The sequence below is a fragment of the Glycomyces sp. NPDC021274 genome (assembly GCF_040641195.1).
Taxonomy (GTDB): domain Bacteria; phylum Actinomycetota; class Actinomycetes; order Mycobacteriales; family Micromonosporaceae; genus Glycomyces.
Window position 1 is genome coordinate 56,163 of sequence record NZ_JBFADC010000006.1, and the last position, 228,371, is coordinate 284,533.

General features: G+C 70.3%; 195 protein-coding genes and 3 pseudogenes (2 of these 198 cut by a window edge). 97 read left to right on the forward strand and 101 right to left on the reverse strand.

The annotated features are described in order from the left end of the window. Window positions 1-1,180, forward strand: the 3' portion of a protein-coding gene (locus AB0I03_RS15280) for an erythromycin esterase family protein (protein WP_360412405.1). It extends 95 nt beyond the left edge of the window; 1,180 of the gene's 1,275 nt are visible here — the last part of the coding sequence; the start codon falls outside the window, past its left edge; it ends in the stop codon at window positions 1,178-1,180. A gap of 838 nt (window positions 1,181-2,018) precedes the next feature. Then, the gene (locus tag AB0I03_RS15285) at window positions 2,019-2,756 is read left to right on the forward strand and encodes a hypothetical protein (protein ID WP_360412408.1); all 738 of its coding nucleotides are present in this window, start codon (window positions 2,019-2,021) and stop codon (window positions 2,754-2,756) included. A gap of 11 nt (window positions 2,757-2,767) precedes the next feature. Here AB0I03_RS15285 and AB0I03_RS15290 read toward each other — a convergent pair whose 3' ends face one another. Then, window positions 2,768-4,801, reverse strand: coding sequence for a tetratricopeptide repeat protein (locus tag AB0I03_RS15290; protein WP_360412411.1), 2,034 nt, complete (start codon window positions 4,799-4,801; stop codon window positions 2,768-2,770). A gap of 375 nt (window positions 4,802-5,176) precedes the next feature. After that, window positions 5,177-5,827, reverse strand: a complete 651-nt coding sequence (locus tag AB0I03_RS15295) for a hypothetical protein (protein ID WP_360412415.1) — start codon at window positions 5,825-5,827, stop codon at window positions 5,177-5,179. A 467-nt stretch (window positions 5,828-6,294) separates the two neighbouring features. Here AB0I03_RS15295 and AB0I03_RS15300 point away from each other — a divergent pair, with 467 nt between their 5' ends. From AB0I03_RS15300 to AB0I03_RS15315, 4 genes are all read left to right on the forward strand, one after another. Continuing rightward, window positions 6,295-7,494 (forward strand): wax ester/triacylglycerol synthase domain-containing protein, encoded by a 1,200-nt coding sequence (locus AB0I03_RS15300; RefSeq protein WP_360412418.1) that lies wholly within the window; start codon window positions 6,295-6,297, stop codon window positions 7,492-7,494. Between the two features lie 151 nt (window positions 7,495-7,645). After that, complete coding sequence (locus AB0I03_RS15305) at window positions 7,646-7,924, forward strand: polyprenyl synthetase (RefSeq protein WP_360412421.1); 279 nt, start codon at window positions 7,646-7,648, stop codon at window positions 7,922-7,924. Then, entirely contained in the window at window positions 7,905-8,969 is a 1,065-nt protein-coding gene (locus AB0I03_RS15310) for a polyprenyl synthetase family protein (protein WP_360412424.1), read from the forward strand. Before AB0I03_RS15305 ends, AB0I03_RS15310 begins: the two co-directional genes overlap by 20 nt. A 20-nt stretch (window positions 8,970-8,989) precedes the next feature. Then, the gene (locus AB0I03_RS15315; protein ID WP_360412427.1) at window positions 8,990-10,144 is read left to right on the forward strand and encodes an oxygenase MpaB family protein; all 1,155 of its coding nucleotides are present in this window, start codon (window positions 8,990-8,992) and stop codon (window positions 10,142-10,144) included. A gap of 228 nt (window positions 10,145-10,372) precedes the next feature. Here AB0I03_RS15315 and AB0I03_RS15320 read toward each other — a convergent pair whose 3' ends face one another. Continuing rightward, window positions 10,373-10,669: a DUF1330 domain-containing protein gene (locus tag AB0I03_RS15320; RefSeq protein ID WP_360412430.1), complete on the reverse strand. Its 297-nt coding sequence runs from the start codon at window positions 10,667-10,669 to the stop codon at window positions 10,373-10,375. 101 nt (window positions 10,670-10,770) lie between these two features. On the opposite strand from AB0I03_RS15320, the gene AB0I03_RS15325 reads away from it, so the two are divergent. Beyond that, a complete protein-coding gene (locus AB0I03_RS15325; RefSeq protein ID WP_360412433.1) occupies window positions 10,771-11,148 on the forward strand; it encodes a helix-turn-helix domain-containing protein in 378 nt (125 codons plus the stop codon). A 163-nt stretch (window positions 11,149-11,311) separates the two neighbouring features. Here the strand turns inward: AB0I03_RS15325 and AB0I03_RS15330 are convergent, their stop codons facing one another. The 5 genes and pseudogenes from AB0I03_RS15330 to AB0I03_RS15350 form a co-directional block, all read right to left on the reverse strand. Further along, window positions 11,312-14,437 (reverse strand): RICIN domain-containing protein, encoded by a 3,126-nt coding sequence (locus AB0I03_RS15330; RefSeq protein ID WP_360412436.1) that lies wholly within the window; start codon window positions 14,435-14,437, stop codon window positions 11,312-11,314. Window positions 14,438-14,559: 122 nt separating this feature from the next. Beyond that, window positions 14,560-15,660: a ricin-type beta-trefoil lectin domain protein gene (locus tag AB0I03_RS15335; RefSeq protein ID WP_360412439.1), complete on the reverse strand. Its 1,101-nt coding sequence runs from the start codon at window positions 15,658-15,660 to the stop codon at window positions 14,560-14,562. A gap of 123 nt (window positions 15,661-15,783) precedes the next feature. Further along, window positions 15,784-17,238 (reverse strand): non-reducing end alpha-L-arabinofuranosidase family hydrolase, encoded by a 1,455-nt coding sequence (locus AB0I03_RS15340; protein WP_360413075.1) that lies wholly within the window; start codon window positions 17,236-17,238, stop codon window positions 15,784-15,786. A 233-nt stretch (window positions 17,239-17,471) separates the two neighbouring features. Beyond that, window positions 17,472-18,941 carry a non-reducing end alpha-L-arabinofuranosidase family hydrolase gene (locus AB0I03_RS15345; RefSeq protein ID WP_360413078.1) on the reverse strand — a complete coding sequence of 490 codons (1,470 nt, stop codon included), beginning with the start codon at window positions 18,939-18,941 and terminating at the stop codon, window positions 17,472-17,474. A gap of 510 nt (window positions 18,942-19,451) precedes the next feature. Then, window positions 19,452-22,027: pseudogene (locus AB0I03_RS15350) on the reverse strand (RICIN domain-containing protein). A gap of 404 nt (window positions 22,028-22,431) precedes the next feature. On the opposite strand from AB0I03_RS15350, the gene AB0I03_RS15355 reads away from it, so the two are divergent. Then, window positions 22,432-22,725, forward strand: coding sequence for a hypothetical protein (locus AB0I03_RS15355; protein WP_360412442.1), 294 nt, complete (start codon window positions 22,432-22,434; stop codon window positions 22,723-22,725). Window positions 22,726-22,998: 273 nt separating this feature from the next. On the opposite strand, the gene AB0I03_RS15360 is transcribed toward AB0I03_RS15355, so the two are convergent. The 3 genes from AB0I03_RS15360 to AB0I03_RS15370 form a co-directional block, all read right to left on the reverse strand. Continuing rightward, window positions 22,999-23,883: a phytanoyl-CoA dioxygenase family protein gene (locus AB0I03_RS15360; protein WP_360412445.1), complete on the reverse strand. Its 885-nt coding sequence runs from the start codon at window positions 23,881-23,883 to the stop codon at window positions 22,999-23,001. Window positions 23,884-24,209: 326 nt separating this feature from the next. Beyond that, window positions 24,210-27,959, reverse strand: a complete 3,750-nt coding sequence (locus AB0I03_RS15365) for a glycoside hydrolase family 2 TIM barrel-domain containing protein (RefSeq protein WP_360412448.1) — start codon at window positions 27,957-27,959, stop codon at window positions 24,210-24,212. Between the two features lie 314 nt (window positions 27,960-28,273). Beyond that, window positions 28,274-29,119, reverse strand: a complete 846-nt coding sequence (locus tag AB0I03_RS15370) for a pirin family protein (RefSeq protein ID WP_360412451.1) — start codon at window positions 29,117-29,119, stop codon at window positions 28,274-28,276. A 242-nt stretch (window positions 29,120-29,361) separates the two neighbouring features. Here AB0I03_RS15370 and AB0I03_RS15375 point away from each other — a divergent pair, with 242 nt between their 5' ends. Then, window positions 29,362-29,841 (forward strand): MarR family transcriptional regulator, encoded by a 480-nt coding sequence (locus AB0I03_RS15375; protein WP_360412454.1) that lies wholly within the window; start codon window positions 29,362-29,364, stop codon window positions 29,839-29,841. A gap of 55 nt (window positions 29,842-29,896) precedes the next feature. Here the strand turns inward: AB0I03_RS15375 and AB0I03_RS15380 are convergent, their stop codons facing one another. Beyond that, on the reverse strand, window positions 29,897-30,277 hold the full coding sequence (locus AB0I03_RS15380; protein ID WP_360412457.1) for a VOC family protein: 381 nt from the start codon (window positions 30,275-30,277) through the stop codon (window positions 29,897-29,899). A gap of 197 nt (window positions 30,278-30,474) precedes the next feature. Between AB0I03_RS15380 and AB0I03_RS15385 the strand changes: the two genes are divergently transcribed. Beyond that, window positions 30,475-32,982 carry an excinuclease ABC subunit UvrA gene (locus tag AB0I03_RS15385; protein WP_360412460.1) on the forward strand — a complete coding sequence of 836 codons (2,508 nt, stop codon included), beginning with the start codon at window positions 30,475-30,477 and terminating at the stop codon, window positions 32,980-32,982. A gap of 84 nt (window positions 32,983-33,066) precedes the next feature. Here the strand turns inward: AB0I03_RS15385 and AB0I03_RS15390 are convergent, their stop codons facing one another. The 4 genes from AB0I03_RS15390 to AB0I03_RS15405 form a co-directional block, all read right to left on the reverse strand. Beyond that, window positions 33,067-34,788: an acyltransferase gene (locus AB0I03_RS15390; RefSeq protein WP_360412463.1), complete on the reverse strand. Its 1,722-nt coding sequence runs from the start codon at window positions 34,786-34,788 to the stop codon at window positions 33,067-33,069. 18 nt (window positions 34,789-34,806) lie between these two features. Next, entirely contained in the window at window positions 34,807-35,865 is a 1,059-nt protein-coding gene (locus tag AB0I03_RS15395; RefSeq protein ID WP_360412466.1) for a hydroxyacid dehydrogenase, read from the reverse strand. Window positions 35,866-35,884: 19 nt separating this feature from the next. Continuing rightward, on the reverse strand, window positions 35,885-38,035 hold the full coding sequence (locus AB0I03_RS15400; protein WP_360413081.1) for an alpha-galactosidase: 2,151 nt from the start codon (window positions 38,033-38,035) through the stop codon (window positions 35,885-35,887). Between the two features lie 110 nt (window positions 38,036-38,145). Then, the gene (locus AB0I03_RS15405) at window positions 38,146-39,393 is read right to left on the reverse strand and encodes an ROK family transcriptional regulator (RefSeq protein ID WP_360412469.1); all 1,248 of its coding nucleotides are present in this window, start codon (window positions 39,391-39,393) and stop codon (window positions 38,146-38,148) included. Window positions 39,394-39,635: 242 nt separating this feature from the next. Here AB0I03_RS15405 and AB0I03_RS15410 point away from each other — a divergent pair, with 242 nt between their 5' ends. From AB0I03_RS15410 to AB0I03_RS15425, 4 genes are all read left to right on the forward strand, one after another. After that, window positions 39,636-41,330 carry a hypothetical protein gene (locus AB0I03_RS15410; protein WP_360412472.1) on the forward strand — a complete coding sequence of 565 codons (1,695 nt, stop codon included), beginning with the start codon at window positions 39,636-39,638 and terminating at the stop codon, window positions 41,328-41,330. Window positions 41,331-41,404: 74 nt separating this feature from the next. Further along, window positions 41,405-42,388, forward strand: a complete 984-nt coding sequence (locus tag AB0I03_RS15415) for an ABC transporter permease subunit (protein ID WP_360412475.1) — start codon at window positions 41,405-41,407, stop codon at window positions 42,386-42,388. After that, entirely contained in the window at window positions 42,385-43,326 is a 942-nt protein-coding gene (locus AB0I03_RS15420) for a carbohydrate ABC transporter permease (RefSeq protein WP_360412478.1), read from the forward strand. The genes AB0I03_RS15415 and AB0I03_RS15420 overlap by 4 nt, the downstream gene beginning before the upstream one ends. 59 nt (window positions 43,327-43,385) lie before the next feature. Then, window positions 43,386-45,764, forward strand: a complete 2,379-nt coding sequence (locus tag AB0I03_RS15425; RefSeq protein ID WP_360412481.1) for a xyloglucanase — start codon at window positions 43,386-43,388, stop codon at window positions 45,762-45,764. A 153-nt stretch (window positions 45,765-45,917) separates the two neighbouring features. Here AB0I03_RS15425 and AB0I03_RS15430 read toward each other — a convergent pair whose 3' ends face one another. Beyond that, the gene (locus AB0I03_RS15430) at window positions 45,918-46,739 is read right to left on the reverse strand and encodes a helix-turn-helix domain-containing protein (RefSeq protein WP_360412484.1); all 822 of its coding nucleotides are present in this window, start codon (window positions 46,737-46,739) and stop codon (window positions 45,918-45,920) included. A 112-nt stretch (window positions 46,740-46,851) separates the two neighbouring features. Between AB0I03_RS15430 and AB0I03_RS15435 the strand changes: the two genes are divergently transcribed. After that, window positions 46,852-48,054, forward strand: coding sequence for a Gfo/Idh/MocA family oxidoreductase (locus tag AB0I03_RS15435; protein ID WP_360412487.1), 1,203 nt, complete (start codon window positions 46,852-46,854; stop codon window positions 48,052-48,054). Between the two features lie 67 nt (window positions 48,055-48,121). Here the strand turns inward: AB0I03_RS15435 and AB0I03_RS15440 are convergent. The 3 genes and pseudogenes from AB0I03_RS15440 to AB0I03_RS15450 form a co-directional block, all read right to left on the reverse strand. Further along, window positions 48,122-49,114, reverse strand: a pseudogene (locus AB0I03_RS15440) (LacI family DNA-binding transcriptional regulator); the annotation flags it as partial. 120 nt (window positions 49,115-49,234) lie between these two features. Next, a complete protein-coding gene (locus AB0I03_RS15445; protein WP_360412490.1) occupies window positions 49,235-52,651 on the reverse strand; it encodes a discoidin domain-containing protein in 3,417 nt (1,138 codons plus the stop codon). A 325-nt stretch (window positions 52,652-52,976) separates the two neighbouring features. After that, window positions 52,977-53,681: a hypothetical protein gene (locus AB0I03_RS15450; RefSeq protein ID WP_360412493.1), complete on the reverse strand. Its 705-nt coding sequence runs from the start codon at window positions 53,679-53,681 to the stop codon at window positions 52,977-52,979. Between the two features lie 378 nt (window positions 53,682-54,059). Between AB0I03_RS15450 and AB0I03_RS15455 the strand changes: the two genes are divergently transcribed. The 3 genes from AB0I03_RS15455 to AB0I03_RS15465 all read left to right on the forward strand — a co-directional run bounded on the left by AB0I03_RS15455 (window position 54,060) and on the right by AB0I03_RS15465 (window position 59,940). After that, on the forward strand, window positions 54,060-56,408 hold the full coding sequence (locus AB0I03_RS15455; protein WP_360412496.1) for a xyloglucanase: 2,349 nt from the start codon (window positions 54,060-54,062) through the stop codon (window positions 56,406-56,408). A 94-nt stretch (window positions 56,409-56,502) separates the two neighbouring features. Next, window positions 56,503-58,542 (forward strand): cellulase family glycosylhydrolase, encoded by a 2,040-nt coding sequence (locus AB0I03_RS15460; protein ID WP_360412499.1) that lies wholly within the window; start codon window positions 56,503-56,505, stop codon window positions 58,540-58,542. A 75-nt stretch (window positions 58,543-58,617) separates the two neighbouring features. Continuing rightward, window positions 58,618-59,940 (forward strand): PHB depolymerase family esterase, encoded by a 1,323-nt coding sequence (locus tag AB0I03_RS15465; RefSeq protein ID WP_360412502.1) that lies wholly within the window; start codon window positions 58,618-58,620, stop codon window positions 59,938-59,940. Between the two features lie 170 nt (window positions 59,941-60,110). Here the strand turns inward: AB0I03_RS15465 and AB0I03_RS15470 are convergent, their stop codons facing one another. From AB0I03_RS15470 to AB0I03_RS15500, 7 genes are read right to left on the reverse strand one after another with little or no spacing between them, the layout of a single operon-like run. Next, a complete protein-coding gene (locus tag AB0I03_RS15470) occupies window positions 60,111-61,319 on the reverse strand; it encodes an MFS transporter (protein WP_360412505.1) in 1,209 nt (402 codons plus the stop codon). Window positions 61,320-61,333: 14 nt separating this feature from the next. Then, window positions 61,334-62,497 (reverse strand): ATP-grasp domain-containing protein, encoded by a 1,164-nt coding sequence (locus AB0I03_RS15475; RefSeq protein WP_360412508.1) that lies wholly within the window; start codon window positions 62,495-62,497, stop codon window positions 61,334-61,336. Continuing rightward, window positions 62,494-63,696, reverse strand: coding sequence for an ATP-grasp domain-containing protein (locus AB0I03_RS15480; protein WP_360412511.1), 1,203 nt, complete (start codon window positions 63,694-63,696; stop codon window positions 62,494-62,496). The genes AB0I03_RS15475 and AB0I03_RS15480 overlap by 4 nt, the downstream gene beginning before the upstream one ends. 1 nt (window position 63,697) lies before the next feature. Next, complete coding sequence (locus tag AB0I03_RS15485) at window positions 63,698-64,741, reverse strand: cupin domain-containing protein (RefSeq protein WP_360412514.1); 1,044 nt, start codon at window positions 64,739-64,741, stop codon at window positions 63,698-63,700. Then, on the reverse strand, window positions 64,738-65,919 hold the full coding sequence (locus tag AB0I03_RS15490; protein ID WP_360412517.1) for an FAD-dependent monooxygenase: 1,182 nt from the start codon (window positions 65,917-65,919) through the stop codon (window positions 64,738-64,740). The genes AB0I03_RS15485 and AB0I03_RS15490 overlap by 4 nt, the downstream gene beginning before the upstream one ends. Continuing rightward, window positions 65,916-67,121 (reverse strand): aminotransferase class I/II-fold pyridoxal phosphate-dependent enzyme, encoded by a 1,206-nt coding sequence (locus AB0I03_RS15495; RefSeq protein WP_360412520.1) that lies wholly within the window; start codon window positions 67,119-67,121, stop codon window positions 65,916-65,918. The genes AB0I03_RS15490 and AB0I03_RS15495 overlap by 4 nt, the downstream gene beginning before the upstream one ends. Further along, window positions 67,118-68,023 carry an FkbO/Hyg5 family chorismatase gene (locus tag AB0I03_RS15500; RefSeq protein ID WP_360412523.1) on the reverse strand — a complete coding sequence of 302 codons (906 nt, stop codon included), beginning with the start codon at window positions 68,021-68,023 and terminating at the stop codon, window positions 67,118-67,120. The genes AB0I03_RS15495 and AB0I03_RS15500 overlap by 4 nt, the downstream gene beginning before the upstream one ends. A gap of 555 nt (window positions 68,024-68,578) precedes the next feature. Here AB0I03_RS15500 and AB0I03_RS15505 point away from each other — a divergent pair. From AB0I03_RS15505 to AB0I03_RS15515, 3 genes are read left to right on the forward strand one after another with little or no spacing between them, the layout of a single operon-like run. After that, window positions 68,579-69,577, forward strand: a complete 999-nt coding sequence (locus tag AB0I03_RS15505) for a fatty acid desaturase (RefSeq protein WP_360412526.1) — start codon at window positions 68,579-68,581, stop codon at window positions 69,575-69,577. After that, a complete protein-coding gene (locus AB0I03_RS15510; protein ID WP_360412529.1) occupies window positions 69,577-70,308 on the forward strand; it encodes a phenylalanine--tRNA ligase beta subunit-related protein in 732 nt (243 codons plus the stop codon). The genes AB0I03_RS15505 and AB0I03_RS15510 overlap by 1 nt, the downstream gene beginning before the upstream one ends. Further along, window positions 70,305-70,919 carry a LysE family transporter gene (locus AB0I03_RS15515; protein WP_360412532.1) on the forward strand — a complete coding sequence of 205 codons (615 nt, stop codon included), beginning with the start codon at window positions 70,305-70,307 and terminating at the stop codon, window positions 70,917-70,919. Before AB0I03_RS15510 ends, AB0I03_RS15515 begins: the two co-directional genes overlap by 4 nt. Window positions 70,920-70,958: 39 nt before the next feature. On the opposite strand, the gene AB0I03_RS15520 is transcribed toward AB0I03_RS15515, so the two are convergent. After that, window positions 70,959-71,963 (reverse strand): sigma-70 family RNA polymerase sigma factor, encoded by a 1,005-nt coding sequence (locus tag AB0I03_RS15520; RefSeq protein ID WP_360413084.1) that lies wholly within the window; start codon window positions 71,961-71,963, stop codon window positions 70,959-70,961. A gap of 185 nt (window positions 71,964-72,148) precedes the next feature. On the opposite strand from AB0I03_RS15520, the gene AB0I03_RS15525 reads away from it, so the two are divergent. Both AB0I03_RS15525 and AB0I03_RS15530 read left to right on the forward strand, forming a co-directional pair. Then, window positions 72,149-72,871: an SDR family NAD(P)-dependent oxidoreductase gene (locus AB0I03_RS15525; protein ID WP_360412535.1), complete on the forward strand. Its 723-nt coding sequence runs from the start codon at window positions 72,149-72,151 to the stop codon at window positions 72,869-72,871. Further along, window positions 72,864-73,610: an SDR family oxidoreductase gene (locus AB0I03_RS15530; protein ID WP_360412538.1), complete on the forward strand. Its 747-nt coding sequence runs from the start codon at window positions 72,864-72,866 to the stop codon at window positions 73,608-73,610. Before AB0I03_RS15525 ends, AB0I03_RS15530 begins: the two co-directional genes overlap by 8 nt. A gap of 123 nt (window positions 73,611-73,733) precedes the next feature. On the opposite strand, the gene AB0I03_RS15535 is transcribed toward AB0I03_RS15530, so the two are convergent. Both AB0I03_RS15535 and AB0I03_RS15540 read right to left on the reverse strand, forming a co-directional pair. Next, window positions 73,734-74,447, reverse strand: coding sequence for a MerR family transcriptional regulator (locus tag AB0I03_RS15535; RefSeq protein ID WP_360412541.1), 714 nt, complete (start codon window positions 74,445-74,447; stop codon window positions 73,734-73,736). Window positions 74,448-74,574: 127 nt separating this feature from the next. Further along, window positions 74,575-75,537 carry an EamA family transporter gene (locus AB0I03_RS15540; RefSeq protein WP_360412544.1) on the reverse strand — a complete coding sequence of 321 codons (963 nt, stop codon included), beginning with the start codon at window positions 75,535-75,537 and terminating at the stop codon, window positions 74,575-74,577. A 71-nt stretch (window positions 75,538-75,608) separates the two neighbouring features. Here AB0I03_RS15540 and AB0I03_RS15545 point away from each other — a divergent pair, with 71 nt between their 5' ends. Next, window positions 75,609-76,553, forward strand: coding sequence for a LysR family transcriptional regulator (locus AB0I03_RS15545; RefSeq protein WP_360412547.1), 945 nt, complete (start codon window positions 75,609-75,611; stop codon window positions 76,551-76,553). 1 nt (window position 76,554) lies between these two features. On the opposite strand, the gene AB0I03_RS15550 is transcribed toward AB0I03_RS15545, so the two are convergent. Beyond that, window positions 76,555-76,989 carry a CBS domain-containing protein gene (locus tag AB0I03_RS15550; RefSeq protein ID WP_360412550.1) on the reverse strand — a complete coding sequence of 145 codons (435 nt, stop codon included), beginning with the start codon at window positions 76,987-76,989 and terminating at the stop codon, window positions 76,555-76,557. 175 nt (window positions 76,990-77,164) lie between these two features. Between AB0I03_RS15550 and AB0I03_RS15555 the strand changes: the two genes are divergently transcribed. Next, a complete protein-coding gene (locus AB0I03_RS15555) occupies window positions 77,165-78,100 on the forward strand; it encodes a nucleoside hydrolase (protein WP_360412553.1) in 936 nt (311 codons plus the stop codon). 48 nt (window positions 78,101-78,148) lie between these two features. On the opposite strand, the gene AB0I03_RS15560 is transcribed toward AB0I03_RS15555, so the two are convergent. From AB0I03_RS15560 to AB0I03_RS15575, 4 genes are all read right to left on the reverse strand, one after another. Continuing rightward, window positions 78,149-78,853 (reverse strand): hypothetical protein, encoded by a 705-nt coding sequence (locus tag AB0I03_RS15560; RefSeq protein WP_360412556.1) that lies wholly within the window; start codon window positions 78,851-78,853, stop codon window positions 78,149-78,151. 111 nt (window positions 78,854-78,964) lie between these two features. Continuing rightward, complete coding sequence (locus AB0I03_RS15565) at window positions 78,965-79,645, reverse strand: hypothetical protein (RefSeq protein WP_360412559.1); 681 nt, start codon at window positions 79,643-79,645, stop codon at window positions 78,965-78,967. Between the two features lie 247 nt (window positions 79,646-79,892). Further along, window positions 79,893-81,131, reverse strand: coding sequence for a D-mannonate dehydratase ManD (gene manD / locus AB0I03_RS15570; protein WP_360412562.1), 1,239 nt, complete (start codon window positions 81,129-81,131; stop codon window positions 79,893-79,895). 71 nt (window positions 81,132-81,202) lie between these two features. Then, window positions 81,203-82,321 carry an LCP family protein gene (locus AB0I03_RS15575; protein ID WP_360412565.1) on the reverse strand — a complete coding sequence of 373 codons (1,119 nt, stop codon included), beginning with the start codon at window positions 82,319-82,321 and terminating at the stop codon, window positions 81,203-81,205. A 271-nt stretch (window positions 82,322-82,592) separates the two neighbouring features. Between AB0I03_RS15575 and AB0I03_RS15580 the strand changes: the two genes are divergently transcribed. Next, window positions 82,593-83,000, forward strand: a complete 408-nt coding sequence (locus tag AB0I03_RS15580) for a DUF1761 domain-containing protein (protein ID WP_360412568.1) — start codon at window positions 82,593-82,595, stop codon at window positions 82,998-83,000. Window positions 83,001-83,040: 40 nt separating this feature from the next. On the opposite strand, the gene AB0I03_RS15585 is transcribed toward AB0I03_RS15580, so the two are convergent. From AB0I03_RS15585 to AB0I03_RS15600, 4 genes are all read right to left on the reverse strand, one after another. Beyond that, window positions 83,041-83,673, reverse strand: a complete 633-nt coding sequence (locus AB0I03_RS15585; protein ID WP_360412571.1) for a hypothetical protein — start codon at window positions 83,671-83,673, stop codon at window positions 83,041-83,043. Window positions 83,674-83,862: 189 nt separating this feature from the next. Beyond that, complete coding sequence (locus AB0I03_RS15590) at window positions 83,863-84,645, reverse strand: hypothetical protein (RefSeq protein ID WP_360412574.1); 783 nt, start codon at window positions 84,643-84,645, stop codon at window positions 83,863-83,865. Window positions 84,646-84,790: 145 nt separating this feature from the next. Further along, window positions 84,791-85,627 (reverse strand): SDR family NAD(P)-dependent oxidoreductase, encoded by an 837-nt coding sequence (locus AB0I03_RS15595; RefSeq protein ID WP_360412576.1) that lies wholly within the window; start codon window positions 85,625-85,627, stop codon window positions 84,791-84,793. 117 nt (window positions 85,628-85,744) lie between these two features. Next, the gene (locus AB0I03_RS15600; protein WP_360412578.1) at window positions 85,745-86,947 is read right to left on the reverse strand and encodes a sulfotransferase; all 1,203 of its coding nucleotides are present in this window, start codon (window positions 86,945-86,947) and stop codon (window positions 85,745-85,747) included. 217 nt (window positions 86,948-87,164) lie between these two features. On the opposite strand from AB0I03_RS15600, the gene AB0I03_RS15605 reads away from it, so the two are divergent. From AB0I03_RS15605 to AB0I03_RS15620, 4 genes are all read left to right on the forward strand, one after another. Continuing rightward, a complete protein-coding gene (locus AB0I03_RS15605; protein WP_360412581.1) occupies window positions 87,165-87,842 on the forward strand; it encodes a hypothetical protein in 678 nt (225 codons plus the stop codon). Window positions 87,843-88,286: 444 nt separating this feature from the next. After that, entirely contained in the window at window positions 88,287-89,171 is an 885-nt protein-coding gene (locus AB0I03_RS15610) for a universal stress protein (RefSeq protein WP_360412584.1), read from the forward strand. Between the two features lie 195 nt (window positions 89,172-89,366). Further along, window positions 89,367-89,969, forward strand: coding sequence for a methyltransferase domain-containing protein (locus AB0I03_RS15615; protein WP_360412587.1), 603 nt, complete (start codon window positions 89,367-89,369; stop codon window positions 89,967-89,969). A 249-nt stretch (window positions 89,970-90,218) separates the two neighbouring features. Next, window positions 90,219-91,499, forward strand: a complete 1,281-nt coding sequence (locus AB0I03_RS15620) for a hypothetical protein (RefSeq protein ID WP_360412590.1) — start codon at window positions 90,219-90,221, stop codon at window positions 91,497-91,499. Between the two features lie 4 nt (window positions 91,500-91,503). Here the strand turns inward: AB0I03_RS15620 and AB0I03_RS15625 are convergent, their stop codons facing one another. Then, on the reverse strand, window positions 91,504-92,277 hold the full coding sequence (locus AB0I03_RS15625; protein ID WP_360412593.1) for a polysaccharide deacetylase family protein: 774 nt from the start codon (window positions 92,275-92,277) through the stop codon (window positions 91,504-91,506). Between the two features lie 113 nt (window positions 92,278-92,390). Between AB0I03_RS15625 and AB0I03_RS15630 the strand changes: the two genes are divergently transcribed. The 3 genes from AB0I03_RS15630 to AB0I03_RS15640 are packed head-to-tail and all read left to right on the forward strand — an operon-like array spanning window position 92,391 to window position 94,882. Next, the gene (locus tag AB0I03_RS15630) at window positions 92,391-92,969 is read left to right on the forward strand and encodes a hypothetical protein (protein ID WP_360412596.1); all 579 of its coding nucleotides are present in this window, start codon (window positions 92,391-92,393) and stop codon (window positions 92,967-92,969) included. A 3-nt stretch (window positions 92,970-92,972) separates the two neighbouring features. Further along, the gene (gene cseB, locus AB0I03_RS15635) at window positions 92,973-93,665 is read left to right on the forward strand and encodes a two-component system response regulator CseB (protein ID WP_360412599.1); all 693 of its coding nucleotides are present in this window, start codon (window positions 92,973-92,975) and stop codon (window positions 93,663-93,665) included. Next, complete coding sequence (locus AB0I03_RS15640; RefSeq protein ID WP_360412602.1) at window positions 93,662-94,882, forward strand: HAMP domain-containing sensor histidine kinase; 1,221 nt, start codon at window positions 93,662-93,664, stop codon at window positions 94,880-94,882. Before cseB ends, AB0I03_RS15640 begins: the two co-directional genes overlap by 4 nt. A 45-nt stretch (window positions 94,883-94,927) precedes the next feature. Here the strand turns inward: AB0I03_RS15640 and AB0I03_RS15645 are convergent, their stop codons facing one another. Next, window positions 94,928-96,136: an alpha-L-fucosidase gene (locus tag AB0I03_RS15645; protein WP_360412605.1), complete on the reverse strand. Its 1,209-nt coding sequence runs from the start codon at window positions 96,134-96,136 to the stop codon at window positions 94,928-94,930. Window positions 96,137-96,397: 261 nt separating this feature from the next. On the opposite strand from AB0I03_RS15645, the gene AB0I03_RS15650 reads away from it, so the two are divergent. Both AB0I03_RS15650 and AB0I03_RS15655 read left to right on the forward strand, forming a co-directional pair. Then, entirely contained in the window at window positions 96,398-96,964 is a 567-nt protein-coding gene (locus AB0I03_RS15650; RefSeq protein WP_360412608.1) for a hypothetical protein, read from the forward strand. Between the two features lie 55 nt (window positions 96,965-97,019). After that, window positions 97,020-99,515: a tetratricopeptide repeat protein gene (locus tag AB0I03_RS15655; RefSeq protein ID WP_360412611.1), complete on the forward strand. Its 2,496-nt coding sequence runs from the start codon at window positions 97,020-97,022 to the stop codon at window positions 99,513-99,515. An 87-nt stretch (window positions 99,516-99,602) separates the two neighbouring features. On the opposite strand, the gene AB0I03_RS15660 is transcribed toward AB0I03_RS15655, so the two are convergent. Beyond that, entirely contained in the window at window positions 99,603-99,899 is a 297-nt protein-coding gene (locus tag AB0I03_RS15660; RefSeq protein WP_360412614.1) for a hypothetical protein, read from the reverse strand. A gap of 350 nt (window positions 99,900-100,249) precedes the next feature. Here AB0I03_RS15660 and AB0I03_RS15665 point away from each other — a divergent pair, with 350 nt between their 5' ends. After that, entirely contained in the window at window positions 100,250-101,182 is a 933-nt protein-coding gene (locus tag AB0I03_RS15665; protein WP_360412617.1) for an alpha/beta hydrolase, read from the forward strand. A gap of 109 nt (window positions 101,183-101,291) precedes the next feature. Here the strand turns inward: AB0I03_RS15665 and AB0I03_RS15670 are convergent, their stop codons facing one another. After that, entirely contained in the window at window positions 101,292-101,654 is a 363-nt protein-coding gene (locus AB0I03_RS15670) for an Imm51 family immunity protein (protein ID WP_360412620.1), read from the reverse strand. Window positions 101,655-101,813: 159 nt separating this feature from the next. Between AB0I03_RS15670 and AB0I03_RS15675 the strand changes: the two genes are divergently transcribed. From AB0I03_RS15675 to AB0I03_RS15700, 6 genes are all read left to right on the forward strand, one after another. Next, window positions 101,814-102,800 carry an ABC transporter substrate-binding protein gene (locus tag AB0I03_RS15675; protein WP_360412623.1) on the forward strand — a complete coding sequence of 329 codons (987 nt, stop codon included), beginning with the start codon at window positions 101,814-101,816 and terminating at the stop codon, window positions 102,798-102,800. 29 nt (window positions 102,801-102,829) lie between these two features. Beyond that, window positions 102,830-103,831 carry an iron ABC transporter permease gene (locus tag AB0I03_RS15680; protein ID WP_360412626.1) on the forward strand — a complete coding sequence of 334 codons (1,002 nt, stop codon included), beginning with the start codon at window positions 102,830-102,832 and terminating at the stop codon, window positions 103,829-103,831. Between the two features lies 1 nt (window position 103,832). Beyond that, complete coding sequence (locus tag AB0I03_RS15685; protein ID WP_360412629.1) at window positions 103,833-104,861, forward strand: iron chelate uptake ABC transporter family permease subunit; 1,029 nt, start codon at window positions 103,833-103,835, stop codon at window positions 104,859-104,861. A gap of 231 nt (window positions 104,862-105,092) precedes the next feature. Beyond that, window positions 105,093-107,495, forward strand: a complete 2,403-nt coding sequence (locus AB0I03_RS15690) for an ABC transporter permease (protein ID WP_360412632.1) — start codon at window positions 105,093-105,095, stop codon at window positions 107,493-107,495. 14 nt (window positions 107,496-107,509) lie between these two features. Further along, entirely contained in the window at window positions 107,510-108,280 is a 771-nt protein-coding gene (locus AB0I03_RS15695; protein WP_360412635.1) for an ABC transporter ATP-binding protein, read from the forward strand. A 243-nt stretch (window positions 108,281-108,523) separates the two neighbouring features. Next, window positions 108,524-108,706, forward strand: coding sequence for a hypothetical protein (locus AB0I03_RS15700; protein ID WP_360412638.1), 183 nt, complete (start codon window positions 108,524-108,526; stop codon window positions 108,704-108,706). A gap of 64 nt (window positions 108,707-108,770) precedes the next feature. On the opposite strand, the gene AB0I03_RS15705 is transcribed toward AB0I03_RS15700, so the two are convergent. Both AB0I03_RS15705 and AB0I03_RS15710 read right to left on the reverse strand, forming a co-directional pair. Next, window positions 108,771-109,925, reverse strand: a complete 1,155-nt coding sequence (locus tag AB0I03_RS15705) for an FUSC family protein (RefSeq protein WP_360412641.1) — start codon at window positions 109,923-109,925, stop codon at window positions 108,771-108,773. Between the two features lie 133 nt (window positions 109,926-110,058). After that, complete coding sequence (locus AB0I03_RS15710) at window positions 110,059-110,544, reverse strand: MarR family transcriptional regulator (RefSeq protein ID WP_360412644.1); 486 nt, start codon at window positions 110,542-110,544, stop codon at window positions 110,059-110,061. A 46-nt stretch (window positions 110,545-110,590) separates the two neighbouring features. On the opposite strand from AB0I03_RS15710, the gene pip reads away from it, so the two are divergent. The 3 genes from pip to AB0I03_RS15725 all read left to right on the forward strand — a co-directional run bounded on the left by pip (window position 110,591) and on the right by AB0I03_RS15725 (window position 113,927). Continuing rightward, a complete protein-coding gene (gene pip, locus AB0I03_RS15715) occupies window positions 110,591-111,559 on the forward strand; it encodes a prolyl aminopeptidase (protein WP_360412647.1) in 969 nt (322 codons plus the stop codon). A gap of 192 nt (window positions 111,560-111,751) precedes the next feature. After that, window positions 111,752-113,350 (forward strand): NAD(P)/FAD-dependent oxidoreductase, encoded by a 1,599-nt coding sequence (locus AB0I03_RS15720; RefSeq protein ID WP_360412650.1) that lies wholly within the window; start codon window positions 111,752-111,754, stop codon window positions 113,348-113,350. 103 nt (window positions 113,351-113,453) lie between these two features. Beyond that, window positions 113,454-113,927 (forward strand): SRPBCC family protein, encoded by a 474-nt coding sequence (locus AB0I03_RS15725; RefSeq protein ID WP_360412652.1) that lies wholly within the window; start codon window positions 113,454-113,456, stop codon window positions 113,925-113,927. Between the two features lie 55 nt (window positions 113,928-113,982). Here the strand turns inward: AB0I03_RS15725 and AB0I03_RS15730 are convergent, their stop codons facing one another. The 7 genes from AB0I03_RS15730 to aztB form a co-directional block, all read right to left on the reverse strand. Then, complete coding sequence (locus AB0I03_RS15730) at window positions 113,983-115,023, reverse strand: LacI family DNA-binding transcriptional regulator (protein ID WP_360412655.1); 1,041 nt, start codon at window positions 115,021-115,023, stop codon at window positions 113,983-113,985. Between the two features lie 91 nt (window positions 115,024-115,114). Further along, window positions 115,115-116,890, reverse strand: coding sequence for a beta-galactosidase family protein (locus AB0I03_RS15735; protein WP_360412658.1), 1,776 nt, complete (start codon window positions 116,888-116,890; stop codon window positions 115,115-115,117). 290 nt (window positions 116,891-117,180) lie between these two features. Further along, window positions 117,181-117,660, reverse strand: a complete 480-nt coding sequence (locus AB0I03_RS15740; RefSeq protein ID WP_360412661.1) for a GNAT family N-acetyltransferase — start codon at window positions 117,658-117,660, stop codon at window positions 117,181-117,183. Between the two features lie 140 nt (window positions 117,661-117,800). Beyond that, entirely contained in the window at window positions 117,801-118,946 is a 1,146-nt protein-coding gene (gene aztD / locus AB0I03_RS15745; RefSeq protein WP_360412664.1) for a zinc metallochaperone AztD, read from the reverse strand. 54 nt (window positions 118,947-119,000) lie between these two features. Beyond that, entirely contained in the window at window positions 119,001-119,939 is a 939-nt protein-coding gene (gene aztC / locus AB0I03_RS15750; protein WP_360412667.1) for a zinc ABC transporter substrate-binding protein AztC, read from the reverse strand. Then, window positions 119,933-121,087, reverse strand: coding sequence for a hypothetical protein (locus tag AB0I03_RS15755; protein WP_360412670.1), 1,155 nt, complete (start codon window positions 121,085-121,087; stop codon window positions 119,933-119,935). The genes aztC and AB0I03_RS15755 overlap by 7 nt, the downstream gene beginning before the upstream one ends. Beyond that, window positions 121,088-121,936, reverse strand: coding sequence for a zinc ABC transporter permease AztB (gene aztB / locus AB0I03_RS15760; protein WP_360412673.1), 849 nt, complete (start codon window positions 121,934-121,936; stop codon window positions 121,088-121,090). 64 nt (window positions 121,937-122,000) lie between these two features. Here aztB and aztA point away from each other — a divergent pair, with 64 nt between their 5' ends. The 3 genes from aztA to AB0I03_RS15775 all read left to right on the forward strand — a co-directional run bounded on the left by aztA (window position 122,001) and on the right by AB0I03_RS15775 (window position 124,882). Beyond that, on the forward strand, window positions 122,001-122,645 hold the full coding sequence (gene aztA, locus AB0I03_RS15765; protein ID WP_360412676.1) for a zinc ABC transporter ATP-binding protein AztA: 645 nt from the start codon (window positions 122,001-122,003) through the stop codon (window positions 122,643-122,645). A 120-nt stretch (window positions 122,646-122,765) separates the two neighbouring features. After that, window positions 122,766-123,404, forward strand: coding sequence for an HAD family phosphatase (locus AB0I03_RS15770; RefSeq protein WP_360413087.1), 639 nt, complete (start codon window positions 122,766-122,768; stop codon window positions 123,402-123,404). A 179-nt stretch (window positions 123,405-123,583) separates the two neighbouring features. Next, complete coding sequence (locus tag AB0I03_RS15775) at window positions 123,584-124,882, forward strand: hypothetical protein (RefSeq protein WP_360412679.1); 1,299 nt, start codon at window positions 123,584-123,586, stop codon at window positions 124,880-124,882. 2 nt (window positions 124,883-124,884) lie between these two features. Here the strand turns inward: AB0I03_RS15775 and AB0I03_RS15780 are convergent, their stop codons facing one another. Further along, a complete protein-coding gene (locus tag AB0I03_RS15780) occupies window positions 124,885-126,288 on the reverse strand; it encodes an MFS transporter (protein WP_360412682.1) in 1,404 nt (467 codons plus the stop codon). A gap of 81 nt (window positions 126,289-126,369) precedes the next feature. Next, window positions 126,370-126,729, reverse strand: a complete 360-nt coding sequence (locus tag AB0I03_RS15785) for a metalloregulator ArsR/SmtB family transcription factor (protein WP_360412685.1) — start codon at window positions 126,727-126,729, stop codon at window positions 126,370-126,372. Window positions 126,730-126,898: 169 nt separating this feature from the next. On the opposite strand from AB0I03_RS15785, the gene AB0I03_RS15790 reads away from it, so the two are divergent. Next, a complete protein-coding gene (locus tag AB0I03_RS15790; protein ID WP_360412688.1) occupies window positions 126,899-127,630 on the forward strand; it encodes a hypothetical protein in 732 nt (243 codons plus the stop codon). A gap of 11 nt (window positions 127,631-127,641) precedes the next feature. Here AB0I03_RS15790 and AB0I03_RS15795 read toward each other — a convergent pair whose 3' ends face one another. Continuing rightward, window positions 127,642-128,097: a DUF4383 domain-containing protein gene (locus AB0I03_RS15795; RefSeq protein ID WP_360412690.1), complete on the reverse strand. Its 456-nt coding sequence runs from the start codon at window positions 128,095-128,097 to the stop codon at window positions 127,642-127,644. Between the two features lie 107 nt (window positions 128,098-128,204). Between AB0I03_RS15795 and AB0I03_RS15800 the strand changes: the two genes are divergently transcribed. Both AB0I03_RS15800 and AB0I03_RS15805 read left to right on the forward strand, forming a co-directional pair. After that, on the forward strand, window positions 128,205-129,113 hold the full coding sequence (locus tag AB0I03_RS15800) for an alpha/beta hydrolase (RefSeq protein ID WP_360412693.1): 909 nt from the start codon (window positions 128,205-128,207) through the stop codon (window positions 129,111-129,113). A 61-nt stretch (window positions 129,114-129,174) separates the two neighbouring features. Next, window positions 129,175-129,675, forward strand: a complete 501-nt coding sequence (locus AB0I03_RS15805; RefSeq protein WP_360412696.1) for a hypothetical protein — start codon at window positions 129,175-129,177, stop codon at window positions 129,673-129,675. Between the two features lie 34 nt (window positions 129,676-129,709). Here AB0I03_RS15805 and AB0I03_RS15810 read toward each other — a convergent pair whose 3' ends face one another. Continuing rightward, the gene (locus AB0I03_RS15810; protein WP_360412699.1) at window positions 129,710-130,114 is read right to left on the reverse strand and encodes a hypothetical protein; all 405 of its coding nucleotides are present in this window, start codon (window positions 130,112-130,114) and stop codon (window positions 129,710-129,712) included. Continuing rightward, a complete protein-coding gene (locus AB0I03_RS15815; protein WP_360412702.1) occupies window positions 130,111-130,527 on the reverse strand; it encodes a hypothetical protein in 417 nt (138 codons plus the stop codon). Before AB0I03_RS15815 ends, AB0I03_RS15810 begins: the two co-directional genes overlap by 4 nt. A gap of 274 nt (window positions 130,528-130,801) precedes the next feature. Between AB0I03_RS15815 and AB0I03_RS15820 the strand changes: the two genes are divergently transcribed. Both AB0I03_RS15820 and AB0I03_RS15825 read left to right on the forward strand, forming a co-directional pair. Continuing rightward, window positions 130,802-131,170, forward strand: coding sequence for a hypothetical protein (locus AB0I03_RS15820; RefSeq protein WP_360412705.1), 369 nt, complete (start codon window positions 130,802-130,804; stop codon window positions 131,168-131,170). Window positions 131,171-131,385: 215 nt separating this feature from the next. Next, window positions 131,386-132,246 carry an NAD(P)H-binding protein gene (locus tag AB0I03_RS15825; RefSeq protein ID WP_360412708.1) on the forward strand — a complete coding sequence of 287 codons (861 nt, stop codon included), beginning with the start codon at window positions 131,386-131,388 and terminating at the stop codon, window positions 132,244-132,246. A gap of 18 nt (window positions 132,247-132,264) precedes the next feature. On the opposite strand, the gene AB0I03_RS15830 is transcribed toward AB0I03_RS15825, so the two are convergent. Beyond that, a complete protein-coding gene (locus tag AB0I03_RS15830; RefSeq protein ID WP_360412711.1) occupies window positions 132,265-133,362 on the reverse strand; it encodes a bifunctional NAD(P)H-dependent oxidoreductase/GNAT family N-acetyltransferase in 1,098 nt (365 codons plus the stop codon). Window positions 133,363-133,393: 31 nt separating this feature from the next. On the opposite strand from AB0I03_RS15830, the gene AB0I03_RS15835 reads away from it, so the two are divergent. Both AB0I03_RS15835 and AB0I03_RS15840 read left to right on the forward strand, forming a co-directional pair. After that, complete coding sequence (locus AB0I03_RS15835; RefSeq protein WP_360412714.1) at window positions 133,394-133,870, forward strand: MarR family transcriptional regulator; 477 nt, start codon at window positions 133,394-133,396, stop codon at window positions 133,868-133,870. A gap of 195 nt (window positions 133,871-134,065) precedes the next feature. Continuing rightward, entirely contained in the window at window positions 134,066-135,964 is a 1,899-nt protein-coding gene (locus AB0I03_RS15840) for an ABC transporter ATP-binding protein (protein ID WP_360412717.1), read from the forward strand. A gap of 78 nt (window positions 135,965-136,042) precedes the next feature. Here AB0I03_RS15840 and AB0I03_RS15845 read toward each other — a convergent pair whose 3' ends face one another. Together AB0I03_RS15845 and AB0I03_RS15850 are read right to left on the reverse strand one after the other, a co-directional pair. Beyond that, complete coding sequence (locus tag AB0I03_RS15845; protein ID WP_360412720.1) at window positions 136,043-137,023, reverse strand: glycoside hydrolase family 11 protein; 981 nt, start codon at window positions 137,021-137,023, stop codon at window positions 136,043-136,045. Between the two features lie 295 nt (window positions 137,024-137,318). After that, window positions 137,319-137,873 (reverse strand): GNAT family protein, encoded by a 555-nt coding sequence (locus AB0I03_RS15850; RefSeq protein ID WP_360412723.1) that lies wholly within the window; start codon window positions 137,871-137,873, stop codon window positions 137,319-137,321. Between the two features lie 74 nt (window positions 137,874-137,947). Between AB0I03_RS15850 and AB0I03_RS15855 the strand changes: the two genes are divergently transcribed. The 3 genes from AB0I03_RS15855 to AB0I03_RS15865 are packed head-to-tail and all read left to right on the forward strand — an operon-like array spanning window position 137,948 to window position 140,438. Next, window positions 137,948-138,640, forward strand: a complete 693-nt coding sequence (locus AB0I03_RS15855; RefSeq protein WP_360412726.1) for a DUF2306 domain-containing protein — start codon at window positions 137,948-137,950, stop codon at window positions 138,638-138,640. Next, window positions 138,640-139,764, forward strand: a complete 1,125-nt coding sequence (locus AB0I03_RS15860) for a histidine kinase (RefSeq protein WP_360413090.1) — start codon at window positions 138,640-138,642, stop codon at window positions 139,762-139,764. Before AB0I03_RS15855 ends, AB0I03_RS15860 begins: the two co-directional genes overlap by 1 nt. Then, a complete protein-coding gene (locus AB0I03_RS15865) occupies window positions 139,761-140,438 on the forward strand; it encodes a response regulator transcription factor (RefSeq protein WP_360412729.1) in 678 nt (225 codons plus the stop codon). Before AB0I03_RS15860 ends, AB0I03_RS15865 begins: the two co-directional genes overlap by 4 nt. Here AB0I03_RS15865 and AB0I03_RS15870 read toward each other — a convergent pair. Continuing rightward, window positions 140,422-140,931 carry a transcriptional regulator gene (locus AB0I03_RS15870; RefSeq protein WP_360412732.1) on the reverse strand — a complete coding sequence of 170 codons (510 nt, stop codon included), beginning with the start codon at window positions 140,929-140,931 and terminating at the stop codon, window positions 140,422-140,424. The two genes, AB0I03_RS15865 and AB0I03_RS15870, sit on opposite strands and share 17 nt — an antisense overlap. A gap of 81 nt (window positions 140,932-141,012) precedes the next feature. Here AB0I03_RS15870 and AB0I03_RS15875 point away from each other — a divergent pair, with 81 nt between their 5' ends. Further along, window positions 141,013-141,981 carry a S41 family peptidase gene (locus AB0I03_RS15875; protein WP_360412735.1) on the forward strand — a complete coding sequence of 323 codons (969 nt, stop codon included), beginning with the start codon at window positions 141,013-141,015 and terminating at the stop codon, window positions 141,979-141,981. A gap of 42 nt (window positions 141,982-142,023) precedes the next feature. After that, a complete protein-coding gene (locus AB0I03_RS15880; protein ID WP_360412738.1) occupies window positions 142,024-143,088 on the forward strand; it encodes a hypothetical protein in 1,065 nt (354 codons plus the stop codon). Here the strand turns inward: AB0I03_RS15880 and AB0I03_RS15885 are convergent. The 3 genes from AB0I03_RS15885 to AB0I03_RS15895 form a co-directional block, all read right to left on the reverse strand. After that, the gene (locus AB0I03_RS15885; protein WP_360412741.1) at window positions 143,025-143,783 is read right to left on the reverse strand and encodes a GNAT family N-acetyltransferase; all 759 of its coding nucleotides are present in this window, start codon (window positions 143,781-143,783) and stop codon (window positions 143,025-143,027) included. The genes AB0I03_RS15880 and AB0I03_RS15885 overlap by 64 nt on opposite strands. Window positions 143,784-143,983: 200 nt before the next feature. Continuing rightward, window positions 143,984-144,889 (reverse strand): hypothetical protein, encoded by a 906-nt coding sequence (locus AB0I03_RS15890; RefSeq protein ID WP_360412744.1) that lies wholly within the window; start codon window positions 144,887-144,889, stop codon window positions 143,984-143,986. After that, a complete protein-coding gene (locus AB0I03_RS15895) occupies window positions 144,886-145,887 on the reverse strand; it encodes an SPFH domain-containing protein (RefSeq protein ID WP_360412747.1) in 1,002 nt (333 codons plus the stop codon). Before AB0I03_RS15895 ends, AB0I03_RS15890 begins: the two co-directional genes overlap by 4 nt. 71 nt (window positions 145,888-145,958) lie before the next feature. Between AB0I03_RS15895 and AB0I03_RS15900 the strand changes: the two genes are divergently transcribed. After that, the gene (locus AB0I03_RS15900; RefSeq protein WP_360412750.1) at window positions 145,959-146,639 is read left to right on the forward strand and encodes an NUDIX domain-containing protein; all 681 of its coding nucleotides are present in this window, start codon (window positions 145,959-145,961) and stop codon (window positions 146,637-146,639) included. Between the two features lie 47 nt (window positions 146,640-146,686). Beyond that, window positions 146,687-147,448 carry a Sir2 family NAD-dependent protein deacetylase gene (locus AB0I03_RS15905; protein ID WP_360412753.1) on the forward strand — a complete coding sequence of 254 codons (762 nt, stop codon included), beginning with the start codon at window positions 146,687-146,689 and terminating at the stop codon, window positions 147,446-147,448. Window positions 147,449-147,457: 9 nt separating this feature from the next. Here the strand turns inward: AB0I03_RS15905 and AB0I03_RS15910 are convergent, their stop codons facing one another. The 4 genes from AB0I03_RS15910 to AB0I03_RS15925 form a co-directional block, all read right to left on the reverse strand. Next, a complete protein-coding gene (locus tag AB0I03_RS15910) occupies window positions 147,458-147,967 on the reverse strand; it encodes a DinB family protein (protein ID WP_360412756.1) in 510 nt (169 codons plus the stop codon). 98 nt (window positions 147,968-148,065) lie between these two features. Beyond that, complete coding sequence (locus AB0I03_RS15915) at window positions 148,066-149,001, reverse strand: ADP-ribosylglycohydrolase family protein (protein WP_360412759.1); 936 nt, start codon at window positions 148,999-149,001, stop codon at window positions 148,066-148,068. Window positions 149,002-149,049: 48 nt separating this feature from the next. Further along, window positions 149,050-149,595: a hypothetical protein gene (locus tag AB0I03_RS15920; protein ID WP_360412762.1), complete on the reverse strand. Its 546-nt coding sequence runs from the start codon at window positions 149,593-149,595 to the stop codon at window positions 149,050-149,052. Between the two features lie 78 nt (window positions 149,596-149,673). Continuing rightward, the gene (locus AB0I03_RS15925) at window positions 149,674-151,083 is read right to left on the reverse strand and encodes a PLP-dependent aminotransferase family protein (protein ID WP_360412765.1); all 1,410 of its coding nucleotides are present in this window, start codon (window positions 151,081-151,083) and stop codon (window positions 149,674-149,676) included. On the opposite strand from AB0I03_RS15925, the gene AB0I03_RS15930 reads away from it, so the two are divergent. Continuing rightward, window positions 151,082-152,092 carry a DMT family transporter gene (locus tag AB0I03_RS15930; RefSeq protein WP_360412768.1) on the forward strand — a complete coding sequence of 337 codons (1,011 nt, stop codon included), beginning with the start codon at window positions 151,082-151,084 and terminating at the stop codon, window positions 152,090-152,092. The two genes, AB0I03_RS15925 and AB0I03_RS15930, sit on opposite strands and share 2 nt — an antisense overlap. A gap of 205 nt (window positions 152,093-152,297) precedes the next feature. On the opposite strand, the gene AB0I03_RS15935 is transcribed toward AB0I03_RS15930, so the two are convergent. The 5 genes from AB0I03_RS15935 to AB0I03_RS15955 all read right to left on the reverse strand — a co-directional run bounded on the left by AB0I03_RS15935 (window position 152,298) and on the right by AB0I03_RS15955 (window position 158,461). Next, window positions 152,298-153,728, reverse strand: coding sequence for an NAD(P)/FAD-dependent oxidoreductase (locus AB0I03_RS15935; protein ID WP_360412771.1), 1,431 nt, complete (start codon window positions 153,726-153,728; stop codon window positions 152,298-152,300). Window positions 153,729-153,883: 155 nt separating this feature from the next. Beyond that, window positions 153,884-155,452: a ricin-type beta-trefoil lectin domain protein gene (locus AB0I03_RS15940; protein ID WP_360412774.1), complete on the reverse strand. Its 1,569-nt coding sequence runs from the start codon at window positions 155,450-155,452 to the stop codon at window positions 153,884-153,886. Between the two features lie 102 nt (window positions 155,453-155,554). Continuing rightward, window positions 155,555-156,670: a Gfo/Idh/MocA family oxidoreductase gene (locus tag AB0I03_RS15945; protein ID WP_360412777.1), complete on the reverse strand. Its 1,116-nt coding sequence runs from the start codon at window positions 156,668-156,670 to the stop codon at window positions 155,555-155,557. Beyond that, the gene (locus AB0I03_RS15950) at window positions 156,649-157,350 is read right to left on the reverse strand and encodes a ThuA domain-containing protein (RefSeq protein WP_360412780.1); all 702 of its coding nucleotides are present in this window, start codon (window positions 157,348-157,350) and stop codon (window positions 156,649-156,651) included. The genes AB0I03_RS15945 and AB0I03_RS15950 overlap by 22 nt, the downstream gene beginning before the upstream one ends. Window positions 157,351-157,462: 112 nt before the next feature. Beyond that, the gene (locus tag AB0I03_RS15955) at window positions 157,463-158,461 is read right to left on the reverse strand and encodes a glycosyltransferase (RefSeq protein WP_360412783.1); all 999 of its coding nucleotides are present in this window, start codon (window positions 158,459-158,461) and stop codon (window positions 157,463-157,465) included. A gap of 412 nt (window positions 158,462-158,873) precedes the next feature. Between AB0I03_RS15955 and AB0I03_RS15960 the strand changes: the two genes are divergently transcribed. The 10 genes from AB0I03_RS15960 to AB0I03_RS16005 all read left to right on the forward strand — a co-directional run bounded on the left by AB0I03_RS15960 (window position 158,874) and on the right by AB0I03_RS16005 (window position 170,913). Then, window positions 158,874-160,568 (forward strand): ABC transporter substrate-binding protein, encoded by a 1,695-nt coding sequence (locus AB0I03_RS15960; protein ID WP_360412786.1) that lies wholly within the window; start codon window positions 158,874-158,876, stop codon window positions 160,566-160,568. 6 nt (window positions 160,569-160,574) lie between these two features. Beyond that, window positions 160,575-161,555: an ABC transporter permease gene (locus tag AB0I03_RS15965; RefSeq protein ID WP_360412789.1), complete on the forward strand. Its 981-nt coding sequence runs from the start codon at window positions 160,575-160,577 to the stop codon at window positions 161,553-161,555. Next, window positions 161,552-162,550, forward strand: a complete 999-nt coding sequence (locus AB0I03_RS15970) for an ABC transporter permease (protein ID WP_360412792.1) — start codon at window positions 161,552-161,554, stop codon at window positions 162,548-162,550. The genes AB0I03_RS15965 and AB0I03_RS15970 overlap by 4 nt, the downstream gene beginning before the upstream one ends. Then, window positions 162,547-163,383 (forward strand): ABC transporter ATP-binding protein, encoded by an 837-nt coding sequence (locus AB0I03_RS15975; protein WP_360412795.1) that lies wholly within the window; start codon window positions 162,547-162,549, stop codon window positions 163,381-163,383. Before AB0I03_RS15970 ends, AB0I03_RS15975 begins: the two co-directional genes overlap by 4 nt. Continuing rightward, window positions 163,380-164,279 carry an ATP-binding cassette domain-containing protein gene (locus AB0I03_RS15980; protein WP_360412798.1) on the forward strand — a complete coding sequence of 300 codons (900 nt, stop codon included), beginning with the start codon at window positions 163,380-163,382 and terminating at the stop codon, window positions 164,277-164,279. Before AB0I03_RS15975 ends, AB0I03_RS15980 begins: the two co-directional genes overlap by 4 nt. Before the next feature lie 8 nt (window positions 164,280-164,287). Then, complete coding sequence (locus AB0I03_RS15985) at window positions 164,288-165,568, forward strand: alpha/beta fold hydrolase (protein WP_360413093.1); 1,281 nt, start codon at window positions 164,288-164,290, stop codon at window positions 165,566-165,568. Beyond that, the gene (locus tag AB0I03_RS15990) at window positions 165,565-166,995 is read left to right on the forward strand and encodes an aminopeptidase P family protein (RefSeq protein WP_360412801.1); all 1,431 of its coding nucleotides are present in this window, start codon (window positions 165,565-165,567) and stop codon (window positions 166,993-166,995) included. The genes AB0I03_RS15985 and AB0I03_RS15990 overlap by 4 nt, the downstream gene beginning before the upstream one ends. Beyond that, window positions 166,992-169,415: a beta-L-arabinofuranosidase domain-containing protein gene (locus tag AB0I03_RS15995; protein ID WP_360412804.1), complete on the forward strand. Its 2,424-nt coding sequence runs from the start codon at window positions 166,992-166,994 to the stop codon at window positions 169,413-169,415. Before AB0I03_RS15990 ends, AB0I03_RS15995 begins: the two co-directional genes overlap by 4 nt. Then, window positions 169,412-170,086: a GntR family transcriptional regulator gene (locus tag AB0I03_RS16000; RefSeq protein ID WP_360412807.1), complete on the forward strand. Its 675-nt coding sequence runs from the start codon at window positions 169,412-169,414 to the stop codon at window positions 170,084-170,086. Before AB0I03_RS15995 ends, AB0I03_RS16000 begins: the two co-directional genes overlap by 4 nt. Before the next feature lie 92 nt (window positions 170,087-170,178). Further along, a complete protein-coding gene (locus tag AB0I03_RS16005) occupies window positions 170,179-170,913 on the forward strand; it encodes an NAD(P)H-binding protein (RefSeq protein WP_360412810.1) in 735 nt (244 codons plus the stop codon). A 64-nt stretch (window positions 170,914-170,977) separates the two neighbouring features. Here the strand turns inward: AB0I03_RS16005 and AB0I03_RS16010 are convergent, their stop codons facing one another. Beyond that, window positions 170,978-171,886, reverse strand: coding sequence for an RNA polymerase sigma-70 factor (locus AB0I03_RS16010; RefSeq protein WP_360412813.1), 909 nt, complete (start codon window positions 171,884-171,886; stop codon window positions 170,978-170,980). A gap of 145 nt (window positions 171,887-172,031) precedes the next feature. On the opposite strand from AB0I03_RS16010, the gene AB0I03_RS16015 reads away from it, so the two are divergent. Next, the gene (locus tag AB0I03_RS16015; protein WP_360412816.1) at window positions 172,032-173,126 is read left to right on the forward strand and encodes a cellulose binding domain-containing protein; all 1,095 of its coding nucleotides are present in this window, start codon (window positions 172,032-172,034) and stop codon (window positions 173,124-173,126) included. Between the two features lie 125 nt (window positions 173,127-173,251). Beyond that, entirely contained in the window at window positions 173,252-173,656 is a 405-nt protein-coding gene (locus AB0I03_RS16020) for a hypothetical protein (protein ID WP_360412819.1), read from the forward strand. A 59-nt stretch (window positions 173,657-173,715) separates the two neighbouring features. Here AB0I03_RS16020 and AB0I03_RS16025 read toward each other — a convergent pair whose 3' ends face one another. Next, window positions 173,716-175,173 (reverse strand): glycoside hydrolase, encoded by a 1,458-nt coding sequence (locus tag AB0I03_RS16025; protein ID WP_360412822.1) that lies wholly within the window; start codon window positions 175,171-175,173, stop codon window positions 173,716-173,718. Window positions 175,174-175,345: 172 nt separating this feature from the next. Between AB0I03_RS16025 and AB0I03_RS16030 the strand changes: the two genes are divergently transcribed. The 8 genes from AB0I03_RS16030 to AB0I03_RS16065 all read left to right on the forward strand — a co-directional run bounded on the left by AB0I03_RS16030 (window position 175,346) and on the right by AB0I03_RS16065 (window position 179,237). After that, window positions 175,346-175,786 carry an Asp23/Gls24 family envelope stress response protein gene (locus tag AB0I03_RS16030; RefSeq protein WP_360412825.1) on the forward strand — a complete coding sequence of 147 codons (441 nt, stop codon included), beginning with the start codon at window positions 175,346-175,348 and terminating at the stop codon, window positions 175,784-175,786. 53 nt (window positions 175,787-175,839) lie between these two features. Continuing rightward, window positions 175,840-176,139 (forward strand): hypothetical protein, encoded by a 300-nt coding sequence (locus tag AB0I03_RS16035; protein ID WP_360412828.1) that lies wholly within the window; start codon window positions 175,840-175,842, stop codon window positions 176,137-176,139. Window positions 176,140-176,196: 57 nt separating this feature from the next. Next, complete coding sequence (locus tag AB0I03_RS16040; RefSeq protein ID WP_360413096.1) at window positions 176,197-176,373, forward strand: DUF2273 domain-containing protein; 177 nt, start codon at window positions 176,197-176,199, stop codon at window positions 176,371-176,373. Then, window positions 176,366-176,734, forward strand: coding sequence for a hypothetical protein (locus AB0I03_RS16045; protein ID WP_360412831.1), 369 nt, complete (start codon window positions 176,366-176,368; stop codon window positions 176,732-176,734). Before AB0I03_RS16040 ends, AB0I03_RS16045 begins: the two co-directional genes overlap by 8 nt. Beyond that, window positions 176,731-177,252, forward strand: a complete 522-nt coding sequence (locus AB0I03_RS16050; RefSeq protein WP_360412834.1) for a DUF6286 domain-containing protein — start codon at window positions 176,731-176,733, stop codon at window positions 177,250-177,252. Before AB0I03_RS16045 ends, AB0I03_RS16050 begins: the two co-directional genes overlap by 4 nt. Then, window positions 177,249-177,812: a hypothetical protein gene (locus AB0I03_RS16055; protein WP_360412837.1), complete on the forward strand. Its 564-nt coding sequence runs from the start codon at window positions 177,249-177,251 to the stop codon at window positions 177,810-177,812. Before AB0I03_RS16050 ends, AB0I03_RS16055 begins: the two co-directional genes overlap by 4 nt. A gap of 202 nt (window positions 177,813-178,014) precedes the next feature. Then, window positions 178,015-178,191: a DUF2273 domain-containing protein gene (locus AB0I03_RS16060; RefSeq protein ID WP_360412840.1), complete on the forward strand. Its 177-nt coding sequence runs from the start codon at window positions 178,015-178,017 to the stop codon at window positions 178,189-178,191. A 44-nt stretch (window positions 178,192-178,235) separates the two neighbouring features. Continuing rightward, on the forward strand, window positions 178,236-179,237 hold the full coding sequence (locus AB0I03_RS16065; RefSeq protein ID WP_360412843.1) for an SDR family oxidoreductase: 1,002 nt from the start codon (window positions 178,236-178,238) through the stop codon (window positions 179,235-179,237). Here the strand turns inward: AB0I03_RS16065 and AB0I03_RS16070 are convergent. The 12 genes from AB0I03_RS16070 to AB0I03_RS16125 all read right to left on the reverse strand — a co-directional run bounded on the left by AB0I03_RS16070 (window position 179,234) and on the right by AB0I03_RS16125 (window position 195,052). Beyond that, window positions 179,234-180,973 (reverse strand): serine hydrolase domain-containing protein, encoded by a 1,740-nt coding sequence (locus AB0I03_RS16070; protein WP_360412846.1) that lies wholly within the window; start codon window positions 180,971-180,973, stop codon window positions 179,234-179,236. The two genes, AB0I03_RS16065 and AB0I03_RS16070, sit on opposite strands and share 4 nt — an antisense overlap. A 27-nt stretch (window positions 180,974-181,000) precedes the next feature. Further along, window positions 181,001-182,245 (reverse strand): DUF1343 domain-containing protein, encoded by a 1,245-nt coding sequence (locus tag AB0I03_RS16075; RefSeq protein WP_360412849.1) that lies wholly within the window; start codon window positions 182,243-182,245, stop codon window positions 181,001-181,003. Between the two features lie 11 nt (window positions 182,246-182,256). Next, on the reverse strand, window positions 182,257-184,035 hold the full coding sequence (locus tag AB0I03_RS16080) for a glycoside hydrolase family 3 N-terminal domain-containing protein (RefSeq protein ID WP_360412852.1): 1,779 nt from the start codon (window positions 184,033-184,035) through the stop codon (window positions 182,257-182,259). A gap of 125 nt (window positions 184,036-184,160) precedes the next feature. Continuing rightward, the gene (locus tag AB0I03_RS16085) at window positions 184,161-185,084 is read right to left on the reverse strand and encodes an LD-carboxypeptidase (protein ID WP_360412855.1); all 924 of its coding nucleotides are present in this window, start codon (window positions 185,082-185,084) and stop codon (window positions 184,161-184,163) included. Next, window positions 185,081-187,090 carry a prolyl oligopeptidase family serine peptidase gene (locus tag AB0I03_RS16090; protein ID WP_360412858.1) on the reverse strand — a complete coding sequence of 670 codons (2,010 nt, stop codon included), beginning with the start codon at window positions 187,088-187,090 and terminating at the stop codon, window positions 185,081-185,083. The genes AB0I03_RS16085 and AB0I03_RS16090 overlap by 4 nt, the downstream gene beginning before the upstream one ends. 14 nt (window positions 187,091-187,104) lie before the next feature. Beyond that, window positions 187,105-188,421, reverse strand: a complete 1,317-nt coding sequence (locus tag AB0I03_RS16095) for a M20/M25/M40 family metallo-hydrolase (RefSeq protein WP_360412861.1) — start codon at window positions 188,419-188,421, stop codon at window positions 187,105-187,107. Further along, complete coding sequence (locus tag AB0I03_RS16100) at window positions 188,414-189,238, reverse strand: M55 family metallopeptidase (protein ID WP_360412864.1); 825 nt, start codon at window positions 189,236-189,238, stop codon at window positions 188,414-188,416. Before AB0I03_RS16100 ends, AB0I03_RS16095 begins: the two co-directional genes overlap by 8 nt. Next, entirely contained in the window at window positions 189,235-190,251 is a 1,017-nt protein-coding gene (locus tag AB0I03_RS16105) for an ABC transporter ATP-binding protein (protein ID WP_360412867.1), read from the reverse strand. The genes AB0I03_RS16100 and AB0I03_RS16105 overlap by 4 nt, the downstream gene beginning before the upstream one ends. Next, window positions 190,241-191,248 carry an ABC transporter ATP-binding protein gene (locus tag AB0I03_RS16110; RefSeq protein ID WP_360412870.1) on the reverse strand — a complete coding sequence of 336 codons (1,008 nt, stop codon included), beginning with the start codon at window positions 191,246-191,248 and terminating at the stop codon, window positions 190,241-190,243. Before AB0I03_RS16110 ends, AB0I03_RS16105 begins: the two co-directional genes overlap by 11 nt. Then, the gene (locus tag AB0I03_RS16115) at window positions 191,248-192,156 is read right to left on the reverse strand and encodes an ABC transporter permease (RefSeq protein WP_360412873.1); all 909 of its coding nucleotides are present in this window, start codon (window positions 192,154-192,156) and stop codon (window positions 191,248-191,250) included. The genes AB0I03_RS16110 and AB0I03_RS16115 overlap by 1 nt, the downstream gene beginning before the upstream one ends. Further along, window positions 192,153-193,223, reverse strand: coding sequence for an ABC transporter permease (locus AB0I03_RS16120; RefSeq protein ID WP_360412876.1), 1,071 nt, complete (start codon window positions 193,221-193,223; stop codon window positions 192,153-192,155). The genes AB0I03_RS16115 and AB0I03_RS16120 overlap by 4 nt, the downstream gene beginning before the upstream one ends. Beyond that, window positions 193,220-195,052: an ABC transporter substrate-binding protein gene (locus tag AB0I03_RS16125; protein WP_360412879.1), complete on the reverse strand. Its 1,833-nt coding sequence runs from the start codon at window positions 195,050-195,052 to the stop codon at window positions 193,220-193,222. The genes AB0I03_RS16120 and AB0I03_RS16125 overlap by 4 nt, the downstream gene beginning before the upstream one ends. A 228-nt stretch (window positions 195,053-195,280) precedes the next feature. On the opposite strand from AB0I03_RS16125, the gene AB0I03_RS16130 reads away from it, so the two are divergent. From AB0I03_RS16130 to aspT, 3 genes are read left to right on the forward strand one after another with little or no spacing between them, the layout of a single operon-like run. Further along, a complete protein-coding gene (locus tag AB0I03_RS16130) occupies window positions 195,281-195,448 on the forward strand; it encodes a hypothetical protein (RefSeq protein WP_360412882.1) in 168 nt (55 codons plus the stop codon). Window positions 195,449-195,486: 38 nt separating this feature from the next. Beyond that, complete coding sequence (gene aspD / locus AB0I03_RS16135) at window positions 195,487-197,106, forward strand: aspartate 4-decarboxylase (RefSeq protein ID WP_360412885.1); 1,620 nt, start codon at window positions 195,487-195,489, stop codon at window positions 197,104-197,106. Window positions 197,107-197,123: 17 nt separating this feature from the next. After that, window positions 197,124-198,809, forward strand: coding sequence for an aspartate-alanine antiporter (gene aspT / locus AB0I03_RS16140; protein WP_360412888.1), 1,686 nt, complete (start codon window positions 197,124-197,126; stop codon window positions 198,807-198,809). Window positions 198,810-198,813: 4 nt separating this feature from the next. On the opposite strand, the gene AB0I03_RS16145 is transcribed toward aspT, so the two are convergent. After that, entirely contained in the window at window positions 198,814-199,686 is an 873-nt protein-coding gene (locus AB0I03_RS16145; protein ID WP_360412891.1) for an SMP-30/gluconolactonase/LRE family protein, read from the reverse strand. 158 nt (window positions 199,687-199,844) lie between these two features. On the opposite strand from AB0I03_RS16145, the gene AB0I03_RS16150 reads away from it, so the two are divergent. The 5 genes from AB0I03_RS16150 to AB0I03_RS16170 all read left to right on the forward strand — a co-directional run bounded on the left by AB0I03_RS16150 (window position 199,845) and on the right by AB0I03_RS16170 (window position 206,339). Continuing rightward, window positions 199,845-201,089: a cellulose-binding domain-containing protein gene (locus tag AB0I03_RS16150; protein ID WP_360412894.1), complete on the forward strand. Its 1,245-nt coding sequence runs from the start codon at window positions 199,845-199,847 to the stop codon at window positions 201,087-201,089. Window positions 201,090-201,285: 196 nt separating this feature from the next. Further along, window positions 201,286-202,050, forward strand: coding sequence for an IclR family transcriptional regulator (locus AB0I03_RS16155; RefSeq protein WP_360412897.1), 765 nt, complete (start codon window positions 201,286-201,288; stop codon window positions 202,048-202,050). Window positions 202,051-202,323: 273 nt separating this feature from the next. Then, window positions 202,324-203,097, forward strand: a complete 774-nt coding sequence (locus AB0I03_RS16160) for an MIP/aquaporin family protein (RefSeq protein ID WP_360412900.1) — start codon at window positions 202,324-202,326, stop codon at window positions 203,095-203,097. A 67-nt stretch (window positions 203,098-203,164) separates the two neighbouring features. Further along, window positions 203,165-204,694, forward strand: coding sequence for a glycerol kinase GlpK (glpK, locus tag AB0I03_RS16165; RefSeq protein WP_360412903.1), 1,530 nt, complete (start codon window positions 203,165-203,167; stop codon window positions 204,692-204,694). 10 nt (window positions 204,695-204,704) lie between these two features. Further along, entirely contained in the window at window positions 204,705-206,339 is a 1,635-nt protein-coding gene (locus tag AB0I03_RS16170) for a glycerol-3-phosphate dehydrogenase/oxidase (RefSeq protein ID WP_360412906.1), read from the forward strand. A 500-nt stretch (window positions 206,340-206,839) separates the two neighbouring features. Here AB0I03_RS16170 and AB0I03_RS16175 read toward each other — a convergent pair. Beyond that, a pseudogene (locus AB0I03_RS16175) lies at window positions 206,840-207,046 on the reverse strand (winged helix-turn-helix domain-containing protein); the annotation flags it as partial. Between the two features lie 58 nt (window positions 207,047-207,104). Between AB0I03_RS16175 and AB0I03_RS16180 the strand changes: the two are divergent. After that, window positions 207,105-208,406 (forward strand): MFS transporter, encoded by a 1,302-nt coding sequence (locus tag AB0I03_RS16180; protein ID WP_360412909.1) that lies wholly within the window; start codon window positions 207,105-207,107, stop codon window positions 208,404-208,406. Window positions 208,407-208,411: 5 nt separating this feature from the next. On the opposite strand, the gene AB0I03_RS16185 is transcribed toward AB0I03_RS16180, so the two are convergent. After that, window positions 208,412-209,341, reverse strand: a complete 930-nt coding sequence (locus AB0I03_RS16185) for a hypothetical protein (protein WP_360412912.1) — start codon at window positions 209,339-209,341, stop codon at window positions 208,412-208,414. A gap of 103 nt (window positions 209,342-209,444) precedes the next feature. After that, entirely contained in the window at window positions 209,445-209,963 is a 519-nt protein-coding gene (locus AB0I03_RS16190) for an N-acetyltransferase (protein ID WP_360412915.1), read from the reverse strand. A gap of 231 nt (window positions 209,964-210,194) precedes the next feature. Between AB0I03_RS16190 and AB0I03_RS16195 the strand changes: the two genes are divergently transcribed. Continuing rightward, complete coding sequence (locus tag AB0I03_RS16195; RefSeq protein ID WP_360412918.1) at window positions 210,195-211,091, forward strand: sigma-70 family RNA polymerase sigma factor; 897 nt, start codon at window positions 210,195-210,197, stop codon at window positions 211,089-211,091. 138 nt (window positions 211,092-211,229) lie between these two features. On the opposite strand, the gene AB0I03_RS16200 is transcribed toward AB0I03_RS16195, so the two are convergent. From AB0I03_RS16200 to AB0I03_RS16225, 6 genes are all read right to left on the reverse strand, one after another. After that, window positions 211,230-213,344: a beta-galactosidase gene (locus AB0I03_RS16200; protein ID WP_360412921.1), complete on the reverse strand. Its 2,115-nt coding sequence runs from the start codon at window positions 213,342-213,344 to the stop codon at window positions 211,230-211,232. Between the two features lie 218 nt (window positions 213,345-213,562). Beyond that, entirely contained in the window at window positions 213,563-215,017 is a 1,455-nt protein-coding gene (locus AB0I03_RS16205) for an FAD/NAD(P)-binding oxidoreductase (RefSeq protein ID WP_360412924.1), read from the reverse strand. After that, a complete protein-coding gene (locus AB0I03_RS16210; protein ID WP_360412927.1) occupies window positions 215,014-215,271 on the reverse strand; it encodes a (2Fe-2S)-binding protein in 258 nt (85 codons plus the stop codon). Before AB0I03_RS16210 ends, AB0I03_RS16205 begins: the two co-directional genes overlap by 4 nt. Continuing rightward, window positions 215,268-216,449, reverse strand: coding sequence for an FAD-dependent oxidoreductase (locus AB0I03_RS16215; RefSeq protein WP_360413099.1), 1,182 nt, complete (start codon window positions 216,447-216,449; stop codon window positions 215,268-215,270). The genes AB0I03_RS16210 and AB0I03_RS16215 overlap by 4 nt, the downstream gene beginning before the upstream one ends. Window positions 216,450-216,666: 217 nt before the next feature. Then, window positions 216,667-217,410, reverse strand: a complete 744-nt coding sequence (locus AB0I03_RS16220; protein WP_360412930.1) for a GNAT family N-acetyltransferase — start codon at window positions 217,408-217,410, stop codon at window positions 216,667-216,669. A gap of 7 nt (window positions 217,411-217,417) precedes the next feature. Then, on the reverse strand, window positions 217,418-219,337 hold the full coding sequence (locus tag AB0I03_RS16225; protein ID WP_360412933.1) for a GTP-binding protein: 1,920 nt from the start codon (window positions 219,335-219,337) through the stop codon (window positions 217,418-217,420). 180 nt (window positions 219,338-219,517) lie between these two features. Here AB0I03_RS16225 and AB0I03_RS16230 point away from each other — a divergent pair, with 180 nt between their 5' ends. The 3 genes from AB0I03_RS16230 (at window position 219,518) to AB0I03_RS16240 (ending at window position 223,129) form a co-directional block, all read left to right on the forward strand. After that, window positions 219,518-220,705, forward strand: coding sequence for a serpin family protein (locus tag AB0I03_RS16230; RefSeq protein ID WP_360412936.1), 1,188 nt, complete (start codon window positions 219,518-219,520; stop codon window positions 220,703-220,705). Window positions 220,706-220,800: 95 nt separating this feature from the next. Then, complete coding sequence (locus AB0I03_RS16235; protein WP_360412939.1) at window positions 220,801-221,997, forward strand: serpin family protein; 1,197 nt, start codon at window positions 220,801-220,803, stop codon at window positions 221,995-221,997. Between the two features lie 112 nt (window positions 221,998-222,109). Then, the gene (locus tag AB0I03_RS16240) at window positions 222,110-223,129 is read left to right on the forward strand and encodes a pectate lyase (protein ID WP_360412941.1); all 1,020 of its coding nucleotides are present in this window, start codon (window positions 222,110-222,112) and stop codon (window positions 223,127-223,129) included. Between the two features lie 67 nt (window positions 223,130-223,196). On the opposite strand, the gene AB0I03_RS16245 is transcribed toward AB0I03_RS16240, so the two are convergent. The 3 genes from AB0I03_RS16245 to AB0I03_RS16255 are packed head-to-tail and all read right to left on the reverse strand — an operon-like array spanning window position 223,197 to window position 227,301. Beyond that, complete coding sequence (locus AB0I03_RS16245) at window positions 223,197-223,832, reverse strand: hypothetical protein (protein WP_360412944.1); 636 nt, start codon at window positions 223,830-223,832, stop codon at window positions 223,197-223,199. 41 nt (window positions 223,833-223,873) lie between these two features. Next, entirely contained in the window at window positions 223,874-225,613 is a 1,740-nt protein-coding gene (locus tag AB0I03_RS16250) for an ABC transporter ATP-binding protein (protein ID WP_360412947.1), read from the reverse strand. Further along, window positions 225,610-227,301, reverse strand: coding sequence for an ABC transporter ATP-binding protein (locus AB0I03_RS16255; RefSeq protein WP_360412950.1), 1,692 nt, complete (start codon window positions 227,299-227,301; stop codon window positions 225,610-225,612). The genes AB0I03_RS16250 and AB0I03_RS16255 overlap by 4 nt, the downstream gene beginning before the upstream one ends. A 154-nt stretch (window positions 227,302-227,455) precedes the next feature. Between AB0I03_RS16255 and AB0I03_RS16260 the strand changes: the two genes are divergently transcribed. Continuing rightward, complete coding sequence (locus tag AB0I03_RS16260) at window positions 227,456-227,758, forward strand: hypothetical protein (protein ID WP_360412953.1); 303 nt, start codon at window positions 227,456-227,458, stop codon at window positions 227,756-227,758. A gap of 33 nt (window positions 227,759-227,791) precedes the next feature. On the opposite strand, the gene AB0I03_RS16265 is transcribed toward AB0I03_RS16260, so the two are convergent. After that, window positions 227,792-228,371, reverse strand: partial view of a nucleotidyl transferase AbiEii/AbiGii toxin family protein gene (locus tag AB0I03_RS16265; protein WP_360412956.1) — the 3' portion only. 23 nt of this gene lie beyond the right edge of the window; 580 of the gene's 603 nt are visible here — the last part of the coding sequence; the start codon falls outside the window, past its right edge — the gene reads right to left on this strand; its stop codon occupies window positions 227,792-227,794.

Below are 228,371 nucleotides of genomic sequence, written 5' to 3' on the forward strand. Positions count from 1 at the left end.
GCTGCGGGAGATCGTCGGGCACGCCCGAGTGGTCGCGCTCGGCGAGAGCTCCCACCACGTGCGCGAGTTCTATCAGGTCAGGCATCGCATGATGCGCTTCCTGGTGGAGCGGTGCGGCTTCACCGTCTACGCGCTGGAAGCGCCGTTCACCCAAGGGCAATCGCTGGAGGCGTGGTCCAAGGGCGGCACCGAGCCGGTCGCGGCGGTCGCCTCCGCTGGCATTGCCGCGAACCTCGGCGACTGCACCGAGATGCACGAAGCGCTCGAATGGATCCGGGTCCGCAACGCCGAGGGGTCCTCGCTGCGCTGCGTCGGCACCGACCTCCCCGGCGCGGCCGGATCTCCGCTGCCGGCGCTCGAAGCAGTCGAGGCGTACGTGTGCGACGCCGATCCAGGAGCGCAGCCGCTCTGGAAACAGGCAGCCGATGTGGCCCGCCGCTTCGACGGCCCCTCGATGCTCCGGTCCATCGCCGCATACGCCGAACTCGAACCGGCCGACCAGAACACGCTCACCAGTGCGTTGAGCGGGCTGCTCAGTCGTATGGAGCGGGCCGCGCCGTTCCTGGCCCGAAGCGACGACCGTGGCCGCTATAGTGCGGTGCGCCATCACCTGCGTGGTGCCTGGCTGGTCGATCAGCTCCACCGCGCCAATCTCACCGACGGCTTCGCATCGGCCTCGGCCTTCCGCGACCGGTTCATTGCCCACTCCATCCAGCGGCTGCTCGACACCAGCCCGCCTGGCACCCGGATCGTCCTTGCCGCCCACAACTGGCACATCAAGAAGACCCCCGATCCGCAGGAGGGCACCGTGCCGCTGCTGACCGCCGGATACCACCTGGCTGCGGCCCTCGGCGACGACTACCGGGCCATCGGCATCACCCACACCAGCGGGCGCACCGCCATCGCCGGCCCCCACCCCGACGACCCCGCCGACTTCGCATTCATCGACGCGCCCCTGCCCGAAGCCCCAGCCGACAGCATCGAGGCCACCTTCCCCACCCAAGCGCCCTGGACTCTGGCCGACCTGCGCGCCGCCGCAGCAGACATCGAAGACGCTCCGGCGTTCAAGAAGACCCGCATGTCCGACTACTTCCTCAACGAACCCGTCTTCGACGCCTTCGACGCCATCGCCAACGTGAGCGACACCGTCACCACCGACTTCGCCCTCCCCGCACCATAACGGCGCGCTTCACGCGACCCTGGTCAAGCGCCGCCAGCAGATGAGCGCTGCCGCCAACGCGGTGAAGCCCTCGTGCATGAACAGGTACCGGTCACCGGACGTCGGCTGCCACCGCTACCGCGAAGACTGGGGAATGGCATACGGGTGGGTGGGAGGCGCGGCGGGGGAGGAGGAGCTGCGCGACTTGGAGAAATTGAGAGTCCACAGGGCATCGTGGGTGATCTTGTCGTCAACGTAGCCCCGAGCTCGGAAACGATCTCGACTTCTCTTGTTGTGCAGGGTCTGGTCGGTGTCGGCGGGGCCGTGGAGGCGCTGTCGGACCCGACCCTTCTCGGTAGGTGCAGCGACCGGAGCGCCTTGCGTCAACATGCCCAGCCCTGTCGGCGAAGCAGCCCGTGGGTTTGCCGCTCGGGGTCCGGTAGTGGCCTCATAGACGGGTCCGACGGCGGACCCGGCCTGTCGTGCTTGGTGCCCCACCTAGATTCGAACCCAGACTGTGCGGGTCTTGAGTCCGCTCTCTATGGCAGTTGAGTAGTAGGGCCGGCACCGGTGGTCTAGCCGGGAGCGATGCTATCTGCAGACCACTGGTGTCCGGGGGTTCTGGTAGCGATCGTGGCTGGGGGAGGAACGGGAGGTTCACGCGGAGGTTACCTCAGCGGTGAGCTCGTTGATCGTCCGGTTGTTGGTGGTGACGGAAAACCCGGCACGAAAGGCCTCGCGCTAAGAGGGATGCGGAGATTGCCCAGTGCCGGCTCGCAACGGCCAACTCGGTCACCCCGCTTGTCGCTTGCCCGCACTACGCTGTGGGAACACCGATTCGGGAGCTTGGAGGTCAGCGATGACAGGACTGGCGGTCGATCTGCTCGCTCAAACGCGGACTGGCGACATCGCTGCCGGCGTGGTCGGCGTACTCGGGCTCCTGATGACGGTCCTTGGGCTGTTGTTGAACCGGAATCAATCCCGGCGCACCCAAGATGAATCCAAGCACGCGCAACAGCTGTTCCAGAGCGCGAAACTCGACCCCGCAGGGCGGACGATCCGTCTGGGCGTCCGGCCCGGGAGTGGAGGCGAGCGTCCAGACTCCGAGCTCGACAGCGCGACAGCGATCAGGAAGACAACGTTGCAGGAGGCCGAGATCTACCTGCAGCACCACCGGATCGCTCTCAGGCACTACGCGGCCTTTCAGCAAGCCGCGCTGTGGTCAGGGCTGCTCGGGTTCACGGTCGTGCTCGTCGGTGCGACGCTCACCTACTTCGCCGGTCTCGAAGTCGGGGCGGTGACGGCGCTCGCCGGTGCCATCCCGGCCGCGGCGGGAGCGCTGCTCTTCCGCCAAGCGAACATCGTCGGTGCACGAGCAGCCGAGAATCTGCGCGGGCTCCAAGACAGCGTGCTGCGATACAGGGAGCTCCAAGGGGCGCTGGCGGCGACCGCCGAACTCGCCGATGGTGCCTCCCGCAGCCGCATGTACGAACTCATCGGCATGCGCATGCTCTTCCCGAACGACGAGTTGGGCGCCTTCTTGCAGCAGCGGCCGAAGACTGGGGAGGACGAGGGGCTGGATAGCGGGAGGGTCTGAACCGAGGACGGCTACCTGCGAACCGCTTGCAGGCGCTGTTCGGCGATAGCGCGGTTCTCGGGATCCTCGCGGAGGTGGTCCCTCGCGTATTCGAACATCCTCGCGGCCTTGGTGTATTCACCGCGGTCCTGGTGGATGCCCCCGATGTTGAGCGCCGCCAGTCCTGGCACTCCTGGAAACATCGTCAGCTCGGTGTCGCGTTGCTTGTAGATCTCCCAGTACCACCGCAGCGCCTTCTCGGGGTCACCTTTTCGCTGCGCGATCTGGCCTAGCCAGAATTTGCACTTGAGCCGCACATCTACGATGTCCGAACGCATTGCGAGGTCGAGCGCGGCCTCGGCACCGTCCAGATCGTCTTTGTCGAAGCACAGCATGCGGCCGAGGGAGAACGCGGCCAACGCTCCGACGCTGCTGTCTGGGATCAGTTCGACACAGCGTCGGTTTGCGGCGATGGCGCCCTCCAGGTCACCGAGTTTTTCCCGGCACCACGCGAGTGCGGCATACATGGACACCGACTCGGTCGTCTCACCGAGGTCGAGGAGCTGCGCATAGGCCTTTTCGGCTTTGGCGTACTCGTTCCTGTCGAGGTGGCCCTCCGCTTTCTCCTTCAGGTACTCGAATCGGCGCTGGACCTCGTCTTCGTCGAGTTGCATCGTGGGAGCCGATGCGTCCAGGTCCTCGAACGCGTGCTGCAAGTCGATTCGCGTGTCGTCGTCGATTTCTGCGATGGTGTCGCGCCACGCGTTCGAATCGCGATTCGCTTTGCGCCGAAGCTGGAAGCGGCGCGACAGCCGCTTGTGCCGTACGGCCTTGGTCTTGTCGATGAGCCGGTCCAGATCGCTCTTGATCTCGTCCAAGTGGAATTCGAACGACTCGACCCAGCTGTGGGCGGTGAAGTTGCCGTGCGTTGACAAGTGCTGGTAGAGCACTTGAAATCTATCCTTGTTGGACGGATGGGTCGACTGTGCGCCAGACTCGGTCATACGGGCGCGCCACCGGTAGTGATCGGCGGACGCGGCTTGTGCGGCGCTGTCGACACCGTGCCGGGTCAGGCGATCCTCGACCATATCGAGGAACTCGAAGTAGAGCAGCGCGATGCACGGGGCGGAGAGTGCCATGTCGTGCTTCATCAGCGTCGCGTCCGATGCGAACAGCTCGTCGAGCACATCCAGGCTCGGCTCGAGCCGCCTTCCGCCGGTGAACGCGCCGATCAACGCATCTTGCCCCCAGGCGTCCGCCTCGTGCTCCATCGCCTTGGTGCGCTCGAGGAGGAAGGATTTCGGGTCGCCTCCGAACGATCGCAGCTCGTCGGCGTGGTTCAGCACTGCGTGCCCGTATTCGTGGCAGAGGACGAAGGACGACATGGTCCTGGTCAGCGGCATTTCCATCGCCTTCACCACCAAGGGGATCTCGACGAGCGCCTTGTCCCGCGGGCCTCCCAAGCCGAGGAACTCGAGCGCCGTGTCGACCGCTTGCAGCGACAGCGCCGATCGCGTCTTCGCATCATCGATGAAACTGCTGGTGGTTCCGCCGAGTGTGCCGAGCCGGACGAGCGGGAAGATACTCCGGTTCATCTTGAACAGGAAGCCCGCGAGGCCCTGATGAAAGACGATCGCGGGAACGGGGGAGTCCTTGAACCTGATGCACTCCGCGTTCGGTTCATAGGTCTGCAGGATGCCGACCGGAATCTTCGTCAGGCTCCCGCGCCAGTCTCGCGGTGTCAGCTCGATGGCCGCTTCCTTGAGCTGGATGGCCAGCCCGCCGGTTTCGCCTCCCAGCCTCGCCAAGTGCCTTTCGGTCTTCCTGGCCTCGGCGTTCGTGGCTTTCTTCAACATGTTGCGGGCGTTGCGGGGTGCGGGCGGTTCGTCGAACGTCGCGTTCTGACCCTCGAGGGCGAGGAATTCGACCGTGCGCACGGCCTTGCCGCACGTCGGACAGGATCGGCCGCGGAGATCCTCCGCGACCCGTAGCGTCGCCCCCGTGTTCACGAGCGGTCCAGCCCAGACGATGTGCCTGCATTCGGTACGCCGGGCAAAGAACTGCATGTCCACGCTCCGCTGAGAAGTGGGTTTCGTTCGTGAAAGTCAGTATGCGGGCCCGGTGGGAGGGTTTCAAGGAACGGGTGTGCCAGATCGTTCCGCTGCCGAGAACTTTGCCTGAGACTCGCGTGCGCATCGATCAGAGGCCTCATCCGGACTCCTGGGCATTCGAAAGGGCGGCCCGGCCGATGAGCGTCAGGTCCCGTTGCAGTACGCCGCAACGGCGGCCGGGTCGGGGCCGAGAACCATGCGCCGACGATGAGGATCGGCTGGTCCAGCAGGCACCAATGGCCGACACCGAGCAGGACCCAGAACGAGCACCGCGGCTGCGATGGTGCCGGCATGCTGCCGGGTCGCGGGGCGGCCCGGCAGCGCACGGTCCTAACGGTTCAACGGGGTCTCATCCACCACGGCTTCGAAGTTGAAGGTGCCGGCCTCGACGTCGATGCTGGTGACCGTGATGGTGATGCCGTACTCCGCGTCTGTTGAGACGTCGAGCAGCACGCAGGAGTGGATCGCACCCTCATACAGGGTCCTCGTGCTGGCGTCGCCACAGTCGATGTCGTTGCCCGCCCCCCATTCGGCCGCCACCGCGTCCGCGACCGCCGCGGCGAAGTCTGGGGCGGGAACCACGATGCTGTTCGCGTCGGCGGCCGGTGCCGAGGTGCCGGCCTCGGCGGGATCGGAGGTCGGGGCCTCGCTGGGGGCGTTGTTGGGCTCGGAGGCCACTTCCACGCTGATCTCGTAGTCCCTGCCTTCGACGCTGGTGAAGGTTATGGTGGCGTCGTATTCGGCGCCGGTCTCAGTGGAGGTCGCCACGCAGTCGACCTCCTTGCCTTCACTGACGATGATCGAGTCGTCGTCGCCGCCGCAGTCGAGGTCGGGACGCGATCCGGTCTGCTTCTCCAGGGCGTCCGCGGCCAGGTCTGCGAGTTCTCCGCCGGAAACCGTGGGTCCGGCTTCGGCAGTGCACGCCGCGAGTCCGAGGAAGGCGAGGACAAAGGGCAGGGCCGCTAGTTTTCGGCTGGGCACAACGGGGCCTTTCATTCGCTGGGTGAGGATTGCAGTCTCCTGGCGTGCTTGGCGCCTCCCGGAGGAACGGCGAGCCGGGCGAGCGTTCTGCTTGCGGCGGTGCCTCGCCTCGGACTGCTGCGGCCGTGGACGATGCCGACTTGATCCGACAACTAGGCAATTTTTCCAGCAGGATGAGTGACATACAAGGCGGGACACCGGCGGGACTCCGGCAGGAAAGGATGCCGCTGGCCAACGTCGCCCGCCGATTGCCGGTTGGGCGGAAGTGCCGGTCACGGTCTTCGAGCGCTGCGTGGGGCGGCCGTGCTCGCCGATGCTTTCGCGGGCACCGAGACCGACGACTCGAGAGCGCTGAGGCCTTCGCGACCGGGTTGGGCTTCGTTGTCCCTTATGATCCGGTGGTGAACGGGACAGGGACAGCAGCGGCACGTGTGGCCGGCAAGCGGGCCTCGGCGCCGCGGAGGTCGATGGACAGGGCGCTGTGGGCCGCCCCGGCGGTCTCGCCGTCCACCCGGCCGCACGTGGGCATGGTGCTGCACTGCGCGGGCACGGCGCCGAACTTGGACCAGGTCACCGCCCACGTCTCGGCGCGGCTGGCGCTGCTCCCGGCACTGCGGAGCCTCCCGGCCGGGTCGTCATGGCGCATCGAGGCGGATCTGGACCTGGCGGCGCATGTGCGCGAGCACCACCTCGCCCCAGGTCCGGCGTCGCTCGAGGCGGCGGTGGGCGAGCTCATTGGCGCGCCGCTGGCGGAGCAGGGCCCCGCATGGCAGCTCCACCTGCTGCACGGCCACACCGAGGACGGCTTCGCGCTGCTCTACCGGGTCCACCATTCGCTGCAGGACGGCGGCGGCATCTTCCACACCTTGGAGACGCTGTTCGGGGACGACAGCGGTACGCCCTCCTCCGCGTACCCGGGGTTCGCGCAAAGGCCGCGGGTCTCCATGCGGGACATGATCACCGCCGCGGGCGCGCTCCTCGGCGGGGCCCGGCGGGCCGGGATCTGGGCGTCGCACCCGGCGGGGTTCTCCGACGAGCGGACGCACCAATGGCGCGAGATGCCGGCCGACCGGCTCCGCCGCGCCGCGTCCGCCCGTGGCACCACCGTGAACGATGTCTACCTCGCCGCGCTCGCCCACGCCCTCACCGAAGGGACGCAGCGGTTGCCCTCGGCCCCGGTCCCGGCCGCAGTGCCGTTCCTGGTCCCGGCGAACCTGCGCCGCTCCGGGGAGGAGGACGCACCCGGCAACCGCGTCATCCTCACGTCCATTGCCGTCCCCGGCGGGCCGTGCACCGCCGAAGAGCGGCTCGCCTTGACGCCGAACGCGACCACCGTGCTGCATGCAGCGCCCCTGCGCGAGGCGATGCGCCGGATCACGGCCCTGACCCCGGTCGTCGCGATGACCGAGGTGCTCAAGATGGTGTCGAAGCCCGCCCGCGCGGCGGCGCTCGCCTCCAACCTGGTGCTGCGGCGACGACTCGAGTTCCAAGGCGCGCCGGTCACCCGTGTCGCGCCGGTGATGTGGGCGCCACTCGGCATCCCGGTGGCGACGGTGCTCCTGACCTACCAGGACACCGCGTCGGTGTGCTTCACGCTCGATCCGGCGATGCCCGGTCTCGACGACCTCCCCGACCGCTGGCAGGCGACGGTAGCGTCCTGGACCTGAGCGCCCGCCCCGGAAACGGCGGGGCGGCACGGCGGTCCCATCACCGGGCACGGTCGGCGAAGTTCCCCCGTAAGGATGACATTCGCCTGTCTTCTCTTGTGGCGCTGGCATGTTCACCGGATCATGATCCGGAGCCGAGAGAAGGGCCCCAATGACCTCCCGTACCCCGAGCGACCCGGGCGACCCCAATAGCGCGGTGCTCATCGCCGCCGGAGTCACCGACCTGGTGTTCAGCGGCATCGCCACCGCCCTCGGCAGCGCCCGCAGCCTCCTCGGCCGAGGCGACAAGTCCGCGCTCGCCGAGGACGGCATCACCGAGCTCAAAGCGCGCGGCCGGCTCGCCCTGGGGCGGTATTCCACCGCCTCGCCCGCCTACCTGGAGGTCCTCGCGCAGCACGTGGAAACCCGCCGTGTCCACCGCGACCAATGACATCGAGCCCCGCACCACCCTGAAGCAGCGCGTCGACCTCGTGCTCGGCGCATTCGTCGAGACGGAGACCGGGCACCTCCTCGCCATCGACCAGGACCTGAAGCCCGTCGCCGACCAGCTCCGCGTCGCCACCGCCCACGGCAAGCGGCTGCGCGCCGCGTTCTGCTACTGGGGCTGGCGCGCCGCCGGCCAGCCCGACAGCGACGCGCTCGTCCGGGCCGCGGCCGCAATGGAACTCGTGCACGCCGCCGCGGTCGTCCACGACGATCTGATCGACGACAGCCGACTGCGCCACGGACTCCCCACGGCCCACCTCGCCTTCCGTGGGGCACTGAGCGGACGGCCGCACCGGCGCGGCGCCGCACGGTCGCTCGCAATGCTCACGGGTGACCTGCTCATGTCATGGGCCGGTCAGCTGTTCACCGACAGCGGGCTCCCCGCCGCGTACCTCGCACGGGCGCGCGTCCTGTGGTCGGTGCTCGCCCGCGAGCTCGTCGCCGGCGAGTGCCTCGAGATCCTCCGCACCGGCGCAGAGCCCGACGTCCAGGCCTCGCTCGAGGTCATCCGCTACAAGACCGCCAAGTACACCGTCGAGCACCCGCTCCACATAGGCGCCGCCCTCGGCGGCGCCTCCAGGGAACTGCGCGAACGCTGCACCGCCTACGGACTCCCGCTCGGCGAGGCGTTCCAGCTGCGCGACGACCTGCTCGGCGTCTTCGGCGATCCCGACCGCACCGGCAAGGCCAACACCGACGACATCACCGCCGCCCGACCCACCGTCCTGGTCGCCCACGCCTGGCACGCCGCCACCGGCGCCGAACGGCGCGACCTGCGCCGACTGCTCGGGTCCCCCCGTCTCGACGCGGACGGCCTGGAACGCGTCAGGGCGATCATGCAGCGCACCGGTGCCCCTGCGCGCGTGGAGCAGATGGTCGCCGAACGCGTCGGCACCGCGGTGGACGTCGTGCGCCGCGCGCCGCTGCCCCGGGACACGGCCGACGCCCTGGTCGAGCTGGCGCACACCGCGACCGTCCGCCGAAGCTGAACCGACCGCAAGGAGTCCCGATGACCTACGACCCGAGCGACATGGACCGATTCCGCCGATACGGTGACGAGCTGGCCGACGCGACCGTGGCGGCCCTGTTCGAGAGCGGCGAGATCGCCAAGTTCAACACGCTCATGCGCTACTTCTCGACCGCCGGCCAGGACCTCCCCGAAGGGCTCCCCGAACCGGCGCGCGAATACCTCGAAGCCACCTCGATGCCGCCGCCGTGGATCGACTGGGCGCAGATGGAGCAGGCGCGGCTGTTCTTCATCGACAACAACGTGCACATCTCCACGGCTCTCTCGTTCGCGTCGATGCCCGCCTGCTACGTCGTCCCGCATGTCGCGCAACTGCTCAGCGCCACGCACTCGCTGAAGTACCCGTCCAAGCGCATGGCCGAGACCGGGCAGTTCACCGTGTTCCTCATGCAGCCGGACGCGTTCGAGGCTGGCGGCCGCTTCATCCCCGCCGCGCAGAAGGTCCGGCTGCTGCACGCGTCCATCCGCCGCCATCTGGCCCAGGAGGGCCGCTGGGACACCGCCCGGCTCGGCACGCCGATCTGCCAGGAGGACATGATCGGCGGGCAGATGCTGTTCTCGCTGCTCGTCCTCGACAGCCTCGAACGGCTCGGGGTCCAGATGAGCACCGAAGGCGCCGAGGCGTACTTCTACGCGTGGCGGGTGGTCGGGGCGATGCTCGGCGTCGACCAGGAGCACGCCCCGGCGGACCTCGAGAGCGCCCGCCGCTTCCTCGATCTTTACCTGACCCGCCATATGGGACCGTCGCCCGAAGGCGCCGACCTCACCCGCCAGCTCATCGAGATGTACGAGGAGGTCGTTCCCGGGACGTTCTTCGACCCGATCGTGAGCGCCATGATCCGCCACCTCATCGGTGACACCTGCGCCGACTGGCTCGACGTGCCGCGCTCCAATTGGGACGCGGTCGCGAAGGTCGCGCCGTCGCTCCTGCGGGTCGTCGAGTCGGTCGAGGAGCGCTCGCCGTTCGGGGAGTGGGGCATCGACCGGCTCGGCCACCTCACCACCGTGTTCCAGCTCAGTGCGCTGACCCGGGGCCGGGTCATGCACTACGCGATCCCGGCGGAACTGAAGCAGGACTTCGGCGTGCCGAATCGGCGCGGGCGCTGGACCCCGCCGCGAACGACTGTGGCGCCCTGACCGGAGCACGGCGATGGCGCCGAGCGTTCCCTCCGTCCTGCTTTCGTCGCGTGCGTTCGGTCAGGAGTCGTCGAGGATGTGGGTCTCGGTCAGGTCGAGGCCGTGTCCGACCCATGTGGCGAGTGCAGTGTCGGAGTGCGACGCTGAGGAGGACGTACGAGGTCCGGAGCGCTTGACGCTCCGAACCTCGCCCCATTGCAGCTCGGCGAAGTTCCGACTGGACCTCGGTCAGTCGAGGCCTTCGACGACACGGAAGTCGCGCTCGAAACCGTCGGGGAGTTCGGCCAGCGCCTCCTGGTAGGCCGCACTCGCGCGTGCGGCGACCGCCTGCTCGAAACTGTCGAACTCGATCAGGACGACGCGCTCGGCGACACCGGCTTCGTGCGCATCGACCCGGCTGCCGATGCCGGCGAGCAGCCGCCCGCGTGCGGCCTTGACGGCCACACCGGCCAGTTCGTTGTAGACCTCAAGTTTCCCGGGGTCCTCGATGGCGGGATAGACGCTGACCCAGTAGCCCTTGGGCATGGAACCTCCAATGTCAGGTTGGGTGCTTCGGAATTCGAAGCACCGCTCGATGTGCGAGACTACCGTTTCGGAATCCGAAGCACAAGAGTCGATGGAGAATTATGAACGCGTTGCCGACGCCCATGCCGGGCCGACCGGTCCGCGGTTCCACCACGGGACGATCGTTGATGGCGGCACTGGACCTGTTCGGGCGTCGCTGGACGCTGCGCGTCATCTGGGAGCTGCGGAACGAGCCGCTCGGCTTCCGGCTCCTGCAGCGGCGCTGCGACGACATGTCGTCAAGCGTCCTGCAGCAGCGGCTCGCCGAGCTCCAAGAGGCTCGACTCGTCGAGGTGCTGCGCGACGGTAAATACGCCCTCACCCCGCTTGGCCGCGACGCCCGCGAGTCCCTCGACCCGGTCATCGAGTGGTCGCAGCGGTGGGCTGCGGAGCTTGCCGAGGCCCCGCCCTCTGCCGCCGAGGGCGCCGGGGACGACTAGCGCAACCGGTTCCGTTGTGCTGCAAAGATTCCTGTGGCACCCCGAGCTGATCGGCGCGGGCCGCCTCAGCAAACATCACCAACCTGCCGAACGCAGGCACATGGTGGAGGACCGCCGGCCTGAGCGGCACGGACCCGGGGCGGCGGAGTCCGTGCCGCTCAGGTCAGCGGACGAGGTGCCACTGCTGGTTGCTGCCGTCCCAGTCGCTGTACTGGACGACACTGGCGCCGTCGTTGGTCGCCGCGTTCTGGACCTCGACCGCCTTGTTGCTGTTGCGGTTGATCAGGCGGACGTAGCCGTTGCCGGAGTCGGCCAGGCGGAACTGCTGGTTGGCGCCGCCGTGGTCGGTCCACTGGTGGATGGCGGCACCGTCCGCGGTCGACCAGCTGGACACGTCGAGCACCTTGCCCGAGTGTCGCGCCTTGATCCGGTAGTAGCCGCCGCCGGCATCCACGAACTGGAACTGCTGGTTGCCGGCGTTCGTGCGGGTCCACTGGTGAAGCGGGGCTCCGTCCGCAGTGGACACACCACTGACGTCCAGGACCTTGCCACTGCTGCGATTCAGCAGCACATACCAGGCCGTGGGGTCCGGTCCCTTCAGCGTTCCAAGGCGGGCGAGCTCATAGCTGAGCGCTCGCTCGGGGGCGTCGATCTGGTTCTGCGTGCCGACCACACCTGCCGCCACTGTTCGCGCTTCGGCGAGCGCGTCGACCATCGCCGCCCACGCTTCGGCGGGATAGTCTCCCGAGCCCAGTGATTCGGCGTAGGCGATCGCTGTCTCCAGTTCGCCTTTGTCGAGCGGCCGGTTCTGCGCCGTCAGCGTGTCGCTCAGCAGGAAGTGGTCGAAGTCGACGTGGCCGCCGGTCTGCTGGGTCGCGTAGTTGAACAGTGCGACCCGGTGTCCCATGAAGTGGATCGATCCGCCGAACTCGAGCGGCCCTACGGCGTCGCCGAGCTTGGTCCAATCGATGCCGTCCAGACTGTAATAGAAGGTCGTGAAGAGCTGCCCCTCTCTCCGGGTGAAGTCCAGATCCGCCTTCAGGTGCACCTCCGTGGCATCCCCCAGTTCCGCAGTGGCTCCAGGCAGGAAACGCTCGATCGCGGCCTGGTCGACCGGTGCGGTGAAGGGACGTCCGCGATGGACGACCCCCACCGTGTTCACCCCGTCCACGCGCTGGACCGCGACATACGAGAAGTCCTGCCCGAATGCTGCAAGTCCGGCGACGTCGCCGTCGTTCATAGCCGAGAAGTCGAGCTTCGTCTCGGCCGACTGCCGAGGTCCGAAGGAGCGCTGCGAGAGGGTGTTGCGCGCTTCTTCCAGCCAGGTGAGCTCGCCACCGGAGTCGCGGTGTGTGTACGCACCGGTCACGACCTTGCCGGCCGTCAACCGCAACCACCCCTCGCGATCGGTGAGCGACCAGTACCGGTTGTCGGGTGTGTGGTTCCACTCCCAGGCCAGATCGAGGTTCGACCCGTTCGGGGCGATCTCATCGGGATGCGGCAGCTCAACGGCGACGGAGAGCTGCCCGATCAGTGACACGTCGTCGACCTTGAAGTCCATGAGGTGCGTGTCGGGGTCTGTCGACGGATTGCTCACCCAGGGAGTCTCGATGAAGATGCGCACGTCGGAGAGCGCCTGGGATGCAGGAACCGTGAACGACCCGGACACCTTGCCCCAGGTCCCGCGGGCAACCTCCGTCTGGGGCGTGAGGTTGACGAAGTTCGTGTTGTCGCCGCCGTACCGAGCGGTGATGAGGAACTGCTTGGCCTCCGGGCCGGCAGGGTTGTCGTACTTGACCCATGCCGAGATGTCGTACGTGACGCCGTGCTGCACCTTGCCGGTGACGTCCTGCGCCGGCCCCGATCCCGTGGCGTTCCGCCCGGTGACCGCGAGAGCCGTCGCGCCGGCGTGCGCGTCAGTCGTCGTCGAGAGCGTCGCACCGTCGTTGGCGATCCAGCCCTCGGTGCTTCCGGACTCGACGCCGGGATTGCCGAAGAGTTCGACCCCGACCAGCGTCTCGTCGATGTCGGGCGGTTTCGGCAGCGCCCACTGCTCGTCCTGGAAGGCACGGTGCGGTGCGTCGTTGTCGAAGTCGTCGGACACGACGATGCTCCTGAGCCGCGCGAAGCGCTCCTGCTCCGGGGTGAGCCTGATCGGCTTCTCGAAGACGCCGTCGACCGGCACGACGCCGTCGTCGCCGAAGGTCGGCCACCCGTCGCTCCAGGTCGCCGGGATCAGCGCCGGAATGCGACCGACCGGATACGAGTCGCGGAAGAAGAAGCCGTACCAGTCGTCGTCGCCCGCGTCATTCGAGATGGGCACCAGGCTGCCTTGCGCGAATCCGTTGGAGGCCAGCGCTCCATGGGACTCGTAGGGCGCAGCGGTGTCCGCGAGGCGCCCGAGCAGTTCGGTCGAGCGGAACATGACGACCTGTCGACCGTTGCTGCGCCAGGTGATCATCACCACGTAGTAGTACCCGTCGATGAAGAACACCTGGGCGCCCTCGAAGATCCCGTCGCTGCCGACGTACGGCTCGCTCGCGTAGTCGCTGCGCCGGATGAAGTCCGGGAAATCCTGCTCGACCGCCGTCAGCGTCGGGTTCAGCCGAACCGCGCTGACGCCGCCGTAGATGATGTACGGCGTTCCGCCGTTGGCGTCGTCGAAGAAGAGCGATGGGTCGTGGAAGCCTCGACCGAACGCCGTCTTCGTCCACGCTCCGTTCTCGATGTCGTCGGTGCGGTAGAGGAAGGCGCCGCCGAGGTTCAGCGAATTGATGAGCACGTAGAAGGTGCCTTCGTGGAAGCGGACCGACGACGCCCACTGCCCCTGCCCGTAGGAGTTCGAGCCGTTGCGCAAGGACGCGGCGTCACTGATGTCGAGGCGGTCGAACGCGTAGTTCACGATCTCCCAGTTGACGAGGTCGTACGACTTCATGATCGGTGCGCCCGGGCTGAGATGCATTGTCGTGCTGACCATGTAGTAGATGTCGCGCCCTTCGTCGTTCTGCGACGCGGGGACGCGCTCGACACTGACATCCGGCACGTCGGCGTTCAGCATGGGAACCGTGTAGGAGCCGTCGCCGGTGTCCGTCGTCGTATACGACGAATCGGGATTCCATGCTTCGGCGGCCTGGGCGGCGCCCGTCGACGCGAACACGTCGACACTCGTCTGCTGGGCTTCGGCCGCGGTGAACGGGTCGAGCGTGGTCGCGGCGGCGGCCCCGGCGAACACGCCGGCTCCGCCGATGAGCATCCGCCTGCGGCTCTTAGGGGTTTCCATCCAGGCCATGTGGCCTCCTTAGTCGGGGTTCGCTTCCCCGTCGCCGATGCGTCGGGTCATGGAAATGCGGGTTCATCGCTACGGGTGGGACCGGGCCGGGCGGTCGCGGACCGGCGGGGGCCACGCGGTAGTCACCGTCTGGCCCATTGCTGGTTGGCCTGTCCGCCGCCGCAGGTCCAGAGCGTGACCTTCGTGCCGTTACTGGTGCCCCAGCCCGAGGCGTCCAGGCACAGGCCGGACTGCACCCCGGTGATGGTGCCGTCGGCATTGACGTTCCACTGTTGGTTGGCTTGTCCGTTGCAGTCCCAGACCACCACCGCGGTGCCGTTGCCGGTGCCCTGACCGTAGGCGTCCAGGCACTTGTCGCCGTACACCATGAGCTGCTTGCCGGCGGTGTAGGTCCACCGCTGGTTGGAGCCGCCCCAGCAGTCCCACAGCTGCACGTCGGCACCGTTGGCGGTGCTGAGCCCGGCGACCTCGAGGCAGCGACCGGACTGTGCACCCACGATCTCGGTGCGGTCCGCTGTGCCGATGCTGCCGGGTACCGATTGCAATGCGGAATACCAGACCGCGGCCATCTTGTCGTATCCGGCGGCGGTCGGGTGGACGCCGTCGTCCAGGTCGGCGGCGGTCAAGGCGCTGTGCATGTCGACCAGGTGCACGTTCTTGCCGGCGTTCACCTTGCTCTGCACGATGCCGGGGATCGCGGCGTTGAAGCTGCTCACCGCCGCATCCCCTTCGCTCCACCCGAGCGGAATGATCTGCGCGACGAACACCTCGGCGTTCGGCGCCGTCGTGGTGATGCGGTCGATCAGTGCGGACAGCCGGTTCGGGGCGCCGGAGACGTCGTGGTTCTGCAGGATGTCGTTGGTGCCGATGTGCAGCAGCACGGTCTGTGGCTGGTGGGTGTTCAGCCAGCCGACGACGTTCGCGTCGATCTGGTCGATACGCCACCCGGGGTGGCCTTCGTGGTCGTGGTCGCCGAGACCTGCCGGCCCGTTGAACTGCGACCCGACGAAGTCCGTGGTGTACCCGCCGTCGGTGAGCTGCTGCCACAGGCCGATCCGGTATCCGCCCGGCGTGGCGGTGCCTTCGGTGATGGAGTCGCCCAGCGGCATGACCCGAACCCCGCCGTTCGACTCCGCGCTGGCGGTATCGATCGGCATCGTCACCATGCCCGCCATGAGACCGAGCGCCACGATCGGTCCGAGCCACCTTGCTCTTGTTCGCATCTTTTGCTCCTGGAATTCGTAGGATCGATTCCGTTCCAGGTGGCCGTAGGGATCCGGGCGGGCTCGGTCTTGCATCGAGCCCGCCCGCCTCAGGTACACCCGAGCCGGATCTGCGTCGTGCCGCTAGCGCTGCAGGGTCAGCAGACCCGGCCGATACGGCAGCGTGCCGTACTCCCCGCCGTCGGTGTCGGGGTCGCGCCCCTGGTAGAGGAACTGCAGGTTGCAGGGGTCGATGGTCTTGGTCTGGTCGGGGTTGGTGCGCACCAGATCGCCGTGGCTGATGTCCCGGGTCCAGGTCGCGCCGCTGTTGGCACTCCCGGCGAAGGGGCTGTTCACGGTCTCGGCCCCGGCCTGCGGTGTCCAGGTGCCGTCCAGGCTGGTGGCCGTGAACGAGCGGAAGTAGCGACCGAAGCCTGTGTAGTTCTGGGCTTCGACGATCATGAGGTACTGGTCCTGGCCCTGGACCTTGTAGACCTCGACCGCCTCGAACAGGTTGAGCGGCGTGTCGCGCATGATCTCCGTGAACGAACCGAAGGTGCCCGGGAAGTCGCCGATGGGCATGCCGGCGCGGTAGATGCCGCCCTCATCGTCGGCGAAGAACATGTACATGTTCGTGTCGTCGCCGATGAGGGTCACGTCGAGCGGGCCCCCCTTCGGGAGGGTGCCCGTGAACAGCTCCTGCTGCTCGGACCAGCCGTTGGGGTCGGTGGGGTCGCTCGAGGTGCGGTAGCCGAAGCTGTACGGCCAAGCCCCGTTGTAGGCGAGCACCCAGAGGTCCTTCGGCGCGAAGTAGAAGAGCGTCGGCGCAATGGCACTGAAGGGCATCGTGTTCTGGGTGGCAGTGGCCATGTCGGACCAGTTCGTGAAGGGGCTGAAGGACATCAGTCCCCAGTTGCCGTCGGGATAGGGCAACGCGCCGTGCGTCGTGGCGTAGACGACGTGCTTGCCGTTGTGGACGACGTGGGTGAAGTCCTTGAGCGATGCCCACCCCGCCTTCGGCTGTGCCAGTGGGCCGGTCGATGTCCAGTGGTACGTCGTCGGAAGCGCGCAGGCGGCGCTGCCGCCGTCGACGCGGACGAGTTGCCACTGCTGGTTGGCGCCGCTCCAGTCGCTGTACTGGACGACAATGCCGCTGTCGTTCGTCGCGGCGTTCTGGACTTCGACCGCCTTGTTGCTGTTGCGGTTGATCAGGCGGACGTAGCCGTTGCCGGAGTCGGCCAGGCGGAACTGCTGGTTGGCACCGCCATGGTCGGTCCACTGGTGAATGGGCGCACCGTCGGCGGTCGACCAGCCGGACACGTCGAGCACCTTGCCCGAGTGCCGCGCTTTGATCCGGTAGTAGCCGCCGCCGGCATCCACGAACTGGAACTGCTGGTTGCCGGCGTTCGTGCTGGTCCACTGGTGAAGCGGGGCTCCGTCGGCGGTGGACACACCGCTGACGTCCAAGGCCTTGCCGCTGTTGCGGTTCACCAGCACGTACCAGGCGGTGGGGTCGGTCGACTGCTGGGCTTGGGCTGTGAACGGTACGAGTGCGGTCGCGGCGGCTCCGGCGAGCACGCCGGCTCCGCCGAGGAGCATCCGCCTGCGGCTCTTAGGGGTTTCCATCCAGGCCATGGTGGTCTTACCTTCCAGGTAGAGCTGGTTTCTGGTCATTCGTAGGATCGGAACCCCCAGGGACCCCGGGTATGGCTGCCATGGTGAAGCCGCTGATGGTTCAGGAGACTTGGCCGCCCGGGATCCGGGCGGGCTCGGTGCGAGACCGAGCCCGCCCGCTACCTCAGGAACACCCGAGCCGGATCTGCGTCGTGCCGCTAGCGCTGCAGGGTCAGCAGACCCGGCCGGTAGGGCAGGAGGCCGTAGTCCATGCCGTCAGAGCTGGGGTCGCGTCCCTGGTAGAGGAACTGCAGGTTGCAGGGGTCGATGGTCTTGGTCTGGTCGGGGTTGGTGCGCACCAGGTCGCCGTGGCTGATGTCGTTGGTCCACGTGGCGCCACTATTGGCCTTGCCGGCGAACGGGTTGCCTTCGGTGTCGGCCTGCGGTGTCCACGTGCCGTCCAGGCTGGTAGCCGTGAACGAGCGGAAGAAGCGACCCTGGTTGCCCATGGCCTCGACGATCATGAGGTACTGGTTCTGCCCTTGGACCTTGTAGACCTCGACCGCCTCGAACAGGTTCGCCTTCGTGTCGCTCATGACGAGGTCGTAGTCCGTGCCGAAGCTGCTCGGGAAGTCCCCGAGGGGCATGCTGGACCGGTAGATCTGGCCTTCGTCGTTGGCGAAGAACATGTACATGTTCTGGTCATCGGCGATGAGGGTCTGGTCGATGGGGTTGTTCACGGGAAGCTCCCCGTTGAAGAGCTCCTGGTGCGGGCCCCAGCTGTTGGGATCGGCGGGGCTGGTCGACGTGCGGTAGGAGAACTTGTACGGCCAGCCCCACTGGTAGGCGAGCACCCAGACGTTCTTCGGGGCAAAGTAGATCAGCGTCGGGGCCACCGGATTGAAGCCCGTCACCATGTTCTGGCCGGCCGAGGCCATGTCGGACCAGTTGGTGAACGGGCTGAAGACCACCGAGTTCCAGGCGTCTCCGGCGTCGTGCGTCGTTCCGTAGACGAGGTACTGGCCGTTGTAGCGGACGGCGGTGAAGTCCTTGAGCGCGACCTGCCCGTTCCTCGGTTCCGCAAGCGGGCCCGTCGATGTCCAGTGGTACGTCGACGGAAGAGCGCAGGCGCCGCTGCCGCCGTCGACGCGAGCGAGTTGCCACTGCTGGTTGGCGCCGCTCCAGTCGCTGTACTGCACGACAGCGGCGCCGTCGTTGGTCGCGGCGTTCTGGACCTCGACCGCCTTGTTGCTGTTGCGGTTGATCAGGCGGACGTACCCGCTGTCGGAGTCGGCCAGGCGGAACTGCTGGTTGGCGCCGTTGTGGTCGGTCCACTGGTGGATGGGCGCACCGTCGGCGGTGGACCAGTTGGACACGTCGAGGACTTTGCCCGAGTGCCGTGCCTTGATCCGGTAGTAGCCGCCGCCGGCATCCACGAACTGGAACTGCTGGTTGCCGGCGTTCGTGCGGGTCCACTGGTGGAGCTGGGCCCCGTCTGCAGTGGACACACCACTGACGTCCAGGACCTTGCCACTGCTGCGATTCAACAGCACATACCAGGCGGATGTGTCGACTGTGGCGGCCGCAGCCGGGCCGGTGAAGGGGTTGAGTACGGTCGCGGCGGCGGCTCCGGCGAGCACGCCGGCTCCGCCGAGGAGCATCCGCCTGCGGCTCTTGAGGGTTTCCATCCAGGCCATCGTGGCCTCCTTACTCGAGGTTCGTCGGGTCATGGAGATGGTGGTTCATTGCTACGGGCGGGAGCGGGCGGTGGCGGGTGTGCCGCCGCGGTCCGGTCCCCAATCGGTCAGCCGACGGAGGCCGCCGCGAGCGCGGCCATGCCTCGAGCCCAGCGGGACGGGATCGAGAAATCGGGTGCGGCCGATGTCATCGGATGCTCCTTAGCTGACGCAGGGACGGGGAACGCCTGTTATCGCTCACATATCGCAAACTAGCTCCGAAACATCTGATGATTTTTCCGGCGATTCGAACTATAGAGAGATCTCGATGTGTAGTCAACGGCTTGACGGAAGTTTGTTGGCACGCCCAGCGTTAAACTGCCGCGTCGAGTCTCTGCACGGCCGCCCCGGCCACACCCAGTGCCGGCATCCGCCCGGAGCGGCCCGTGGACCGTTCACGACGCACCCCGGCGGTGGCCCTGGCCTCGACCTGGGCCACCGCCGGGATACTGCCGAGACACCCTAGGCCGGTATGAGCTGCCACTGCTGGTTCGCCCCGCCGTTGGGGCTCCATTGCACCACCTGCGCCCCATCGGTGGTCGCCTTGCCGTAGACGTCGGCCACCAGTCCGCTGTTGCGGGCGAGGATCGTGTAGTAGCCGTCACCGGAGGGGCGCAGGTACCACATCTGGTTGGTGCCGCCGTTGGCCGACCACTGCTGCAGTTGCAGGCCCTCCGTGCTGCTGCCGGCGTTGACGTCGAGCACTTTTCCAGTGGCGGCGTAGCGCAGGATGTAAGCGCCCTGCGTGGTGCTGATCGTCCACGTGTGCGTGCCGCTCTGCTGGATCGCCTTGGCGCCGTCTGCGGTGGAGTTGCCGGCGATGGCGAGGGGCTTGCCGCTGTTGCGGTTGACGACGCGGTAGGTGCCGGGTGCGGGTCCGGTCCCACCAATGGTGAAGTACTCGACCGCGTCGGTGAAGAGGGTGCTGCCGGACTTCGCCGTCGACAGCACCAGGTACACGCGGCTACCGGTGGCAGGCATGGTGAAGGACACCGGCTGGACGACCCGCGAGCCGAGCGGGATGGTCAGGTTCGTGCTGCCCGACGCGACGACAGCGCCGGTCAGGCTGTCGAGCCTGGCGGTCCAGGTGAAGTCCACCGAGGTGCCGGTGAAGCCGTCGTTGAACACGGTGATGTTGCGGGTGACCGCGGCGTTCCGGGCGTAGTCGGGCACAGCCTGCGGCAGCGGGAAGGCGCCGTTCGCGTCAGAGACGCCGGAGGCCGACCAGTACGGGAGGTCGACCGCGGCCACCGGGTTGAACGCCGCCTGCACGCGCTGGATCTGCGGGTTGCTCCAGGGATCCGGGAGGTTGTCCACGCCGTAGACGGGGCGACCGCCCTCCTCCGGGACGAAGTCGGTGGTCCGCACGCCGGGCACGACGCCGGCCCAGGCGGACAGCAGCGTGTACGGACGCAGGTCGCTGGCGTTCTTGCCGCGCTTGGCCAGGGTCGCCGTGGCGAACCACTCGAAGCCCTGCTTGGTGTTGCATGCCGGCCAGATGTACTCGCCCTCGCCGTCGGGCCGCCCGCTCACGGTGACCAGGCCCTCCCCGTACCTGCCGAAGCCGTCGACGTAGTGCGGGATCACCGCGAAGTTGGCGTACGTCATCCCGGGATAGAAGTTGACATTCCCGCCGACGCCCACCTCGACGATGATCGGCCGGGTGCCGTCGCTGCCGTTCATCGCCGCGTACAGGTCCTTCTCGAACTGCTCGGAATCCTGGCCGCTCTGGTTCGGCTCGTTGGACTGGCTCCAGCGGATGATCGCGGGGTGGTTGCGGTCGCGCAGGACCAGCGCACGGGCGTGGTTGACCATGTTGTCGTGCCCGGCGATCCAATCCTGCTTGCCTGAGGAGCCGCGAATCGCGGTCTCGCCGATGATCATCAGGCCCATCTCGTCGGCGACGTCCAACATGTACGGGCTCGGGGGCTCCTGGTGGATGCGCACCACGTTGAAGTTCAGCCGCTGGTAGTTGTCCACCGCCTGCGGCCAGCCGCCGTTGCCGGACGACGGGGGCAGGAAGCCGGGCAGGGTGTCGTAAGCGTCGCCCTTGCCGCCGTTGTCGACCCGGTCGTAGTCGGCACCCTGGAGGTTGTCGCCGCGGAAGTTCACGCGCACGCCGTTGAGGTAGTAGTACTCACCGTTCTGGACGGCCTCCCGGAACCCGAACCGGTACGCGGCGTCGCTGGTGCGCCCGTCATCGGGTTCCACGCGACCGGCCCGACGGTCACGGTCGCAGTCGAGCGGGCCGGCACGGTGACCGTACGGCTGGGCAGTTCAGGGTAGGTGAAAGCCGTTCCGTTGTCGGACGACAGCGACCCGGTCAGCGTCACCGACCGGGAACTGCCCGACGTGTTCCGCACCGACACGTCGTAGCTCAACGTCTTGTTCGCCACCGACGTGCGCACGAAGGTGTCGCTGACGCACACCGCCGGGTACACCCGCAGGAACGCGGACCGGAAGATCCCCTGCGGGATCGCCTCGCACCAGTCGGCGGCGTCGGGTACCAGGTACCGGCCGTTGGACGCCTTCAACGCGCCGCGGCCCTTCACGCGCACCGTGATCGTGTGGGTGGTGCCGGGCGCCGCGTATGCGCTGATGTCGAAGCTCGAAGGGGTGAACGCCGTCGTCTGGGTGGCGACCACGCGGCCGTCGACCGACAGCGTCGCCTGGTGATTGACGGCGCCGAACTCGATCCAGGTCGACTGCGGCTGCCCCGAGTCCGGCACGGTGATGCTGCGCGAGTACACCGCCTCGTGCACGTCGGTGAATCCTTGTTTGTACCAGCCGCCGCCGGGCACGCTGATCGACGTCTGCGCCCGGCCCACCGGGGTGAAGCTCCACGTTCCGGCAAGATCGACGGAAGCGAGCGCGGCATTGCCTGCCGAGACGCCATCGGTCGCGGCCGCCACGACGGCGGCACCGGCTCCCTCCGGCTTCGACGCGTAGATCGCGACGGCCGGGAGGATGGCCGCACTCTGGAGGAGGCGGCGACGGGAGAGGTTCGGCTGGTCGGGTTGGTCAGGTCGAGAGGCCATGGGGGCTCCTTGGTTCGGGTCCGTTGGAGTGGGGCCGGGCTTGCGGGCGGCCGGAACCTCCAGCTCGAGGACTCCGGCGGCCGTCTCGTTGCTCCTCGTGCCGCCCTGCTTCTCCATCGGCCCCGAGCGGTCAACAGCAATACATCAGACGTCATACATTATATGATAAAATCGAAGATGGTCAATGTCGTGATGTCTGTTCAACTCAGCGTTCCGTCGTCGGTGGTCGCCGTCCGGGCGGTGTCCCAAGGGTGCCGCCACGTGCCCGCCGGTAAGCGGACCGCGCGGCCGTGTGTTCGAATGGCCGGATGGGGAAGAAGCGGAAGCTGGGCCGTTCGGCTGTGCGTTCGAATGGGCGCACGGGGAAGAAGCGGAAGCGCCCGGAACCGCCGAGATTCATCGTGGTGGCGCGGAACGGGTCGATCGAGGTCGGCGTGGAGCCCAAGGGCGCGGACTCGGTGCTGGCGTTCTCGATCGGCCCGCACCCGGTGAACGTGGGCGGGCTCGTGCCGCTCGGGAACGTGCTCGACTGGGAACGGAGCGGACTGAACCCGTGGTTCAACACGGAGTTCGAAGCGGCCGAACTCGACTGGCTGGTGCCGCTGCTCGTGCGGCTCCACGCGGGGGAGGACGTCTCAGACGAGATCAAGTCGGCCTATCAAGAGCGCCACGGCAAGCCGCCGGAAATGATGCGCTGAGTCGATGTACCGAGTCCGATGAACCGCGCCGCATCGCTCTGCCTTACGGCACAGCGGAACCAGCGCAAACGCTCTACTTTACTGCTCGTCGCGCGATCGCACCGATATCCAATAGCGCCGGTGCCCCGGCCCGAGGTCACTCGGTCGGGACACCGGCTTTCCGTCAGTGGTTCTTACCTGGGCGAGGGCGTTGAAGCGCGCGAACGCGCGCCGGCGACCTACGAGGCATCGCCGTACGGCGCGCTTCGCGCGGGCGGCCGGCTCGCCGCGGGTTCAGCGCTCCGGCTTCAGTGGCGGGTGATTCGGATCGAGGAGTCCCTGCTCTTCGAGCCAGGTGTAGATCGGTGTCTCTTGCGAATAGAAGCCCCACCGGTGGTCGCCGGTCGGCGCGAAGCCGCCGAGCAACTGCTGCTGGACCGGGTCGAGGTCGTTCCACCACGGCTGGTTGGGAAGGTCCTCGACCTCGTCGCGGATGCAGATCCAGCGCGGGGTGTAGCCGATGAACGCGATCTTGCGGCTGATGTCGGAGTAATTGTGGGTGGCGGCGTGGAAGAGCCGGCGGTCGAAGAACAGGGCGTCGCCGGGCTCGCCGGTGACCTCGATCGCTCCCTCGGGCTCCGGCCATTCGATGTCGCGCCGCGGGGGGCCGTCGATCCGGCTCACTTTGTGGGAGCCGGGGATGATCTTGGTGGCGCCGCGTCCGGTTTCGGAAAGGTCGGACAGGAAGAAAGCGAGCTTGACCGCCAGTCTCGGCTGCAGCTCGGTCTCGATGTCGTTGTTCTGTCGGCCGCCGTCGCGATGCCACTTGAAAAGGAACGGCTGCTCTTCGCGAATCGGCGGGTTCAGGTCCACATGGGAGTGATGGACGTGAATGTTCCAGCCTATGATCGACCAGACGTAGTGGAATGCCTTGGGATGATTGAGAAGGTCGGCCAACTCCGGCGCGGCGGTGACGGCGCTGAGCCGGTGCATACCACCGTTCGCGTTGAGCCGGTTGGCCTCGCGTTCTTCGGCGTAGACACGGTCGAGCACCTCGCTGTACCGTGCGACCTCATTGGCGTCGAGCATTCCCCGGATCATCAGGTAGCCGTCGCGGTCGAATGCTTCGCGCTGCTCAGGGGTGAGCGCGGCGGCGCGGAGTGCGGCGTTCGCGGTCATGGAAATGCCTTTCAGTCGACGCAGGGGTTCTTGGGGTGTTGTATGGAATACGCCCGAGAGGATCGCCGACGTTGTCTCGGGCGCGGCGAATTCTTGCGATTACTTGCGGTTACCGCATTGCTCGGAAAGGGGACAGGTCCCTATCGGTCATTAGAGAGTCTTTGATCCCGATTCGATCCGGCCGGAGCTGTCGAGGGGTAAGACGGGAATCGAGGCCGGCCGGCCCGGCGCATGGTCGACTCCGGGCCGATGATCACACCGAGCCAGGTGCCGACATCGCCGCCCGGGAAGCGAGAGGCTCCCGGGCGGCGATCCGTGTGATCGTGTCAGAGGCGTTGGAGGTTGAACAGCTGGTTGGCGCTGCCGGTGCGGTTCCACTGGGAGATGCGGGCGCCATCCGCAGTGGACTGGCTCCACACGTCCATGGCGAGGCCGCTCTGGCGGTTGACGAAGCCGACGGTGCCGCCGCCGTGGTCGACGACCTCCCACTGCTGGCCGGTGGCATTGGAGGTCGGCTGCTGGGTGATGTCGGCACCGGTGCCGGTGCCCGACACCTGCAGGACCAGGCCGGAGTGGCGGGCCCGGATGCGCCAGTACCCGCTTCCGGCGTCCACGAAGTCGAAGTGCTGGTTCGCGCCACTGTGGAGTGACCATTGGATCAGAGCCGCCCCGGCGGCGGTGGAGGCGGCGTTGATGTCGGCCGCCTTGCCGCTGTGCTGGGCCACCAGGCGGTAGTACACGCCCGGCTCGACCGGCCCGCTTTGGCCGCCGCCGGTCTCGGTGGGCCTGCGGGACAGCGCCATCGCCTGGTCGACGCTCGGCAGCGGTTTGAGCCGGTAGGTGTAGGAGTAGTCGCGGGTGGGGAACAGCTTGTACTGGTCGAGCGGCTGCGCGCCCCAGCTGTTGTCGCCGCCGACGCCCGTCTGCCGGTAGTTCAGCCGCAGCACGACGTCCTGGCGGCGGGTCAGCTGGTAGTCGTGGCGGGCGCCGGTGGACAGGTCCTCCGGCGTGAAGTGGGAGGCGTTCGCCTCCAGCAGCGGCTCACCGGCCGCGAGCAGGCCGCGGCCGCTGCCGTCGACTAGGGCGATCCAGCGGACGTCGGTCTTGTTGCCGTTCTCCTGCGGCCGGATGTAGCCGGTCCATTGGTCGGACACTGTGGAGGAATAGCGGCCGACGTCGGTGCCGGTGCGGCGGTCCCAGTGGTTCTCTTCGGGCCCGCGGCCGTAGTAGTGCATCTGCTCCAGCGCGGCGGGCAGGAACAGCATCGTGCCCACTTCCGGGATGTAGGGCAGGCTCGACGCGCCGGGGTGGAGGAAGCCGTCCACTCTGATCTCGCCGTTGCCGTAGATGGTGTACGTCGTACGGAAGGTCGACTGCGTGCTCGTCGGCAGCGTGCCGGTGACGGTGATCCGTCGGGACCGGTCGGAGGGCCGCTCGAGGACGACGCCCGTGACCGTGCGGTTGCGCCCGGCGGCCCGCCAGGTGCCGTTGCGGGTCGGATGGCCGTTGCCGCGGTCGTTGTCGGTGGGGGCCCGCCAGAAGTTGGGGACCGGGCCGGCGTTCACCAGCCGCATGCCCATCGCGTCGAACGAGATGATCTCGCCGGTGGTCCTGGAGACGGCGACGCTGAAACCGTCGCCGGTGACGGTGAACCGGTCGCCGGTCTGGGAGTCGGTCAGCGTCGGCACCTGCGCGAGCGGGAGCGGGACGACCGGCGGGCTGTCGAAGCCGACCGGGAGCTGCTGGGCGGCCACCTCGTGTCCGGCGTCGGCCCAGGCGGTAGCGGACTTGAGGGTGAACGACAGCTCGAGGAAGTGCTCGGTGCCGGGGGCGATCTGGGCCGGGCGCTGGATCGGCACCCGGATGGTCTTGTTCGTCAACGGGGCGATGTCGAGCTGCGCCGCGGTGAGGCGGCCGCTCTGGACGACCGTGCCGTCGGCGACCAGCGACCAGGCGCCGTCGAACTCGTTGACGTTGTGGAAGGCGTACTCATTGGTGATCCGGACGTCGCCAGCGGCGATGTTCGTCCCGGCGGTCGCATTGATCGCCTGGTAGACCCGTTTGACCTCGGCCGCCTTGCCGGCCGGCTTCCGGTCGGCGGAGACGATCCCGTTGGCGCAGAAGTTGCCGTCGTTGGGGTTGTCGCCCCAGTCGCCGCCGTAGGCGAGGTAGGTCGCCCCGCCGCCGAGCGGGATCGGCCAGCGCAGGCTCTGGTCGGCGAAATCCCAGATGAACCCGCCCTGCAGGATCGGGTACTGGCGGATGACGTCCCAGTACTCCTTGAAGCCGCCGTTCGAGTTCCCCATCCCGTGCGAGTACTCGATGAGGATGTACGGCCGGGTGTCGCCGGTGTCGAGGGCGCGGTCGCGGATCCCGGCGGCGGTGTTGTACATCTGCGAGCGGACGTCGCTGACCTCGCGGCGGTTGTCGCCCTCGTACTGGACGATGCGGGTCGGGTCCCCCGTGCGGATCCAGTTGCGCATCGCGACGAAGTTGGAGCCGCCGCCGGCTTCGTTGCCGAGAGACCACATGACGACCGAGGCGTGGTTCTTGTCGCGGTGGACCATCTGGGCGGCCCGATCGATGCACGGGGCGGTCCACGCCGGGTTCGACGTCGGATACTGGCCGAGCACGCCGTGGGTCTCCAGGTTGGCCTCGTCGACGACGTACATGCCGTACTCGTCGGCGAGGTCGTACCAGTCCGGGTGGTTCGGGTAGTGGGCGGTGCGGACCGCGTTGATGTTGAGGCGCTTCATCAGGGCGATGTCGCGGATCATGTCCTGGCGGGTCAGGGCCTGGCCGCGGTCGGGGTGCATCTCGTGGCGGTTGGTGCCGCGCAGCGAGACCGGTCTGCCGTTGATGCACATCAGGCCGTCCCTGATCGCGAACTCGCGGAAGCCGACCCGGGCGGAGACGATCTGGGTGACGGCGCCGGAGGGGTCCCGCAGCTCCAGCACGGCCGTGTAGAGGTGCGGCTGCTCGGCCGACCACAGCTTCGGACCGGGAACGGCCTTGGACGCCTTGGCGGTCGCGTCCTGGCCGGCCGGCACCGAGCCGACGTCGATCTGCGAGCGCAGCGGCTCTGCCCAGACGGCCTGCCGGTTCGCGTCGTAGAGCCGGGTCTCGACCGTGTAGGTGCCCGTCTGGGTGGTGCCCCTGCGGCGGACGGCCACCGCCACGGACAGGTCGGCGTTGGTGTAGCCGTCACGCAGGGGCGTGTCGATCTTGAAGTCGCGCAAGTGGACGGTGGGAAGGGAGTAGAGGTAGACGGGGCGGAAGATCCCGGAGAGGCGGATCATGTCCTGGTCTTCCATCCAGTCGCCGTCCGGGAAGCGGTAGACCTCGACCGCGATCAGGTTGGACCCGGTGAGGACGTGATCGGTGATGTCGAATTCGGAGGGTGTGAAGGAGCCTTCGCGGTAGCCGACCTTGGTGCCGTTGACCCACAGGTAGAAGCCGGACTTGACGCCTTCGAAGTGGAGGTGGACGCGGCGGCCCTGCCAGTTCGACGGGAGCGTGAAGGTCCGGCGGTACTGGCCGACCGGGTTGAACCGGGTGGGTGCGAACGGCGGCTGGGCGTTCTCGTTCTGGCCGTTGGCGCCCCACCAGGGATAGGTGACGTTGGTGTAGATCGGGAAGTCGTAACCGGGCAGCTGCCAGTTGGAAGGCACCGGCATGGTGTCCCAGTCGCTGTCGTCGCGGTCGGTGCGCCAGAACTCGGTGTCGCGGTCGGCGGGCCGGTCGGCGTGCTGGAAGCGCCAGTCGCCGTCGAGGCCGAGCCGGTGAGGCGAGACGGTGCGGTCGGCGTTGAGCGCCTGCTGGAGGTCGGCGTACGGCATGAAGGTCGCGTGGGCGGGCTCGGAGCCGACCTGGAAGATCCCGATGTTGTTGTTCCACTCGGGGTGTCCGTTGGGCGGGTCGGTCCAGGCGGCCGTGACCTCGTCGGCGACGGTGTCCTCTTGGGCGGCCGCGGGCTTGGCCGCCATGGGGATTGAAGCGCTCCCAAAAGCGGCGATGCCGCCCCCGAGGAGGGTTCGGCGGCGCGTGCGGACGCGCTTGACGGGTTCTTCGGACATGGCGGTCTCCTTGGGACTTCAAGCGCGCCGGAAAGGGTTGGGCGCTATCGAACGGTTCGGAGCCCCCGGCTTAAGGGCTGTCTGAAAGCTGCTTCTCCTTGTGTGCCATGGAGATCAACGCTTCCAATCGAAGTTCATCGATGCAACGGTGTCCTTATGGTACTTACATATGACGTATGACGTCAAGCGATCATCGCAATCATGGATAAAAGACGCGCCACAGCAGACTCAAGCGCCCGTCGGGGCACGGTCATCCGATCTTTAAAACCGATGCGGTGAGGTTGCCGCCCAGGCCCGCTGACCGGACGAGGCGGTCAGCGGTCGTAGGCGAGGCGGGCCTGGCGGGGGACCGGGCCGAAGGCGCCGGCCTGGAAGTCTCGGAACGCCTCGGCGATCTCGGTGCGGCTGTTCATGACGAACGGGCCGCCGAAGGCCACCGGTTCGTGGAGCGGCGTTCCGCTGTAGACCATGACACGCGCGGGCGCGTCGCCGTCCGGCACAATCAGATGCAGCGACGTCTCGCCCGCGCCGGCGACGGGATCGGACCAGCCGGTCTGCCCCGCCGCGACCTCGCGGCCGCCGATGAGCGCCCGGCCGCTGATGACGTGCGCGAACAGGCGATGCTCAGCGGGAACGGCCAGATCATAGGACGCGAGCGGATCGATCGCGGCGACCAGACCCTGCACCGGCTGGTGGGTCTCGGCCGCACCGGTGACCCCGTCCACGGTGCCGGCGTGGACGTCGAGGACGACACCCGGAGCGCGGACATGGCGCATCGCGCCGCGCGTGACGTCCTGGTACCGCGAGTCGGTCATCTTCTTGGCGCGCGGCAGATTGAGCCACAACTGCAGCACATGGGCGTGCTCGTTGCGGTACGCCAGTTCGCGGTGGATGATCCCCTTCCCGGCGGTCATCCACTGCACTTCCCCAGGCTCGAGGGCGCCCGCGTGACCGAGGTTGTCGCCGTGCTCGAGCACGCCCTCGACCACGACGGTGACCGTCTCGAGCCCGCGGTGCGGGTGCCACGCGAAGCCGGGGCTGGAGAACCAGTCCTCGGCCATGATCAGGAACGGGTCGGTCAGGGCCGGATCGGTCGGGGCGAAGGCGAGCGCCTTGTCGTCGACCTGGGCGTCCGGGCCCAGATGCCGGCTGCTTTCCACTCGGTTCAGCGTCCGCTGGTACATGCCGCTCCTCAATCCTCGGCGGGCGCGAGGCCCGTGCTCTGGTCCCCGGTCACGTCGCCGACGGTGGAGATGCCGAACTGCATGGCCTTCAGCCTCTCGAAACCAGTAGTTGATGCATCATGTATCAGGCCCAACAAGATCCCGCGCGGCGTTATTCCGAGCGAATTCCGAAGGTAGGATGCAGCTTTCCTTATAGATGATTCCGGGGAAGCGAAATCGTGCCTGATGTGAAGACGTTCTTCCATGAGCTGGTGTACTACCAGGTCGAGCTCTGGGATGCCGTGGACACCCGGCTGCAGGAGGAGTGCGGGCTGCCGCTCACATGGTTCGAGATCATGGACCTCCTGAATCGCCTCCCCGACGCCCGAGTGCAGGACATCGCCGCCGCGTTCTCGATCTCGGTCGGCGGCACCAGCAAGGTCGTCGACAAACTCGAAGCGAGCGGCCACTGCGCCCGCAGGCCCAATCCCGCCGACCGGCGCTCCTCGGTCATCGAACTCACCGACCAGGGGCGCGCGAACCTGGAACGGGCCGCCGCGGTCTTCGATCGCGAACTCGCCGCCCGGATCGGATCGGTCGTCTCGGAGAAGGAGCTCGACCGGGCGTTCGCGACGATCGCCGCGCTCCGCAATGCCGGGCGCGAGCTGGACGGAGATCGAGCCGCCCGCACCGGTCCTTCGCGGCAGCGTTCCGCCTGAAGACATTGCGGGCCCCGCACACCGCCCGGTGTGCGGGAGCCGTTCGACTCGCTCTCTACTGCGCGGGCGGGGAGAAGACGCCGAAGTGGTTGCCGGCGGTGTCGCGCAGGCGGCCGAAGGTGATGCCGGCGGCGTCGGTGACCGGCTCCATGGTCACTTCCGCGCCCAGGTCCTTCGCTTTGGCGACCGTGTCGGCCACGTCAGGGACCAGGATGTAGAAGACCGCGTAGTCGGCGAAACGGCCGCCCGACTCGAAGATGCCGCCCGAGGACGGCTGTCCGGGCCCGGTGGTGATCTCGTGGTAGTTCACCCCGGGCAGGTTGGTATTGAGCTTGAACTCCCAGTCGAACAGCGCTCCGTAGAACTCCTTGATCGTGTCGGGTTGGTCGGTGCCGAACTCGAACCAGCCGATCGAGCCCATTGCGGGACCGCTCATGACGCTTCCTTCCTCTCGTGGTCGCCGTACCGCGGACGCAGTCCGGCGGTGTGAGCGTAACTCAAATGCATTCCTAGGAATATAGTTTTGTGGAATACTTCTCGGGGGCCGCCGAAACGACGACACCGCTCGGCAGCCCCCGATACGGTTCCAGGCAACCTGGCCTTCGGGTGCGGCAGAGGAGAGGAAGCAGCGACATGACCGAGACCGGCGCGAACGAACCACCCGTGAGGATCCAGGTCCGCGGCGCACGAGTGCACAACCTGCAGAACATCGACGTCGACATCCCGCTCCGCAAGCTCGTCGCGATCGCCGGGGTCTCCGGCTCGGGCAAGTCCTCACTCGCGCTCGGCGTCCTCTACGCCGAAGGCTCGCGCCGCTATCTCGAAGCGCTGTCGACCTACACCCGCAGGCGGCTCGCGCAGGCGCCTCGGGCCGAAGTCGACTCGGTTCGGCATGTTCCGGCCGCGTTGGCGCTGCGGCAGCGCCCCGGCGTCCCCTCGGTGCGCAGCACCTTCGGCACCTCGACCGAGCTGCTCAATTACCTGCGGCTGATGTACTCGCGCCTGGGCGCGCACCTGTGCCCGAACGGGCACCGGCAGGAGCCGACGATCGACGTCGCGCTCAACATGGACCTGACGTGCCCGGTGTGCGGCGCGGTGTTCTATCCGCCCGGGGCCGAGACGTTCGCGTTCAACTCCGACGGCGCATGCCCGCGCTGCGAGGGGACCGGCGTGGTCCGCGAGGTCGACGAAGCGACGCTCGTGCCCGATGCGTCGAAGACCATCGACGAAGGCGCGGTCGCGCCCTGGTCGATGTTCGGCCTGGCGGTCATGCCGCAGGTGGCGGCCGAACTCGGGGTGCGCACCGATGTGCCGTACGCCGACCTGGACGCGGTCGAGCGCGAGACGGTGATGCGCGGCCCCGAAGTGAAGCGGCAGATCCGCGTGCCCTCCAAGAGCGGCAAGCTGTTCGACCTCAACTTCACGTACCGCAACGCCCGGCGGGCGGTCGAGGAGGCGGTCGGCAACGCCGCCAGCGAGAAGGGCCTGGCCCGAATCAACCGGTTCCTCAGCGTCCAGACCTGCCCTGACTGCGCCGGCACTCGACTGAGCGAAGCCGCCCGTTCCAGCACTATGGACGGCGTCAATCTGGCAGAGGCGACGGCGAAGACCCTCGGCGAGCTCACCGCCTGGGTGCCGAAGGTCCTTGACGCACTGCCGCCGGACATGCGGAGGATGGGCCGGGAGATCACCGTGCCGATGCTCGAGATCGCCGGGCGGCTCGCCGGACTGGGTCTGTCCTACCTCAGCCTCGACCGGGCCGGTTCGACCCTCTCCACCGGAGAGCGGCAGCGGGTCCAGCTCACGCGGGCCGTCCGCAATGAGACCACCGGTGTCCTGTACGTCCTCGACGAGCCGTCCATCGGGCTGCACCCGTCGAACGTCGACGGGCTGATCACCGTCATGCGCGACCTCCTCGCCGACGGCAACTCCGTGGTCCTGGTCGACCACGACGTCCAGATCCTGCGCGAGGCCGACTGGTTCATCGAGATCGGCCCCGGCTCGGGAAGCGAAGGCGGCCAGGTCCTGGCCACCGGCGAGGCCGCTCAAATCGCTGCCGACCCCGACTCGCTGATCGGCCCCTTCATCGCCGGACGCGAACGCGCCGAGGTCCGATCCCGCGCCGACGGCGAATCGATGTTCGACGCCGGTCTCGTCCACCTGGCGACGCGGCCGCTGCACACCGTGCACGCACTCGACCTCGACCTCCCCGCCGGGCGCCTGGTCGCCGTCACCGGCGTCTCCGGATCGGGTAAGACCACCCTGGTCCTCGAGGGCCTCATTCCGGGCCTCAAGGCACGGATAACGGGCTCGCCTCTGCCCGAGCACGTCTCGGCCCTCGACGCGGGACCGATCAGGCGGGTCGACGCCGTCGACAGCAGTCCGATCGGCGCCAACGTCCGGTCCACCGTCGCCACCTACAGCGGCATCCTCGACGACCTGCGCCGCGCCTGGGCCGCCACCGCCGAGGCGAAGGCCGATGGCCTGGGGACGGGCGACTTCTCCTACAACACCGGATCACTGCGCTGCCCGCGCTGCCAAGGCACCGGGGAGGTCTCCCTCGACGTGCAGTTCCTGCCGGACGTCGACATCGTCTGCCCCGAATGCAAGGGGTCGCGTTACGCTCCCGCCGCCGAACGGTACGAACGCGCCGGGCTCACTCTGCCGCGGCTGCTGACCCTGACCGCTTCGCAGGCGCTCGAACAGGTCGGCGACCTGCGCCGGGTCCGGGCCAAGCTCCAGACGCTGGTGGACCTCGGCCTGGGCTACCTCACCCTTGGCGAGGCCACGCCCGCGCTCTCCGGCGGCGAGGCCCAGCGCCTCAAGCTCGCGTCCGAACTCGGCCGCGACCAGAGGGCGACCCTGTTCGTCTTCGACGAGCCGTCGATCGGCCTGCACCCGCTCGACGTGCGCACCCTCCTCGGGGTCCTCCAGCGCCTCGTCAACAACGGCGCCACCGTCATCGTGATCGAACACGACCTCGATGTGATCGCCAACGCCGACTACATCGTCGACATGGGACCCGGCGGCGGTGCCGAAGGAGGCACCGTCGTCGCCACCGGCACCCCCGAAGACCTCCGCGCCGATCCCAGCAGCCTCACGGGCCGCTACCTCGACCGCCACCTCAGCCTCGAAAGCTGAGACGACTTGCCGCTGTGGACCGGTCCAGAGCGACCCAGCTCGATTCGCGGAGTACTTTGTGGGCGTCGTGGAGGATTGCGGTCCTTACGAGGTCCTCACCTCGGAGAGGTCGAATGCCGGTTCGGGGCGGTGGACGCCGGCGGGGCGGTAGGCGAGGGATTCGGAGGCGCCGGCGAGGTCGGCGAGGTACCAGAGGGTTGCGGCCCACATCTCGGTGCCCTGGAGGCCGGGGCGGTGCTCGGCGGTCTGCGGGCCGCCGAGGGGGGCGACTCGGAATGCGAAGCCTTCGTGCGGCTGCCAGCGCGCGATCGTCTCGGTCGCCATTTGCTGCGCGAGTGCGGTGATCTCTGCCCTCCGGTGAGACGTCTGTTTCGCCGCGATCCACAATGGGTGGGCGATGTCCAGCGCGTTGCAGGCCGTGGTCCGGCCTGGGCCGAAGTGCCGTTCGTCGCGAGCGTGGTCGAGGACGGCGTCGATGACGCGCTCGGGGTAGGGGACGGGCAGTCCGAACTGGGCGAAGCTGCCGCGGATGGCGCGGTAGTAGCCGTTGACGACCTGCAGCATGCCGTCGGCGAGCCGCGGTGCGGTCCACATGCCGGTGTCGCGGCGGGCGTTGGTGAGCAGCCAGCCGAACATGGCGTTCGCCTGGTCGCGGGCGGTCTCGGGGTCGCCGGTGCGGAGGTTCCACAGCAGGGCGGTGCCGAGGGTGTCGACGCCCGCGCCTGACGCCCACCCCATGTCCTTCCAGGGCTGGCCGTCCAGGAACGCGATGATCTCGTCCAGGCTGCACTGCTGCACGGCCGTGATCGGGTGCTCGAAGCGGCTGCCCAGCAGGTCGAGGGCGTAGCCGAGGCTCAGGATGTGGTAGTGCGCGGACCCGTCCTCGAAGCCGGTGGGCGGGCCGGCGTGCCGGTCGTCGATGAGCAGGGGAGTGAGCCCGGTGGCCGGGTCCTGGTTCTCGCGCAGTCTCGCGATGTGCTGCTCGCGGGTGAGCTGCTCGGGCGGTTCAGCGGCGAGCAGCATCGACAGTTCCACTGCGTCGGCGTGCGCGCGCAGTGTGGCGTGCGAGCCGGGGGCGTCGACGTAGCGGCCGAGGCTCGTGCCGTCGGCGGCGAGCTCGTCGGGTTCCCAGCTGCGGGCGATGATCGCGCCGACCTGCTCGCGCGCAGTGTCGCCGAAGTCGCGCAGTGCCGCGGCCAGTTCGTGCCGTTCGGTCTTGCGCGGTGCCCGCCGGTCCCGTTTGAAGCGTGCGGGGTTGCCGGCGACGATCGCCCAGTCGGGCACGTCGGCGGTGACGACCGAGCCGGCGCCGATGACGGCGTGGGAGCCGATGTTGACCCCGTCGACGATGACGACGTTCGACCCGATCCAGACGTCCTCGCCGATGTTGATGCCGGCCTCGGTGCCCGCCTGGAGGTAGATCCGCCGGTCCGGTGCCATGCCGTGGTTGAAGCCGAGGATCGAGGTGTGGGCGCCGATCCGCACCCCGTCGCCGCAGGTGACGGTGCCGCGGACGACGGTGAACGCGTTCACCGTGCAGTCGTCGCCCATGTTGATGGTGCCGGTGATGTACGCGTGCGCCGCAACGTAGGAGCCGCTCCCGAGGGTGAACTCGGTCGGCTCGACCATCGCCAGCTCGGAGATGAACGTCTGCTCTCCGATGGCGCCTTTGGCGCGGCGGAGCAGGTCCTCTTGTCGTCGCAGCTGCGCCTGCTGCTGTTCCGGGGTGGCGTGCTGCCAGAACATCCAGCCGTTGTAGTCCAGGGCGAGGGGGTCGCGCGGGGTGTCGTCGGTCGGGTCGGGCATGGGGGAGGCCTCTCTCGTTCAGGCGGAGTGGGCGAGGTTGCGGGCGTCGATGGGGAACCTTAGCGCGGCACCGTCGGCGACCCTGTCGACCTCGTCGAGGACGCCGGCGCCCAGGCGGTGGAGCTCGACGCCGACCGATCCGGCCAGGTGCGGAGTCACCACGACATTGTCCAACCGCGCGAGCGCGCGACCGCTCTCGCCTGGCTGGACCAGGTCCAGGATCGCCGAGATGCGGCCGGTCGCGGCGACCTGCAGGAGGGCGTCCTGGTCGATGAGTTCGGCGCGCGAGGTGTTGATGAGCGTGGCGCCGGGCCGCATGGCGTGCAACTCGTCCGCGCCGATGAGCCCATGCGTTTCGGGGAGCGAGGGCGCGTGCACGCTGACCACGTCGCTCTCACGCATGAGGACGTCGAGTGGGACGAGCTGCGCCCCGAGCGCGGCGGCCCCGGCGTCGTCGAGTGTCGGGTCGGCGACCAGGAGCCGCAGGTCGTAGGCGGCGAGCATCCGAAGGGCCAGCGAGCCGATCTGCGAGGCGCCGATGACGCCCACCGTCTTGCCGTAGTTGCCGGCGTCGGCGAGCGCCGTGCGGATGTCGGGGTCGGGTTCGCCGCGCTGGGCGCGCCTGGCCATGGCGAAGACGCCCTTGTTCGCGAGCACGATCATCGCGACCGTGTACTCGGCCACCGGGACGGCGTTCGCCGCGGCCTGCGAGGAGACGCGGATGCCGCGTTCCCAGAGGGCGTCGGTGACGAAGGGCTTGACCGAGCCTGCACTGTGGACGACGTATCGGAGCGCGGGGAGGCGCTCCAGCAGCGCCTCGTCGAGCACCGGGCATCCCCACCCGGTGATGAGGAGTTCGAGGCGATCGGCTCCCGGAAGCCGCTCGATGTCCGAACGACTCTGCAGCACTGCCGGTTCGAGGTCGAGTCGGCGGTCGAGCTCCTCGAGCTGTTCACCGCTGAAGACCTGCGTCAGCAGGGCCTCCGGGGCCATCGCGAACGCTGCGCGCAGCCTCGCGCGGGGCTCGAGGGGCCGCCCGTCAACGGTGGATTCGCGGTCGGTTCGCTTCGACGTCATGAAGGCACTCCACTGTGGATCATGGCTCTCGGTGGGTCCCGGTTGAGCCGATGGCATTCGGTAGTGTCTCGCGCCGCATTTCGAGGATGATCGCCTCCCCGGGGGCGAGGAGCGGGAGCTGCACCCCCACATCGGCGATGACCGCGCCGGGGAGCAGCAGGGGACCGTGCTCCAGCCAGGGCGGAGGCACTTCGTCGAGTCCGCGCGGTACTGGCAGTTCGAGCACGGGCGCGACCCGGTACCGACGTTCGGGGTCGAGCCCCGGGACGCGAAGTGCCGTGGCGAGGGCGCGGTTCCCAGTGGCGTGCCGGGCGATGCGCACCACCGCGTGGCCCCGGTCGTCGCCGACGACGGCGGTCGCGGTCGTCCCGTCGTCGCCGGTGTCGAGGTGGCTGAGATTTCCGGAGTGGAGAAGGTCGCGGAGGCGCCGGTAGCAGGTGATCGCGTGACGCAACCGGTCGAGTTCGTCCGGCGTGCACGCGGTGATGTCCCATTCGATGCCGAAGGAGCCGAACAGCGCGGTCGCGATCCGGAAGTCCAGGCCCGCCGCCCGATGGGTGGTGTGGGCGGTCGGCGGGCCGACGTGCGATCCGATGAGTTCGAGCGGCAGCAGCAGTGCCGTCCACCGCTGGATCGCCAACCGCTCCAGGGGATCGTTGGTGTCGGACGCCCACACCCGGTCGGTGCGGTCGAGGATGCCGAGGTCGACGCGGGCGCCGCCGGACGCGCAGGATTCGATCTCCAGCGACGGGTGGAGGGCCCGGAGCCGGTCCAGGAGCCGGTAGACGGCCTCGGTGTGCCGGTGGACGTTCGCCCGTCCATCGTGGACGGCCTCGATGAGGTCGCGGTTCTGGTCCCACTTGATGTAGTCGAGGTCGTATTCCGCGACGAGCGCTGAGATCGACCCGAGGAGGTGGTCGAACGCCTCGGGGCGGGTCAGGTCGAGTGCGTACTGGCCGCGCCACGCCCGCGTCGACGGGGGCTGGAGCAGCCATTCGGGGTGCTTGCGCGCGAGGTCGGAGTCGGGGTTGACCATCTCGGGCTCGAACCACAGGCCGAACTGCATGCCGAGGGAGCGGACGGTGCGCACGATCGGGTGCAGGCCCTGGGGCCAGACCTCGGGGTCGACGGTCCAGTCGCCGAGCCCGGCGGTGTCGTCGCGCCTGCCGAGGAACCAGCCGTCGTCGAGCACGAACCGCTCGACGCCGATGCCGGCGGCCGTGCGCGCCAGCGTCTCCAGGCGTGCGAGGTCGTGCTCGAAGTAGACGGCCTCCCACGTGTTGAGCACGACCGGGCGGGGCGTGTGCGGGTGCGAGCGCCGGGCCCGCAGCGAGCGGTGAAAGCGGTCGCCGAGACCGTCGAGACCCCGGTCGCTCCAGACGAACACGGCGTCGGGAGTGCGGAACGACTCGCCGGGGGCGAGCTCGATCTCGCCGGGGCGCACCAGCGGCCCCGCACCGAGGACGGTCCGCGCCTCGGGGAGTGCGTCGTGGCGGTAGACGGCGTCGCCGCTCCAGGCGAGGTGCACCGCCCACAGTTCGCCTGCGGCGGCGTCGAAGCCCGGGGTGCCCAGGACGAGCACGAACGGCGAGTCGTGGCCGGTGCGCCCGCGCCGCGTCTCCCGCACGCGGCTGCCCTGCGCGAGGAGGCCGCGCTGGGGGACGCGCTCGCGGGTCCAGCGCCCGGTGAAGTCGAGGACTTCCGCAGCGCGATCGCCGACGGGCATAACGGCCTCGAGCGCCGCGAGCGCCAGCGGCCGGTCTCCGGTGTTGACGAGCTCGTGCGCGACGCGGAGCACGCCGGCGTCGTCCAGGCGCAGCTCGCTGCGGAGGAGGAGGCCGGGGGCCTCGGCGCGGACGTGCAGCGTCCCGGTGTCGACGTCGGTCTCGAATCCCGAGTCGGCGACGGTCCACCGGGGGTACTGGGCCCGGCCCGCGCGGTGCGCGGCGAACCCGGGTCGGCCTTCCCACCCGTCCTGCTCGCCCGGGACCAGGGTGAGGGGCCACGGAGCGTCGAGCGCGCTGGGCGAGACGGACCGCGTGCGGGCCCGGCGCAGCTGCTCGAAGTCGCCGTGGCTGAGGTCGCCGAGGTCCCGGCCCCAGTGCAGCACTTCGGGAAGCCCGTGCTCGGGCAGGTGCACGACCACGGATACGCCTCCGGCCCAGAGCATCCGAGTCTTCCCGCCCTCTTCGAGGCCGTCGGGGACACTCGCGGCGGCCCCGCTCGGCGCCGGGTCGGCCCGCCTGAAGCGGGGGGCTTCGGCAACGGCTCGCGGTTCGGTCATGCGGACTCCTCGATGGACGTGTTCGGGGCCGTCCAAGTATCGACAAGCCGCACGACTTTGTCAATGAAAAACACTAACTCTTGCTCGTCGCCCAGGAAGTCGCGGATGGCGAGCACGGCGCCGGCCCGGGCCCACTCGTCGAACTCGAACGGCTGGATGTCGAGGGCGATCGGCGCGCTGTCGGGGTGGCGGCCCGCCTCGACGGCGGCGTCGAGTTCGGCCCGCGCGAGCTCGGTCACCGCGATGCCGTCGCCGGTGATGATGATCTTCTGGGGGTCCACGGTGTTCGCCAGCGTCGCCACGAGGACGCCGAGCGCGTGCCCGGCGTCGCGGAACGCCTGCTTCGCGGCGGGGTCGCCGCTGCGCGCGAGGGCGACGACGCTCGCGTAGTCCAGGCCCGGGGTCCGCAGGGCGCCGACGATCGAGGCGTTCGAGAGGTACGAGGCCAGGCAGCCGCGGTGCCCGCGCTCGCACCGCGGTCCGCTCGGGTCGACCGGCAGGTGCTCGAGGCTCCCGGCCCGGCCGCTGGCGCCGGTCACGACCTTCCCGTCCACGACCATGCCGACCCCGATCCCGGTGCCGACGGTGACGAGCACCATGGACTCGTACCCCACGCCGACGCCGAACCAGTGCTCGGCCACCGTCAGGGCCCGGACGTCGTTCTCCGCGGTGGCGGGCATCCCCAGGCGCTCGCTCACGATGCCGGCCAGCGGCACCTCGCGCCAGCCCAGGAACGGCGACTCCAGCACGATCCGGCGTCCGCCCACAGTGGCCACGTCCCCGGCGAGACCGATGCCGGCTGCGGCGATACCGGGATACTCGCCCGAAAGGCGCTCGTAGGCACCGCCGATCTGCGCGACGACGTCCTCGACCTGCCGCGACGCAAGGGGCTCGTCGAACTCGGCGAGGGCCTGCGCCTTGAGGTCGGTGACGACGGCGAAGAGCCTGTCGCTGGTCAGCTTGACGCCGAGGAACCGCCGGCCCTCGGGGCGGATGTGGAGGACCTCACTGGGCCTGCCGGTGGCCCCCCGCAGCTCGATGGTGCCGCTGGTGACCAGGCCCTGCTCGATGAGCGCGCGCATGACCACGGTGAGGCTCGTCCGCGAGATGCCGATGTTCCGCGCTATCTCCGCGCGGGACTTCGGACCGTGGATCAGCAGCTCGCGGAGCGCGCTGCGCTCCAGGCCGCTGAGCGGGGTCCCGGGCCGGCGCCCCTCGGCCTGCGGTGACGACGTGGTCTGCATTGCGTTCCCCTCGGTTTGTACTCGGCCAACGTTATCGGGGCGCTCGATCGCCGATGTGTGCCCTCATATGTCTCGTTCATAACCATTTTGCCGCCCCGATTGCCGCGAGTAGTTCGTACGGATAGTTGACAAACTGAACGGCCTTTGCGTACCGTACACCGCACCAGGCCAGGGATACACATACCTCGATACCCCTGATCTGCGTCCCTCCCTATCCCTTCGCAACAACGAGGTCAGCGACAATGGCTCATCCCTCCGACCGGGCGCCCTTCAAGCGCCGCTCACTGTTCAAGGCCGCCGGGCTCGGGGCCGCGGGGGCCGCGGGCCTCCCTGCCCTCGCCGCCTGCTCCGACATCGAGTCCAACACCGGCTCCACCCAGACGAGCGAAGGATTCGACTTCCTGCCCACCCACGAGGACTGGCCACTGCCCGTGGAGCCCGACCTGGTCGGCGAGCCGCCGCACCACCCCTCCGCCTTCACCTCGTACCCCGAGCCGGTCCAGGCCATCACCGACCCGCCCTCCGGCAAGGGCACCTACGAGATCACCGTGCCGTGCTGGGGCGCCGCCCCCTCGCAGGACGACCCCTACTTCGCGGCGGTCGCCGCTGCCTGGGGCGGCACCATGGTCAAGCTCCGCCAGGGCGACGGCATGACCTACGGCGACACGGCGGTCCAGTGGGTCAAGGCCGACGAGTACGGCGACGGCATCCAGCTGTTCAACTACATGACCGGCTCCTTCAGCAACTTCCAGGAAACGGTCGTCAACTCCTTCTACGACCTCACCGAGATCGTGCAGGGCGACATCGCCGAGCGCTGGCCGCTCCTCGCCGCCCTCCCGTCCGAATCGTGGGGGCAGGCCGTGTGGTCCAAGGACCCCGACGACCCCGAGACCGCGGGCATCTACGCCATCCCCATGACCTACAGCGGCGGCCAGGGCAACGGCATCCTCGCCCGCACCGACCTCCTGGAGGCCGAGGGTCTGGCGATGCCGACCACGGTCGAAGAGTTCCTCGAGGTCGCCCGCGCCTGGACCGACGACGCGGCCGGCCGGTGGGCCACCGTCGGCCTCGACTGGTTCATCGGCCAGTGGTTCAACCTCGGCGGCATCGACGGGTGGAACTGGGACCCCGAGCGGAAGCAGATGGTCAACAACATCGAGCGGCCCGAGTTCACGGAGCTCATGGAGTTCCGCCGCACTCTGTGGGACGAGAAGCTCATCCACCCCGACGCCCCCACCGGGACCCTCGACGCCGCCGCGATGCAGCAGGCCGGCCAGGTCATGTTCACCCAGGACAACCTCGTCCGGTGGAACGACTACAACCTGCTGGTCAAGAAGGGCGAGGCCGAGGGCGCGGTCGCCCCGCTCCCGCCGCTGGCCGCGAAGGGCCGCGCCCCCATCGTGACGGTGTCGGCCGGGATCGGCGGCTGGACCTTCCTCAACAAGAGCCTCTCCAAGGAGCAGGTCGAGGAGATCCTGGACGTCGCGAACTGGGCCGCCGCACCGTACGGCACCAAGGAGCACGAGCTGCTCAACTACGGCGTCGAAGGCGAGCACTTCGACATCGGCGCCGACGGCAACCCCGCGTACACCGCGGTCGGCAGCGAGGTCGTCCAGAACCCGGTGAACTACAAGGCGTTCGCCCAGGTCGACACGTTCCTCACCGGCGACCCCGACATGGTCGCCGCGCGCTTCGAGTACAACGCCTCGATCCAGCAGTACGTCGTGGAGCCCCCCTTCAAGGGCGTCCGCATCGAGGCCCCCGCCGCGGCGAAGGCCGCGGGGACCACGCTCTGGGACCAGCAGTCGGACATCGCCTTCGGGCGCGCCGAACTCTCCTCCATTCCCGAGATGGTCGAGACGTACTTCAAGAACGGCGGCGAAGAGGCGCGCAAGCACTACACCGACGCGTACCTGGCCCTCTACGGCGACGAGTAGCGCCCTGGTCGGGCGGCCCGCACGGGCCGCCCGACCGCCCATGCAACGGATCTACACGACTGGAATCTCAAGCGATGGCAACACTCCAGAGCACGACACCAACGGAAGCGGACGAGGCCCCCCGCCCGCCCCTCGTCAGGCGCAAACGCACTGTGGCCCAGCGTCTCCGCCACGACTGGCCCCTCCTGGTGCTCGCCCTCCCGGTGGTCGCCCACCTCATGGTGTTCCACTACTGGCCCTCGGCCTGGAACATCATCGCGTTCATGGACTACAGCCCCTACCGGCCGTTCTGGGAGAACCCGTTCGTGGGCTTCGCGTGGTTCGAGCGGCTGTTCAACGACCCGTACTTCACGCCGGCGCTGCTCAATACGCTCAAGTTCGCCGCGCTCAACCTGCTGTGCATGTTCCCGCTCTCGGTCGTGCTGGCCCTGGCGATGAACAGCATCATCTCCGTCAAGGTGCGCAGCACGTTCCAGTCCATCGTGTACCTGCCCCACTTCTTCTCCTGGGTCCTGGTCGTCACCGTGTTCGTCCAGGTCCTCGGCGCGGACGGCCTCGTCTCCAACTGGATCATGGACGGGGGCGGCGAGCGGCTGAACTTCACCTCGAACCCCGACAGCTTCCTGCTTCTGGTCTGGCTGCAGTGGGCGTGGAAGGACGCCGGCTGGGGCATGATCATCTTCCTCGCGGCCCTGGCCTCGATCAATCCGAGCCTCTACGAGGCGGCCGCCTCCGACGGCGCGAACCGATGGCGCCGCATGTGGCACATCACCCTCCCGGGCATTCGCCCGGTCATCATCCTCCTGCTCATCCTCCAGATCGGCGGCATCCTCTCGGTCGGATTCGAGCAGTACCAGCTCCAACGCCAGGCGGTCGGCTACCAGGCCACCGAAGTGCTCGACACGTACGTGTACTACCAGTCGATCGTCGGCAACCAGGGCGAGTCGTTCGGCACCGCCGCGGGCCTGTTCAAAGGCGTCATCGGGTTGATCCTCATCCTCGTCGCCAACAACATCGCGCACCGCCTCGGAGAGCAAGGGATCTACCAGAAGTCATGACCGCCATCGCCATGAAACCCAATCGCCGCAACAAGAACCGGCCCGTCTGGGACGAAGAGCCCTCGCTCGCCGGCAAGGCCGTCAAGGCCCTGTTCCTGATCTGCTACGCCGCCGCGATCGTCCTGCCCATCTGGGCGGTCGTCGCCACCAGCTTCGCCAGCGAGGAGGCGCTCAACCGCGCCGGCGGGAGCCTCCTGCTCCTGCCCACCGAGGTCAGCCCGCAGGCCTACCGCGAGATCTTCTCCGGCGGCGCCCTCACCGACTCGCTGCTCCTGACGCTGACCCTCACCGTCGTCGGCACCGCCATCAGCCTCGCCCTCACCATCTGCGGGGCGTACGCGCTCTCGAGGACCGGCTCGCTGCTGCACCGCCCGATCCTGTGGTTCATCCTGCTGACGTTCCTGTTCGGACCGGGCATGTTCCCCAGTTTCCTGGTCGTGCAGAAACTCGGCCTGTTCAACAGCTACTGGTCGCTCATCCTGCCCGGCGCGGTGGGCACCTTCAACATCATCATCCTGCGCGCGTTCTTCATGAACTCGATCCCCGGCGAGCTCATCGACGCCGCCAAGATCGACGGCGCCGGCGAGTTCCGCACGCTCTTCAGAATCGTCCTGCCGATGTCGAAGGCCATCCTCGCCGTCATCGCACTGTTCTACGCCGTCGGCTACTGGAACATGTACTTCCAGGCCGTGCTCTACACGCCCGGCCTGGAGACCCAGCCGATCCAGGTCGTGCTCCAGCGGATGCTCATGTCCACGCAAGGGCTTCCCGAAGGCGCCCAGGCCGCAGCCCAGTACCAGGCCACGGGTGAGGCCGCCCCGACCGCCGCCCTCAAGATGGCCGTGGTCGTCTGCACGATCATCCCGATCGTGATCATGTACCCGTTCATCCAGAAGCACTTCACGAAGGCCGTCATCACCGGCGCCGTCAAGGGATGAGCCCCGGCGGTCCGCCGACAGGACTCGACCTCTCGCAACCAACGCAAAAGGAGATCACCGTGCGACGACGCACATTCACCGCCACCGCATCCGTCGGTGCGGCAGCGGCCGCCGCCGCGGTCGCGGCCGGCACCCTGCCCGCCTGGGCCCGCGACAACGACGATGCGAAGCAGAACGACAAGTACACCTGGAAGAACGCCGTCATCAACGGCGGCGGCTTCGTCCCCGGGATCGTCTTCAACGAGACCGAGCCGAACCTGATCTACGCCCGCACCGACATCGGCGGCTGCTACCGCTGGCAGGAGGACTCCCGGACCTGGAAGCCGCTCCTGGACTGGGTCGGCCGCGACAAGTGGGGTTACTCCGGTGTGGTCTCCATGGCCACCGACCCGGTGGAGACCGATCGCGTCTACGCCGCGGTCGGCACGTACACCATCGACTGGGACCCCAACAACGGCGCGGTCCTCTACTCCGACGACAAGGGCGAGACCTGGGGTGTCGCCGAACTCCCGTTCAAGCAGGGCGGCAACATGCCCGGCCGCGGCATGGGCGAACGCCTCGTGGTCAACCCCGCCGACAACGCCGAGCTCTACCTCGGCACCCCTTCCGGCAACGGCCTCTGGCGCTCCAAGGACCACGGCCGCACCTGGGCGAAGGTCGAGCACTTCCCCAACGCCGGGAACTTCGTCGTCGACCCGAACAACCCGACCCAGGCCGACAACCAGGGCGTCATCTGGATCGACTTCGACCAGATCGGCGGCAAGATCTACGTGGGCGTGGCCGACCCGGCCGACCCGCTGTACGTCTCCGAAGACGGCGGCGCGACCTGGACCGCGGTCCCCGGCGCGGCCGAGATCCTCGGCTCCGCCGACGGCAACCGCACCTTCCCCAGCCAGTCCGCTGTAGACAACACCAACGGGCACCTGTACATGGTGACCAGCCACGACCCCGGCCCGTACAACGGCGCCCCCGCCTCGGGCAACGGCGGGAAGATCGTGCGGCTCGCGACCCAGACAGGGGAGTGGACCGACGTCACGCCCACCTACAACCCCCGCGGGGTGATCCCGGGCTTCGGCGGGATCACCGTCGACCGCCAGAACCCCGGCACTCTCATGGCGGCCACGCGCAACAACTGGTGGCCTGACGAGATCCTCTACCGCTCCACGGACTCCGGCGCCACCTGGTCGCTCAGCTGGGACTACGCCGAAGGCCAGGACCGCCACGACCGGTTCGACATGGACAGCTCCGGCAGCCCGTGGCTGTCATGGAACGGCGAGGACCAGGGGCCGGCGTACGCGGTCAAGCACGGGTGGATGATCGACGCCCTCGCCATCGACCCGCACGACTCGGGCCGCATCATGTGGGGCACCGGCGCCACCATCTGGGGCACTGAGGACCTGACGCAGTGGGACTCGCAGGGCGACCTCATCGGCGAGGAGAACGGCGAACGCGTTGCGCTCCCGGTCGAGAAGTTCACCGTCGGCGTCCGCGCCGAAGGCGTGGAGGAGTGCGCGACCCTCGACCTCGCCGCCCTCGGCGGGACGCTCGTCTCCGCCGTCGGCGACGTCGGCGGCTTCGTCCACACCGACCTCGACCGGGCCGAACCGATGATCGACACCGACTGGTCCACGGGCACCAGCGTCGACTTCGCCCAGGCGAAGCCGGACATCATCGTCGGCACCGGCAACGTCCACGGCAACGAGAAAGGCCACGTCGGCGTCTCCACCGACCGAGGCAAGACCTGGCGCAACGCCGCGCCTCTGGCAGGCGTCCCCGGCGACGGCCACGGCGGCACCGTCGCGATCACCGCCGACGGATCCACGATCCTGTGGTCCCCCAGCGGCACCGAGGTCACCCCGGTGTACAGCACCGACCTGGGCGAGACCTGGAATCCGGTCCAGGGGCTTCCGGCCGGAGCGAAGATCCGTTCGGACCGCGTCAAGGCCTCGGTCCTGTACTCGTTCTCGGGCGGCACGTTCTACCGCAGCACCGACGGGGGCGCCACGTTCACTGACACGGGTGCGACCGGCCTGCCCGCCGCGGCCGTCGAGGACTTCCGGGCCGTCCCCGGCCGCAAGAACCACGTCTGGCTCGCCGGGCGCGGGGACGAGACGGAGGGCGTCGGCGGCGGCATGTGGCGCTCCAAGGACGGCGGGGCGACCTGGAAGCGCATCGCCGCGTTCGAGACGGCGGAGTCCGTCGGCTTCGGCAAGGCCGCCAAGCGATCCGGCTACCCGGCGATCTACACCTCCGCGGAGATCGACGGCAAGGCCGCGATCTACCGCTCGATCGACGGCGGCACCCGCTGGCACCGCATCAACGACGACGCTCATCAATGGGCCTGGTCGGGGTCCGCCATCACCGGCGACCCGCTCGTCTACGGCCGCGTCTACCTCACCACCAACGGCCGCGGCATCATCTACGGCGACATCGCCTGACGGACGGAAGCCGCCCCGATTCCCACGGGGCGGCTTCCTCGCCGCCACCGGCCTCGACACGGCCGACGGCGCACGGACGCCGACCGGCAACCGCAAAGGCGGAACCGGTGAGCAGTGGAGGCCGGCCGCCACCGGCCCGGTGCGCCGCGCTCGTCATCGGTGCTGGCGGCGGTAACCGGCGGGCGGGACGCCGCATGCGGCCGTGAACGCGGCGTAGAACCGGCTGACCGAGCTGAAGCCCGAATCGGCGGCCACGGCCGCGATCGGGCGGTCGGTGGTGACGAGCAGGCGCCGGGCCTCGGCCAGGCGGCAGCGGGTCAGGTAGTCGATGATCGTGGTGCGCACGATCTTCCCGAAATGCGTCATCGCGTAGCCCGGGTGCAGGCGCGCCGCGGCCGCGACATCAGCGACCGTGAGCGGCTCGCGGAAATGCTCGGCGATGTGCCGGACCATCGTGACCACATGGCGCAGTGCGGGATCGCCTCCCGTGAAGGAGCGCGCAGGTTCGGGCGGCGCGTCCAGCGCGAGCCGCCGCACCCGCGCTTCGACCTCGAGCAGCAGGATCCGGCGGCGCTCCGGTTGCGCACTGGCGAGGTCGGCGGCCCACTGGGTGAAGTTCGCATCGTCGGAATCCATTGCGGCCGAAGGCGGGGCGATGAGCGGCATCCCCGACAGCAGGCGGCCGACCAGGGCGGTGGGGAGGCCCCAGCCGAGGAACGTCGCGAAGGGCACGTGCACCCAGTGCGCGCGGGTGACGGCGTTCGCGATGAGCTGATGCGGCACGGCGGCCCAGAACGCCGCGACCGAGCCCGGGCCGATCTCGACGGGTTCGCCGCCGAACAGGTAGAGCATGGTGCCGCCCTCGGCGACGAAGTTGATCTCCAGGTCGTCGTGCTGATGAGCGGTGTCCATGAGGATGGGGCGCCCGGCCCAGCCGACCAGCCCGGGCGGGGCGAGCTCGATCTGAGGATCCAAGAAAAACTCGTTCCGATCAGTGAAGACTTCTCTGATCGGAATGTATACGGTGATGCCGCGACGGTCGGCACTGGTCTCGACCGATCCGCTTCGATCAGCAAGGAGTATCGCCGTGTTCGCAATCGGCTTCGTCGGCGCCGGGCAGTTCGCCGGTTCGTTCGCCAAACTGTTCAACGCCCACCCCGGGGTCTCCCGCGTCACCGCCACCGACCTCGTCCCCGAGCGCGCCGCGACCCTCGTCGCCGAGCTCGGCCTGGCCGGGGTGGAGGACGACTTCGACGCGATGCTCGCCTCCGATGTGGACGCCGTCGCGATTTTCACCCAGCGGTGGACCCACGGGCCGCTCGTGGAGCGCGCGCTGCGCGCGGGCAAGCACGTCTACTCGGCCGTGCCGATGGCCTTCACCGCGGAGGAGATCGCCGCGATCATCGACACCGTCAAGGAAACGGGCCTCACCTACATGATGGGCGAGACCAGCTACTACCACCCCTCGACGGTGTTCGCCCGGCAGAAGGCGGCCGAAGGCGCGTTCGGCCGCCTCTTCTACGCCGAGGGCGACTACGTCCACGACATGGACCACGGCTTCTACGCCGCCTACCAGTACAGCGGCGGCGCGGACTGGAAGCGCACCGCCAGCTTCCCGCCCCTGAAGTACCCCACCCACGCCATCGGCGGCGTGCTCGGCGCCTGGAACACCCACGCGGTCAGCGTCAGCGCGATCGGCGTGCCCGACCAGCTGGGCGACGGCGTCTTCGACAAGTCCGTGAGCATGTTCGACAACGACTTCTCCAACGCCACCGCGCTCTTCGAAACGGCCGACGGCGGCAGCTTCCGCACCAACGAGTTCCGCCGGGTCGGCCTCGGCCACTGGCTTCCCGAATCCCGGTTCACGTTCTACGGCACCGAGAGCATCCTGGAGCAGAACTCGCGCACCACTCACTGGCATGAGAAAGGCGAACCCCTCCACGACGTCAGCGAGCTGCTGCAGCCCCTGTGGGCGAGCGGCGCCGACGACCCGGTCCTGGCCAATGTCGATCCGGCCCTGCACGACTCGTTCATCTCCGGGCACGCGCCCATCCACGACGTCGCCGAGCTCCCGGTCGAGTTCAAAGGCCTCGGCAACGGCCACATGGGCAGCCACCAGCTGCTCGCGCACGACTTCGTGACCGCCGTCAACGAGCAGCGCCTCCCCACGGTGAACGCCTGGGTCGCCGCCCGCTACACCCTGCCGGGCATCGTGGCCCACGAATCCGCCCTCCGCGGCGGCGAACGCCTCCGCATCGACGACTTCGGCGACGCACCGCAGCAGTCGTAACGGCTCGTGGCGCGTCCGCGGGTTCCGGCGCGCGGAATAAGCGGCGCGGCGGTGCCGTGGACTCCCGGACCACCAGTTGGGGCTTGACCACCGAGGACTGCAGGTCGCCTTCGCCTTGGAGGCGTCGCGACAGCAGGTCGAACGCGCGGGCGCCGAGGTCCTCGAAGTCCTGTTCGACCGTGGTCAGGGAAGGGCGCCAGAGCGAGACGAGGGGGTGGCCGTCGAATCCGGCGACGGAGACATCGCCCGGGACGTCGATGCCGCGGTCGGCCAGGGCCCGCATGACGCCCAGGGCGATCTCGTCGTTGCCGCAGAACACTGCGGTCACGTCGTCGCGGCCGGCGATCCGCTCGCCCCAGCGGTAACCGGCGAGGGCGTCCCACTCGGAGTGCATCACCGCCGGAACTTCGACGCCGGCGTCCTGCAGGGCGGCGCGCCAGCCCTCGGTGCGGCCCGAGGTCTTGCCGCCGGTGGGCCCCGCGATGTGGTGGACGGTTCGATGCCCTTGCCGGAGTAGATATGCCGTGACCTGGCGCCCGCCCGCGGCCTCGTCGATCAGCGCCGCCAGGGTGCCGTCCGTGCGCTCCGATCCGCCTCCAGCGGCGACGACCGGCAGGGATTCCGGAAGCGCCCGTGAGGCTTTGATGCCGGCGCGGCGGAACTCCAGCACGATCGCCCCGCCGATGGGCTGCGACAGGGCGAGGTCGACCGCGCGCCGCACCGACTCGTCCTCATCGGAGGCGACGATGGTGATCGAGACCGACATGCCCGCCTGCTGAGCGGCGGTCTCGACCCCGCGGAGCGTGCCCGCGTACCCATAGGTCGACGTCGTGGCCTCCGCGATGATCGAGATGAGGTTCGGCCGGCTCAACCGCAACGAACGGGCGGCGCTGTTCGGCCGGTAACCGAGCTCCTGCACCGCCACGAGCACCCGCTGGGCCAGCGCCGGGGCGACGTTCTTGGTCCCGTTGAGCACACGTGAGACGGTGGGCACCGAGACGCCGGCGGCCTTCGCGACGTCGGCGAGGACGGGGGCACGGTACGACTTCGGGGAGGTCATGGGTTCGAGGATAACCTTCTCTCAATGATGCAGGGGCCGAGCGCGAAAGCGCTCGGCCCCTGCTGCTTCCACCTCGGTCAGTCTCGCGTCGGCGGGGCGGACGGCCGGGGTGGCCTGCCGTTATGCGATGTCGCCGAAGAACTGGACCTCGCCGAGATTGCCGTGCCAGCGGTTCGGGTTGTAGATCTTGAAGTAGCGGTAGTAGGTGTCGTCGGTGACGGGCTTCCCCTGCCAGACGCCGGCGGTGGTGCGGGTCAGCGGCTCGGTCAGGGTGGTCCAGGTCCGGCCGTCATTGGAGCCCTGGACGACGGTGCCGTCGGACCGGGACGTGCAGCACAGCCGGGGCAGGAAGAACACCTCGTCGAGGCGCACGGTCGCGCCTTCGCCGAAGTCCACTGTGTAGTAGGAGCCGACACCGGTGTTCAGGTCCCCGGCCGTGTTCTCGTCGCCGTCGAAGAGCAGGTAGCCGATCTCGTCGGCGGGGAGCCCGTTGCCGGGCCACTGCTTGTCGGAGGCGAGGACGGTGGCGAGGTTCGCGACGTCGATCCACTGGTCGCCGTCGCCGCCGACGAACAGCTTGGAGCCGTCGGTGGTGCCGTACAGGGTCGGGCCGGCTTCGCCGTCGACCGTGTAGTCGGCGGTGAACGTGACCGGTCCGGCCTCGACGCCTTCGAGCGGCACCGCCGCGGTCCAGTTGCGGCCGTCCGCTGATGCCGCCTCCGCGGTCACGCCCATCACGTTCACCGAGACGGCGTCGACCGGCTCTTTCGTTGTGACCGTAGCGGTCACCGTGTCGCCGATGGCGACCTTGCCTGCCACCGCGTCCGTGGAGGCGATGCTGGCGGACTCGATCTGGTTGCCGATCTCGTGGCGCTCACCGTAGATGTGGAACTCGGTCATCTCGAACACGCCGCGGACGATCCCGTAGAGGACGTCCGGGAGCTGTTCGATCATCTGGACCTTGACGTACCGGAACCGGTCGTCACGGAGCTCCGGTTCGACTTCGAGGGTGTTGAAGTCCTGGGTGAACTGCGTGACCCCCGGCGTGAGCCGGGTCCAGTCGACGCCGTCGTCGGAGCCGTACACCGCCGAGTTGGCGAGCCGGTCGGCGAAGATGTTGCTCTGGAATCCGAACTCCCTCGCCGACACCCGGAAGTCGGGGCCGAAGTCGAACACGTGCGACTTGTCGACGGCCTGCGGGTAGACGGTGCCGGTCTGGTTGTCGCCGTCCACGAGGAGCGGCGTGCGCTCTGCCGCGGTGGAGGCGTGGAGGGCGTCCGAGTAGTCGAGGCTGCCGTCCACATCGGTCTTGGGCGAGACCAGGCGGAGTCCGTCGACGGCGGCGACCATGCCCGCCAAGGCGGTCGCGAACTCCGCGTCAGTGCCGTCCTGGAGCGCTGCCTCGGCCGCTGCACGAGCGGCGGTGAAGGCGGCCTCGGTCGCCGATTCGTACCCGTCCTCGGGCTCGTACTCCTCCTCGGCCAGCGCCAGCGCGTCCTGGCGGTCGGTGGCGGCGTCGAGCGTGATCGTCCGTGCGGCGACGCTCGTGCCGTCGTCGGCGGCGACGGTGATCGTGCCCGAGTCGTCGCCGGACCACGTCAGGGTGCCGGTCGCCGAGTCGAGTTCGGCGCCGTCGGGGAGGTCGGCGGCGCTGTAGGTGATGCCGTCGGGGCCGGTGGCGGCGAGGTCGAGTGTGAGGTCCGCACCGGACCAGCCGACGATCCGGTCGGCTGCGTCCTCGGGGAAGACCGGTACGTCGAGTTCGGCCCCGGCGTTCGTATTGATGTGATCGATGTGGACAGTGGCGCCCTCGGTCTCGATGAACAGGGTGTTGTCCATGCCTCGGGTGACCGTGACATAGCGCCATTCGCCGCCGGTGTCCGGCACGGTCACGGTGGTGTCGCGCCGGACGGTGTCGTTGTGGCTGACGCCGCCCAGGTGGATCACGGCCGCGCCTTCGGTGCGGACGAGGAAGCCCTGCTGCGGCTTGCTGTTCGCGCCGCTGAGGTAGGCGATCTTCGATCCGCTTGCCATGCTCACGAATCCGTCGCCTTCCTGGACGTCGCCGGCGAGGTGCGTGTAGCGCTGCTCGATCTCGAGGAGGTCAGGGTCGGCGTTCGGCACCTGGGCGGTCTCGCCCTCCGCTTCGGCGGGCGCGAACATCCATGAATCGCCGCCGCCGTCGCGGCCGTCCCAGCCGATCTGGACGGGGGTGGGGCGTTTGGCGTAGGCCTCGGCGAAGAACGGTGCCATCGCCTCGACGTCTTCGCCGAGCTGGAACTTGTAGTGGTAGTAGACCTCCCAGAAGCTCGCGGTCCCGTACCGGCCGCGGTAGCCGTCGGCGATGTGGTCGTAGGTGTCGCGGATCGTGCCGTCGGGCGAGATCGCGTATCCCACGGGCGTCCACTCGGGGTCGCGGCCGGACATGAACTGCCAGAAGTAGTCGGCGGCCTTGAGGATGCGGTCGTCCAGGAACTCGTAGGGGCCCACGGCGTCCGCGGCGGTCGAGACCGTGCCGTCGACCGGGTCCACCTTCGTGCCCTGCGCCATCATCATGCGCGACAGGGCCGCGAAGTTGGTGAGGTTGCCGCCGCCGTGGGCCTGGTCGCGGCCCATCTCGACGAGCTGCACGTGGGGGTCGTCGATGGGTTCGCCGGTCTTGTCGTTCTTGTCGACCCAGCGGGCCAGGCGCGCGATGGAGCCGTTGAAGCCCTCGTCCTGGGCGGTCTCATTGACGGTGAACCACTCGACCTTCTCGGCGTAGAGGTCCGTGTCGTCCATGAAGATCGATCCGGCCATGGAGCCCAGCAGCGGGTAGTTGTGCTGGTTCATGAAGTGGTCCGGGGAGGACATGAACGTGGCGATGGCGGGCCGGATGAGGTTCTCGCTGAAGGCCCGGGCGTCGTCGTCGGTCAGCACGAGGGCCGGGTCCTCGCCGCAGCTGGTGTACCGCAGCAGTTCTGCGGCGGATGCCATGCGGAAGAGCGGCATGCCGTTGTGGATGTGCGAGTCGGTGTAGTACTCGAACTTCGTCGGGTCCATCTGCCCCCAGTTGCGGATGATGGCCAGCGCGTTCCTGCGGTGGATCTCCTTGCCGGTGAGCACGTGCAGGACGGCCTGCGTGTAGGCCTTCAGGCCGTCCGCCTCGAACATCCCTCTGGTGCCCGCGTTGAACGCGGTCGTGCGGGGCTTGGTCGGGTCGGATCCCGCGTTGGACGGCTTCACGCCCTCCCCTGCGACGCTGGATCGCTGCAGCGCTTCGAATCCGGAGACCCACGGTTCGGCCCCGGCCGCGAGCTGGGTGCGCACGTTCTGCAGGATCGGCTCGGTGAGGCCGACGCCGGGGTGGCTGAAGCCGGCTTCGCTTGTCGTGGAGTGGATCTGCACGTCGCAGGTCCCGGCGTCTTGCCCGGCCGCGGGTTCGGCGGCCGGGACGAGTTGGAAGAGTCCGATGGACAGCAGCATCGCCGCCATGAGCTCGACAGCCCGCCTGGGGAAGGCGGTGCGGTCGCGAAGGGCGGCCGTAGGGGGAAGCATCTGCAGTACCTACTTCGTTCTAGAGATCGCTTTCTATCGATGGATAACGATATCTCATGGCGGTCCGGGAGGCAAGGTTCATGTGCACGATGGCAAACTACCTGGCTGAGTCCCTATTTGCCGGTCTTTGCCTCCGAGACAAGGACATGAATTCTGCCGGGACGCGACATCGAATGACGCGATGAGCGCACTTGGTAGATATCGTTATCTAGCAAGTTCCGGGCACCCCGGTCTGCGATCCCGGGGCCGGTATTGCCCGGTGGCCCTCGGGAAACGCCGCCGGGCCGGAGCGGAAATCGCTCCGGCCCGGCGGCGAATGGATCTGCTAAGTCCACAGCGAGTAGCTGTTGCAGTTGAAGTTGCGGCCGCCGGCCGACGAGGTGATCTCGAAGCCGAACGCGATCTCGCCGATGGTGACCCGTGGCATGCGTCCGTTGGCCACCAGCCACTGGGCGTGCGCGGTGATGTCCACCCAGGTGTTGGTGGTGTGGTTGCGCGCCAGGAAGCTGTAGACGGCGTTCGAGCCGTTGCTGCCCTGGTAGAGGGCCCAGTTCTGGCCGCCGAGGTTGACATCGGTGACGTAGGAGCCGATCGGGCCGACGGCGCCGTGATTCTGCGTCCAGATCATGATCTCGTGGTCGTGGCCGTTGCCCCACACGTCGTAGGTGGTGCAGTAGGCGAGGTTCGAGCCGGTGGGCACGGTGACGTCGGTGTTGGCGGAAACGTTCCCCATGTTCCACACGTCGCGCCCGAGCTGGTAACTGACGTGCGGGTAGGACTTGACGCCGCCGGTGTTGGGATGGTCGGCCCAGACACCCCAGTTGGAATAGGAGTTCGCCCAGATGGACTGGGCGCCGGCGCCGCTGCCCCAGACGTGGTTGTTGACGGTGAACGCGCCGTCGGTCCACTTTCCCCAATCGTCCTCGGTGTACCAGGCGGCGGCTTGTGCGGGGGACTGGAGGGCGCCGACGGCGCCCGCGGTGGCCAGCGGTGCGGCCAGTGCTGCGGTGAGGAGCGATCTGCGTCGCATGGTGGTCACGCCTTTCTCGAGGACTCGGTTTCGGCTTTCGACATCCCAAGGATCTAGGAATGTCGATAAGTTAATGCAAACACATTACAAAGTCAATGTCCATACCACTCAGATTGCATCAAACCGGCCGAGGATGAGCGAGCGTGTGCGCCGAGGGTCGGAGGTGATTTGCCATCAGCTCAGGCGCAACGTCCAGCGACTTAATCACGTTGGTTGACAAACTTGGCGCTTGTTGCGTACTGTGCTGCGCAGTAGTTCAGAGATCTGCATTCCTCGATGCGCCGACCCCCCGCGCCCTCCAGCACAACGAAGCAGTCCTGCGCGGCCGCACCGCCCCGCAGGTCGAGCACCGACCTCTCGTCTACAAAGGAGTACTTCATGCGACGACGCACATTCGCCGCTTCGCTCGGCGCGGCCGCGGTCGTGGCCGGCGCCCTGCCCACCACGGCCTTCGCCAAGCCCAGCCCGCAAGGCAGCGATGCCTACGCCTGGAGGAACGTCGTTGTCAACTGCGGCGGTTTCGTCCCGGGGATCATCTTCAACGAGACCGAGCCGAACCTCATCTACGCCCGCACCGACGTCGCGGGCGCCTTCCGGTGGCAGGAGGGGACGCGGACCTGGAAGCCGCTGACCGACTGGGTCTCCCGCGACAAGTGGGGCTACCAGTACGTGGTCTCGATGGCCTCCGACCCCGTCGAGACCAACCGCGTCTACGCCGCGGTCGGGGCGTACACCATCAGCTGGGACGGGAACAACGGCGCGATCCTGTACTCCGAGGACAAGGGCGACACCTGGGGTGTCGCAGAGCTGCCGTTCAAGCAGGGCGGGAACATGCCAGGCCGCGGCATGGGCGAACGCCTGGCCGTCAACCCGGCCGACAACGCCGAGCTGTACCTGGGCGCACCCAGCGGGAACGGGCTGTGGCGCTCGCGCGACTACGGCCGCACCTGGGCGAAGGTCGAATCCTTCCCCAACCCCGGCAACTTCGTCGTGGACCCGAACAACGAATACCTCTCCGACAACCAGGGCGTCATCTGGATCGACTTCGACCAGATCGGCGGCAAGATCTATGTGGGCGTGGCCGACCCGGCCGATCCACTGTACGTATCCCAAGACGGCGGATCGACCTGGCAGCCCGTCCCCGGCGCCGCCGAGGCGCTCGGCAATGCCGACGGGAACCGCACCATCCCCAAGCAGTCCGCTGTGGACAACACGAACGGCTACCTGTACGTCATCACCAGCTGGGACCCCGGGCCCTACAACGGCGGTCCCGCTTCCGGCCGGGGCGGCCGGATCCAGCGTCTGGCGACCCAGACTGGGGAGTGGACCGATGTCACCCCGCCCTACAACCCGGGCCGCCCCATCCCCGGCTTCGGCGCTGTTACGGTCGACCGCCAGAACCCCGGCACCCTCATGGCGTCCACGTGCAACAACTGGGGCCCCGACGAGATCCTGTTCCGCTCCACCGACTCCGGGGACACCTGGTCGCTCAGCTGGGACCTCGTGAGCGAGAACGTGCGCACCGACCGGTTCGTCATGGACAGCAGCGGCTCGCCGTGGCTGGACTGGCGCGGCACCGACAACGGAGCCTCGTACGCCGTCAAGCACGGCTGGATGATCGAGGGCCTGGCGATCGACCCGCACGACTCCGACCGCATCATGTGGGGCACCGGCGCCACCATCTGGGGCACCGAGAGCTTGACCCAGTGGGACGCCCAAGGCGAACTGATCGGCGAGAACGAGGCGGGCGAGCGCGTCGCCGTGCCGGTCGAGAAGTTCACGGTCGGGGTGCGCGCCGAGGGCATCGAGATGACCTGGGTCCGCGACCTCGCCGCGCTCGGCGGCACACTCGTCTCCGCGATGGGTGACGTCAACGGGTTCGTCCACACCGACCTGGGCCGGGCCGAGCGGATGTTCCACGGTGGCTGGGGCGGCACCAGCCTCGACTACGCCGCCTCCAACCCGGACGTCATCGTCGGCAGCGGCGACGTCCACAGCGACGCCGCCGGCCACGTCACCTTCTCCGCTGACCGCGGCCGGACCTGGCAGGACGCGACGCGACCCGCGGGTGTCCAGAACGGCAGCGGCGGCACCGTCGCGATCACCGCCGACGCCAAGGTGATCGTGTGGTCCCCCAACAACACCGACAAGACCCCGTTCTACAGCACCGACCGCGGTCGAACGTGGCAGTCGGCCCAAGGGCTCCCCGCCGGTGCCCGGGTCCGCTCCGACCGCGTCAACGCCTCGGTCGTATACGCCTACGCCGGTGGCAAGTTCTTCCGCAGTACCGATGCGGGCAAGACCTTCGCCGACACCGGGGCCACCGGCCTGCCCGCCGAAGGCGTCGACGACTTCCGGGTCGCACCCGGCCGTGCAGGCCATGTGTGGCTCGGCGGCCGCAGCGACAAAGCGGGCGTCGCCACCGGCCTGTGGCGCTCGGCCAACGGCGGCACGACCTGGACGAAGGTCAGCGGGGTGGATCTGGCGATCGGCGTCGGCTTCGGCAAGTCCGCCACGCGGCGGGGCTACCCGGCGATCTACATCTCGGCCGACGTCCAGGGCCAGGAAGGCATCTTCCGCTCGATCGACGGCGGCACCACCTGGTGCCGCATCAACGACGACGCCCACCAGTGGGGCTTCGCCGGGTCGGCCATCACCGGCGACCCGAACATCTACGGTCGCGTGTACCTGAGTGCCCGCGGCATCGTCTACGGCGACATCGCCTGAGCGAGTAGGCCGCCCCGCTCGGCGGGGCGGCCTGACACCGACTCCGATCCCCACCCCTTCAAGGATTTCCATCCTTCGACAAAGGAGTCTCGAGATGCATCCCACTACCGCGCAGCGGAGGCGGTTGCGCCTTGGCGTGATCGCCGCCGCTGCCCTCACCCTGCTGACCACCAGCCCCCTCGGGGCGACCGGCGCCCAAGCGGCCCAAGGTTGCGAGGTCGACTACCAGGTCACCGGCCAGTGGTCGGGCGGCTTCAACGCCAATGTCGTGGTCACCAACCTCGGCGACCCCATCGACGGCTGGACCCTCGAATGGGCCTGGCCCCACGGCCAGCGCGTCACGAACCTGTGGAGCGCCAAGGACAAGAGCAAGGCCGACGCGGCCGAGGTCGAGAGCTTGGGCTACAACGCGAAGCTCGCGACCGGGAGCTCGACCTCCTTCGGGTTCACCGGCACCTGGGCCGGCGCCAACACCGAGCCGACCGAGTTCCGCCTCAACGGCCGCCTGTGCGACGGCATCGTCGGCGAGCCGCCGGCCGAGTGGGCCAACGCTGAGGAGCAGGTCGCCGCCATGCAGCCGGGCTGGAACGTCGGCAACACCCTCGACGCCCTCGGCGGCGAGACCAACTGGGGCAACCCGATGATCACCGAGGCGCAGCTCGGGGCGGTGCGGGCGGCGGGCTACAACTCGATCCGCCTGCCGGTCACCTGGGACGAGTTCACCGGCCCCGCACCCGACTACACGATCGCCCCCGAGCGCATCGAGCGCGTCGCGCAGGTGGTCGACTGGGCGCTGGCGAACGAACTCCAGGTCATGCTGAACATCCACCACGACTCGTGGATGTGGATCGACCAGCTGCCGAGCGACAACGACAACGTGATGGCCAAGTTCGAGGCGATGTGGTCGCAGATCGCGACCCGCTTCAAGGACTACCCGGCCGAGCTGTCGTTCGAGAGCAATAACGAACCGGCGTTCGAGGGCGTCACCCTAGAGGAAGGCGACGTCTACAACGCGGAGCTCAACCAGGCGTTCTACGACGTTGTACGGAACTCGGGCGGCAACAACGGCGACCGGCTCCTGGTCCTGCCGTCGCTGCACACCAACGCCGAGCAGGTGCGACTGGACCCGCTCAAGACCATGATCGAGGGCCTCGACGACGACATGGTCGCCGCGACGATCCACTACTACGGCTTCTGGCCGTTCACCGTGAACATCGCCGGTTTCACCACCTTCAACGAGCAGGTCCAACAGGACCTCGCCGGCTACTTCCAGCGGGCGCACGACACGCTGGTGGCGAACGGCATCCCGGTGATCGTGGGCGAGTGGGCGGTGTTCAACTACTCCCATTGGTCGCCTGAGCGGATCGAGCAGGGCGAGATGCTGAAGTTCTTCGAGGACCTGCAGTTCCAGGCCCGAGAGAACGAACTGACGACGATGCTCTGGGACGCCGGCCAGTTCCTCGACCGCGAGACCCTCGAATGGCGCGACCCGTACATCGCCGAGCGCCTCCGGACCGAAGTGACGTCTCGTTCGGGGACGACCTCGTTCGACCGGATCTACCTTGAGCAGTCCGGGACCATCACCGACGAGTCGCTGACGTTGAACCGCAACGGACTCGACTTCGAAGGCCTGTGGCACGAGGACAAGAAGCTGAAGGAGGGCGCCGACTACACGGTCTCGGGCGACACGCTCACCCTGACGGCCGCGGGGCTCACGCGCCTGGCCGGCGACCGCGAATACGGCGTCAACGCCATTGTCGAGGCCCGCTTCTCGGCCGGATCGCCGTGGCGGATCTACATCAAGTCCAACGACCTGCCCGTGCTCTCGGACGCGACCGGGACGACGACCGAGTTCCACATCCCGACCGAGTTCAAGGGCGACAACCTCGCCACCATGGAGGCCAGGTACGCCGACGGCACCAACGCCGGGCCCGCGTCCTGGACCCCGTACCAGGAGTTCGGGCACAGCTTCATCTACGACTACGAAGCGGGCACGATCATCCTCAACACCGTATTCCTCGACTCCCTCAGGGAGGGCGAGCCCGCCACGCTGGCCTTCCACTGGTGGGGCAGCGACACGATCACCTACACGGTCACCAAGACCGGCACGACAGTGACCGGCACGGCTACCTAACCCCCTGAATGCGGGTCCGGCGCAAGGAACGGCTCCGGGCCCGCGTCCCCTGTCGACAAGGAAGGAACCTTTCAAATGACCACTGTCCACCCATGGCGCCGCGGTGCTGCTGCGGTCTTCGCGGTCGCGCTCACGCTGGCGTCCGCGCTGGCGGTCTTCATGGCACCCAAGGCGGCCCATGCCGCACAGCTCACCCAGGTCACCGAGTTCGGGGACAACCCCGGCGGCCTCGAAATGTACGTGTACGTGCCCGACGACATCGGACTGAACCCGGCAGTCCTCGTCTCCAACCACTGGTGCACCGGATCGGCGACCAACGTCTACGACTGGATGCAGTTCGACGAGATGGCCGACCAGTACGGCTACATCGTCGTCTACCCGTCGGTCACCCGCGCCAGCAAATGCTTCGACGTCGCCTCGCAGGCCTCGCTCACCGGGACCGGCGGCGACTCGGTCAGCATCAAGTCCATGGTGGACTACGCGATCGACGAACTCGGCGGCGACGCGAACCGGGTCTTCGCCACCGGCATCTCCTCGGGCGCGATGATGACCAACGTGCTGCTCGGGGTCTACCCCGAGGTGTTCAAGGCCGGGTCGGTCTACGCGGGCGTGCCGTTCACCTGCTTCGCGACGACCGACGGCTCGGAGTGGAACAGCACCTGCGCGACCGGCCAGATCGATCGCACTCCGCAGGAGTGGGGCGACGCGGTCCGCAGCGCCAACCCCGGCTACGACGGGCCGTGGCCGCGCATGCAGATCTTCCACGGCACCGAGGACCAGGCGCTCTACTACCCGAACTTCGGGGAGCAGATCGAGCAGTGGACCAACGTCCACGGCACCGACCAGGTCGCGGAGTTCACCGACCACCCGGAGCCGAACGCGACCCGCACCCGCTACGGCGCCACGGGCGGCCAGGCCCTGGTCGAGGCGGTCAGCTTCGAAGGCGTCGACCACGGCTTGCCGCACCGGCTCCTGGAGACGCTCCGCTTCTTCGGCATCGCCTCGACCGACCAGGCCGCCGGCGAGATCGCGGGCGCGGCCTCGAACCGCTGCGTGAACATCCCCGGCACGGGTGCAGCGAGCCGGAAGCAAGCGGTGCTGTGGAAGTGCAACGGCGGCGCCGCCCAGGCGTTCACCCACACCGCCGAGGGTGAGCTGCGAGTGAACGGCAAGTGCCTCGAAGCGCAGGCCTCGGGCACGACCAAGGGCACCAAGGCCGTGATCGGCGACTGCACGGGTGGCGCACACCAGCGCTGGGACGTCGACGCCGACGGCACCATCACCAACGCTCGCAACGGCCTCTGCCTGGACGCCTTCGGTGGCGGCACACACAACGGCACGCGGCTCATCCTGTGGACCTGCACCGGCGGTTCGAACCAGCAATGGACCATTCGCTAGCCGATCCCCGCAACGGGTGGGGCGCCGAACCGCAGGTTCGGCGCCTCACCCTCCTCGGCTCACGCGCAATATCGGCGCCCGGCCGGAGCCGGTGCCGGCGCACCGTCCAGATCGTGGCGGTGTTCTTGCGGCCCAAGAGGTCGGCGATCGAACTCGCCTCCGAGCGCTGCCTAGTCGACTCCTGCTGCCAACGGCTCGACCTGCCGGGTCGCGAATGCGCGCCGGGCGAAGTAGGCCGCCACGACGAGCAGGCCGGCTGCCGGGAGCCAGAACACGAAGCCGGTCGCGGGCCAGGCGGCGGCCGTGACCGCGGTGATGCCGAGCCAGGTTCCGGCCGACTCCGCACCGCCCCTGACCGCTCCGGCCACACCGTACGCCGCCACAGTCGACATGCGGCCCTTCACCTCCGCCACCTGGGCGTCGTAGGCCGGGCCGAAGACCAGCTCGGCAAGCGTGAACACCACCATGGCGGCGTACGCGACCGCGATCGAGGCGTGGCCGGTGAATCCGAAGAGGAGGATCGCCGCTGCCAGCGCCACATGGGCGGCCGGGAGGATCGTCAGTGCGGCCGCCCGCGGCTGCGCCCGCCGCCGGCGCTCCAGCCAGGCCGTGAGCGGGGTCTGGAGCAGGATCACCAGCGCCGAGTTGACGACGAACAGGTAGGCGATCGCCTTCGAGCCGATCGTGTCGTCGGTGAAGGTGGGCAGCACGTTGAACACCTGGGCGTAGGCGATCCAGGTGATGCCGGTGAAGCCGAGGAAGAGCCAGAATGCCGCCCTGCCTCCCGATGCGGGTTCGTCGTACGCCGGCGTCTGCGGGGCCTCATCGACCTTGGGCACGAAGTGGAGGGAGGCCAGTGCGCCCGTGTACAGGAGCACCGCGCACCAGATGAGGAGTTCCGGGGCTTCGGCGAGGAGGTAGCCCCCGGCCGCGATGCCCGCCGCCGAGCCCGCGTTCACCGCCAGGTTGAGTTTGGAGAACGCCCACAGCCGCTGGTCGGGGGAGTAGGCGACGACCACGAGCGCCTTGAGTGCGGCCGTGGCGGAGGAGAACGCCAGGCCCAGTAGGGAGGCGAAGGCGATCCAGGCGGCCAGGTCGTCGTCCGGGTACAGCGCCATGGCGCCCGCGGAGGCCACCGCCGTGAGGTAGGCGAGCACAACGGAGCGTTTGAGGCCGATGCGGTCGAGGATCCGCGCGGCCATCATGCCCCCGGCTCGGCCGAAGAACAGGCAGAGCGCGACGACCGTGGCGGCCTCGGTGCCGGAGAGCCCGCGCGCGTCGATGAGCCACAGCGCGAGGAAGGGCACGAGCAGGAAGTACGCCGCCGCGCTGCACCCGCGGACGGCGAGGAACGCCAGCTCCGCGCGTTTGGTCGTCATTCAGGCGCTCCCGGTCATTCGAACTCGACCCGGACGCAGTCGAGGGCTCGGTTCGCGTTGTCCAGGGCCTCTTGGGGATCGCGGCCGATCGCGACCACGCCGAGCGCGCGGTCGACCGAGCTCTCGGGGTCGCGCAGCTCCGAGCCCGGCGCCAGCGCGGATTCGATGAAGTTGACGCCGGGCATGTGCCGGGCCACGTCCAGGCCCGCCACCCGGGCGACGTTCCCGGCGGGCAGCGCCCGGTACTGGGTGGTGGCCCAGTAGGTCTGCCGGAGTCGGAAGTCGGGGACACCGCCGACCGCCGCCGTGACGCTCTCGGCGATGGGGTCCACGCCCGTCGCCAGCGGCACGAGCTTCGCGATGTGGTCGCCGCCCGAGCGCGTGTGCGTCTCGATCACTCTGGGGCCCTTGGGCGTCAACTTGACCTCGGTGTGCGTGACGCCGAGCCGCACGCCGATCAGGTCCAGGAAGTCCGAGGTGAACCCGGCCAGCTCCTCGGCTTCGGCGGCGGTCAGCCGCGCCGGGAACAGGTGGCCGGATTCGATCACCGTGCCGGGGAACAGGAATTTCTCGGTGATCCCGAGGATGCGGTGCTCGCCCCCGGCGCTCAGGGCCTCCACCGAATACTCGGGGCCTTCGAGATAGGCCTCCACCAGCAGCGGGAAATCCGCGCCACGAAGTTCGTCCACATTGCTCAGTACCTGGACGCCCGCCGATCCCGCTCCATCACGGGGCTTCGCGACCACCGTGCCGTGCATGGCGATCATGTCCGCGATGTCGCCCCGGTCGTTCGCCATCCGGTGCGCCACGGTGAACCGCTCGTGCCCGTCGAGCACGGCCCGCATGATGCTCTTGTCCATCGCCGCGGCCGTGGCCTGCACCGGGTTCGACGGCAGGCCGAGCCGCCGCGCCACCTCTTCGGCCACGGCCAGGGCCGCCTCGCTGTGGGTCAGCGCGCCCACGATCCGCCCGCGCAGGCCCGCGTCCGCCACCGCGGCCAGCACGTGCTGGGCGTCGGCGGCGTGCTCGATGACGAGGACGCTCAACGGCGCCGCGTGAGCGGGCGCCGCGTCCGGGAAGACCGACACCGCCTCGAAGCCTTTGGCGCGCACTCGGTCCAGGACATTGGGCTTGGGGTTGAAGGCGAGGATGCACCGGCCTTCCTGTAGTCCGCTCACTCGCTGCAGACCTCGACCCGGTAGGCGCCGTGGATCTCCTTGGTGAGGCGGTCGACCTCTTCCTGGCTCCCGGCGCGCGCGAACACGAGCATCGCGGCGGTCGCCGAGTTCTGCCGGGTCGGGACCGCATCGCCGACCTTGAAGTTGGCGACGACGTCCACGACCCCGTCGATCTGGCGCAGCTGGTCCTCTTCGGTGAGTTTCACGATCCGGCCCGGCGGCACGGTCAAGTACCAGTGCGCGATCGGGTCGCCCTCGACCGCTTCGGTCTTCGGGGCGCGCCCGAGCTCCATGTCGAGGCAGGCCGTCCAGATGTCGACGCCGGTCTGCAGCTTGAGCGCGTGGGGGATGCCGCCTCCGGCTGGGCGGCAGGCGATCTCGCTGGCGATGAAGCCGTCCTCGGTCTGGAAGAACTCCATGTGGGTCACGCCTGCCTCGAGTCCCGTCGCCGCCACCGCGCGGCGGTGCAGGTCCAGGATCCGGGCCGAGACCTCGGCGTCGTCCGGGAGCGTCCGCGAACCGAAGTACTCGCCGTGGCCGAGCACCGGCACGAAGTACTCCGAGGCCTTGGCGAACCGCACCTCGCCGTCCTCCACGATCCCGTCGCAGTGGTACTCCGTCTTGATGTCCACGAAGGACTCGACCGCGAGCGGGCAGGTGAGCCTGCGGATGGCGTCGCTGTCATGGCTCCGGGCGAACGCCCGCGCCTCCTCGGCACCGGCAAAGGTGAAGATGTCGAGCGAACCGCCGCCCACGGCGGGCTTGACGACCACGGGCCAACCGGTCTCGTTCCCGGCCTGCTCGATCTGGTCCACGCCCGCGGCCATCGCGAACGGCGCCTGCGGGAGGCCGGCTTCGCGCAACCGCAGCTTCATCACGTACTTGTTCGTGAGCGCGTTCGCGGCCGGGAAGCCGATGCCGGGGATGCCGAAGTACTCGCGGATGAACGCCGCCTGGGCCTGGCCGAGTTCGAACGGCATGAAGATCCGGTCGATGCGCCGCTGGCGCAGCACCTTGAGCACTTCGGCGCGGAGGCTCTCGAGGTCCTGCACGTTGTCGACGAGCCGCACGTCGACGCCCGGCCCGTAGGCCTGGAGGTGCCCCGGTTCGGTGATCACCGTGAGGAACTGCGGGAACAGTGCTTTGAGGACGTGATCGGGCAGGCGGTTCTTCTTGACGTGGATGAGGAGGAGGTTCATGTCAGGCTCCGGAGTCGATGGGGGCGGCGTCGGCGGTGGTCGCCTCGCGCCAGAGGCCGAGCGCGGTCTGGGCGGCGCGGTCGCTGTAGGAGAAGACGACGGCGGCGCCGTCGTCCACGTTGTGGCGGTAGGGGGTCCAGGCGGGGAGCACCAGCACGTCGCGCGGGCCCCAGTCGAACGTCGTGCCGCCCACGGTCGTCGAGCCCGAGCCCTCGATCGGGACGAACACCGTGGCGTCGGTCGACCGGTACGAGCCCTTGCCCGGTCCGGCGGGGAGCAGGCTCAGGAAGGCGCTCATGGTCTTCAGGATCGGTCCGCCCGTGGACGGGTCGATGTACTCGGCCTCCCAGCCGCGCACGGGGTGCGGCACGTGGTGCGCCGCGAACTGCTCGAGCCGCTTCAGCGCATCCGCATACGGGTAGGTGGCGACGGGGTTGGAGCGCTGCGGCCGGTCGGTCGGTTTCAGTCCGACGGCCCAGAGTCCGGCGCGTCCGTCCGGTTCGGACTCCTGGTTCCGGGAGGGGAACTGCTCCATGAACGAGGTGTCGTAGAAGGCGACGGTGGGGATGTCGAGCGCGTCGAGCCACACGGTGTCCTCGGCGGGCGCGCCGTCGTTGCCGTGGTCGTGCCAGGACCAGGGCGGGGTGACCACGACATCGCCGAAGCCCATGCCGATCTTCTCGCCTTCGACGGTGCTGTAGGCGCTCTCGCCTTCAAGGATGAGGCGCAGCGCGGACTGCGTGTGCCGGTGGGCCGGGGCGATCTCGCCGGGGCGCACGAGCTGGAGTCCCGCGTACAGCGTCCGCGTGATCGAGGAGGTGCCGGGGAGGGCGGGGTTCTCCAGGATGAGGACGCGGCGCTCGGCCTGCTCGACGCTGATGAGCTCCCCGGCGAGCTTGAGGTGCTCGCGGGCGGTGTCGTAACGCCAGTGGTGCGCGGCCGCGCCGCCGGCGGGCTCGGGGCGGACGAGGTCTTTGAAGCGGTCCCAGAGGGGGACGAGGCCGTCGTCGGCGACGGAGGCCGAGAATCGGTCCAATGTGCTCATACGGTTCCTCCGAACGGGGTGTAGAGCCAGGTGAGGTGGTCGAGCAGCTGCTCTTCGCCGAGGCCGAGGAGCATGGCGTCGCGCCGCTCGGCGGCGGGCCCCCGGGGGTGGTAGACCTCGGTGGCCAGCCGCCGTGAAAGCCGCTGGACGCGGGCGGTGCGGTCGCGGCGGGTGGCGGCGTAATCGTCGAGGGCCGCTCGGGGGTCGTCGTGTCCGGCGAGCCGGTCGGCGAGCACGGCGGCGTCCTCGATCGCCATGCACGCCCCTTGGGCCGCGTACTGGAGCATCGGGTGCGCGGCGTCGCCGAGGAGCGCCGCGCGGCCCTTGACCCAGGTGTCGGCGGGTTCGCGGTCGCGCAGGGTCCAGCGCCGCCATCCGGTGCCCGCGTTGAGGAACGCGCGGGCCTGGTCGCCGACGCTGTCGAAGAGGCGCCGCACCTGGGCGTCGGAGACCGCCTCGCCGCGGGCCACGTCGTGGGAGCCGTCGTTGACGGTGATCACGGCGTTGTAGACCTTGCGATCCTTGAGCGGGTAGTGCACGAGGTGGCAGTCGGGTCCGGCCCACAGCACGGCCCCGTCGACCCGGCAGTGCTCGGGCATCCGCTCGGGCGCGATGAGGCACCGGAAGGTCGCGTGTCCTGAAGGGATTGGATCGCCGTCGCCGGCGATGCCCTGCCGGAACCGCGAGTGGAGTCCGTCGGCGGCGATGACGCAGCGGCCCTCCCAGCGGCGACCGTCGGCGGTCCGCGCCTCGACGCGGTCGGGAAGCTCGTCCCAGCCGGTGACCTGGGCCGAAGGCACGAGCGCGATGTGTTCTGAGGCCTTGCAGGTCTCGTAGAGCGCGGTGAGCAGGTCGCCGCGGTGGATCACGCCGTACCCGGCGCCGAACCGTTCAAGGAAGCGCCCTCGGAGGTCGAGCCGGATGAGGCGGCGTCCTTCGAGCGCGTCGCGGATCTCCAGGTACGCCACGGGGATCAGCCGGTCGCGGACGCGGTCCCCGGCGCCGATCCGGTCGAGCACGGCGAGGGCGTTGGGACCCAGCTGGATCCCGGCGCCGATCTCCTCGAACCCGGCGTTCCGTTCGAGCACCGTGGAGGGGATGCCCTTGCGGGCCAGGCTGATCGCGGCCGCGAGACCGCCGATCCCGCCGCCGGCTATCAGCACCGGGAGCACGCTCATGCCGCCACCCCGCGTTTCATGAGGATCGGGGCGAGCCGTTCGAGCGCGAGGCGGGTGGTGGCGAGGTCGTGGACCATCGCGACCCGCACGTACCCGGCCGCGGGTGCGGTGCCGTCGTGCGCCTCCGGCCCGAGGTAGGAGCCGGGCACCACGCGGAGTCCGGCGCTCTCCCAGCACTCGAGGGCCGCGGCCTCGTCGTCGTCGACCCGCAGCCACAGGAACATCCCGGCCTCCGGCGAGCGGTAGCCCGGCAGGTCGCCGAGGATCGTGTCGGCGGCGTCGAACAGCTCGCGGTAGAACGCCCGAATCCGGTCCACATGCGACTCGTCGCCGAGGAGGTCGGCGGCGGCGGCCAGGTTCGGGCAGCCCACCGTCCCGGCCGCGTAGGCGCGCAGGTCGATGAGGCTCTTGACGAGCCGCCGGTCGCCTGCCGCGAAGCCGACGCGCAGGCCCGGCGCCGACGAGCGCTTCGACAGCGAGTTCACCGCCAGTACCTGCGCATACGGGTCCGCGCCGGGTTCGGCGCGTTCGGCGCACACGCGCAGGACCCCGTACGGGGCCCGTCCGCGGTAGATCTCGCTGTAGCACTCGTCGACCGCGAGGATGAACCCGTGCCGCCGCGCCAGGCCGACCGCTCGCGCCAGGTACTCCGGATCGGCCACCGCCCCTTCGGGATTGGTGGGGGAGCAGACGGTGAACAGGGCCGTCTCAGGTCCGAGACGGTCTACTTCGTCCAGATCCGGCAGGAACCCGTGCTCCTCGGCCGAAGGAAGGTAGACCGCTTCGAGGCCGGTGAGCCGCGCCGCGGCCCGGTAGGGCGCGTAGTGCGGGGTGGGCATGAGCGCGAGGCCCGGCCCGGCCGCGAGCAGGCCGAGTTGGAACAGCACCTCGCGGGCTCCCGAACTCGGCATGACGGCCTCGGGGGCGATCGGCGGGTCCAGCCGGAACCGGCGTTCGAGCCAGCCGGCCGCGGCCTCGCGGAACGCCGCCGTGCCCTCGTTCCTGGGATATGACCCCAATGTGGACCCGTGCTCGGCGAGCCGGGAGGCGAGCCAGTCCGGGGGAGCGACGCGCGGCTCCCCGATCGTCAGATCGATCGTGTCGCCCGGAGGCGGCTCGATGCCCTCGAGCAGGGCCGCCACGCGCGGGAACGGATGCGCGCCGAGCTGCGCGATCGCGGGGTTGACAAGTGCGCCGCTCATACGACCGCCTCGATCTCGACCAGCAGGTCACCGCGGCAGATGTCCACGTTGAACACCGCCAGCGAGGCCCGCGGACCGAAGGCCTCCTCGCAGAACGCCCGCACGTAGGGCACGTGATGCGCATGGCGCACATAGGCCTTCACCGTGTCGGCGTCCGTCAGCCCCTTCGCGGAGCCGTAGCAGTCCGCGATGAGCTCGGCGATGTTGTCGGCCGTCGTCGCGCACTGCTTCTCGATGTCGCCCGCGAACACGGTCTCGTGGCCGAGGATGCTCGCGGTGCCGGAGACGAACAGCGTGGGCGCCTCGCCCGGACGCGTGGTCATCGCCGTGGCCCGCGCGAAACTGGGGCTGCGCGGCCCGTACCGCTCGGGGTACTCGTACGCGGGCGTCTGCCGGCGGTTCTCGATGTGGCGCACCTCGGCGTCCTTGACCGCCAGCAGGAAAAACGAGATCCCGCTGCCCGTGGTGCCGATGCCGGTGGCGGCCGGCATCGAGCGGTAGAACTCCGGGTGGGCGCTGAACGCGTCGGCGCGGCCCTTGCAGAAGTCCCGGTAGACCTCCAGGCCGTCGGCGTTCGCCGCGTTGATGGTCTCGATGAAGTTCCACACCCGAAGCAGCCGCCGGTAACCGTGGGATTCGAGGAACGCGAAGACCTCGCGGTAGCGGCGCTCCACGACCGGCGCGTACACCGAGCGATGCTCGACGGTCGCGGCGCAGAACGCCACCTCGTCGCCGCACGCGTAGAGGATCTCCCCGGCGCTGCCGGTCTCGGGCGGCTCCTGGGACCACCAGGTCTCCAGGTGCCCGGGCTCGCCGGGACGCGCCATCGGCACCGTCATGGCGACGTGCCCGGCGGCGAGGTCGAGTGACGCGGGAGCGCTGCGGAATGCGACCGCGGCCATCGGGAATCCTCGGGAGGCGTCCGCGAAAGGCGCGGGCACATCCTCCTCTGTACAGGGTCGAAGGGTGGAACTGATCAAACTGGTCACCTCGCCGAGAAGTCAGACCCGAGCACGACGAGCTCAGGCCGAAGTCGGGAGCGGGCACGGCATCGTGATCGCTTTCCGCAATACAGTGAACGACTTGCAAATGGAACGGGACGATTGATGAAAGGCCGCATGGATGGGTTTCCGGCCTGTCTCGAATCCTCGGAGAATCTAACATGACGCACCGATCACGTTCCTTCACTGGATTCCAATAAATCAGTGAATCGATGGGAAAGACCAGGTAGACGCCTAGGCGAAGAGTGAAAAGTGTTTCAGGACACATGCATCAGCGGCCTCATTAATGGCAATTCGCCACTTCCGTACAAGATCAACTTCGCATTCCCGGTGTCGATCATGAAAATGATCTTGGACCTCCGGATCCCACTCGGTAATGTCCATCACATTGACTGGAGTTGATCTTGAACCTCTGATTACCTGGCTCCGGCTATGCCCCCTTCTTCGGAGTCGACAATGCGAAATGCCAATTCCCTGAAGTCCGCCAAGGAAGCAACCCGGTTCAGGCGCGGCTACACCACCCCGGCCCGCCTCCGCGAAGACATCAAAGCCGCCCACCGCACCAGGCCCTGGCGCACCGTCGCCGCCGCGTTGACCGACCAGATCGTCGTCATCGCCGCCTGCGTCATCGCCGGCCGGCTGCTCATCGCCGAGCCGCTCATCGGCGCGCCGCTCGCCCTCATCGCCGCGGTCCTGACCGGGCGGCACCTGCGCGCACTCGAGAACCTCGTCCACGAAGGCTCCCACTTCAATTGGAGCCGCAGGCACCGAGCGCTCAACGACGCCCTTGCGATCGCGCTGGCCGCACTCCCGACCGGCGCGCAGCTCTCCGGCTACCGCGAGAGCCACCTGCGGCACCACGGCGCCTTCGGCACCGATGAGGATCCGGACCTCCAGCGGTACCGCGAGCTCGGCCTCGAAGCGATCGACCGCACCCGCGCGGGGGACTTCGCCCGTGAACTGCTCCGGCGGCTGCCCGCCTACCAGCGCACCTGGTGGCGCGACAGCGTCCAGGCCTCACCGGCCATGACGTTCCTGCCCGTGGCCTGGGCCGCCGTGTTCGTCCTCGCCCCGGCCTGGGCGCTGGCCGGTGCTCCGGCGGGCCTGGCGGCCGTCGCCGTCTGGCTCATCGGATTCGTTGCGGCCCTTCCGGTCCTGCGGTTCGTCGCCGAGTCCAGTGAGCACGTCTACCAGGGCTCCGACACGGTCTTCGACGCCACGATCTCGAACCTCGGCATCGTCCAACGCGCGCTGTTCCATCCCCATAACGATGGGTACCATACGGTTCATCACATGTGGCCGGGCGTGCCGCACCACCGGCTCGCCTGGCTCCACCGCAGGCTCATGCAGGGCGATCCCGAGTACGCGGCGCGGCTGCGCCGGCGCACGGGCGTCCTCATGGCACCCGTCCGCGGTGGCGCGCACATGACCCCGACTGAGGAGAGGACCAGGTAGTGAGCCGCGAATTCACCATCGACCCGGCGGTCGCCGAGGCGTTCCCGCAGGTGCGCATCCACTTGATCGCCGTCGAGGCGATGCGCAACGGCGAGGCGTGGCCGAAGGCCGCCGCGGCCCTGGACGAACTGGAAGCGGATGCGGCAGCGGGGGAGTGGACCGCCCTGGACGCCGAAGACCCGCGCATCGCGACCTGGCACACGGCCTACCGCTCGTTCGGCACCAACCCGAAGCGGATGCGCCCGAGCGTTGAAGCGCTGCAACGCCGGCTCGCGAAGGGCGGCCGGCTGCCGCGGATCACGCCTGCCGTCGACGCCTACAACTCGGTCTCGGTCCGGTACGGCGTGCCCGCAGGCGCTTTCGACCTGTCCGCACTGGACCCGCGTGTGGACGTTCGCCGCGCCGTTGAAGGCGACGCCTTCACACCCCTCGGGGAACCCGAGGTCCGCGAGGCGCCGAAGCCCGGCGAGATCGTGTACGCCCAAGGGCACGAGGTCCTGACCCGCCACTGGAACCACCGCGACGCGGACGTCACCAAGGTGACCGCCTCGACCACCGAGGCCGTCTTCATCCTCGACTGCGTGAGCGAGGAGGCCCGCGCGGCCTCCGACGCCGCCGCCGACCGGCTCAAGGAGCTCCTCTCCGAGGGCGCCACCGTCACCGACCATCACGTGATCGACGCGGACACGCGTTCGGCGCGCGTCGGATCCGAAGGACCGCAGGGCGAGTGACCGCCGCCTTCTTCACGGGGCTCGCCCTCGGGCTCGCGCTCATCGTGCCCATCGGGGCGCAGAACGTATTCGTGTTCGGACAGGCGATCACGCTCGGCATGCCGCGCGCCCTGTGGGCGGTGGTCGGCGCCGCCGCCTGCGACACCCTCCTGATCGTCCTCGGCGCGGCCGGGACCTCGGCACTGCTCAACTCGGTACCGGGGGTGCGGCCCGCGATGCTCGTCGCGGGCGCGCTGTTCCTGACCTACCTCGGCGTGAAGTCCTTGCGCACCAAGCCCTCCGAATTCGACGACCAGACCGGCATGCTGTCGCGCGGCCGGGTGCTGCGCCAGACCGTGGCCGTCTCGCTGCTCAACCCGCACGCGATCCTCGACACCGTGGGCGTCCTCGGCGCGGCCATCACCGCTCAGGCGGTCGCCACGCGCGTGCCGTTCGCGCTCGGCGCGGTGGCGGCCTCGTGGACCTGGTTCCTGGTGCTCGCGACGGCCGCACACGGCATGCGGCGCTTCCTCACGAAGGAGCGCCGCGTCTGGTTCGACCGCATCTCCGGCATCATCCTGCTGGTCTTCGCGGCCTGGCTCGCAGTCGAGTTCGTGCAGACCTTGATCTAGGCGGAGTCGCTGCGCAGGAAGGCGTTCGGAGACCGGACGTCAACGTGCGAGCGATCGTGGCAGGCCGAATCGCGGGAGCACGCCGCTGTCGAACTTGACGAGGGCGCTGATGCGGTCGCCCGCCAAGGTGACGACGGTGAGGCCGGTACCCAGGCGCGGTCTTCCGGGAGCCGGGTCGAGATAGGTCGCGAACGCCGGCTGGCCGTTGGCGCGCGTGGGGACGAGGGCGAGCGACCAGCCTTCGTTCATGACCGCGGCGAAGAAGTCGGCGGCGACCTCGCGGCCCTCGTACTCGAGCGGGATCGGCGGCATGGAGACACGGACGTCCTCGGCGAAGAGCGCGACCAGTCCGTCGACATCGCCTGCGGCGTAAGCCCGGACGAACTTGTCGATGAGGGCCTGCTCGGCGGCCGAGTCGGGCGCGGGAGCCGGTTCGTGGTCGTTCGGCAGTCGCCGTCCGAGTCCCGCGCGGGCGCGTTTGAGGGCACTGTGGACGGATTCGGTGGTCGAGTCGAGCATCTCGGCCACCTCGTCGGCGCGGTACCCGAGCACGTCGCGCAGGATGAGGACGGCGCGCTGGCGGGCGGGCAGCAGCTGCACCGCGGTCGTGAACGCGAGTGAGATCGCCTCGGTCTGCTCGTAGCGGGCCTCAGGACCCGGCACGACGGTGAGCGCGCCTTCGAGCAGCGCGTCCGGGTAGGGCTCGAGCCAGGTGACCTCGCCGATCCGGGTCGGTTCCGGCGGTTCGACGCCGGGGTTGCCCCACGCCCGCGCCGGACGGCGGCGCGTCGAGCGCAGCGCGTTGAGGCACCGGTTGGTGGCGACCCGGTAGAGCCAGGTCCGGATCGAGGAGCGGCCCGCGAACCCGCCGAGGCCGCGCCAGGCGTCGAGCAGCGTGTCCTGCAGTGCGTCCTCGGCGTCCTGCACCGAACCGAGCATCCGGTAGCAGTGGACCTGGAGCTCGCGCCGGTACGGCTCGGTCAAGCGCCGGAACGCTTCGCCGTCCCCTGCTCGCGCCTCGGTCAGCAGTTCGGTCGCGGCCATCTCGTCACTCCGCTCCTGTCGGAAGGTGCTCATGCATGTGTCGACACCGGCGGGGCCGCGAATTGGTCGCTCCGGGACCGACCAATTCCGCGCGTCCGCGGTGCCTACCCCTTCGAAGCCGCTCGAGACGGCAACCCAGCAGGCACCCGGTCCTCCCGGACCGCGTACCAATCTACGGAGGAACCATGACGTTCACTGACACGACCGTCCTCATCACAGGCGCCAATCGCGGCCTGGGCAGGGCGCTGGTCGCCGAGGCCCTGGAACGGGGCGCGAAGCGCGTGTACGCCGGCACCCGCGGCCCGCTGACCCACCCGGACGGGCGGGTCGCGCCGATCCGGCTCGACGTGACCGACACCGACGACATCCGGGCGGCCGCCGAGGAGATCGGCGCACTCGACGTCCTCGTCAACAACGCCGGGATATCGCTCCCGGACGCACTCGACGATCGGGACGCGCTCGAACGGCACTTCGCCGTCAACTGCTTCGGCCCCTATGCGGTGACGCAGGCGTTCCTGCCGGCGCTGCGGCGTTCCCGCGGCCGCATCGTCAACATCCTGTCGCTGTCGGGGGTGGCGGCCATGCCGCTCCAGCCGACGTACTCGATGTCGAAGGCGGCGGCGTTCTCGATGACCCAGTCGCTGCGGATGCTCACGGCAGGGGACGGCATCAGCGTGCACGCTGTGCTGCTCGGTCCGACGGACACCGACATGACCCGCGGCTTCGACATCCCGAAGGCCGCGCCGGACGCGGTCGCGCGCCGGGTCTTCGACGGCGTGGAGAAAGGCGAGGAGGACCTCTTCCCGGATCCGCTGTCGGCGTCCGCGACCGCGGGCTGGGACGGCGGGCCGACCAAGGCGCTCGAACGCCACATGGCGACCTACCTGGCGGGCGGCGACCGTGACTGACCTCAATGGGACGACGGCACTCGTCGTGGGCGGCGGCCGGGGCCTCGGGCGCGGCATCGCGCTCGCGTTCGCCGACGCGAAGGCCTCGGTGGTCGCAGTGGCCCGGACCGGCAAGGACCTCGACGAACTGGTCGCCGCGAGCGGCCAGATCCGGGCCGAGACGGCCGACGCGACCGATCCGGAGGTCGCGTGGCGGCTGCTCGACCGGTACGAACCCGAGGTCCTCGTCCTGGTCGCGGGCGCCAATCCGGTGATGCGACCGCTCCAGCACCAGACTTGGGAGACGTTCTCCGCCAACTGGAACGCCGACGTCAAGATCGCGTTCACGTGGCTGCGCGAGGTGCTCTTGAAGCCGCTGCCGCCCGGCAGCCGGATCGTGGTGGTCAGCAGCGGCGCGGCGATCGGCGGGTCGCCCGCCAGCGGCGGCTACGCGGGGGCCAAGGCGGCCCAGCGGTTCATCGCCGGGTACGCCCAGGACGAGTCGGACCGGGCCGGTCTCGCCCTCACCGTGACCGCCGTACTGCCCAGGATCACGCCGTTCGGCGATGTGGGCAGGCGCGGCATCCGCGCGTACGCCGCCCGGAACGGCGAGACCGAGGACGCGTTCCTGAAGCGCCTCGGCGACCCGCTGACACCGGAGCAGGCGGGATCGGCGGTGCTGGGCCTCGTCCGCACCGACCCGGCGGACCTTGCCGCCGGATACGTGCTCACCGCGGCCGGACTGACCGAACTGCCGTGACCACTGCAATACGTGCCTACGTTGACCTGAAGCGGGCCATGCGGAGCGCTGACGGTCGTCGTTGACCGATGCGGCACGGCGTGCTCCGGAGGAAGGTGATCGGGCTTCCTCCGGAGTAGCGCGTCAGCGCTGGGTCAGCGAGATGCGGTTGCCGCTGGGATCGGCGACCACGGATCGGCGGGGTGCGTAGTCGGTCTCGAAGGGCGGCTGGACGAGTGCGGCTCCCGCGGCGAGCGCGGCCGCGTGAGCGGCGTCCAGGTCGTCGACGTAGAGCCCGAACATCGCGGGACCGAACCGGCCGCCCGCTCCCGCCGACTCATCGAGCGTCAGCAGGAAGAACGAGTCGGTCTCCCACGCGCCGAACTGGAACGAGGCGATGCTCTCGTCGTATTCGAGGCCGAACGCCTCGGTGTAGAACTTGACGGTCGCCTCGAGGTTGCGGGCAGGAACGGTCACCTGTACCACCCGGTCCTCCTTCGTGATTGCCATGCTGGTCCCTTCTTCGTGGTGCCGGCCGATGGTCTCGGCCAGTCGTGCGATGGCATGAGCCCGCTCCAGGAGCCGCTCGCGGTGCGCATGCAGCACCGCGGCGGCGTCCGGTCCGCTCTGGTCGGCCAGCAACGTCCGGATCTGGTCGATGGGCACGTCGACTGAGCGCAAGTGGCGGATCAGCGTCGCCTGCGCGGCTTGGTCGAGCCGGTAGCGCCGGTATCCGGTGCCGGGATCGACCCGGGCCGGTCGCAGCAGATCGACCTCGTCGTAGTGGCGCAGTGCCGGTATCGACAGGCCCGTCTTGACGGAGAACTCGCCGATGCTGAGCAGTTCGCGATGACTCATACCGACCACGCTATGGGCTCCGGTCACCTGAGGGTCAAGCCTCGGCCAGCACCCTTTTGCCGAATTCGGGCGGACGTCTTCGAGCCGCGGTCGGCCAGGCGCCCCGGGCCGAAGCGGTGGCCCGGTCCTACGCCGCCCGTTTCCCCGGTTCGGATGCGGCGGCGACCGCCGCTCGATCGCTCTTCGAGAGTGCTTGGCGGATCATGTTCTCCTGCAAGGGCTTTGCTCGTCTGCGGAGGCTTCCCAACAGCACTCCTCCTACTACCAGGACACCGCCTAGCGCCTCGGCGAGCGTCACCGTCTCGCCCAGGATCAGCCAGGCCGCGGTCATGCCGGTGATCGGGACCAGCATCGAGAACGGCGCCACCACGCCCGCGGGGTGGCGCGACAGCAACCAGGTCCAGAGCCCTGAACCGAGGATCGTACCGATCACCACCGTGTAGAGCAGGCCGACCACGGCACCGACCGCGCCCGGGTCGCCGAGCCCGGTCAGGGAGTCGCCGATGCGCGACGGCCCCTCCACCCACATCGCCAGCGCCAGCATCGGCAGCGGCGGGACCACCGACATCCACAGTGTCAGATGCAGCGGATTCGCCGCCCTCGCCTGCCGGTTGCAGATGTTGCCGATCGCCCATCCGAGTGCACCGGCGAGCGTCAACAGGAACGGGATGACGCTGGCGTGCTCGGCGCGCTGCCAGCCCACCACCGCGAGTCCGCCGACCGCGACCAGGATGCCGATCAACTGCAGGCCGCTCACGCGCTCCCGCAGGAAGGTGGCCCCCAGCAGCATCGTGAGCGGCCCGGAGGCCTGGAGGACCAGGGAGGCCAGACCGGCCGGCATTCCGGCGGCCATGCCCCAGTACAGGAACAGGAACTGCACGGTCCCGAAGCCGAGCCCGTAGCCGATGAGCCAGCGCAGCGGTACGTCGGGCCGCTTGACCAGGAGCACCGTGGGGACGGCGATGAGCGCGAACCGCAGCGCGACGAGGAACATCGGCGGGAAGTGCTGCAGCGAAGCGTCGATGGCGATGAAGTTGAGACCCCACATGACGGCGACCGCCATGGCGAGTACTACGTGACGAACAGGCATGGCTCCATGATGCGGACCATGACTGTAAAGCACAAATGAAATATACTTAAGCTATTGTGTAGTATTGCTACATGGATGTTCGTCACCTGGACCTGCTTCGCGAATTGGCGCTGCGCGGCAGCGTCACCGAGGTCGCCCGCGCCACCCATCGGACCCCGTCCGCGGTCTCCCAGCAGCTCAAGGCCGCACAGCGGGAGTTCGGCATGGCGCTGGCGGAGCCGTCGGGCCGCGGCCTGCGCCTGACGGAGGCGGGCCGGGTGCTGGCCGAGGGCGGGGCGACGGTCGCCACTGCGATCGAACAGGTTCGCGCCCAATGGGATTCGTTCCGCGGTGAACCGTCCGGCACGGTCACCGTCGCGGCCCTCCCCAGTGCCGCGACTTTCATGCTCGCAGCGGTCCTGCGAGACATCGAGGGCAGCGCGATCGAGATCCGGTGCAGCGACATCGACATCGCCGAGGCGGCGTACGCCGCACTCGCGGCGGACAACGACATCGTGATCGCCCACAGCTTCACCGGCGTGCGCCCGGCGGGCGCGGGCTCGCTCCACGTGCAACCGCTCGCACGCGAACCGCTCGACGTCGCCATGGCCGCCGACCACCCGCTCGCCGCGAAGTCGGCCGTCCGCACCGAGGACCTGGTCGACTGCGAGTGGATCGGCGTGCCCAAGGGCTACCCCTTCGACTCGGTACTCGAGTCGATCGAGCGCGCCACCGGAGCCTCTTTGCAGGTGTCCCAACGCCTCCGCGACAACCGCCTCGTGGAGTCGCTGGTCGCGGGCAGCCGCCGCATCGCCGTACTGCCCCGGTTCACCACCCCGACGGGCACCGGCCTGGTCCTGCGCGAAATCGCCGACATCCCCACGAGGCGGCACATCACCGCGATCCTGCGGCCGGACCGTGCAGAACGGCTGGCGGTCAAGCGGGTCCTGGACGCCTTCGAGCGAGTGGCCGCCGATGTGGAACGGCGCCACCGCCGCAGCGCCTCAGGTCTGCGTGCACCTGGCGGCGGCCGATAGGTCAACCGGCTCCGGCGATGTAGCCCTCGAGCTGCTGCTTCTCGAACTCGAGCTGGCCGATGCGGCTTTTCACGACGTCGCCGATGCTCACGATGCCGACGAGGGCGCCGCTGTCGGAGACCACCGGGACGTGGCGGATGCGACGGTCGGTCATGAGGACCATCAGGTCCTCGATCGAGTCGCTCGGGAGCCGGGTGTGGACGTCGGTGGTCATGATCCGCGAGACGGGCGCGTCGAGCAGGTCGGGATCGGCGAACAGGCCCCGGGCGATGTCGCGTTCGGACACGATCCCGGCGACGCCGTAGCCGTCAGCGTTCACGACCAGTGCGCCCACGTTGTGCTCGGCGAGCCGGGCCACGAGCGTGCGCACCGTGTCCTCGGGTCGGATCGTCACCACGGCCGCGCCTTTGGATCGCAGAATGTCGCTTATCCGCATGAAGACCCTCCCATTTGCACAGTGAGTAGCGTTCAAGCATAACCCAGTCACGGCCGGAGCAACACCCTCAAACCTCACTCTCCGACGCCGTCCGCATAGCCCGCGGCCGCAGACCGCAGTCGATCCGAGCCTCGGTAGCATCGGTGCCCTTGCGCTGGAACGAGAGGGAGTAGATATGGCCGTCAGGTTCGTCCTCGACTGCGACACCGGCTCGGACGATGCGATCGCGATCTTCGCGGGGGTCGGGCACCCCGGGCTCGAGCTGGTCGCCGTCACCACCGTGAACGGGAACGTGCCGGTGGAGCACGTCACCGACAACACGCTTCGGGCGCTCGACCTCGCCGGCGCCGACGTCCCGGTCTACGAGGGCGCGGCCCGGCCGCTCGTCCGGCCGGACCTGCCCGTTGCACGGCGGGTCCTCAACAAGGACAGCGCTTTTCAGAAGTACGGCCTCGGCCTACCCGAGGCGGCATCGACCGCGCGGGAGGGGCACGGGGTGCAGTTCCTGGTGGACTGCTTCATGGACGAGGCGAACGCCGACCTCACCCTCGTCGCGACGGGACCGCTCACCAACATCGCGCTGGCGCTCGCCCTGGAGCCCCGGCTGGCCTCCCGCATTCCGCGGCTGGTGGTCATGGGCGGTGCGCACGGCAACGGGAACGTCACCGCGGCGGCCGAGTTCAATTTCTGGGCCGATCCCGAAGCGGCCGAAGCGGTCCTGAGCGCGGGTATCGCCGAGGTGGTGATCGTCCCGCTCGACGCCACGCACTCCGCGCCCTTGACCGCCGCGGACTGCACGGCCTTCGAGGCCACCGCTGTGGGCGCGGCGACGGCGAGTCTGATCCGGCACCGGCTCGAGACCGACCGGGCGGCGCAGGAGACCGCCGCAGCGCCCGTGCACGACCCGATGTGCGTCGCGTTCCTGGCGCGTCCCGACCTGTTCACCGAGTCGGTCGAGGCGCATGTCAGCGTCGAAACCGCCGGGGCCCGCACACTCGGAGAGCTCCTGGTCGACACTCGGCCGTGGCGCTCCGAGCCCGCGAACGCGATCGTCGCGCTGCGCGCTTCAGGAACGGCATACCGGGAGTTCCTGCGCGAGGCGCTCGCCTGACCTGGCGGCCGGCCTCCGCTCACCCGAGATCAACGGGCGGGACGTCGCTCAGCCGTGCAGCCAGACCCGGAGCGGACCGATCGGTTCGAAGCCGTGGCGCACGGCCACCGCGAGGTCGTCGCCGTCCTCGTAGCCGACCACCGGCAGCCTGGGGAACAGCCGGTGCACCGTGTCCAGCACGCCAGGCCAGGCCTCTGCGCCGGTCGGCGCGAAGACGTTGGAAACGCCGACCACCGCATCACTGCGGTTCGCGATCGCTCCGGCGACCACCCGATCGTCAGGGGACAGTCCGGCGAGTACGAAGATGTCCGGGTCCTCGAGCAGTTCGGGGCGGAAGAGGTCGGCGTGGCCCTCCCCGCCGTCCCATGCGATCGACCAGGCGCGCAGTGCATCCGGTTCGGCGGCCACCTCCCACGCAAAGTCGGTCGCGGTGGCGGGCGCGCCCGCCGGCCGGTGGATCCACTGCGCCTCGAACAGCACCTGGAATCCCGCCGGAGTCAGGTCGAGATCGGCGAAACTGTCCTTGATGGAGGAACCAGGCGAGGCGGTGTCGATCCGGGCCAGCAGTGCGGCCCTGTCGGCGCCGGGCGCCAGCGTGACCGCATCCGGATAGTAGACCGGCGTGCGGGTCGGCGCGGTCCAGGCGTTCGTCGCGAACTCGCTTGCCAGCCCATGCGACCGGCACATCGCCTGGCACCACTCGGCGTTGTTGCGCGCGGCGGCCCGGACCAAGGAGTGCTTCGATGTCGTCACGGATGCGGAGCCTAGTTCGCCACGGCCCCGCCTGTCGAACGGGATTCGTCCGCCGGCCACAGGCCCGCCGGCAGGTCAGCCGTCCTGGTCGAGAGGCGGGGCCGCTGCTTGTCAGAGCGGGCTGTCGACGCCCAGGGCGATGCTGGAGTCGTCGGGGAACTCCAGGAGGTGGAATACGCCCTCGATGGATCCCTTGGGCTTGTGCCGGTCACGGCCTCGGTCGAAGTACCGGTCGGCGGTCAGCTCGAACGCCGGGGCGGTCGTCACCGGGCCGAGTCGCCGGTCCTCTTCGTCGGGTGACCATGTGCCGGGCACGTCGAAATGCAGCTTCAGCAGACCGAGGCGTTCTTCGGTCGATTCGGAGGCCGTTTCTCGCCGGTCTTGGTCGTGCACCTCGACGAAGGCGAAGCGCTGGTCGGTGAGGATCCAGACGCCGGTCTTCGCGCGCGCGGCGTCGGCGAGCGCCGCTGCCCGGCAGTCGGACCGCGAACCCGAGGCGGTCACCGGCACGACGCGTCTCGGGGTGAACTCCGGGAAGGCCGTCGGGCGCAGGAGGAACACGATCAGTTTCACGGTCAGCCTGGCCGTGGTGACCAGCGCCGTCTTCAACGCGGACAGGACGAAGCGCTTCCGGCTCCCGTTGCGCTCCCGTCCCCGCACGTCGTAGGCGGTGTTCGCGGGCGAGACCCCGACCGCGAACAGGATCTCCTCGTCGGTGCGCAGGAACTGCGAGTGCATCACCGGCCGTGCGTCGAGATCGGGATCGAAGCCGCGGTACTGCGTCTGCTCCATGAGGGTTCGTCCTTCGGTTCCAGCCGCGGGCGTTCGGAGAGCGGCATCCCGAATGGTAGCGGTCGCCGCGTGCCCGCACGGGCCGGCGCCTCGCCCCGGCAGTGGCCTGAACCGGGCCCTGACCTGCGATGTTGTCCCCCAATGAGGTCAACTCCTGCCGGAGTCCCGCCGGTGTCCCGCCTACCATGGGAGCGCAAGCCACCGCGCGGGTTCGAACTCCCTCTGGCCGTGTCCGCGGGCACGGCGTTCACCAGTCGTGGACCGTGCCGTCGGCGAGGCGGTTGTAGGGCAGGTACGCCTGGACGTACGGGTACTTGCCGGCTTCGTCGGTGTCGAGTTCAACGCCGAGGCCCGGGAGGTCGCCGGGGTGGAGGTACCCGTCCGACCAGGTGAAGGACTGCTGGAAGACCTGGTCGGTCTTGGCGCCGTGCCGCATGTACTCCTGGATGCCGAAGTTGTGGATGCTCAGGCCCAGGTGCATGGCGGCGGCCATGCCGACCGGCGAGATGTCGGTGGGGCCGTGCATGCCGGACTTGACCTGGTACTGCGCGGCGTAGCCGAGGACCTTCTTGAGGTGGCTGATCCCGCCCGTGTGGGTGACCGCGGAGCGCACGTAGTCGATGAGCTGCTCGCGGATGATCTGCTGGTAGTCCCAGACGGTGTTGAAGATTTCGCCGATGGCCAGCGGCGTGGTGGTGTGCTGGCGGACCAGGCGCAGGGCCTCCTGATTCTCGGCCGGGGTGACGTCCTCGAGCCAGAACAGGTCGTACGGCTCAAGGGATTTGCCGAGCTGCGCGGCCTGGATCGGCGTGAGCCGGTGGTGCGCGTCGTGCAGGAGCGGCAGTTCGGGCCCGAACTCGTTCCTGACCGCCTCGAAGACGGTCGGGACGTGCCGCAGGTAGGAGCGGGTGTCCCAGTCCTCCTCATTGGGCAGTGTGCCGCGCTGGGCGGGCTCGTGGTCGTAGCGGACGCCTTCCATCGCTTCGTAGGTGGCGTTGGAGGCGATCCCGTAGATGGATTTGAGGCCCGGGACGCCGGTCTGGACGCGGATGGCCCGGTAGCCCTGCTCCTGGTGTGCGCGGATGGAGTCGAAGAGTTCCTCGGTGGTCTTGCCGGAGGCGTGGCCGTAGGCGAGGAGGCCGGTGCGTGAGGCGCCGCCGAGCAGCTGGTAGACGGGCATGCCGGCGGCCTTGCCCTTGATGTCCCACAGTGCCATGTCGACCGCGGCGATCGCGGCCATGGTCACGGGGCCGCGCCGCCAGTACGCGGAGCGGTAGAGGAACTGCCAGGTGTCCTCGATCCGGTGGGCGTCCCGGCCCAGCAGCAGCGGGACGACATGGTCCTTGAGGTAGGCGACGACGGCGAGTTCCCGGCCGTTCAGCGTGGCGTCGCCCAGGCCCGTGAGCCCGTCGTCGGTGGTGAGCTTGAGGGTGACGAAGTTTCGATCGGGGCTGGTGACGACGACTTCGGCTCTGTCGATGATCATCAGATCGTTCCTTCCAATGCGGCTACGTCCTGGCGCGTGCGGCTTCGCCGAACTGTATCCGGTAACCGGTTTCAGTCCGTCGTGCCTTCCGCAGATGCCGTGTCGGTCGGTTCGTCGGCCTGGCCTGCCAGCGGGTCGCTGCTCTTGACCCACTGCTGGTTCGCCGCCATCCACGCGTCCATCGTGTCGTTCTGCAGCGCCTCCCACAGCGACGCGGCGGCCTCCGCCTCCGCGCCCTCGTGGATCCGCTCGATGCTGCCCCAGTCGGTGCCCTCCTCGGAACTCGCGGGGACACGGACCGTGGTCATGCTGTCGGGGTTGATGTCCCGGAAGTTCACGGCCAGGTCGACGATCGACAGGTCATCGGGTTTGGCGATGGTGACCTTGTCCCCGAAACCCTCCAGCAGGCCCGGAATCTTCGTCGGGTCCTCCAGGTAGCCGTCGGCCTTGAGCTCCTTCAGGAGCGACTTGATCGCCTGCTGCTGGAAGTTCTGCCGGGCGTAGTCGCCGTACAGCCCCAGGTCGTAGTCGATCGTGTCGTAGAACTGGTAGCGCTGGCGCACCAGGTCGAGCGCCGCCTCCTCGTCGTAGTCATGGCACCCCTCTTCGAAGACCCGCTCGGTGTGGTGCGACTTGAACTCTTTCCAGGTGCAGATCTCGATGGTGCCCACCAGCTCCACCATCTCCACGAACCCGTTGAAGTCCGCGGTCGCGCCGAGCTCGAACTTTAGCCCGGTGAGGTCGTGGACCGTCTGCACGACGTTCTCGCGGGTGACCTCCCAGTCGTCGGAGATCGACGCCGCGTGGTTGAGCTTGTTCTGGCACGGGCTGTTGTAGTCGGGGCCGCAGTCGGGGATCTCCACGAGCAGGTCGCGGGGGAGCGACACCATCGTGGCCTCGGTGAGGTCCCCGTTGACGTGCACGATGATCATCGTGTCGGAGCGGGTCGAGCCGCCCTGCTTGTCGGTGCCGAGCACCAGGATGTTCAGCGGGCCCTCGATGTTCTCGACGTCCATATCCGCCTGCAGGTCGCCGAGGATGTCTTCAGTCGGGACGGCGTTCTCGGCGGTGGTCGACGCGTACTGTGCCACGCCGGCCGTCGCGCCGGCGACGACCATGATGAGGCCGCCCGCGTACGTCATCAGGTGCGCCCACCAGGGCGCTCCGCTCTTGCCGGCCGTATTCCTCATGAGGTGAGCACTCCTGGGGTCGGATACGCATTTGCCGTAGTAGTGGACGTGCGAGAGGGCGCCGGTGGTTGCACTGGCGCCCTGTGGTGTTGTCGGCCGCCTCGTGACGGAGGAGGCGCTCAGGTGCCGCAGAGTCCGGCGGCCAAGGGGGCGAAGAGGGCTTCGCCGAAGGCTTCGGGGTCGGTGTAGGCGCGCTTGTCCTCGATGCTCCAGGACAGCGTGATCTACTGTTTCCCACCTACCTCGCGTGCCGAACTCGGAGGAGTGTGCGATGGAGATCAACTGGCTCGGCGTCGTGCTGGCGTTCGTGGCGGGCATGGTCGTTGCGTTCATCTGGTACCAGAAGGGCTTCATCGCCGACGCTTGGGCGCAGCTGACCGGCGTCACGCCGGAGCGCTCCAGGCCCGCCCGCACAAGGAACATGACGCAGCTCCTCGTCGCGAACTGCGTGACCGCCATCGGCCTCGCCGCGGGGATCTCGCTCGCTTCTGAGGCGACCGGCGACGACTCCGTGGGGCTGGCACTACTGGTCGGGTTCGCGGCATGGCTGACGTTCTCGGCCACCACACTTCTGCAGCACAACGCCTTCGAACTGAAGCCCGCGAAGCTGACGTTCATCAACACCGGCTATCAGCTTGCACTGTTCCTCGTGATGTCGCTCGTGATCGGGCTGCTGTAGCGCGATGACCTCGGGTGCGCGGATGCACCCGCGCACGGGGTCACCTCAATGCGAGTGACTCGTGGACGGGATCGAGCACTTCGTCGCCGTCGATGAATCGGCCGGTGGTCGAGCTGATCAGCGCGACCGGACCGTCCTCGAGTTCGACGACCGTCACCTGGATCGTCACCGGGAACCGATCGCCGGCAGCGGTGGCCGTGGCTGCTTCTCGGCGCCCGAGTTCCCAGCTGTGCGAGACGACCTCCGGCTCGTCGCCTTCGTACGTGGTCGCGAGCCCGACGGCGATCGTCCGGGCCGCCGCCTCGGGGTCGTCGCCGTCGACTGAGCTGCCGTCGAGGTCGTCGATCTTGATGGCCCCGATCCACGAGTGGTCGTCGGCCGATACAGGGACCGCTCCGCTCGTGTAAGGCTCGCCCAGGCGCTCTTCGGAGGCCGGTTCCCACCCCTCCGGGATCGCGTAGCACAGGCCCGCTTCGCCATCGACGACATGCGCCTGGTCCTCGACACATTCGGGTCCGTTGTCCCAAGGGGCCCACCAGAACAGCGCGACGGCGGCGAACAGTGCCGCGACTGCGCCCAGCGTGAGCGCAAGTCGGCGGCGCCGACCGGAGCGCTCGGCGCCGGCGGGGGTGGGGGCGTCGCCAGCCTCATCGGAGGGGTTCTCGCTGTCCATCGGGCGACGCTAGCAGCGACACGGCGGGACCCCTCCCGAGTCGATGTACGGCTCTATCGGTTCAGGGGACCGGCCTGCCGGGCCGCACGCGTGATCCAGTGCAGCCCAGTCGATGGCGTCGAGTCCAGAGAACATGGCGCATACCTTCGCAGGACGCCCCGACGGCGTTCGGGACCCTGTTCGCGGCTCTCAGCGGTCGCTGTCGAGCTCGACCCCCGCGGCGACGCCGGCCTCTGTACGGTGCTGCTTGTCAACGCGTTGGAGCACCATTGCGACGACGACCAGTGCCGCCTCGATCAGGATCGCGACCAGCGCGAGCGGTCCGTTCCCCGAGGTGAGGGCGATGGCGATCACGACGGCGCCGATCACCATGAGCGGCATCAGGGCCAGGGCCAGGCGGTTGCGGCGGAAGTGCTCCTGCGAGGTGTCCATCATGTTCTCCGCGATCGCCTGGCGCGGGCGCAGGATGATCTGGAGCGGCCACAGGACGACGACGAAGATCACGATCGCCAGCAGCAGCCCCGCGGCGTACCCGAGGAGGCCGAAGAGGATCGAGGGCGCGGGCGGCCCGTCGACGGCGAACCAGAAGTGCCACTTGTCCTGTGCCTGCGCGGCGGCGAGTGCGCCCGTCGCGCGCATGACGATCTCGGTGGCGCCCATGGCGATCACCGCTCCGAGCGCACCGAAGAACGGGAACGCGAACCAGCGCGGTTTCACCGTGGCCATCGACAGGTCCCGGTCCCCCCGCCACGCGAGTTCGAGCGTGGGGAAGGCGCCCGCCACGGCGGGGCCGAGGAACATGAGCCAGCTGAGGGGGCGCTCGCCCTCGGTGTCGCCGACGGCGACGGCCAGGCCCCAGGCGCTCGCGAGCGCCCCGGCGACGGCCACGATTCTCGCCGGGATGCTGTAGTTGACCGCGAGCCAGCCGCGGAGCGTCCTCGTGTCGGGGTGGTTTTGTCCAGGGGCAGTCATTTCGCGATGGTATCAACCCTTGACCAGCGGCTCCGGCGTCGAGCGGCCTGCGTGCCAGCCCCAAGCGGGGGCCTCGGCGGGCATATCGCTGTCGCCGCGCGCAATGTCAAGCGGCTCCGCCACGTTCTCACCCGTGAGAGGCTGCCTAACGCTCGAGGTCGCGCCAGCGCCCAGGGTCTCCAGCCGCAATGATGTCGTCGTAGCCCGAGCGGTAGTCGGGGTAACGCAGCGTTCCGAGGAGCGAGGCGAGTCGCTCGCCCGAGATGAGGTGTCCGCTCGGTCCGGCGGGCAGCGCCGGCGGTGCCGGGACCTGCAGTAGCCGTGCGATGTGATCGGCGACTTCGCCGCGCGGCGCCGGGTGGTCGTCGGCCGCGTGCAGTGTGGACGGCGGCTCCGGTGCGCGCAGCAGTTCGTGCAGCGCGCGCACCAGGTCCGTCTCGTGGATGCGGTTGGTGCGCCGTTGGCGGTCCATCGGGATGCCGCGCGCGACCTGGCGGATGAGGTGGTCGCGGCCCGGCCCGTAGATGCCCGCCGGGCGGATGACGATCGCGTCGAACAGGCGGCGGGCCTCGGACTCGCTGGCCAGGAGGGCATGTGCTCGTGGACTCGCCGGACTGGGAACGTCGTCCTCAGTGAGCGTCCCGAGGCCCGGGTTGCCGTCGAACACGCGGGTCGATGACACCAGGATCACGCGCCGCGGCCGAGTGGGCAGGGCGGCCGCGAGCCGGCGCAGCGGGTTCACGAGGTCCGGCGATGTGCGCTCGGACGCGTCCGGTGTCAGGGTGACGACCATCGAGTCGACCGACGGGAGCTCAGCAGTGAAGGGCCGGCGGTAGTCGAGCGCGATGCCCGTGAATGAGCGAGGGAGCACTTCGGGGTTGCGTCGCACTGCGAACACCCTGTGCCCCGCCTCGATGAGCGCTTCGCCGAGTCGGATGCCGACTTTTCCGCAGCCGAAGAGGAGCACCGTGCGGTTCTCCATCGTCCGACCCTCCTTCTCGAGGTCTCCACGATAGTCGCATGTGCGAAGTGGAGGGTTCCGAACTGAGGGGGCTGCGGCTGCTCGTCACGGCAGGCCGCGGCTTCCTCTGGGTTGCTTCTAGCGGATCGCGCTGACGAGTTTCGTGTAGTCGCCGAACGCGTCGTCGACCATGTCGGAGTCGAGGCCGTACCGGCCGAGCGTGTACTCGTGGTTGCGGCGCATGCCGGGCCGCGCGAGGACGGCCTCGAGGTTGCCCTCCTCGCGGAAGCTCCAGTCGAGGCCGAGCCTTTCGAAGATGCGGGGGAGCTGCCCGTAGGGGTCGGCAGTGAGCTGGTGGTACGAGACGTCGACCATCCGCTCGGGCGGAATCCTCAGGCGCGCCTGGCGGCCCTGCTCGACCATCCACGACAGGGAATCGAGCCATTCGCGGCCGATCTGGCGGGTGTCGTAGCGGCTGTTGCACAGGGCCGTCCCGGTCTCCACAAGGGAGCACCACGAGCCCATGACGGTCTGCGGGTCGCGGTGCGTCCACAGGATCTGGGCGTCGGGGAAGACCTTGAGGAGCGGGTCCAGGTTGTACAGATGGAACGGGGACTTCAGCACCCAGCGCCGGGGCCGGTCGCCGAACTGGAGGACCTGGAGGAACTCCTTGAGGTACTGGTAGTCCGGCACGAAATCGCGCTGCTCCAGCCATTCCCGGTAGCCGGGGAGCTTGAAGCGGGTGCCCCAGTGGAGGCCGTGCGGGAGCGCGAGCACGCATTCTTCGGGGGTCTCGGCGGTGCTGGGGTGGATGGTCTCCCAGATCGGGGTGATGACGCTGACTGCGGCGGAGACCCGCCGGGCCTTGGCGAGGCGCTGCTCGCGCAGTTTCGGGTCGATGTCGAACCGGTCGGCGTGGTGGAACTCCCACATCATCGGCGCGCGATTGCCCTCCGGGGCAGCGATCACCTTGTGCGCCAGCGTGGTCGCGGTGCGGGGGAGGCCGACCACCACGATCGGACGGTCGATCGACTCGGATCCCATCGCGGGGTTCTCGGCGTGGAGCCGCCTGATGCGCAGGCGGTTCTCCATGCGCATCTGGAGTTCCGAGACCGTCCCGGCCCATCCCAGATAGGACAGGTCGCGCACCTTCGCGAACCGGTGCAGCAGTGCCCGATAGTCCTCAATGAAGTCGCGGTCGATGTCGGCGCCGACGCCCGCCCCGACCTCGGCCTTCCCCAGGGCCTTCTCGAAGGCCGCGTCCGGATCCCGCACGGCGCGTGCGAGTGCGGGGGCCATGACGGTGTTCAAGGGCTTGACCCAACCGGCGACGCGGCGCATGGGGACGTCCTCTCCTCGAGCGGTGCGAACGCGAGTCAGTCTCTCACGATCGTGTTAGGACGCCACCTCGGGCGGCGGGCGGACCGGCGCCGGGCGGCCCTTCCCGGTCTCATGTGAATGATCGGAATTCACGCGTTCAGGTGATTTTCCGCAACTCACGACTTAGCCTCAGGGGGTCATTTTTCCGACTCCGATGGAGGCAGAGTAGCCGATGAGCATGATCACCACCCGAAAGAAACGGCGCGCGAAAACGGTGCGCCGTGTGACGACCGGCGTGGCCGCCGGTGCAGCCGTGGGCCTGGCGGTCGCGGGGGTCGCCGTGGCCGCCAGGCGCACCGAACGGGTCATTCCCAAGCTTCCGGCACCGGGCGCGACCGCCGAGGCCGAGCTGCTGTCGAAGGGCATCGAGCTGGTCGTGGCGGGCCGCAAGATCCGCACCGGACCGCTCCAGGGCAGGGCCGCGTTCGAGATCGAGGCGAACCCGAGCGATCCGGCCGCGGTGCGGACCACGATCAAGGAGTTCCACCTCGTCTCCACGGGTGACCGCGAAGGCGTCACTGTGACCGTCGACCTCGAGCAGCGCGCCGGAATCCGGCATGTCGCGTCGGGGCTGCGGCGCGTTTCGGCGGAATCGCCGCGATTCCACCACAAGCTCGCGGTGCCGTGCATCATCACCATCGCGAACACGGACGCGCTCGGCCTGCCCGCGGGCATCGACGATCCGCTGTCGCTCGCAGCGAGCGTCCCGGTCGAGCTGTCGGCGAAGCCGTCGGGATTCCCCGACGACCGCGCGCTGTACAAGCTCAACGAGGAAATCGAGCTCACGGCATCAGGGCTGCCACTGGGGCACAAGGCCTCGATCATCAAGTTCCCGTTGCAGATCAAGGGCCTTTAACCGCACACGCTGCCGGGCCTGCGGGTCCGGCAGCGGTGCGCCTGCCTCAGCCGAGCCCCGGACTGAGCGCGACCCCGGAACGCCTCGTACATGGACCAGCGTCGCCGCGAGGGTGCTCACGCCTGGGCCTAGTCAATTCGCGGCGGCAGGCCGTCACCTTTTCGCCCCGCGATCGTTAGGACCGCCATGACGCGGGGGCATGAATGATCATCGCCGGTCCAGGGCGGGTGCTTCGCGGCGGCGCGGTCCCTGCGCCGCCTCCCCGTCCCCCTGTCCCGCCCGCCAGAGGAGAGCGCCGATTCACCTGTACTGGCCATCCCGAAGTGTCGAAAGATCGGTGCGATCATGCAGGACCCACACCCAAGTCCGATCCAACCGCCGTCCGCCTCCGAGGACACGGTCCGGACGAGGACCTACGCATCGCGACGCGGGGCCGCGCCGACGATGCCCTCGCCGCGGGCGAGCGCCGAGCGCCGCGGCTCGGCCGCGGACGAACCGCGGCACCTGCTGGTCGCCACCGACTTCTCGGCGAGCGCCAAGGCGGCACTGGAACGGGCGCTCCAGCTCACGCAGTGGCATGAGGCGTCCCTGACCCTGCTCCATGTCGCACCGAACGTCCTCGAACCCGCAACCAGGCACATCGCGGAGCGCCACCTCCAGGAACTCGCCGCGTGGTGCGGGACGGTTCCGGTGCAGACGCTTATCGCGACCGGCTCCGCCAGCGCCGAGATCGTCGCGGCCGCGAAACGGCTCCATGCAGACCTCATCGTCCTGGGCGGGCACGGCGAGCACGGATCGGACCGGCAGGAGGCGGCGTACGTCGGTGCTTGCGCCGAGACGGTCGCCGACACCAGCGAAGTGCCCGTGCTGGTGGTGAAGAGCGAGGACCAGCCGCGCTACCGGACCGTGGTCATCGCCATCGAAGAAACGGATCGCGCGTTGTCCACGGCTGCAACCGGGGTCGCGTTCACCCCGGGCGCGCGCCACGTCGCCGCGCACGCTGCCGCCGTGCCCGGCGAGGACCTGCTGCGACTGGCCGGGGTCGACCGTCTGGAGATCGACCGCCTGCGTCGCGCTCGATTGCGCGAGGTCCGCCCGCGTCTCGAGAGCCTGGTCCGCGCGGTCGAGGACGTGCGGCCGGTCCGCCTCGTCGTCGGTTCAGGGCGCGCCGAGGACTTGATCGCCGACCTCACCGCCCGCATCGGCGCCGACCTCGTCATCACCGGCACCAGGCAGTCCATCGGCCGGCGTCAAGCGCTGCTGGGCAGCATCGGGAGGCACACCATCCGCAAAGCTCCCTGCGACGTCCTGATCGCCCATTCGCCTTAAGCCTCGTCGCTGCGCCGGAGTCGAGCGGCGCAGCCGGGAGCGGTTTGCGGTTTCGGCAAGAAATTTTGCCATGGTCTCGTCGTTGGAGTCAGGATGGCGAACCGGGCCCGCTTCCGGCTGTCGGCCAGTGGCCGTTCGCAAGTGCCGTGGGGCGGGCCTGTTCATGGAGGACCCCGTTCTTGAAGGCAGGGACGTATGGACGCGCATTACTGGGACGAGCGGTACCGCAGTCGCGAGCAGCTCTTCAGCGGCGAACCCAACGGCGTGCTCGTCGCCGAGGCCGCCGATCTGTCGCCCGGGCGGGCGCTCGACGTCGGGTGCGGTGAAGGCGCCGACGCGATCTGGCTGGCGCGCCGCGGCTGGCAGGTGACCGCGGTCGACCTGTCGGCAGTGGCGCTCGAACGCGCGGCCGCGGCCGGCGCGGACGTGAGCGACCGCGTGACCTGGACCTGCGGCGACCTCACCGCCACGCCGCCGCCCAAGCACGCATTCGACCTGGTCGCCGCCCACTACTTCCCGCTGCCGAGACAGCACGACCACGCGGCGCTGCGCGGCCTGCTCGACGCCGTCGCGCCGGGCGGCACCCTGCTGTACACCGGCCACGACCTCGCCGACCTCGGGCATCTTCGCGCTGAGGGCGTCGATCCGACCGCCTTCTACCAGCCTGCGGAGATCGCCGGGCTCCTCGAAGGCGACTGGGACGTAGCGGTCGACGAGACCCGGCCCAGGGCGGCGCCCGGCCCGGTCGGCACCCACCACACGCACGACACCGTCCTGCGCGCACGACGTCTCGGCTGACACGGGCACAGGCACGCCGTCGAGCGGGCGGAACGCGCCGCGATGGCGGTTCGATCGGCAGCCGAGGCAGCGGGCTCGGTCGACGTGCTGCGGTAGGGTCGGCGCTGGTGCGCCGGGAAGCCTGGTCGGCGTGGTTGACCCCTGCCCGACGATCGGAGCCCGCTTGCAACCCTCACCGATCCAAGACCGATCACGCGGTCGTTGCCCGGTGGCACCGGCCCGATGCCTGCCAAGGGAGCACAGTGGCGCATGAGCAATGACGACCTCATCGGGTTGGGCTTCGGCCTGCTCGCGATCGCGCTGCTCGTCTTCTGGCCCGTGCTGCCGGGAACGCGGCGCTTCGCAGAGTTCAAGACGTTCCCACCGTTCCGGGCCTGGGCCGTCCGGCCGCATCCCGAAGCGGCCGTGGCGGTCGAGGCCGGGCACCGCATCGACCTGTCGCCGCGCGACAGCGATGCGGCCAACGCCACGGTCGTCGTCCGCACCGCCTGGGGGAACCAGCACTCGCGCGAATGGAGCCCGTCCCTGCGGGTCTCCCGGCCGCTGGTGCCGCTCGTGAGCGTCGACGGCGTCCCGGCCTCGTGGGGCTGGGGCACCACCAAGCTCACGCTGCCGCCGGGCGAGCACCTGATCGCGGTCACCAGCAGCCATTCACGCTGCTACAAGACCGTGAACCTCGAACGCGGCCAACGCATCGACCTCGAATACACGAGCATTCTCGGTGTCACCGCGCACCGCCATTACGAGGCCGGAAACCAGGCCCACGACCTCACGCGCTTCCGCGAACGGCGCCGCGGCCCGGGCAGCACCGGCCGGTACTTCCTCATCGTCATAGGCGGCATGGCGGTCATGGGAGGCGCGACCGCGGCCGCGATCGCGAACCCGGCCGGGTTCGCGGCGGCCTTCGGCGCGGTCGTCATCGGCGCCATCGCCGTCGGACTCGGCGTCGCCGTCGCCGTCGTCGCCCGATCGCTGGCCGAACAGGCGCGATTGCGCCGAACCACCGTGGCGGACCCGCATGCGGAGTGGGATCCGCAAAAACCGCGCTTGCTCGATGCCGATGCGCCTGAACGGATCGCTCCCGCTCCGGGACGGGCCGGGCTCGGTATTCACTTGCGGTTCATGGTCGATGCATATGCACCGGAGGTGCTGGCGGCGCTCGCGGGAGGCGGGAAGCTGAGCGTCATGCAGCGGTGGCGGGCGATCCGCATCGGCGAGCCCGAACTTCCGGCCTGCAGGCCGTGGGTTCCCGCGCCCGAGGTGTTCGTCGACGGCGAGGCGGTGCGGGCGAGCTGGACGCGGATGTGGCTGCAGCTCCAACCCGGCGAGCACGAGCTGGTGGTGCGGGTCGTGCCGCCGCGGCGACTGATCGGCTCGCAGACGGTCGTGGACCTGAACAGGGCCGAGTTCCGGCGGACGATTCGCCTGGCAGCGGGGGAGACCCGCCAGGAGACCCTCACTGCCGAGATCACCGCAGTGCCGCGACACGATCGCGCGGAACTGGCCGAGTTCCGCGCCCGCCTGCACTAGGGCGTCAGGTCAGGTAGTCCTCGAGAAGCGCGGGACGCAGGCCGGCTCGCTCCGCCTCTTCGACGAAGCGTTCGACGTCGGCGCGGAAGGCCTCCCGGAAGTGCATCAGGACGATGTCGCCAGGTTCCAGGCGGTCACCGGCGGCGTACTCGATGTCGCCCTGGTCGATGACGGCGGTCCAGTGCACGACGTGCGTCACGCCGCTTTCCCCCGCCGCGCGCAGCGTGTCGTCGTTGAACTCGCCGTAGGGCGGTCGCAGGAGCGTGGGGCGACGGCCGAACTCCCGCTGGTAGTGGTCCGAGGTCTGGCCGACCTGGCGGCGCTGCTCCTCGAAGGGCAGGGTGCTGAGATCGGGGTGGTCGAGGGTGTGGTTCTCGATGACCGACCCGGTGCGGTCGCGGAGCTCGCGGAAGAAGCCGGCGTCTTGGCGCACGTACTGGTCGGTGAGGAACAGGGTCGCCTGCAGACCGTGCTCCTGGAGCAGGTCGGCCATGTCGGGGTGACGCGTGAGGCCGTCGTCGATGGTGAGGAACACGACGGGATCATCAGTGTCCACTTTATACGTCACTTCGTCGATCGTGGCGGCCGCAGCGCGGTCGGGCACGGCCCGGCCGGGAGCATGCCTCGGGGACGGCTCGGGCGCGGCCTCGCGGCCGGTGGCGGGTGCGGTGCGCTCCGCCGTCGTGGCCGATCCGCATGCTGCGGCCCCGAACAATCCGGTGCCGAGCAGGGCGCTCATCATCAGGAAGCGGCGTCTCGAGGTGCTGTCACGGTTCATGGGGTGGACGCTATGCGCGCTGTTTCTCGGTCGGCCTTATCCGCTGTTGCGGTCCTCCGGCGGAAATCCATCGGTTGTGTAACAGCCGTTTTTTCAGCGGTAGCATGGCGGACGTGCAGGTCAGGAGCTGGATTTCGGGGATCGGTGTCGTGTGCGCGCTCATGGCGGCGGGCGGCTGCGGCATCACCGGGGACGGCGTGCGCGTCGCCGAGGACGGCGGCGCCACCACGGCACCCGCGGCGGACCCGCCCACCGAACCGGCCGCGGGCGAGGCGTTCAGCATCGATCCCGTCGCGGTCCTGCGCGAGGACCCCGGTGTGCGCCAGGACATCAAGGACCTGGTCGCGCGCCCCTGCACCGGCGACGGCTTCGACGGGAGCTTCTTCCCGGTGGAGACGACGTACGCCACGATCGCCGGAACCGACGTCCAGGTCGTCGTCGTCAACGTCCTGGGCTGCGACTCCCCGTACCTCTGCGCCTCCGGCTACGCCAGCTACGTCTACCGGCTGTGGGAGGCGGGGCCCGAGCGGGTCTTCGCCGCCGAGGAGACCTCCAACACCGTCATGGCGGCCGACGGCGAGTTCACCCTGGAGCGGCAGGTCTGGTTGCCCGGCGACACCGCCGACTGCCCGACCGGCCTGGACTCGGCGCCCCTGACCTGGGACGGCGACGAATTCACGGAAGGCGGCTGAACGGTGGAGCGAGCGCATGTGCTCTTCGTCGAGGACGACGACGTGATCCGGGAGGCCACGCAGCTGAGCCTGGAGCGCGACGGGTTCCGCGTCTCCGTCGCCGCGGACGGCAGGGCGGGCCTGGACGCGTTCTTCGCCGCGCCGCCCGACGTGGCGCTGCTCGACGTGATGCTGCCCGGCCTGAACGGGATCAGCCTGTGCCGCCGCATCCGCGAGCACAGCCTCGTCCCGGTGATCATGCTGTCGGCCCGCGACGACCCGGTCGACGTCGTCGTCGGGTTGGAGGCCGGTGCCGACGACTACATCACCAAGCCGTTCGACAGCGCCGTGCTGACGGCCCGCATCCGCACGGCGCTGCGCCGCACGGAGCCGGTCCGGTCACCGGCCGGGAGCGGGCGGACCGGGCCGCTGCGGTTCGGGGCGGTGGAGATCGACCGGGACGGCGTGCGGGTCCTGCGCGGCGGTGAGCCCGTGGCGCTCACCCCGACCGAGATGCGGCTCCTGCTGCGGTTCGCCGCGTCGCCGGGGACGGTGCTCAGCCGCGACATCCTCCTGGAGAGCGTCTGGAACTACCAGTGGGGCGGCGACAGCCGGGTGGTGGACGTGCACGTCCAGCGGTTGCGGAACAAGATCGGCGGCGACTTCATCGAGACCGTGCGCGGGTTCGGCTACAAGCTCACCGGCGAGGTGCAGTGAGCCTGCGCTGGAAGATCACCGCGACGGTCACGCTGGTGAGCGCGCTGGTCGCGGTGGCGCTCAGCCTGATCGTGCACTTCACGTTCGCCTACCGCCTCGCCGACGAAGCCCGCGCGGTCCAGGAAGAGCGGATCGCCCTGGTGCTGCGGGAGTTCGCCCGCACCGGGCAGCCCGCGCTCGGCGGCGTCCTCGACGACCCGGATCTGCCCCGTGACCTGCGGGCCGCGGTCGAAGGCGGCGGGACGGCGACCTTGATCGAGGACACTGAGGACGGTGCCTTCGTGTGGGCTGCGGCGCCGGTCGCGGACGGCCGGATCCTGTCGTTGCGGGACGGCTACGAGGACCACCTGGCCTCGCTCGCCTCGCTGGACCGGGTGCTGGTCACGGGTGCCGCCGCGGTCGTCGCGGGCGGCGCCGGGTCGGGGGTCGTGATCGGCGCGCGCCTCTCGCGACGCCTGCGCCGGGCCGCCGCGGCCGCGGGCCGGGTGGCCGAGGGCGACCGCTCCACCCGGGTGAGCGCCGCCATCGGAGAGAAACCGCGCGACGAGGCCGCCGAACTGGCGCAGGCGGTCGACGCCATGGCCGACGCCCTGCAGGCCCGGCTGGAGGCCGAGCGGCGGGTCACCGCGGACATCGCCCATGAACTGCGCACCCCGATCACCGGGCTGAACACGGCGGCCGAACTCCTGCCGCCCGGCCGCCCGACCGAACTGGTCCGCGACCGCGTCGCCGCGCTGCGCGCCCTGGTCGAGGACGTCCTCGAAGTCGCGCGCCTGGACACCGCCAACGAACGCGCCGACACGACGGACGTGCCCATCGCGGCGTTCACCGCCCGCCGCGTCGCCGCCTACGGATCGGAGGTCCAGGTGCGCGTCATCGCCGACGCGGTGGTCGAAACCGATCCCCGCCGGCTCGAACGGATCCTGGTCAACCTCATCGTCAACGCGGTCAGGCACGGCGCCCCGCCGGTGCTCGTCGAGGTCGACGGGCCCCGCATCAGCGTCCGCGACCACGGCCCCGGCTACCCCGAAGCCGTGCTCCGCGACGGCCCGACCCGGTTCCGCACGGGATCGGAGGGCAACGGCGGCCACGGCCTCGGCCTCACCATCGCGCTCGGCCAGGCCCGCGTGCTCGGCGCCCGCCTCGAACTCGCCAACGCCCCCGACGGCGGCGCACTCGCCACAGTGGACCTCAGCGTCGCTGAAACGGCAGATTGAAGCTCGCAGCCGCTCAGGTGCTGCGGTCGGCGCACATTACAGCGGTTATCCGGGAAGGGCGACGTGCACGATCTCGTAGCCCGGCGCCGTGACTTGGACGGCTTCGGGCCGGTCGGCCACCACCACGAGCCGGCCGCCGCTCACCCAGGTGCGGCACCAGTTGTCCGCCTCGGCGGACACCGCGACCGCATCGCGGTCCTGGATCCGCCGGTCGGTGGTGTACTGCTTGACCTCGGCCATCCACGGAGCCGCGCCTTCGAGCGTCCGCAACTGGACGTCGGGGATGCGGCCCGAGGCGTCCGGTCCGACGTTGAGCAGGAGCCGGCCGCCCCGTGCGACCACGTCCGCGTAGTGCTGCGCCAGCGCGCGCGGGCTGAGGGTGAGCGAGTCGTCCTCGATCCGGTTGTAGCCGAAGGAGAATCCGAGACCGCGATTGTTCTCCCAGCCGATGCCCGCCTCGTGGTCGGTTCCCGCGGAGTACTCGCTCGTGCGGTAGTCCCAGACGTCGGCGCCCCAGCGGTCGTTGACGATGCCGTCGGGGACCGTGCTGCGGTAGTGCGCCATCAGCTCGGCGAGTGAGCCGTCCTCTTTGCCGGCATCGGGCCATTCGATGTCGTTCCACAGCACCGACGGCTCGTAGCGGTCGATCAGGTCGCGCACGTGCGCGGTCGCCGCGGCGGCGTACGCGGCGTCGACGGGCCGGTGCGTGTACAGGTCGCCGACGATCGCGATGGGCGGATGGTCGCTGACCGACCAGTCGAGGCCACCCGAGTAGTAGACGCCGAAGCGCATCCCCTCCGCGCGCACCGCCGCCGCGAGCGGGCCGATCAGGTCGCGTTTCGGGCCGCGGTCGACGGTGTTGAGGCCTTCGCTTCCCGGTGCGTCCCATAGCGTCACGCCGTCATGGTGCTTCGTCACGGGCACGACGTAGTCCGCCCCGAGGCTGCGGAAGAGCCGCGCCCATCCGGCGGGGTCGTAGTGCTCGGCCTGCCACTGGTCGAGGAAGTCCTCGTAGGGTGCCGGCCCGTAGACCTCAGCGTGGTGCCGTGCGGCCGGCGACCCTGCGATGCGGATCGTGTTCGCGTACCACTCCGCGTAGGGGTTGTGCGCGAACCACTGCTCGTCGGGGACCGTGCCGAGCGCGCCGATCGGTTCGGCCCATGCGGGGACCGAATACGCTCCCCAGTGGATGAAGACGCCGAAGCTCGCCTCCCGTGCCCAGTCGGGAAGGCGCTCGCGGTGGGTTCCGGTCATGGTCGGTGTTCCTCTCGGGGCGTCACGCCGGCGACGCCGGCGGTCGATCCGTCGAGCCTAGGAGCCGGCACCGGCGACCGGAAGGGTTCGATTCACCAACGAGTGGTCGGTTTTCACCCGAGCTGCGTGAGGGACCCCCGTCGAAACGACGACGATGTGCGAGCTAACTACGCTTCGGGTGCGGCAGAGGAGAGGAAGCGGTGACATGACCGAGACCGACGCGAGCGAGCCACCCGTGAAGATCCAGGTCCGGGGCGCACGATGAGCGCCGCTACTGCGGGTCTGATCGAGATCGCGGTCATCATGGGCGGCATCGTGCTGTGGCTTGCCGGGGTCCTCACGGTGTTCTATCGCGGCTTCGTCCTGCCCGGCGTGAAACTGGACGACCTCAAGTTCGAGGTGGCCGAGCGGCGAGGCCTCTTGTCCAATCAGGACGGGCACGAGCAGGAGCCCCGAACGGAAGCGGAACTGCGGCGGCGAGCGGTCGCGAACGAGGTCCGCGCGTTCGCCTCAGCTGCAGGCGAGTCCCGCCGCTACGTCGTCTGGCAGGCCTGGCGGAGCGACTCGGACTTCAAAGCCGAGGTGCGCCGGCGCCATCGCGAGCACTATCCGGCTCGGCACGCGTACATCGCGCTGCTGTGCGGGGGTGTCTGGTCGCTCACGTTCGTCCTCGTCGAGCCGCTCCAGCGGGCCCTGGTCCCCGAAGACCTCGACCTCCTGTTCTCCGTGTACGTGCTGGTAGCGCCGCTATGGGTCGCCGTCGTCGTGATGGCCCTGCTCGAGCGGCTGAAAGCCGCGACCCGCAGGCCGCAGCGCAGTCACTACTGAGGCAGGCGGTGCGCAGGCGACCTATCATTGCGGGATGCCGGATCGAACGCCCGATATGAGCACAGGCCTCCGGACGCTCCGGCTGCGGGCGATGCTGACGCAGGAAGAACTGGCTCTCAAAGCCGCCGTAGGGGTCCGCACGATTCGCGACATCGAATCCGGAAAGGTGCGGCCCCAACCGCGGACACTGCGCCTGCTCGTCAGTGCCCTCAACGTCGGTGCCCTGAACGTCGATGCCCTGAACGTGGACGAGCGCGGCCGGGCGGCGCTCGCCGGGCGGTCGAGCGCGCTTGCGGCGGCGCCCCGTGAGCTCCCCAGACCGCTCGCCGGGTTCGCCGGCCGGGAAGCGGAACTCGACGCGATCGTGACCGCGGTCGACGACGGCGCCGCCATCGTCGCCGTGCACGGCATGGCCGGTGTCGGGAAGACCTCGCTGGCAGTCGGAGCAGCCCACGCACTCGCACCCCGGTACCCCGACGGCCAGCTGTTCGTGGACCTCCACGGATTCACGAACTCCATCGGGTCGCGCCCGGACCCTGCGTCCGTGCTGACACGAGTACTGGGCCGCCTCGGCGTCGACGAGCGGTACCTCCCGACCGATCTCGGCGCACTCGCCGCCGCCTACCGCAGCGCCATCGCCGACCGCCGGGTGCTCCTGGTCTTCGACAACGCGACCGACGCCGAACAACTCGAACAGCTCATGCCCGGCACGACGACCAGCCTCGTCCTGACGACGAGCCGACGCGACCTGTCACGACTGACCGGCGCATATCCCGTGCTCCTCGAACCACCGCCGATGCGCGAGGCCGTGGCCATGCTCGGCAACGCCGTCAGCCACATCACCGATGACGAGGCCGTTGCGATCGCCGAGCGCTGCGGCCGACTGCCGTTGGCCCTCGGGCTGGCCTCGGCCCGCCTGCGCAGTCGTCCCCACTGGCAGGCCGAGGACCTGCTGGCCCGACTCGACCACAAGAACCGGCTGCTCGACGAACTCGACATGGGCCACTGGGGCGTGACCGCGGCGCTGCGCGCCTCGTACCTCGAGCTCGACCCGGCCCACCAGCGGCTGCTCCGGCGACTCAGCCTGGTCCCCGGCGACGACGTGGAGGCCCACGCCGCGGCGGCGCTGTGCGAAGCCGACCAGGAACGCGCGGCCGCAATGCTCGAATCCCTGGTGGACGTCCACCTCGCCGAGTCCCGCTCACCGGGGCGGTACCGGCTGCACGACCTGGTGCGGCTCTTCGCGACCAGGCTCGCGGAACTGGAAGAGGCACAGGAGGACCTGGACCGGGCGTTCACCCGGCTCCTCGAGGTCTACCTGCACCGCTCCTACCAGGCCGCGATCCAGGTGCCTTCGCAGCACCAGCGGATGCTGACGAACGAGGCGAGGATGCACGACATCGGACTGCCGGGCTTCACCGACCAGGAGAGCGCCATCGCATGGTTCCAGTCCGAACGCGGCAATCTGGCGGCCGCCGTGTTCGAGGCGGAAAGCGCCGGGCAGCTCGAATCGGCCTGGCACCTCGCCAACGCGTTCAGCGCATTCCGGATGCACGAGCGCGGCATGGACCAGCACCTGGCGGTCAACCGGATGGCCCTGGACATCGCCCGGCGGCTCGGTGACGAGCGGAAAGAGGCGCACAGCCTGGGGGATCGAGGACGGCACCTCCTGTACGCGAGCCGGCATCGTGAAGCGATCGACTGCCTCGAGCAGGTCGCCGCACTCAACCGGAAACTCGGCGACAACGCCGGCGCGGCACTGGCGCTCCGGAGCATCGGGGTCCAGCATGAGCAGTCCGGGAGGTTCACGGAAGCCCTCGACGTGTACCGCGACGCTCTGGCGCTGGCCGAAACCGACGCCGGCACCAGGGCGATCGTCCACATCAATGTGAACACGGCCTTCCCGCTGCTGCGACTCGGGCGGCCTGCCGAGGCCGAGCGCTGCCTCGACGCGGCGGAGGAGCACCTGGAGGCAGAGGACGGCTACAACCGCATCCGTATCGCCTTCAACCGCGGGACCCTCGTCCGCAGGCGCGGCGATCCGGCCACGGCCCTGGCGATGCACACCGCCTGCCTGGAACAGTGCCGCGAGACCGGACTTCTGGGCGGGTTCACCGCGACGCTCATCGAACTCGGTGAGGACCTGCTGCTCCTGGACCGGCCGGCCGAAGCCGTGACCTACTTCGGCCAGGCCGTCGAGCAGGCGGAGGAGATGGCATATCTGGCGTTCGAACGCATCGCCAGGAACGATCTCGGTCGAGCGCTCACCGCAACGGACCGCACCGACGACGCGATCGACCAGCACACGCGGGCAGCGGCGCTTGCCGAGACCCATGAGGACGTCTACGAACTCGCGCGATCCCGGCACGGTCTCGCCGTCGCCCACCACCGCCGGGGGGAGATACCGGCCGCAATACGACATCTGCGGCGCGCGGTCCAAGGCTTCGAGGAATGCGAGGTGCCGGAGGCAGCGGCGGTCGCCGGGGAATTGGAGCGCATGGAACGGCGGGCGACACTCGCCGCGCCAGACCCCCGGACCACACTGCGGTGACAGCGGTCCCGGCAGTGGTCAGTCAGTCTTCGGTCCGCCTTTCCCACCGCGAGCATGAACATCGCGGCGGGTCGGGCGCGGCCGGTGTCAGGGTCGGGCGTTGCTGATCGCGGACTGCTGCGCGATGAACTCCGCCACGTCGGCTGCGAAGGCTTCGGCGTCGCTGGCGGTGAACCCGGCGGTGCCGCCGGTCGACCCCACTGCCGCCGAGACCTGATCGGTATCGGTCGAGGTCATCTCGGCGACGACGTCACAGGTGGCGATGCAGAAGAGCGAGAGCCGGTACCCCTTGCCGCGGAAGGCGTCCCGGAGCACCCGCGCCCGGGACGGAGCGATGTCGTTGAGGCCGGGCCAGACGATGACGCTGGGGGTCGTGGTCAGCACATGAAATCCTATCCGTCGAGTGAAGGAACTCGATATGACATTTCGTGCTCGCATGGACACGTGCGCCATGTCACGCGTTCCAGCAGTTCCACGCCAGTTCCTGATTCCCATTCTAGTCTGCCGCAGCGCTCGCTGACGGGGGTTCGCGCAGTGGCTTTCCCCGCCCGGTGCACTCTTCGTCCCCACCAGGCGTGATCTGACGAGAATTCGAACGATAATCCCTTGGCGCGCAAGGACAACCGCGCCGCCCGGGCGCCTGAGCGCGGCGCGGGACGCAGTAGGAGAAGTGGACGCTCACGCTGACGCAATCCCAGTCGAGGACCACCTGCTGCGGTAGGGTCGGGGCTGGTGTGCCGGGAAGTCTGGTCGGCGTGGTTCTTCGCCGTCTCAGATCGGAGCCCGTTTTGCGCACGCTCTACAGATCCAAGTCCGACCGCGAGGTCGTCGCCCGGTGGTGCCGTTCCCGGCTCGATGCCTGGGAGGTGCCGCACCAGTGCGAGACGGTCGATGTCGGTGACGCCCGGGTGCACCTGACCTTCGCCGGTTCCGGACCGTTCCGCGTCCTGTTCGTGCCGGGCACCAATTTCAACGCCGCCAGCAGCCTCACGCTCGCCGACTCGCTCGCGCGCCGTTGGGGTGTCATCCTCGTCGACCTGCCCGGGCAGCCCGGCCTCGGCAGCGGCGAGCGCCCTCGAGCCGCCCATCGGGAGTGGTATGCCGTCAAACTCGCCGAGGCGCTCGCGGCGGTCGACGCCGAACCGGTGGTGGCGCTGGGACATTCGCTCGGCGGTGCGGTGCTGCTGGCGTGCGACTCCGACCGGATCGCCGGGCGGGTCCTGCTCGCCCCGGCCGGGATCGTCCCGCTGCACGTCGACGTCCGCATGATGACGAGCTCGCTGCAATGGCTGCTCGCGCCGACACTCGAGCGGACCGAGTCGATGCTGGACGGATTCACCGCACCCGGCACCGCGCCGCCGGCGGCCATCGCGCGATGGCTCTACCTGGTCGCGTCCCACTGCCGGTCCACGCTCGCACCCCCGCCGCTGCCCGAGGAGACCCTGCGGCGGCGCCTCGGCTCACCGCTGATCGTCGCGGCCGGCGCCCACGACCGATTTCTCCCTCCCGGACGCCTCGGGCCGATGGTCAGGGAGAAGCTCGGGACCGATCTGGAGGTCATCGACGGCGCCGGCCACCTTGCCGGAGACGAACAGCCCGAAGCGGTTGCCGATCTCATCGGTCTGCTGATGGACCGCATCGACGCGCCGGCCGGTCATGCCACCTAGCCGAGCCGGAACCGCCGGGCCAGTTCCTCGGCCATGCTTTCCGGTGGGATCGTGCCGTCGATGTCGATGATCGGCAATGGCGCCGACCGGCCGCCTCAGTAGAGGGCGCCTAGTCGAAGAGGTCGTGCTCGGCGGCGACGGCCAGCGCCTCGACCAGTTGGACTGGGCGCTCGAGCATCGACTCGAGGATCGCCGCGACCTCGCCGAGGGCTTCACGGTCGGTGCCGTACGCGCAGAACATGCCGGCCTCGGAGTCGAACGAGAACCGCTCCAGGAGTGCACTGCGTTCGAGCAGTGCGGCGTGCACTGCCGACTGCCAGTCGTAGCCGGAGCCTTCGAGGTCGTGCGCGGCGAAGACTTCCTGCAGGTGGGAGTCGGCGGGTCCGCCGGGACTGTAGATCACCGAGTCGCTGGTCTCGCCTTCGACGAACGTGACGTTGGGGAAGCGCGTGAATTCAGGTGGTTCTGACATGCCCGTGAGGGTACTGGGAATGACCGACAGTGCTTTCTGGAGGCGTTGTCGCGACGGCGAATCCGGCCGTGAGGCGCGGTCCCTGGAGCGGGGCGGCGAGCGCGGGAATTTCCTTCATATAAGGTATGCCTAAGCTAACTTGGCTGGAAGGAATCCCCCATGCGTCGCCCCTTGTTCGCCGCGACTGCCGTTGCGGCACTGCTGCTCTCCGGCTGTTCGGCTTCCGATTCCGATGCCGACGGCGGCGACGTCGCCTGGTCGTACACCTCCGGCGACGGCGAGACCTATACCGCCACCGAGGTCCCGACCCGCATCATCGCCGAAGCCTCCTCCGCGAAAGCGCTGATGGAGTTCGGGATCGAGCCCGTGGGCATCTGGGCCAGCAACCCCGTCGACGAAGACGTCGCACTCCGCGGCGTCGACTTCTCCGGGATCGAGATCCTCGGCGAGGAGTGGGGCAAGATCGACGTCGCCGCAGCGGCCGAACTGCAGCCCGACTTGATCGTCGGCGACTGGTGGCCTGTCGAGGAGGCGTACAGCGGCCTCGAGGGCGGGGTCGAGGAGGAGAGCAAGAAGCTCGCCGAACTCGCCCCTGTTGTCGGCCCCGCTCAGAGCGACTCCGTCGTGGACCTGATCGAGGGGTACGCCGAACTCGCCGAGACCCTCGGCGCCGACCCCGACCAGATCGCCGAGTCGCGCACCGCATTCGAAGCGGCCGTGACGGACTTCGAGGCGGCCGCGGCCGAGAAGCCGGGCCTGACCGCGCTCGCGGTCAGCCCCTACGACACCAACTACGCGATCGCCGTGCCCGAGCACGCCCCCGAACTGCTCGACTTCCAGCGATGGGGACTGAACGTCATCAACCCCGACACCCCCGACCCGGACTTCCCGTACTGGGAGACGCTCAGTATGGAGAACGCCGACAAGTACCAGCCCGACCTGCTCCTGTTCGACGACCGCTGGCACCCCGGCAACGAGGAGACCCTTGCGGCGGCGCCCATCTCGTCGAGCATCACCGCCTTCGCCGCCGGCCAGACCACGACCTGGCCCGGATACTGGCTCCACACCTACAGCGACTATGCCGCCGAGCTCACCCGCCTCGCCGAGGTGATCCGCAGCGTCGACGAGAACCTCGTCCAAGAGTGACCGCGACTGCGACGGTCCCGCCCGCATCGATGGCGCGGTCATCGGTGCGGGCGGCCGTCCTGCTCGCCGCGACCGGCGCGCTCGTCCTGCTGGCCCTCCTGAGCCTGACCCTCGGCTCGCGCGACATCGCGCCCTTTGAAGTCCTGCAGGTGTTCACCGACCCGACGCCGAGTGCGGACGCCACCGTCATCCGCGAGATGCGCCTGCCGCGGACGCTGATCGCGATCGTGGTCGGCGCGGCCCTCGCGGTCAGCGGCGCGATCCTCCAGAGCCTGGCCCGCAACCCGCTCGCCGACGCCGGCGTCCTCGGCATCAACTCCGGTGCGGCCGTCGCCGTAGTGGTCTCGGCGTTCGTCTTCGGGTCCATGCCGGTGAGCGGATCGGTCTGGTTCGCGTTCATCGGCGCGGGTGCGACCACCGTCGCCGTGTACGCCATCGCCGCGGTCGGCCGTGAAGGCGCGACCCCGGTCAAGCTCGCGCTGGCCGGCGTCTGCATCACCGCACTGTGCGGCTCGATCACGTCGGCGCTCGTCCTCGCCGACCCGGACGCGCTCGAAGAGCTGCGGATGTGGCAGGTCGGCGCGCTCGGGGGCCGGTACTTCCCGGTGCTGACGCAGGTCGCCCCGTTCCTCGCCGTCGGCCTCGTGGCCGCCCTCTGCACCGGACGGGTCCTGAACCTGCTCTCCCTCGGCGAAGACCTCGCCCGCGGGCTCGGCCTGCGCACCGGCGCGGCCCGGGCGGGCCTGTTCGCCCTGGTCGCGGTCCTGAGCGGCGCGGCGACCGCCGCCTGCGGCCCGATCGCGTTCGTGGGCCTGATGGTCCCGCACGCCGCGCGGCTGATCACCGGGCCGGACTACCGATGGATCCTCGCGTACTCGGCGGTGCTCGGTCCGGCGCTCCTGCTGGGCGCGGACATCATCGGCCGCCTCGTCCTCCCCGGCGGCGAGATCCCGGTCGGCGTCGTCATCGGCGTGCTCGGCGCTCCCGCCTTCGTCCTGCTCGTCCGCTACCGCAACCTGGTGGAGCTCTGACATGAACGCCGTCCTCACCGTGAGCGGCCAGCGCGTGTTCGCCCACCGCCGCATCCGACTGGTCGCGGCCGGGCTCGCCCTCGCCGCGGCCGGCCTCTTCTGGCTCGCCATCGCCATCGGCGGCGAACTGCTCCCGCCCGGCGAAGTCCTCACAGGACTCACCGGCACCGGGGAGCCGTCGACGGTGTTCATCGTCCGCGAACTGCGCCTGCCGCGGGCCGCCGCGGCACTCCTCATCGGACTCGCCCTGGGCGGTGCCGGCACGCTCTTCCAACGGGTGCTGGGCAACCCGCTCGCGTCACCGGACTTCCTCGGCGTCGCCGCGGGCGCGGGCACCGCCACGGTCGCCGCCATCGTCTTCGGCGCCTCGAGTGCCCTGCTGCTGCCGACCGCCGCCCTCGCCGGCGGCGCGCTGACCGCCGCGCTCATCTACCTGTTCGCGTGGCGGCGCGGCGTGTCCGCCTACCGCTTCATCCTCGTCGGGGTCGGCGTCGCCGCCTTCGCGCAGTCGATCACCTCCTACCTGGTCGCACGGGCGGAGTTCCGCGACGCGCGCGAGGCGCTCACCTGGCTCGTCGGCTCGGTCGGCATGGCCTCGCCGGAAGCGCTCACCCTGCTCGCGATCACCGTGGTGCTGTTCGTCCCCGCCGGCGTCTACGCCTCGCGGGTGCTGCGGGCGCTCGAACTGGGCGACGCGACCGCCCAGGTGCTCGGTTCCCGCACACAACGCGATCGCGTTGCGGTGCTGGGCATCGGCGTGGTCCTCGTCGCCGTCGCCACCGCGGCCGCGGGGCCGATCGCCTTCATCGCCATGCTCGCGGGCCCCCTGGCCCGCCTCCTGCTGCGCCGGGCCGGCCAGAGCATCGCGGCCGCCGCGCTCATGGGGGCGGTGCTCCTCCAGGCCGCGGACCTCCTCGCCCAGCACGCCCTGCCCTGGCCGATCTCCACCGGCGTGGTCACCGGCGTCTTCGGTGCGCCGTACATCGCCTGGACCCTCATCAGCGCCGCCCGCCGCGCCGACCTGCGCTGACGTTCGCGTCGGGCATATGCGCGGACCGTTCGACCACATCGGATCGACTGAGCATCCCCCGATCCTTCTTCATGCGAGTCCCCGGTAGTAGTACCCGGGTACCGCTCGCCCCCTTCAGGTCGGCTCCCCGAGCGGATGAACGCGCGGCCGGTGGACCGTAGCGTCGATGACACCATCCACCCCTCACCCCGACGTGGATGTCCTTGCAGATCCCCGATTTTGGAGCTTTCAGTGACCAAAAGGGACTCCATACGTTTCCGCTACACCTACAACGACCTCACCCGGAACAAAGGCGTCAACCTCGCCCTGCTCGTGATCCTGGTGCTCAGCGCCTTCCTCATGGCCACCGGGGCCATGGTCATGGAGCGCCTGCTCGGCTCGATGGACCAGCTCTTCGACGAAGCCAGACCCCCGCACTTCCTCCAGATGCACAAAGGCGAGTACGACCGCTCCGAACTCGACCGCTTCGCCGCCGAGCACCCCGAGATCGACGCGTGGGTGATCGAGGAGATGCTCGGCTTCGACGGCGCCGCCATCGCGTGGGAGCGCCCCTCCACCGGCGAGAGCGGCGACCTCGCCGAAAGCCTCGTCGACAACCTGTTCGTCACGCAGAACCCGGACTTCGACTTCCTCCTGGACGCGAGCGGCGCGATCCCCGAACCCTCCGCCGGCCAGGTCTACGTCCCGGTCGCCTACCAGCAGCAGTTCGACATGGAGGCCGGCGACACCCTGCGCGTGCAGACCGCTGAAGGCCTCCGGGAACTGCGTGTCGAGGGCTTCGTGCGCGACGCGCAGATGGCCTCCTCACTGTCGCAGTCGACCCGCTTCCTCGTCTCCGAAGACGACTTCGCGGCACTGACCGCGGCCGGCGGCGGCACCCCCGAGATCATCGTCGAGTACCGGCTCACCGACACCTCCCTGGTGTCGGACTTCAAGACCGCGTACGAAGCCGACGACGCCCTGCCCAAGAACGGCGAGGCCGTCACCTACCAGTTGATCCGCCTCATCAACACCTTCAGCGACGGACTCGTCGCCGTGGCGCTGATGTTCGTCAGCCTCCTGCTCATCGCCATCGCGCTCCTCAACGCCCGCTTCGTCATTCGCGGCACCCTCGAGGACGAGGTGCGCCAGATCGGCGCGATGAAGGCCATCGGCCTGCCGAACCGCACCATCAGCGGCCTGTACCTGGCGAAGTACCGGGCGATGACCCTCCTCGCGTGCCTCCTCGGCGGACTCCTGGCGCTCGCGGCCACGAACCTGCTCACCCGCAGTGTGCAGGCCAACTACGGCGAAGCCGACCTCGACCTCCTCGCCGTGCTCGTCCCGGTCCTCGCGCTGGCGCTCGTCTACGTGTTCGTCATCGCCGTCTGCCGCAGGGTCTTCCGCAGGATCCGCAAGATCGAGGTCGTCAACGCCCTCGTCCACGGCAGCACCCTCGACGACCGGCAGACCGCGCGCCGCGCCGCGCGCCAGTCGAAGCGGGTGCGGCGCACCAGCCTCGCCGCGTTCCGCGGCACGAACCTCAACCGGCGCCTGGCCCTGCTCGACCTGCGGGCCGAGGCGCGCCAATGGGTGCTCATCCCCATCGTCATGTGCCTCGCCGCAGTGCTCATCACCCTCCCGATGAACCTCTACAGCACCTTCTCCGACCCGCAGTTCGTCACCTACATGGGTGCGCCGGAGAGCGACCTGCGCGCCGACCTCGAGTTCGCCGAGGACGTCGACGCCGTCCGCGGGGAGCTCGTCGCCGCGATGTCGTTCGACGAGCGGCTGGCGAACGTGCGGGTCTTCGCCAACGTCCTGTACGAGGCCGAGGGCGAGGAGGGCTGGGAGGTCCTGCGCGTCGAGGTGGGCGATTATTCCAGCGCCGCCATGCCCTTCCTCGAAGGCGGCCCGCCCGAGGCCGGCGAGATCGCCGTGTCGGTGTTCAACGCCGAGAAGTACGGCCTGGAGACCGGGGACGAGTTCCTGGTACGCCTCGACGGCGCCGCGTCGAACCGCACCGTCAGCGGCGTCTACCAGGACGTCACCGGCGGCGGCTTCTCGGCCAAAATGGAGGGTGAGGTCGACGCCGGTGCGGCGAGCTACACCGTCTACGCCGACGCCGCAGAAGGTTCCGACACCGGCGGTCTCGTCGCGGAGTACGCCGACGCGTTTCCCACGGCCACGGTGACCCCGATGCGCGAGTTCATGGAGCAGACGCTCTCATACGTGACCGACGCGTTCCGGAGCGCCGCGGTGCTGTCCTTCGTGTTCGGGCTCGGCGTGGCCCTGGTCATCACGAGCCTGTTCCTGAAGCTGCGGCTGACCAGCGACCGGCGGAAGATGGGCATGCTCTCGGCCGTCGGCTTCTCCACGGCCGAGCTCATCGCGCAGGTGCGGGGCAAGACCCTCGCCGCCGTCACCGCCGGCACCCTCGCCGGCACGGTGCTCGCCGCCACCGGGGGCGAGGCCGTGGTCGGTTCCTTCATAGCCTTGGCCGGACTGGGCATTGTGGACCTCGAGTTCCTGCCGAACCCGTGGCTCGTCCACCTCGCCTATCCGCTGCTGCTCATCAGCGCCGGGTACCTGGGCGCCGTATTCCTGACCTCCCGCCTCCGCGGCGCCGACAAGAGCTCGTGGCTCAGAGCATGAAAGTAGGAGCGACAATGTCGAACGACGACCGCATCACCTTGCAATGCACCGGTCTCACCAAGACCTATTTCTCGACCGACCCGCCGAGCACGGTCCTCCACGGCCTCGACCTCGCTGTGCGGACCGGCGAATTCCTGGTGGTGATGGGCGCTTCGGGCTCGGGCAAGTCCACGCTGCTGTACAGCATCAGCGGCATGGACCGCCCCACGGCCGGGAACGTCCTCCTGGAGGGCCGGGAACTCACCTCCCTCGACGACGCCGAGGCGAGCCGGGTCCGGCTCACCCGCATGGGCTTCATCTTCCAGCAGGCGTACTTCCTGAGCAACCTCAACCTCCGGGACAACATCCTGCTGCCGGCGCTCAAGGCCGCACCGGGGGACAAGGACGCCGTGATCAAGCGCGTCGACGCCCTCATGGAGCGGTTCGGCATCGACCACGTGCAGCGCCACGGCGTCACCCAGGTCTCCGGCGGGCAGCTCCAGCGCGCCTCGATCTGCCGGGCACTCGCGGGCGAGCCGGCCGTGCTGTTCGCGGACGAGCCCACGGGCGCGCTCAACAGCAGCATGTCCACTGAGGTCATGAACGCCCTCACCGACGTGCACGGCGACGGCACCACGATCGTCATGGTCACCCACGACCCCGCTTGCGCCGCAAGGGCCGACCGCGTGGTCTACCTCCGCGACGGCCTCCTCGTCGACACTCGCGAACAGGGCATGTGGAGCGCGGAGCAGGCGAAGCGGCGCGAGGACGACCTGTTCTCCTGGTTGAGCGACAACGGGTTCTGAACGGGGTGGAGTGCGGTGCCCCCGCGCCACGGGGGCGCCGTGCCTCACGACGACACGACGAAGGTCGTCACGCCGCGCACGAGGTCGGCTGTACGGTCGCCGTCGCGCGCGTGACGACGGCGTGACGGCGCAGCCCTGCGCTTCCGGTCCCACCACATCGGCAATCGCTTACGTAGGACAGTGGACGCTTGCGCGGCCGCGAGCGGGGAACCCCGCACCGACATCTTGCCCTGGAGGTGCCCAGTGAGCCCGCTGCTGCTTCCGACCGGAATCGTCGCGATCGTCCTCGTCGTCATCGGCCTGTCGAGCGATCCCGAGCATCCGCTGGTCGTCTTCGGCCTACTCGCGTCCCTGGCCGCGTTCGCCGTCGCGGTGTTCCAGTTCAGGCGGTCGTGCCTGCCCTCCGACCCTGAAGACCGCAGCTGAGCCGACCCCCGCGGCACGACGGGCGCGTCCCTCGATCCTGATCGGGAGCCTGCTCTCCGACGCGTCAGAAGTCCAGGTCGCTGCGGAGGCGGCGTACGGCGACGAGCACGGTCGCCTGCATCTCGGTCGTCGGGCCGTCCGTGGCGGTGGCGTGTGTACGGCGCTGCAGTGCTTCCAGTGCCGCATCGGCGGGGCCGAGGTCGACGGGCTCTCGATCGTGGTGCGAGAGCACGCGGTCGAGCGTCTCCTCGTAGGCGTCGGTCGCCGCATCGAGCGCGGTGGCGCAGTCCCGGCGGTAGGCGGGATCGAGCGAATGGTCGGGCATCGCGGCCCGGCCGGGGCCGTCGAGGAGGTCCGCGAGGGCGCGCGTACAGCGGCCGACCCGCTGATTCAACTCGAACGCCGTGTGGAACCGGTCGAGGGCGTCGGACTGCTCCTGAGTCGTCTGCGGGTTGAGTCGGAGACTGTCGCGCGCATGGTGGAGGGCCGACCGCGTCTCGGTGGCGCGGTCGCCGAGGCGCTTCGCCCGCGCCGACCAGGTGCGGGAGGCGTCTCGGTCGGCGTCCTCGCGCAAGGTCGCGGCGATCTCGCGCAGGAGGTCGGCGGTCGCGGCGCCGTCGTGCCGGATGCGACCCCCGACGGTTCGCACTCGCGCAGGCGGCTTGATCAGCAGGTTCACCGCCATGCCGATCCCGGCGCCGAGGGCGGTCTCGAGGAGTCGAACCAGCACGAACGGCTCTTCGACGCTGTCGACCGCGACCATGAACAGGGCGGTGAAGGGTACGTAGAGGCCCTGGTCGCTGAGCCGGGGCCAGTAGCTCACCAGGAAGGCGATCGGCACGCACACGGCGAGCGCGAGCTCCTTCCCGGGCGTCACGGCGACCGCCAGGACCGCCACCAGGACGCCGAACCCGACCGCGGCCATCTGGCGCAGACCGGTCAGGATCGACCAGTGCACGGTCGGCCTGACCACGGCCAACGCTGCCCAGGGCGCAAGGTACGGCTGCGGGAGCGTGAGCACATGGGCCGCGACGAACCACGCGAGGACGGCCGCGATCGCGGCCTTGAGCGCCTGCGCCGCGGTCTCCTGCGCCCAGGTGCCGGTATGCGGCAGATCGCGGGCGAAGCGCCACGCCCCGCGAAGATCGTCCGCGACGCCGTCCCGTACCGCATTCCAGATCATCCGCAGCGGTTTCCCGCCGCGGCCGACTTTATCCATCCGGAGTGATCGGTGCCATGTCGGATCGATCGCTGCGAGGCGCGGGCTCGAGCAGGGCTTCGTCCGCCGCGGGGGAACCCGTGCAGCGTCAGGTCGCGCTGGGCCGGAGGCGAACCCGACTCGGACACGCGGGTCAGTCGTCCCTGGCGTCCTGCGCTGCGGTGATCCGGTCTCTCAGGGGACGGCGATGCAGCGCGTCCGCCACCGCCGTCAAGAGCTCGGCCAAGGGGACCGGGAGTTCCGCATCCAGATCGGCCATCGCCGCGACCGTCGCGTCCCACTCCGCCGTGATCCGCGGCAGCAGCGCCCGGGCCTTCGGCGTCAGCGAGACCAGTCGGCGGCGGCTGTCGAGCGGATCGGCGGCGTGGGCGACCAGCCCCGCCCGGGCCATCTGCGCCGCCGTCTGACTCGCGGCCGAATGGGTGACGCCGACCGCCGCAGCCAGTTCGCGAATCGAGAGCGGGCCTTCGGCCACCAGCGCCCGGACGACAGGGGAGAAGCGCGGCCGGTACTCGGGCAGGCCCTGCTCCCGGTAGACCTCGGCCACGTCGCCTTCGAGCAGCTCGAGCACATGACGGAGCAAGGTGCCGACGGCGTCGGATTCGGGAGAGTACTTCATGCTGATAATCTAACAGCACTGTTATAAATCTTGGGGAGGAGCCGCAATGGCCCAGCTGTACCCGCCCGCCGAAGCCCATGACCAGGGCATGCTCGACGTCGGCGACGGCAATCGCGTCCACTGGGAGGTGTGCGGGAACCCGAACGGCAAGCCCGCGGTGGTGCTCCACGGCGGACCGGGGTCCGGCGACTCGCCGTTCTGGCGGCGGCTGTTCGACCCCGCCGCGTACCGCATCGTGCTCCTCGACCAGCGCGGCTGCGGCCGGAGCACACCCGACGCGGCAGATCCACATACTTCATTGGCCGCCAACACGACCGAGCACCTCATCGCGGACGTCGAACTGCTGCGCGAGCACCTCGGCGTCGAGCGCTGGCTGGTCCTCGGCGGCTCCTGGGGCGCGACGCTCGGGCTGGCCTACGCCGAGCGGCACCCCGATCGCGTGTCGGAGCTGGTGCTGTTCAGCGTCACCAACACCAGCCGCAGGGAAGTGGAGTGGGTGACCCGGGACATGGGGCGGATCTTCCCCGAAGCCTGGGCGCGCTTCCGGGACGCCGTGCCCGAAGCCGAGCGCGACGGCGACCTCGCGGACGCGTACGCCCGGATGCTGGAGGACCCCGACCCGGCGATGCGGGAACGGGCCGCGATCGAGTGGTGCCGTTGGGAGGACGTGCACGTCTCGACCGATCCCGCGCACGAGCCCGATCCGCGGTACGAGGACCCGGTGTTCCGGATGCGGTTCGCCCGCCTCGTCACGCACTACTGGCGGCACGCCGCCTTCCTGGAGGACGGCCGGCTCGTGCGCGAAGCAGCGAAACTCGCCGGCATTCCGGGGGCTTTGATCCACGGGCGCATGGACATCAGCGGGCCCGCGGATGTGGCGTGGAAGGTGGCGCAGGTCTGGACCGACGCCGAGCTCACCTTGATCGCCGGCGAGGGCCACGGCGTCTCCGGCAGTACGACCCTCGACGCGATACTGGCGGCCACGGACCGGTTCCGACCCGCGACCGCCGACTGAACTGGGCGGTGTCCGCCAGACCAGATCGGTCGCTCCGACCACCTGCCCCGACCAGGCAGCCGTCGGGCCCGGTCGCGATGACCGGCACGACCGGACGGCGACGCTTGCGAAAACCGGATACACGGCCGCCCCGGCGGTACATCATCGAAGTCCGCCCGGGGTACCCGGAGCGCTGACAGGAGGTGCCGCGGCATGACCGAAGCCGAGACGTTCGACGCGGTGATCATAGGGGCGGGGCCGAACGGCCTGGTCGCCGCCAACCTGCTCGCCGAGGCGGGCTGGGCGGTACTCGTCCTGGAAGCCGCCCCAGAACCGGGCGGCGCCGTCCGCACCACCGAGATCACCCCCGGATTCCGAACGGACCGGTGCAGCGCGTTCTACCCGCTCGCCGGGGTCTCGCCCGTGATGCGCGGACTCGACCTCGAACGGCACGGCCTGCGCTGGCGGCGCGCCCCTGACGTGCTCGCCCACCTCCTGCCCGACGGCCGCGCGGCCGTGCTCTCGCAGGACCTCGACCGCACGGCCCGGTCGCTCGACGCCTTCGCCCCCGGCGACGGCAGCGCATGGCGTACCGAGTTCGAGCGCTGGCACCGGGTCCGCGAACCCCTGGTCGAGGCGATGCTGCGCCCGTTCCCGCCGGTCCGCGCCGGCTCCCGTCTCCTGCGGGCCCTCGGCACCGGCGGCGCGCTCCGCTTCGCCCGCGACCTCATGCTGCCCGCCCGCCGGTTCGGCGAGGAGCGCTTCACCGGCGAAGGAGCCCGGCTCCTTATCGCCGGCAACGCCATCCACAGCGGCCTCGGCCCCGACCAGGCCGGCAGCGGGCTGTTCGGGTGGCTGCTCTCGATGGTCGGCCAGGACGTCGGCTTCCCGGTGCCCGAAGGCGGCGCGGGCAGCCTCACCGCGGCCCTGGTCGCCCGGCTCGCCTCCCTCGGCGGCCGCATCGACTGCGGCCGACCGGCCGCGAAGATCCTGCACGCCAGGGGCGTCGCGGTCGGCGTCCGCGACGGGGAAGGCGCCCTCATCCGGGCCCGGCGGGCCGTGCTCGCCGACGTGGCGGCCCCGCACCTCTATCTCGACCTCGTGGGCGGCGAGCACCTTCCCGCGCGTCTCGCGGCCGACCTCAAGGCGTTCGAATGGGACCCCGCGACGATCAAGGTGGACTGGGCGCTGGACGGACCCGTGCCGTGGACTGCGAAGGAGGCCGCCCGCGCCGGCACCATCCACCTCGGCGCGGACCTCGCCGGCCTCTCCACGATGAGCGCCGACCTCGCGTCCGGTCGCGACCCGCAAGAACCGTTCCTGCTCATGGGCCAGATGACCACCACCGACCCGACCCGCTCGCCGACCGGCACGGAGACCCTCTGGGCGTACACCCGGCTGCCCCGCGGGGGCGACTGGAACGCCGACCGCGTGCGCCGCGCCGTCGACCGCATCGAAACGGCCGTCGAGCACCACGCCCCCGGGTTCGGCGACCGGGTCACCGCACGCCTCGTCAGCGGACCGCGCGACCTCGAAGGGCTCGACCGCAACCTCGACGAAGGCGCCATCAACGGCGGCTCCGCGGCGGTGCACCAGCAGCTCTTCCTCAGACCGGTGCCCGGGCTCGCCAGGGCCGACACCGTCATGGACCGGCTCTTCCTCGCCAGCGCCTCCGCCCACCCCGGCGGCGCCGTCCACGGCGCGGCGGGCGCGAACGCCGCCCGCGCGGCGCTGGCGCGGAACGGCCTGGCGGGCGGCGGCTACCGCGCCGCCATCGCGGGCGCGCACCGCCTGCTCTACCGCGAGGATTGACCTGTCGCGGCTCTGACCAGGTTTTACGGCCGGTTCCGGCGGGTACCTGCCACCTGCTGAAGCGCGCGGCCGCGACCTCCGCGCCGGATGAAGGCGGTGCACCATGGGGCAGAAAACGGATTCCGAGGCGATGCGGCGCGGTGTGACCACCCGCGTCTCGGCCTCGCCCGAGTCGGTCTTCGCGGTACTCGCGGACGGCTGGAACTACGCGTCCTGGGTCGTGGGCGCCTCCAACATCCGCGACGCCGACGAGCACTGGCCCGCGAAGGGCTCCCGCATCCGGCACAGCATCGGGCCCTGGCCGCTGGTCATCAAGGACAGCACGATCGTCGTCGCCGCCGACCCGCCGCACCTTCTCGTCCTGGAGGCCCGCATGTGGCCGCTGGGGAAAGCGCGCGTGCGCTTCGACATCGCCGCTGAGGAGGAACGGACCTTGATCCGGATGACCGAACTCGCGGTCAAGGGACCGATCGCCGCGCTCCCGGACCCGGTGCAGGCCAAGCTGTTCGCACCCCGCAACCGGGAGACCCTGCGCCGTTTGGCGCGACTGGCCGAGGCCAAGCACGGCTCGCGCTGAACGCGCGATCTTGAACTCGCACCAGCAGGGCCGGGGCGCATACCCGGCCGCTGGGTCAGGCGGCGGGAGGCGCCGTGCTCTCCCGCATGACGAGGTCGACCGGGACGGTCTCGTGGACGTCTTCGAGCCGTTCGCCGTCGCGGATCTGCCGCAGGAGCAGTTCGATGAGGCGGTCCCCGATCGCGGCGAAGTCCTGGCGCACTGTCGTGAGTGGAGGCCAGGCATCGGCCGCGAGGGCGATGTCGTCGAACCCGACGACCGAGACCTCGGCCGGAATCCGGCGGCCGACCTCGTGAAGGGCGTGCATGACGCCGATCGCCATCTCGTCGTTCGCGCAGAACACCGCCGTCGCATCGGTGTCGCGGGCGATCCGCTTCCCGGCCTCGTAGCCGGACCGGCCCGACCAGTCGCCCCGGATGATCGGCGGCGCCGGGCGCGCGGCCTGGTCGAGCGCGGCGCGCCACCCGTCGATGCGCAGCTGCGAGGGGCCCGAGCTGTCGGGGCCGGCGACATGATGGACCGTGCGGTGGCCGAGGCCCAGCAGGTGCTCGGTGGCCCGCTGCGAGCCCCCGAACTGGTCGGCGCCCACGGCGGGGTGGTGGCCGACGAACCGCGAGTCCGAGACGACGACCGGCAGCCCGGCCGGTATGGAGAGCGTGGCCGGTGCCACCGATTCGGCCCGGATGATCACCAGGCCGTCGATCGACTGGTTGGAGAGCCTGGTGACGGCGTCGGAGACCTCCGTCGACACCGGACTCTCCACGTCGACCAAGGTGACGGTGTACTGCGCGGTCCGGGCCGCCTCGACGATCGCCTCGACCGTGCGGGACTCGCCGGTGCGGCTGAACTTGTGGGTGATGACCCCGATGGTCTGGAACGTGCCGTAGCGCAGCGCCCGGGCGGCCGAGTTGGGGGAGTACCCCAGCTCGGACATCGCGGCGAGGACCTTGTCGCGGGTGGCCGGGCGGACATTGGTGGCGCCCATGGACACCCGCGAGACGGTCTGGGCGGAGACGCCCGCGCGGACCGCCACGTCGAACATCGAGGGCTTCGACTTGGACCGCGTGCGCTGCTCCGAAGCCTCACCGTCACCCATGAAAACGCTCGCTCGTCATCGCCGTCCATCCGGATCCTTGAGGATACAACCGCCCCGGCGCCGCCGGTCCCGCACTTTGGTGAGGCCTCGGTCAGAGCGCGGTGATGCCGAGGTCCGGGGCCTCGACGAAGCTCGCCGTCCGCGACGCCGCGCCGTGCAGCTCCAGCACCACGAGCTCGTTGCCGCGCTCGCGCAGGAGCGGGCCCGGCACGTACAGCGTCCCGGTCGGACCCGCGCTCCAGTAGCGGCCGAGGAGTTCGCCGTTGACCCACGCGAGCCCCTTCGTCCAGCCGTCCAGCCGCAGGTGGTGGTCCGCTTCGGCGACGGTGTCGAAGACGCCGCGTGCGAGGACGGGCCCCGCCAGCGGTCCCCGGCCCGACCCCTCCGGCCAGGGGCGGGAGGCCAGGAGTTCGGGCGCGCGGTCGAGCGCGAGCGGTGCCGCCTCCCACTCGGTCAGCTCACGCGTCGCCGTCCGCGCAGTCCCGATGAGCCCCTTCGGTTCGCCGATGCGCGGCCCGTAGTTGACCCGGCCCTGGTCCTCGATGAGGAGTTCCAGCAGGCCGTCGCGTTTCGGCAGCGCGACCGCGCGGGTGTGCGTACCGCGGTCCAGGACCCCGACCGGTTCGCCGTCGAGCATGACGACGGCCCGGTCGCGGATCTCCTCGACCACGAGCACCGCGTCGTCGGCCCGCACGCGGGTCCGGTACAGCGCGAACCCGGACCACTGGCGCATCTCGTCCATGCTCGGGGCGCGGTCGTAGGAGCGCATCGGCTCCAGCAGCTCGGCGGCCTCACCGACGAGCAGGTGCTCGGTGAGCGCCACGTCGAACGCCGGGGCCGGCGCGGGCGGCTCGGGGAGCTCGTCCGGCACCGGGGCGTGCTTGGCGATCACGGCCCGCATCGCGTGGAACTTCTCGGTCGCGGCGCCGTGCTCGGCCAGCGGCGCGTCGTAGTCGTAGGAGGTCGCGATCGGGCGGTAGAGGCCTTTGTCGTTGGCGCCGTTGGTGAGTCCGAAGTTGGTGCCGCCGTGGAACATGTAGAGGTTCACGGACCCGCCCGCGGCGAGCAGCACGTCGAGGTCGCGCGCGTTCGCCTCCGAGGGGGCGAGGTGGTGCTCCATGCCCCAGGAGTCGAACCAGCCGTTCCAGAACTCCATGCACATCAACGGACCCGTGGGCTGGTGGCGGCGCAGCGTCGCCAGCCGCTCGGTGCTGCGGGAGCCGAACGTCGCGGTCTTGTGCAGCTCGGGGAGGCCGCCGCGGGTGAGCATCGCGTCTTCGGCCTGGTCGCAGGTGAACAGCGGGACCTCGATGCCCTGGGCGCGAGTGAGGTCGACCAGCGCGCGAAGGTAGCGCTCCCGGTCGGGTGCCGGGTCGTCGCCGTACGCGCCGTACTCGTTCTCGATCTGGACCATCAGGACCGGCCCACCGCGGGTGACCTGGCGTTCGGCCACGACCGGCAGCAGCCGCTCGAGGTAGCCCCCGACCGCCGCCATGAACCGCGGCTCGTGCCGGCGCATGCCGACGCGCTGGTCGGCGGACAGCCAGGCCGGCAGCCCGCCGCCGTCCCATTCCGCGCAGATGTACGGGCCGGGCCGCACGATCGCGTGCATGCCCGCGTCCGCGACGAGGTCGAGGAACCGGCCGAGGTCGCGCCGGCCGGTCAGGTCGAACACGTCGGCCTCGGGCGCGTGGAAGTTCCACGGCACGTACGTCTCGATCGTGTTGAGGCCCATCAGCTTCGCCTTGCGGATGCGGTCGGCCCAGAGGTCGGGGTGCACCCGGAAGTAGTGCAGAGCGCCGCTGATCACCTGGTGCGGGCGGTCGTCGAGCAGGAAGTCCCGCTCGCCGATCTCGAATGTCGGCATGGAGGTCTCCAAACGTGGTGGGAGGGTTCGGACTCGGTCGGCACGGCTCCGCCCGGCCTCCCCGGGGGCGCGGTGACGGGCACTCCCTCAGCCAATAACAAAATGTTTACGTAAACAATCAACGCGAACCATAGTGCTTCGGGCTGGAGGCGGTTGTCAACTGGAACCCGGGCGGGAAGGATTCCAGTTCGATCACGAAGTGGCGGCGCGGTTCACGCGCAGGACGCCCCGTCCGGGACGATCGCGCCGGCGCAGTCGTTGCTGACGTGCGGGCGTGTTGCGGCGCGGCGTCAGACCTCGAGCCGCTTCGCCATCTGCCAGGTCCCGTCCGCGTCCTGCGTTCCCTGCAGGTCGCCGAACCCATTGCGTCGATACAGCGCCGCCGCGGCGGGGTTCCCCGCGGCAACGGACAGCCGCAGTGTCCCCGCGCCCGAGCGCCGCGCCCACTGCTCGACCGCGCCGATCAGCGCGTCGCCGACGCCGCGCCCGCGGGCCTCGGGCGCCACCCACATCGAGATGAGTTCGACGATGCCCGGGTCTTCAGTCGCGATGCCGCTGGCCATGCCCACCGGGCTGCTGCGGTCCTCGGCGACCAGGTCGTGCGTGTTCGTCCCGGCCAGCCGGGCCCGCCAGCGCGCCTCGGTGTCCGACGGCCCCTGCCAGTCGGCGAGGCGGGAGGTGAATGCGTACGGCGCCTCTGCGAGCGCGGCCAGGCGCAGGCGCCGCCACAGCGGCCAGTCGTCGGCGCTGAGCACCCGAACATCGATCACGTCGAACAGTCTGCCGTCGCGCCGGCCCGCAATCCACCGAGTTTCCCGCGCTGCGACGGGAAAAGGGCGCGGCCGCCGCAGGCTTCCCGGCGAAGCGTGCGGCGGCCGCATTGATGCAAGACGTGTCCAGACCGGCGCCGCTACACCCCGGTCATCTCGTTGGCCGGCTCGGGCAGGTCCGCTTCGGCGGTGACCTCGCCGGTCGCCACATCCACCGCGAAGACCTTCGAGGTGGACGGGTCGTTCACGTAGACGGTGCCGCCGCGGACGAAGACGGAGGGGCGGGCCTCCTGCCATTCGAGCGGCTCCTCCCAGGCGTCGACCACCGGGAAGGACTGGACGACCGTGGCGCTGGCCATGTCGATGACGTGGAGCGCGCCGTCGGTGCCCAGCAGCAGGCCTTCGCCCTGCGGCCCGCGGGCCAGCGACCGGAAGCTGTAGCTGGTGCCGACGTCGAGCAGCCTGAGCCCACCGGTCTCGGTGTCGATGATGGACACTCGCTCGGGGCGCTCGAGTTCGGCCTCGGGGTCGACCTTGTAGTCGCCGAGGATGTACGGGGACTCCTCGTGCCCGCGCGTGTTGCCGATGCGGCCGTACGCATCAGGGCTCTGGACCTTGGTGATGACGCCGTCGCGGTAGATGAGCACGCCGTCCTCGCAGCCGACGACGATCGCCTCGTTCAGCGCGGCCGATTCGCCGTGCACGCCGGGGCACTCCTCGCTGCGGGTGATTTCGTTGCGGTCGGCGTCGAGCACCTTGATGCCGGTCCGGGTCTCCTCGTCGCCGAGGGTCACGAGCAGTTCGCCGTTCTCGAGCTGTACGGCGACACCGTGGTGCGGCTGCTCGGTCGTGTAGGTCTCGGCCTCCGGCAGGCCGTCGCCCAGGTCGTCGGGGTTGAAGACGGTGACCTCGCCGGCGCCGTCGGAGAACAGCGCCGTGACGCCGGCGTGGTTGACCGCGTGGCCGGGCTTGGGAGCGGCGAACTCGTCGTCGGTGAGTTCGGCGGCGACCGCGTCCATGACGCGGAATCCGTCCGCGGTCGAGACGAGGACATGGCGTCCGTCGCCGGCGGGGTTGAGGCGGTTGAAGCCCTCCAGGGGGAGGTCCGCCATGATCTCGAGCGTCGTGCCGTCGAGGACGTAGAGGCCGCCGTCATAGGTGACGACGACGGCGTCCGCGACGTCGAGCGGCTGCTCTGCAGAGGCCTCCTCGGCGGGGGCGGAGCAGCCCGCGAGCAGCAGCCCGGTGGCCAGGAGCGAGGGTATCGCCAGGTTGTGAATTCTCATGCGCATTGCTTTCTGTCGTTGATGGGAACGGGGGTCTTGCACGGCTCGGAGGCGTTACGCCGCGCCAAGGCCTGCGGCGATGGCTTCGGCGTTGCTCCGGGTCATTTCGAGGTAGGTTCCGGCGCCTTCGCCGGGCTCGGTGAGCGATTCGGTGAACAGCGGGACGACCTCGATGTCCACATCGGCCTCTTCGGCCATGGCCTGGACCAGCCGGTCCGGTTGGGAGGAGTCGGCGAACACCACGGGGACGCCGGATGCGGCGACGGCGTCGGCCAGGTCCTTCAGGTCCGAGCCGCTGGGCGAGGCGAGGGTGGTGCCGCTGGGGATGACCGCGCCGATGATCTCGAAGTCGTAGCGCTGCGCCAGGTATCCGAAGACGTGGTGGTTGGTGACGAGCTTGCGGTGCTCCGGCGGGATCCCGGCGAACAGCTCGGAGGCGTACTCGTGCAGGTCGTCGACCTGCGTCCGGTACGCGTCGGCGTTGGCGCGGATCTGCTCGGCGTCGACGCCCGGGACCTGCTCGATCACCGTGTCGGCGATGAGGTCGACGGCGTCGCTCACCCGCACGGGGTCGGTCCAGAAGTGCGGGTCGGGCTGCCCGGCGGACTCGCCTGTGTTCTCGTCGGTGGCGTAGTCGATCGGGTCGACGTGCTCGCCGACGGCCAGGTCCGGCACGCCGGTCGCGACGGCCGCCTCCACATGGCCGAGGACCCCCTCTTCCAGGCCCAGTCCGTTGTGGATCAGCAGTTCGGCCTGCTCGAGCGAGGCGGCCTGCTGCGCGGAGACCCCGAAGGAGTGCGGGTCGGCGTCCGCGCCCATCAGCACGGTCACCTCCGCCTGGTCGCCGACGATGTTCCGGGTGAGGTCGCCCAGGATGTTGGTGGTGACGACGATGCCGGACCGCTCGGATTCGAATGCGGCGCAACCCGACAGCGCGGCGGCGGCGAGCAGCGGCAGGATCGCGAGTGCGCGCCGGGTCCAGGTGCCTACCATCCCGTCTCCACCATGTAGTCGGGTCGGAAGTCCAGGTCGAAGGTGCGCGCCAGGCGCAGGTCGTCCCGGTAGTCGATCTCGTGGACCGCGGTGCCGCCGGGGTCGTTGACGTAGGCGCGGGCGGTGTCGACCTGGATCGTCGGCGGCGCGCCGCCGGTGGTCGTGGTCAGTTCGATCCGGGCGAGTTCGGCGCCGGTGGCGGGGTCGAAGGACTGCAGCACGCCGTCCTCGGTGAGCACCAGGACGGGGGAGTCCTCGCCGGTCGCGCTCACCGCGACCGCGTGCTGCACCTCGAGTTCCCGCCACTGCCGTTCCTTGAGGTCCAGCACCAGGACTGCACCGGTCTGGCTGCGGGCTGCCAGCAGCGCGGTGCCGGGACGGTGGTGGAAGCCGCCGTCGATGCCGGCGTCGGGATAGGGGATCTTCTCCGCGATGAGGTCGCCTTCACCGCTGATCAGCAGGGCGCCGTCCTGGCAGGCGAACACCGCGCCGCGGCGGGTGATCGTCGGTGTCTGCGGTTCCAGGCAGGGCTCGGCCAGCTCGGACTCGAGCGTGCCGTCGCGGCCCAGCACCTGGACTGCGCCGTCGACGACCGCCAGCAGCCGTTGGTCGTAGGCGAGGGCCGCCTGCGCTTGCAGATCGCCGGTCGGCGCGATCTCGCCCGCTTCCAGAGCCACGCGGTCGAGCGGCACTACCGCCTGCGCCGAGTTCAGCACGGTCACCGCCGGATCGCCGACCGGCGTGAACCCGGTGCCGTCGATCGCCCCGACCGTTCCGGGCTCGGTCTTGTAGTAGTGCACGTGGTCGCCGTGGTCGACGGTCCAGACCCCGCTGTCGACGACCTGGGTGCCCGAGGCGCCGGTGATGTAGACGAAGCGGCCGTCGGTGCCAGCGGCCTGCACCCCGTCGACAGTGGCGATCTCGGTCGACTCCTCCGTCACCGGGTCGAAGAGGTGGACCTCTCCGGTGCCTGCCTCGGCGATGACCAGGCGCCATTGCGCTTCGGCGGTCTCTTCGGCGCCTTCGACGTACCCGTGCGGGGTGGGCTCGGCCTCGGCGGGCGGCGTGCCGGAGCCGCTGGAGCAGCTCGCCAGCAGGGCGCAGCCGGCGGCCGCGGCGGCGACCCGGGCCCTTGTCCCAATCGGCATTCAGTGTCCTTTCAGCGGGGTTGCGGTGAACGGGAGTCGGTCGCGCACCAGGGTGGCCAGTACGGAGACGAAGAAGCAGGCGACGGCGAACGCGGCGATGGTCGCGCCCGCGGCCGTCCCGAGGTGCCAGGAGATGAGCAGCCCGCCGACGGTGGCGATGCCGCCGATCACGGCGGCGCCGATCATGATCGCCGGGATCCGGTTGGCCCACAGGGCCATCGCCGCGGGCGGCGCGATCAGCAGGCCGAAGACCAGCAGCGTGCCGACGACATGGAAGGACGCCACGATCGCCAGCGTCAGCAGCGACACCATCAGGCCGTGGGCCAGGCCGGGCCGCAGCCCGAGGGTCGCGGCCTTGCGCCGGTCGAACGACAGCGCCACGAAGGAGCGGTGGAAGGCGACGGTGAGCACCAGCGCCAGGGCCAGCGCCCCGGCGAGGAACAGGAGGTCGATCTCGCGCACTGCCAGCACGTCTCCGAACAGGAATCCCGTGAGGTCGACGGCGAAGGACTGGGAGTGGGACACGATGATGACGCCCGTCGAGAGCATGCCGACGAAGAGCAGCCCGATACCGGTGTCCTGGGAGAGCCGGGAAGTGCGGGAGAGTGCCGTCACGCCGAGGGTCATCGCGACCGCGCTGAGCGCGGCCCCGAGCAGGAGGCTGCCGCCGAGCAGCGAGGCGATCGCGACTCCGGGGAGCATGCCGTGCGCCATGGCGTCGCTCATGAAGGCCATGCCGCGCAGCACGACCCAGGTGCCCGCCAGTCCGCAGATCACGGAGACGAGCAGCCCGCCCCACAGCGCCCGCGCCACGAAGCCGACCTCGAAGGGATCGGTCAACCATTCCATGGGGCGAACTATAATGATAATCATTTGCATTTAACAGCCGTCCTTTCTGAGAGTGATGCCCGACATGTCGAACGCCGTCGAACTGACCGACGTGAGCGCCCGCCACGGCGCCGTGACCGTGCTGCACGGCCTGAGCATTTCCATTCCGGCGCATCAGGTCACCGCGGTGACAGGGCACAACGGGTCGGGGAAGTCGACGCTGCTCGGCGTCCTCGCCGGCGCCCACCCGCCGGCCTCGGGATCGCTGCGGCGGACGCACGCGAGCCGGGCCGCCCTCGTGGTCCAGCGCAGCGAGGTCCCGGACGCACTCCCCATCACGGTCCGGCAGGTCGTGACCATGGGCCGGTGGGCGCACCGGGGGGCGTGGCGGCGCCTCACCCGCGAGGACCGCTCCATCGCCGAGCGGTGCATGGCGCGCCTCGGCGTGGCCGCCCTCGCCGATCGTCGATTCAGCACGCTCTCGGGCGGGCAGCGGCAGCGCGTCCTCCTCGCCCAAGGGCTCGCGCAGCAGTCGGACCTGCTGCTCCTGGACGAACCCGCCACCGGGTTGGACGCCGAGGCCAAGGAGCAGATCGCTGCGCTGCTGGCCGAGGAGAGCGCCCGAGGGGTCACGGTCGTCCACGCCACCCACGACCACGAGGACGCCGCGAACGCCGACCACCGCATCGCCCTGGCGAACGGCCGGCTCCTCGCCGACGTCGTTTCCTGAACGACCCGTCGCACTCGCCGCCGCCGGCATGCGTGCGCTCATCGCGGCCATGGTGCGCACCGGGACCCTCGGATAGGCTGGCGCACCTGGCCACCTCGTCCACTTGAAAGGCTCACGATGGTGAAAGCGTTCGTCCTCTTCGACCACGACGGCGTTCTGGTGGACACCGAAGCCTGGTACTTCAAGGCCTGCGAACGCGCGCTGGCGGAGGTCGGCGTGACCCTGGACGAGGACCGCTACCGGCGCAACATGACCCAGGGCGGGGAAGCCTGGAGGCAGGCCAGGGAGGCCGGCGTCGACGAGGCGACCATCGACAGGCTGCGGGCGGTTCGCGACGAGTACTACCAGGAGCATCTGCGGACGGAGGCCATCGAGATCGAAGGTGTCGTCGAGACGCTGGCCGAACTCGCGAAACACGTCCGCATGGCGATCGTGACGACCTCGAGGCGCGCGGATTTCGAGGTCATCCACGAGCACCGCCACATCCGAGGGTTCATGGACTTCGTCCTCGTCCGCGAGGACTACGGGCGCTCCAAGCCCCACCCGGAGCCGTACCTGACCGGCCTGCAGCGCCTCGGCGCCACCAAGGAGGCGACGCTGGTCGTCGAGGATTCCTCCAGGGGCCTGCAGTCGGCCGTCGCGGCCGGCATCGACTGCGCCGTCGTCCACAACGACTTCACGCAAGGCCAGGACTTCGCGCAGGCCAGCCATCGGATCGCATCGCTCAGCGAGCTGAAGGACATCATCCTCGCGGGCTGAACGAGCCGAGGTCAGCCGCCTACCCCGCTCCGTCCTGAAGCGACCGGGCAGACCCCGGGACCGCGCCCCCGAAAGTGAGGAAACGCAGGCCCGGTACCGCGCCCGGACAGTACGATCTGGAGGCTCGGGCCCCGGCGAGCGCTCGCGGCGACGCCGCGTCCGAGTGAAGGAGCGAGAGCATGTCCGACGCAGCGCTGACCCGGGCCGAACGCGCCGAACTGGAGCGCCTGCGCGCGCAGGCCGCACCGGACAGGGGCAAGCGCGGCGCCCGCTGGACCGGCTCGGTCGTGCTGCTCGTCCTCGCGGCGGTCGTACTCGTGCTCGCCTCCGCGACCGTGTTCGCGCGCAACGAGGTCCTCAACACCGACCGCTTCGTGGACAACATGGAGCCGCTCTACCGCGACGGCGAGGTCCGCGCGGCCGTCGCCGCCCGCATCAACGGCGCGGTCGACCAGGCGCTCGACGTCGACGCGCTCGTCGCCGAGGCGATCGACGCGGTCCAGACCAAGGGCGCGCCCGAGGTCCTCGACCGGCTCGCCGTGCCGCTCGCCTCCGGGATCGGCTCGTTCATCGACAAGCAGGTCAACGCGGTCGTCTACTCCGAGCAGTTCACCGAGCTGTGGCGCGAGGCGACCCTCCGCGCGCACACCTCTCTCGTCGCGCTCCTGCGCGGCGACGGCGGACCGCTCGAACTCCAAGGCGATGACCTGGTCCTCGACCTCGGGCCCGCCGTCGAGCGCGTCAAGGACCGCATGATCGAGGCCGGTTTCGCGCTGGCCGAACGCATCCCGGCCGTGTCGGTGCACTTCACCATCGCCCAGTCCGAGACCTTCCCCGAGCTCCGCGTGGCCGCGTCCCTCCTGGACGCCGCCGCCTGGGTCCTGCCGATCGCCGGCCTCGCGCTCCTGGCCGCCGGGGTCGCCACGGCCCCCGACCGCCGCCGCGGCCTGCTCATCGGCGCGCTCTGCGTGGCCGGCGGCATGCTCCTGCTCTCCGCGGGCCTCACGATCGGACGCGGCGCGTACCTGGCCGGCCTCGGCGACGGCGTCCAGTCCCAGCAAGCCGCGGTGAACGTCTACGACACCGTCACCCGGTTCCTCAAAGGCGCCGCCGAGACCGTCACCGTGCTCGCGCTCATTGTCGCCCTCGCCTGCTGGACGATCGGACCCGGGAAGGCCCCGACCGCCCTGCGGCGCCTCGGCGCAGTGGGTCGCAACGCCGCCGCCCGCGGGCTCGCCGGAGCGGGCGTCACCTTCGGCCGCTTCGGCGCCGTCGTCCACCGCAACCGCCGAGCCATCGAACTCGCGCTGGCCGTCGCGGGTCTGCTGTGGATCGTCCTGTGGCGCCACCCCGGCGTCTCCGGCGTCGTCACGGTCGCGGTCGTCGTCGCCGTGCTCGTACTGGTGGTCGAACTGATCGGCCGCGCCGCGGTCGAGGCCGGGCGCGACGCGGACGCACCGGCGCCGCTGTCGGCCTGAGGTCAGCCGAGGCTGATCGCGCCCGATCGCCGGCGGGTCGGTCCCCGTTCGTCGCACGGGAGGTCCGAGGCGGGCTGCGGCCAGTGCCGGTGCAGCGCATCGATGACGAACTCGTGCGAGTGGGCCCAGCCGTGCGCCGCGGCGTGTGCCCCGGCCAGGTGCGGGTCGTGCGGGTCGAGTCGGGTGTGGACGTGGGGGAGGGCCGCGGCGTCGCGCCGGGGCCAGACGACGAGCCCGGCGACGGCCGCGGTCGTGGCGCAGAGGGCGAGCGCGGCGGCGGCAGTGGCGAGGCCCGCGTGGGCGGCCAGCCATCCGGCCACCGGATAGGCGATGAGGAACCAGCCGTGGGAGAGCGAGAACTGGGCGGCGAAGGCCGCCGGTCGGTCGGCGGGGGTCGCCGATGCGGCGACCAGGCGGCCGGTCGGGGTCAGGATCGCGCCCGTCGCCGCCCCCAGGACCATCCAGAGCGCGAGCAGTCCGACCCAGCCGAGCACGTCGCCCGACAGCGCGGCGGTGAGGACGGCCAGGCCCGCCGCGAGAACTCCGGCGGCGGGGAGCATGACCTGCCGGTCGGTGCGGCGCGTGAGGAGCCGCGGCAGCAGCAGTGCCGCCGTCATGGAGCCGATGCCGAACGCGCCCAATGCGATCGCGACATCGCCGCTGCCGCGCGCGAGCACGTCCTGGACGAGGACGACCGTGTTGACGAGGACCATCGCGGTGGCCGCGGCGACGGCCAGGTGCATCAGCAGCAGGCCGCGCAGCCGGGGCGTGGCGAGGTAGAGGCGGAAGCCGCGGGTGGTCTTGTCCCAGCGTCCGCCGCGCTGCTCAGCCGGGGTGAGCTTCGGCAGCGCCACCGATACGACCAGTGCCGCCGAGGCGAGGAATCCGATGGTCGTGCCGGTGAACAGCCACTGGTAGCCGGCCGTCGCGAGCAGCGCGGCCGCGAGCGCGGGGCTGAACAGGTTCTCCAGGTCGTAGGCGAGCCGCGAGAGCGACAGCGCCTTCGTGTAGTCGGCCTCGCGCGGCAGCACCTCGGGGATGGTCGCCTGGAACGTCGGAGTGAATGCGGCCGAGGCGGCCTGCAGTACCAGGACGAGGACGTAGACCTGCCAGACCTCGGTCACGAACGGCAGGGCCAGTGCCACGGCGGCGCGTGCGATGTCCATGGCGCACAGGAGGGTCCGTCGCGAGATCCGCTCGGCGAGCGCGGTGGCGATCGGGCCGATGAGCAGGTACGCGAGCATCTTGATCGCCAGGGCGGTCCCGAGCACCGCGCCCGCCCGGGCCCCGGCGAGGTCGTAGGCGAGGAGGCTGAGCGCCACTGTCGCGAGGCCGGTGCCGGCGAGGGCGATGACCTGCGCGGCGAACAGGTGGCGGTAGGTGCGGTGGCGCAGCACGGAGAGCACGGTGCGGTCCTCGGTAGGGAAGGGTGACGCCCCGACCGTACCATATGTGCGCACCTGCGCACACGTCGAATGCGTGGAGGGTCAGGCGTGCCAGGGCTTCCCGGTGACCTGGTGGTCGGCGCGGCTGAGCGCCTCGAGCACGAGGCGGCGCAGGTGTCCGTCGGTCAGCGAGTACACCGCGCGGCGGCCCTCCCTGCGCGCCTGGACCAGCCCGGCGAGGCGCAGCTTCGCCAGATGCTGGCTCACCGCGGTGCGGGCGGCCCCGGTCGCGGCCGCGAGGGCGGTGACGTCGGCTTCCCCTTCGGCCAGCACCCACAGGAGACGCAGCCGGGTCTGGTCGGCCAGGAGCGCGAACACGCTCGCTGCGGCGGCGAACTGCTCACTGGAGGGCGCGGCATGGTGCAAGCCGCTTGCAGGAGCAGGTTGTTCGCGTTCGGGCATGGGCCCATCCTACGTGCGGGCCGGCCCCCGCCGACGCAACGCGATGCGTGAACGACGCACGAACCGGGCCCATGCGGCACCGATGTCCGGGAACCCGAACGCCCAGGTGGCGCGGCAACACCGAGACCGGACGTAGCGGTCTGGCATGTTCTCGGGTTGGATCACCCCTATGGCCATCCACTCGTTCCACCTCGCCAAGGCGCCCCTCCGAAGCGCCGTCGGCGTGCTCCTGCGGCCGCCGTCGGCACCGGGACTCCAGCACATCGAAGTCCTCGTCGGGATGGAACTGGGCGCGCCCGTCGTGTCGCCGAGCCGGATGCGGCTGCGACACCTCGCCGTGTTCGCCGAATGGGCCGACGAAGCGGCACTCGAGGCGTTCCTCGCGCAGACGCCCTCCGGCCGGATGCTCAGTGCCGGTTGGCATGTGCGGCTCGAGTACCTGCGCCGCTGGGGATCGGTCCGCGAACTGGACCACCTGCCCGCCGAAACCGGGCGCACCGATCCCGGCGAACCCGTGGTCGCGGTGACCATCGCACGGATGCGCCTGCCCGAGCTGCCGCGCTTCATCCACTGGGGCAGGCCCGTCGAGCGCCAAGTCCGGGACCACCCCGAGACGACGCTGGCGCTCGCGGCGATGCGGCCGACCCGAACGGTCTGCACGTTCTCGGTCTGGACCAGCGCCCGCGCCATGACCGGCATGGTCTTCGGACGCGACGCCGGCCCCGCCGCCCGCCTCCACAGCGAGGCGATGGCGGAGCGGGACCGGCGGGACTTCCATCACGAGTTCACGACGCTGCGGTTCCGGCCGCTCTCCGAGCACGGCTCATGGGAAGGGCGGTCGAACCTCGTCCCCGGGCCCCGCCCCGCTGCACCGGACGGCGACAGCGGTTCGAGCCGCTGAAGCCCGGCGCGCTACGCGGCCCGCGTCGACTTCTTGACCTTGGACCCGAACACGGCGCCGAGGCCGATCATCCCGACCGCGAGGCCGAAGTGCAGCCAGTTGTCCGCGGTGTTCACGGGCACGAAGTTGGCCGCGGAGCCGAGGTCGATGATGAGGCCGTACAACCACAGCACCAGGTAGATCACGCCGCCGACGAGGAGGAAGGACACCGATCGGCTCGCCGATCCGGCGCACAGGAAGCCGACGATCCCGAACAGCACGTGGACGAGGTTGTGCAGGATCGACACCGCGAAGACACCGAACAGCATGGCCGAGGAGTGGTGCCCCGCGAAGGTCATCTCGCTGAAGTCGGTCGTGATGCCGGGAACGAATCCGAGCAGTCCCACCAGCAGGAACACCGCAGAGATGAACATCGTCGTGGGACGCAGCGGCGTCCTCGCCGTCGAATCGCCTTTGAACTCACTCATTTCGGACTCCTCTCACGTTGTCATTCGGTTACCCCGCGCCGGTCGGTTCATGCCGGGCGGTGGGCCGCGCGGGCATAGCCCCTCCATGCCCTGGGTAACCGGACCGCGTGAACCGACAGCGACACCGAGCCAGGCGCTCGGCCACACCGTTCGAGGAGCCCTCGGGTGCCGAGTCGGCGAGCCGGCGGCGCTGGCGCGCCATGCGTGCGAAGTACGCCGTGGCGACCCGCGCGCCCGAGGCGGACGGCGATTTCGAGAGCCGCTGGGCGACCGTGCGGGGGCTGCGAATCCACTACCGGGCGTCCGCGGACGACCCGTCGGGCGAGGTCCCCGTGGTCCTGGTCCACGGCCTCGCCGTGTCGCACCGCTACCTGATGCCGATCGCGGCGCACCTCGCGCCCCGGTATCCCGTGCGGGCGGTCGACCTGCCCGGATTCGGACTCAGCGAAGCGCCCGGGGCCGTCCTGGACGTTCCCGCGCTCGCGGACTGGCTCGCCGAGTGGATGCGGGCCACCGGGAACGCCCCGGCCGTGCTCATCGCCAACTCCTTCGGCACGCAGATCGCGGTCGACCTCGCCTACCGGCACCCTGACCTGGTGCAGAGCCTGGTCCTGGTCGGCCCGACCATGGACCCGCGTGCGCGGAGCATGACGCGGCAGGCCCTGCGGTGGCTGCGCGGCATCCCCCACGAGGACCCGCTCCAACTGCCGATCCTCCTGCGCGACCTCGCCGATGCCGGACTGGTCCGCGCCGTGCGGACCCTCCGCCTGGCGCTGCGCGACCGGGTCGAGGACAAACTGCCCGGTGTGCGGGCTCCGGCCCTCGTGACGCGCGGCGAGCACGAGGCGGTCACCTCGCAGGCGTGGGCCGAGGAGGTCGCGCGGCTGCTGCCGCGCGGCGAACTCGCGGTCGTGCCGTCGAGCCCGCACGACGCCGTCTACACCGCGGCCGCGCAGCTCGCCGAGATCGCGCTGCCGTTCCTCGAGCGCACGGCGGCCGGGCGGACCGGCTCCTGACCGGCGGGTGCATGGTCGGCCCCGGCCGGGGTACTTCTCCGTCCCTGAGGAGGGGGGAACCATGACCGACCGGAACCAGACCTACGACGCCGCAGAGCACGAGACCTTCGGGTTCGTGGACGACGAGGAGCCGAACGAGGAGGGGCTCTCGGACGCCATCCTCGACGCGGACGGCTACCAGGAGGCGGACAAGCCCGGTATGACGCCGCAGGAAGAGCGCCAGGGCACGCCGCTCGAGCAGCAGCTGGCCGCCGAAGTCCCCGAGGACACGGGCGAGGCGCGCGAGCGCGACCCGGGCGAACCGGTTCCCGATGAGGCCGACCCGCTCCAGCCGGTCCCGGACGAGGGCGAGCCCCGCGAGCCGCTGCCGGACGAGGCCGACCCGCTCCAGCCGATACCGAACGACCCCAACGATCCGAACGACCCCGATCCGGTGCCGCCGGAACAGGACGAGGCCCTCGACCCGTACGCGCCCGATCCGACGCGCCCGGAGAGCGGCGTGCCGTACGGCGTCGACCCGTTCCGTCCGCTTCCTGACGAGCCGGTCCCGCCCCGGCCCTGACACGAAGGCCGGCCGCGCTCCGGACCGCGCCCGCTCAGGGCGCGGTCCGCTCGCGCCGCTGCCTGCGGAGCAGGACCCCGGTGCGGTGGGCGAGGAAGATGAGCGCCAGGCCGTTCAGGGCGTGGACCAGGAACAGCGACTGGCCCCAGAGCGTGCCGGGGACGTTGACGACGGCCATGCCGTGCTGGAGCAGCACGAGGAAGGCCCCCAGCGCGGTCAGCCACACGATCCGGGCCCCGGCCCGCGCCGCCAGGGCGATGAGGATCGCGGCCGCATAGAGGTACAGCAGGGCGTTGCCGTTGCGGAAGTGCAGTGCGAAGCCGTCGTCGAGCGCCCCGCTGTAGCCGACGCCGAAGCCGGCCAGGGCGAACTGCACGACCAGCAGCACCAGCAGCAGCATCATCCAGACCCGCAGGACCTTGCCGAAGACGGGACTCATGCCGGGGTTCCTTCCGCTTTCAGAGCGCGTTTCGCGTCGACCGCCTGTTTGGCCCGGCGGGCGACGACCACTTGCAGGGTGAGAATGCCGAGGCCGTTGAGCGCGTGGAGGGCGATGCCGACGCCCCCGCCGACGCCGTCGGTGCCGAAGCTGTAGGCGAACGCGCCCTGCATCATGATCATGAAGGCCGACAAGGCGGTCAGCAGCACGGTCTTCCAGCCGGGCCGGGCGATGAGGGCGAAGACCACCGACAGCATGAGCCAGAGGATGAGCATGCCGCCGTTGCCGGCGTGGGCGATGAACCGCATGATGCGCTCGTCGCCTCCCGAGACGGCCCCCCATCCGGCGAGGCCGACCTGGAGCACGAGGAGGACGACGACGAACCGCGTCCACCCCAGGAAGAACAGCTTCACCCGCGACATCTCCTCACACCTGACCGCGGCCGGCCGCCGCATGCGGTGGAGTCTGCCGCCCGCCGTCGCGCCCGGGCATCGGCCCGGAGTTGTCAATCGGCCTACATCGCGGGAGGTAGGAGCCCTGCGGGGCGTACTTCCTTGGGGCCGAACGCCAAGGGGGCCGCGGTGTCGACCGGGTCGTCGTGTCGTCCCGTGCGGGACTTGACGACGCGAGGTTTCCGATGCCCGCAACGGGGAACCCTCGCGGGCCGACCCGTGGGAGGATTTGACCATGAAATCGCAGCAGGATCCGCCGAGATCGAACGCCGAACCGGGAGTCGAGACCGACGCCCTGCGCCTGTCGGACATCGCCGGGCGCGACAGTGTCGAGGTCCCCGAGCACGAGCCCTACGACGACGAAGATGCACTGGTTGCCGAGTCGGGGAGCAGGACCGGACGGATCGTCATGATCCTCGCGGTAGCCGGGATCGCCGCGGCCGCGGTGGTCGGCGCCAAGATCGCCTACGACCGGCACAAGTCCGCCACCGGGTACCGCCGGGCCGTCGCGCACCTCGAGGACGCGCGGGACGCGATCATGTCGGCGGCCGGTGAGCTGCCCGAGCGGAGCCGCGCGGTCCTTCAGAAGGTCACCAACCGCTGAGCGAACGAACCCGGACGCGTCGGGCCTCGGCGCTTTCCTTACTTCCGAGTGCGCCGGGCTGCTCCTGCGGCCCGGCGGCTCCGGCGTGCCCGGGTGCGATCGCCACGGTCCCGCCGCGGATGCCCACGGGCACTGGGTAAAGGCTGCTGCATCGGCAATGTCGTACCCGACCCGTACGGTGGGTTCCCAGCCATGCCGAAGAGAAGGGAAACAACATGACCATCGGCGTCATGACACCGAAAGGCCATGTCGGCGCACACGTGCTGCGACTGCTCGTCCAAGCCGGGGTCCGCCCGCGCGCGCTGCTGCGCGACCCGGGCACGCTCGACGCGGACATCGCCGAGCACGTCGACACCGCGGTGCTCGACGCGTGGGACGCCGCCAGTGTGGTCGACGCGACGAGCGGTCTCGAAGCGCTGTACTGGGTCAGCCCGACCGCCACGGACCGCGACCCGGTCGAAGCGCACATGAACGCGGCCGGGAACGTCCGGGCCGCCGTCCAGGCCAACGGCATTCCGCGTGTGGTGTTCCAGTCCAGCGGCGGCGCGGAGAAGCGCCACGGCGTCGGCGAGATCGACGGCCTCGCCGCCACGGAGCTCGCCCTCGATGAGAGCGGCGCCTCGGTCACGCACCTGCGGTGCGGCTACTTCTTCACCAACCTGTTCATGGACCTGGAGTCGATCCGGGACGGCGCACTGGTCACCGCGATGGACCTCGACCGGCCGCTGCCGTGGGTCGCGCCCGAGGACATCGCGGCGGTCGCCGCGGTCCGCCTGCTCTCCCGGTCGTGGGCCGGCCGCAGCGTCCAGGGGGTGCACGGCCCCGAGGACCTATCGTTCCGGCAGGTCGCCGAGATCCTGACGGACGCCCTCGGCCACGCGGTGGAGCCCAAGCAGATCAGCGACGCCGAAGTCCGCTCGACGCTGACCTCCTTGGGGATGTCCGAGTCGCAAGTGGACGCGATCGTGATGATGACCGTGGGCATCAGGGACGACTACACCCCCGAGGACCCCCGGTCCGTCGCGACCGCTACGCCCACCGCTCTGAAAGGCTGGGCCGCAACGCATCTCGCGTAGCGTGACACCGCTGAACCGTCACTGGGGGAGACCCGCCCGCTCCTTGGCGAGCCCGACCGTGCCCTCCGGGGCGTCGTCCGACGTCCGCACGTAGCCTTCGCGCTCATAGAAGTCGATGTTCCGCCGGCTCTTGGCGCCGGTGAAGAGCACGAAGCGCCGGCACTCCGGGTCGGCCGCGGACTCGGCGGTCCGCAGCAGCCACGTCCCCAGGCCGCGGCCGCGCTGGTCGGGGGCGACGGCGAGCCGTCCGATGTCCCAGACGTCTCGGATGCGGCGGGTCCGCACGATGCCGAGCAGCCGCCCGTCGAGCCAGAGGCCCGTGGTGCGCCAGGCGGCCAGCCACTCGCGAATGTCCTCCACCGATTCGTGCAGGGCCGGAATGTCGAGGGTGTCGTTGACGACCGCCTCCTCCACCCAACAGCACCGCTGCAGCACGGTCACCTCCGCGGCGTCGTCGGGCGTGAGCGCCCGCGCGTACGACCCCGCCACCGGACCCGGCCGCGACTCGGTCCGGGCCCGTTCACGCATGGGCCGCAAGGCGTTCGCGACCCGCGCGAGCTCGTCGAGCAGGGCGATGCCCGCCGCGTCGCGGGCGGGGTCGGGTCGCAGCGCCCCCGCCGCAACCGCGTCCTCGAAGCGCTCGACCGCTTCGCCGATGCGGATGGCGACCGTGGCGCCGAGCGGCATCATGCGCAAGGTGGTCACCACCTGCTTCGCGTGCTGCACCGCGCGGGTGCCCGCCGAGGTGTGGCCGTAGCTGACGAAGCCGATCGGCTTCCAGGCCCACTCGGCGCTCAGGTAGTCCAGCGCGTTCTTCAGCGTCGCGGGCATCCCGTAGTTGTACTCGGGCGTGACCGCGATGAACCCGTCCGCGGCGTCGGCGATCGCGCTCCACCGGCGGGTGTGCTCGTGCCGGTAGACGCCCGACGACGGGTGCTCCTCCTCGTCGAGGAACGGCAGGTCCAAGTCGTCCAACGACACCGGCACCAGCTCGACGCCGAGCTGGTCGGCCCGGTCGGCGACCGCGTCGAGGAGCCACCGGTTCACGGCGGGGCCGAGCGCGCCGGGGCGGGTGCTGCACGTGAGGACGAGGACGCGAAGTTTTTTCGTTGACATGGAAACGAAGTGTAGATGCTAAGTTGATTACATGTCAACGAGTTTTTCGGCAGCAGCGGTTCGCTGGCTCGACCCCGACGAGGAGCGGGCCTGGCGGGCCTTCCGGCGCGTCATGGTCGCCGTCCAGATCGGTACCGCCCGCGACCTGGCCGCGATCGGGCTCTCCGAAGCCGACTACGAGGTCCTGAGCACCCTCTCCGAACGCCCCGGGCGCACCAGCACGCTAGGGGAGCAGGCCGACAAGATGGGCTGGTCCCGCAGTCGGCTCTCCCGCCACGCCAGCCGCATGGAGGCGCGCGGACTGCTCCGGCGCGAACCCGACCCCGCCGACGGCAGAGGCTGCCTGCTCTTGCTCACCGCGCAGGGCATGAAGGCCCTCGAGAACGCCGCGCCCGCCCACGTCGAGTCGGTGCGCCGCCACTTCATCGACCGCCTCGAACCCCGCGACCTCGCCGCCCTCGAGCGCATCGCCGCCCGCATGGACCAACACGCCCCCGAACGCGCCTGACAGGCCGGTGTCGCCGACCCGACCGGGGCCGAGTCGGCTCCGGGATCGCCGAATGTCGGTGGCGAGCGGGATGATGAGGTCCGCGAACGCGAATGGGCTGCAGGAGGTCGGATGCGGAGCAGGGCAGGCTCGTCGGCGCGGTTGGCGCCGCGTCGGCGCAGGCGCGAGGCGAGAGCGAACCGGGACGGCGCGGCTGTGCCTCCTGAAACTGTGCTGCCCGAACTCGAGGACAGCGCCTGGTACCGCCACTCCGAGGACGTCGAGTCGGCGTCGTTCTGGCGCATGGCGAGGCAACTGCCCGGCCTGATCGGGCAGGCGCTGCGGACCGCCTGGACCGCTTCGCGCGGATGGACTGTGGCCGCGATCGGCCTCAACGTCGTCGCCGGCGTCGCGACCACGACCGCGCTTCTGGCGGTCTCGGACATCTCGGCCACCCTGTTCGCCGCCGCGCCGACCTGGGAGCGGCTCGTGGCCGCCGGCCCCGCACTCGGCCTCCTCGTCGGTGCGACCGCGGCCCGCGCCGGCCTGGGCCTCGGCGCCGGGTACGCGCAGCAGCGGCTGCACCCCCTCGTGCTCAACCGGACCGAACGTGAGTTCTACCGGCTCATCACGGCCGTACCGCGCTCGGCGTTCGACGACGACACGTTCGCCGACCGCCTGAAGGCCGCGAAGGACCGCGGGTCGCGGGCCGTCGTCGATCTCGTCGGCCACGTCGTCGACCTGGTGACCGCCGCGGTCACCGTCGCCGCGGTGGCGGCCGCGCTCGCGGTCATCGAGCCGGTCCTGATCCCGCTCCTGTTCGCGGCGGCGCTCCCCACCGGCTGGGCCGCGGTCCGGTCGGCGCGGCTCATGTACGTCTCGAACCGCTCTCGGGTCTCGCGCCGGCGCCGCCTCTGGATGGTCGAGTGGCTCATGGACAACCGCTGGACCGCCGACGACCAGCGCTACCACGAGGCGGGCGCCTGGCTGCGCGGCCAGCACCAGGCCATGGTGGACCAGGAGACCCGGGCGGACTTCGACGTGATCCGGTCGCAGACGCTCACCCGCGGCATCGGCCAGCTCGTCGCCGGTGTCGCCGTCGCGGGCGTCTACGGGGTGCTCCTGTGGATGCTCGCGGCCGGCGCCGTGCCGCTGGCCGTCGCCGCGGCCGCAGTGGTCGCGATCGGGCAGGGCCGCGCCGGGATGGAGAACCTCCTCGTCGCCGTCAACACCGTCTACGAGGACGGGCTGTACGCCGCGGACCGGCACGAGTTCGACGCCATCGCGCGCGAGCGCATCGCCGCGCAGCCGCACCTCGCCGGCCCCGCACCGGACGACACGCGCCCGCTGCCGGTTCCCCGCGTGATCGAACTGGTCGACGTCTCGTTCCGCTACCCGGGCAAGGACACCGACGCCGTCACCGGCGTGAGCCTCACGATCGAGCGCGGCCGGACCCTCGCGCTCGTCGGCGAGAACGGCTCGGGCAAGACCACCGTCGCGAAGCTCCTCGCCGGCCTCTACGCGCCCACCTCGGGGCAGATCCTCTGGGACGGCGTCGACATCACCCGCATCGATCCCGCCCGCTGGCGCTGCCACGTGGCGGTGATCGCCCAGCAGGTGCAGCAGTGGCCGTTCACCGCCGAACTCTCGGTGCGGCTCGGACGCTCCAACGAGCCGGCCGACCGCGAGCGGCTCCAAGCCGCGGCGCGCGACGCGGGCGCGCTCGACATGATCGAAGGCTTCGAGCACGGCTGGAACCAGCTCCTGGACACCCAGTTCCGGGGCGGCACCGACCTCTCGGGCGGACAGTGGCAGCGGCTCTCCTCCGCGCGCGGCCTCTACCGCGACCGCGGCGGGCTGCTCGTCGCCGACGAGCCCTCGGCCGCTCTCGACGCCCGCGCCGAGGCGCTGCTCTTCGACACCCTGCGCGCCCGCGCGGGGTCCGCCTCGACCGTGCTGATCTCGCACCGGCTCCAAGGCGTGGTCCACGCCGACGCGATCGCGGTGCTCGATGAAGGCAAGCTCATCGAACTGGGGCCGCACCGGGACCTGGTCGCCGCGAACGGCGTCTACGCCGAACTGTGGCGGCTCCAGGCCCGGTCCTACGCGGCCTAGCTCACGCAGCCATCGACCCTTGTGGATGGACGACGCGGGGTCCCCGGCGGTTGGGATTCCGGGGACCCCGCTGCCGGCTCAACCGCAAGCGACGGTCGGCCAGTTCCAGTTGCCGTTGGCCTGGATGGTGAGCCCGAAGGTGTTGCCGCTGCCGTTCGGCGTGGCGACCAGCTGCTGCGCACTCGGGTACGACGCGCTGCAGTTCCAGGTGGCGATGACCTTCGCGGGCGACGGGATGTTCAGCGTGGTCCGCCAGTCGCTCTTGCCGGAGACCGCCACGTTGAGGTTGTACCGGTCGCTCCAGCGCTGGCCGGCCGAGAGCGTCGCGGTGCAGGCGCCGCCGCCCCCGCCACCGCCGCCGGTGCTGCCGACGGTGATGTTGGAGTTGCCGGTGGACTGGTAGCCCTCGGTCGCCATGATCATGTAGTAGCTGAACGCGCCCAGGTTCATGCCGGCGCGGGCCCACGCGTCGAAGTGGGCGCCGGTGTCGATGGAGCCGGAGGAGCGATTGCCCTGGCGGACGCTCCAGTACTGCTGGAAGGTCTTGGTGCCCTCCACCGACGGGGCGTTGTAGCGCGTGGACTGGCCGAGCCAGTAGTTGCCGCCGTTGATGGTGGCGTTGCCGCGGTGCGTGGCGCCGCTGCTGGGGTTGTACGGGCCGTGGGATTCGACGATGTAGTACTCGACCAGCGGGTTGGAGGTCCAACCGTAGAGCGCCAGGTAGCCGTTGCTGCCGTGGTTGACCGAACCGCTGTAGTCCACGGTGCGGCGTCCGCCGTTGGCCCAGCCCTTGCCGCCGACCCAGTTGTTGGCGCCGTTCCACTGGGAGCTGTAGTTCCCGCCCGCGCCGAGGGTCATGGAGGCCCTGCCCTGGGAGTCGGTCCAGAACGAGTAGTAGTAGCCGTTGTGGGTGCCCTCCTGGTTGGTGGTGATCACCTGCTGGGCGTGGGCCGTGCCGGGCATGATCAGCCCTGTGGCGCCGAGCGCGAGCGCTCCCGTGCCGCCGAGGAGAAGGTTCCGGCGGCTGAAAATGCTGGGGGGCGGGTTGTCCGATGACATCCTGACTCCTTGGGAAGGTGCCGTCCGGTCGGCGTGAAATCGCCGACCGCATCGAGAGACATCTATCTATCGATGATGACCATCGTGGACCGCACTCCGGAACGTGTCAATGACTTTCGGAAAACTATCGGAACTTTTCAGGAAGAATTACTGGCAACCGGTGATCATCGGCGCAGTTCAATAGCGATCCCCAACGAGAACCCTCGGAATCCGCCACATTGCACTACGAGTCGGCGAAGCCGTGATACCGAAACTTTCGGAAATTATCAGCACGTCACGGCACGGCTACACCGTCTTACTCGGGCCGGACGGCCGCGTACAGCAGCATGTCCCGCCGCACGCCGCCGATCGCCTGGTGGCTGCGCAGGAGCCCTTCGCGCTCGTAGCCCGCGCGCTCGGCCGTGCGGATCGAGCCCTCGTTCCACGGCTCGATGCAGAGCGCGATCCGGAACAGCCCCGGCACCGTCCAGCCGAACCCGGTGAGCGCGGCGAGCGCATCGGCGGCGAACCCGCGACCGCGTCCGGAGGGCACGATCGAGTAGCCGGCCGTGGCTCGGCCCTCCCCGAGCTCGCGGAGCCAGAGTCCGCACTGCCCGACCGCCGCGCCGCTCGCCGCATCGGCGACCGCGAAGGAGAACCCGACGCCTTCGTCGTAGCGCTCGTGCTGCCTGCGGATCCACGCCAGCGCCTGCGCCTCGTCCGCATGCGGCGGCAGCGTGCCGATCGTCGGAATGTACGCATCGGTCGCGAGCTCACACGCCATCGCGACGTCGTCCTCGCGTGCCCGACGGAGCACGACGCCGCCGTGCGCGGGCGGCGTGCGGGGCCAAGGCGGCAGTGGGGAGGTCATCGCGCCATTATGCGCGACCGCATTCGGCCACATGGCTGAAGCGGCAGGTCCCCTCCCGCCCACAGGATTGGGGCATGGACACTCCTCGGCTCGACCTCCAGCCCCGCCTCGACGCCCGGCTCCGCCGCGAATGGCCGATCGCGGCCGGACTCCTGCTCCTCGCGCTCGTGCCCTCGATCGCCGGAGCCTTCCGCATCGGCGAGATCACTTCGGGCGCAACCGAAACCGCCGCGAACGCCCGCTTCATGCAGATGCCGCTGCCGGTGCTCCTGCACATCGTCGGCGCACTCGTCTACGCCATGGTCGGCGCGTTCCAGTTCCTGCCGCGCCTGCGCCGCACCCGCAACGGATGGCACCGCTTCGCCGGCCGGTACCTTCTCCTGCCCGCCGGCTTCGTCGTCGCCCTCACCGGCCTGTGGATGACCGCGTTCTACGACACGCCCGCGATCGACGACCGCGCGGTCGCCGTCTCCCGGTACCTCGTCGGCGGCTTCATGCTCGCCTGCCTCGTCCTCGGCATCGCCGCGATACGGCGGCACGACTACTCCGCCCACGGGGCGTGGATGATCCGGGCCTACGCATTGGCGATGGGCGCGGGCACGCAGGTCCTCACCTCCGGCCCGCCGCTGCTGCTGTTCGGCGAACCGAGCGAGCTCGCACGGCTCATACAGATGGACGCCGGATGGCTCATCAACATTCTGGTGGCCGAGTGGATCATCGCCCGCAGGCGAGCGGCCTCGCGCCGGCCTGCGACGATGACCGCGTGATGAACATGGGCACCGCGCAGCGGGCGATGCACGGCGCGTGGTCGCGGCCCCGCGCCGCGGGCGCCGACGGGCCCCGGCCCAGGGACCTGGTGCTCGCCGCCGTGTTCGCGGCCGTGTCCGTCGTCGAGGGCGCGCTGCGCCCCGACCTGGAATGGCGGGCCGCGACGGTGCTCGTGACGGTCGGGATCCTGCCCGTCCTGCTGTGGCGCCGGACCCGCCCGCTGGCGAGCGCGGTGCTCCTCACCGGCTCGACCGCGGCGTTCGCGCTCGCGCACGCCGTCGCGGGGATCGAGCCGAACGCGCTGGTCGCCACGTTCGTGTTCCTCACCGTGCCGTACGCGCTGTTCCGTTGGGGCTCAGGGCGGGACCGGTGCATCGGCGGCGCCGTGACCGCGGTCGGGCTGGTGTGCTCGAGTTCGCTCGGCAGCGATCCGATCGCCGACATCGCCGCCGGGGTGGCGTTCATGGGCGGCGCCTGCCTGATCGGCGCGCTGCGCCGCGAGCGCCTGGAGTCGCGGGCGCGGCTGCTCGACTCGGTCCGGGCGCGCGAGCGCGAGGCGCTGGCCCGCGACCTCCACGACACTGTCGCGCACCATGTCTCGGCGATCGTCATCCGCGCGCAGGTCGCGGGCGCGGACCCGGCGCGCGTGACCGAGTCGCTCGGCGTCATCGAGCGCGAGGCGCAGGCGGCGCTGGGGGAGATGCGCTCGCTGGTGCGGACGCTCCGCGCGCCCGCCGACTTCGCCCCGACCGCGGGTCTGCCCGAGCTCGCCCGCCTCGCCGACCCGGGGCCGCCGAAGGTCGCCGTCCGCATCGAAGCCTCCGGGGAACTTCCGGTCGTCGTCGCCTCGACGCTGTACCGGATCGCGCAGGAGGGCATCACGAACGCGCGCCGCCACGCCCGTGACGCCTCCACTGTCGACGTTTCGGTCGCGGTGGACGCGGCGGTCGCGAGCATCGTCGTCCACGACGACGGCGCCCCCGTACGCCAAGCGTCAGGCGGCGGCCACGGCCTCCAGGGCATGGCGGAGCGGGCGGCGCTCCTCGGCGGCGACGTGACCGCCGGACCGGACCCGGACGGCGGATGGACGCTGCGGGCCGCGCTTCCGTTGGGGGACCGATGATCCGGGTGATCGTGGCCGACGACCAGGAGCCGGTGCGCACCGGCCTGCGCCTGCTGCTCGATTCGCAGCCGGACATTGCAGTGGTCGGTGAGGCCGCCGACGGCGTGGAGGCGGTCAGGCTCGCCCAGCGGGTCCGGCCCGATGTGGCCCTTGTGGACATACGGATGCCGGGCCTCAACGGCATCGAGGTGACCTCGCTGCTCGCGGGCGACCGGATCGCCGATCCGATCGCGGTCGTGGTCATCACCACGTTCGACCTCGACGAGTACGTGCACGGCGCACTCCGCGCCGGCGCCAGGGGATTCCTGCTGAAGGAGGCGGGCCCGCACCTGATCGGCGAAGCGGTCCGCGCGGCGGCCAACGGCGACGCGCTCATCGCACCGCAGGTCACGCTCCGGCTCCTCGGCGAGTTCTCGCGCCCGACGCGGGCCGTCAGGCAGCCGTCCGCACCCCTGACCGCCCGCGAGGAGGACGTGCTCGCGCTGCTGGCCCTGGGCCTGACGAACACCGAGATCGGCGCACGGCTCTTCCTCTCCCTGGGCACGGTCAAGACCCATATCGCCGGGGTCCTCGCCAAGCTCGGCCTCCGCAACCGGGTCGAGGCCGCGATGTGGGCGTACGAGTCCGGCCGCGTCGACCGCTCGGACGGCGAGGGCCTCAGCCCTCCTCGCTGACCGGGCCCGCCTGCGGCCGGTACAGGCCGACCAGCACGCCGTAGCGCTCTTCGCCGTCCTCATCGGCGAGTTCGTGGACCAGCTCCTCCAGGGTTTCGCGCAGGCGCCGGGCCTGCGCTTCGCTCAAGCGGATGCCGCGAAGCAGCAGCAGTGGGTCCTCGTCGGTGCGCATGTGGTCGGCGACGGCCGCGAGAGCCGCCTTCGTCGCCACCTCGCCGTCGAATCGCAGCCGCGGGGCGGTGCGTTTGAAGCGCTGCTCGGTCCCACCCCTCACCTGTCGGGTGCCGTCGAGCCGGACGAGGCCGGCCTCGCGCAGCACCTTCAGGTGGTGGCCGGCGCTGCCCTTGCTGATGCCGAGGTCGGCCGCGAGCCGGCTGAGGGTCGCGGACTCCTGCCCGAGGGCGAAGAGCAGCCGGTGGCGCACTGGGTGCCCGAGCGCCCGGTACTGCTGCGGAGTGGAGAGGGTCAGTGCTTCGGCATCGGGTGCGTCCATAAATTAAGTGTCCAAAAAACTAGACGCTTTGTCAATTCGGTGGTTCACTACTTGACATCACCCGCCCCTCTGGAGGTCCCGATGTCCGCTGACACTGTCGTTCCGCAGATCGCCGAACTGCTCCTTGACCGCTACGTGTTCCCCGAGGTCGCCACCGAGGTCGCCGCTGTCCTCACCGCCGCGGCCGCCGACGGCCGCTACGAAGGCGCCGACCAGGCCCGCCTCGCCGAACTCGTCACCACCGATCTCCAATCGGTCAACGGCGACCTCCACCTGCGAGTCATCCACAGCCCGACCGAACTGAGCGACACGCATGACGACGATGCCACCCAGCTGCGCCAGATGGCCGAATGGAGCGCGGTGACCTGCGGCGGCATCGCGAACGCGCAGCGGCTGCCCGGCAATGTCGGACTGCTGGCGATCGCGCCCCTGCTCTTCCCGCCCGCCGTCGCCGCCGACCGCGTCACCGCCGCGATGCACCTGCTCGCCGGCACTGACGCACTGATCCTCGATCTGCGTGAATGCCTCGGCGGCGACCCCAGCATGGTCGCCTGGGTCTACAGCTTCCTCACCGACACCGAGCCGGTGCAGCTCTCGGGCATGGCCCATCGCGATCCGGAGCGGCTCATGCAGCTGTGGACCTCGCACGTCCCCGGCCCCAAGTTCGGCGGCAGCAAACCCGTGTGGGTCCTGACCAGCGCGAAGACCTTCTCCGGCGGCGAGGCTCTGAGCTTCGACCTGCAAGAGCACCAGCGGGCGACCGTGGTCGGCGAGCGCACCCGCGGCGGGGCGCATCCCCGCGACAGCGTCAAAGTGGACACCCATCTCGAACTCGCCCTCCCCGTCGCCCGCGCCGTCAGCCCGATCTCCTGCGGCAACTGGGAAGGCACCGGCGTCGCACCGGACGTGCCGACCTCCGCCGCCGACGCCCTCCCCGAAGCCCACCGCCGAGCGCTCGAAACCGTCCTCGCCCTCGGTGATGAAGGGTTCCGCCGCGGGATCGCCGAAGAGGCCGCCCACGCCCTCGAATCCGCGACCGCAACCGCCTGACCTCGACGTCAACGCCCGCGTCGGCCCCGGTAGGGTCGATTGATGAATGCCTCGGAAGCCCTTGTGCGCGTGCCGAAAGCGGACCTCCACGTCCACCAGGAGGCGACCCGCTACCTCGACCTCGTCCTGGCCGAACGCGAAGGGCGGGAGCCCTACGACTGGGCCGCATGGCGCCGGGAGCTGGCCGCCACCGTCCCGCCCGGCAAGGAGCGCCTGCAGCGGATCGGATCGATGCAGCCGGTCCCGCTCGACCACGACGCGGACGAGGAACTGTTCGTCGCGAGGTTCGCCGCGCTGATGCGCGACCACGCCGCGGCCGGCGCCCGGTACGTCGAGGTCCGCTGCGGCGGCGAGGTCGTCACCCGGGACGGGTTCATGGACCTGTTCCGGCGAGCCGAGGCGCAGGTGCGCGCCGACCACCCGCTGCTGCATGCCGAAGCGCTGGCGATCGTCATCCAGGCCGGGCAGGACCCCGAACGCGCGGACGCGTTCGCCGAGGGCTGCGTCCGCGCCGCGGGCGAGGGGCTGGCGGGCGTCGACTTCCTCTACGCGCCTTATGACACCGAGGCCGACTGGGCACCTATGTACCGACTGGCGCAGCGGTTCGCCGATGCGGGCCTCGGCATCACCGCGCACGCGGGGGAGCTGTCGACGGCGAACATCGCGGCGGCCGCGCGGATGCCGGGCCTGACCCGGATCGGGCACGGCGTCCACGCCGCGGCGGACCCGGAGCTGCTGCGACTGCTCGTCGACCGGGGTGTGACCCTGGAATGCGCGCTGACATGCAACGACTTCTTCGGCGTCCTGCCCGAACTCGACGAGCACCCGCTGCTGCGGCTGGTCGAGGCGGGTGTCGCGGTCACGCTCGCCACCGACAACCCCGTCCAGCTCGGTACGACGATCGAGCGGGAGTACGCCTTCGCGGCGGCGCTCGGTATGAGCGCGTCGCAGCTGACCGGCTTCACCCGCGACGCGATCCGGGCGGCGTTCACCTCGCCCGAACGCAAGGCCGCGATCCTCGCCGGCATCGACCGCGGCGAAGATCAGGCCCGGCTCGACGACCACCAGGTCGACATCGCCGCTGAAGCGAACCCCAGCTTCTCGTAGAGCGGCACGCCGAGTTTCGAGGCCGTGAGCGTCACCGGGATCTGCGCGAGGGGCGCGAGTGAGCCCAGCATGACGGCGCGGCCGATGCCCCGGGAACGGGCGGCCTCGGTGGTGCCCACCCAGTAGTGGCTGCCGAACCCGTTGGCGGCCACGGTGACACACGCGCCCAGGACCTCGCCGTCCACCCGGGCAACGAAGATCGCGACCCCTGGCTCGTCGAGCAGCGCCAGCGGGAACATCTCGCCGGGCCGGTAGGGCTCGAAGCGGTCCAGACCGAAGCTCTCGATGACGGCCCCCTCGGCGCCCTGCAGCGCAGCGTCATCGCGAACCTGCTGCACCGCAACGGCGGGGGCCTCGACCGCGCCCGGCGGGCGCAGCATGATCGGCATCTGCCATGAGCCCACGCCCAGATGCCCGAGCTCGGTAGCGCTGAACGGGTCCTCCATGTCGACCGGTCCCGAAGCGCCGCGCACGAGCTCGGCCATCTCCGCCAGCTCGTCCGCGGTGAGATCGGGCTCCTGGATCAGCACGCGCAGGCCCGCGCGCTCGTCGCCGGCGACGGCGAGGAACCCGCGGCGGACGATCACCTCGTGCCCTCGGGAGCGGCCGGTCGCGGCCCAGAATGCGGCGGAGTTGCGGGCCTGCAGCCGGGGCGCGTCGGCGAGCCGGGCAGGCGTGCGGGTCGGGTTCGTCATGCCCGCAACGATTCCTCAATCACCGCCGGTCCGCCACCCCGGCACCCGTGACCGTCACGAACCCGCCGACGCCGTGATCCAGAGGGTTCTGTCGGCCCTGCGCAAGGGAGTCGCCCGCACGGTCGACCTCTGCGCGATGCAAAGAGGCGCAAAAGGAATGCCGTGCCGCCGAAGGACTCGGCGGCACGGTGTTCCCGCCGCTACCCGGGGACCACGAGGTGCAGGTGGTGGTCCGCCAGGCCGATCGTGACCTGCTGGCCCCAGGTGACCGTGAGGTGGTCGGACTCGACGCCGTCGGCGAAGACCACGAGCCGTTCGCTCTCGCATACGAGCCGCAGCTCCTCGCCGACGTTCAAGCGGCCCGCGGTCAGGGTCGCTCCGGTCGCCGGCGAGGGCCAGGCCTCCCTGACGAACCACGACAGCGACCGCGCCTCAGGTTCGGGCAGCGCCCCGCTGAGGCCCCGGTCGGCCGCGATCGACGCCGACCAGCCGGTCGCACCGGTGCCCGTGCCGATCAGGACGCCCGACGAGGACTGGCGCTCGCCCCGCCCGTCCGCCCCGATCAGCCGGTACCGCGCCGACTGGTGCGTGCCGTGCCCCGCGTACACCTCGTTGAGCCCGGCCAGCACCTGGCCGTCGTCGAGCCGCGCGGCGACCATCGTGAGGCGACGGATCGGCGCCGCGTCCGCGGCGACGGCTCGCAGCGCGGCCCCGATCGCCTTGGCGTGGAACCGGATCAGCACCCCCGGGTTCCGTCCCGGCTCCGGGTCCACGCCCAGCACCGGTTGGCCCGCAAGGTACTTGGAGAGGTTCGCGACGAGCCCGTCCTGCCCGACCGCCACGACGATGTCCTCGGGCCCGAACAGGAACCGCGGCAGGTCCTCCCGGTCCACCCGGCCCCGGCGCCAGTCGGCCGGGGTCGCCGCGTCCACGGCGGTGAGCGCCGCCTCCAGCGCGTCGTGCCGCGCCGCGACCTCGTCCAGGTCGCGGCCGCGCTGGCGCAGGAAGTGCTCGGCCGCCGCGCGGGTGCCGTGCCGGGCGAGCAGTTCGTCCAGCTCGCTGCGGCGGCTGACGACCACCACGCGGGGTGCGAGGGTCGCGCTCATCGCGCACCGTCGGCGAGTCGCGAGAGGGCCCCGGTCAAGAGGTCCGGGGTGATGGTGATCTGGCCGATCTCCGGCAGGTGCTCCGCGAGTTCGCGCAGCGCGAGCCCCTGCATGACCGAGGGCGGCAGGTCGCGGTACGCGGCCAGGCGGGCCGTCTCCGCCTCGGCCTCGGCGGCGCCCACGATCCGCACCTTGTCGGCGTGGGCCGCCGCGAGGGTGCGTTCGCGCTCGGCCTCGCCTTGGGCGGCGGCGAGTCCGGCCGACGCGGCCAGCTCGGCCTGCCGCCGGGCGTTGGCGCCCTGCTGCTCGACGAGCTGCTCTTCGCGCCGGGCGAGCTCGATCTTGTTCTGCAGCTCGTTCTCGGCGATGGCCCGCTCCCGCTCGACGGCCTGGGCCCGCCGCGAGTACGTGGCCTTGTCGGCATCCTGTTGCACCGCTTCGCGAGTGGGGGTCTGCAGCGAGCGCTCCAGTTCCGGTTCGGGCCGGATCGAGACGACGCGGGCGCTGACCACGGCGACGCCGATGTCCGCGAGCCGCGCCTCCGCGGCGAGCGCCGCGGACACGTCCTCCCGCAGCTGCGGGACGGCGCTGGTGAGGGCCTCGGCGAGCGGCAGGCGGGCGAGCAAGTCGATCGCGGGCTGCTGGGCGAGCTCGGTGAGCAGGGTCGCGACCTGGTCGAGCGGGCGGGCCCGGGCCTGGCCGCGGTTCGGGTCGATGGAGAAGTCGAGGCGCGTGGCCGCGAGGGCGGGGTCGTCGATCCGGTAGGTGACCGTGGCCTGGACGGTGACGTCGGCGAAGTCGGCGGTGCGGGCGTGGAACATCAGGGGCAGTTCGCGGTCGTCGACCGGCACTTCGGAGAGCACGGCGACCAGCGGGCGGTACCAGAACGACTGGCTGGTGCCGGCACTTACCGTGGCGCCGCGCTTCTGGCACCGGACCCAGACGGTCGGGGTGCCGCGCAGGTGGCGCAGGAACAGGAGCTTGGTGACATCGGCCATCGGGAGGGCCTCCTTTTTTCTCGTCACTCTGACGATAATCGATGTGCTAGGTTATCGTCAAGGTGGTGATAATGAATTATCCGGTGTTCGCCGTCACTGTCGACCTCGTGGTCCTCACGGTCCGCGACGGCGAGTTGCACGCGCTCCTCGTACGGCGGGGCCTCGAGCCCCACCTCGGCCGCTGGGCCCTGCCCGGCGGCTTCGTCCACGCCGACGAGGACCTGACCGCCGCCGCGCGGCGCGAGCTAGGGGAGGAGACCGGCCTCGACGGACCCGGCGGCCACCTCGAGCAGCTCGGCAGCTACGGCGCGCCCGACCGCGACCCGCGCGGCCGCGTCGTCACGGTCGCGTACCTCGCGCTCCTGCCCGACCTGCCCACGCCCACAGCGGGAACGGACGCCGCGGAAGCCGCCTGGCTGCCGGTCGGCCGCCACGGCCTCGCGTTCGACCACGACCGCATCCTCGCCGACGGCATCGAACGCGCCCGCTCCAAACTGGAGTACACCCCCCTGGCCACCGCCTTCTGCCCGCCCGAGTTCACCATCGCCGCCCTCCGCCAGGTCTACGAAGCGGTCTGGGGCGAGCAGATCGACCCGCGCAACTTCCACCGCAAGGCCACCACGACTCCAGGCTTCGTCGAGCCCACCGGGCGATCCACAGAAGGCGAACCCGGCCGCCCCGCCCGCCTCTACCGCCGAGGCGAGGCCACCCTCCTCAACCCCCCGATCCTCCGCCGAAATCCAGGTGGCTGAGACCGCCGAGGTAGCCGCGCCGCCCCGACTGCGGTACGTTCCGTCGGATGAGCACGACTTCCGCCTCCGAGGTGGCCCGCTGGTTCGGTGAGGCCGCTTCGATCACGGTCCTCACCGGCGCCGGCGTCTCCACCGACTCCGGGATCCCCGACTTCCGCGGCCCCCAAGGGGTCTGGACCAAGAACCCCGCCGCCGAGAAGATGTTCACCATCGACAACTACCTCGCCGACCCCGAGGTGCGGCGCCAGGCGTGGGCCGCCCGCCGCACCAGTCCCTTGTGGAGTGCGGAGCCGAACGCCGCCCACCGCGCCCTCGCCGATTTCGCGCGGACCGGCCGCCTGCGCGCCGTCATCACCCAGAACACCGACGGGCTCCACCAGGCCGCCGGCTCCGACCCCGAGCACGTCATCGAGATCCACGGCAGCGCCCGCGACGCGGCCTGCCTCGACTGCGGTTCACGGATGCCCATGACCGACGTCCTGCCCAGGCTCGATGCGGGCGAGACCGACCCGCACTGCCTCGCCTGCGGCGGCATCCTCAAATCCGCCACGATCTCCTTCGGCCAGCAGCTCGACGGCGACGTCCTCCAAGCCGCCGCCGACGCCACGCTAGCGGCCGACCTGTTCGCGGCGATCGGTACCTCGCTCGGCGTCTACCCGGCCGCCGGGCTCTGCGACTACGCGCTGGCCCACGGCGCCCGCCTCGTGATCCTCAACGCCGAGCCGACCCCGTACGACGAGGTCGCCGACGCCGTTCTGCGTGAGCCGATCGGCGAGGCTCTCCCGCTCCTGCTCAAAGGGTCGGATTGAGCCTGCGGCTCAACGTGATTCGAGCAGACCGCGCACGTACGCGGCCTGGCCCGTGTGCTGCTGGTTGTCGTTGACGACGCTCACCAGCCGCACGCCGAGCGTCACCGCCGGGTCCCAGCGGGTGTCCACGATCCGGTCGAGATCGGCGGCCGTGAGCGACTCGACGTATGCGAGCGTCGCCGCGTGCACCGCGTCGTAATACGCCTTGAGATCAGCCGGTTTGATGCCGCTGACCTGCGCCACCTGCTCGCTGGTGTGCCCGTACCCGATGTCGCGGGGCTCGAGCTCCAGTGCGAACCGCTCGTGCCAGCCGTCCGCGGTCCAGGTCTGCTCGCGCCCGGCGACGTCCGCGACGTGGTCGTCCTGGACCCGCGCGATGTGCCACACCAGCCACCCGATCGAGTTCGCCCCGGGGCCCGGCCGCGCGTCCAGATCCTCCTGCGCGAGGCCGTCCAGCACCGCGTGCACCGCTTCCCGGACCCGCGAGAACGCGTCCGCGAAGACTCCGCCGACCTCCATGAGCACCCCTGTCTTCCTCAGTAGCCGTTGGTCTCGGATCCATCCTCGCACCGGTCCTGCGCCGCGTCGCCCGAACGCCGCGGCGCGCTCGCGTCAGGTCACCGGGCTCCGAGCGCCGCGATGCGGTCGGCGGCGGCGCGCACCCGCTGCGCCTGCTCGAGGGCGGCCGTCCAGGTTTCGGGGACGGCGGCCTCGCCGCAGTAGGCACCGCACATCGCGGCGGCCATCGCGGCGATGGTGTCGGTGTCGCCGCCGAGCCCGATCGCCTCCTTGACGAGCGCCACCGGGTTGCCGGGGTGGCGCAGGAACACCGCGAGCGACGCCGGGACGGCGCCCAGAGCGGTCGCGTCGCAGCGGAAGCGGTCGCTGACGGCCGTCGGCGGTCCATCGAGGAGTGCCGGGATCGCCCGCAGCTCGGCGGCGAACGCGGGCCCGGTACGGGAGGCGATCTGCTCGATCACCTCGTTCGCTTGCGGCAGTCGGCCTCCGGGCGCGCGGGCGGCGATGGCGACCGCGAGGGCCTGTGCGACCGCGCCGTCCACGCCTTCGGGGTGGGCGTGCGAGACCACCGCTGCATCCGTTGCCGCACCGGCCACCTCGTCGAGGCTCCGGCCCGGAACGAGTGCGACCGGGGCGGCGCGCATCGCCGCGCCGTTGCCGAGCGACCCGGCGCCGTCGAAGGCCGACTGCGCCGCCTGCCGCCACGGTGTGCCGTCGGCGATCTGCGCGAGCATCTGCGCCGCACCGCGTCCGTAGCCGCGCCAGGGTTCGGTCGACCACGCGTCGGCGAATGCGGCGGCGAGCACGTCGGGTTCGATCCGGCCGCCGTGGGCGGCGAGGTGCTCGGCGAGGACGAGCATCTGCGCGGTGTCGTCCGTCCAGGACAGCGACGATGCGAACCGGTCGACCGCTTCGGCCACGCGCTCGGGAGCGAGGTCCCGCTTGCCTTCGAAGACCGAGCCGAGCGCGTCCGCGCACGCGGCGAGCAGCAGGGACCCGCGTGCGCGGGCCTGCCATGAGTCCAGTGCCGTCATGCCGTTCTCCGTCTCCGCCGCGTTGTGCCGACTCTATCGGCGGGCGGCTCAGCCGCGCTTGAGGACTGCTACCCCCGTGGCCCACAGCGCCACTGCGGAACCGAATCCGGCCACCGCCCCGCCGAGCACGGCATCGCCGAGGCTGACGGCGACGCCCGCGATCCCGGCGGCGATCATCCCGTACCCGGTCCAGCGGTACTTCGGTTCGTCGAAGGCCGGTGCGAGCGGGAGGAAGTGCGCGCCGACGATCGCCGCGATCGTCCCCGGCAGGAAGTCCACGAGGTCCAAGGCGTTGAACGCGGCGATCGCCGCGATGATGAGCACGACTTCGAAGGCGACCCAGATGCCGTACCGGCGCCCCCAGTCCTTGGGCAGCTGGCGGGGGCGCTCGCGCTTCGTGGCGACGCGGGGGACCGCGACGACGAGGCCGACGCTGATGGCCACGGCCAGAGCGAGACCGGTCCAGTAGGGGGCGCCGGCGCTGAGCACGCCGGCGCCGCCGATGTACCAGCCGAGGCCGAAGAACGCGCAGATGGTGACGCCGTTGCGGCGCATGCCGGTGCTGAGCTTCTCGGGGGCGGTGAAGGTTTCCATGGTTCTATTGTGACCGAACGTGATTCTTGGTCACACTGAGCTGGGCCTCGAGCAAACCGTTGCACCGCTTTCGCGGTATCAGGACTGCTCGTCCAAAGCCTGCTGCAGCAGGCGCGCCGCCTCGGGGAACCGGTCCGGGGCCGGGCCCGCGAAGTTCACCCGCACGAACGGCCCCGCCGGCTCGGCGGGAAACCACTCAGTGCCGGGGGCGATGAGCAGTCCGCGCGACTCGCAGTCGCGCACCAGCCGTTCGACATCGGTCCCCTCGGGCAGGCGCAGCCACAGGTTGAGCCCGCCCGCCGGGACGCGTTCGAGTGCCGTCCCGGGCGCGTGCTCGCGGAGCGCGTCGACGAGGAGGTCCCGGCGCAGCCGCACCTCGTTCCTGAAGGCGCGCAGATGGTTCCGCCAACCCGGCTGCGTGACCACGTCGAGGGACGCCGCCTGCAGCACCCCGCTCACGTACATCGCCTCCGACCCCTGGTCGGCCACGATCCGGTCCCGCACCGGGCCCCGCGCCACCACCGCCGCCACGCGCAGCGCCGGCGACGCGCTCTTCGTCAACGAGCGGAGGTAGATCACGTGCCCGCTGTCGTCAAGGGCCGCAAGCGGTGCCGGGTCCGCATCGATCGCCAGGTCGTGCGCCCAGTCGTCCTCGATGAGGAACGCCCCGTGCCCGCGCACGACCTCCAGCAGCTCGCGCCCCCGGCTCGGCGACCACTGCACCCCGGTCGGATTCGCGAACGTCGGCTGCGCGTAGAAGGCCCGCGCCCCCGTCTGCCGGAACGCCCGGTCCAGTTCCTCCGGATCCGGGCCCTCGGGGCCGCTCGGTACCGGCACCAGCGTCAGCCCGGCCTGCTCCGCGCCCAGGATCGCACCCCAGTACGTCGGCGACTCGATGAGCAGCGGCCGCCCCCGGCCCACCACCGCGCGAAAGACCGAACCGAGCCCGCTCTGGCTGCCCGACACGATCATCACGTCACGCGCCGTCGGTACCGCGACCCCCGCCGGAGCCGTGCCGCCCAGCTCCGCCGCGAACCACGCCTGCAGCTCCGGCAGCCCGCGCACCGGCGAGCGCGTCAATGCCGCCTCCGACTTCGCCGCCCGCGCCAGCGCCGCCCGCACCATCCGTCCCGGCAGCAGCTCCTGGTCCGGGTAGCCCGAGTGCAGGCTGATCGCGTCCGGCGCCGCCGACCGCTGCGTCGAGGACACCACCGGCAGCCGCGCATGCGGTGAGCCCAGAGCGGCCGTCTGCCAACCGAAGTCCACGGCCCGCGGCGCGCGCACCGCCCGTACGAACGTGCCCACCCCGGGCCGACTCTCCACCAGCCCAAGCGCATTGAGCGCGTGCATCGCCTTCTGGACGGTGACCGGGCTCGCCCCGTACCGGGTCATCAGCTCCCGGCTCGAGGGGACCTTCGCCCCGGGCGGCGCGGTCGCGATCCACGCGCGCAGGCCGTCCACGATCCGCTGAGTGCTACCATTCGACATGAAGATAGAGAGTAGCACTATCGTCAGTTCGCGACCCGCGCTATCGCAGCGCGCGGGCCTGTGGTGGGGCCTCCTCGGCGTCCTCGCGTTCTCCTTCACCCTCCCCTTCACCCGCATCGCGGTCGAAGGCCTCTCGCCGCTGTTCATCGGGTCCGGGCGCGCCGTCATCGCCGCGGCGCTCGCCGGGATCGCGTTGGCCGCGACCGGCCAGCGCCTGCCGACTGCGGCCCAATGGGGCCGGCTCGCGCTGGTCGCGGGCGGCGTCGTGGTCGGCTTCCCGATGCTCACCTCCTATGCGCTCACCACCTCCTCCGCCGGGCACGGCGCGGTCGTGATCGCGCTGCTGCCCGCGGCGACGGCGATCATGGCGGTGCTGCGGGTGAAGGAGCGCCCGGCGGCCTCGTTCTGGACGTTCGCGGGCCTCGGCGCTGTCGCCGCGGTGTGCTTCGCGGCGTTGCAGGGCGGCGGGTTCGGGTCGCTGGGCGCGGCGGACCTGCTCTTCTTCGGCGCGGTGCTGGCCGCGGCGGTCGGATACGCCGAGGGCGGCCTGCTCGCGCGCGAGCTCGGCTCGTGGCAGACCGTGTCGTGGGCGCTGGTGCTCGCCGCCCCGGTGATGATCGCGGCGGCCGGATTCGCGATGGCGCAGGAGCCGCCGACGGCGACGCCGGTGCAGTGGCTCGCGTTCGCCTACCTTGCGGCCGTGAGCATGTACCTGGGCTTCTTCGCCTGGTACCGCGGGCTCGCGATCGGGCCGATGGCGCAGATCAGCCAAGTGCAGCTCACGCAGCCGGTGATGACCATCGCCTGGGCCGCGCTGCTCCTGGGCGAGCCGGTCGGCTGGACGACCATCGCGGGCGGGCTCGCCGTGATCGCCTGCGCGGGGCTCGCGGTGCGGGCCCGGCTGCGGGCCGCCGCGGTGCGGCGGACCGGGCCCGCTCGTGACGACACTGCCGATGCGACACCGGTTTCCGGTGCGCCTTCAGCGCTCTCGGCAAAGCCTGCGGGCTGAGCGACCCGATGGCGCCGCTGCCTGATACGCCGGACGGGCACTCGGGCCTCTCCGGTGCATCGGGCTGGTCGTTATCCGGCCCGTTCGCCGCGTTGTCGGGCCGCCCGGTGTTGCAGCGACCCGCCGCTCTCGGCGAAGCCTGCGAGCCGTCGATCAGCACGGCGAGCGAACGAGGAGAGCGCCCCGGCCCGAGCACCGGACGGCTCTAAGCCGAGGCGGGCCGCCCGTACTCTTCGAGCAGCCGCAGCCAGATCTCACTGACCGTGGGATAGGACGGCACCGCGTGCCAGAGCCGGTCGATCGGCACCTCGCCGACGACCGCCGTGGTCGCCGCGTGCACGAGCTCGGCCACGTCAGGGCCCACGAACGTGGCCCCGACCATCACGCCGCGGTCCTCGTCGACGAGCATCCGCGCGGCCCCCTGGTACTCGTCGCGGGAGAGGCTCGCCCCGGCGACGCCGCCGAGGTCGTAGTCCACGACCCGGATCGACTTCCCCTGGGCGCGAGCCTGTTCCGCGGTAGGCCCCACGGCGGCGATCTCGGGTTCGGTGAACACGACCTGCGGGACCGCGTCGTGGTCGGCGGTCGCCGCGTGCGCGCCCCACCGCGCGTCGTCGACCGGCCGGCCCGCCGCACGGGCGGCGATCACGTCGCCCGCCGCGCGCGCCTGGTACTTGCCCTGGTGCGTCAGGAGCACCCGGCCGTTCACGTCGCCCACCGCATAGAGCCAGTCGAAGCCGTTGACGCGCAACGTGTCGTCGGTGTCGAGCCGCTTCCCGGGATCGAGCCCGATCAGGTCCAGCCCGAGGTCCGCGGTGGCCGGCCGGCGTCCGGTCGCGACCAGCAGCTCGGCGGCGGTCACCGTGCCGTTGCTCGTCTCGACACGCACGCCCTCGGCGGTGCGCTCGACCCGCAGTGTCTCAGTGTCCGTGAGGATCTCGACGCCCTGCGACCGCAGCGCCTCGACCACCCGCTCGGCCGCGAAGGGCTCGACGCTGCCGAGCACGCCGCCCCTGACGACGACCTTGACGTCGGCGCCGAGCGCCGCGTACGCGGTCGCCATCTCCATCGCGACCACGCCGCCGCCGATGATCGCGAGGCTCTCGGGCACCGACTTCGCGCTGGTGGCCTCCCGGCTCGACCACGGGTTCGCTTCGCGCAGGCCGGGAACGTCCGGCAGGTTCGGGACCGACCCGGTCGCCACCGCGACCGCGTGGCGGGCCCGGAGCACGGTGGTCGTGCCGTCCTCCGCGGTCACGGTGACCTCGCGTTCGCCGCTGAGGCGGCCGCGCCCGCGCACCAGGCCGATGCCCGCGCTCTCGAGCCAGCCGACCTGGCCGTCGTCGGACCAGTTGCTCGTGAAGGAATCGCGCCTGCGGAGCACCGCGGCGACGTCGAGGCCGCCGGTGACGGCCTCGGACACGCCGGGGAGCGCGCGGGTCGCGCTGAGCACCTGCACCGGGCGCAGCAGTGCCTTGGACGGCATGCACGCCCAGTAGGAGCACTCACCGCCCACGAGCTCGCTCTCGACGATCACGGTCTCCAGACCGCCCTTGACCGCCCGGTCAGCGACGTTCTCGCCGACCGGTCCGGCCCCGATCACGACCAGGTCGACTTCGCGTTCCTCGGATGCCATGTGCAGGTCACGTCCTTCCTCATGCGTCCCAAGGACAGAGCCTACGCGCCTGTACGGAGGGGCGAAGGGGTTCTCGGGCACCGGCGGGGTCCACTGCCGTGATGCGAGCGGGCACCGCCGGGCGGTGCGCCCGGCGGTGCCCGAAACGGCCGCCCCTAGTAGACGCTCGAGCCGATCCAGTCGTCGTGGCCGTAGCCGGCCGGGTCGGCGTAATCGCGGTCGGCGAGCAGTGTGCTTGCGGCCGTGGCGCATTGGGTGAGCACCAGAGCCGCTCCGGTGCCGGTCCCGTTGAAGCCCAGGCACAGGTCCGAGTGGCCGACCGGGTGGATGCCCGTGCCGGTCGCGACGAACTCCTGGTTGAGGCCGCCGTTGCAGTCCCAGAGGACCAGCGGCGTCCCGGCCCGCATGCGGCCGCTCTCGACGTCCACGCAGCGGTCGTGGCTCAGCTCCACATGGAGCGACCCGCGCGCCTCGTCGAGCCAGAAGCCCTGGTTGCGGGCGCCGTTGCAGTTCCAGGAGATCAGGTCGGTGCCGTTGCGCGAGTCGTAGCCCTCCGCGTCGACGCAAAGGCCGCCCGCCTTGAGGTCCTGGAACTCGAGCAGCCCTTCGTAGAGCGCGGCGCTGTCGGTGCTCGCCGGGTCGACGCAGGTGGCGGTCTCCCATTCGGGATGCGCGTAGAACTCGGTGATGCACTGCGCGAACGCGCCGTGGCCGAGGTAGTTGGGGTGCAGGGACTGCCGGAACGCGTGCTCGGAGGGCAGCTCGCCCACCTCGACGTAGACGCCGCGCGCCCACGGCTCCTCCTCGCACACGCCGTGGCCGTCGAAGAGCCGCTGCGCGTCGAGGTAGCGGACGCCCTTGCCCAGGGCCGCTTCGCGAATGCCACGCTCGAACAGCGGGACGGCCTTGTTGCGGGCGAAGGCCGCGTCGGCGAGGTAGAGCAGGCAGCCGCCGGCGTACCAGCCGGGGAAGTCCGGGTTGTCCTCCACATCGGGTCCACCGGGGCTCGGGTAGGACATGACGACCAGGTCGTAGTCGGTCGCGAGGTACCCGGCGTCGCGGAGGGTCTGCCGGACGCCGTCGATCGCGTTCTCGACCCCGTCCTGGCTCACCTCGACGCGGGCCGCCCAGTCGTCGGTGTGGTTGTCCCAGCACGGGCCGAGGAACAGGATGCGGTTGGTCGCGCACTCGGTGGCGACGGGGCCGAACTCGATGCCGCCTTCATCGTTGGCGCCCACCACGATCCACACGAGCTTGACGTGCGTGTTGCGGGCCTTGATCGCGAGCTGGTCGCCCTGGTTGAGCTCGTTCCACTGCTGCTCGCCCGTGCTCTGGACGAGGTGCTGGGAGGCGGCGCCGGAGCAGGCGGCGTTGTACTGCTCGTCGCTCTCGATGCCGGTGCGGAACAGGGCCTGGTCGAGCGAGCGGTCGCACCAGTTGCCGTCGGTGTGGGTGCCGGGCTCGTAGTTGCCGACACCCTCGCCGGAGATCTCGCTGTCCCCCATGGAGACCAGGGAGGTGCGGCGATCTTCGAGCGGCCGGATGTCAGGGCTGCCGTACAGCTCGGTGGCTTCGGCGGCGCGGAGGGTTTCGAGGTGGTCGGGCAGCGGAACGGGGTCGGGCCGTTGCGCCGCCTGGGCCAATGAGGCCATTGTGGAGAGTGAGAGAGCAGTGATCACCGCTGCTGCCAGGGCAGCGGTGATCCTGTACCGGGGAGTGGACATGGCAGTCTCCTGTTCGGAAACATCGCTGTCGACGGATCGTAGTAGGGAGACTACCGTTACTCCGCGGTAATGTGAAGATTGTCGGATTGATCAATTTCAATATTACGGTTTTGGCGGCGCAGTGGGGGCGGTCCAGTCCTCATGGGCCGTGAACGGCACCAGCGCAGGGCGCTCCACGGTGGTCTGCATGTCAAGGCGCCCACCGGTCTCCGCCGAGCGCAGCAGGCCTGTCATCACCTCGAGCACGTGGAGCGCCAGTGCGGCGTCCGCCCGCGGGGCCCGATCCGCTTGCGCGCGAGCCATGTCGATGAGGCCGACGCCCCGGCCCGACTCGGCGTACCCGGCGCTGGCGGCGAGGACCCCGCGATCGCGGTCGTGCCGGTCGAGCGTCACCTCGCCCGCGAAGTGGTTCGGGTCGGGGACCCCGACGGTGCCCTCGGTGCCGTGGACCTCGATGTTCGGGGCCGTGGTGGCGTACCCGTCGAAGCTCATCACCAGCGTGCTCAGCGCACCGCTCGCGTGGTGGAGGATGCCGGTGACATGCGTGTCGATCGAGACCGGGACCTGTTCGCCCGCACGGGGACCGGAGCCGATCACGCGCTGGTCGCGCGAGCGGCTGGAGGCGCCGGTGACCGAGACGACGGGGCCGAGCAGGTGCACGAGCGAGGTCACGTAGTACGGCCCCATGTCGAGCAGCGGCCCACCGCCCTCGGTGTAGTAGAAGTCCGGGTTCGGGTGCCAGACCTCGTGGCCGCGGGCGATCATCGTGGCGGTCGCGAACGTCGGGACCCCGATCTCGCCCTTGTCGATCGCGTCCCGCGCGGTCTGGACGCCGGTGCCGAGCACCGTGTCCGGCGCGCAGCCGACCCGCACGCCGGCGGCGTCGCCGGCTGCGACCACGCGCTGGGCGTCCTCGAACGCGGCCGCGAGCGGCTTCTCGCCGTACACGTGCTTGCCCGCGGCGATCGCCTTGAGGGCGATCTCCGCGTGGGCGGCGGGGATCGTGAGGTTGAGGACGGTGTCCACTTCGGGGTGGGCGACGAGTTCGTCCACAGTGAGCGCTGCGGCCCCGGTCGCCTCGGCGACCTCGGCGGCGCGGGCGGCGTTGAGGTCCGCGACGGCCGCGATGCGGATGCCCGGGCAGGCCGAGAAGGTCTGGAGGTACTGGCCGGAGATGGCGCCGAGGCCGATGATGCCTACGCCGTGCGGGTCGCCCACAGCATGCCCCTTTCCATGATGGTGCGGACGTTCGCGTCCTGCAGGACCTCGACGCTGTGGCCGGGGGTGGCGACCATGATGCGGCCCTCGCCCCACTGGCGGGTCCACACGGCGGGGGAGGTGATCGGGCGGTGCCAGGGGTGCCACGGCCGCACGGGGTGCGTGGTCGTGGCCAGGACGTCGATGAGGTCGTCGTGGAGCACCCAGTACTGCTCGGTGTCGAGCTCGAAGTCGTCGAGGCCCGCCATGATCGGGTGCTCGCGGCCGAGCTCGGTGAGTTCGACCGTGTAAGGCAGGTAGTTGTCCTCCTGGCTGCCCTTGCACTGGCCCGGTTCCTTGGAGGGGTGGGTCGCGAACTGGCCGCCGATGAGCTGCAGGTAGTCCGAGGAGTTGCGGTAGGAGTCGGCGATGCCGCCGTGCCAGCCGCACATGCCCGTGCCGGCCGCGACGGCGGCGCGGAGGCCCTTGAGCTGGTCGTGGCTGATCTCGGACATCGTCACACTCTGGACGATGAGGTCGGTCGCGGCGAGCGCGTCGGCGTCCGCGTACACCTCGGGCGACTCCTCCACGCGGACCTCGAAGCCGTTCTCCCGCAGGAAGGGCAGAAACAGTTCAGTCGCCTCGACCGGTGCGTGCCCCTCCCATCCGCCTCGGACGACCAGGGCTTTTCGCTCGCTCATATGGTTCCTTCACCGGTGGTTGACACCGCTTGTCGAATCGTTTTCATACCTCGCCGATCGACCGTAGCCGATGCCGGGAGCGACCGCAACGGTCTTCCCGGTCGCTGCCGGTTTACCGGGACATGTAAAAAGTTTCGAGTTCGCGGCGCAGCATCGGATCGACCTCGGTGCGCTTCAGCAGCGCGTCGGCCTCGGTCAAGGTCATCGCGTTCGCCCAGTACCCCCGGAACAGGTGCGCCTCGATCGTGCGGTGCCGCTCGCAGAACCGCTCGAGGTTCCTCGTCAACTGCGCCTTCATGATCCGCCCGGCGGCCACCGGATCGGGGTCGACCAGCGGGTGCACCTGGTGGTAGTTCACCGCCGCCGCCTCCACCGAGAACCGCAGTCCCGCCCGGTGCAGCCGGTAGCTCAGGTCCGTGTCCTCCATGCCCCAGCCCGTGAACGCCTCGTCGAATCCGCCGGCCTCCGCCAGGGCCTCGCGCGGCACCGAGAGGTTCGCGGTCGTGGCCAGGCCCCAGGCGAACCGGAAGTCGTCCAGGCCCGGCCCGAACGCGTCCACGACCTGCCGGTAGTTGTCCCGCTCCTCGCTCAGGTCGACGCGGGCGAGTGCGCCCTCCGGGTCCGCGGTCAGTTCTCCCGGCTCCAAGAGCCGCAGGGGTTCGCGCAGTCGTGCGGTGCCGCCCACTCGGAACGCCAGGCGCACGAGGTCCGCCTCGCTCACCGGGAGCATTCCCGGCCGCCACCAGGTGAGCGCCCGGCGCTTCCAGCCGATCACCCCGCCGCCGCGGGCGGCGTCCGCGTGCGCGGCCACGAAACCGGGCGCGGCCAGCCGGTCGTCGTCGATGAAGACGACCAGATCCCCTTGCGCCCGTTCGAGGGCCGCGTTCCGCGCCGCCGCCCGGCCCCGGTTCTCCTGCACCACCAGCTGGAGGTCGAGCCGGTCCTTGAACGGCGCCACCACGTCGGCGATCCCGCCCCGCGTCCCGTCGTCGCACAGCACCACCTCGAACCGTGACTCGGTCTGCGCGAGCAGCGATTCGAGCGTCAGCGCCAGGTACTCGCGCTTGTCGCAGGTCGCCATGACGAGGCTGACCGCAGGCCGATGCGCCATCGAGGCTCCAAGGGGTGAGGGGAACGCGCTCACCGTAGCACCGCTGCGCCTGAAAGACGGGGCCTCGAACCGAGTGCGCGGCCCGAGGCCCCGAGTCTTGAGCGCGACCCGCGCGCGGCCACCGGCCCGCTCGGATCGCGTTGCGCCGCTATGTCATGCGGCGCTCAAATTACGGACAGGATCGGCGGCGCCCAGGGTCGGTGGCGGCGTCGCGTCGGCTCGTTTCGGCCTGTCGAAGGGCACGGTACAGGGCTTGACCCGATTGAGGAAATCGGATTCCGACACCGTTCCAATGGTATGTGATATGTGATATGTTACTGCGAATCCGAGGGCCCGTGGCCTGCGGTCAGCGGGTTCCACGACGCGCACCCCATCCGTACGACCGCGCGAACTAGCGATAGGAAATCCCCCCATGATCAGAAAAGCGACCCGCGCGGCGGCGGCGCTCGCAGCCGCGACGCTGCTGCTCACCGCCTGCTCCGGAGGCGGCCAGGACGGCGCCGGAGGCGACGGCCCCGGCGGCACGCCCCAGACCGGTGGCACCGTCCACATGCTCCAGAATGCCGACTTCTCCTACCTCGACCCCGCGCGCGGCTGGGACGGCGGCGTCAACGCCTTCTACCGCCTCATCTACCGCGGCCTCACCATGCAGGCCGCGGGCGACGCCGAAGACCCGAACGCCGTCGTCCCCGACATGGCCGAAAGCCTCGGCACGCCTTCAGAAGACGGCCTCACCTGGACCTACACCCTCAAAGAGGGCCTGAAGTTCGACAACGGCGACCCCATCACCTCCGCCGAGCTCGAATTCGGCATCTCCCGGGCCTGGGACCCCGAGATCGGCATCGGCTCGCCCTGGCTCAAGAACACCGTCGAGGCCCCCGCCGACTACCTGGGTCCCTACCAGTCCGGCGGGGACCACCCGGGGATCGAGACGCCGGACGAGCGCACCATCGTCTTCCACCTCAAAGCCCCGTTCCCCGAGTTCGACAACGTCGTGTCCCAGGTGAACGCCGTGCCCTTCCCCGTCGGCACCGGCGCGGGCGACGAGTTCATCAAGGACGTGATCGCCTCCGGCCCCTACACGCTCGAGTCGTACACCCCCGGCAGCTCCATCAAGCTGGTGCGCAACGAGCACTGGGACGCGGACACCGACGACGTGCGCAAGGCGTACCCGGACGCGTGGGAGTTCGAGATCGGCCTCGAAGGCGCCACCATCGACGAGCGCCTCCTCGCCGGCCAGGGCACCGACGTGAACGCCATCTCCGGCAAGATCCAGCCGGCCACCCTGGCCCGCATCCAGACTCCCGAACTCCAGGAGCGCGCGATCAGCGCCGAGGCCTACTGCGTCACCTACATGGGCATGGACACCACCCAGGCCCCGTTCGACAAGCTCGAAGTGCGCCAGGCGATGAACTACGCCGTCGACCGCACCTCGCTCCAGACCGCCTCGGGCGGCAACCAGCTCGCCCTCCCGGCCACCACGATCATCCCGGAAGCCGTGAACGGCCACAAGGACTTCGACCTCTACCCGAGCGAAGGGAACAGCGGCGACCCCGAGAAGGCCAAGGAGCTGCTCGAATCGGTGGGCCTCGGCGACGGCTTCTCATTCGTGCTCGACATCCGCTCGAACCCGATCATGCAGGCGCAGGCCGAATCGATCCAGCAGGCCCTCGCCAAGATCAATGTGGACGTGCAGCTCAACGTCATCGACACCTCGACCTTCTACGAGACCATCGGCACGCCCTCGCAGATGCACGACGCCGCGATCACCGGCTGGTGCCCCGACTGGGCCTCCAGCTCCAGCACCATGGTCCCGCCCCTGGTCGACGGGCGCGTCATCACCGAGAAGGGCAACACGAACATCGCCCAGATCAACGACCCGGGCCTCAACGCCCGCATCGACGAGATCCGCGCGATGACCGACCTCGAGGCCGCGAACGTCGAGTGGGGCGAGTTCGACGAGGAGGTCATGGCGCTGGCCCCGATTGTCCCGCTGCTGCAGGAGCCGAGCGTGTTCCTGCCGGGCGAGAACATCGTCGGGTACATCCCGAACACGAGCATGACCGACCTGACGATCATCGGCCTGAGCGATCCGTCGCGGGGCTGATCACCGATGTCCTTTACTCCGACCGAGCTCGAAGTCGAAGGCGCGGCGGGCGGCGGGACGGTGCCGGGCGCACCGGTCCCGCCGCCCGCCGGGCGGCCCGCGACCGAGTGGCGGCGCGTCACCCGCGCCTTCCTCGGCGACCGCGTGGCCGTGGCCTGCAGCGTCTACATCGTCCTGATCATCCTGATGGCGGTCGCGGCCCCGCTGCTGGTGAAGATCAGCGGCTACGGCCCGCTGGAGTTCGACCAGGACGCCGTCGACCCGAACCTGGGCGGCATCCCGCTCGGGCCCGCGGGCGGCATGGGCGCCGACCACTGGTTCGGCGTCGAGCCGGGGAACGGGCGCGACATCTTCGCGCGCATCGTCTACGGCGCCAGGGTCTCGATGCTCATCGCGATCTCGGCGACGCTGCTGACGACGTTCCTCGGTGTCGTGTTCGGCCTCGTCGCCGGGTACTTCGGCGGCCGGGTCGACATGGTCGTCTCCCGCGTCATGGAGTTCCTCATGGCGTTCCCGGCGCTCATCTTCATGATCGCCGTCCTCTCGGCCCTGCCCGCCGAGAACCGCCAGTTCCTGCTGGTGCTGGTGATCTCGTTCTTCGGCTGGCCGTACCTCGCGCGGATCGTGCGCGGGCAGACCATGTCGCTCAAGGAGCGGGAGTTCGTGGAGGCCGCGAAGGCCTCGGGCGCGACGAGCTCGCAGATCATCTTCAAGGAGATCCTGCCGAACCTCGCCTCCACGATCATCGTCATGACCACCCTCGCCGTGCCCGGCTACGTGGGCACCGAGGCGGGGCTGTCGTTCCTCGGCGTCGGAGTCGTCCCGCCGACCCCGTCGTGGGGCCAGATGATCGCGAGCTCCGTGCCCTGGTACGCCGTCGACCCCGCGTACTTCCTCATCCCGGGGGCCTTCCTGTTCCTGCTCGTGCTCTCGTTCACCGTGCTCGGCGACCGCATCCGCAGACTCCTGGGGGAGGGGGCCGCATGATCCGCTTCGTCGCCGACCGGCTGCTCGGCATGCTCGTCGTGCTGTTCCTGGTGTGCCTGTTCACCTTCGTGATCTTCTTCGTCCTCTCGCCCGACCCGGCCGTGCAGATCTGCGGCAAGAACTGCACGCCCGAGGCGATCGACCAGATCCGCGCGAACCTCGGCCTCGACCAGCCGTTCTGGACCCAGTTCGGGACGTTCCTCACCGGCCTCTTCGCGGGCCGCACCTACGGGACGGGCCCGAACGCGATCGACTGCGCCGCACCGTGCCTCGGCTACTCGTTCCAATCGAGCCAGGCCGTGACGGACATGATCGCGCAGCGCCTCCCCGTCTCCGCCACCGTCGCCGTCGGGGCCGCCGTGCTCTGGCTGCTCGCCGGCGTCGCCGGAGGCCTGCTCAGCGCCGTGCGCGAAGGCAGGTTCGCGGACCGCTTCATCGCCGGGCTGACCCTCACCGGCATGTCCATCCCGAACTACGTGCTCGCGCTCTCGCTCCAGTTCCTGCTCGTGGTCACCCTCGGGTGGCTGCCGTTCCCGCAGGCGGTGGCCTTCACGGACGACCCCGTGCGGTGGTTCCAGAACTTCCTCATGCCCTGGATCGTGCTCGCCGTGGGCATGGCCGCCGTCTACACCAGACTCACGCGCGCGAACGTGATCGAGACGCTGCAGGAGAACTACGTGCGCACCGCCCGCGCCAAAGGACTCAGCCCCGGCCTGGTGTGGCGGCGGCACGCGCTGCGGCCGGCGCTCACGCCGATCGTCACGATCTTCGGCATGGACTTCGCCGGCCTCCTCGGCGGGGCCCTCATCACCGAGACCGTGTTCGGGATCAACGGCATCGGCAAGATGGCCGCCGACTCGATCACCAAGAACGACCAGCCGGTCATCATGGGCGTCACGCTGCTCGCGGCCTTCCTGGTCGTCGTCGGCAACATGGTGGTCGACCTCCTGTACACGGCCATCGACCCGCGAGTGCGGGTGGGGAGCTCGGCATGACGGACGCACTGCTGCACGTACGCGGACTCACCGTCGGGTTCCCTGCTGCGCACGGCCCGAACGAGGTCGTCAAATCCCTCGACTTCGACCTGGAGCGCGGCGGCGCCCTCGGCATCGTCGGCGAATCCGGCTCGGGCAAGTCCATGACGAGCCTCGCCATCATGGGCCTGCTGCCCAAGGGCGCCAAGCGAACCGGGTCCGTCACGTTCGACGGCACCGAGCTGACCGCCCTGCCCGAACGCGCGATGCGCTCCTACCGGGGCGACCGCATCGCGATGATCTTCCAGGACCCGCTCTCCTCCCTCAACCCGTACTACACCGTGGGCACCCAGATCATGGAGGCGTACCGGTCGCACCGCACCGGCGTGACCCGCCGCCAGGCCCGGAACGTCGCGATCGCGGCGATGGAACGCGTCCACATCAGCGACGCCGCGAAACGGGTCGACCACTACCCGCACCAGTTCTCCGGCGGCATGCGCCAGCGCGTCATGATCGCCATGACCCTCAGCATGGAGCCCGAGCTCATCATCGCCGACGAACCGACCACGGCCCTCGACGTCACGGTGCAAGCCCAGATCCTCGACCTCCTGGCCGAGATCCGGGCCGACACCGGGGCCGGGCTCATCCTCATCACCCACGACCTCGCCGTCGTCAGCGAGGTCACCGACCACATCGTCGTCATGCGCGACGGCGACCTGGTCGAGCAGGGCCCGGCCGAGCGGATCTTCACCGACCCGCAGGAGCCGTACACGCGGATGCTCCTCGACGCGGTGCCCCGCATCGACGACGAGATCGGGCTGCTGCGCACCATGCACACCGAGGAGGGCCGATGACCGTTCGCGAAGCCGTGCCGCGCCAAGCCGGGCCGCCCGAGACCGCGCCGCTGCTGCGCGTCCGGAACCTCGTCAAGGAGTTCACCGTCTCCGGCGGCGGCCTGCTCGGCCGCCCCGGCAGGTTCCGTGCCGTGGACGACGTCTCGCTTGAGGTGCGCAAAGGCGAGACCCTGGCGCTCGTGGGCGAGTCGGGCTCCGGCAAGTCCACCACCGCCCGCCTCATCGCGCGGCTCATCGACGCCACGAGCGGCACGATCGAGTTCGACGGCCGGGAAGTCCACGCGCTCACCGGGAAGGCCCTGCACGCGTTCCGCAGCGACGTGCAGATGGTGTTCCAGGACCCGTACTCGTCGCTGAACCCGAAGCACACCGTGGAGCGCATCGTCACCGCGCCGCTCGCCTACCAGCGCCGCCCGATCCCCGGCGGCGCCCGGGCCTTCGCCGCCGCGCTCCTGGAACGCGTCGGGCTCAACCCCGACCACGCGACCCGCTACCCCGCCCAGTTCTCGGGCGGGCAGGCGCAGCGCATCGGCATCGCCCGCGCACTCGCCGTCGCGCCCAAGCTCATCATCGCCGACGAAGCCGTGTCGGCCCTCGACGTCTCGGTCCAGGCGCAGGTCATCAACCTGCTGCGCCGCCTCCAGGACGAAGAGGGCTTCAGCTACCTGTTCATCGCCCACGACCTCGCCGTGGTGCGGCAGATCGCCACCCGCGTCGCGGTGATGAACGGCGGCCGCATCGTCGAGGCCGGCGACCGCGACGCCGTCTTCGGCTCGCCGCAGGACGCGTACACGCGCAAGCTCCTCGCCGCCGTCCCGCGCATCCGGCCCGAATGGGACGCTGCCCGGAAGCGGAACGAGCAGGCCCGCCGCGAACGAGAGGAAGCCGAACTGTGAAGGACCCCATGGTGGAATACGCGCTGCCCGGCATCTGGGCGCGCGAGCGGTACGTCCCGGTCCCGCTCGACTGGCAGCACCCCGAAGCGGGCACGATCGAGGTCTTCGTGCGCGAACTCGCCGACCCCGACAAGCGCGGCGACGACCTCCCGCTCCTCACCTACCTCCAAGGCGGACCGGGCGGCGCGAACCCGCGCCCGCTCGAGCCCGGCGGCTGGATCACGGAGGCGCTCAAGCACTACCGCATCATCCTCGTAGACCAGCGCGGCACCGGCCGCAGCACCCCGCTCGACGCGCAGATCCTCGCGGGCATGGACGCTGAAGAGGGCGCCGACCACCTCGCACACTTCCGCGCCGACTCGATCGTGCGCGACCTCGAGCACGTCCGCACCACCGTCTACAACGGACGAAAGTGGGCGACGCTCGCGCAGAGCTACGGCGGCTGGCTCACCCTCGCCTACCTCTCGCACGCCCCCGAGGCGCTGGCCGCCGCGTACGTGTGCGGCGGCATTCCCGGCGTCCCGATGAGCGCCGAGGAGGTCTACCGCCGCACCTTCGACCGCGTGGCGTCCAAGACCGCCGAGTACTACCGCCGCTACCCGCAGGACGTCGCGGCGGTCGCCGCGATCGCCGACCGCCTTGCGGCCGAACCGGTCCTGCTCCCGGACGGCGACGTGCTCACGGTGCGCCGCTTCCAGTCCCTCGGCATCGACTTCGGCATGAAGCCCGGCTTCGAGCGCATGCACTGGCTCGTCGAGGACGCCTTCATCAGGGGCGACCGCCTCTCGGAGGGCTTCCTCGCCGGCGTCCACGCCCGCACCTCCTCCGCCGCCAATCCGCTCTTCTGGACCCTCCAGGAGTCCATCTACGGCGACGGCCCGAACGGCCCCACCGCTTGGGCCGCCCAGCGCGAACGCGATCGCCGCCCCGAGTTCGACGAAGCGGTCCGCCCGCTCCCGTTCACCGGCGAGATGGCCTTCCCGTGGATGTTCGAGGAGGTCAGGCTCCTGCGCGGCTTCGCCCCCGCCGTCCACGCCCTCGCCGCCCGCGAGGAGTGGAGCCCGATCCTCGACCCCGAACGGTTGGCCGCCAACGAGGTCCCGGTCGCCGCGGCCGTCTACTACGACGACATGTTCGTCGACTCCGGACTGCAACTCGACACCCTCCGCGGGCTCGGCAGCGCCCAGGCGTGGGTCACCAACGAATACGAGCACGACGGCATCGGCGCCGAGCGGGTCTTCGCCCGCCTCCGGGAACTGGTGCGCGACCGAGGAGGAGAACGGCGATGACCGACGCGAGACCGCCCTACGCGGGCACCCGCTACCCCCGGATGAAGGACATCAAGGGGTTCACCGACTTCATCGCCACCGGCTGGAGCGGCGAACCCGTCCCCGCGAACCCCGTGGCCGGCGCCGCGCAGGCCGCCGCCGACCACCGCCGCCGCCTCAGCGACCGGCTGCCCGCCGCCACGATCGTCGTCGCCTCCGGCTCCGCACCGACCCGCAACGACGACAACACGTACCGCTTCCGGCCCGACAGCGATTTCGTGTGGCTCACCGGCTGCGAGGCCGAGGACGCCGTCCTCGTCATGACCCCGCGCCCCGGCGGCCACGACGCCCGCCTCTACCTTCCCCCGCCCTTCCGCCCCGGCGAGACCGGCTTCTTCGGCGACGCGAACCACGGCGAACTCTGGGTGGGAGCCTCACCCGGCCTGCCCGAATGGGCCGACGCCCTCCAGATCGACGTCGCGCCGATCGCCCGCCTCGCCGACCAGACTCTCAAGGGCGCGCTCACGATCCAGTCCACGGCGGCGTCCCTCACCGTCGAGCACGGCCTCGAGCCCTCCGCGCTCCTCGACCGGCACCTCTCGGTCCTCCGCATGGTCAAGGACGCCTGGGAGATCGACCAGATGCGCCTCGCCGTCGACGCCACCGTCGAAGGCTTCGCCGCCGTCGCCCGCGAGATCCCCCGCGCCATCGGCGAAGGCCTCGGCGAGCGCTGGCTCCAGGGCACCTTCGACCGCCACGCCCGCACCCACGGCAACGGCACCGGCTACACCACCATCGTCGGCTCCGGCCCGAACGCGCCCGTCCTCCATTGGGTCCGCTGCGACGGCCCCGTCCTGCCCGACGCCGCACTCCTGCTCGACATGGGCGTCGAGGCCGAGAGCCTCTACACCGCCGACGTCACCCGCACCCTCCCCGCGAGCGGCACCTTCAGCCCCCAGCAGCGCGCCGTCCACGACCTCGTCGAACGGGCCCACCGCGCCGGCATGGCCCAGGTCAAGCCCGGCACCCAGTACCTCGACTTCCACTTCGCCGCAATGGAAGTCATCGCCCAAGGCCTCCACGACTGGGGCCTCCTCCCCGTCTCCGTCGACGAGGCCCTCTCCCCGAGCGGCCAGCAGCACCGCCGCTACCTCGCCTGCGGCATCGGCCACCACCTCGGGCTCGACACGCACGACTGCGGCCACGCCGAATACGAGGAGTACATGGGCGCCGACCTCGAACCCGGCGTGGTCATGACCGTCGAACCCGGCCTGTACTTCCACGCCAACGACCTGACCGTGCCGCCCGAACTGCGCGGCATCGGTGTACGCCTCGAAGACGACCTCCTCGTCACCGACGGCGGCGCCGAAGTGCTCTCCGACGCCCTCCCCATCGACGCGGCGGGCGTCGAAGCCTGGACCCGGGCCCGCCTCAAGGAGGCCGCATGACGGCCCCGCCCCGCCTGCGGCCCTTCCCTCTCGGCGCGGTCCGCATCGACGATGCGAGCGTTTTCGCCCGCGCCCGCGACGCCATGCTGCACCTCGCGCGCGTCTACCCCGTCGACCGCCTGCTCGCGGTCTTCCGCCGCAACGCCGGCCTCGACACGCGCGGCGCGACCCCGCCCGGCAACTGGGAGGACTTCGGCCACCCCGAAGAACAGGCCTGGAGCGAGGCCGACTACCCCGGCCGCGAGCACGCGCCCACCGCGAACCTCCTGCGCGGGCACTACGCCGGGCACTTCCTTTCCATGCTCGCCCACGCGGCGGCGGGGGAGCGGGACCCCGTGCTCGAAGCCAAAGTGGACGGATTCGTGACGGGCCTGGGCGAAGTCCAGGACGCGCTGGCCGCGACCGGCCGCTACTCCCACCCGGGCTTCCTTGCGGCCTACGGTGAATGGCAGTTCTCGCGGCTCGAGGGCTTCGCCCCGTACGGGGAGATCTGGGCGCCCTACTACACCTGCCACAAGCTCATGGCCGGGCTGCTCGACGCCCACGAGCTCACCGGCAACAAGCAGGCCCTGACCATCGCCGTCAGGATGGGCCGCTGGGTCCACAAGCGGCTCATGCGTCTCGAACCCCAACGCCGCCAGAAGATGTGGTCGCTCTACATCGCGGGGGAGTTCGGCGGGATGAACGAGACCCTGGCCCGCCTCGCCGTCGCAGCGCGCGAGCCGAAGTTCCTGGAGACCGCCAGTTTCTTCGACCAGGACCAAGTGTTCGAAGCAGGCGCCGCGGGCACGGACCTCCTCACCGACATGCACGCCAACCAGCACCTGCCGCAGCTCATCGGCTACATCGAGGAATACGAGCAGACCGGTGAGACCCGCTATCTTGAAGCGGCGCAAGGCATCTGGCACCAGGTCGTGCCCGGACGCATGTTCGCCCACGGCGGCACCGGTGAGAGCGAGCTGTGGGGCCCGCCGGACACCGTGGCCGGGGACGTGGGCCACCGCAACGCCGAGACCTGCGCCGCCTACAACCTGCTGAAACTCGCGCGCAGGCTCTTCGCGCACACCCTCGATCCCGCCTATATGGACTACTACGAGCGCACGGTCCTCAACCACGTCCTCGGCTCGCGCCGCGCAATACCATCGGACACCAGTCCTGAAGTGACGTACATGTTCCCCGTCCACCCGGGCGCGTTCCGCGAGTACGGCAACACCGGCACCTGCTGCGGCGGCACCGGCCTGGAGAACCACGTCAAGTACCAGGACACCGTCTACTTCCAGGGCGACGACGGCCTCTACGTGAACCTGCCGATCGACTCCGACCTCGAATGGGCGGAGGCCGGGCTCCACGTCAGGCTCCGCTCGGGCTTCCCGCTGGGCGAGGGCACCACGCTCACCCTCACCGGGGAATCGAGCGCGGACCGCACGATCCACCTGCGCGTTCCTTCCTGGGCCGCAGGCGATCTCGAACTGCGCCTCAACGGCGAGCCCACGGGCGTCGACCCGGTCCCAGGGGAGTACGTGTTCCTGACCCGGGCCTGGCGATCAGGCGACGAGCTCCACCTGACCACCCCGGCCCGACTCCGCGCCGAACCGGCGATCGACGACGAGCGCCAGTGCGCGCTCTTCCTCGGACCGACCCTGCTCCTCGCCCGCTCGGCGCTGACGACCCCGCTCCCGTTCCCGCTCGCGGACCGCCGTGACGCCCAGGGGCTCATCACGGACGCGTCCGGGACCGAACTCCTCGCCGAACTCGCGGCGACAGGGGTCGTCCAGCTCGACGGCGTCGCGTTCGAGCCGTGCTGGTCGGGCCTGGACACGAAGTACCACATGTACGTCCGCAGCCGCGACGCCGAGATCGCCTTCGAGGGCGCGTCCGGTATGCCCGCGGTGGCCGTCGAGATCCTCGAGGAGCCGGCCCCTTCGGGCTGGTACACGACCGCGCCCACGCTCCGCCTCCACGCCCTCGAAGCCGCCAGTGCCGACGACGCCGCCGCCGACCCGGGCGGCATCCGCCTGGAATGGCGCCTCGACGGCGGCGACTGGCGGCCGTACACCGGGCCCGTACCGATCGAAACCGAAGGCGTGCAGCAGATCCAGGCCCGCGCGACCGACGCCCGCGGGCGCGCGGCGACCACCGGCCGCGAGATCAGCGTCGACACGGCCCCGCCGCGGTCGCGGGCCACCGTGAAGGAGCTCGGCTCGAGCTGGGAGATCACCCTCCACGCCGAGGACGGGGTCTCCGGCGTCGAGCGCATTCAGTGGGAGGGCCCGGGCACGTTCTGGGGCACCTTCCAGGAGGCGTTCGTGCGCGCGATCGGACCGGAACCCCAGGTCATCGAGTACGCCGCGACCGACCGCGCGGGCAACGAGGAGCCGCGGCGGCGACTGGTGATCCCCGGGACGGACGGCCCGCGGTGAGCGGGCGGCGGTTGGAGCCCGGCGAGAGCCTGCGCGTGCGCGTCGGCCGGATGCTCTCGCTCGCGATCATCTCCGGCGAGCTCGCGCCCGGCACGCTGCTCACCGTCCCGACGGTGGCCGAGCGGTTCGCGGTCTCGGCGACCCCGGTGCGGGAGGCGATGCTCGACCTCGAGAAGCGCGGCTTCGTGGAGACGGTGCGCAACAAGGGCTTCCGGGTCACCGCGGTGAGCGACGAACTGCTCCGGGACCTCGTCGAGATCCGCCTGCTCCTCGAACCGCCCGCGATGGGCCGCGTCGCGGGGGCCTTCCCGGCCGAGCGCCTGGCGGACTTCCGGGCCCAGGCCGACGCGATCGTCGCCGGCGCCCGCGCCGGCGACCTCCCCGCGTACCTCCTCGCCGACCAGCGCTTCCACCTCGAACTCACCGCCCTGCTCGGCAACGGCGTGCTCGTGGAGACCATCGCGGACCTGCGCGAGCGCACCCGCCTGGTCGGGCTCGTCTCGATGGTCGAGTCGAGCCGCCTCCGCACCTCGGCCGACGAGCACCACCGCCTCCTCGACCACCTCGCCGCCGGCGACGCGGACGCCGCCGAAGCCCTCATGCGCCGGCACATCCGCCACGCGATCGGCTGGTGGGCGGGCAGGACCGAGGAGCCGCGCCCGCGCCTCTGAGAACCCCGGCGAATTCCTGTCACAAACCGGGGCGCTGTGTTGTCCTAGCTCGTATCGGGGCGGCGGACCGCCCCGCCGAACAGGAGGACATCATGAAGATCGCTGTCATCGGGGGCACCGGGCGCATCGGGTCGCAGGTCGTGGACATGTTGAACGGCCGCGGGCACGAGGCGGTGCCGCACTCGCCGTCCACCGGGCTCGACGTGCTGAGCGGCCAGGGCATGCCGGAGGCGATGGAGGGCGCGGACGTCGTGGTCAACCTGACGAACTCGCCGACCTTCGACGAGGCGTCGTTCGAGTTCTTCCAGAAGAGCATGGACAACATGCTGCAGGCCGCCGACGCCGCCGGTGTCGGCCACGCGGTGATCCTTTCGATCGTGGGCGTGGACCTGGTTCCGGAGCTCGACTACTACCGCGCCAAGACCCTCCAGGAGGACCTGCTCAAGGCCGGGCCGGTGCCTTACACGATCGTCCGGTCCACGCAGTTCTTCGAGTTCATGGACGCGGTGATGTCCTGGACTTCTGACGAGGACACCGTGCGCCTGCCCGCGACGCCCGTCCAGCCGATCGCGGCGGCGGACATCGCCGCGGCCGTGGCGGAAGCGGCCGCGGGCGCGCCCCTCCAGGGCACTCGCGACGTGGCCGGTCCGGAGGTGTTCACGCTCGACGAGCTCGGCCGGATCACCCTCGCGGCCCGAGGGGACTCGCGCGCCGTGGTCACCGACGACACTGCCGGGATGTTCGCCGCGATCAAGGGCGACGCCCTGGTCCCCAAGGGGGAGGCCCTGATCGCGAAGACCTCCTACCGGGAGTGGCTCGCGCGCTAGAGCCCGCCCGGTGCATCCGGAAGGCCGCTGACCGGTCCGGGCCCGCGCAGAGCGCGGGCCCGCTTCAGTCCCGCTGCGGCAGCGCCGTCAGCTTCTCGGGGTTCACCATCCACAGGATCTGGTCGATGCCCTCGTCCGTTGCGTTGACGGTGATCACGCAGTACAGCCGCCCGTCGCGGCGCAGCACCGCGGCGGCCTGACCGTTCACCTCGACCAGCTCGATCTCGAGGGCCTCCCAGAACCAGTCGGCGATGGTCGCGAGGAACCGCGCGACCCGCGTCGCGCCCACCAGCGGCCGCCGCGCGACCTGGTGCGCGCCGTTGCCGTCGGACAGGCTCGTGACGTCCGCGGTGAACAGCCGCTCGATCCCGGCCATGTCGCCCGACTCGGCCGCGGCGAGGAAGGCGGCCAGGAGCGCACGCTGCGCCTCGGGCCGCACCCGCTTGCGCTGTCCCTCGGCCATGCGCTTGCGCGCCCGGCTCACCAGCTGCCGCACGGCGGCCTCACTGGACTGCAGGATCTCGGCGATCTGCGCGTACGGGTAGTCGAAGGCCACGCGCAGCACGTACGCGGCGCGCTCGTTGGGGGAGAGGCGCTCCATGAGCAGCAGCGCCGCGAGTGCAAGGGCCTCGCCGCGCTCGGCGCCCAGGTACGGGTCGGCCCCGGTGTCGACGGGTTCGGGCAGCCACGGCCCGATGTAGGTCTCGCGGCGCGCCCGCGCGGACTTGAGCGCGTTGACGGCGAGCCGCGTGGTCGTGGTCGCGAGGAACGCCGCGGGGTGCTCGACCCGGCTGCGGTCGTACGCCTGCCAGCGCAGCCAGACCTCCTGCACCAGGTCCTCGGCTTCGGCGGCGCTGCCGAGCATGCGGTAGGCGATGCCGAACAGGCGCGGGCGGACCTCGGTGAACACTGCGGCGGCTTCGTCCAGACCGTCCAGTGCGCCTCCCGAGACGCGTTCCGCACCGGTCGCCACGCCCCGCTCCTTCCGTTCGCCCGCTCCGGAGCGTACTCCGCGATGTTGAACGGGGGCTCCGCAAGAGCGGCACATTCATATACTTGACTACATAAATTAAAGGCCGCTACGATCTTCGGGAGCGCTCCCGAAAGGACGTTGCGATATGCGAAGTACACGAAGCAGGCGGCTGGCCCTCACCACCGCGGCGGTCGCGGTCCTCGGCGCGGGCGCGCTGACGATCGCCACCGCGAACCAGGCCCAGGCCGAGGACGGCTGCGAGGTGGAGTACAAGGTCGTCAGCAGCTGGGGCAGCGGCTTCCAGGCGAACGTCTCGATCACCGCCGCCGAGCCGATCGACGGCTGGGAACTCACCTGGGACTTCCCGGCGGGCACCCGGGTCTCCAGCGCGTGGAACGTCGACTGGGACCAGTCCGGCACCGCGTTCACCGGCGGCGACGTCGGCTGGAACGCCGCCATCGGCTCGGGCCAGAGCCGCGAGGTCTTCGGCTTCATCGGCTCCGGCAGCACCGCCGCCCCGCACTCGATCACGATCAACGGCGACCTGTGCGACGGCCAGGTCGACCCCACCGAGACCCCCACCGACCCGACCGAGACGCCCACCGAGGACCCGCCCGGGGAGGCCGTGAGGATCATGCCCCTCGGCGACTCCATCACCGGCAGCCCCGGCTGCTGGCGCGGCAACCTCTGGGACCTCCTCGACAAGGCCGGCCACGAGGTCGACTTCGTCGGCTCGCTCTCGCAGGCCTGCAACCCGGCGGGCTCCGACCCCGACCACGAAGGGCACGGCGGCTTCCAGGTCACCCAGTCCGTCGCGAACGGCAGCGTCCGCGGCTGGCTCGAGCAGCACACCCCCGACGTGCTGATGATGCACTTCGCCACCAACGACGTCTGGTCGAACCTCCCGCCCTCCCAGATCCTCGCCGCGTACACCCAGATCGTCGCGGACCTGCGCGAACTCAACCCGGACGCGGTCATCCTGGTCGCCCAGATCATCCCGCTCCACCCGGACGCGTCCTTCGGCTGCACCGACTGCCCGCAGCGCGCGATCGACTTCAACGCCACGATCCCGGCCTGGGCCGCCGAGCACACCACCGCCGAGTCCCCGATCGTCGTGGTCGACCAGTGGACCGGCTTCGACCCCGCCGTCGACACGTACGACGGCGTCCACCCCGACGAGGACGGCTACGTCAAACTCGCCGCCAACTGGTTCGAGGCCCTCGACCCGATCTTGTCGTAGGCAGGGCCGCCGGGCGCCGCTCAAGGCGCCCGGCGGCTCCGGGCCGGCCAATCTTTCGCGTTCCGCCTGGACATGGTCCGTTTCGGGCTTACCGTGAGGGCATTTCCTTCACGAGGGGGTCCGAGATGGACGGGGAATCCAAGACTGCCTGGGCCGTCAGCGGGATGGTCTTCGCCGCGGTCAGCATGATCATGATCGGGGTCTGGCAGGCGATCGAAGGGATCTTCGGCATCGCCACCGACCAGTTCTACGCCGAGGTTCAGGACTACGTGGTCGACATCGACACGACCGCGTGGGGCTGGATCCACCTCATCCTCGGCGTGATCACCGCGGTCGTGGGCTTCGCGCTCTTCGGCGGAGCCACGTGGGCGCGGGTCCTCGGCATCACGCTGGCGTGCCTGGTGCTCATCAACAACTTCCTGTACCTGCCGTTCTACCCGTTCTGGTCCCTGCTGATCATCGCGCTCGCGATCTTCAGCATCTGGGCCATGACCGTGGCCCCGAAGCCCGCGGAGGCGGCGTACCGCTAGGACCGCAGGAACGGGACGGCCGCACCGGCCGTCCCGTTTCGGCGTGCCCAGGACCGGCCCTAGATCACCACGCCCTCGATCTCGAAGGTCTGCACCGTGTTCGCTGGGAACGACCGCGCGAACCGCTTGGACGCGACCTGCGTGTCCGTGTGCCGCGCGTACCGCTCGGAGCCGCCGGTCTGGGTCGACCAGCGCGTGACCGTCCCGTTGGGCACCGTGGCGAACCGCGAGAGGTCGTAGGTGATCGTCTGCGCGTTGCCGTAGTTCGTGGTGACGAGCACGAGGCGCCGCGCTCCCGCGTCGTAGGCCGCGACCGTGTTCGCCTCGCCGCCGTCGATGATCCGCATCCCGGGCCGGATGTGGCGGGCGTACTGGGCGTACACGAAGTACTTGGCGTTCGCGGAGCCGAGCGTGCCGGTCTCGTTGTTCGCCTCGATGAGGCCCCAGCCGCCGCCGTCGAGGACCTGCCAGTAGCACCAGGCGGTCGGGTGCAGCCAGCGGAAGTCGAGGTTGAGGTTGCGCGCCAGGCGCATCCCGGAGGCGTCGTTCTCGCCGTACTCGGAGTTCCAGAGCCGCTTCCCGGCCGCGCTGACGGCGCTGTAGACGGAGTCGCGGCGGCCGTTCTCGTACTGGTAGCCGTGGACGTTGACCTTCGCGATCTTGCTCTTGGCGGAGCTGGTGAGCCCGTTCCAGGTGCTCACGGCCTGGTCGTAGAGGGATTCGTCCGAGGCGGTGATCGGCATCCAGGAGAGCCCGCGGTTGTTCAGCTCCGTCCGCAGGTGGTCGATGACGATCGACTGGGTCGGGACGTTGAAGTGGCAGCCCTCCTGGGTGCCGGTGGCCGTCCACCAGTTCGCGATGGGCTCGTTGAACGGGTCCACGTAGTCGAAGTCCACGCCCCAGTTGTCGTGCGCGTACTTCGCGACGGTGGCCATGTAGACGGCGTGCTGCTGCCGGTTCCACGACTGGAGGTTGTCGGCGTTGCCGTCTGCGCCGCCGGAGGGGTTGTGGTTCACGCACATCCACCACATCGGCGAGTTGGAGAACAGCTCGAAGATGTTCGCGCCGCGGTCGCGGGCCTTCCACATGAGGTTGCGCTGGGCGCTGTCGACGAACCAGTCCCAGCTCGAGGAGGCCGGGTCGCTGGAGTTCCAGTCCTTCCAGTAGCCCTCGATCTGGCGCGAGCGCATCATGTTCGGCGAGACGACCATGCTCTGGCCGTCGATGGAGTTCCACGAGCAGGCGCCCGCGTTGTAGCGCACGATGTTCATGCCCAGGCCTGGCAGGGTCGCGCCGCCGAAGGCGACGCTGCCCCGGGTGAACATGATGTCGGCGAGGTCGTTGCGGTTGCCGAAGGCCTTGCCCCACCAGGCCAGCGAGGTGCCCCAGCCCTCCCAGGTGCCCCAACTGGTGCCCGGGTTGACCGTGGTCGTGTAGTCGGCCTGCGCCGCGCCGGGCGCGGCGAGGGCGCCGAGCGAGCCGGCGCCGGCGGCGGAGATGAGGGTGCGTCGTCGCATGAGGGGCCTCCAGAGGGTCGCGATGCACTGATGATCGCACCGGGGATTGAGAAAGTCAACTCCTTCGATAAAGGATGAGAATAAGCCCGCCACCCCGGTTCATCACTTTCCGTGACAATCACCGAGTACTTGTGCGACGGTGTAGGACGGATCGCGACAAGGGAGGTCAGTGATGACGGAGAAACGCGCCGAGGCCGCGCTCAAGGACGACGGCCCGCTCGCCAGCGACCAGGGCAAGACCGTGATAGCCGACCAGGTGGTCGCCAAGATCGCCGGGATCGCCACCCGCGAGGTCGAGGGCGTCCACCAGCTCGGCGGCGCCGGCAGCCGCGCCGTCGGGGCGCTGCGCGAACGCATCCCCGGCTCCCGCACCAACTACGGTCAGGGCGTCTCCGTCGAAGTCGGCGAACGCCAGGCCGCCGTCGACCTCGACGTCGTCGCCGAGTACGGCGTCGCCATCGCCGACCTCGCCGCGGGCGTGCGCCGCAACGTCATCGCCTCCGTCGAGCGCATGACCGGCCTCGAAGTCACCGAAGTGAACCTCGTCGTCCACGACGTGCACCTGCCCGACGAGTCGGAGGGCGAACCCGAGGGCGAACCACGGGTCGAATAGCCCGCGCGACAGCGCCGGGCCGGAGCACGCAGCCGAGGGGCAGGGCCGACCAGATGCCGAACGACGACTTCGCCGCCGACGCGGACGCCATCGCCGCCGCCGTCCGCGACGCACCAGGCGTGAGCGACCTCCACGGCGGCGTGCAGGGCGAGATCGCCCTGCTGCTGCCCGGCCGCCGCATCCCGGGCCTGCGCCTCGGCGACGCCGCCTGCGAGGTCCACGTCGCCGTCGAATGGGACGCCGACATCCCGCGGACCGCCGCCGCGATCCGCGCGGCGGTCGCCCCGCTCGCGGGCGGACGGCCCGTCATCGTCACCGTCGAAGACGTGGACGAACCGTGGCAAGCGGACTGACCGCATCGCCGACTCCCCGAACCGACAACGCCCGACCCGCAGAAGAGAGAGATGACCATGAAGGCTTCCTTCGCCGGCCTGGTGGCCGGGCTGCTGCTGGCGCTGGCCGTCATCACCGGCGGCTTCACCGGCTTCCTGCTCGCCGTGGTCCTCGGCGCGATCGGCTTCGCGGTCGCCGGGAGGCTCAGCGGCGAGGTCGACCTCTTCGAGCGCTTCCGTGGCCGCCGTGACTGACGACGCCTTCACCCTCGCAGAGCTCCCCGGCTCCGGCGCCGACCGCCCGCCCGGGGAACGCGGCGACCTGCACCTCGCCGACACCGCCGTGGCCCACGTCCTCGAAGGCGCCGCGCGCGCCTGCGAGGGTGCCGCAGCCTCGCGCCGTCCGCGCGCCCGCGCCACCGTCAAGCACGGCCGGATCTGGGCGCACCTGGACGTGGGCATCGCCTGGCCCGGCCCGATCGGCGATCTCTCCCGCGACCTCACCCGGCGCGTGCGGGCGGAGACCAGTCGGATCACCGGCTACGACGTGGTCGCCCTCGACGTCGTGGTCCATCTCGTCGACGCGCCCCGGCAGACCGAGCGGAGGGTCCTATGAAGCTCCGCGACCCCCGCCACCTGCCCGCCGTCGCCTGGCCCGCGGTCCTCGCCGCGCTCCTGCTCGCCGCCCTCGCCGTGCTCCTCGGCCAGCACGCCGCGGCCGAACTCGGCTGGATCGGCGCCGACTCATGGCTGCGCAGTGCCCGTGCGGCCCTTGACGATGCACAACCATCCGGGTGGGTCCTGGCCGGCGGGATCGCGGCCGTCCTGCTCGGCCTGTGGTTCCTCATCGCCGCGTGCTTCCCCGCTCGCCGCAGCCACCTGCGTGCCGACGGCCCCGGCGACCTCTGGGTCTCGCCCCGCGTCATCGAAGCCCTCGCGTCGGACGCCGCCGGGCGCGCGCCCGGCGTCCTGCACGCCTCCAGCGAACTGCGCGGGCGCCGCCTCAAAGTGAAGGCCCTGCTCGCCCGCGGCCATGAAGCCGCCGTCGCCGACATCCTCGAAGCGGTGGGGGAGCGGCTGCGCGGCCTCGCCGAACTCGAAGTCGCCGTGCAGGCCAAGGAGGCGAGCCGATGAGCAGACCCGCAGCCGACCGCCCCGCCGCCGCCGTCATCGGCCTCTGCCTGCTCGCAGCGGGGGCCGCCGTCATCGACTGGCGCTTCGACTTCACCGGCCTGTGGGGCCGCCTGGACACCGGCCCGATCGACGCCGTCATGGACACCGGCTGGTTCCCGTGGGCCGCTCTCGGCGCCGCGCTGCTGCTCGCCGGGCTCGCGCTCTGGTGGCTCCTCACGCGGATCCCGTACCCCGTCGAGGGCCGGGTCGCCTTGGCGGCCACCGGGTCCGACCGGATCGACCTCGACGTGCGCTCCGTCGCGCCCCGCCTGCGCGCCGACCTCGAACGGCAGGCGCCCGTCGACCGCGTCACCAGCCGCCGCTTCGAGCTCCGCGGCGGCCAGCTCGTGCGGCTCCACGCCCACGTCGACCCCCGCGCCGACGGCGAATCGCTCATCAAGGCCGCCGCGGGCCTCACCGAATCGGTCGCCGCCGCCTTCCCCGACGGCGAGGTCACCGTCCGCGTCATCGTGGACGGACCGAAACGCGAACGCGCCCGCCACACGCCCCGCGTCCGCTGACCGTTCAGTGCGGCCGCGGGAACGGCGGCTGCGCTGCCGCGCCGACCGACCGAACATGCCCGTCGACCGCGAGGCGGCCGAACGGCGACGCGGATACTGGGACACTGAGCCGCCTGCTCCCCGGCGGTTCGCCGCCGCCCGCCCGGGTACCCACAGTGGATCGGGCCGCCCCCTTCGCGGTCCCCGACACCGAGGAGGCGCCATGAGCGCGTCGTACACGGGCCTGCTGGCCGGAATGCTCCTAGCCCTCGCGATCATCGTCGGACAAGCCATGGGAGTCCTGCTCGTGCTGCTGCTCGGCGGGCTCGGATTCATCGCCGGAGGCCTGCTCAGCGGCGAGAGCCGATCCTTCCGCCGCTCCAGGTTCCACCGCCGCTGAAACCGGTAGGGTGGGGCCGTCATCGACCGAAAAAGGGGTTCCACGTGAGCGTCAGCGTGCTGTTCATCGGCGGTACCGGCCGCATCTCCACCTCCTGCGTCCGCGAGGCCGTGCGGCGCGGCATGGAGGTCACCGTCCTCAACCGCGGACGGACCGCCGAGCGGACCCTCCCGCCCGAAGTCGCCATGCTCACCGGCGACGCGAACGACCCGCAGTCCGTGCGCGAGGCCCTCGCCGACCGCACCTTCGACGCCGTCGTCAACTGGGTCAACTTCACCCCCGAGCAGGTCCAGCGCGACATCGACCTCTACACCGACCGCACCGGCCAGTACCTGTTCATCAGCTCCGCCAGCGCCTACCAGACCCCGCCCGCGCGCCTGCCCGTCACCGAGTCCACCCCCCTCAAGAACCCGTTCTGGCAGTACTCGCGCGACAAGATCGCCTGCGAGGACCTCCTCGTCCGGGCCTACCGCGACCAGGGCTTCCCCGCCACGATCATCCGGCCCTCGCACACCTACGACGAGACCATGCTGCCCTTCGACGGCGGCTGGACCGTGGTCGACCGCATGCGCTCGGGCAAGCCCGTCGTCGTGCACGGCGACGGCACTTCACTGTGGACGATCACGCACGCCCGCGACTTCGCGCTCGGCTTCACCGGCCTCCTCGGCCGGGACGAGGCGATCGGCGAGGCCTTCCACATCACCGGCGACGAGGCCCCCACCTGGAACCAGATCTTCGGCTGGGTCGCGGAAGCCGCCGGGGCCGAACCGAACCTGGTCCACGTCCCCAGCGACGCCATCGCCGCCGCCGACCCCCGCTGGGGCGCCGGCCTCCTCGGCGACAAGGCCCACTCCATGGTCTTCGACAACACCAAGGTCAAGCGCCTCGTCCCCGAGTTCGGCCTCGGCGCGACCCCGTACCGACTCGGAGCCCGCGAGGTCATCGCCTGGTACGACGCCCACCCCGAGCACCAGACCGTCGACACAGTCATGGACAAGACCATGGACTGGCTCGCCGACCGCTACGCCCCCAAGCCCATGGACTAGTCGCCCGCCGGCTCCCAACCGTCCGGCTCGAGGTCCGCGTCCTCGCACAGGAGGGCGCGGCCCTCACGCACCTTGACCTTCTCGACGTACACGCCGCGGCCCTGGTAGTTCGGGTCGCTCGTGTACCGCCACCGCACCTGCGACGTCCCCTCCGGCAGCACCGCCGCCGCGTCGATCCACTGCCGACCCGCGAACCCCGAGAACGCGCCCTCGACCCGCCAGCAGTGGTCCTCCGTGCGCAGATCCAGCGGCACGGCCGCCCAAGCGACGCCGTCCGGACTCGCCTCGAGCACGGCCACATCGGTCGCCTCGGTGTCGTACCAGAGCCTGAACGAGGCCTTGGCGCCCGAGACCGCGCGCGGCAGCACCCCCGTCAGCGTCGCGGTCGCGGCGTCGGCCTGGCCCGCGTACCAGGCCCGGTCCTTGACCCGCACCGGCACGGCCCGGCCCATCGGGCGGCTCGCCGCCCGCCGGTACGCGCTCGCCGTGCCCCGGTTCCGCGTCGGGTGCACCCGGTTCGTCAGCAGCACGAGCAGGCTTCCGGCGAGCGGGTCGAGCACGAGCGACGTCCCGGTGTACCCGGTGTGGCCCACCGTGACCGGCGATCCCATCGCGTCCATGTACCAGCGCTGGCCGAGCTGCCAGCCGAGGCCGCGCGCGGCGCTCTCGCCCATCCCCGCGTTCATGTCGGTGAAGACGAGGCGCGCGGTGTTCTCGGTGAGGACCTCGGTGCCGTTGTAGCGGCCGCCGTTGAGGATCATCTGACCGAAGACGGCGAGGTCCCAGGCGGTGGCGAAGACGCCGGCGTGGCCGGCGACGCCGCCGAAGGCCCACGCGTTCTCGTCGTGCACCCGGCCGTGCACCATGCCCCGGCCGGTCCACGGCTGGAACTCGGTGGCGGCGGTCCGGGCCCGGTCGCCCGGGTTGTACCCGGTGTCGTTGAGCCCCAGCGGTTCGCAGATGATCTCGTCCACGAGCGCGTCCAGGGGCTTCTCGGCGACGATCTCGAGGATCTTGCCGAGCACGATCAGGTTGAGGTCGGAGTACTCGTAGCCGCTCCCGGGCGGGCGGCGCAGGGGGCGGGCGTAGATGGCCTCCATGCGCGCCTGCTCGTCGGGCAGGCCGTACAGGTTGATGAACGCGATCATCCCGGAGGTGTGGGACAGCAGGTGCCCCAAGGTGATGGGGGTCTTCTGCGGGTCGAGTGCGTCGAAGTCGGGCAGGTAGTCGACCACGGGCAGTTTGAGGTCGATGCGGCCGTCGTCCATGAGCGCGCCGGTGACGGTGGCGGTGAACAGCTTCGAGATCGAGGCCAGGTCGTAGACGGTGTCCGGGGCGGCGGGCAGCCACTGGTCCCGGGGCAGTTCGACCGCGGTCTTCGCGGTCTCGTCCCAGCCGCTGTAGCGCAGCCGGTGGCCGCCGGCGGCGTGCTCGACGACGACGCCGTCACGCGCCGCGAGCACGGTGTAGCCGGGGAACGCGGGCGCCGGCCCTTCCATGAAGGCGTCGAGGCCAGGGCCGATGCGGGCGATGTGGGCGGGCGTGAGCCGGGCTTCGCGGCAGGAGCCGTACCGCAGGTGTACAGGGGTTTCGGGGAAGGTCACGTCGTAGGGGCCGGCCGTTGGCGGGCCGGTGAGTTCGGGCATTGAGGGGATCTCCTCGGCGTTGGCGCGGGAGGCGAACGCGAGCGCCAGCGCCGCCCCCGCCGCGCCCCCGAGCATGGTTCGACGCTGCATTCGTGTCTCCTGGTTATCGTGCCATCACTAAGCGGTGCCGCGATAGAGCAAGTACGATTCTCTTTGCTCGGAAAACGCATCCAATTCGTCGGCCCAGAGCGTCGTCACGTCGTCGACGTCCGCGCCCGCCTCGATCGCCAGGCGGACCGCCTGATTCCCTGTCAGCTTGTCCAGCCAGAACGAGGTCGTGTCCTGCGAGCGCCACCCGTACTGCGGGAAGGCGCGCCGCTGCGCGATGATCATCGCCAGCGCCGTCCGGATCGGGTCGAAGTCCCGCCGCGAGGTGACCTGCAGTTCGACGCCGCCGCAGACCTTACCGGCCCATTTCGAGAAGGTCGGCGTGAAGTACGCTTCGCGAAACCGCGTGCCCGGCAGCCCCTGGACCGCCTCGGCCCACGTGTGATCGATCCCAGGCGCGCCCAGCAGCTCGAACGGTTTCGTCGTCCCGCGCCCTTCCGAGAGCGCGGTCGCCTCGAACAGGCAGGTCCCGGGGTACGCGGCGGCCGTGGCCACGGTGGGCATGTTCGGGGAGGGCGCCACCCACGGCAGGCCCGTCTCCTCGAAGTGCATGTCCCGCTTCCACCCGCGCATGGTGACGACGGTGAGGTCGGAGGGGGTCGGCACGAACTCGCCGTTGAAGAGCGACGCGAGTTCGCCCACGGTCATGCCGTGGCGCTGCGCGATCGGTTTGAGGCCGACGAACGTGGCGTGCTCGGGGTGCAGCACGGGCCCGCTCGCCGCGCGTCCGGTGATCGGGTTCGGGCGGTCGAGGACGACGAACCGCAGCCCGAGCCGCCCGGCGGCCTCCAGGGCGAGGTACATGGTCCAGATGTACGTGTAGAACCGCGAGCCCACGTCCTGGATGTCGAAGACGAGCGTCTCGACCCCGGTCTGGGCGAGGAGTTCGGCCATCCGGTCCTTGTCGTTGTACGCGTTGTACACCGGGATGCCGGTCTTCGGGTCGAGGAAGAAGTCCTCGCCTTCGCCGGCCTGCGAGACCCCGCGGAAGCCGTGCTCGGGGCCGAACACGGCCACGAGGTCCACTGCGCCGCTCGCGTGCATGCGGTCGACCTCGTGGGTCAGGTCGGGGAGCACGCTCGTGGGGTTCGCGATGACGCCGATCTTCTGGCCGGCGAGTGCGGCGAAGCCGTCGTCGGCGAGGACTTCGATGCCGGTGCGGACTCGTTTGCCGCGGGCCGCGGCCGGGACGGCGGCGGTGGTCGCGAGTGCGGCCCCGGCGAGTGCGCTCCCGAGGAGTTTCCTGCGCTGCATGGGATGCCCCTTTACTCGTAGGAGAGGCCGTGGCCGAAGGCGAACAGGACCGACTCGGGGTCGTCAGCACTGGGGATGTCCACTGGGAGCCGCCCTTGCGGGTCGAGGTGCCCGAGGACGGCCGCGACGGCCGATTCGAGGCCGTCCGCCGAGTACGAGTAGGTCGCCAGGTAGGCGTTGACGTCGTCGGTGAGGTGCGCGATGTCGTAGGGGTTCCTGACGCCGAGCGCCACCACGGGCGTGCCGGTGGCGGCGAGTGCCTTGACGAGCGCCACCTGCGCCGGGTTGTCGGCGACGCCGTTGGTGCTGACCAGGATGAAGCCCTTGCCGTTCGCGGCGGCGACGGCGGTGTCGATCTGCGCCTGCGTCGGTGCGATGCCGGTGACGACGCGGGTCGGGGTGAAGCCGCGCTCGGTGAACCCGGCGGCGAGCAGGTTCGTGGTGGTCTCGCCCCAGCCGGTCACGAGCAGGGAACCGCCGTCGGTGGGGATCGGGAGGGTCCCGTCGTTCTGGACGAGGGTCGTGGTCCGGTCCGAGAGTGCCTGCGCCGCTTGGAGGTGCGCGGGCGCGCCGACGATCGCGGCCATGTCGTCCGGATCGGCGTACGGGTCCTCGTAGAGCCCGAGCCGGTACTTGAGGCCGAGGATGCGGGTCACGGACTCGTCGATGCGCTTCTCGGTGAGTTCGCCGTTCGCGACGGCGGCGAGGACCGCGTTGTAGGCCAGGTCGAGGTCGACGGGCATGAGCAGCATGTCGATCCCGGCCTGCAGTGCCAGCACGGGGATGCGGTCGTCGCCGTAGCCTTCGCGCACGCCTTCCATGGCGAGGGAGTCGGTGACGATGACGCCCTCGTACCCCAGTTCCTCGCGCAGCAGCCCGGTGAGGATCGGCTTCGAGAGCGTCGCGGGGGTCAGGGTCGGGTCGAGGGCGGGGAACTGGATGTGGGCGCTCATGACCGCGCCGACTCCGGCGTCGATCGCGGCGCGGAACGGCGGCGCGTCGACCTCCTGCCACTCCTCGTAGGTGTGGTCGATCTGCGGCAGGTCGGTGTGGCTGTCGTCCTCGGTGTCGCCGTGCCCGGGGAAGTGCTTCACCGTCGCGGCGAGGTCGCCGCGCGCCTGGTAGCCCTCCACTTGGGCGGCGGCGAGACCGGCGACGTGCGCGGGGTCGGATCCGAAGGAGCGCACGCCGATCACGGGGTTCGCGGGGTTGACGTTGACGTCCGCGTCGGGCGCGAAGTTCACGTTGAGGCCCATGGCGCGCAGCTCGGTGCCGCTGATGACGGCCGCTTCGTAGGCGGCGGCGGCGTCGTGGGTCGCGCCGAGCGCCATCGCGCCGGGCAGCTGCGTGGCGGGCGCGGTGATGCGCACGACGAGCCCGTGCTCCTGGTCGGTGGCGATGAGCAGCGGCTCGCCGCCGTCCGCTGTGGACGCCGCCTGGAGGCCGTTGGAGAGGCCGGTGATCTGGGCGGGGTTCGCGACGTTGTTGGACCAGGCGAAGTAGATGATGCCGCCGACCTTGTAGGCGGCGATGAGTTCGGCGGCGTTGTCCACGCCATGCGTCTCCTGGTTCTTCGCGACGTCGGCGGGGTCGGCGGTGTCGGCGGTGCGCCCGTACGCGTAGACCGTGAAGAGCTGGCCCACCTTCTCCTGAAGGCTCATGGCCTTCAAGCGGCGCTTGACGAACCGCTTCTCGCTCGGGCCGCCGTGGGCTCCGGCGGGTCCGGCGGTGGCGGCTGCGGCGGCGGCGCCGAGGGCGGCGGCGAGCACGGTCCGGCGGGGATGCTGCATGGGCTCCTCCAGGTGGGGCGGCCGGGATCGGCGCGGTCCTTTATAGGCCGGTTGTCCCGATCGGCTCATCCTGGCAGAAAACTTCAAGTGAAGGCAAGACTACGGAGAATATTTTCAAATGAAGATCAGGCGAGCGCGGGCACCGCGAAGTGGAGGGTCCCGGCGTCCGCATCGAGTGTCGCCTTGACGCCCAACGGGATCGTGAGCGATCCGGGGCAGTGCCCGAACCCGAACTCCTCCACCACCGGTACACCGAGACCATTGAACTGTTCGTACAGGATCTCGCGGACCGCCGCGTACGGCCCGCAGTCGGCCCAGGACCCGAGCACGACGCCGGCGAGCCCGGTGCAGTACCCGGCCCGCCGCAGCTGGGTCAGGGCCCGGTCGATCCGGTACGGGGCCTCGCCGATGTCCTCCAGGAGCAGCAGCCCGCCGGTGACGTCCCGCCGGTGGTGGACCGTGCCGGCCCCGGCGGCCAGGAGTGTCAGCGTGCCGCCGAAGGTGACGCCGGCGGCGGTGCCGCCCCGCATCGGTGCGGCCGTGGGGGAGTCGAGGCGCTGGACCCGTTCGGGCGCGAAGAGCTGGAGCCGCAGGCGCTCCTGCATCTCCGGGCTCCCGGTGAACGCCGTCCAGGTCGGCATCGGGCCGTGGATCGAAGCCGCGCCCAGCTCGAGCGCGATCGCCTCGTGCACCGCCGTCATGTCGCTGAACCCGATGAACGCCTTCGGTTCGACCGCCCGCAGAGCCTCCCAGTCGATGCGGTCGATCATCCGCTGCGACCCGTACCCGCCGCGCGAGGCGATGACGGCCGCGATCGACGGATCGAGCCAGGCCTTGGCGAAGTCCGCGGCCCGCTCCCCGTCGGCACCGGCGAGGAACCCGGTACTCGCAGCGGCACTGGGCATCACGACCGGTTCGAGGCCCCAGCCGCGCAGCACCGCGAGCCCGGCGTCGAGGCCGCCCGGCGGGAACGGGCTCGCGGGGGAGACGATCGCGATCCGGTCTCCGGGGGAGAGCCGCCTAGGACGGCGCAGCGGTGCCAGGCTCACGGCCGCAGCTCCAGGTCGAAGTCGGGGCCGCGGAACGCGAAGACCTGCGCGTACAGGGCGTGTTCGGCGAGCACCGCGTCCACGATCGTCGCGTCGCGGCGGAAGCCGTGCTGCTCGCCCTCGTACGTGCGGTAGGCGTGCGGCACGCCCCTGCCCGCCACGGCCTGCAGCAGCTTCTCGGCCTGCGCGGGCGGGCAGACCTCGTCCTCCAGGCCCTGCAGCAGGAGGAACGGCACCTCGATGCGGTCGGCGTGGTGCACGGGCGAGCGCTCGACCGAGCGCTCCTCGAGCACCTCGGGCGGGCCCACGAGCGAGTGCACGTACTGCGATTCGAAGTCGTGCGTGTCGTTCCCGGTCCAGCCCGAGAGGTCGAGGATCGGGTACTTGATCACCGCGCACGCGTACACCCCTTGGGACTCGGGCGACGTGAGCGAAGCGGCGGCGGTCCAGCCTCCGGCGCTGCCGCCCCGGATCGCGATCCTCGCCGGATCGGCGGTGCCCTCGGCGGCCAGCGCCCGCGCCACGGCCGCGCAGTCCTCCACGTCGACCTCGCCCCAGCGTTCGCGCAGCCGCTCCCGGTACGCGCGTCCGTACCCGGTGGACCCGCCGTAGTTCACCTCGACGACGCCGATGCCGCGCGAGGTGAAGTACGCCAGCTCCATGTCGAGCACCGCCCGCACATGGCTCGTGGGCCCGCCGTGGACCCACACCGCGTACGGCGGCCGTTCCCTTTCGGGCCCTTCATATCCGGGATTACGGGGTGGGTAGACGTGCGCGTGGATCTCGCGGCCGTCAGGGCCCTCGAAGGTCCGGTGCTCGGGGACCGGGTAGTAGGCCGGGTCGACCTTGTCCGTGTGCGCGTTCGCGATCACGCGGGCCTCACCTGTGTACGAGTCCACTTCGACCAGTTCGTAGCCGGACGCCGGGCTCGCGGCGAGGCCGTACACCTTGTCGCCGATCGTGCAGAGGCTCGGGGCCCAGTCGGTCCAGGGGCCCTCGACCGCCCGCAGCTCCTGCGATCCGTCGCCGTACAGGCTCAGGCGGCTCTCGCCCCTGCCGTGGATCATGGCGAACGCCGAGTGGACGCTTGGTCTTGAGAGCGGCAGGAACCATCGCGACCCTAGCGTCCACAGGGGACCTCCGAACTCCTCCTCGGCACGGTGCAGCACCCCGCGCGAGCTGTCGTACGAATCGAACCAGTACGGGTTCCACCAGCCGGATTCGTCCGACAGGTAGTAGATCCCGCACGCCCCCGGGTTCCCGCCGATCTCGACCGCCGCGATCGAGACGCCGGGGCCGCCCGCGATCCGACGATCGATCCAGGGCAGACCGCCGCGCGCGAGGATCGCCTCCCGCGCTTCCGTCGCCTCCCAGGGCATCTGCGGGTGGTTCCAGGCGAGGTACACGAACGACTCGGTATCCGGGCTGACCTTGGGGCCGGTCACGAACCGGTACGAGCCGTCCGTGAGCTCCCGGATCGCTCCCCGGTCCTCGGCCGCCGAGCCGTCGAGCGGCACCGCCGCGATCACGCGCCGCACGTCCGTCGGCCGCTCTCCGGTGAACTCCTCCATGACCGTCCACGCCTCGCCGTAGCGCATTGCGACCGTCGGCTCGCAGAACCGCAGCCCGCTCGCGATCGCCGGCTCGGGCGTCAGCGGCACCGGCTCGCCGCCCGTGTCGGGCTCGAACCGGTACAGCCGCTGGTCGGCGAAGTTCGTGAACACGAGAACCGGGCTGCCGCCCTCCCCGATCGCGCCTGCCCAGGGGGTCCCGCCGTACTCGTGCACGCGGTTGCGGACGTTCCACGGCGGTGGCAGCACCGACTCGGTCGTGCCGTCCTCGCGCCGCCGGATCAGCGCCCGCCGCCCGCCCTCCTCAGGGCGCGGCTCCGTCCACCACAGCTCCGTGCCGACCGCGCCGAGGAAGCCCGGCCGCCCGTCCGAAGCCGCGACCATGTCCACAGTGATGGGCGAATCCCAAGCACCGTAAGGGGACTGCTGCACCATTGCGGTGTTCTCCTCTATGCGTTCCGCAGGAAGTCGTCCAAGACCCGCAATCCGAACCCGAGCCCCTCCACGGGCACCCGCTCGTCGACGCCGTGCGCGAGCCGCCCGTAGCCGAGCTCGGGCGTCTGGCCCAGCGGCGAGAAGCCGTACCCGGCGATGCCGAGCCGTGCGAACTGCTCCGCGTCCGTGCCGCCCGACATGCAGAACGGCACCGGGTGGCCCTCGGGGTCGAATTTCAGGATCGCCGCGCGCATCGCCGCGAAGACCTGCGAGTCGACCGGCGAGCTGAGCGACCCGGACCGGTGCTGGTACTCCCACTGCACGTCGGGACCGCACAGCTCGTCCATCGTGGCCTCGAACTCGGCATCGCCGCCGGGCAGGACCCGGCCGTCCACCTGGGCCACGGCGTGCTCGGGGATGACGTTCACCTTGTACCCCGCCTGCAGCATCGTGGGATTGGCGCTGTTGCGCAGCGTGGATTCCACCAGCTGCGCGGCCGGGCCGAGCTTCGCGACGAGTCCGTCGATGTCGTCGAGATCCGCTTCAACCCCGTAGATCGCCGCGAGCTCGGTGAGCGCGGCCTCCACGGTCGGCGTCAACCGGACCGGCCACCGGTGCGCGCCGATGCGCGCGACCGCACCCGCGAGCTTGCTCACGGCGTTGTCCGGGTTGGTCTTGGAACCGTGGCCCGCCGTGCCGCGGGCGGAGAGCCGCAGCCACGCCGTGCCGCGCTCGCCCGCCGCGATCGGATAGATGCGAAGATCCGGACCGCCGTAGAAGGTGAACCCGCCCGACTCCGAGACGCCCTCGGTGCAGCCCGCGAACAGGCCCGCGTGGGACTCGGCCAGGAAGCGCGAGCCGTATTCGGCGCTGGCCTCCTCGTCGGCGATGAACGCGAGGACGATGGGCCGCCGGGGCCCGATCCCCGCCCGGGCCCAGGACCGCACCGCCGCGAGCATCATGGCGATCATGCTCTTCATGTCGAGCGACCCGCGCCCCCACAGCATCCCGCCCGTCCCGTCGTCTGTGATTTCACCGGAGAACGGGTGGACGCTCCAGTCCGCGGCCTCGGCCGGCACCACGTCGAGATGCCCGTGCACCAGCAGTCCCGGTGCCTCAGGGTCGGTCCCCTCGATCCGGGCGACCACATTGGAGCGGTTCGGTGCCTTCTCCAGGATCTGCGCCTCGACGCCGACCTCTGCGAGCCTGGCGACCACGTACTCGGCGGCCTCCCGCTCGTTCCCGTCGCCGTCCCCGTGATTGGTCGTGTCGATGCGCACCAGCTCGGCGGTGAACCGCACGACCTCCTCGATCGCCTGCGCGTCAACCATATTGCTCCTCCATTGCCGCCGAGGCGATCGTCGTGACGGCCTTGAAGCACCGGATCGACTCGTACATCGAAGGGAGTTCGAAGGCGACCCGGCGCTCGCCGGTCTTCTCGACCCCCGGGATCACGGTGACCGCCCCCGCCAAGTGCTCCGCGTCGAACTCGACCTCGATCCGGTGCGGCTCGACCACCGGCTCGCGCCGCCCGGCCAGCGCCACCGCCTCGGCCGCGCCCTTGCGGACCGCGCGGATCGCCCACTGCGGCGTCCGGCAAGCGGCCGCGTACCGCGAGATGCAGTCCTTCACCGCGATGCCTACGGCCTTGGGCGCGTAGGCATGCGCGTCCTCGATCGTCTTGTCGTCACCAGTCACCATGACCACCGGGACCCCGAACTCGGCCGCGACCGCCGCGTTCAAGCGGCCCTCGCTGGCGCGCACGCCGTCGAGCCACACGCCGGTGATCGTGTTCGCCAGATAGGTGTGGGCGAGCACGCCTTCAAGGCCGGCCCCGGCGTGGTATCCGAGGAACACCACCGCGTCCGCGTCCCGCACACCCTCCATCATGGAGAGATCCTTGTGCCGCCCGCTGATCACGGTGACCGGCCACTCGAACCGCTCGAGCATGAGGTTCCGCATCGACCAGTGCGCGTCGTTCACCACGATCTCCCGCGCCCCGCCGCGGTGCAGGCCCTCCACCGCGGCGTTCACCTCATCGGTGAACAACGGCCGCATCCGTTCCCAGCCGGGACCTCCAGGCAGCACGTCGTCGGGGCAGGTGACGCCCGTGGCGCCCTCCATGTCTGCGCTGATCAGGATCTTCACCCCGCCATCCTCGCACCCTCGTGCAAGTTGCGGTCCAGATGGCACGCGACCAGGTGTGGCTTCGCCTCGGGCCCAAGGACCTTCAAGTCCTCGCCGGTGCACTGGTGCAGCACCGACGCGGCGTTCCCCGAGGCGACCTCCTGACAGCGCGGCCGGAACCGGCACCCGCCCGGGATCCGCGACGCATCGGGCAGCTCCCCGGCCAGCACGATCGGCTCCGCCACGGCCGCCTTGACGGCCGGAGCGGCCGGCAGCACCGACACGAGCGCCCGCGTGTACGGATGCCGCGGCGCCGTGAGCACCCGCTCGACCGGCCCCTGCTCCACGATCCGCCCCAGGTACATGATCGCGATCCGGTCCGCGATGCTCCAGGCCAGACCCAGGTCGTGCGTGATCACCAGCGCCCCGAGGCCCTGCTCCTCCTTCAGCCGCAGCAGCAGCGACAGGATCTCGCCGCGCACCGACGCGTCCAGCGACGCGACCGGCTCGTCGGCGACGAGCAGGCTCGGCTGCAGCACGAGCGCCCCCGCGATCACCACCCGCTGCCGCTGGCCGCCCGAGAGCTCGTGCGGATAGGCGAGGAAGAACTGCTCCGGAGGCCGCAGGCCCGCCAGCGACAGCGCCTCCGCGACCCGGCCGGGCTCGTCGTCGTGGATCTTGTGGATCCGCAGGCCCTCGGCCACCGCGTCGTACACCGTGTGCCGCGGGTTCAGCGCGCCCGTCGGGTCCTGGAGCACCAGCTGCACCTGCCGTCGGTACGCCTTCAGCGCCCGCGTCGAGTACCGCAGCGGCACCCCGTCGAACGCCACCGTCCCGCCCGTGGCCCGCTCCAGCCCGAGCAGCGTGCGCGCCAATGTGGTCTTGCCGCAACCGGACTCGCCCGCGAGCGCCACGATCTCGCCCGGCGCCACGTCGAGGTCCACCCCGTCCACGGCCCGCGCGACCCGCCCGCCCGGCAGCCCGAACTCGACCCGCAGGTTCCGGGCGGTGAGCGTCTTCTCCTCAGCGGACAACGGGCATCCCTTCCTGCGCAACGAAACAAGCACTCACCCGCGGTGCTTCAGCGGCCCCGCCTGCGGAGCCGCGCACAGGCACGGCCAGCAGTTCCGGCGACTCCCCGCCGCACCGATCCACGGCCACCGCGCACCGCGGCCGGAACGAGCAGCCCTCGGGCAGCCGCACCGGATCCGGCGGATCGCCCGCCAGACCACCCGGATTCATCCGCGCGGCCGGGTCCCCGATCACCGGGAACGCCGCGCTCAACGCCGCCGAGTACGGGTGCCGGGCGTCCGCGAACACCTCGTGCGCCGGCCCCTGCTCGACGATCCGCCCCGCGTACATCACCGCCGCCCGGTCGCACACCGCCGACAGCACCGACAGGTCGTGGCTGATCATCATCAGCCCCACGCCCCGCTCGGTCACCAGCGACGAGATCAACTGCAGCACTTGCGCCTGCACCATCACGTCCAGCGCGGTCGTCGCCTCGTCCGCGATCACCAGGTCCGGGTCGCACGCCAGCGCCATCGCGATCATCACGCGCTGCCGCTGCCCGCCCGAAAGCTCATGCGGGTAGCTGCGCGCCCGCGCCGCCGGCAGCCCGACCCGCTCCAGCAGCGCCTCCGCGCGCCTCGCCGCCGCGGCGGGCGTCGTCGTCGCCTCGTGCACCAGGATCGGCTCGGCGATCTGCCTCCCGATGCGCTGCACCGCGTTCAGCGAGTGCATCGCCCCCTGGAACACGATCGAAGCGCCCGTCCACCGCACCGCCCGCAGCCGCCCCCACCCCATCTGGAGCAGGTCTTCACCGTCGAGCAGGATCTCCCCGCTCACCTCGGCGCTCTTGGGCAGCAGCCGCAGCACCGCCATCGCCAGCGTCGACTTCCCGCACCCCGACTCCCCGGCGATGCCCATCGTCCCCCCGGCGTCCACCGTGAGGTCGACGCCCCGCACGGCCGGGAGCCGCCCGCGCGAACCCCGGTAGGCGACCCGCAGGTCCTTGAACTCCAGGAGCACTACGACTCACCCCGCAGCCTCGGATTGAACACGGCCTCCAGTGCCCGGCCGCACATCATGAACGCCAGCACCACCAGCAGGATCGCCAGGCCCGGCGGCAGCAGGTACCACCATGCGTGCGCCGAGACCGCCCCGTTCTCGGAGGCGCGGTTGAGGATCGACCCCCACGACACGACGCCCGGGTCGCCCAGGCCCAGCCACGCGAGCGAGGACTCCATGAGGATCGCCGAGGGCACCAGGAGCGTGGCGCTGGCGAGCACGAGCGGCAGCACGTTGGGGAGGAGGTGCTTCGTCATCTGGTGCCAGTGTCCCGCGCCGAGCGCCTTGGCGCGCTCCAGGTACGGGCGCGACTGGACGGTGAGCGTCTGGGCCCGCACGAGCCGGGTCGTGCCGGGCCAGGAGACGAGGGCGATCACGGTGATGGTGGTGGCCATGCTGCGGCCGAGCACGGCGAGCAGTGCGATGGCGACGACGAGGCTGGGCAGCACCATGAACCAGTCGGAGAGACGCAGGGCGATCCAGCCGTACCAGCCGCCGATGTGGCCGCTCGTGATGCCGACGGCGGTGCCGATGACGATGGCGACGACGGTTGCGGTCAGGCCGATGACGAGCGACAGGCGCGAGCCCCAGAGGGTGAGCGCGAGGATCGAGCGGCCGGTCTCGTCGGTGCCGAGGGGGTATGCGGCGCTCGGCGGGGCCATGCGCCCGCCGGTGGCCTGGGTGACGCTGAGCGCGGACTCGTCGACGAGGACGGGCGCGGCGATCGCGAGGACCACGATGGCGCCCAGGAGGACCAGGCCCCACATGCCGGTCTTCTGGCTGCGGTAGGCGGCCCAGGACCGGGTGAGGGACTGCCGCCGCCGGGCCCATCGCAGGGCGCGCGGGGAGAGCGTGTTCGTTGCCGTCATGACCTGCGGATTCTGGGATCGATGAACCAGTAGAGGATCTCGGCGCACAGCACGGCGAGGATGGTGGAGGAGGAGAACAGCACGAACAGCGCCTGGAGCACGGGCCGGTCCGGGTAGAAGATCGAGTTCACGAACAGCGTTCCGAGGCCGGGCCAGCTGAAGACGGTCTCGGTGACGATGGAGCCGTTGACGACCGAGCCGAGCGCGAGGAACACGAGGGTCACCGTGGGCAGCAGCGCGTTCGGCACGGCGTGCTTCTTGCGCACCTCGTCGTCGCGCAGCCCCTTGGCGCGGGCGGTGGTGAGGTAGTCGCTGCCGATCTCGTCCAGAATGGACGATCGCATGATCATGAGGTACCCGGCGTAGACCACGGCCGTGTAGGTGAGCACGGGCAGCACGAGGTGGTGGCCGATGTCCACGGCCTGCGACCAGAAGTCCGGCGGGGTGCTCGGCGAGCGCATCCCGTTGACCGGGAACAGCCCCAGGTACCGGGCGAAGATGAGGATGACGATCATCCCGAGCCAGAACGTGGGCGCCGAGTAGAGCACCAGCCCGGTGGCGACGTGCCCGCGGTCGAACCGGCTGCCCTGCTTCCAGCCCGAGCGCGTGCCGATCCAGAACCCGAGCAGCACCGCGAGGACCATGCCGGTGCCCGAGAGCAGGAGCGTGGCCGGCAGGCGCTCGACGATGAGGTCGAAGATCGGCCGCCGGTACTGGAACGACTCGCCGAGATCCATGGTGAGCGTGCCGGTGAGGTAGTCGATGAACTGCTGCCACAGGGGCTGGTCGAGGCCGAGTTCGGCCCGCATCGCCGCGCGCTGCTCGGGCGAGACCGGCCGCTCTTTGGTGAGCTGGTCGATCGGGTCGCCGGCGATGAGCCGGAAGATGAAGAACGAGGAGAACAGCACCAGCAGCAGTGACACGGCCGCGCCGCTCACGTGCTTGAGCAGGTACCGCCCGAAGCCGCTGGAGACGCGCCGTTCACCGGGCGCGCGCCCCGCGACAGGGCCTCTTCCAAGAGCGGCCTCGGGCGAGGCCCCGTCCGCGGGTAGTGGACCGTCCGTCATTCGCGCTCGTCGGCCGTCTTCTTGCGCCGCATCACGAGGACCACCGCGATGGCTGCGATGGCGACCGCGCCCGCTGCGACCGCGATCCACACGCCCATGGGCACGCCGCCGCTCTCCTCGGTGCCGGCGGGCTGCGCCGTGGCGTACGCCCACGTGAAGCCCTGCTGGCCGGTGTACATGCCGCCCTCGGCGGGCTGCGAGGTCATGCCCGTGACCCGCTCGTGGTTGTACGCCTCCATGACGTTCTGGTAGTACAGCCAGATCACCGGTGCGTCGGTGTAGAGCATCTCCTGCTGCTGCTTGACGAGCTCCGCGCGCGCCGCCGGGTCGGACTCGACCTTCTGCTGCTCGTGCAGGGCGTCGTACTCGGGGTTGCAGTAGGAGTTCTCGCTCGAGCGCTCCGAGCCGTCCGTGAGGGTCGGCAGCACCGCGCAGGTGTGCATGCCCAGCTGCTCGGTCGGGTTGGGGCCCACGCCCCAGCCGGAGAACGCGATGTCGAACTCGCCGAGGTACGCGAGGTCGTTCAGGGTGCCCTGCTCGATCGCCTGCGCCTCGACCTGGATGCCCAGCTCGGCCCACCACTCGGTCGCGAACTCCACGATGGTGGCGTACGCGGTGTTGTCGGCGTGGTGGTAGAACCGGAAGTTGAGCGGCCTGCCGCCGCCGGGCATGGTCCGGACGCCGTCGTCGCCGCGGGCGTAGCCGGCCTCGTCGAGCAGCCGGTTCGCCTCGGCGAGGTCGAACTGGACCAGGGCATCGCCGCCGTCCCAGTGCCACTGGTCGAAGATCGCGGGGATCAGCGAGGTCGCCGGGGCGCCGCCGCCGGCGAGCACCGTGTCGACGAGGGCCTGCTTGTCGATCGCGGTGTGCAGTGCCTGGCGGACGACCGGGTCCTTGAGCGCGGGGTGGCCGTCGCCGAACTCGGTGCCGTCCTGCGTGACGGTGCCGTGGTTGAGGGTGAGCGAGACGTACCGGCGGCCCTGCACGTTGTTCGTCGTCACGTGCTCCTGCGCCGCCAGCGCGTCGATCTGGGCCGGGTTCAGGCCGCCCTGCATCCCGGACCCGACGATGTCGACCTCGCCCGTCTCGAGCGCGGCGACGGCGGCGTCCGTCTCGAGGTAGTACGTGTAGACGACCTCGTCGAAGCCCGGCGCGCCCTCCCAGTAGTCCTCGTTGGCCTCGAGCCGGATGAACTCGTCCGTCTTGTACTCGGCCACCTGGAACGGGCCGGAGCCGACGAGCGGCAGCTGGTTCGCGTCGTCAGCGGACGGGTCCGGGTACTGCGACCAGATGTGCTCGGGAACGATGTAGACCTCGCGGCTGAGCACCTCGGCGGGCGCGGGCTCGGCCAGCGTGAGCACGAACGTCGACTCGTCGGTCGCCTCGGCGCTCACGAGGTTCTGCGCGAAGTCGATGTTCCAGTCCCGGATCGCCTCGTTCTCGATGAGCAGGCCGTACGTGTAGGCCACGTCGTCCGCCGTGAGCGGCTCGCCGTCGGACCAGGTCGCGCCTTCGCGGATCTGGAACGTCCACGTCAGACCGTCTGCGGACTCCTCCCACTCGGTCGCCAGGCCGGGCGCCGGCTCGTAGTTCTCGGCGCTCATCCGCACGAGCGTCTCGTACGTCATCATGCTGGTCTCGTAGGTGATGACGAACCGCCGCTTGAACGGGTTGAAGGTGTCGACCTCCTGGTTGGTGGCGATGCGGAGGCTGTCGGTGTCGTCCTCCTGGGCGGTGGCGCCGGGCGCGGCCACCGCGAGCGCACCGGCCGAGAGGGCCAGCGCGGCGACGGCGGAGAGGCACCGCCGTGTCAGGGCGTGGGGATTCATGGGGTGCATGTCCTCGCATTCGGTTCCAGGATTCGGGCGCCCCGGCGGGCACGCCACCGGTCCTCGATGTACCGACCAGAATGACGGAACACTTCTTGAGTTGTCAATGAAGTGAAGAAAGTTTTCATTGCGGCAACATGATACGGGCCCCGTCGCGCCGAACCCGCTGAGCGAACCCGAGGTTTCGACTAGATTCATGTCACTACTGAGAGTGATGGGGAGATCGCAGTGTGGCATTGGTCGTCCGACGCGCTCGTCGCACTCCCTGAGATCACCACCTTCCCGGCCCTCGGCCTCGTCGCGTACCTGTCCGCCCTCGGCCCCACGATCCCCTACGCCGTCGGCACCGTCCCGCTCACGACCTCGGGCGCGGCCATCGTCGCCGTGCTCGCGTGAACCGCACCAGAAGACCCGCACTACTGAAAGGCAGTGACATGTCCAAGGTCGACCGCGACGAAGAGAAGCGGCTCGAAGGGCTGAGCCCGTTCGAGCTGAAGAACCTGCTCATCGAACTCGCCGGCGAGAACGAGCGCGCCAACGCGCTCGCGATGGTCAACGCCGGGCGCGGCAACCCGAACTGGACCGCCACCGCCCCGCGCGAGGCGTTCTTCCTCCTCGGCCAGTTCGCGGTCACCGAGACCCGGCGCGACTGGGACGAGTTCGAGGGCCTGGGCGGCATGCCGCAGCCGGGCGGCATCGCCGAACGGCTCGACGCCTACCTCAAGGCCAACGCGAACGCGCCCGGCGCGTCCGCGCTCGCCTCCTACGTGTCCCACGGCGTCGAACGGCTGGGCTTCGATCCGGACGCGTGGGTCGGCGAGCTCGCCGACGCGGTCATCGGCGACCACTACCCGGTGCCCGACCGGATGCTCACCCACATCGAGCAGGTCGTCCACGCCTACCTCGACGCCGAGATGGGCGGCGCGCCCGACGGCGGCTGGGACCTCTACGCGGTCGAGGGCGGCACCGCCGCCATGTGCTACCTCTTCGACTCCGCGCAGGTCAACGGCCTGCTGAACCAGGGCGACCGGATCGCGCTCATGGTCCCGATCTTCACGCCCTACCTGGAGATCCCGCTGCTGGAGCGCTACGCGTTCGACATCGTGGAACTGGAGGCGTCCCGCACCACCGAGGAGGGCCTCCACACCTGGCAGTACCCGGACGAGGAGATCGACAAGCTCAAGGACCCGTCCATCAAGGCGCTGTTCCTCGTCAACCCCTCCAACCCGCCCTCGGTCAAGCTCGCCGAGGCCACACTGGAGCGCATCCGCGACATCGTCGCCAACGACAACCCGGGCCTGACGATCATCACCGACGACGTCTACGGCACCTTCACGAACGGCTTCACCTCGCTCATGTCGAGCCAGGCCGCCAACACCATCGGCGTGTACTCCTTCTCGAAGTACTTCGGCTGCACCGGCTGGCGCCTCGGCGTCATCGCCGTCGCCCGCGAGAACGTGTTCGACCAGCGCATCGCGGCCCTGCCCGCGGAGAAGACCGCGGCGCTCAACGAGCGGTACTCGACGATCACGCTGGAGCCGTGGAAGGTCAAGTTCATCGACCGGATCGTGGCCGACTCCCGGGACGTGGCGCTCAACCACACCGCGGGGCTCTCGACGCCGCAGCAGGTCCAGATGGCGCTGTTCTCCCTGCACTGCCTGACCGACACCGAGGACGCGTACAAGCGCGACTGCCAGGCGATCATCGCCCGCCGCCTCAAGGCCCTCGTCGAGGGCCTCGACGTGCCCTACCCGGCCGACCCGGAGGCCGCGAACTACTACGTCGAGCTCGACCTGCTCAGTTGGGCCCAGCGCAACTGGGGTCCGGAGTTCGCCGACTGGATGCAGGCCAACTTCGAGCCGGTCGACCCGATCTTCCGCCTCGCCGAGGAGGAGTCGGTGGTCCTGCTCAACGGCGGCGGCTTCGACGGCCCGGAGTGGTCGGTGCGGGTGAGCCTGGCGAACCTGCGCATGGACGCCTACAAGCGCATCGGGTCGGCGCTGCGCAAGATCGGCGAGGAGTACCACTCGCAGTTCCAGAACCAGCGGCGTTAGCGGACGGGGAGCGGAAGATGGACTGGATCAAGGAGACGCTCTCGGGCACGCCCGAGATCGCGCTGTTCGTATGTCTCGCACTGGGGTTCGCGCTCGGCAAGGTGCGGGTCTGGAAGATCTCCCTGGGCGGTGTCGCGGGCACGCTCGTGGTGGCGATCCTCCTGGGCATGTTCGCGGACATCGAGCTGAACGACCAGGTCAAGACGATCGCCTTCGCCCTGTTCATCTTCACGCTCGGCTACATCTCGGGGCCGACGTTCTTCGCCAGTCTCAACCGCAAGAGCCTCAAGTACGCCACGTTCACCGGGATCGAGGTCGTCTCGGTCCTGGTGATCACGGCCGCCGCGGTGCTCATCATGAACCTCGACGTGGGCACCGCCGCCGGGCTGCTGGCGGGCGGCGCCACCGAGTCCGCGGCGGTCGGCACGGCGACCGACGCGATCGGCCGCCTCGACCTGCCCGCCGACCAGATCGAGACGCTCCAGAACAATGTGGGCACCGCGTACTCGATCTCCTACATCTGCGGCCTCATCACGATCGTGCTGCTCTCGAGCCAGTTCTTCCCGCTCATCATGCGCATCGACCTGCGCGACGAGGCCGCGAAGCTGTGGAAGCAGCTCGGCGGCGCCGCGGACGAGGACACGGCCGCACCGGCGGCCCCGGCCGTCGTCGGCCGCGAGTACCAGGTCACGGCCGCGGCCGGGCGCACGGTCGCCGAACTCCAGGCCGACCTCGGCGAGGCCACCGTCGAAGAGGTCTTCCGGGACGGCCAGAAAGTGCCGCTCTCACGCGATCTGCAACTCGCCCAAGGGGACCGCGTGCTCGTCGTCGGCCGCCGCGAGGCGCTCGTGGGTTCGGCCGACCGGATCGGGCGGGAGGTCGCGCTCGACGAGTCGATGGCGATGAGCCTCGACCTCGCCGACGTCGTCGTCACCCGCAAGGGCTACAAGGCGACCACGCTGGCCGAGATCCGCCGCGACTTCGCGGACGAGCGCCAGGGCGTCTACCTCCAGAAGATCACCCGCGGCGACCACGAGCTGCCGGTGAAGCCCTCCACGCTGATCCAGCACGGCGACACGGTGCGCCTCTCCGGCTCCGGGCGCGACCTGAGCCGGGTGATCCCGATGGTCGGCTTCCGGCTCGACCCGGCGGTGCGGTTCGACATGGTGTTCATCGCGATCGGGGTGGTCCTCGGCTTCCTCATCGGCATGCTCGTGTGGACCGTGGGGACGATCCCGCTGACGCTCGGCACCGGCGGCGGCTGCCTCCTCGCGGGCCTCCTGTTCGGCTGGATCCGCTCCAAGCGGCCCACGTTCGGCCAGTACGACTCGGGCGCGGCGGACGTCATCAAGACGCTCGGCCTGGCGGTGTTCATCTGCGCCGTGGGGCTCTCCTCGGGCCCGCAGGCGGTCGAGCTCGTCAAGGAGTTCGGCCTGGGCCTGCCGATCGCGGGCGTCGCCATGACCGCGATCCCGGCGTTCGTGTCGTTCTTCGTGGCCTGGAAGCTCATGAAGCTCCCGGCCCCGCTCGTGCTCGGATCGGTGACCGGGCAGCAGTGCTCGACGCCGGGCGTGACGGCCGTGCAGGCAGCCGCGGGCAACGCGACGCCGCTCATGGCCTACACGATCGTCTACGCGTTCTCGAACGTCGTGCTGCCGCTGCTGGGCCCGATCGTCGTGGCCATGGCCCACGCCCTCGGCTAGGGCTCTAGAGCCGCCAGGTCCCGTTGGTGTTCAGCATGATCGAGTACACCGAGTCCGTGGCGGTGATGAACAGGCGGTTGCGCTTGGGCCCGCCGAACACCAGGTTCGACACCGAGGGCTGGGGGACCGGCAGGGTCGCGAGGTGCGTGCCGTCGGGGTGGAAGCAGTGGACGTCCGCCGCGGCGGCCCAGACCCGGCCCTTGACGTCGACGCGCAGGCCGTCGAAGTTCCCGCCCGGGGTCTCGGCGAACACTTCGCCGCCGGTGAGCTTCCCGCCGTTCACGTCGAAGCGCCGGAGGTGGCCCCGGCGCGTGTCGGCGATGTAGAGCACCGATTCGTCGGGGGAGAAGGCGAGCCCGTTGGGCCGCTCGAAGTCGTCCGCGACGCGCTCGACCGCGCCGGAGGGGTCGACCCGGTACACGTGGCAGCCGTCGATCTCGGGCTCGGACCGGTGCCCTTCGTAGTCGCTCGTGATCCCGTAGGGCGGGTCGGTGAACCAGACCGCGCCGTCGCCGGACACCACGACATCGTTGGGGCTGTTGAACCGCTTGCCCTCCCAGCGGTCGGCGACCACGGTGATCGAACCGTCCAGTTCGGTGCGTTCGACGCGACGCGCGCCGTGCGAGCACGACACGAGCCGGCCCTGGCGGTCGAGGGTGTGCCCGTTCGTGTAGCCGGCGGGGGAGCGGAAGACGCTCACGGACCCGTCGGTCTCGTCCCAGCGCATGATCCGGTCGTTCGGGATGTCGCTGAACAGCAGGTACTTCCCGGAGGGCACGTACACCGGGCCCTCGGTCCAGCGCCCGCCGGAGAACAGGCACTCGAGGTAGTCGTCGCCGGCGACGGCGAAGCGCTCGTCCAGTTTTCGGAAACCCACCGGAGCATTGTGCATCGAAACTCCTCGATATAGCCTGTGCGTGTGATCGTGCACAGTTTCGTGACGGTCGCTGGTGCGGCGCGAAGCCGCAGTCACGTTAGCGCAATCCGAGGCCGGCCGGGACGGGCCCGGCCGCCGCTATGAGACGGGAAACGAACATGGGACCGGCACTCCCCAAGAGGCGCTTGCGCGCCGCGATCGCCGCTGCGGCGGTGGCCGTGGTCGGCGCGGGCGCCACCGCGTTCACCGTGGTGACGGCCGAGGCCGCCACCACCGGCTGCGAGGTCGACTACCAGGTCACCGCCGAGTGGCCCGGCGGCTTCAACGCCAATGTGGAGATCACGAACCTCGGCGACACCGCGGTCGACCCGTGGAAGCTCGAATGGGACTTCCCCGGCACGCAGCAGGTGTCGAACGCCTGGAACACCACCGCGACCCAGTCCGGCCGGCACGTGACCGCCGCGGGCGTGGCGCACAACAAGCGGCTCGGCGCCGCCGCGACCGCGAGCTTCGGCTTCACCGGTACCTTCACCGGCGCGAACGCGGTGCCTGCAACGTTCAAGCTCAACGGGATCGCGTGCACCGGCGACACCGGCCCCTCGCCCACGAACCCGCCCACGAACGTGACCGCCTCGCCCACCGAGGTGCCCACGGGCGGCCCCGGCCAGGACGAGTGGAACCCGCCCGCGAACCTGGTCCAGCCCCTCAACGAGGTCTGGGCGCACGTCGAGGACACCTACAACCTCAACTTCCGCAACTTCGGCTGGGACCAGGTGATGGCCACCGGCGGCACCATCAACTACTGCGTCCGCTGGGACTCGCAGAACCCGGTGTCCGTGCAGACCCGCGACGCGATCGAGGCGAAGCTCCAGCAGCAGTACGACCTCTGGTTCGCGCCGATGAAAGGCTGGAGCGAGTGGCCCTTCGAGCGGATCGAAGTGGACGTCGTCGGCTGGGCCGCTTACGACCGCGCCGATCTCCAATGGAACGACAGCTCGGTGGACGTCTACATCGGCGACATCCGCGAGGACGCGCCGCAGTGCTCCGAGGACTGCGGGCGCTTCTTCCACCAGGACGGGAACTACTCCAGGTGCCCGGGCGGCGCGGCGCACCACTACGACCAGAGCCTGTGGCTGACGCAGGGCATGGGCGGCGGCGCGGGCGGCGACTGGGGCCAGCGCATGGGCCAGGAGTACTTCGTGAACTCCCTGAACTCCAGCCAGATCACGATCTACCTGCACGAGCTCGGCCACACGTTCGGCCTGGACGACTTCTACGACTGGTCGCCCACGGGCCAGTGCTGCTTCATCATGAAGGCCGGCTCCTCCGCGACGATCACCACGTTCGACCAGTGGATGCTGCGCGACTGGTGGCGCCACCTCAAGAGCCGCTACGGCTACTAACGCCTCCTAGCGGACTCGACGGCGGCGGGCGATCGGCCCGCCGCCGTCTGCGTGCGCCCCGAACCGTCCGAAAGGTGGACACGGCTGGTCGGCAAGAGCCGATAGCGTTTAGCATTGTCGAACGTGGCACTGCCGAGCGCGGCAATGCCGATCCGGCTCGGCCGGATGCGGACGAGGACGGAACGGAGACGCGCGGATGGCCAAGAACATCCAGTCGCTCGAGCGGGCGGCGGCCATGCTGCGGCTGCTCGCGGGCGGCGAGCGGCGCCTCGGCCTGTCCGACATCGCGTCCTCGCTCGGCCTGGCGAAGGCCACGGCCCACGGCATACTGCGCACCCTCCAGCACGAGGGCTTCGTCGAGCAGGACCCCGGCTCGGGCCGCTACCAGCTGGGCGCCGAGCTCCTGCGCCTCGGCACCACCTACCTCGACGTGCACGAGCTGCGGGCCCGCGCCCTGGTGTGGACTGACGACCTGGCGCGCTCCTCGGGCGAGGCGGTCTACCTCGGTGTGCTGCACCAGCACGGCGTGCTCATCGTGCACCACGTGTTCCGCCCCGACGACAGCCGCCAGGTGCTCGAGGTGGGCGCGATGCAGCCGCTGCACTCGACCGCCCTCGGCAAGGTCCTCGCCGCGACGGACCCGGTGGCCCACGCCGAGCTCGTGGACGCCAAGCGGGAGCCGTTCACGGCCCGCACGGTCACCGAGCTCGACGAGATCGAGGGGTCGCTGGCCCTGACGCGCGCCCAGGGGTACGCCACGGACAACGAGGAGACCCTGGAAGGGGTCGCCGCGGTGGCGGCCCCGATCTACGACCGGCGCCGCCTCGCGGTCGGCGCGGTCGGCATTACCGGTGCCGTCGAGCGGGTCTGCCGCGACGGCGAGCTGCGCCCCGAGCTCATCGCCGCCGTGCGCGACACGGCCCGCTCGGTCTCGCGCGATCTCGGGGCCAAGCCCTTCTAGCGTTTCGTCCGATTCGGCCACATTCTCGCGCCTGCCGTGTGACCCTGGTATGCCTGTCTTGCAGGCGTTTCTAGTGGTTCATGAATGGATGTGTGATGCCGGTCACATAAGACTTGACGCACCGGTAATGAAGGAGAACACTTTCGTACATCGGTCGGCATTGTCGAACGCCTAACGGCTTCAAAGTTCGCTCCGCCTTCCGTGTCGAACAAGCCCTTCCAACGAGGTCGACGCCCACCGGCGACGACCTCGGACGCAGACAAAGGAGTCGGTGTGTCCAACTCAGACATCATCATCGGCGAGGTCCTCGGCACCGCCATGCTGATCCTCCTCGGCGCGGGCGTGTGCGCCGCCGTCACGCTCAAGAAGTCCAAGGCCCAGAACGCGGGCTGGCTCGCCATCGCCTTCGGGTGGGGCTTCGCGGTCCTGACCGCCGCCTACATCGCCGCCGGCATCTCCGGCGCCCACCTGAACCCGGCCGTCACCCTCGGCCTCGCCATCCAGGGCGGCACCGACTGGGCCGACGTCCCCCTCTACATCGCCTCCGAACTCGTCGGCGCGATGCTCGGCGCCTTCCTCGCCTGGGTCGCCTACTTCAGCCAGTTCAAGGTCCACATGGCCGACCTCGCCAACCAGCCCGAGGCCGTCGAAGGCCCCGACGACGCCAAGGCCGGCCCGGTCCTCGGCATCTTCTCCACCGGCCCCGAGATCCGCAGCACCGTGCCCAACCTCCTCACCGAGATCATCGGCACCTTCGTGCTCGTCATCGCGATCCTCACGCAGGGCCTCAACGACGCCGGCAACGGCCTCGGCACCCTCGGCGTGCTCATCACCGCGCTCGTCGTCGTCAGCATCGGCCTCTCCCTCGGCGGTCCCACCGGGTACGCCATCAACCCGGCCCGCGACCTCGGCCCCCGCATCGTGCACGCCCTCCTGCCCCTCAAGGGCAAGGGCCGCTCCGACTGGGGCTACGCCTGGGTCCCCGTCGTCGGCCCCCTGATCGGCGCCGCGCTGGCCGGCGGCCTCTACAACATTGCCTTCGCGTAGCCATGCGGACACAATCGACGTATCCCTCGCCGACTCCCACCACGACAACGACGTTCTGGAGCGAACCATGACCGACACGCACACCGGCCCGTTCATCGCGGCCATCGACCAGGGCACCACCTCTTCGCGGTGCATCATCTTCGACCGCGACGGCCGCATCGTCGCCGTCGACCAGAAGGAGCACGAGCAGATCTTCCCCAAGCCCGGCTGGGTCGAGCACGACGCCGCCGAGATCTGGAAGAACGTGCAGGACGTCGTGTCCGGGGCCATGGTCAAGGCCGGCGCCTCCCGCGAGGACATCCTCTCCATCGGCATCACCAACCAGCGCGAGACCACCATGCTGTGGGACAAGCGCACCGGCAAGCCCGTCCACAACGCCATCGTCTGGCAGGACACCCGCACCGACGTCCTCTGCAAGAAACTCGGCGGCGACGTCGGCCAGGACCGCTGGCGCCGCGAGACCGGCCTGCCGCTCGCCGCCTACTTCGCCGGCCCCAAGATCGCCTGGCTCCTCGACAACGTCGCCGGCCTGCGCGAGCGCGCCGAAGCCGGCGAGATCCTCTTCGGCACCATGGACTCCTGGGTCATCTGGAACCTCACCGGCGGCGTCAACGGCGGCGTGCACGTCACCGACGTCACCAACGCCTCCCGCACCCTCCTCATGAACCTGGACGACCTCCAGTGGAACGAGGCGATCGCGGCCGAGATGGGCGTGCCCATGCAGGTGCTCCCCGAGATCCGCTCCTCCTCCGAGGTCTACGGCACCGTCACCGGCGGCCCCCTCGGCGGCATGCTCGCCGGTGTACCCGTCGCCTCGGCCCTCGGCGACCAGCAGGCCGCCCTCTTCGGACAGACCTGCTTCGCAGTCGGCGAGGCCAAGTCCACCTACGGCACCGGCACCTTCATGCTCATGAACACCGGCGAGAAGCTCATCCACTCCGAGTCCGGGCTCCTCACCACCGTCGGCTACCGCATCGGCGACCAGGACCCGGTCTACGCCCTCGAAGGCTCGATCGCCGTCACCGGCTCGCTCGTCCAGTGGATGCGCGACCAGATGGGGCTCATCAAGACCGCCGCCGAGATCGAGACGCTCGCCATGAGCGTCGAGGACAACGGCGGAGCCTACTTCGTGCCGGCCTTCTCCGGGCTCTTCGCCCCCTACTGGCGCTCCGACGCGCGCGGCGTCATCGCCGGGCTCACCCGGTACGTCACCAAGGCGCACATCGCCCGCGCGGTCCTGGAGGCCACCGCCTGGCAGACCCGCGAGATCTCCGACGCCATGGTCAAGGACTCCGGCGACGAACTCGTGGCGCTCAAGGTCGACGGCGGCATGACCTCCAACAACCTCCTCATGCAGTTCCTCGCGGACGTGCTCGACGCCCCCGTCGTGCGCCCCATGGTCGCCGAGACCACCTGCCTCGGCGCCGCCTACGCCGCGGGCCTCGCGGTCGGCTTCTGGGAGAACATCGAAGACCTGCGCGCGAACTGGCGCCGCGCCGCCGAATGGACCCCCGACATGGACCCCGAGGTCCGCGACCGGGAATACAAGAACTGGCTCAAGGCCGTCGAGCGGACCATGGGCTGGCAGGACGAGTAGGAGCATCGCGATGACCACCTTGCAGCACGTCTCCGGCCCGGAGGCGAACCCGACCGGCCCCATTCACTTCACCGAGCGGGTGGGCCGAGCCGAAGCGCGCGAGCAGCTGGGGAACGCCCAGTTCGACCTGCTCGTCATCGGCGGCGGCATCCTGGGCATTTCCACCGCCTGGCACGCCGCGCAGTCGGGGCTGCGGGTGGCCCTCGTGGACGCCGGCGACTTCGCCGGCGCGACCTCCTCCGCCTCCTCCAAGCTCCTCCACGGCGGCCTGCGCTACCTGCAGACCGGCGCGGTGAAACTGGTGGCGGAGAACCACTTCGAACGGCGCGCCGTCACCCGCCAGGTGGCGCCGCACCTCTCCCGCCCGCTCAAGTTCTACCTGCCGGTCTACAAAGGCGGCCCGCACGGCGCCGCCAAGCTCGGCGCGGGCGTCTTCGCCTACTCCGCGCTCTCCGGCTTCGGCGACGGCGTCGGCCACCTGCTCAGCCCCGCCAAAGCCCGCGCGGCCGTGCCGGAGCTGCGCGTCAAGGACCTCAAAGCCGTCGCCGTCTACGGCGACAGCCAGATGAACGACGCCCGCATGGCGCTCATGACCACCCGCGCGGCGGCCGAAGCCGGCGCCTCGGTCCTCAACTACGCCGAGGTCACCGGGCTGCGCTTTTCTAGGAAGCACAGCACCGACGGCCGCGTGTCCGGCGCCGACCTGCGCGACAAGATCGACGGCACCGAGTTCGGCGTGAACGCCCACGTCGTCCTCAACGCCACCGGCCCGTGGGTCGACCACCTGCGCCGCATGGAGAACCCGGCCGCCGACCCGTCGATCAGGCTCTCCAAGGGCGCGCACCTGGTCCTCAAGCGCACCGCCGACTGGGGCGCCGCGCTGGCCACCCCCGTCGACAAGTACCGCATCACGTTCGCCCTGCCGTGGGAGGACATGCTCCTGCTCGGCACCACGGACGAGGTGTACGAGGGCGACCCGGGCCAGGTCTCGCCCACGAAGGCCGACTTCAAGCAGATCCTCGACGAGGCGAGCCTGTCGGTGCGCTCGGAGCAGTTGCGGCCCGAGCTCATCACGTACGCGTTCGCCGGGCTCCGGGTCCTGCCGGGCGGCCCGGGCGCGACCTCGAAGGCCAAGCGGGAGACCGTGGTGACCGAGGGCCGCGGCGGGATGCTCTCGGTGGCGGGCGGCAAGTGGACCACGTTCCGCCACATCGGACGGACCGTGATGAAGAAGCTCGCTGCTCTGCCGGGCTACTCGCTCGGCGCGGAGATGGAGCCGATGGCGAACCTGCCGCACCGCCTGCCGCTGCCGGGCATCGCGAACCCGCACGCGGTCGAGCACCGGCTGCTCTCGGACGGCGGCGCGCCGCTGCCGAACCTCGGCGAGGACACCGCGAAGCACCTTGCGACGCACTACGGTTCGCTCGCGTTCGACATCACCCGCCTGGCGGGGGAGCACCCGGAACTCGCCGAGCGGGTCCACCCGGACGCACCGGAGATCATGGCCCAGGTCGTCTACGCCCGCGACGTCGAGTGGGCCGAGACCGCGGACGACGTCCTGCGCCGACGCACCACGCTGATGATCCGCGGCCTCGACACCCCTGAGGTGCGGGCCAGGGTCCAGGCGCTGCTAGACCGCAAGTGATGAGGGAGCGGCGAGGCCGCCACGCGAATCGAATTCGCGTGGCGGCCTCGCCATTTTGCTTGCGGCCCATGCGCACTGGAGTTGTCGTACCCGCATGCCATAGTTGATTCGGGGGCCCCAGGGTGTCCGTTTTGAAGGCTAGAGCCGGAAATGCGGGATAAGTCCCGGCTCGCATCCGGGTGGATCGCCATGAACAGCGAGTACGGTCGCGCCCCCGGCCCCGGCTCCATGGTGGCGAGCTCGTCGAAGAGGACCTTGAACCGGCGGCTCACCTCCTCGTACTGCTCCTCGTTGAGTCGCACGCCGAGCCGTGCGGAGTTCACCTGCTTCAGATCCGGGACTTGCGCGACTTCGGTGCGGAAGGCCTCGAGCATCGCCGTGGACAGGTCCGATTTGAACTCCTCGCCCAGGCGCAGCGCCCATGACTTCCGGGTCGCCAGGTAGGGGATCTCCCGCGAACCCCGCGCGCCGGTCCGCTCCTCCTGCGGTGCGAGGAAACCGGTGTCGACGAGCTTGCGCACGTGGTGCAGCACCGTGGCCGGGTTCGCGTCCAGCCGCTGGGCGATCTCCTTGTTCGTCAGCGCGCGGTCGAGGCACAGCCGCAGAATGCGCAGCCGCACCGCGGAGGCCACCGCCTTGGCCTCGGCCTCCGAGGCGAGCGGGCGGTCGTGCTTGAAGCCTTCTGAGCTGCGCTTGTCTGACACCACCTCATCCTAGCGGCAAGAGCGATTGACTTTTCCCAACTGATTGGAAATACTCAATCGCATGATCGCCATCGGCGCCCCCGTCCCCGACGCCCCCGCGAAACGCGACCGCCTGGGCCTCCTGCGCGAACCCGACTTCCGAGGCCTCTTCCTCTCGACCACCGTGGCGCAGTTCGGCTACCAGATCTCGACGCTCGCGCTGCCGCTCGCCGCCGTCATCGCGCTCGACGCCGGCGAGTTCGAGGTCGGCCTGCTCTCCTCGATGACGATGGCCGCGTTCCTGCTCATCGGCCTTCCCGCCGGCGCCTGGATCGACCGGATGCGCCGCCGCCGCGTCCTCATCGTCAGCGACGTCGTGCGCGCCGTCGTGCTCATGACCGTGCCTGTGGCCTGGTGGGCCGATGCGCTCACCATTTGGCAGCTGTACGCGGTCGCGTTCCTGATCGGCGTCTTCACCGTGTTCTTCGACGTCTCGTACCAGAGCTACCTGCCGCACCTCGTCGGCCGCGACCGACTCGTCGAAGGCAACGCGAAACTCGAAGTCGTGAGGTCGACCGCGCACCTCGGCGGCCCGGTGCTCGCCGGGCAGCTCATCGGCTGGCTCACCGCGCCCGTCGCCCTGGCGTTCGACGCCGTCGCGATGGGCGCCTCCGCCCTCTTCCTCGTCCGCATCCGCCGCCGCGAATCCAAACCCGAAGTCGCCCACGACGCCAGGATCGCCGCCGAGATCAAGGAAGGCCTGGCCTTCGTCTTCAGCAACCGGATCCTGGCGTCCATCGTGGCCGCGACCAGCTGGTGGAACCTCTGCATGAGCGCGTACTTGGCGATGGTCGTGGTGTTCCTGCCGCGCACCCTGGGCCTGACGCCGGGCGAGATCGGACTGTTCTTCGGCGTGTTCGGCGCGGGCGGCCTCATCGGCGCCTTCGTCACCGGCCCGGTGACCAATCGGCTGGGCCAGGGCCGCGCCATCTGGCTCGCCGCGCTCGTGCCCTCGCCGGGGCTGTTCCTGCTGCCCGCCGCCGAACCCGGGTGGCAGGTCTGGATCGCCGCGGCCGGCATGGGCGCGGTCGGCGTCGGCTCGGTCGTCTACAACGTCAACCAGGTGAGCTTCCGCCAGCGCCTCACCCCGGACCGGCTGCTCGGCCGCATGAACGCCACCGTGCGGTTCCTCGCCTGGGGCCTTAGCGCGGTCGGTGCCCTTATCGGCGGGATCCTCGGCGAGTTCGCCGGAGCGCGGGCGACGCTCTGGATCGGCGCAGTCGGCGTCTGTCTCGCCTTCCTACCGGTCTTCTTCTCGCCGTTGCGGAATCTGCGCGACCTGCCCGGGCCCGCTGAGCCCGAGCCGGTCGCCGTCTCGGGCTGACGGTGTCAGTCGGCGAACGACGCCAAGGCGTCGGCCAGTTCGCCATAGGTCGGCGCGAGCGCCCGCAGGGACTCGGCGGCCGCGCCGGTGCGTCCGGCGGTGAGGTCGTACTGGAGCCCGCCCACGAGCCGGGCCTGCCTGGCGGTGATCGCCGATGCCTCGTCGGCGCCTGCCGCCGCCAGGCAGGCCCCCGCATCGGCGAGCCGCCGCGTGCCGACCGCGACGGCGAAGTCCACCAGCTGCGACCGCATCTTGTCCGGCATCCCGTCCTCGCACAGATCGGCGAGTCGTTCTGCCGCTTCGCGGTTGGCGAGCGTCCCGGCCGAGACGGGGTGGTCGTGGTCGCCGCGCAGCCAGCTGATCGCGGTGGGGATCGCTTCCCGGACGGCCTGCGCCGCGGTCGTCTCCCGGATCCGCATGAACGCCCGCCGCGAGGTGAACGATGTTCCATAAGGGAGCGTATCGGTCCGCCATGCGGCGACGAACTGCTCGACCGGAAGCGTCGCGAAGGGGTACCCGGCCGGGTCGTGGAACCGGACCAGGTCGTCCTCCACACCGAGCACGACCACGTAATGGTCGGCCTCCCAAGGGGTGCCGCGACCCGGTGCATGCGTGAGCAGCCCCATCTCGACCGGGCCGACGAGCAGCGGCTCGCCGGGGCCCGCCGCGCGAAGCCGGCCGGCCGCGTCCTCGGGGGTCCCGCCGGATTCGCGGAGGCACGCGAAGCCCCAGGCGGTGCAGGCGGCGTCGAGGGCGATGTCGCCTTCCCAGCCGGCCGGGTCGAAGAAGGGCGTCGTGCCGTCGAGGAGCTGCATCCCGAACGGCGAGCCGGTGAGCACTTCGAGGACCCCCGGCCCGGGGGAGTCGGGACCGAGGACCATCGCGAGCGAGTTGGCGTAGCAGTAGTGGCCGGAACCGGTGTAGGGCAGGAACATGCAAGTTCTCCAGGGTTCGAGGAGCGGTTCCGTCCAACGCTACGTTTTTCAATTTTTCAAGACAATGGGGACGAAATTCGGATCACACCGGGTCTCGCCGGACTCAGGGCTGCGCGTCGAAGCCGGGGGAGTAGACGTATCGTCCGCGCAGGCCGTCGTGCCAGCCGGCGAGCCTGCGGATCTGGAACGCGGGCTCCCAGGCGGGGTCCTGCGGCTCGACGCCGTACCGCGAGGCGGGCTCGAATCCGAAGCGGCCGTAGTAGTTCGGGTCGCCGAGGAGCATGATCATCGGTTCGTCCAGCGCGTCAGCGGCGCCGATCGAGGCGTGCATGAGGGCCGATCCGATGCCCTGGCCGTGCAGGGCCGGCTCGACGCCGATCGGGCCGAGGCCGAGGATGCGGGTCTCGCCCAGCCGCCCGTACGAGCAGACGGCGTGGCCGACCGGTTTGCCGTCGGCCTCGGCGACGAACGACAGCTGCGGCACCCAGTCCTCGCTGCCGCGCAGCGCGTCCACGATCGCGGCTTCGGTTCCGGAGGAGTAGGGGCGGCCGGCGAAGGCGGCGTCGTGGAGGGCGTGGATGAGGGGCGCGTCGCCCTCGGTCTCGCGTCGAATCAGAGTCACGGGGCGAGTATCACAGCTCGCGCCAAGGCCCGCAACGGATTTCGGCAGGTCAGGCACGGCGCGACCTGGGGCTGGAGGACCGCGGCGACGATCAGGAGTGCGGCGGTCGCCGCACGGTCGAATTGATGGCGGTGTGTCAGCTCACCGCCGCTGACCTCCGGTTTCGTCTGGGCTTGTCACGTTTCCGGTCCGGACCGGGTCGGTACAGTGGTGGCCCGAGTGGAGGATGCGATGAACGAGGGTGTTGTCGACGAGCAGGGTGCGGCGGAGTTCGAGGAGCACCGCGCGCATCTGCGGGCTGTCGCGTTCCGGATGCTCGGCAGCACCGGTGAGGCGGACGATGCGGTGCAGGAGGCGTGGATGCGCTTCGCCCGCACCGACACCGCCGCTGTCGCGAACCTGCGCGGCTGGCTCACGACCGTGGTCTCGCGGATCTGCCTGAACCTGCTGCGCTCGCGGCGCCATCGCCAGGAGGACGCCCTCGACGCGGACCTCCCGCTGGCCGCGGGCCCGGGCGCGGGCGGCGACCCGGAGCTCGACGCGGTCATGGCCGATTCGGTCGGCCTCGCGCTCCAGGTGGTCCTCGATGCGCTCGGCCCGGCCGAGCGTGTGGCGTTCGTGCTGCACGACCTGTTCGGTGTGCCGTTCGACCGCATCGCCCCGGTGCTCGACCGCACGACGGAGGCGACGCGCCAGCTTGCGAGCCGCGCCCGCCGGCGCGTGCGGGAAGGCCGCGAGCGGGCCGAGGCCGATCGCGATGCGCGGCAGCGGAAGTCGGTAGTGGAGGCGTTCCTGTCCGCCGCCCGTGACGGCCGTTTCGAGGACCTGCTCGCCGTGCTGGACCCGGACATCACCGTGGTCGCCGACGCGGAGGCCGTGGCGACCGGCTTCTCCGGCCGCGAGGTCATCGGCGCGTCCGCCGTGGCCGCGATCTTCAACGGTCAGGCGAAGGACGCCGTCACGGTGCTGGTCGACGGCCTCGCCGGAGCGATGTGGGCCCCGGGCGGCACGCCGCGGTCGGTCCTGGCGTTCGCCGTGGTCGACGGCAAGGTGGCGAGCATCGAGATCATGAACGCGCCGGACACGATCGCGACGCTCGAACTGGCGGCGTTCCCCGGGCAGGGCTGACGCCATCGGCGACCAGGAAGAGATGCCCTTATGCAACGATCGCCGAGGGGTACGACAATGCAGGGTGCCCAGGGCAAGGAGAAGCCGGTGGCCTTGCTCACTGAGCAAGGCCACCGGCTTCCTTCCATGGTCCTCTGGCTACTGCTCGATGAGGACCTTCACGTCCCACGGGCCGAGGGGCAGTGAGGCGCCCGCCTCGTACGCGGTGTCGTCGATCGCGTCGGTCACGGCCGCGGGCAGCGGGAAGCCGACCTCGTTCCAGGACCAGTTGTGCACGAACCGCACCGTGCGGCCCTCACCGGTGACACCGCTGGTCACGGTCAGGCTCGGGTGCTCGGGCCGCCACGCGTTCTCGGGGACGATCCACTTGAACAGGGACTTCCCGAAGGCCGCGTTGGGAATCGCGCCCACATAGGTGACCCGGCCTTCCCCGTGCGGCTTCGTCGTCGCCGCCGCGAACCGGCCGTAGTGCGGGTGCACGTACTCGGCGAGGGTCTCGGCGCCCTCCACGTAGAGGCCGTCGGCCCACTTCACCGCCGCCGAACCGGCTTCCAGTTCCAGCGGCGAACCCTCCGGAGCCTGCACGGTGATCTCGCTCGTGAGGTTCGCGAACTCCTCGTACCAGACGCCGGCGGCGTCACGCAGCCTCGCGGGCTGCACTTCCTGGCGCGCCCGCGCCTCCTCGTCGGCGTAGCCGGTGCGCGGACCGACCACGAGGTGGCCGCCCGCGGCCGCGTAGGCACTGAGCCAGTCGAGCATGTCGTCGTCCTCGGCGTACAGGCCCGCGGCCACGAGGACCGGGTACTCCGCCACCGCTTCCTCGGGCGAGCCGAGCTGGCTCGTGTGGACGATCCGCGCTTGCAGCCCGGCGTCGAACGCGCCCCGGTAGAACGGGCCGTGGATGACCTCGAACGAGCGGTGCTCGGGGCCGCCCTGATCGTTCTGGATCTGCGGCTCGGCCGCCAGCGCCCACTCGCTGCGCTTGGAGTACAGGACGGCCACGTCCGCGCCCGGCACCAGGCCCTGGAGGGCCCCACCGGTCTTGCGCAGCTCCTTGCCGATCTGCGCCAGCTCGCGGTACGTCCTTCCGGGCCGGCCGTTGTGGGGGAGGACCCCGCCCCAGTACGTCTCGGCTCCGAAGTGGAGGGTCTGCCACTGCCAGTACTCGATCATGGCCGCGCCGCGGGAGATCAGCGACCAGGCGCACTGCCGCCACTGGCCGTCGTACGCCGGCTCGTTCCACCACGGCATGCCGATGGCCTGCGCGTTGGTCTCGGTGACCAGGTACGGCGCCTGCTTCGAGGCGTACATGCGGTCGGCGGAGTGGTAGAGCGCCCAGGCGCCCTTGGTGTTCCAGTCGATGGCGTTGCTACCGCCCTTGGCGGGCATCTCGAGGCCGTCCTGCATGGCGTAGTACGGGTTCCCGGCGGTCACGTCGAGGTTCTCGGTGAGCGAGGTGTCGTCGATGCCCGGGCGCGAATACGAGATGCACGTGGTCACGAACTGGTCCTCGCGCGCGTACTCGCGGGCGATGTCCGCCTGCCAGGAGATGAACTCCGTGGTGAGGTCGGCCTGGAACCTGCGCCACGCGAGTTTGTACTGCGGCTGGGCGTTCCCGTCCGGGCGCCACAGGTCGGCCCAGGTCGTGAGGCGGTGTGACCAGTAGACGAGGCCCCATTCGCGGTTGAGGGTCTCGACGTCGCCGTACTGGTGCCGCAGGCGGTCGACGAACTGCTGGAAGACGCCCTCGTTGTGGAAGATCCGCAGGCCGGGCTCGTTGTCGACCTGGTAGCCGATGACGGCCGGGTGGTCCGCGTAGCGTGCGAGGATCTTGCGGCTGACCCGCTCGGCGTGGAACTTGAACGCGGCGTGGGTGTAGTCGACCTCCTGGCGCTCGCCCCATCCGATGCGCTGGCCGGTGCGGTGCTCGCCGGCGATCTCGGGGTAGAGGCGCACGAGCCACGGCGGGACGGCGTACGTCGGGGTGCCGAGGATGACACTGATGCCGCGCTCGTGGGCGCCGTCGAGGACCGGCTGGAGCCAGTCGAGCTCGAACCGCCCGTTCTCGGGTTCCCAAGTGCTCCATACGGACTCGCCGACGCGGATCACCGAGAACCCGGCTTCGACCATGAGGTCGAGGTCGGTCTTCAGCCGCGCTTGGGCGGCCTCGGTGTCGAACCCTGCGGCGGCGTCCGGCTGGTACTCGAAGTAGTAAGCGGCCCCGAAGAGGATCGGGTTCGGCCAGTTGCTCATGCTCGGCTCCTTATGACTACGTAGTCAGACGTACCGTACGCAACCCCGGGAGCGTATGTCAACCCCTACCCCGCCCGCGCCGATTCCGTTCGGAGCGCGGTAATGCGAGGAGCCGCGCGCAGCGCGACCAGTGCGAAGCGCCATGCGCGGCGCCGGCAACGGCAAGAGCCGCCCGCGAACGCGGACGGCTCTGCGACCAGTACATCCGGCCGGTGCTCCTAGTACTCGACGCCCAGCGCCCGACCGGACTCCTCGGCGTCGATCGGCGATTCGACCGGCTCCTCCTCGGCCAGTTCCGAGAGCCGGATCGGGGACGCGATCGGCCGCTTCGCGAAACCGGCCGGGTCCACATCCGCCAGCTCGGCCACGTTCTGACCGCAGACCCGGCCCTGGCACAGGCCCAGCCCGGCCCCGCTCACGAGCTTGAGCGCGCGCACCGCGCCCACGTCCCGCTCGTCGACGGCGCGGTAGAGCGACGCTCTTGTGACCTCCTCGCACCGGCACACGATCGTGTCGTCGCGCAGCCAGCCCTGCCAGCCCGGCCGCACCGGGTACGCCGCGTTCAACGCCGCCGCGAACCGCCGGCCCGACCGCACTCTCGCCATCGCCCTCACGGGCGGCTCGACCGCCGCACCCACGTACTTCGCCGCCGCCGCACCCGCGACCGCGCCCTCGGACGCCGCCAGATCCGCCCCGCCGATGCCCGTCAGCTCCCCGGCCGCGAACACCCCCGGCGCCGAAGTGCCCTGCGCCGCATCCACGACGACGAACCCGTCCTCGACAAGGCACCGCGCCGCCAAAGCGAGCTCCAACTGCGGCGTGAACCCGAACCCGACCGCCACCGCGTCCGCCTCGAGCCGCCGCTCCGAACCGGGCACCGGGTTCCACAGGGCGTCGAGCCGCGCCACGGTCACCGACTCCACGCACTCGCTGCCGTGCGCCTCGATCACCGCGGTCCGCGACCGGTACGGCACCCGGTGCCGCGCCAGCATCCCCGCGTACCGCGCCAGCTCGCCCGTCTTCGACCAGCCCGCCAGCGCCCCAGTCGCCTGCGCTTTGAAAGGACGTGACAGCCACCCGGTCACCGCCGCGTTCGCCTCCGCGACCTCCACGATCCGCGCACCCGCGCCGATCAGCGAGGCCGCCACCGGCAGGAGGAACGGCCCGGTCCCGCTGACCACGACCCGGTCGCCGACGGCCACGCCCTGGCCCTTCGCGAGCGCCTGCGCCGCACCGGCGGTGAACACGCCCGGCAGGTCCCAGCCCGGGAACGGCAGCGCCCGGTCGTACGCGCCGGTGGCGAGCACGAGCGCCCGCGCCTCCACCGCCCGGCCGATCCGGTCCAGGCCGTCGGCCGGACCGACCCGCAGGTGCACGCGGTGCCCGCCGTCGACCGGCTCGATCGCCCACACCGCCGCGTTCGCGACATGCTCCACGTTCGGCGCCAATACGAATCGACGGCGCGCCAGCTTCGCCGAGGCTGCTTGCGAGACGTCACTCGACAGCGCCGAAGGGGCGAACCGGTCCCCGGACGCCACTGCGTCCTGCCGGTGGTACTGCCCGCCGAGCTTCGCGCCCGCGTCGATCAGGACCACCTCGACCCCGTGCAGCGCAGCGGCATTCGCCGCCGCCATCCCCGCCGGGCCCGCGCCGATCACCACGATGCGCCTCATGACGGCAGCTCCGCTCCGGCCTGCGTGCGAATGTCGTCGCCCTCGGCGACCACCCGCTGGCACGCCCGCACATCGGGCACCCCGTTCACCTTCACCAGGCAGTCGAAGCACACCCCGATGCCGCAGAACAGCCCCCGCGGCCGGCCGCCGCCCCGGGTGGTGCGCCACGAGCGGATCCCCTTCGCCAGCAGCACCCCCGCGACGGTCTGGCCCTCCTGGACCTCGACCTCTTCGCCGTCGAACCGCACTCTCACGTCCGCACCTCCGCGATCACCGCTGGCCTGTCCACTTTGAACCGCGACGGGTCCACTTCGGATTCGCGCCCGCACATCAGATCCGCGAGCAGCCGCCCCGTCGCCGGAGCCAGCCCGATCCCCGCGCCCTCGTGCCCGGACGCGTGCCACAGGCCCGGGAACCGCGGATCCTCGCCGATCACCGGCAGGTGGTCGGGGGTGTACGGCCGGAACCCGCCGTACGTGCGCATCACCGGCACGCCCGCCAGGACCGGGAACAGCTTCACAGCGCTGCGCGCCAAGCGCCGCAGCACCTCGACCTGCAGCGCCTCGTCGAAGCCCACGCGCTGGCGGCTCGACCCGATGAGGACCGTGCCCGTCGCGGTCGACTCGACGACCGCCGACACCTGCAGATCCACGTCCGAACTCGCCACGGCCGCAACGTAATCGGCGGCATAGACCTTGCGGCCGACGACCTGGGGGAGCGGGGCGGTCACCAGGACCATGCCCCGGCGCGGCAGCACCTCGATCGGCGCGCCCGCGGCGACGCTGAAATGCCCCGCCCACGGCCCGCACGCGTTCACGACCGCGCCGCACCCGATCGTCCCTTCGCCCACGCGCACGCCGGCGACCTTGCCCGATCCGTCGAACACGAGGCTGTGCGCCTCGGCCCCGCCGCGCACCTCGCCGCCGCGGGCGCGCACGGCCGCGAGCAGCGCGGTCGCGGCGAGCACGGGCTGCAGCTGCGCGTCCCCGGGGTAGTGGACGGCGCCGGCGACCTGCTCGGTCAGGTACGGCTCCATCGCGCGGGCCTCATCGGGGGTCACTTCGACCGCCTCGACGCCGACCTCACGCTGGGCCTCGGCGAGGATCGCGAGCGGCCCCACGGCGTCCTGGTCGGTGGCGACCACCAAGCCGCCCTTGGGCTCCCATTCGACCCGGGCGACCTCGTCGCCGAGCTCGGCCCGGAGCGACTCGATCAGCTGGGGCCACAGCCGCCGCGAGAGGACGGCCAGGTCCAGTTCCGGCCCGGGGGCCTTGTCGGACAGCAGCACATTGCCCTCGCCCCCGGCCGTGGTCCCCCCTGCGGGGGCGCCACGGTCGACCACGAGGACCCGCAGGCCCGAGGCACTGAGCGCCTCGGCGCACGCAGCACCGATGATTCCGGCCCCGATCACGACAACGTCAGCGGTCTCGATCCGACTCACCCGCCCCTCAGTACTCGCACGATCAGAGAGTATGCCCGCCCCAGGCCCCGCCTACACGGTGGTCCACGGACCGGCGCGGCGCTCCCGAATCGTGGAAACCGGGCGACCGCCCGCGCGCGCCCTGCCGACAGGGACATGCGATCGAACGACGATCCCTCCGTCTAACCCCCCAATGGCCCGCTCGACTCCTGCGGCCTGAACGGCGCCCTCACGGGTGCCGGATGAACTCGATCGAGCCGCCCACGATCGTGCCGCCCGCCTTCTCCAGCAGCGCTTTCGACCCCATGTTCGCGGCGTCGCATTCGGTGGCGACCTTCGTGTGGCCGCGTTCGCGCAGCACCCGGAACGCCCGCCCCAGCAGCGCCGCCGCCACGCCGCGGCCCCGGTACGGCCGCGCCGCGCAGACCAGCCCGAGGCGCGGCCCGGACTCCGTCATCCAGACCCGGACCATCCCGGCGAAGCGCCCCGCCGCAGGGTCCCACGCGACCGGGTAGACCGCCGGATCGTACGCGGACCCATGCTCATCCGCCCAGAACTCGGCGCTCGAACGCCAACCCCGCAGGCCCGGAATGTCGGCGCGCACGTCATCGTCGAAGCGTCGCACCGCCTCCATGCCGAACTGCTCGGGCGGACCGATCTCGAGTCCGGCCAGCGCCGCCTCGTCCCAGTCCGCCGCCGTCGCCACGGGCATCGTCCAGTCGTGCTCATAGCGCTCGCCGATGAACCCGGCCGCCGCGAGCTGCCGCTGTATGCCGGTCTCGTGGACGTCCGCCAGCGTGTACACGGGCCGCCCCGCACCGAGCGCGTCGCACAGCGCCGCGATCAGCTCCGCGTCGATCGGGTCGAACCAGGCGAAGCGCTTGCCGTCCGGGCGGTCCCACAGGTGCGCCGTCCCGACCCGGCCGTCGCCGTCGCGGGCCTCCCAGCGGTCCTCGATCTGCTCGATCTCCAAGGATCTCCTAACCTCTCCTGGGCGGGGTGCCGTAGACCGGGCGGTACTCGGCGAACTCGGTGGTGAACAGCGCCAAGCCCTCGGTGATGCCCGGCAGGCGCCGCTCGACGCCGTGGACGGCCTCGGTCGGCATGAACCCCGAGACGTATCCGGTGGTCTCGGTCGAGAACTGGCCCTTGATGTCCGCTCGCGCCTCACCGAGCGTCTTCAGGACCGCGTTCCCGGTCCCGGCCGGGAACTCCACATTGAAGCTGTTGACCGGTTCGCAGACCTCGGTGCCGGCCTCCTTGAGCATCCCGTCGAGAAGGAACGCCGTGACCGCCCGGAAGTCGTTCGCCGTGCTCGCCCGGCCGATGTACCCGGTGGCCGTGAGCAGCACCCGGCAGTCGGTGACCGCCCAGCCGTACAGTCCCCGCTTCAATACTTTGTGGACGGTCTCCTCGACCGCGTTGCGCAGCGCCCGCGTCAGCGAGCCCCGCTCGACCTCCAACCCGTAGTGCAGGCCCGAACCCGGCTCGCCCGGCTCCAGCCGCAGACCCACCGTCGCTACGTGCGGGGTCTGCTGCCACGGTCCCATCTCGTGCAGCGCCTCCACGGTCCGCACCGGACGCTCGATGTGGATCGCCCGCGTCTCCTCGAACTCGACGGCGATGCCGAAATCCTCGTCGAGCAGCGAGGCCACGACCTCCTTCTGCACCTCGCCGTAGAGCCGCACCGCCATCTCCTCGGACAGCTCGTCCAAGTGCGGGTCCACGAGCGGGTCGCGCTCGGCCAGGCTCAGCAGCGCCCGGTTCAGCGGGATGCGGTCCTTCGACTCGGCCGGGCGCACCACCGTCTCCAGGGTCGGCGGCGTGAAGAACCCGCCGCTCGCCAGCGCCTCCTCCGAGCCGATCGCGTCCCCGATGCGGACCTCGGTGAGCCCCTTGACCTTCGCGATGCTCCCGGGTTCGGCGACGGCCATCACGGTCTCGGTGCCCGTGGCGAACACTTCGACGCCGGTCACCTTGCCCTCGAACGACTCGACGGTCCCGTCGACGCGACGGAACGTGGTGAGCTGCTCGCGCGGCGCGATCCGTCCACTGTGCAGCCGGATGTACGCGACCTTCTGGCCCGCCGCGCCGTGCTCGACCTTGAACACCGTGCCGACCGGCGCGCCTTCGGGGTCGCGCCGCGGCACCGGCAGATACCGGCGGACGCCCTCGGTCAGCGCCGCCACGCCCGCGCCTGTGACGGCCGACCCGAAGTACACCGGGTGCGCCCTGCCCGACCGCACCTGCGCGGCCAGCTCCGCCTCGCAGTCCAGCGCTGCGGGGTCGTCGAGGTACGCGGCCAGGAACTCGTCCGAGCCCGCGGTGAGCATTTCGATCGCTTGATCGGTGAAGGCCGGATCGCCGAACGCGAACGGCTCCACCGAAGCCGCACCGGTGCCGATCTCGCGGACCGTGCCCATCGGCAGCAGCCGCGGACTGAGCATCTCGGCCAGGTCCTCCAGCAGATCCGCTTCGCGCGCACCGCGGCGGTCGACCTTGTTCACGAACAGCAGGGTCGGCACCCCGAGCCGCTCCAACGTGCGGAACAGGACGCGCGTCTGCGCCTGCACGCCCTCCACGGCCGACACCACCAGCACCGCGCCGTCGAGCACGCGAAGCGCCCGCTCCACCTCGGCGATGAAGTCGGTGTGGCCGGGAGTGTCGATGAGGTTGACGGTGAGGTCGTCCAACCGGAACGCCACGACCGCCGACTGGATGGTGATCCCGCGGCGCCGCTCCAGATCCATGGAGTCGGTCTGCGTGCTGCCGGAGTCGACGCTGCCGACGCGGTCGATGATGCCCGCGTTGAACAGCAGCCGCTCGGTCAGGCTGGTCTTACCGGCGTCGACGTGGGCGAGAATCCCCAGGTTCAGAAAGCTCGGGCTGAGATACGACAATGCAAGTCCTCGAGAGTGGGATCGACTGGAAGCTGATGGAGCACTCCGAGTTTTGGCGCATTGCGATCTCCCTCTGCGGCGAGGACTGACACGTCAGAACCGACGATGTGCCGAGGTTAGAGCCCGTGCGGGGACCGCGCAAGCGAATTAACGCGCAGCGGGCGGCTAGCATTTCGGGGCATGGAGCAGACCACCCTGCAAGACGCGCTCAGCGCCGACGAGATCACGGCCGCCAACGAACTCACCCGCCGCTGGCTCACCGGCCGCGCCGAGGTCCCCGCGGTCGCCTCCGGGCTCGGCATCTGGCCGCTGCTCGCCGTCCTCGCCACCGGCGCCGTCGAAGCCACGCTCGAAGAGCTGCTGGAAGCGGCAGGCATCGACATCGGCCAGGCCGCCGCCGTCCCGACCGCGCTCCTGGACGCCGTGCAGTCGGCTCCCGCCCTCAGCCTCGCGCTGGCGGCCTGGGCCGGACCCCGCGTCGCCCTCGACCCCGACTGGGTCGCGGGCCTCCCGGGCGACGCCATCGGCGCCCTCACCGGCGACCCGGCCGTCGACGCACCCGCCCTCGACGAGTGGGCCGATCGGAACACCGGCGGCCTCATCAAGAAGATGCCGGTCAGCCTCGACGAATCGATCGAACTCCTCCTCGCCAGCGCCCTGTCGGTGCGCACCAAGTGGCGCACGCCGTTCGAAGAGCATCACGGGCTCTTCCAGACCGGTCCTTGGAAAGACCGCGGCAAGGTCCTCAGCGCCTCGTACCGCGAGGAGGTCCTGCGCGTGGGTCCGGACACGGCCGTGCTCACCGTGCCGGGACACGACGACATCGACGTCCTGCTCGCGCTGGGCCGCGAGGAGGCCAGGCCGCAAGAGGTCGTCTCGACCCTCATCGACGCCGCCGCCGACCCCCGCTGGGGCCGCTCGGCGAGCGACCTCACCGCGGATGCGCCCTCGATCGGCGTCAACCGCTACGAGTACCGGAGTCCCGACCCGCAGACCGCGCCGGAGACCAACGCGGTGGTGCCCGCCTTCACGCTCGACAATGAGCTCGACCTCCTCGAGGACGCAGCCGTGCTCGGCCTTGAACTGGCCTCCGACGACGAGTTCGCCCAGTTCGACCGCCTTGCGGCCCAACGCCTCTACGTCAGCCAGGCCAAGCAGGTCTGCACCGCGGTGTTCAGCGCCACCGGCTTCGAGGCCGCAGCCGTCACCGCGTTCGGCATGGACTGGATGGGCTCGGCGCCGCCGGAGCCGATCCACAAGCATCGGCGCGCGGTGGTCACCTTCGACCGCCCCTTCGCCTACCTCGCCCGCCACCGGCCCTCCGGCCTCATCCTCATCGGCGGCTGGGTCGACAACCCGGGCGGATAGTCCATCGGACCGGCCCCGCACTCGTGCGGGGCCTTCGCGTCCCCCGGGCGGCTGAAACAAGCTGCCCCAAGCGTCGAGGCACTAGCATCCAAGCCATGGGCACCGAGACGACGATCCAAGACGCACTGAGCGCACGCGAGATCAAGGCCGCCAACGAACTCACCCGCCGCTGGCTCGCCACCCGGGCGACCCTTCCGGCCGTCGCCTCCGGGCTCGGCATCTGGCCGCTGCTCGCGGCGCTGGCGACCGGCGCGGTCGGCGAGACCCGTGACGAGCTGCTCGCCGCCGCCGGCATCGACGCCGACCAGGCCTCCAGATTGCCGGCCGCGCTTCTTGAAGCGGCCCGCTCGACTCCGGCGATCCGTCTCGCGCTCGCGGTCTGGGCCGGATCCCGGGTCACGCTCGATCCGCAATGGGCCGCGAACCTGCCGGTGGACGCAGTCGGGTCGCTCACCGGCGACGCCGCCGCGGACAAGGCCGCCCTTGACGAATGGGCCTCCCGGAACACCGGCGGGCTCATCGAGCGGATGCCGCTCGATTTCGGTCGACCGATCGACCTCGTCCTCGCCAGCGCCCTCTCCGTGCGCACCACCTGGGCCACCCCGTTCAACGACGCCGCCCGCGACTTCAAGCAGGGCCCCTGGTCCGGCCTCGGACGCTGCCGCGCCCTCACCGCGACCCTCCGCGACGACCTCCTGCGCGTCGCCGACGATGCTTCAGTGCTCACCGTCCCCGGCGACGGCGACATCGACGTGCTCCTCGGCCTCGGCCGCGAAGGCCTTGCGCCGCAAGCGGTCATGAACGCCCTCATCGACGCCGCGACCGATCCCGGGTGGGGCCGCTCGTCGACCGGGCTCGCCGTCGGGGAGCGGGCCGTCGGCGTCGCGGTCACCGAGTACCAGGCCGTGCAGCCGCAGACCGGTCCGGAAGTCGAGGTCCAGACCGTGGGCTTCAAACTCGACGCCGACCTCGACCTCGGCGACGACGCCGCCGCGCTCGGCATCGTCACCGCCTCCGATGAGGACCGCGCGCAGTTCGACCGGCTCGCGGCCGAGCCGGTCTACATCACCCAGGCCAGGCAGACCGCGACAGCGGTCTTCAGTGCCACCGGTTTCGAAGCCGCAGCGGTCACCGCGATCGCCATGACCCGCGCCGCGGGCTTCATGAAACCCAAGCACCGGCACGTGCGCGCCTCGATCCGCTTCGACCGGCCCTTCGCCTACCTGGCCCGGCACCGCTCGTCCGGCCTGATCCTCATCGCCGGCTGGGTCGACGAGCCCGAAACCGTTTAAGCGGCGTCGCCCGAGCCGCCTTCCGCGAGATCGCTCGTGCAACCGGTTGCATGTGGAGGTCGGTATCGATAACATATCGATACCGACTAATATCCTCACGAGAGGTCATCCCATGCGAAGACGACACACCCGCGCCGCCATCGTCACCGGCCTGGTCGCCGTGGCCGCCGCGGCCGCGACGATGGGCGCGCTGCCGACCGCGCAGGCCGCCGAGGCCGATGGCACCCGGGACGCCATCGACCAAGCGCCCCTGCAGGTCGGAACGCCGACCGGGTTCGCCTCGGTGAACGCGCTCGGCCAGAACGGGACCACCGGCGGCGCCGGCGGCACCACCGTCACCGTCGACACCACCGACGAACTGCTCGAGGCCATCGACACCGTGGGCGCCATGACCATCCTGGTCGAGGGCACCATCGACATCACCAGCAAGCAGGGCGTCCGTCCGAACAAGACGATCCGCGGCATCGGCGACGACGCCGTGATCAACGGCGGCGGCTTCGAGTTCTACCGGTCCTACAACGTGATCGTCCAGAACCTCACCTTCACCAACGCCGAGGACGACGCCGTCGGCATCGGCCAGGAGTCCCACCACATCTGGGTCGACCACAACACCTTCGTGAACCCGGCCGACGGCTCGATCGACATCGCGCGCCGGGCCGACTACATCACCGTCTCCTGGAACCACTTCGACGGCACCGATAAGAGCATGCTCCTCGGCCACTCCGACGGCGCGTCCGGCGACGCCGGGCACCTCAAGACGACCATCCACCACAACTACTTCGACGGCTCGACGCAGCGGCATCCGCGCGTGCGGTTCGGCGAGCCCGTCCACGTCTACAACAACTACTTCCGCGCCAACGAGCTCTACGCCGCCGCCTCCACCATGAACGCCGGAGTGCTGGTGGAGGGCAACTACTTCCAGAACGTGCCCTTCCCGTGCTTCTCGGCCAGCGGCTACGCCGACAGCGACCCCGGCAGGCTCGTCCAGCGGGGCAACATCTTCACCGCCTCGGGCCCCTGCGAGACCTCCGGCTCGGTCGAAGAACCGGGCGACTACTACGACTACTCGCTCGACAATCCGGCGACCCTGCCGACAACCGTTCCCGCCGGAGCGGGAGCCGGGAACCTGTAGGCGAAGCAGCACAACAAGAAACGCTCTCGGCGCTCGCAACAGCGCCGAGAGCGACAAGCTCCGAGTCTTAGTCCTCGTCCAGTGGCGCGGAGTGCCAGCTCCAGTCCGGGCCCCGCTTCACGTGCCCTTCGAGCTCCCCACGGCCCGTGGCCCACAGGAGAGTCGGCCACGGATCGGTGTCCGCGGGCGCCTCGGGGAACAGCCGCGCCAGCGCCGGAGCCACCAGGTCGGACGGAGGCTCGAAGTCGACACCGAGGCCCTGTGCGAGGTCGAAGGCGTGGGCGAGGGTCTCGACCACGCCCATCGCGGCGAAGCCCTCGGGGTCGCCCTTGCCCCAGATGTGCCAGGACCGCGCCGTCGCCGGGCGCGCGTCGACCACGGCCGCGACCAGGCCGCCCACCATCAGCAGGACCTCGATCCCGGCTTCAGGGCCGGACTCGCGGTCGGTGATGAGCGGCAGCGGCTGCTCTCCCGGCCGCTGCCACACGATCGTCGGACGACCCTGGACGTACGGCACCTGAGGGGCGAGCCGCAGCGCATAGGAGAACAGGCCGTTGTTCAAGTGGTCCAAGGCGTCCCAGCAGTCGCAGTCCATCGGCCCGGCCCGATTGGCCCAGGCCCCGGCGGGTGCGCCGCGCAGCGCGGCAGCTGTGAGGTCAACGGCCCGTTCGACATCGGGGCCGGTCACTAGGGTTCTGCTCATCTTCGGACCTTAATCGCCGGCCGCGAACCGGGCAACCCGCTTCAGTCGCCCTGCCACGCGTGCCAGAGCCCGGCGTACACCCCGCCCGCGGCGAGCAGCGCAGCATGCGTGCCCTCCTCCACGATCCGGCCGTCCTCGACCACCGCGATCCGGTCGGCCGAGGCCGCCGCCTGCAACTGGTGCGCGATCGCGATGACCGTGCGGCCCGCGAGCGCCGCCGCCAGCGCGGCCTCCACATTGCCCGCGCTGGCCGGGTCGATCCCGGCCGTCGCCTCGTCCAGGATCACGATCGGCGGGTCCGCGATGACGACGCGTGCGAGCGCGATCTGCTGCGCCTCGGCAGTGGACAGGCTGCGGTGCTCGGGGCCGAGCATCGAGTCCAGGCCCTCGGCGAGCGCCCACTCGGCGTCGACGCGCCGCAGCGCCTCGACCAGCCGCGCATCGTCGGCCTCCGGCGCGGCCAGGACGAGGTTCTCCCGCAGGGTCGCGGTGAACACGTAGTGCTCCTGCGTCACCAGCACCACGCGGCGGCGCAGCTCCTCGACCGCGATGTCGCACACCGGCACCCCGCCGAGCACGGCCGTCCCGGTCCGGGGCCGGTCGATCCCGGCGAGGAGCCGCGCGATCGTCGACTTCCCGGCCCCGGAAGGGCCGACGACGACCAGCCGCTCGCCCTGCTTCGGATGGAGGCTGAGGCCGTGCAGCACGTCAGGGCCGTCGCCGTACCCGAACGTCACGGTGTCGAGGACCAGGTCGGTCCCGTCCGGCTCGGCCTCGCGGGGCGACGCCTCGATGAGCCCGACGCCCGCGATCCGCGCGAGCGCGGCCGAGCCCTGCTGGAACTCGCTGAGATGGATCATGACCCCGTTGGTCGGGTTGGCGATGCGCACGACGACGGTGATCGCCGCGATCGCCGTGCCCAGGCTCAAGCCGCCCTCGAGGTACCACAGCCCGGCCGCGAGGATCGTGATGAGCAGCTGCAGCCGGTTGAGCCAGAGCAGCAGGAAGAAGAACTCGACCTGGAGCCGGATGAGCCGCATGAACCGCTCGAACAGGGTCGCGGCCCGCGCGTACCCGAGCGCGCGCCGCTCCTCCTGCATCGCGAGGGCCGCCACCGTCCGGGCCCCGCTGCCGGAAGCGGAGAGCGTCTCGGCCGCTTCGCTCATGGCCGCGCGCTGCGCGGTGAACACCAGGTTCGCCTGGCGCAGGTACCGGCGCGCCGCGAGCAGCAGCGGCGGCAGCGTCAGCAGCGAGACCAGGCCCAGCAGCGGGTCGACAACGAACAGCGCGAGGTACAGCACGAGCACTTCGATGAGCGAGGTGACGATCGTGGGTCCGTTGTCGCGCAGCAGGTCAGCGACCGTGTTGACGTCGGACGCCGTGCGCGTGCCGAGGTCGCCGCGTCCGGCCTGCTCGACCCGGTCGAGCGGCAGCCCGAGCACCCGCGCGACGACGTCCTCGCGCAGCCGCGCCGCCGCCCGCTCGCCGAACCGGTAGCCCGCACGCCGGCCCAGGCGGCTGAACACGAACTGGACGGCGACGCACGCGAGGATCACCCCGCACCACAGGTTGACGTCGCCCGCGCCCCAGCCCGCCCCGATGCCGTCGACCACCCGGCCCAGCAGGACCGGCACGGCGACGCTGAACCCGGCCGCGAGCGTGTACATCACCAGGACCTGCACGGCCGGACCCTTGTCGGCGGCGAGGAGTTCCAGGAACGCCCGCCGCACCTGCGCCGGGTTCGCGATCGGCAGCCGTGCTCGAGTGTCGTTGGCGCTCATGCGGACTCCTCGTGCGATGCGAGACGGCGGTACTCGGGCTCGGCCAGCAGCTCGGCGTGCGAGCCGGTGGCGTGGACCTTGCCCTCGACCATCCAGACCACCCGGTCGGCGTGGGCGAGCCACAGCGGCGAGGCCGTCACCACGAGCGTCGCCAGTGTTGCGCGGGCGGCGGCGACGCGCGCGGCGATGAGCGACTCCGTGTGCGAGTCCACCGCCGAGGTCGGCTCGACCGCCAGCAGTGCCCGCGGTTCGGCCGCGAGCGCGCGGGCGAGCCGCAGCCGCTGGCGCTGGCCTCCCGAGAGGTTGCGCCCGCCCTCGGCGATGCGCCCGTCGAGGGAGCCGCCGAGGGCGGTGCGCACGTCGCCGGCGCACGCGGTCGCGATCGCGGTGGACGCCGCGTCGGGGCCGACCCGCAGCGTCTCGGCGAGGGTCGCCTCGAAGAGGTAGTCCTCGTCGGTGAGCAGCATGATCTGCTCGCGCACGTCTGCGAGCGCGTACGCCTCCAGGGGATGCGCGCCCCACGCCGCTTCGGAGTCGCGGTAGCGGGCCAGTCGTTCGCAGGCTTCCAGCGCCGGGGCAGTCTCGGCGGTGACGAGCACGGTGAGACCGGTGCCGGGGACCGCGAGGCCTGAGTCGGGGTCGCGCAGTTCGCCGCCTTCGCCGCGGAGGGTCCCCTGGTCGTCCACATCGGTCGATATCGCGAGGAACCGGGTGAGGCGGCCGGCGGCCACCCAGCTCGCGACCAGGTAGTTCGCGGAGATGATGAAGTTGCCGGAGACGGCGATGAAGATCGTCGCGAAGCTGAACGCCGAGGCGAGGCCGCCGATGGTGAGCGCGTCGCCGACGGCGAGGAGCGCACCGACCCAGGTGATGACCGCGACGAACACGATCGGCATCGAGCTGCGCAGGGCGTGGATCCACGAGCTGGAGTTCGCCACGGCGTAGCCGCGGTCGCGCAGCGCCGTCGACTGCTCGCGGTACCGGGCGGTGAACATGAGGTCCCCGCCGATGCCGCGGAGCACCCGCAGGCCGCCGACAATGTCGGCCGCCTGCGCGGTGAGGCCGCCGATCATGTCCCGGTAGTCGGCCTGGCGGTGCTGGAGGCGCTTGAGGAGCGGCCCGGCGACGAGGGCGGTGACGACGCTGCCGGCGATCACGATGCCGCCCAGCAGCGGATGGATCGACCACACCAGGGCCGAGCCGATGACGAACATGGCGAGGTTGTTGGTGAGGAACCCGATCTCGGTGACCGAATGGGCCGCCTTCCGCATGTCCTCGCTGGGCAGGTTCACCAGCTCGCCCGCCGAGACGCGGCCGCGCACACCGGTTCCGGCCGTGTTGAGGTGGTCGGTGAGGCGCTGGACGATGACCCGCTGGTTCGCGGCGTCCGCGCTGTTGAACTGCCGGTAGCCGAGCACCCAGAACGTCGGCTGCACGGTGACGGCGATCGCCATGAGCGTCAACCAGAACGCGAAGTCGCCGCCGTCGCGGGCGATGAGGCCGTCGTCGACGACGCGGCCGAGCATCCACAGCTGCGACATCGACGCACCGCCTGCGAGCAGGAAGAACAACGCGCCCAATGCGATCCGGCCGGAGTGGGGCCGGGCGAGGCCGGTGAGGAGCCGCAGCGGGGTGAGCGGCCGTTCCAGGGGCGGGGCCCCTGTCCCGGAGCGAGGTCTGGAAGGCATGGGACCCAAGCTTACCGGCCGACCGGTATTCCAGTAACCGGTTAAAACTGTCGCATTTCCGGCTGTGCCAGTTCCGAGAGGTCCCGTTTGCGCCGCTGCTCAGCGGGAACCCGGGTGTCCTAGAACGACAGACACTTGAGCGAACGGAATCGTCATGGCACACGTCGTCACGCGCTACAACCCTCTCATCGTGCACATCATCACCGCGATCTTCGGTGCGATCGCGCTGATCATCTTGCTGCACTTGGGATTCGTCCTCCTTGAGGCCAACCCCCACAACCCGCTGGTGAACTTCATGGCCGACCTCGCCAACTGGTTCTCCTGGCTGTTCCGCGACATGTTCACCGGGATCGAGGACCCGAAGGTCCGCGCCGTCGTGAACTACGGCATCGCCGCTCTGGTCTACCTGGCGATCGGCGGCCTGTTCTCCGGCTTCGGCCGCCGCTGGCGCGACTGAGTCGGGAGCGAACCGGAGCGCGAGGCCAAGGCCCTAGCCTGGCTTGCGGACTTCGACCAGGTCGCTCAGCGCGGCCTTGAGATCCCGCTCTCGGTGGTAGCCGCGCTCGGTGATCAGCTCGACCGCGGTCTCAGCCAGGGCGATGTCGGCGCCCGTGGCCTCGCGCAGCATGGCTCGCAGGTCGGCGATGTCCTGCGGGCGGGTCTCGTCATCGCGTGCGAGCAACTTGACCGCAATCAGGTGCCCGAGACGGGCGACCGGTAGAACGAGGCCCGGCAGGATTTCGAGTCGTTCAGCTTCCGCAGTGATCTCGGGTTCGATTCCTGAGCTTGCGAAGAGCAGATCCACGACGTTCTCATGCTGAGGTTCGCGAGCGTCGAGGAGGCGGGCCGTCGCCAGTCGATCGACGGCCTCCTGTTCGACTGTGGCGAACAATTGGTATCCGCCGGCCATGAGATCGCGAAGTGTCGCTTCTGCGCTGACGTCGTCGGCGACTGCAACGGCGAGGTCGATATCGCGGGTAAAGCGGGGTTCGACTCGTGCTGAGACGGCGAACCCGCCGACCAGCGCCCAGGAGGTGCCGCGATCGTCGAAGAAGGTCGCGATGCGGTGC

Excerpts from the sequence above, each read along its gene's own strand:
- AB0I03_RS15285 (WP_360412408.1), top strand. The coding sequence starts at position 2,019 with ATGACAGGACTGGCGGTCGATCTGCTCGCTCAAACGCGGACTGGCGAC.
- AB0I03_RS15290 (WP_360412411.1), bottom strand. The coding sequence starts at position 4,801 with ATGCAGTTCTTTGCCCGGCGTACCGAATGCAGGCACATCGTCTGGGCT.
- AB0I03_RS15300 (WP_360412418.1), top strand. The coding sequence starts at position 6,295 with ATGGACAGGGCGCTGTGGGCCGCCCCGGCGGTCTCGCCGTCCACCCGG.
- AB0I03_RS15305 (WP_360412421.1), top strand. The coding sequence starts at position 7,646 with ATGACCTCCCGTACCCCGAGCGACCCGGGCGACCCCAATAGCGCGGTG.
- AB0I03_RS15315 (WP_360412427.1), top strand. The coding sequence starts at position 8,990 with ATGACCTACGACCCGAGCGACATGGACCGATTCCGCCGATACGGTGAC.
- AB0I03_RS15320 (WP_360412430.1), bottom strand. The coding sequence starts at position 10,669 with ATGCCCAAGGGCTACTGGGTCAGCGTCTATCCCGCCATCGAGGACCCC.
- AB0I03_RS15325 (WP_360412433.1), top strand. The coding sequence starts at position 10,771 with ATGAACGCGTTGCCGACGCCCATGCCGGGCCGACCGGTCCGCGGTTCC.
- AB0I03_RS15330 (WP_360412436.1), bottom strand. The coding sequence starts at position 14,437 with ATGGCCTGGATGGAAACCCCTAAGAGCCGCAGGCGGATGCTCATCGGC.
- AB0I03_RS15335 (WP_360412439.1), bottom strand. The coding sequence starts at position 15,660 with ATGCGAACAAGAGCAAGGTGGCTCGGACCGATCGTGGCGCTCGGTCTC.
- AB0I03_RS15340 (WP_360413075.1), bottom strand. The coding sequence starts at position 17,238 with ATGCTCCTCGGCGGAGCCGGCGTGCTCGCCGGAGCCGCCGCGACCGCA.
- AB0I03_RS15345 (WP_360413078.1), bottom strand. The coding sequence starts at position 18,941 with ATGGAAACCCTCAAGAGCCGCAGGCGGATGCTCCTCGGCGGAGCCGGC.
- AB0I03_RS15360 (WP_360412445.1), bottom strand. The coding sequence starts at position 23,883 with ATGACCGCGAACGCCGCACTCCGCGCCGCCGCGCTCACCCCTGAGCAG.
- AB0I03_RS15365 (WP_360412448.1), bottom strand. The coding sequence starts at position 27,959 with ATGTCCGAAGAACCCGTCAAGCGCGTCCGCACGCGCCGCCGAACCCTC.
- AB0I03_RS15380 (WP_360412457.1), bottom strand. The coding sequence starts at position 30,277 with ATGAGCGGTCCCGCAATGGGCTCGATCGGCTGGTTCGAGTTCGGCACC.
- AB0I03_RS15385 (WP_360412460.1), top strand. The coding sequence starts at position 30,475 with ATGACCGAGACCGGCGCGAACGAACCACCCGTGAGGATCCAGGTCCGC.
- AB0I03_RS15390 (WP_360412463.1), bottom strand. The coding sequence starts at position 34,788 with ATGCCCGACCCGACCGACGACACCCCGCGCGACCCCCTCGCCCTGGAC.
- AB0I03_RS15395 (WP_360412466.1), bottom strand. The coding sequence starts at position 35,865 with ATGACGTCGAAGCGAACCGACCGCGAATCCACCGTTGACGGGCGGCCC.
- AB0I03_RS15400 (WP_360413081.1), bottom strand. The coding sequence starts at position 38,035 with ATGCTCTGGGCCGGAGGCGTATCCGTGGTCGTGCACCTGCCCGAGCAC.
- AB0I03_RS15405 (WP_360412469.1), bottom strand. The coding sequence starts at position 39,393 with ATGCAGACCACGTCGTCACCGCAGGCCGAGGGGCGCCGGCCCGGGACC.
- AB0I03_RS15410 (WP_360412472.1), top strand. The coding sequence starts at position 39,636 with ATGGCTCATCCCTCCGACCGGGCGCCCTTCAAGCGCCGCTCACTGTTC.
- AB0I03_RS15415 (WP_360412475.1), top strand. The coding sequence starts at position 41,405 with ATGGCAACACTCCAGAGCACGACACCAACGGAAGCGGACGAGGCCCCC.
- AB0I03_RS15420 (WP_360412478.1), top strand. The coding sequence starts at position 42,385 with ATGACCGCCATCGCCATGAAACCCAATCGCCGCAACAAGAACCGGCCC.
- AB0I03_RS15445 (WP_360412490.1), bottom strand. The coding sequence starts at position 52,651 with ATGCTTCCCCCTACGGCCGCCCTTCGCGACCGCACCGCCTTCCCCAGG.
- AB0I03_RS15450 (WP_360412493.1), bottom strand. The coding sequence starts at position 53,681 with ATGCGACGCAGATCGCTCCTCACCGCAGCACTGGCCGCACCGCTGGCC.
- AB0I03_RS15455 (WP_360412496.1), top strand. The coding sequence starts at position 54,060 with ATGCGACGACGCACATTCGCCGCTTCGCTCGGCGCGGCCGCGGTCGTG.
- AB0I03_RS15460 (WP_360412499.1), top strand. The coding sequence starts at position 56,503 with ATGCATCCCACTACCGCGCAGCGGAGGCGGTTGCGCCTTGGCGTGATC.
- AB0I03_RS15465 (WP_360412502.1), top strand. The coding sequence starts at position 58,618 with ATGACCACTGTCCACCCATGGCGCCGCGGTGCTGCTGCGGTCTTCGCG.
- AB0I03_RS15470 (WP_360412505.1), bottom strand. The coding sequence starts at position 61,319 with ATGACGACCAAACGCGCGGAGCTGGCGTTCCTCGCCGTCCGCGGGTGC.
- AB0I03_RS15480 (WP_360412511.1), bottom strand. The coding sequence starts at position 63,696 with ATGAACCTCCTCCTCATCCACGTCAAGAAGAACCGCCTGCCCGATCAC.
- AB0I03_RS15485 (WP_360412514.1), bottom strand. The coding sequence starts at position 64,741 with ATGAGCACATTGGACCGATTCTCGGCCTCCGTCGCCGACGACGGCCTC.
- AB0I03_RS15490 (WP_360412517.1), bottom strand. The coding sequence starts at position 65,919 with ATGAGCGTGCTCCCGGTGCTGATAGCCGGCGGCGGGATCGGCGGTCTC.
- AB0I03_RS15495 (WP_360412520.1), bottom strand. The coding sequence starts at position 67,121 with ATGAGCGGCGCACTTGTCAACCCCGCGATCGCGCAGCTCGGCGCGCAT.
- AB0I03_RS15500 (WP_360412523.1), bottom strand. The coding sequence starts at position 68,023 with ATGGCCGCGGTCGCATTCCGCAGCGCTCCCGCGTCACTCGACCTCGCC.
- AB0I03_RS15505 (WP_360412526.1), top strand. The coding sequence starts at position 68,579 with ATGCGAAATGCCAATTCCCTGAAGTCCGCCAAGGAAGCAACCCGGTTC.
- AB0I03_RS15520 (WP_360413084.1), bottom strand. The coding sequence starts at position 71,963 with ATGGCCGCGACCGAACTGCTGACCGAGGCGCGAGCAGGGGACGGCGAA.
- AB0I03_RS15525 (WP_360412535.1), top strand. The coding sequence starts at position 72,149 with ATGACGTTCACTGACACGACCGTCCTCATCACAGGCGCCAATCGCGGC.
- AB0I03_RS15535 (WP_360412541.1), bottom strand. The coding sequence starts at position 74,447 with ATGAGTCATCGCGAACTGCTCAGCATCGGCGAGTTCTCCGTCAAGACG.
- AB0I03_RS15540 (WP_360412544.1), bottom strand. The coding sequence starts at position 75,537 with ATGCCTGTTCGTCACGTAGTACTCGCCATGGCGGTCGCCGTCATGTGG.
- AB0I03_RS15545 (WP_360412547.1), top strand. The coding sequence starts at position 75,609 with ATGGATGTTCGTCACCTGGACCTGCTTCGCGAATTGGCGCTGCGCGGC.
- AB0I03_RS15550 (WP_360412550.1), bottom strand. The coding sequence starts at position 76,989 with ATGCGGATAAGCGACATTCTGCGATCCAAAGGCGCGGCCGTGGTGACG.
- AB0I03_RS15555 (WP_360412553.1), top strand. The coding sequence starts at position 77,165 with ATGGCCGTCAGGTTCGTCCTCGACTGCGACACCGGCTCGGACGATGCG.
- AB0I03_RS15565 (WP_360412559.1), bottom strand. The coding sequence starts at position 79,645 with ATGGAGCAGACGCAGTACCGCGGCTTCGATCCCGATCTCGACGCACGG.
- manD (WP_360412562.1), bottom strand. The coding sequence starts at position 81,131 with ATGATCATCGACAGAGCCGAAGTCGTCGTCACCAGCCCCGATCGAAAC.
- AB0I03_RS15575 (WP_360412565.1), bottom strand. The coding sequence starts at position 82,321 with ATGAGGAATACGGCCGGCAAGAGCGGAGCGCCCTGGTGGGCGCACCTG.
- AB0I03_RS15580 (WP_360412568.1), top strand. The coding sequence starts at position 82,593 with ATGGAGATCAACTGGCTCGGCGTCGTGCTGGCGTTCGTGGCGGGCATG.
- AB0I03_RS15585 (WP_360412571.1), bottom strand. The coding sequence starts at position 83,673 with ATGGACAGCGAGAACCCCTCCGATGAGGCTGGCGACGCCCCCACCCCC.
- AB0I03_RS15590 (WP_360412574.1), bottom strand. The coding sequence starts at position 84,645 with ATGACTGCCCCTGGACAAAACCACCCCGACACGAGGACGCTCCGCGGC.
- AB0I03_RS15595 (WP_360412576.1), bottom strand. The coding sequence starts at position 85,627 with ATGGAGAACCGCACGGTGCTCCTCTTCGGCTGCGGAAAAGTCGGCATC.
- AB0I03_RS15600 (WP_360412578.1), bottom strand. The coding sequence starts at position 86,947 with ATGCGCCGCGTCGCCGGTTGGGTCAAGCCCTTGAACACCGTCATGGCC.
- AB0I03_RS15605 (WP_360412581.1), top strand. The coding sequence starts at position 87,165 with ATGATCACCACCCGAAAGAAACGGCGCGCGAAAACGGTGCGCCGTGTG.
- AB0I03_RS15610 (WP_360412584.1), top strand. The coding sequence starts at position 88,287 with ATGCCCTCGCCGCGGGCGAGCGCCGAGCGCCGCGGCTCGGCCGCGGAC.
- AB0I03_RS15615 (WP_360412587.1), top strand. The coding sequence starts at position 89,367 with ATGGACGCGCATTACTGGGACGAGCGGTACCGCAGTCGCGAGCAGCTC.
- AB0I03_RS15620 (WP_360412590.1), top strand. The coding sequence starts at position 90,219 with ATGAGCAATGACGACCTCATCGGGTTGGGCTTCGGCCTGCTCGCGATC.
- AB0I03_RS15625 (WP_360412593.1), bottom strand. The coding sequence starts at position 92,277 with ATGAACCGTGACAGCACCTCGAGACGCCGCTTCCTGATGATGAGCGCC.
- AB0I03_RS15645 (WP_360412605.1), bottom strand. The coding sequence starts at position 96,136 with ATGACCGGAACCCACCGCGAGCGCCTTCCCGACTGGGCACGGGAGGCG.
- AB0I03_RS15650 (WP_360412608.1), top strand. The coding sequence starts at position 96,398 with ATGAGCGCCGCTACTGCGGGTCTGATCGAGATCGCGGTCATCATGGGC.
- AB0I03_RS15655 (WP_360412611.1), top strand. The coding sequence starts at position 97,020 with ATGAGCACAGGCCTCCGGACGCTCCGGCTGCGGGCGATGCTGACGCAG.
- AB0I03_RS15670 (WP_360412620.1), bottom strand. The coding sequence starts at position 101,654 with ATGTCAGAACCACCTGAATTCACGCGCTTCCCCAACGTCACGTTCGTC.
- AB0I03_RS15675 (WP_360412623.1), top strand. The coding sequence starts at position 101,814 with ATGCGTCGCCCCTTGTTCGCCGCGACTGCCGTTGCGGCACTGCTGCTC.
- AB0I03_RS15680 (WP_360412626.1), top strand. The coding sequence starts at position 102,830 with ATGGCGCGGTCATCGGTGCGGGCGGCCGTCCTGCTCGCCGCGACCGGC.
- AB0I03_RS15685 (WP_360412629.1), top strand. The coding sequence starts at position 103,833 with ATGAACGCCGTCCTCACCGTGAGCGGCCAGCGCGTGTTCGCCCACCGC.
- AB0I03_RS15695 (WP_360412635.1), top strand. The coding sequence starts at position 107,510 with ATGTCGAACGACGACCGCATCACCTTGCAATGCACCGGTCTCACCAAG.
- AB0I03_RS15705 (WP_360412641.1), bottom strand. The coding sequence starts at position 109,925 with ATGGATAAAGTCGGCCGCGGCGGGAAACCGCTGCGGATGATCTGGAAT.
- AB0I03_RS15710 (WP_360412644.1), bottom strand. The coding sequence starts at position 110,544 with ATGAAGTACTCTCCCGAATCCGACGCCGTCGGCACCTTGCTCCGTCAT.
- pip (WP_360412647.1), top strand. The coding sequence starts at position 110,591 with ATGGCCCAGCTGTACCCGCCCGCCGAAGCCCATGACCAGGGCATGCTC.
- AB0I03_RS15720 (WP_360412650.1), top strand. The coding sequence starts at position 111,752 with ATGACCGAAGCCGAGACGTTCGACGCGGTGATCATAGGGGCGGGGCCG.
- AB0I03_RS15725 (WP_360412652.1), top strand. The coding sequence starts at position 113,454 with ATGGGGCAGAAAACGGATTCCGAGGCGATGCGGCGCGGTGTGACCACC.
- AB0I03_RS15730 (WP_360412655.1), bottom strand. The coding sequence starts at position 115,023 with ATGGGTGACGGTGAGGCTTCGGAGCAGCGCACGCGGTCCAAGTCGAAG.
- AB0I03_RS15735 (WP_360412658.1), bottom strand. The coding sequence starts at position 116,890 with ATGCCGACATTCGAGATCGGCGAGCGGGACTTCCTGCTCGACGACCGC.
- aztD (WP_360412664.1), bottom strand. The coding sequence starts at position 118,946 with ATGAGAATTCACAACCTGGCGATACCCTCGCTCCTGGCCACCGGGCTG.
- aztC (WP_360412667.1), bottom strand. The coding sequence starts at position 119,939 with ATGGTAGGCACCTGGACCCGGCGCGCACTCGCGATCCTGCCGCTGCTC.
- AB0I03_RS15755 (WP_360412670.1), bottom strand. The coding sequence starts at position 121,087 with ATGCCGATTGGGACAAGGGCCCGGGTCGCCGCCGCGGCCGCCGGCTGC.
- aztB (WP_360412673.1), bottom strand. The coding sequence starts at position 121,936 with ATGGAATGGTTGACCGATCCCTTCGAGGTCGGCTTCGTGGCGCGGGCG.
- aztA (WP_360412676.1), top strand. The coding sequence starts at position 122,001 with ATGTCGAACGCCGTCGAACTGACCGACGTGAGCGCCCGCCACGGCGCC.
- AB0I03_RS15775 (WP_360412679.1), top strand. The coding sequence starts at position 123,584 with ATGTCCGACGCAGCGCTGACCCGGGCCGAACGCGCCGAACTGGAGCGC.
- AB0I03_RS15785 (WP_360412685.1), bottom strand. The coding sequence starts at position 126,729 with ATGCCCGAACGCGAACAACCTGCTCCTGCAAGCGGCTTGCACCATGCC.
- AB0I03_RS15790 (WP_360412688.1), top strand. The coding sequence starts at position 126,899 with ATGGCCATCCACTCGTTCCACCTCGCCAAGGCGCCCCTCCGAAGCGCC.
- AB0I03_RS15795 (WP_360412690.1), bottom strand. The coding sequence starts at position 128,097 with ATGAGTGAGTTCAAAGGCGATTCGACGGCGAGGACGCCGCTGCGTCCC.
- AB0I03_RS15805 (WP_360412696.1), top strand. The coding sequence starts at position 129,175 with ATGACCGACCGGAACCAGACCTACGACGCCGCAGAGCACGAGACCTTC.
- AB0I03_RS15810 (WP_360412699.1), bottom strand. The coding sequence starts at position 130,114 with ATGAGTCCCGTCTTCGGCAAGGTCCTGCGGGTCTGGATGATGCTGCTG.
- AB0I03_RS15820 (WP_360412705.1), top strand. The coding sequence starts at position 130,802 with ATGAAATCGCAGCAGGATCCGCCGAGATCGAACGCCGAACCGGGAGTC.
- AB0I03_RS15825 (WP_360412708.1), top strand. The coding sequence starts at position 131,386 with ATGACCATCGGCGTCATGACACCGAAAGGCCATGTCGGCGCACACGTG.
- AB0I03_RS15830 (WP_360412711.1), bottom strand. The coding sequence starts at position 133,362 with ATGTCAACGAAAAAACTTCGCGTCCTCGTCCTCACGTGCAGCACCCGC.
- AB0I03_RS15835 (WP_360412714.1), top strand. The coding sequence starts at position 133,394 with ATGTCAACGAGTTTTTCGGCAGCAGCGGTTCGCTGGCTCGACCCCGAC.
- AB0I03_RS15845 (WP_360412720.1), bottom strand. The coding sequence starts at position 137,023 with ATGTCATCGGACAACCCGCCCCCCAGCATTTTCAGCCGCCGGAACCTT.
- AB0I03_RS15850 (WP_360412723.1), bottom strand. The coding sequence starts at position 137,873 with ATGACCTCCCCACTGCCGCCTTGGCCCCGCACGCCGCCCGCGCACGGC.
- AB0I03_RS15855 (WP_360412726.1), top strand. The coding sequence starts at position 137,948 with ATGGACACTCCTCGGCTCGACCTCCAGCCCCGCCTCGACGCCCGGCTC.
- AB0I03_RS15860 (WP_360413090.1), top strand. The coding sequence starts at position 138,640 with ATGAACATGGGCACCGCGCAGCGGGCGATGCACGGCGCGTGGTCGCGG.
- AB0I03_RS15865 (WP_360412729.1), top strand. The coding sequence starts at position 139,761 with ATGATCCGGGTGATCGTGGCCGACGACCAGGAGCCGGTGCGCACCGGC.
- AB0I03_RS15870 (WP_360412732.1), bottom strand. The coding sequence starts at position 140,931 with ATGGACGCACCCGATGCCGAAGCACTGACCCTCTCCACTCCGCAGCAG.
- AB0I03_RS15875 (WP_360412735.1), top strand. The coding sequence starts at position 141,013 with ATGTCCGCTGACACTGTCGTTCCGCAGATCGCCGAACTGCTCCTTGAC.
- AB0I03_RS15880 (WP_360412738.1), top strand. The coding sequence starts at position 142,024 with ATGAATGCCTCGGAAGCCCTTGTGCGCGTGCCGAAAGCGGACCTCCAC.
- AB0I03_RS15885 (WP_360412741.1), bottom strand. The coding sequence starts at position 143,783 with ATGACGAACCCGACCCGCACGCCTGCCCGGCTCGCCGACGCGCCCCGG.
- AB0I03_RS15890 (WP_360412744.1), bottom strand. The coding sequence starts at position 144,889 with ATGAGCGCGACCCTCGCACCCCGCGTGGTGGTCGTCAGCCGCCGCAGC.
- AB0I03_RS15895 (WP_360412747.1), bottom strand. The coding sequence starts at position 145,887 with ATGGCCGATGTCACCAAGCTCCTGTTCCTGCGCCACCTGCGCGGCACC.
- AB0I03_RS15900 (WP_360412750.1), top strand. The coding sequence starts at position 145,959 with ATGAATTATCCGGTGTTCGCCGTCACTGTCGACCTCGTGGTCCTCACG.
- AB0I03_RS15905 (WP_360412753.1), top strand. The coding sequence starts at position 146,687 with ATGAGCACGACTTCCGCCTCCGAGGTGGCCCGCTGGTTCGGTGAGGCC.
- AB0I03_RS15910 (WP_360412756.1), bottom strand. The coding sequence starts at position 147,967 with ATGGAGGTCGGCGGAGTCTTCGCGGACGCGTTCTCGCGGGTCCGGGAA.
- AB0I03_RS15915 (WP_360412759.1), bottom strand. The coding sequence starts at position 149,001 with ATGACGGCACTGGACTCATGGCAGGCCCGCGCACGCGGGTCCCTGCTG.
- AB0I03_RS15920 (WP_360412762.1), bottom strand. The coding sequence starts at position 149,595 with ATGGAAACCTTCACCGCCCCCGAGAAGCTCAGCACCGGCATGCGCCGC.
- AB0I03_RS15930 (WP_360412768.1), top strand. The coding sequence starts at position 151,082 with ATGAAGATAGAGAGTAGCACTATCGTCAGTTCGCGACCCGCGCTATCG.
- AB0I03_RS15925 (WP_360412765.1), bottom strand. The coding sequence starts at position 151,083 with ATGTCGAATGGTAGCACTCAGCGGATCGTGGACGGCCTGCGCGCGTGG.
- AB0I03_RS15935 (WP_360412771.1), bottom strand. The coding sequence starts at position 153,728 with ATGGCATCCGAGGAACGCGAAGTCGACCTGGTCGTGATCGGGGCCGGA.
- AB0I03_RS15940 (WP_360412774.1), bottom strand. The coding sequence starts at position 155,452 with ATGTCCACTCCCCGGTACAGGATCACCGCTGCCCTGGCAGCAGCGGTG.
- AB0I03_RS15950 (WP_360412780.1), bottom strand. The coding sequence starts at position 157,350 with ATGAGCGAGCGAAAAGCCCTGGTCGTCCGAGGCGGATGGGAGGGGCAC.
- AB0I03_RS15955 (WP_360412783.1), bottom strand. The coding sequence starts at position 158,461 with ATGGCGCATCGGCCTGCGGTCAGCCTCGTCATGGCGACCTGCGACAAG.
- AB0I03_RS15960 (WP_360412786.1), top strand. The coding sequence starts at position 158,874 with ATGATCAGAAAAGCGACCCGCGCGGCGGCGGCGCTCGCAGCCGCGACG.
- AB0I03_RS15965 (WP_360412789.1), top strand. The coding sequence starts at position 160,575 with ATGTCCTTTACTCCGACCGAGCTCGAAGTCGAAGGCGCGGCGGGCGGC.
- AB0I03_RS15970 (WP_360412792.1), top strand. The coding sequence starts at position 161,552 with ATGATCCGCTTCGTCGCCGACCGGCTGCTCGGCATGCTCGTCGTGCTG.
- AB0I03_RS15975 (WP_360412795.1), top strand. The coding sequence starts at position 162,547 with ATGACGGACGCACTGCTGCACGTACGCGGACTCACCGTCGGGTTCCCT.
- AB0I03_RS15980 (WP_360412798.1), top strand. The coding sequence starts at position 163,380 with ATGACCGTTCGCGAAGCCGTGCCGCGCCAAGCCGGGCCGCCCGAGACC.
- AB0I03_RS15985 (WP_360413093.1), top strand. The coding sequence starts at position 164,288 with ATGGTGGAATACGCGCTGCCCGGCATCTGGGCGCGCGAGCGGTACGTC.
- AB0I03_RS15990 (WP_360412801.1), top strand. The coding sequence starts at position 165,565 with ATGACCGACGCGAGACCGCCCTACGCGGGCACCCGCTACCCCCGGATG.
- AB0I03_RS15995 (WP_360412804.1), top strand. The coding sequence starts at position 166,992 with ATGACGGCCCCGCCCCGCCTGCGGCCCTTCCCTCTCGGCGCGGTCCGC.
- AB0I03_RS16005 (WP_360412810.1), top strand. The coding sequence starts at position 170,179 with ATGAAGATCGCTGTCATCGGGGGCACCGGGCGCATCGGGTCGCAGGTC.
- AB0I03_RS16015 (WP_360412816.1), top strand. The coding sequence starts at position 172,032 with ATGCGAAGTACACGAAGCAGGCGGCTGGCCCTCACCACCGCGGCGGTC.
- AB0I03_RS16020 (WP_360412819.1), top strand. The coding sequence starts at position 173,252 with ATGGACGGGGAATCCAAGACTGCCTGGGCCGTCAGCGGGATGGTCTTC.
- AB0I03_RS16025 (WP_360412822.1), bottom strand. The coding sequence starts at position 175,173 with ATGCGACGACGCACCCTCATCTCCGCCGCCGGCGCCGGCTCGCTCGGC.
- AB0I03_RS16030 (WP_360412825.1), top strand. The coding sequence starts at position 175,346 with ATGACGGAGAAACGCGCCGAGGCCGCGCTCAAGGACGACGGCCCGCTC.
- AB0I03_RS16035 (WP_360412828.1), top strand. The coding sequence starts at position 175,840 with ATGCCGAACGACGACTTCGCCGCCGACGCGGACGCCATCGCCGCCGCC.
- AB0I03_RS16040 (WP_360413096.1), top strand. The coding sequence starts at position 176,197 with ATGAAGGCTTCCTTCGCCGGCCTGGTGGCCGGGCTGCTGCTGGCGCTG.
- AB0I03_RS16050 (WP_360412834.1), top strand. The coding sequence starts at position 176,731 with ATGAAGCTCCGCGACCCCCGCCACCTGCCCGCCGTCGCCTGGCCCGCG.
- AB0I03_RS16055 (WP_360412837.1), top strand. The coding sequence starts at position 177,249 with ATGAGCAGACCCGCAGCCGACCGCCCCGCCGCCGCCGTCATCGGCCTC.
- AB0I03_RS16060 (WP_360412840.1), top strand. The coding sequence starts at position 178,015 with ATGAGCGCGTCGTACACGGGCCTGCTGGCCGGAATGCTCCTAGCCCTC.
- AB0I03_RS16070 (WP_360412846.1), bottom strand. The coding sequence starts at position 180,973 with ATGCAGCGTCGAACCATGCTCGGGGGCGCGGCGGGGGCGGCGCTGGCG.
- AB0I03_RS16075 (WP_360412849.1), bottom strand. The coding sequence starts at position 182,245 with ATGCAGCGCAGGAAACTCCTCGGGAGCGCACTCGCCGGGGCCGCACTC.
- AB0I03_RS16080 (WP_360412852.1), bottom strand. The coding sequence starts at position 184,035 with ATGCAGCATCCCCGCCGGACCGTGCTCGCCGCCGCCCTCGGCGCCGCC.
- AB0I03_RS16090 (WP_360412858.1), bottom strand. The coding sequence starts at position 187,090 with ATGGTGCAGCAGTCCCCTTACGGTGCTTGGGATTCGCCCATCACTGTG.
- AB0I03_RS16095 (WP_360412861.1), bottom strand. The coding sequence starts at position 188,421 with ATGGTTGACGCGCAGGCGATCGAGGAGGTCGTGCGGTTCACCGCCGAG.
- AB0I03_RS16115 (WP_360412873.1), bottom strand. The coding sequence starts at position 192,156 with ATGACGGCAACGAACACGCTCTCCCCGCGCGCCCTGCGATGGGCCCGG.
- AB0I03_RS16120 (WP_360412876.1), bottom strand. The coding sequence starts at position 193,223 with ATGACGGACGGTCCACTACCCGCGGACGGGGCCTCGCCCGAGGCCGCT.
- AB0I03_RS16125 (WP_360412879.1), bottom strand. The coding sequence starts at position 195,052 with ATGAATCCCCACGCCCTGACACGGCGGTGCCTCTCCGCCGTCGCCGCG.
- aspD (WP_360412885.1), top strand. The coding sequence starts at position 195,487 with ATGTCCAAGGTCGACCGCGACGAAGAGAAGCGGCTCGAAGGGCTGAGC.
- aspT (WP_360412888.1), top strand. The coding sequence starts at position 197,124 with ATGGACTGGATCAAGGAGACGCTCTCGGGCACGCCCGAGATCGCGCTG.
- AB0I03_RS16150 (WP_360412894.1), top strand. The coding sequence starts at position 199,845 with ATGGGACCGGCACTCCCCAAGAGGCGCTTGCGCGCCGCGATCGCCGCT.
- AB0I03_RS16155 (WP_360412897.1), top strand. The coding sequence starts at position 201,286 with ATGGCCAAGAACATCCAGTCGCTCGAGCGGGCGGCGGCCATGCTGCGG.
- glpK (WP_360412903.1), top strand. The coding sequence starts at position 203,165 with ATGACCGACACGCACACCGGCCCGTTCATCGCGGCCATCGACCAGGGC.
- AB0I03_RS16170 (WP_360412906.1), top strand. The coding sequence starts at position 204,705 with ATGACCACCTTGCAGCACGTCTCCGGCCCGGAGGCGAACCCGACCGGC.
- AB0I03_RS16180 (WP_360412909.1), top strand. The coding sequence starts at position 207,105 with ATGATCGCCATCGGCGCCCCCGTCCCCGACGCCCCCGCGAAACGCGAC.
- AB0I03_RS16185 (WP_360412912.1), bottom strand. The coding sequence starts at position 209,341 with ATGTTCCTGCCCTACACCGGTTCCGGCCACTACTGCTACGCCAACTCG.
- AB0I03_RS16195 (WP_360412918.1), top strand. The coding sequence starts at position 210,195 with ATGAACGAGGGTGTTGTCGACGAGCAGGGTGCGGCGGAGTTCGAGGAG.
- AB0I03_RS16200 (WP_360412921.1), bottom strand. The coding sequence starts at position 213,344 with ATGAGCAACTGGCCGAACCCGATCCTCTTCGGGGCCGCTTACTACTTC.
- AB0I03_RS16205 (WP_360412924.1), bottom strand. The coding sequence starts at position 215,017 with ATGAGGCGCATCGTGGTGATCGGCGCGGGCCCGGCGGGGATGGCGGCG.
- AB0I03_RS16230 (WP_360412936.1), top strand. The coding sequence starts at position 219,518 with ATGGAGCAGACCACCCTGCAAGACGCGCTCAGCGCCGACGAGATCACG.
- AB0I03_RS16235 (WP_360412939.1), top strand. The coding sequence starts at position 220,801 with ATGGGCACCGAGACGACGATCCAAGACGCACTGAGCGCACGCGAGATC.
- AB0I03_RS16240 (WP_360412941.1), top strand. The coding sequence starts at position 222,110 with ATGCGAAGACGACACACCCGCGCCGCCATCGTCACCGGCCTGGTCGCC.
- AB0I03_RS16245 (WP_360412944.1), bottom strand. The coding sequence starts at position 223,832 with ATGAGCAGAACCCTAGTGACCGGCCCCGATGTCGAACGGGCCGTTGAC.
- AB0I03_RS16250 (WP_360412947.1), bottom strand. The coding sequence starts at position 225,613 with ATGAGCGCCAACGACACTCGAGCACGGCTGCCGATCGCGAACCCGGCG.
- AB0I03_RS16255 (WP_360412950.1), bottom strand. The coding sequence starts at position 227,301 with ATGCCTTCCAGACCTCGCTCCGGGACAGGGGCCCCGCCCCTGGAACGG.
- AB0I03_RS16260 (WP_360412953.1), top strand. The coding sequence starts at position 227,456 with ATGGCACACGTCGTCACGCGCTACAACCCTCTCATCGTGCACATCATC.